Here is a 230686-nt window from a genome sequence, read left to right as displayed (position 1 = left end):
GGGCAAGCGCGCGGCGGTGCGGCTTTCGGGATCGATGTGATAGGCCCAGACCAAACCAGGGATCAAACTCGGCGTGGTCAGCATGGTGGCTAAGCTCCTGCAATGGGTCGCTGGGTCGGTGAGGGTGGTTTGAATGCGACCATCATAAACACGGTCATACGCACTCTATATGCAGCGATTGTGACGCGACGATCAAGAGGTGCGAGTTTGCAGCTGTGATCTTTGCTGCGCACAATGTTGACGTTTACGTAAAAATCAATAGGCTATGAGCATGATACGGGATGGAGGAGATCACGATGTATAAGGCCCCTGTTGAGCACATAGCCTTTACCCTCAAGCATGTTGCCGGCATGGCGCAAGCCCTGGAAGAGGGGCGGTTTGGAGACCTTTCGGAAGATCTGGTGGATGCGATCCTGGATGAGGCCGGGCGTTTTGCCACACAGGAAGTGGCCCCATTGGCCGCCGTTGGCGATCGCCAAGGGGCAAGGCTGTCTGATGCCAAGGTGACTTTGCCCGATGGCTGGGCCGATCTTTACCGCCGCTGGGCCGAAGGCGGCTGGAACGGGCTGGTAGCAGAAGAGCGCTATGGCGGGCAGGCCTTGCCGCATTTGTTGAATGTTGCGGCGCTGGAAATGTGGAACTCCGGCTCGATGGCCTTTGCGCTGGGGCCAACCTTGACCATGGGCGCGGCCGAAGCGTTGAGCGCGCATGGCAGTGATGCCTTGAAAGAGAAATTTCTGCACAAGATGGTGTCTGGCGAATGGATGGCCAGCATGAACCTCACAGAACCCCATGCCGGGTCTGATCTCGGAGTGATGAAAAGCCGGGCGGAGCGCCGTGACGATGGCAGCTACCGGATTTTCGGCCAGAAAATCTACATCACCTGGGGCGAGCATGACGCCACCGACAATATCATCCATCTGGTGTTGGCACGATTGCCCGATGCACCGGCTGGTACGCGCGGCATTTCGCTGTTTCTGGTGCCAAAATTTCTGGTCAATGATGATGGCACGCTGGGTGCGCGCAACGATCTGTTTTGCCATGCGCTGGAGCATAAGCTGGGCATTCATGGCTCGCCAACCTGCACGATGATTTATGGCGATGGCCGCTTTGGCGATGAGCCGGGGGCGATTGGCTATGTGATTGGTGAGGAAAACAAGGGCCTCGCCTGCATGTTCACCATGATGAACAATGCGCGGCTGGCGGTGGGCATGCAGGGTGTGGCCATTTCGGAAGCCGCCACTCAAAAGGCTTTGCACTACGCCAAAGAGCGCACCCAGGGCAAAGCGCCCGGCTGGAGCGGTGCGGGCATGAGCCCGATTATTGAACACCCGGATGTGGCTCGCACCTTGCTGACCATGAAGGCACTGACCCAAGGTGCGCGCTCCATCTGCTATTCTTGCGCCCATGCCATTGATATGAGTCATCACACAGAAGGCGATGAGGCCAGGCATTGGAGTGAGCGCGCGGCATTGTTGACGCCGATTGCCAAAAGCTTTGCCACCGATATTGGCGTCGAGGTTGCCTCTATGGGCATTCAGGTGCATGGCGGCATGGGCTTCATTGAAGAAACCGGAGCTGCGCGCCTGCTGCGCGACGCGCGCATCGCACCAATTTATGAAGGCACCAACGGCATTCAGGCCATTGATCTGGTGATGCGCAAACTGCCGCTTTCCAATGGCGAGCATGTGCGCGGCTTTATCAAGGAGCTGAAGGCCATTGCGGTGGAGGTGGATACGTCCAATCAGGAGGGCTTTGGCGAAGCGGCAACGCGTTTGCTGTCTTCCATCAAGGATTTGGAAGAGGCAACCGAATGGCTTTTGGCCAAAATTGCAGACGGAGCGCAAGCGGATGCATTAGCGGGTGCCACGCCCTATCAACGCCTGTTTGGTCTGACGCTGACGGGCGCTTACCTCGCCAAGGGGGCTTTGTTTGATGGGGCCAATCATCAGGGTCATCATCTGCCTTTATGCCGCTTTGCCGCCGAAAACCTGCTGGCTGAAACAGCAAGCCTCAAGCAGACCGTTGTTGGCGGATCAGCAAGCCTTGCGGCTGGGCGCAGCATCCTGATGGCAGGAGAATAACATGAGCGATCATATTCTGGTGGAGATGCCCTCTGCCGATCCCGGTGTTATGGTGATCCGCCTGAACCGGCCCGAGAAAAAGAATGCGCTGACATCGGCCATGTATAGCCGCATGACCGAGGCATTGAAGGATGCAGAGCGTGATGATGCCGTGCGCACCATTGCCTTTCTGGGCACCGAAGGTTGTTTTTCTGCTGGCAATGACATGGCCGATTTTCTGACCTATGCCATGTCGGGGGCTTTGCAAGAGCCAGCGGCCTTTGGCTTGCTGAAAGCGCTGGCCACGGCATCCAAGCCCATGGTGTCGGGAGTGGATGGTCTGGCCATTGGCATTGGCACCACGTTGCATATGCATTGCGATCTCACCATCGCCTCAGACCGCAGCCTGTTCAAAACGCCGTTTGTAGATCTCGCCCTCGTGCCGGAAGCTGGCTCAAGCCTGTTGGCTCCGCTGGTCATGGGCCATCAACGCGCCTTCGCACTTCTGGCGCTGGGCGAGGGTTTTTCGGCAAACCAGGCTCGTGAGGCCGGTTTGATCTGGAAGGTGGTTGCCTCTGAAGCGGTGGAAGCCGAGACGCTTTCACTGGCCGCAAACCTTGCCGCCAAGCCAGTACAAGCGTTGAAAATTGCCCGCGATCTGGTGCGTGGAGATCGGGATTCGCTTTTGACGCGCATGCAGGAAGAGCTGGATCATTTCGTGGCGCAGCTGAAAAGCGCTGAGGCGAGAGGCGCGTTTGAAGCGTTTATGCGCCGCAAAACTTCGTAATGTAACAATAAAAAAGGCACCTTATCCGGTGCCTTTTCTCAACCATCACCAAAATCCAGGCTTCAGCCTTTGCTCAAGCTCACCACCACTTCCACATGCGGCGACCAGAGAAACTGGTCAATCGGTGTGACGGAGGTGATTTTATAGCCGCCCTCGATCAGGATCGACAGATCGCGCGCCAGCGTCAGCGCATTGCAGCTCACGGCCACAATGGTTTTGACCTTGCTCTTGGCAAGCTCGCGACATTGCTCTTCGGCACCTGCGCGTGGCGGGTCAAACACCACGGCATCCATGGTTTTCAGCTCGGATACCATCATCGGGCGGCGAAACAGATCGCGCTTTTCGATCTTGACCGGCTTTAACCCTTGGGTGTTGCGTGCCGCATGGTCCAGCGCTTTGATCGCCTTCTCATCGGATTCAACCGCCAGCACTTGCGCATTGCGGGCCAGCCTGAGCGCAAAGGTGCCAATGCCGGAAAATAGGTCAGCCACGCGCTTGGCCTTGCCCACATGCGCCAGCACCAGCTCGGCCATGGCTTGTTCTGCGGGAACAGTGGCCTGACAGAAGGCACCCGGCGGCATGTTGACCTTGGCTCCACCAAAATCCAGAATCGGTTGGTGTGGCTCAATGACGATTTCACCATTGACCGACACGCGGGCAATGCCGCGCATCTTCAAGGTGGTTTCGGTGAGATTGCGGCGCTCACGATCGGCCGCGCCGCCGCGCACACCATCAATCGAGACATCCAGCCCGGTGGTGGTTTCTGTGACCGTCATGCGGAAATGGTCGGAGCCGGTGGCGATGGCAGCCCCAAGGGCGCGCAGATCATCCAGCCGCTCCAGAATGCCGGATGAGGTGATGGGACATTCTTCCAGCTCGACAATATGGCGCGAACCGGCCTGATTGAAGCCAATCAGCAGGCCTTTTTCGCGCTTGCGGGCGGTAAACACAATGCGCCGACGCTCACCGGCATGGGCCTCGATCACCTCGGCAACATCGGTTTCAATGCCCTTGGACTTCAGCGCCGCAATCAACGTCGCGCGTTTGAAGACGTTATAGGCGGGCTTGGCCATATGTTGCAGCGAGCAGCCGCCACAGGTGCCGCCAACGCCATCGAGACCAAAATGCCGACAGGCAGGCTCGATCCGATCTGCCGAGGCTTCGGTGATCGACATGATGGTCGCCTGGTTTTTCACCCGCGCCACCGCCACTTTTTCGCCGGGCAAAGAAAACGGCACAAAAATCGGGCCGTCCGCGCCATTGGCAATGCCATCGCCCTGTGCGCCAAGGCTATTGATAACAAGCGTTTCCGTGCTCATGCGTCATCCTCAGGCTTGAAACCTGCCAGCAAAAATTCAACATTGCCATCACCACCTGCAATCGGTGAGGGGATCATGCCAAGGCTGACCCAGCCCATATCGTCCACCAGCCAGCGCTCCAGCTCGGCGGCCACCTGTGGCGCGGTTTCCGGCTCTTTCAACAGGCCCGCTTTGCTGATGGCATCGCGCCCGGCCTCAAACTGCGGCTTGACCAGCAACAGACAGTGCGCGCCCGGCTCGGCCAGCTCAAGGGCTGGCACCAAAGCCAGCTTGATCGAGATGAAGGAGACATCGGAAACGAGGAAGGTGAAGGCTTGATCGCCAATATCGTCCGGCTCAAGATAGCGGGCGTTCAGCCCTTCGATGTTTTCAACCCGCGCATCGCTTTGCAGGCGGGGATGCATCTGCTCGTGACCGACATCAATGGCGATGACATGGGCGGCACCGCGCTGCAACAGCACTTCGGTAAAGCCGCCTGTCGAGGCACCGACATCAAGACAGACCTGATCGGAGGGGTCGAGCTTGAAATGATCCAGGCCCGCGACCAGCTTCAGTGCTGCCCGCGAAACATAGTCCTGCGCGGGATCATCAATTTCGATGACGGCATTGGTGGCAAAGCAAAGACTTGGTTTGGTAACAACCTTGCCATTGACCTTGACGCCACCGCGTTGAATGGCATCGCGCGCCCGTGACCGGCTGGCGACAAGATTGAGTGAGACCAGCAATTGGTCAAGACGTTGGGGTTCTGATGAAGACATATCCCGTCAATGGCGTTTTCCGCAGGCAGTTGCAAGCACTCTTGCAGATTTTAACACATTCCAGCGAAAATCCTTTCAACATTGAGGCAGTCACATTGAACTTGCGCTCGTCTTTTGCGGCATCATTTGTGCCTCACGGTGCTTCGGATTGAATCCATGACGCGGCAGGCGTTTGCGCAGTTGCATCTTCATCCACAATTAATTTCATCGGTTGCGCTCTCAACTTGACAGAGTGCAATTTCGAGACAGATCTGTCGCGCGAGATGTAACGTTTTGTTAGCGGCAGTTGCGGCAATATCGGCGCCAACGGTTTGTCAGGGAAAAGTGGTTTTCGGTTTTCCTGATCAGACAAACCAAGCAAAAGAGTGGGATTTTGACCTCTGCCGATCTGAGACCGATCCTTGCGAGCGGGCAGGGCTGCTCAGTCCCATCAACGTCATACGCCTGCACCATGTGGGTACAATGTAAGAAGGCCGTCTCATGTCCTTTCAGGATTTCTCGCTCAGTAAAAAGCTATATGTGACATTCATTGCGATTATGGCCGGATGTTTTATCGCATCTGGCGTGGTTTTCATGCAGGGCAGAGCGGCCAAAAGCGCTCTGGACGAGCACCGTCAGGCTGAGGAGATGACGGCGTCGCTTGGGACAGCACTTGAATCGATGCTGGAAGAGGCGGTTAATCATCGTGGCTATCTGCTGTTCCATTCCGACAGCACCTATAAGGCCGTTTTTGATAGTCGCGAAAAGCTGGTCAAGGCCATTGATCAGGCCCGTATTGATGCAAAGGGTCATCCGGATATTCTGAGATTGCTGGATGATGTCAAAGTGGCCGCCGACAATTTTCACAATCGTTTGGTTGTGCCGCAGCTTGAGGCCGCTAAGGCCGGTAAGCCGATCAGCGACGTGGTGCAAATGAAGGGCAGTGCCCAAGGCTCTGAACTGGATGATTTTCGCAGCGCCGGTGCCAAGGTCAAGGCCGTTCTGGCTGACCTGACGGATCGGCAGCGCAATATTCAAAGCAGTGCCCATGACAATCTCCAATTGGCCCTGTTTGGCGGCAGCGTTGTTGCGGGTGGCATGGCTGTCTTGCTCATTTGGCTTTTGGCCCGCTCGATCGTCACCCCGATCACCGGCATGACCAATGCCATGACGAGGCTTGCCGAAGGCGACCATGGCGTGGATGTTCCGGCCGTCAATCGTGGCGACGAAGTGGGACGGATGGCCAAGGCCGTTCTGGTCTTCAAGGAGGCCGCCATCGAAAAGCAACGTCTGACGGGCGAAACCGAAGCCCTGCGCATGCGCTCTGAGACGGAACAACAGGCAGCACAAGCGACTAAGCAGCAAGAAGCCGATGAAATCGCCTTTGCCGTTGGCGAATTGGCCGAAGGTCTGTCGGCACTGGCCAATGGCAATGTTGCCCATCGCCTGAACAAGCCGTTTGTCGAGCGCCTCGACAAGCTGCGGGTGAATTTCAATGACTCGCTCTCCAATTTGCAGGCAGCGCTGCAAACGGTTGGCACCAATGCCCATGCCATCAATGCCGGTGCCGCTGAAATCCGCGCATCCGCTGATGATCTGGCCAAGCGCACCGAGCAGCAGGCGGCCTCGGTTGAAGAAACAGCCGCCGCCCTTGAGCAGGTAACCCGCACCGTCAAGGACAGCGCGCGTCGCGCCGAAGAGGTTGGCCAATTGGTCAACTCCACCCGCACGGGGGCCGAGCGCTCCGGCGCTGTGGTGCGCAACGCCGTTGCGGCCATGACCGAGATTGAAAAATCCTCCGGCGAGATCGGCAATATCATCGGCGTGATTGAAGACATTGCCTTCCAGACCAACCTGCTGGCTTTGAACGCCGGTGTTGAAGCGGCCCGCGCCGGTGAAGCTGGTAAGGGCTTTGCCGTGGTGGCGCAGGAAGTGCGCGCTCTTGCCGAGCGCTCAGCCAATGCGGCCAAGGAAATCAAGGTGCTGATCAGCGTTTCCGGCGGCCATGTCGGCACGGGTGTATCGCTGGTTGGCGAAACAGGCCGCGAACTTGAACAGATCGTGGGTGCCGTGCAGCAGATCAGCGCCAATATTGATGCGATTGTCACCGCCAGCCGTGAGCAATCCATTGGCCTATCCGAAATCAACATCGCGGTCACCGCGATGGACAATGGCACCCAGCAAAACGCTGCGATGGTTGAAGAGCAAACGGCGGCAAGCCACACGCTGGCATCCGAGGCCGATGGCTTGATGGCCTTGCTGCGCCAGTTCAATCTGGGGCAGACTTCTGCCGCCACAAGCTCCCGGACTGTTGTGGCAACGCGCGCCGCAGCACCACAGCCAATGGTGCGCCAAGTGGCAGAGCCGGTGCGCTTCGCTGGTAGCAAAGCGGGCAACAGAAGCACAGGCAATGCTGCAACCTTAGTTAAACAGGAATGGTCTGAATTTTAAACGCCGGGGCATGTCCCACAAAACCAGTGCACTGACGCATTTACTTCGTTCATGCTTTCGTGCACTGGTCTTTTGTTTCTGCAGCAGATTAAAAGTGTGACAGCGTCCTTTGCGCGCTATAGATGGCGCATTGCGCTGTAAAAGTGGAACCCGGATTCCTGCGCGATGCCATAGAAAGCCTCAGTGTTTCTTTGAAGCACTGAGGTTTTTTATGCTCGGATTCCGGAGTATCATTCACAAAATCGGAGGCAATGGGCCGGAATACATTTTGTTTCTTGGTGTCTCAGTCGCGGTCTATTGCAAATTTAGGTAATTTTACATCGATTTATCAATCGTCTTTTCAGAATTTCATTAATTTTGAAGTTGGCTTTTATCAAAAAATTCGCTTCTGATGATGATTTTGGCATGTAAGACCCCCCTTATTTTATGGGATTTTTAATATCACTAAAGTAATCATATTGAATGTTCGAGGCGCATTCAATCTAACTGAAAATCGCAGCAACCTTTTTTGAATTGGTGTCGAAAGCTCTTATGATAAGAAAATATCTTATGCGTTTGAGTAAAAATTTCTGTTTTTAAGTCTTGAGCGATTGACGATTACATCGATTCGGAGGTTTGGTATGAATTTCGTAAATAACATGCGCATTTTTGTGAAGGTTGGTCTGGCGTTCTTTATTCTTCTTGTCGTCAGTATTTTTGTGAATACGATAAGCTGGAATTCCCTATCACGGCAGGAACAGTCTTCTGAATGGACGAACCATACCAATAAAGTCCTGTCGAAAATGGATGCCGTTGTTGCAGCCATGGTTGATCAGGAAACCGGCATTCGTGGTTATCTGCTATCGGGTGGCGACGAAAAGTTTCTCGACCCGCAAAAGGCGGGCAAAGCGCATTATACCGAGACCTATGCCGCGGTTCGCAGTCTGACGTCTGACAATGCGGTGCAGCAAAAGCGCCTTAGCGATCTGGATGCGCTGGTTCAGGCCTGGCAGACCAAGATTGTCGCGCAGGAAATTGCCTTGATGAAGGACCCGGCAACCAAGGAGCAAGGTCAACAGCTTGAGACTTCCGGCGCTGGCAAGCAATATATGGATGGTGTCCGTGCCAAGGCCAAGGAAATTTCCGACGAGGAAATACGGCTTCTGGACATTCGACAGGCTGCGGCAATTGACGCCGCTTATCAAGCGCGCCGCAATATTCTGATCGGCAGTGGCGCGCTTGTCGTGATCCTTGCCTTGTCGCTGCTTATCCTCAACAAAGGCATGATTGTGCCGCTGACCCGCATCACCGCATCCATGCGCAAGCTTGCGGACGGAGACACTGCCATCGAGATTCCGGGCATTGGCCGTCGTGATGAAGTGGGTGCCATGGCCGATGCTGTTGAAGTGTTCCGCAAGAATGCGATTGCCAATGTTGAACTGGAGAAGCAGGCCGCGTCCTCGCGTCAGGAAACCGAAAAAACCCAAGCCGCAAACTGTCAAAGAGCCGAGCAGGAGGCCGCAAATCTGCGCTTTGCCACCCAGACACTTGGTGAGGGCCTGAAGCGCTTGGCGCAAGGCGACGTCTCCTTCCAGATCAACGAAGCTTTTGCCCCTGAATATGAAGAGTTGCGCAAAGACTTCAACACCTCGCTTGCCCAACTGGGCTCGGCGATTGGCTCTGTTCTCGCAACGGTTGAAGGCATGGAAAACGGCACGCGCGAAATTGCCGCGAGTGCCAATGATCTTTCCAAGCGCACCGAGCAGCAGGCCGCAGCACTTGAAGAAACCGCAGCTGCTCTGGATGAAATCACCGTCAACGTTTCCAACTCGTCGCAGCGGACAGCAGAGGCGCGCACAGTTGCAATCACCGCCAACCAGAATGCGGTAAAATCGTCTGAAGTCGTCAACCAGGCTGAAGATGCCATGAAGCGGATTGAGGAAAGTTCACAGCAGATTTCCAACATCATTGGGGTTATTGACGAGATTGCCTTCCAGACCAACCTCTTGGCCTTGAATGCCGGTGTGGAAGCGGCCCGTGCCGGTGAAGCAGGCAAGGGCTTTGCCGTGGTGGCGCAAGAAGTGCGTGAACTGGCACAGCGCTCGGCAAATGCTGCTAAAGAAATCAAGGGCCTGATTCTGAATTCTTCGACAGAAGTGGGCAATGGTGTCAAGCTGGTGCGCGAAACAGGGATTGCTCTGAAATCAATTGGTGATCACGTTGTGCAGATCAACCAGTTGATGGAAGCCATTGCCACATCGGCCAAGGAGCAGTCTGTTGGCCTCGCGGAAGTGAACTCTGCCGTCAACCAGATGGACCAGACAACCCAGCAGAATGCGGCGATGGTTGAGCAGTCCACAGCGGCCGCCAGCGCGCTCGCCTCGGAGGCCAATCACCTGAAGGAACTGGTAGGTCAGTTCAAGCTTGCCGGGTCGCAGGCCTCCCATGCGGGTCCAATGGCCGTATCCTCCTCGCAGCGGCCGGTGCAGTCGCCAGCGCGTGCCCTTGCATCCAAAGTTGGCAGAGCTTTCGGCCTTGGATCATCCTCTGCGAGCGCTGAAAAGCAGGTCTGGTCTGAATTTTGATGATTGTGATCGTGCCGTGCGTTTATAAAGCGCACGGCATCTTCAACGGCCTTTTCGCAGATACTCTGATCAGAGAGCCGCAATATCCCGTCCGAGATGATTGTGGGCAAGCGCCTTGAACACGGTTGCCACAATGCCCTTGGCATCCAGACCAGCGTGCTGATACATCACTTCCGGCTTGGCCTGATCCACCCATGCGTCGGGCAGCGCAAGGCTTCGGATTTTCAGGCCATGGTCCAGCAGACCTTCATTGCTCAAGAAATGCATTACTTGCGCACCAAAGCCGCCAATCGCACCTTCTTCCACGGTCACCAGCACTTCATGATGGCGGGCAAGCTGGCGAATGAGATCCACATCGAGCGGCTTGGCAAAGCGGGCATCGACAACCGTGGTGGACAGGCCAGCAGCATCAAGATCTTCAGCCGCCAAAAGACAGTCTGCCAGGCGCGTGCCCAGCGAGAGAAGGGCGACCTTTGAGCCTTCCTTCATCATTCGGCCTTTGCCGATTTGCAAAATCTCGCCACGCTCGGGCATGACAACGCCAACGCCTTCGCCGCGTGGATAGCGGAAGGAAATCGGACCGTCATCATAGGCGGCGGCGGTGCGCACCATATGTTTCAGCTCGGCCTCATCGGCGGCGGCCATCACCACGAAGCCGGGCAGGCTTGCCAGAAAGCCAACATCAAACGAGCCCGCATGGGTTGGGCCATCGGCTCCCACAAAGCCAGCCCGATCAATGGGAAAGCGCACGGGCAGGCCCTGAATGGCCACATCATGCACCACCTGATCATAGCCGCGCTGCAAGAAGGTAGAGTAGAGCGCGCAAAACGGCTTGTAGCCTTCAGAGGCAAGGCCTGCGGCAAAGGTCACCGCATGCTGCTCGGCAATACCGACATCAAAGGTGCGCTCCGGGAAAATGTCATGCAGCTTGTCCAGCCCGGTGCCAGATGGCATGGCGGCGGTAATGCCAACGATCTCGTCGTCATGGCGGGCCTCCTCCACCAGCGCATCGGCAAACACGGCCGTATAGCTGGGCGCATTCGGCTTGGCCTTGGCCTGCGCACCGGTAATCACATCGAATTTATTGACGCCGTGATATTTGTCGGCGGCGGCTTCGGCGGGCGCATAGCCCTTGCCCTTTTGCGTCACCACATGGATCAGCACCGGGCCTTTGCTGTTGTCGCGCACATTGCGCAGCACCGGCAACAGATGATCAAACGAATGACCATCAATCGGGCCAATGTGGTAAAAGCCCATTTCCTCAAACATGGTGCCGCCGGTGACATAGCCACGCGCATGTTCTACGGCGCGGGTAATGGCGCGGTCGATGTTTTTGCCCAAATAGGCGGTCAGCTTTTTGCCAATCTCGCGCATGCCCATATAGGTGCGGCCAGAGGCGAGACGCGCCAGATAGGCGCTCATCGCACCGGTTGGCGGCGCAATCGACATATCGTTGTCGTTGAGAATGACAATCAGACGGGCATCCAGCGCCCCGGCATTGTTGAGCGCTTCAAACGCCATGCCCGCTGACATGGCACCATCACCAATCACGGCAATGACATTGCGATCGGTCTTGCCAAGCTCTGCCGCCACGGCCATGCCCAGGCCCGCCGAAATCGAGGTGGAGGAATGGGCCGCGCCAAAGGGGTCGTATTCGCTTTCCGCCCGCTTGGTAAAGCCCGAAAGCCCACCTTCCTGACGGAGTGTGCGGATGCGATCACGGCGTCCGGTGAGGATTTTATGCGGATAGCATTGATGGCCGACATCAAAAATCAGCCGGTCATCGGGCGTGTTGAACACTTTGTGGATGGCAATGGTCAGCTCGACCACGCCAAGGCCCGCACCCAGATGACCACCGGTGACCGAGACAGCATCAATCATTTCGTCGCGCAATTCGCGGGCGAATTGAGGAAGATCCTTATCGTCAATCTTGCGCAGATCAGACGGGAAGGTCACTTGATCGAGCAGCGGTGTATTCAGCTTCGATGTCACAGGCTCCGGCCTCTTCAGAGTTTGTCAGGGAAACGTGGAACCCGGTTTTCCCCGACAAACGAAAACAAAATAATCGAGAGATTATCAGGCTCGGTCTGAGCGCGATAACGTCTCCAATGTCGTCAAGCCGACCTTGTTTGGCCCTGCATAACGCTTTGCAAGGCCAGAACAAAAGTATCAGGCCGTTTTGAGGCTTTGTTTCAGCCTCGCAGTCTTTGACGTTATATAGGCGCTAAATGTGCAAGGGAAAAGGGATAAACACGCGCGCCGGCTCAGGCCGGCTTATGCGCCATCCAAAGGCTCGGTGCCAGCGGGCTTGCCGGCGCGGTCCAGTCGGATTTTCTCGATGCGGTTTTCAGCGGCAGACAGCAGGGTTTCGCAATGCTTTTTCAAAAGCTCGCCGCGCTCATAGATGGCAATGGATTCATCCAGCGCCACATCGCCACGCTCCAGCCGCGCCACAATGCTTTCCAGCTCAGCCACCGCTTTTTCGAACGAGTAAGCCGACAAATCAGCTGCTGCAGTGGTTTCAGTCATACTCAACCCTTCATCAATCTCGAAATATGCATGCCAGCCGACTCGGCCAGACCCTCCAGATCATAGCCGCCTTCCAGCAGGCTGACGACCCGGTTTTTGGCAAAACGGTCGGCCACTTCCATCAAACGGCCGGTTGCCCAGTCAAAATCCTCACCCACCAGATTGATCTGAGCCAAGGGATCGCGGTGATGGGCATCAAAGCCTGCCGAAATTAAAATGAGATCCGGTGAAAAATCATTCAAGGCGGTCAAGGTGCGTGATTTAAACGCCTCGCGGAAATGATCGGAGCCGGAGTTTTCCGACAAAGGCGCATTGACAATGGTGTTATGCGGTCCGGTCTCGTCCTTTTTGCCGCTCCATGGATAGAGCGGCATCTGGTGGGTGGAGCAAAACAGCACCGACGGATCATCCCAGAAAATATCCTGAGTGCCATTACCGTGATGCACATCCCAATCGACAATTGCCACGCGCTCAACCCCATGCATCCTTTGCGCATGGCGGGCAGCGATGGCCACCGTGTTGAACAGGCAAAAGCCCATGGCCTTGCTCTTTTCAGCATGGTGACCGGGCGGGCGGCCTGCGACAAACACATTGTCGGCCTTGCCGGTCATCACATCATCCACCCCGGCCATGGCCCCGCCAATGGCGGTGAGTGTACATTGCAGGCTTTTTTGCGAGGCGTAGGTGTCGGCCTCCAGCTGATTGATGCGGTCTTCTTCTTCAGGGATCTGCCGCATGACCGCGATAAAATGCTCTTCGGGATGCGCCAGCATCACGGCATCTTCATTGGCCTGTGGCGCTTGGCGGCGCTCAAGGGCAGCAAAATTGGGATGTTCCAGCGCAATATTGAGCGAGCGCAAGCGATCGGCCCGTTCTGGATGGCCCTCAGGGGTGTTATGATCCAGAAACAGCGGATTTTCATAGAGCCGTGTGGTCATGGGAGATCCTCTTGCCGAGCGGGCCATGGTGATTGCAGGCGTTTTACCTGTCTCACGCGCTATGGTCCAGTCATCATGTCAGTCGGGGGCTGTGCTTGTTCTGCGCCTGCGTTTCTGTCTAGATAGGTCTTCATGTGGTGAGGGGAACGGCGATGGTGAAAAAAGAGCGCAGTGATGTCATGGAAACGCTGGTGGGCTTGCGCGATGCAGGTGTGACGGGCCGCATGAACAACAGCGCGCTTCTGGCCCTCTCAGAGGAAGCGCTGGCGCGCTTTTGGCAGTCGCGCCCCACCATCGACAATGAGCCGGATTTTCGCCCGACAAAATTCGAATGCCGTCTTTATGATGCTCTCAAGCCCGGTGATGTTTTGCGCTTTTCAGTCGCGGTCGATAAAATCGGCGGCAAATCCGCAGGCTTCGCCGTGGCTGTGGAGTGCAACAAGGCCCGCGCCGCCGACGTTGAAATTGTCTGGACCGCGGTTCACCCGCAAACGGCAGAGCCCGTGGCCCTGCCGGAATTGTTGCGCGATTGGCTCTATCAATATTTGCCGTAAAAGTCAGCCAAGCTCGTTCTGGATGATGGTGTCTAATATCTGTAGTTGCGGATCATTATCACGGTCCGATTTTTCAAGCGTGATCAGGCATTTCCATAAGGCCCAGCCGCGCCCGCGTTGCCAGGTCTCTCGATCAAGGGGGAGGGCTGCATGAAAATGCCGCCTGCTGTCATCGTTGAAAAAAGTCCAGGCAATGGCAAGGTCGCAGGCCGGATCGCCGATGCCCATAGAGCCAAAATCGATCACCGCACTTAATTTGCCGTTGTTTACCAGCAAATTTCCCGCAGCAATATCGCCGTGCAGCCAGACAGCAGGCTTGCGCCATTGACTGGACAGAGCTGTTTCCCAAATTGCTGTGGCTGCTTTTGCATCAATCTTGTTTTTCAGCGTGGCAATAGCCGTTCGGGTCTCGCGGTCGTAAGTTGAAAGAGCGCCGCCTCGATAAAAATTGTGTGGGCCAGCTTCGGGGCCGTTTGATGCATCAAGTGTGTAAAGGGCGGCGAGAAACCCGGCCAAATCCTCGGCAAAACGGCACGGATCATCTATTTTGCCGTGCTCAGCGGTTTCTCCCTCAATCCAGCCGTAGATGCCGAATGGGTGTGGAAAATCTGCACTCGCCTGACCAAGGGCAATCGCCTCAGGGATTGGCAGGGGAAGATGGGGCGCAAGACGGGGTAGAAATGTTTGCTCTTTTTGCACTTGGGCAGAATAGCGCTCGGCACTGGGCAAGCGAATGACCATGGTATCACCAAGGCGAAAGCTGCAATTGTTCCAGCCACCGGGCACAATGGGCGTGATGGTGAAATCCGCCCACTGTGGAAACTGCGCGCCAATCAGGCTGCGGACCAGTTCAGTCGAAACCATCTTCCTGTCATCGGCCATGGCATCACCTTTCAGAATGTGGTGACACCATAGTCGAAAATCATGACAGCGATTTCAAGCCCGCTTGGGCAGCAGCGGATAGCCGACCATCACGGCGCGGGCGGCAAGCGTTGCAATGGCGGCTTTGATCAGATCTCCGGGAAGAAAGGCGAGGGAGCCGATCAGAACCTTGTCAAAGGGTGTGCCCGTGACCATCGATACCCATGGCATGCCGCAGGCATAGACCACACCAATGCCGCCGATGACGGAGGCTGCGAAAAACCCTGCCATTTGCATGGGCGTGGATTGGCCGTTGCGCACCAGCCGCTCTGCCAAAAAACCGGTGACAAAGGCACCGATGATCCAGCCAAAGATATAGCCGCCGGTGACGCCCATCAGCACGTGCAGCCCGCCATTGCCGCCCGCCAGAACCGGCAGGCCCATGGCAACCAGCACCACCAGCAATGCATAGGACAGCGCACCGCGCTTGGCACCAATGATGCAGCCCGCCAGCATGACGCCCATGGATTGCGCGGTGATGGGCACCGGAATGAAGGCGAGGGTGACCGGCGGGATCAGGCCCAGCACAATGACGATGGCGGTAAAGAGGGCAGTCAGCACGAGGTCTCTGGTCGTCACGAAACATCTCCACTTAGAAATTGATAGTTTTTCAGTTTATAGATTATTTCGATTTAGTGCCCCCGAATGTCGCGGGCGTCAATAGCCTCGGCGATAGAATCTGCTTCTTTCAAGGTTAGAATAATCAGTGGACCGATCATTTTAAGCGGGCTGACTGTCAAACCACGAGCCCTGTGGGCGTCTTTCAACGCCTGATAGCGATTGGCAATATCCGGCACAAAGCGCAGTACAAGCCCCAGCGCCAGGCTGACATCGGATGCTTTCAGCAGACCCAGCCGTTCCAGTGGCATCAGCAGTACGCGAAGGGCTTCCATAAAGTCGGCAATGCTGGTGGTGGCGGTGATGGTGGCGGCCAGAAACACCACAGCCAGCAGCCGCAAACTGCTCACCAAAGCATCGAACGGGCTGAGCACCAAGGCGTTGAACATGGCAAACAGCGCAATAGTGATGACAACCGCACGAATGCGCCGAAAGGCTTGTTTGAACCCAAGCCCCAGCGAAAGATAGAGAATTCCGCATAGGACTGCCGCCACCGCTTGCACCCAGAGGGAGGAGAGCAGTGCCAGCGTGATGCCCGTCAGCAGCAAAATCGCCAGCTTCGCAAAGGTTGAAAGGCGATGAAAGAGGGTGTTACCCTCGATATACAGGCTGGTCATCATGTGACGAGATTCCGATAAAACGCGGTTGCTTCGCCGGCATCGCCATCAAACACCAGGCGGGCCTGATCAAACACCAGAACACGATCAAACTCTGCCACAAACTCGAGATCGTGGCTGATCACCAAGGCATGTTCTTCGAGTGCGCGAATGGTGCGCACCACCTTGAGCTCGTTTCGCAAATCAAGCTGGTTGGTGGGCTCATCAAAAATCACCAGCTCAGGCTTTGTCACCAGCACGGCGGCAAGGGCTGCCAATTGCAACTCGCCGCCTGACAGCTCATGGGGGCGTCGGTTGAGAAGGTGAGCGATGCCCAGCCGCTCCACCACAGGCGCAATGGCGGCCTCAAGAGCGGCCCCCTTTAAACCTCGCGCCTTTGGCCCCATGGCAATATCATCGCCGATCAGCGGCAAAATGATCTGGTTGGCCGGATTTTGAAAGATAAAGCCGGTGCGCGACAAAACCGCTTTAGCATCCTTGACCGTATCCAACCCGTCCAACGTGACGTGGCCGGATGTCGGCTTGATCAAGCCATTGATCAGGCGGGCAAATGTCGATTTCCCCGATCCATTCAGGCCAATCACACCAATGCGCTTTTCGCTCAGCGTGAGTGTCATGGGCTCCAGCGCCACGCGGCCATCGAAGGCAACCATGACCTGTTCAAAGTGGATCTGCACGATGCGACTATCCTTTTTGCGTTTCGGCAAGCTGTATAACGGGCGCGGCGATAAAGGGAAATGCCGTCTTTTGCGGTTTACAGCCGCACAAAGCTTTGCTCCTATGTGCAGGCTATCCACCCAAGGAGCAGAATTTTGACCTCAGAATTTTATCAGCCTGTCGATGCCGGTGCTATTCCTCGTTTTGCCGGACCTGCCACATTCATGCGTCTGCCGCTGTTAACCTCGGCCAAAGGGCTGGACATCGCCCTTGTCGGCATTCCGTGGGATGGCGGCACCACCAATCGCGCCGGTGCCCGCCATGGCCCACGGGAGCTGCGCAATCAATCCAGCTTGATGCGGCGGGTGCATCATGTCTCAAAAATCGAGCCGTTTAAACTGGCCAATATTGCCGATGTCGGCGATCTTACCGTCAATCCGATTGATTTGATGCTGGCGCTCAAGCAAATGGAAGATGGTATGGCCGCCATTCTGGAAGCCGGTGCGCTTCCGCTCGTTGGCGGCGGCGATCACCTCACCACGCTGCCGGTGCTGCGGGCGGTGGCCAAATCCCGGCCGGTTGGTCTCATCCATTTCGATGCTCATTCCGACACCAATGACAGCTATTTTGGTGGCCAGCGCTTTACCCACGGCACACCGTTTCGCCGCGCCATTGAAGAAGGCCTGCTGGACCCGAAACGCATGGTGCAGATCGGCATTCGCAGCTCGCTCTACAGCGCCGATGAGCATGACTGGGCCAAAGAGCAGGGCGTTCGCATTATCTATATGGAAGAATTCACCCGCCGTGGCCCCGAGGATGTGATGGCGGAAGCCCGCGCCATTGCCGGTGACGGTGCCACCTATGTGAGCTTCGACATCGACAGCATCGATCCTTCTATGGCTCCGGGCACCGGCACGCCGGAAATTGGCGGCTTTCTCACCCGCGAGGCACAAGCCATGGTGCGCCTGCTGGAGGGCGTCAACATCGTTGGTGCCGATGTGGTGGAAGTGGCTCCGCCCTTTGATGTCGGCGGCATGACTGCCATTGCTGGTGCCACCATGATGTTTGAGCTGTTGTGCATTATGGCAAAGCTGGTGGCAGACAAGCGTTAAACCAAAGCGCAACCCTTCGAAAAATGTGCCGAAGGGTTGAAATTTTGCCTTGAACAAAGAGTGAACATTATTTATCGTTTTCGCATGGCTTATGTGATCGACAATCAAACAGCACGGCGGATTTTTTTGGAGCGACAAGGTCTCAGCCGCCCACCCGGCAAGGCGTTGTCGCGGCAAGACCTGCTGGCGCTGATCCATGATCTCGGTTTTGTGCAGGTGGATAGTATTGGCACGGTCGAGCGCGCCCATCATCAAATTCTGTTTTCACGCAACCAGACCTATCGGCGCGAGGATTTGACCGCCCTTCTGGAGCAGGATCGTCTGCTGTTTGAGCACTGGACCCACGATGCCTCGATTGTGCCAGTGGTATTTTTTCCCTATTGGAAGCACCGCTTTGCCCGCGAAGAAAGCCGCATTCTGGAGCGTTGGCGCAAGTGGCGCGAGCCGGGGTTTGAGGCTGCTTTTGAGGAGACCTATCGGCGCATTGCCGAAGGCGGCCCGGCTCTGTCACGGGAGCTGAAAGAGGGCGATCATAAATCCGGCGGTTGGTGGAATTGGCATCCGTCAAAAACCGCGCTGGAATTTCTGTGGCGAACGGGCAAGCTCACCATCAGAGGCCGCGAGAATTTTCAAAAAATCTATGATGTCAGTGAGAAATGCATTCCGCGCGGCCATTTTGATGCCGAGGTCAGCCATGAGGCATTTATGGATTGGGCCTGCCGCGAGGCGCTGATACGCCTGGGCTTTGCCACCTCTGGCGAAATTGCTGCCTTCTGGCATCTGGTCAGCCCGCAAGAGGCGAAGCAATGGGTGGAGGATCACAGCGCTGAGCTTGAGGAAGTGCTGGTGATGCCCCTGAGTGGCGATAAGCCGCGCCCCTCTTTTTCTCTTTCCAAACACCTGCCGCAGTTGCTGACAACACCCGCACCCCCGGCGCGCATCCGCGTTCTGAGCCCGTTTGATCCCTTGATTCGTGACCGGGCACGCACGGAGCGCCTGTTTGGCTTTTTCTATCGCATCGAAGTGTTTGTGCCTGAGCCCAAGCGGGAATATGGCTATTACGTCTTTCCACTCTTGGAAGGTGACCGACTGATTGGCCGCATCGATATGAAGGCCAACCGCAAGGCAGGCACGCTCGATGTCAAACGCCTGTGGCTGGAAAAGGGCGTGAAAGCATCCAGCGGGCGGCTGGAAAAGCTGGATGCGGAATTGCGGCGTCTGGCAAAATTTACCGGTGTTGACAGGGTGGTTTATGGCGAGGGTTGGCTTTAGAAGCTGTTTCTACAGCGCCGTGCGCCATATATGGCGCACAAAGGACGCTGTAACACTTTAAATCTCCTGCATAATTCCTTAAATCGGAATCGATTTAAGGAATTATGCAGGAGCGCCGTCATTGCGCTTCCAATTCCGCCCGAAACCGCATCACCCAATCCCGATTGGTGGCATCGGCCAGCTTTGCCACACCCGGCACCACACCATTGGCGGCGTCCGCGTCGACCCCCAAAGCCTCCAAAATCATTCGCAAACAGCCGACGGGGTCTTCTGACAAGGTCGTGTAGGTGATCCGAAGCGGTTCAATGCCCTGCGCCTCAAACCAGTCTTTCCAGCCGAGGTCAAAATCTGTGAACCGATCATAGGTGGCGCGGATTTCGGCGGCATCATAAACTGGCTCTTTGACAGGTGCCACCCGCTCCAGCTCGGTGCCATCCGGGGCAACATGCCACAGACCGGTCTGCTCTGCCTTCACGCAGGAAACCGCTTGTTCCACTTTGTCCAAACGGCTCAGGTGAATGAACAAGGTGCGCCCAAAGGCCGCCTCGAGCCGTTGCAAATCACTGTCATGACCGGGATGCAAAACACGCAGTTTTTCCATGAAAAACTCAAAGCTATGGCGTTGCAGCCGTAAGCCAAACATGCCGGTGTCGAGGCTTCCCTTGGCCTGAACCGCCCGAAATATCGCCTCAAGCATTTCGGCCTCAGATAGGCTTGGATCGGGCATCAGATTGCAATCGGCCATCCAGTCCGACAGGTCAGGACGATGAAAATAAGACCCCGGATTGCCAGAGACACCCGTTGCTGCCAGCAGCTTGCACAGCAAGGTGCTACCGCTTCTGGGTGAGGTGCAGATGATGTAGGATGCGTATTTGGGCATAGGTCAGTTTTCCAAAGCAGGAGCGGTCAACGGCGATCAGGAAATTTGAACTCTATTTTCAAAATATTACAACGCGATGGCAGGTTGGAAAATCTGCAGTCGTGCCTACCTGAGGGCGTGAGCGTCACATTGGTTTGTTTCAAAGATCATACAGCAAAGCGAATGGGTTGAAGATGTCAGAGTCGAACATATTGAGAATTGCTGCCTTTTCGGAAAAGGGCAAGGGCGGTAATCCGGCAGGTGTTTTGATCGGTGCAGCCTTGCCCGACACCGCCGAGATGCAGCAGATCGCTGCGGATGTCGGCTATTCCGAAACAGCCTTTGCGGCCCCCACGGATGGAGGGTGGCGCGTGCGTTATTTCTCGCCCGAGTCCGAGGTGCCATTTTGCGGTCATGCTACCATTGCTCTTGGCGCGGCACTGGCGCTGATAAAAGATCCGGGCATTTTTCCGCTGATCCTCAACAACGCAAATATCACAGTAGAAGGACAGCGGACAGGAGATCTGCTGACAGCGGCGTTGCAATCACCACCAACCCATAGCAGGCCAGCGTCGCCTGAGCTCGTGGCGGATGTGATGGCACTGTTTGGCTATTCACACGATGACTTGGACCCGGCAATAGCACCTGCATTCATCCATGGCGGTGCCGATCATATTGTCGTGCCATTGCGGTCGCGTGAGGCGCTGGCGGCAATGACCTATGATCTTGATGCCGGGCGCAAGTTGATGCTCCGCGCAGGTTTGGTGACCATCTTGCTTGCCTACGCTGAAACACCGCGCCTTTTTCACACTCGCAATCCCTTTGCCTCCGGCGGCGTCTATGAAGATCCAGCGACAGGGGCAGCAACGGCCGCTTTCGCGGGCTATCTGAGAGACATCGGCTGGCCGCACGGTGGCGCGATTGAGGTTATCCAAGGTGAGGACATGGGGATGCGCTCTCGTCTTCGCGCAGAAATTGCGCCAATACCGGGCAGTTCCATTCGAGTATCCGGCGAAGCCCGCCTTATGGACTGACGGCTTGGACATCTTTTGCAATCGGCATATCGACGATCAACAAGCCCGGCTCTTCCAAAGGGAGTTGCGATATCACCTGACCAGCCGGGTTGATAAGGGCCGTTGGACCCCATGAGATGCATCCGTCGCGTTCTCCAGCAATATCACAGGACATCAACCACATGCCGCTTTCTCTGCATCTCTCCCCACGTACCTGATTGTGAATGCGGCGAAACTCCTCCGCCTTTCGCCTCGGTAACATGTTGTTGGCGAGGCATACAATCAGCGATCCGCCACCAAGCGCAATGGGTGAAGCGGCTTCGGGGAAATTGGTATCAAAGCAGATATTCATACCAAAGCGTAGTTGATCAATGGCAAAGACAGGGACACGCGTTCCTGCCGTGAATATGCTCTCGCTCTTCAGCAGGTGAGTTTTCCTGTAGCGTCCAATCACTTCGCCGTTCTGGATTAATACAGCGGTATTGAACAACCCGTCCTTATCCCGCTCAATCATTCCCATGGCGACAAGCATGTCCACATTGGGAAGTCGAGCGATTAACGATAGGAACTCTGGCGATGCAATGTCGAACGCAAACTGCTGGGCGCGCTGGTCGAGCAGATAACCTTGCAAATAACATTCGGGAAAGCAAAGGAGTCGGGCATTCCGCGACTTTGCCTCTATCGTTACATCGACCGCATAGGCCACAGCAGCTTCAACGTTTTCGCGAAATTCAGGCGTTTGGGCAGCAGCAATGCGAACTGTTTTCATCAAGGGATCCAGCATGATGATCGTTCGTCATTCTTGTCAGGAAACACTCAAATCACCCAATCACATTCCCCGCCTTATCCGTCCGTATCTTCTCAAAATTCACTTTGGTGAGCCGCATATCTTTATCGGCATAATGCACCACGTCGTTTGGTGAGCGGGTGCCGACCACGAGATAGGTGCAATCCTAACTTGAACGGTTCTCAAGGCAATGGCCAAGGGCTGCGCCTGCCTTGAAGGTGGCGGTGTCGCCGGGGTGCATCTCGTTGATGGTGTCGCCTTCATGCAGGGTGGCAATGCCCGAGAGCATGTAGATCAACTCGTCTTCCTGCTCATGCCAATGCTTGTGAGACGAGCGAGAGCCGGGCGGCAGGGTTTCGACAAAGGCTCCAAATTGCGTCAGCCCACCTGCATCGCTCAGCAGCAGCGCTTCGTAAGGGCCAAGCTCGGCATTGATGCCGTCGCCAGTTCCATGTTCGAGCTTTACGTCTTCAGGCCTGAAGATGGGCATGGCAGGTCCTATTGATGGTCGTGGTCGCACAATGTGTGGTCTGACAGGGATCGCAGCACATAGCATTGCTCGACTGTGTGCGAGGCGCAATTGGAAACAATGCGTTCCAGCTCGCCTTCCAGTTTTTTCAATTGGGCAATTTTGCGCTGCACATCTTGCAAATGCTCTTTGGCAATCAGGTCTGCCGTGGTGCAGGGATCTTCTGGATGGCCGCTAAGCGCAATGAGATCGCGGATCGCTTCAATGTTGAAGCCGAGATCGCGTGCGTGGCGAATGAAAGACAGGCGCTCCAACTGTGGGCGGCCATAGCGTCGCTGGTTGCCTTCCGATCGCTCTGGTGCTGGCATCAAGCCCATCTGCTCGTAATAGCGAATGGTGGGAACTTTGACGCCCGCCCGTTTGGAAAGCTCACCAATGCCGTACATCGCTGCCTCTTTTGTTTGTCTCTGACAACGATATTGGTCTTGGCAGGCTTAAAACAAGCGAAACCTACACGAAAAACGCAAAAAGGGGGCATGCCGCCACATGCCCCTCTTTCGCATAGCCGACCAAAGAGTGCGGCTATTCCTCGTCTGAATACATATATTCCATATATCGTGCCTCAACCCGCTGTGTCTGGGAGGCTATGGATGTGTCGTCAACGGTGTCTGTTGCCGTTTGCGTTTCTGCGCGCACGGGTGCAGACTTCTTGGCAGAGTCAATGCTCCACAAGGCGTTGGCCAGCGATGCCGAAAGCAAGGTGCCAGTGGAATTGCCACCTGCAGCGCGCGACCGGGATGCAGTAACAGGCTCGGCTGCAACATCTTCAGCACGGGTAATGCCTTGAATGTAGCGGCTTTGATACTGCGAATTATTCAGGCTGCTGTCGATCCTCATCGCAGGCCCTCTTTCTGTTTGCTTCGTTAAGGCTTTGTTAACGATTGAAACTTGCGCGAAGCTTGCGTCATTTTTTGCTTGCCCGATCTGTGGTGTTTCGGGGATGGGGGGTGTCCATATATAGCGTATATTAGATTTTTACTTCAAAATATGGTAATAAAACCATACGTTAAAATTGCATTTTTAAAAATTCGCTTTGTCGAGTTGCTGCATTGCGAAAGCCTGTTGCGAATAAATGCACAGAATGGTCGCGAGATTCTGTGCATTGACGCTCACTGCGCTGGCTTCAGATTGAAGCGGGGTGGCTTTCACGCGTTTGTTTTTGAAGTGCTTTCAAGCATTCTTCAAAAGCGGTGAGATCGGTGTAAAGCGCGTCGCTGGCTGCGTCATGAACGGCAATGGGTCCGCCGCGGCGTTCAACGCCACCATGCAACATCAGGTTTTCAATCATGTCAAAATTCTCAAGCGACATGCCGTCAGGCCCGCGCTTGCGGCCATCCTGGGCTTCGCGCACCTCGCCATGATAAAAATCGGCCGTGCGCGCATAATGATTATCGGCCATATTGGTATAGGCGGCCACCAGCTTGCCCTGGGCACACATATAGCCCAGCTCAAAAGCCGTGCCCGGGTCAGCAGCAATGCCCCGAAATGGGGTGAGATTGGCGATCACCCCATCGGCGGCATTCATCATGCCCTCATCGACGGCGCTGATTTTAAGGCCAAACTCATGCAGGGTGGGGGCCGGCTCAATGGAAATGTCGCCTGGGCAAATCGGTTCAAAGCCATAGCGCCGTGTCATGGCGGCCTTGGCATCGAGGATTTCGCGCGCATTGGGCAAAAACACTTCGGGGCCTGCGAGGTAGAGCTTCAGCGACATGGGGTGACTCCGACATAATCAGGTGTGAGATCGTCTTATGCCGTAGCAAGAGGAAAGACAGACTTCATCTGAAATCAGTGGCCATGCACAGGTTTGACAAAAACTGCTGTTTTGCATGCTCTATGGCGTCTCTTGACAGGCGCGCCAACACGGCCTATCCCAAAAGACGGTCTCAGACGCCTGCCGCTCGCAAACCTTAAGGTTTTGGTGAAGCTCTGAACAGATATATCCATCTTTCCATCTGTGTGTTTCGCGCCGGTGGGCAATGCGAGCCCCCTCTGAAATCGCGAAATTGACAAAGAGGAAAATGGAATGTCTTCAGGCATATTCCAAACAACATTGCCCGTAAAACGACGCGCTAATTTTTCGCGCGACATTGCCCAAAATCCAGATGCGAGATCGTCTTGGTCCATGCGGGGAGCAAGCCGATGAGCGGTCGACTGCCCAGCAAGGACGCCGCCAAAAAGCAGGCGGCGGCACTGCGTGCCCGTCTTGAGGTAGAGGGTCATGCGGTATCGCACAGCAAGGCGCTGGAATTGATTGCCCAGCACTATGGTTTTCGGGACTGGAACACACTGCACGCCGCCTTTGGCAATCGTCCGCCTGTGGTCTGGCAGGTTGGTGATCGCGTGAGCGGGACCTATCTTGGCCAAACATTCGACGCGGAGATTGTCTCGGTCAGTCGGCAAGGGGAGGGCTGGTTTGCCCTCTCGCTTGAGTTGGACGAGGCCGTGGACGTTGTGACATTCGACAGCTTTTCGGCTTTTCGAAAACGTGTGCGCGGCGTGATAGGGCCGGATGGTCAAACGGTGGAAAAAACCTCGGATGGCCGCCCGCATCTTCAGCTTGATATGTGAGGAAAGGACCACCGGACCCAGCGTCCGGTGGTCCAGAGTCTGTCTGGTTCAGATTGAACCAGACAGACTCTGGATTCCTTTGTTTGAGTTTGTCTGATCAGAAAAACCGGATTCCACTTTTCCCTGACAAACTCTGACGCTTAAACAATCTCGGTGCTGTTGATGCGGATGCCAAAGCCTTCGAGGCCAACATAATGGCGCTCACGCGAGGCTATTAGCCGAATGGAGGTGACGCCGAGATCTTTGAGGATTTGCGCACCAAGGCCAATTTCCAGCCATTCGCTATCGCGGCTCTGCGCTTCCTTATGGGCCTCGCGGTCATGCTTGCCTGCCCGCGCCGTGGTGGAGACGCCGACACCCACCGAGCCCTCGCGCAAATACACGATAACGCCACGGCCTTTTTCAGCAATGCGCTTCATAATGCTATCAATCTGGCCATTGGCCCCAAACACGTCTGCGGCAACATTTTCCAGATGCAGGCGCACGGGAATGTCATCGCCGTCACGAATGTCGCCAAACACCACGGCCAGATGCTGCATCGGATCCCATGGCAGGGAATAGGCATGGGCCTTGGCCGGGCCATAGGGCGTTTCCACTGCAAAGCTGGTTTCCAGCTCGATCAGCGTTTCCTTGCGCTGGCGATAGGCAATCAGATCGGCCACCGAGACCTGCTTCAAGCCGTGGGTTTCGGCAAAGGCCGACACCTGCGGGCCGCGCATCACGGTGCCATCATCATTCACCAGTTCCGAGATGACGCCAATGGGCGGCAGATTGGCCAGACGGCACAGATCCACAGCCGCTTCCGTGTGGCCCGAGCGCATCAAAACGCCGCCTTCACGGGCAATCAGCGGAAAAATATGGCCGGGGCGCACAAAATCAGCCGCACCCACATTGGGGTTCGCCAGATTGCGCACCGTCAAGGTGCGGTCATCTGCCGAAATCCCGGTGGAGGTGCCGTGCTTGAAATCGACGCTGACGGTAAAGGCGGTGGTGTGGGCGCTGTCGTTCTCAGCCACCATGGCCGACAAGTTCAGCCGCTTGGCCTCTTCCTTCGGCATGGGTGCACAAACAATGCCAGAGGTGTGGCGGACAATGAAGGCCATTTTTTCCGGGGTGCAATGCACGGCCGAGACAATCAGATCGCCTTCATTCTCGCGGTTGTCATCATCCATCACCACCACGATTTCGCCAGCCTCGAAGGCCCGGATGGCGTCAACGACGCGCTTTTGCTCATAGCTCATGGGAACCCTCATTTGTTATGGTGTTCAACACCGCGCTTTTGCTACTTCAACCGCCCGGTCTGGCCGCGATCGCGCAAATAGTGATCGGCCAGCGTGCAGGCAATCATCGCTTCACCCACGGGGACTGCGCGAATGCCCACGCAAGGGTCATGACGACCCTTGGTGCGCACATCGACATTATTGCCCTTGGCATCAATGGATTGCCGCTCGGTCAAGATCGATGAGGTTGGCTTGATGGCAAAGCGGGCCACAATTGGCTCGCCGGTGGAAATCCCGCCCAGAACGCCGCCTGCATGATTGGATAAAAACAGCGGCTTGCCATCATTGCCCATCCGCATCTGGTCGGCGTTTTCCTCGCCGGTGATTTCGGCAGCGCCAAAGCCATTGCCAATTTCCACGCCCTTGACGGCGTTGATCGACATCAGAAGGGCTGCAATGTCCTGATCCAGCTTTCCATAGATGGGCGCGCCCAAACCTGCGGGCACACCCTCGGCAACAACTTCAATCACCGCACCCACAGAAGAGCCCGCCTTGCGGATGCCATCGAGGTACTCTTCCCACACAGGAACAATTTCTGCATCCGGCGCAAAAAACGGGTTTTGGCCAACCTGATCCCAATCCCAATTGTCGCGATTGATCTTGTGTTTGCCAATCTGTACCAGCGCGCCGCGAATGGTCACTTCGGGCAGCACCAACCGGGCAATGCCGCCTGCGGCGACGCGGGCTGCCGTTTCGCGTGCAGACGAGCGCCCGCCACCGCGATAATCGCGAATGCCGTATTTAACGTCATAGGTAAAATCGGCATGGCCGGGGCGATATTGCTGGGCAATCTCGCCATAGTCCTTGGAGCGTTGGTCGGTGTTGTCGATCATCAGCGAAATCGGTGTGCCGGTGGTGATCAGGCTGCCGTCTTCCTGCGGCATGACGCCGGAGAGAACCTTGACCAGATCATCCTCGCGCCGCTGGGTTACAAACCGCGACTGGCCGGGCTTGCGCTTGTCGAGCCAGACTTGCAGGTCCTCCAGCGTGAATCTCAAACCCGGAGGGCATCCATCTACCACAGCGCCCAGGGCGGGACCATGGCTTTCGCCCCAGGTGGTGACACGGAAGAGATGACCGAAACTGTTATGCGACATGAATTACAACCAGATCAAGCGACGGGGTTTCCCCCTGTTTTATGGAGTGTCACTCTTACTGTATAATTTTTCAAATCGAAATCATTTTCGTGACGGTGTTCTTTGTGCATTGGATAAAGTGCTCAAAGGACGCTGTAAAATGCGGTCGGCTGCACGGGTTTATGATGCATGACGCCTGTTTTGCGAAAGGGCAAAAGCTGAAAAATCATCAGAGGACAGCGCTGGGGCAAAGGCGTAGCCTTGCAGCAGATCACAGCCGAGATCGCGCAGGATATCGGCATGCGTCTGGGTTTCGACCCCTTCCGCAATGGTACCAACGCCCAATGATTTGGCAATCTCGATGATGGACTTGACCAAAGCGCGCTCGCGGTCAGACTCGATGATTGGCATCACCAATTGCCGGTCGATTTTCAAACGCTTCGGTTTGATCTTGAGCAGGCTGATCATCGAGGTATGGCCAGTGCCAAAATCATCAATCTCGACATCAATCCCCAGCGCTTTGATGGTTTCGATATTGGAGGTGATCGTCTCGTCATTGTCATCAAGAAAGATGGATTCCACCAGCTCAAAAGCGATGGAGCCCGGCGTGATGCTCAATCCTTGCAGGCTCTCAACCAGATTGCTGTCATGCAGGCGCTTTGATGAGACGTTGACCGAAATTTTTGGCACAACAATGCCCGATGCGGTCCAGCGCATACGGTCGCGCAGCGTGCAATCCAGCACCACTTTATCAATTTGCGCCATGATGCTGAGATCTTCGGCGGTTTTCAAGAACGAGCTGGTCGGCAACAGGCCTCTTTCGGGATGCTGCCAGCGCACCAGTGCTTCGGCACCAATCAGCTGCATGGTGTTGGCGCAAAATTGTGGCTGATAAAATGCGGTAATTTCGTCCCGCTCCAACGCGGTCAGCAACTCGTCGGCAACCCGTCGGGAGGTGACAATATTGGCTTGCAGGCTCTGGGTGAAAAACTCATAGCGGTTTCTGCCCTTGCGCTTGGCCTCGTAGAGCGCCAGATCAGCATCAATCAGGGTTTTTCGCGCATCGGCCTTAAGGCTTTTCGATGCGGCGATGCCGATGGACACGCCAAAACGGCAGGTAAACCCTTCGAAATCATAGGGAATATTCATTTCCTTGATGATTCGCGATGCCAGATCAGCCGCGATCTGTTCGTCAACCACATCGCGCAGCAGCACCACAAATTCGTCGCCGCCAATCCGGGCTACCAGATCGGTGTAATTGACATGACGGCGCAGCACATCTGCCGCATTGACCAGCATGGCATCGCCCGCCGCGTGGCCCAGCGTGTCGTTGATTTCCTTGAAGCGATCGAGATCAAGATGCAGAATGGTAAAGCGAGGACGGCTGACTTTGGCAAGGGCTGTCAGCGCATCCAGTTCGCGGTCGAATTTCCGGCGATTGGCAAGCCCGGTGAGCGGGTCATGCAGGGCATTGTATTCGATGCGGTTCTTGGTCAGCTCCAGCTCGATATTGCGGGCTTCTGCTTCGGCTTTGGCATTGCGCAACTCTTCGGTCAAAAGCACGTCTGCTGTCACGTCAAAGCTGACACCGCTCAGCTTTCGTCCGCCGTTGCGGTCAATGCGCAACTGGCCAATCGAGCGCACATAGCGAATGGTGCCATCCGCCAGCAAAACGCGATGGGTGCCGTCGATGCGGGTTCCTTCTTCTGTCGCGGCTCTGGCGGCTTCAAGCACCTCAGGCAAGTCTTGTTTATGGACGCTTTGCAGCCATTCGGCCTCTGTCACATAAGGGCCGTTTGGCTGAACATTATACAATTGATACATGCGGTCATCCCACACGGTGCGCGTGGTCGAAAAGTCATGTTGCCAGACCCCGCAGCTGAAGGAATCAAGCGCTAGCTCAAACCGTTCCGAGAGTTCTTCCAGCTGTTGCTCGCGCACGGAAAGGTCGTCCAGGGCCAGTTCCAGCTCGGCATTCTTGATGTCGGACCCTTCCTTGGCGGCGCGCAGATCGTCCTGCATGGCCACATCAGAGGTGATATCCAGCAAAATTCCGGTCACACGGCCGGGTGCTGTCTGACTTGGTACTGCCTGGTTGGAATAGGCACCCACGGATCGGATATGCCGTTTGCTGCCATCTTTCAGCACAATGCGATATTCTTCCACCACGGCCTTGTCGCTTTCGCGACAGTGCAAAAGGTGCCGCTCAACCTTGCTGCGATCGTCGGGGTGCACGCTTGCGAGCCAGCTGTTGAAATCATGGCTATTGGCATAGACCGCGTTCAATCCATGCAATTGGGTGGCGCGGCTGTCATGGCGAATGGTGTTGTCGCCGTCATCCAGCTCCCATATTCCGATATTTGAGCTGTTCATGGCCAGTTCAAAGCGTTTGGCCAGAACGCGGTGGCGCTCTTCGGTCGATTTGAGGCTTTGCCTGTTGCGATTGCGCTCCACCAGCAAGAGTGCAACGCTGGAAAAAAGTGTGGTGAGAACCAGTCCCACAGCGCAGAGCGTGAGCCGGAAGTCAGCAGTCTCTGGTCCAGTACCAGACCACCCTCCCTTGGGTTGGGCGATGAGGTGCAAGGTGCCATTGAGAAGCGGAATTTCTCTGCTCTCCAGCGCATTATAGGTGAGCTCAATGGGCCCCCATAGCGGCTGAGGGAGGCTATCCGTTTGCGCGCTGATCCGTTTTGCGCTGACAAGCACATCCAGCGGCATCGGTGCGGATGGCGCATTGGATTGCGGCGCGATCTTATATTTCAGGGCATTGGCGATGAATGACGAGCCATCGACAACAGCGCGTATGATGGTGCGGTGATGAGATGCTTTCGCGGGCGCAATAACATCAAGTTGCAGTCTGCCATTGGGCAAAATTCGCACACCCTGCGTTTCCGCGCCTGTGACAACGGGTGGGGAATCACTTTCTTCCATAGAGTTGGCCACCATAGGGCTGGCCGCCTCGGGGCTCATGGTGTCGCGCGCCCATTTCCTCTCGGTGCCATCGTCCTGGATCATCGAGATAGACAGAAAATGCGGGTTGCTGCTCAAGATCGCACTGTTCAACCTGTCGGCATCCGCCGTCGCAGGGTCAGATGCGCCAGCTGTGGCATTGGCCAAATCGGACAGTGTTGCCAAATTCCGGTCAATGTAGACAGACAGCAGCGATTCAATCTGAATGAGCTGATTCTGGGCGTATTTCCGAGAGTCCGCGAGATGATTGTTGCTATTGACGCGATCAAGATAGATCAAGGCATAAAAGATCGAAGCCAGCACCAGAGCCAGAGTTAGAAAGATTTGCTTATTGGAAAAGTGTGTATTTCTCAGCGATTTCATTTCCAAGAGAAGGGCCATCTGCGTTAAAAGCTCTGTGTTTACATCAAATTGATGTCGTCATCATCTCCGGTTATCATCAGTATAAGTGCTAAAGTTTATATTAATATGATGTTTATCTGGCTGTTTTAAATGCAATGATTGAGTTGTATTGAATTTTAACTTGCGCGTTGGATGTGGCTTCGTGTTGTAATAGCAAGGCGACGTGGCCTTTATTGGCAAAGAGTGACACCGCAGAGCGCCATTCCTCCCCATCATCCTGCCCGAAACTGTTTGGAATATTATTAATTTAGCATCGAAGGTTTTGATGGGGGCAAGACTTTTTTTGGGGTCTACCTCGTGGGAAGCGATGTTTGTTGCTTGTCAAAAAACAAAAATCGCACAACATCGTGTATAATCATGGCTGTCTGGTCTGTCAGAGCTTGCGTTGCAGGTGGATTGCGCCGATTTTGCTATGGCAAAGGATATGTGGAAATCATGCGATAATGGCTGAGATTTCTTGATGAAATGAAATCTGCCACATTTTATGATTATGTCGCAGGGTGATGGTGTTGCAGTCTCTCCTGTGCGTTTTGCAAAACGTAAGGTGTCGTCATAAACAGTTTATGTCGTCGTTGGATGAAGGTAACGCGATTAATAACGGGGACCAAGATATGCCGATCCTGATTGCAATGCTTATGGTTGTATTTTGTTTTGTTGCGCCCATGTCGATGGCGGCTCAGAGCGCGGATGTTGAATCATCCATCAAATCAATCAATACCCAGAAATTGACGATCACGCTCGAAGACGGCAAGACTTATTCTCTGCCAGCCGAATTCAATTTTGAGGGCTTGGCGGCTGGTGTCAAGGTGATCGTCTATTACACCGTGGTTGATGGTGTTCGTGTGCTCGACGATATCCAGGTTTTGAATTAAGCCCTGTTTGATCAGGCCCGGTTGGATCAGGAATGCGGGTTTTTGCATTCACCTCCATAGGGTTATGGTGTTTGCAGCCATTGCAGCTGGCGTTGCTCCAGATCAATTTTCAACACCCGGTCTTGTGGAATATGCATGCTGCAGGCGTCATCTGCGGCAATGTCACCGATCAGGCGGAAGAAGCTTCGAATGACGCCGCCATGGGTGACAGCCACCGTCGGGCGCTTCAGTGCCGCAAGCCATGCTCCGGTGCGCCAGGAAAGAATTTCATAACTTTCGGCATGCTCGCCCGGGGCCAGAAAATCCCATTTTCCACGGGACCTTTCTTTGACGCGATCAGGAAACTGTTGCCTCAGCTCATGGGTGGTGCTGCCTTCCCAATCCCCAAAGCAGATTTCTTTCAGCCGATCATCGGTCTGGTAGGCTGTCGGATCGAGCTGCATCTGCGCGCGCACCCGCTCCATGGTTTCGCGGGTGCGACCAAGAGGGGAGGCGATAAAATCATAGTGGGATATGGTGTCGCCCAGCACCGTGGCGAGAAGGGTGCCATTTTGCGTCGCCTGTCCGCGTCCGATCTCGTTCAGGGGAATATCTGTTTGGCCCTGAAAGCGGCCTTCAGCATTCCAGTCCGTCTGACCGTGACGAATAACATAGAGAAGCACAGACAGATGAACCTTCCTGAATATGAGCACTGCCGAGCATGGTAGCGCAAAATTTCTGAAATCGGAATCGATTTAACAAGAAAATTATGCAGCAGATTGAGAGCTTTAAAGCGTTCCATCAAACGCCCAAACACGGCTGTAACGCATTGAGGGAAAAGCCGCAACCGGCTTTTCCCTCAACATAACTTGCTCATTACCAACTGGGCTTCGCTCAGGTTTCGCGAAACGCGGGTAATCCTATTCCTTGACGACCGTCATATCCGGCGCATCAACGGCCTTCATGCCAACGGTATGATAGCCGCTATCCACATGGTGGATTTCGCCGGTGACGCCGGTGGACAGATCAGACAGCAGGTAAAGGCCTGAGGTGCCAACCTCATCTGTGGTCACATTGCGCTTCAGCGGCGAGTTATACTCGTTCCACTTCAGGATATAGCGGAAATCGCCAATGCCGGAGGCGGCCAGAGTCTTGATCGGGCCTGCCGAAATGGCGTTGACGCGAATGCCGCGCCCGCCCATGTCCACGGCCAGATAGCGCACGCTGGCTTCCAAGGCGGCCTTGGCCACGCCCATGACATTATAATGCGGCATCACTTTTTCCGCGCCATAATAGGTGAGCGTCAAAATCGAGCCGCCGTCATTGAGTACAGATTCTGCGCGCTTGGCCACTGCCGTGAACGAGTAGACAGAAATGTCCATGGTACGGGCGAAGTTTTCGCGGGTGGTATCGAGATAACGGCCGGTCAATTCGTCTTTGTCAGAGAAGGCGATGGCGTGGACGACAAAATCAATTTTGCCCCACTTGTCTTCGATGTTTTGAAAAACCGCATCAACGCTTGCCAGATCGGTGACATCGCAATCGCCTGCCATAAAGGCATCGAGTTCTTTTGCCAGCGGTTCGACACGTTTTTTCAAAGCGTCGCCTTGCCATGTGAGCGCAATGTCCGCTCCGGCTTCTCGACAGGCTTTCGCAATACCCCATGCAATAGAGCGATTATTGGCAACACCCATAATGATGCCACGCTTGCCTGCCATGAGGCCCGATACTTGAGCCATGCTCTGCTCCTTGAGACTTTCGATTGGTGTTGCCTATGGCATAGGCCGCCCGCCTGTTCAAGCTATACCATTCCGCTCAAGAGGGCTGCTCCGCAACAAATACTGTGAGCAACCGAAATAAAGGGTGCATATACAATCTAAGGGTGCATATTTTGAGTTTTATCAAAAATGAAACGGTTGAACGGGTTTTCATTGGCCCGTCGTTTTGTCACGTCGGGCCATTTCAGGATATTTCTATCCTGAAAATCAGAGGAAAAGTCCGTGCTTGATCACTTTCATCAGGTCGCGCAGTTTCTCGTTCGGTTTTTCCGATAGAGCAATGCGCAGATCCACCACCAGATCACCACGCTGATTGGGGCCACTCGGCAGTCCCAGATTTTCGAGGCGAATAGGTTGCTCAGAGCCGCTCCACGGCGGGATGGTGATGTTGATCGGACCTGACGGGCCTTCCACCTGCGTCTCGCAGCCAAGCACGGCATCTTCCAAAGGCAGGGTCAGGGTGCGGTGAATGTCATAGCCGTCAACGGTGAAGGGGCCAGCGCGCAACACGCGAAGCGTCGCCATAAGATCGCCAGTGTGCATGCCCGGCACTTTCAGGCCCCGGCCTTCCATCCGTACAATGCTGCCGTCGGTGTGGCCCGGCTCAAGCGTCAGCCTGACATCTCTGCCGTCGCTCAGGTGCAAGGTAATGGTGTTTTGCTGCAAGAGATCTTCGACAGCAATGGTGGCCTCGACCGTAATGTCGGGCGCTTTTTCCATCACCGGCGCGGGCTTGCGAATACGGCGCACAAATGAGGTGATCAAGCCAATGACTGGCAAGCCAAAGGTGCGGCTTTGGGCCGGTGCCTCGTCTTCCGGCTTTTTGCCCTCATCATGATGGGCAAACGATGCGCTTTCGTCAGCGGCGCGCGTCTGTGCTGTATCGTCTGGCGAGTTCGTGTCGCCGCTTGCGGGCGCGCCGGTTTGATCCGAAGAGGCGGTACTCGATGTGGAATTGCCGGGTCCAGATGCCGCCTGTTGGCCATTGGCCCGGGCGTTTGCCTGAGAGCCGGTTTGCGAGCCGGTTTGAGCATTTGCCTGGCTGGAGGCCTGACTTCTGGCCTGAGCGCTTGCTTGCGCAGTGGCGGCCGTTGAGGCCTGCGCCTCAGCAGCCTTGGCCTTGGCCCGTGCGGCTTCGACCTTGACATTCAGCGCCTCTGCGGCCTTCTCGGCTTTGGCACGTTCGGCTTCAATCCGGGCAAGATCGGCCATGATGCGATCAGCATTGGCTTTGGCCTGCTTTGCACGCAGAGCGGCGGCGCGGGCTTCTTCGCGCTGCTGCATGATTGTTTGTTCGCGCTTCATGGATTCCATCTGTGAAAGGCGTTGATCGTAACGGCTGCGCTTGTCCTTGTCTTTGAGGACATCATAGGCCTGGCCGATCTCGGCAAAGCGTTGTGTTGCGCCCGGATCATCCTGATTGTGATCCGGATGAGACGTTTTCGCTTTTGAGCGCCAAGCGGCCTTGATCTCCTCAGAGCCGGCATCACGCCGGACGCCAAGAATGGAATATGGATCGCGCATTTTAACACCAACCAAATACAAAAGCGGTTAAACTGACTGTCCCTCTCGTGGTTGCGCCATGGTTTTTAAAACAAGCGTAACAACTTCGAAGTTTGCCGCAAACAATGCTGTCATCATCTGTCGGCGGCCTTATTCAATAACATTAGGAAGAATAAGCTAACTGGAGGTTACTTCCCACGGGAACGGCAGGGGTGCAACTTGCCAGGATCGACATTATGGCGGGTTATTCTGATTTATCAATCTTCCACCAAGATTTTGTTTGCAAAAGACAATTCTGGTGATAGCCGCGCCGGAAAGCAAAGCCTCACCCTCTCTGTGATGGATATAGGGCGGCCTGCATTTGCATCAATATGGTAAAACTTGATTTAACTTTGTGCAGACACGCACAGGCTAGGCACTACGATTGCTGGCTAAAGTTGACCAATTGCCACTGACCGTTGCCGACTAGGCATGTGCGGCCATAAAATTTGGCGATACCGTCGTAGGCATGACGGCTGGTCACAAAGGCGCGGCACACCACGCCGGAATTAACGTCTTCGGCAATGGTGGTGATGACGCCCGCACTGCCGGTTGAGGCATTGGCCCACGGCACGGGGGCTTTGCCCAACCTACCGAGATCGGCGGAGGAAACCGCATTGCGAATGGTATCCTGATCAGCGACTTTTTCTGGCTCAAGCGGGATGGAGCCAGTGGAGATCGAGCGATCAACCTTGGCGGTGTCGCTGAAATCGAGCGTGCTGGCAACGCAGCCGCTCATCATGAGGCATAGTGCCGCGATGACAGAAAACTGCACGCCAACCGGTGTGCGTCTCTTTCTGTATCGATCTGGCTTTGCTATGTCTTCCAAGACCAATCCTGTCTTTCATGCCGTGCGTCATGCGCGCGCATTTTGGGAGTATTTAACATAATATGTCGCAAAATGAGTTAATAAGTGGTGACTTCGTCGACGCTCATGATCCTTTTGGTTTATTTGAGACATGGTTGACAGATGCCAAAGCCAAGGAAATCAACGATCCCAACGCCGTTGCGCTCGCGACTGTGGATGAAACTGGCCTGCCGAATGTCCGGATGGTTCTCCTGAAAGATTTTGATACACGTGGCTTTGTGTTCTACACCAATTTCGAAAGTCAGAAGGGTACGGAGATTCTCTCGCAAAAGAAAGCCGCAATGTGCTTTCACTGGAAATCGCTGCGCCGACAGGTGCGTCTGCGCGGCGAGGTCGAGCAGGTGACAGACGAAGAGGCCGATGCCTATTACAAGACCCGGCCAATTGGCAGCCGCATCGGAGCCTGGGCATCCAAACAGTCGCGGCCGCTGGAAAGCCGCTTTGCGCTGGAAAAAGCGGTGGCCGAATATACGGCGCGCTATGCACTCGGCAATATTCCGCGCCCACCCCATTGGTCGGGATTTCGCATCAAGCCATCAACGATCGAGTTTTGGCAGGATGGAAAATTCAGGCTGCATGACCGGGTGGAGTTTCGCCGCGACAGCATCGATCAGCCGTGGTCCAAGGTGCGGATGTATCCGTAAGAACCCGCTTTATCCCTGACGAAAGAGTTTGAAGGGAATGCCAGACGCCAGAGCATTGACATGCTGTGGCGTCTGAAAATAGCCGTTCAGCGAAATGCGCGGCAGCGTGTAAAGGGCGGCTTGATGGTGGGCGTTGAGCGTGCCCGGCTTGGTGGTGACGGCCAATTTCAGGCCCGCATCGCGCACCGCCTGGGCGGTTCTTTCATCCACACTGCGGGCATCGCCGTAAGGATAGGCAAAACTGGTGGGGCGCTCTCCGCTCACACCTTCAATGTAATCCACCGAATCCAGAATATCCTGCGCCAAGTCTTCATTGCTCAGCTTGGTCAGAGCGCGATGGCTGACACTATGCGCCCCCAGCGTCACCAGAGGGTGGCTTGCGAAATCGCGCAATTCGGTGGTGGACATAATGGCATCCTCCACCATCTCAACACTGTTGATACCGTGATGCAGCGCCAGCGCGTTGAGCGCATGGATGGCGGCAGCCTCGTCTGACTGGGCAATGCGCTGGGCAATCTGCTCAAACGCGTGCTGCTTGTTATCAGTCGTTTGGGCCGAGACTGCTGTGGTGACACCATCAATCGACAATTCGACGTGATCGGCCTTGCGCACCAGTGCTGCCAACGTCTCCCACCACAATGTGTGGCTGCGGTTGGACAGGCCCTGGCAGGCAAAAACCGTGCAGGGGGCCTCAAAATGCTCAAAAATAGGCAGCGCCATGGTTTGGGTGTTGCGATAGGCATCATCGAGCGTAAAGGCCGCAAAGGGTCTGGTGGAGGAGGGGGCTGCCAAGCGCTCCGGCACCTGATCCAGTGCGATGAATTCATAATTTTCGCGCCACAGTGTCCGCAGCGCTGTGGCCAAAAACTGTGGCGTGATTTCAAGATGGCGGTTTGGGTCCGGCTGTCTTGCTTGATAGGGGCGAACGTGGTGCAGCGTGAAAATGGCGCCGCGACCACGGGCATCTTGCATCAGCTTGAGGCGCTGCATCATGGACGCCGTTGTCAATCCGCCCGCAATAACCCTGCGTCTGATGCTCGCCTTGCTCATTTTGCCCCAAATTCCAGCCCATCAAGCCGGGGGCTTGCCCCCCTTTGGCCATCTGTCTTTATTTGTCTGTTTGCAGCTTTAGCAGCATCAAGCCAGACGTGGCAATGGCTGGCAACACCGCGATAAAACCGAAGAAAAAGCTGATGCTGACCGCCTGGCGCACCACCAAGTCAGTTGCCGTTTCAGAAAAGCCAACACTGTTGGCAACCAGACCTGCAAAGGCCGCACCCAGTGCATAGCCCGCCGATTGCAAGGTTGGCAGCAGCGATGATGTCTTGTCGCGCTCACCATCCGGACTTGCCATCATCAGCGTTTGGTTGAGAAAGCTCCAGCCCATGCCAAAGGCCGCGCCAATGGCAATCAGCGACAGGGTCAGCAAAGGCAAAGAGGGATGCAGGATGGCGAAAGCCACCCCGGCCAGCCCGCAGGCTTCTACCGCAACACTTGCCACAATCAGCGCCTTTTGCATGCGCCCGCTGCCAATATTGGCAACGCCAATGGCCGTGGCGCTCCAGCTCAGAGCAATCAACGCGCCCATGGTGCCTGCGGTGGTGGGGCCCATATGCCACAGATGTTGCAGGCTATAGACCAGATAAACGCCGCTTGAGGCCTGCGCAAACGGCATCAGCAGTACGCTCCACAGGCCGAAGCCCACGGCGGTCGCAGAGGAAAACGCACCACGCGGCAAAATCGACTCCAGCGCCGATTTATCCAGCACAACGAAGAGAACCAGAGCCGCCATGGACAGCCCGATCATGGTGTTGCGTGAGATGGTCAACGGGGTCAAATTGGCTGCGAGCAAGAGAATGAAGGCGAACAGCAGCAAGGTTAACCGGCTTGCCGGAATGGCTGTTTTGAGCGCTTGAGCGGCATGTTGGGTGGGCACAGAGAGGGCGGTCGCCAAAAATATGGCAACAATGGGGATGTTGATCAAAAATGCGGCGCGCCATGAGATGGTTTCCGTCACAATTCCCGCCAGCACAGGTCCGCCAAACGCTGCCAGTGCCCAGACGCACGCCTCCAGACCAAAGACTTTGGGAATGAGATGGCGGGGATAAATCTCAGGAATCAGCATGTAGCACACGGCGGCCACCACGCCCTCGCCAAGCCCCTGCAAAACTCTGCCAACAATCACGCCCGCAATGGAAGACGCATGGGCGGCCAGCAAAGTGCCCAGCAGAAAAACAATGGTGGTGCCGATCAGGGCATTGCGGGCACCCATGCGGGATTTCAGCGTTGCGGCACTGGCCCCGGCCACAATGGAGGCAGCGAGATAAAGCGTGCTGGCCCAAGGTAAAAGCCGCGCGCCACCAATCTCGCTCACCGCTGAGGGCAGGGTGGTGCTGACCAAAAAAGCGTTGAAGGCATAAAGGCCAACACCAATGCACAGCATCAGCGTGGTCATCAGATATTGGCGGCCAAACAACGCCCTCCAGTGACCTGCCGGGGAAGGTGAGCGCGAATTTGACGCGCTATTATCGATAACATCTTGAATTTCAGCCATAAAATTTTCCTCAAATCTGGTCGTGACATATCACTGTTCGCTACGCTACAACCTCAACTTAAGTTAAGGTAAAGAGGGAAAATGACATGATGATCGGTCTGACAGTGGGGGAGGTGGCCCGACGCAGCGGGGTTGCGGTCTCAGCCCTGCATTTCTATGAGCGCAAGGGGCTGATCTCGTCGCATCGCACCTCTGGCAATCAAAGGCGGTATGATCGCGATGTGTTGCGGCGGGTGGCAATTATCCGCGCGGCTTTGGTGTTGGGCATTCCGCTCGCCGAGGTGGCAAATCTGCTGGCGGGTCTGCCCAAAGGCACCACGCCCTCGAAAGAGGATTGGAGAAAAATGGCGTCCAGCTGGGCTGAAACATTGGATCAGCGGATCCGTCTGTTGAGCAGGTTGCGCGATGATCTGGGCAGCTGTATTGGCTGTGGTTGCCTGTCGATGACGCATTGCAGCATCTTCAATTCCAACGACCAGGCAGGGCAAAGAGGAAGCGGCGCCGTTTTACTGGTGGAAAGCTGTGAGAACGGATCGGGAAACCCATCAGATTCCACAGAGTTGCCATAATTGCGCAACTCTTCGTTAATGATATTGGGCAAGATGATGGCGTTGAACTATTCCTGCCTCATTTTGGGGCTACTGCGACACGCCTGAAACCGGAATCGGTTTGAGGTGCGCATTGCGCAGGAGAGATCAGCTGCGACGTTGAGGTTTGGTGCACCGTTTGAGATGCATCAAACCTCAACGTCGTGAGGTGGGTGTAGCATTTCGGCTTGTTGAGATACTTGAGGTCCATTAGTGAAGCTTTACAGTCGTCAGTTCGGAGTCCGTATGAACAGGATCTTGGTCGCGCTTTTGATGTTTTTGTCGATGAGCGCAATCGCAACATCAGCATCGGCTGGCGGTGCTCAGTTTCTTCTTGATGCACGAACCGGCCGCGTTCTTTTCTCGGAAAATGCCGATGTTTTGAACCACCCCGCCTCCCTCACCAAAATGATGACTATCTACATGGCATTTGATGCCATTCGTCGTGGTGCGCTGAGCTGGGATAGCCCGGTGCCGTTTTCCCAACATGCATCGCGCCAGCATCCCACCAAATTGCGGGTGAAGGCAGGCGATCAGATCACTGTGCGCGAAGCCGTGCTGAGCATGATCACGCTGTCGGCCAATGATTCTGCCGCCGCTCTTGCCGAAAAAATGGGTGGCACTGAGGAAGGCTTTGCAGCCATGATGACGGCAAAGGCCCGTCAGCTCGGCATGCCCAACACCACCTTTGTTAATGCATCCGGCCTGCCAGACACCCGCCAGATTACCACCGCGCGCGATATGTCGACACTGGCCGTGGCGCTGTTGCGCGATTTCCCGCGCGAATATCACCTGTTTGCCACGCGCTCCTTTAATTTTCGTGGCCGCACCATCAATGGCCACAACAATCTCATGTATCGCCTCAAGGGCATCGATGGGATCAAGACAGGCTATACAGACGCCTCCGGTTTCAATCTGGTCAGCGCCTATTCCGATGGCGATCGCCGGGTGATCGGCGTTGTCATGGGTGGTCGCACCGCCGCCAGCCGCGATAATTTGATGGCCAAGCTCATCACCGCCAACCTTTCCAAAGCCCAAAGCGGCAATGCTCTGATTGCCAGCGCCACACCAACGGCTCCCATCATCATTGCTCAGGCCAGCGGCAATATTCCAAAGCCCGTTGGTCGTTCAGAGACCATCACCGTTGCCGACGCTGACGCACCCATCCTTGGATCGCGCTTTGGCAATGCCTACGCAGGCGGCTCCAGCAACAGCGCTGCTGCTGCAACAGAAGCCATGATCACCGGCTCCGTTGCCCACGCCGCTCACCCACGCCCCTTGAAGCCAATTCCATTGAACCGCGACGGCGAATGGCAGATCCAGATTGCAGCCGCACCCAGCGCAGAAAAAGCCATGAGCCTGCTGCAATCGATCCGTGACAAGATCGGCGGTCCCTTGGCCGAGCGTGATATTTATACTGAGGCCTATACGCACAATGGATCGACCGTCTACCGCGCCCGCTTTACCGGCTTTCCCAACAAAGACGACGCGCAAAACGCCTGTGAGCGTCTGGTCAAAAGCAGCTATGATTGCGTGTTGATGCCTGCACGCGGCTAAGGCATTCTCATTGTTCCTTCTCTGTTGCGGCCTGTCTGGTTTTTATTGAGCCGGACAGGCCTTCGTTTTTTACGTGTTTTCCTGCTAGACAATCTTGCGAAAATGCGCGACAAAGTCAAGAACAAATGGAGAACAATATGATTGAATCTCTGACACAGCAATTTGAGGCCGCATCGCAAAAATATGCTGACGCGAACGGGTTTGAGCGCGATGCGGATTGGTTTTTGTTGAAACTGATGGAAGAGGCGGGCGAGCTGTTGCAAATGGCCAACCGCTCCAGCGGCCGCAGTCGTTCCAAAGGCATGAGCGAGGAGGAGATCGCCCTGCTGCTGGCTGATGAAACCGCAGACCTATTGGGGCATGTGCTGTTGTTTGCCCACCATCACCAGCTGGATCTGGGCACGGCAATTGCGCGCAAATGGCGGTTTACCCCCGCCTGAGAGGCCATTACCCCGCAAAAAAGCGGCAGCACTGGTGAAGATCATCGATGATCAGGGTGGCCATCGCCCGGATTTCATCGGATGGCGGCAGAAGATCTGGCACCATCACAGCCATCATGCCCGCGCTGGCAGCCGAGCGGATGCCATTGTGCGAATCTTCGAGAGCCAGACAATCCTTTGGGTGGACCCCAAGCTTTGCGGCGGCTGTGAGATAAGGATCCGGCGCTGGCTTGCCATGGGCATAATCGCCTTGGGCGATGATGTGATGAAAGCGCGGCAAAATGCCAAAATCGGCAAGATGATGCTGCACTTGGCTGTGGTTGGACGAGGTGCAGATCGCTCGTGGAATGTTATATTGGTCCAGCACATCCAAGAGCGCCAGCACGCCCGCCTTGAGGTTCAGCTCCAGCGCCATCAACTGATCGAAATGTTCCAGCCATGTGACGCGAAACGCATCGGCATCAAAATCATCGCCATAGTGGTCCCTCAACAGTCGCGCAATATTCGGCCAAGGCTGCCCCAACATGCCCTCATAGACGGATGCCCCGACCAAAAGCCCGTTGTGCTCGCCTGCTGAAATCACCGATTTGCGATAGAGAATTTCACTGTCGAGAATCAGGCCATCCATATCAAAGATGACCGCTTTGGGCGGGCGAGGCAGCATGGGGGAGGGCGTCCTTTCAGATCGTTGAATTGTTTTCGCGATGAATGCCGACTTCGCTGCGGTATAGGCGTCACCATTATAACGGTAACGCTCAGCAAGTTGCTTCTTTAAGGCAGCATAGGCTTGGGCCACGTCTGTATCTTGCCGAAGACAATCTCGAAAGATCATTCGCTTCAGATGTGTTTCGCAGTGTGGTGGACACAGATAGACCCGATACCCCGGATTGCCTGCCTCCGGATTGCCGTGGAGGAGAAACGCGAAAACACCATCACCATAACGTGCACCGCGCGGCTCATATCCCGCCCGCTCCAGCTTTTCGCATGCATCCGAGATGCTGGTGCCTGCAATGACCGTGACGTCTATATCGATCTTTGGCTTGGCCGCAAGTCCGGGCACGGCGGTGCTGCCCACATGATCGATATGGCTGATGGTGCCTTTCAAAATCTCTCTGAGATGTATTGCTGCCTCAGCAAAATGCTGCGGCCAGGCGCGGTTATAATCAACAATCTCAACGCGGTAGGCCATGGAAGGATTTACGTCTTCGTGCCGCCCACCGTCACCTGATCCATGCGCAAATGCGGCTGGCCAACGCCCACGGGCACCCATTGTCCGGCCTTGCCGCAATTGCCAATGCCGGTGTCGAGCTTCATGTCATTGCCAGTCATCGACACGCGCTTCATCGCTTCTGGTCCATTGCCAATCAGCATGGCACCCTTCACAGGTGCGCCCAATTTGCCGTTTTCAATCATATAGGCTTCGGTGCAGCCAAACACGAATTTGCCAGAGGTGATATCCACCTGGCCCCCACCAAAAGACACGGCGTAAATGCCCTTCTTGACGGATGCGATGATTTCTTCAGGTGTTTTGTCGCCAGACAACATATAGGTGTTGGTCATGCGGGGCATCGGCTGGTGGGCATATCCCTGGCGGCGACCATTGCCGGTGGGCTTCATGCCCATCAACCGGGCATTCTGGCGGTCTTGCATATAGCCAACCAGACGACCATTTTCGATCAACACATTGTAGCCCGAGGGCGTGCCTTCATCATCCACGGTCAGCGAGCCACGGCGGTCATTGATCGTGCCGTCATCCACCACCGTGACGCCCGGGGAGGCCACCATCTCACCCATCAGACCGGCAAAGGCCGAGGTTCTTTTGCGGTTGAAATCGCCTTCCAGACCGTGGCCCACGGCTTCATGCAGCATCACGCCCGGCCAGCCATTGCCCAGCACAATATCCATGGTGCCCGCAGGCGCTTCAATCGCTTCCAGGTTGATCAAGGATTGGCGCAGCGCATCATCGGCTCCGGCTTTCCAGCTCTCGGTGTTGAGAAAATCATCAAAGCCCATGCGGCCGCCAAAGCCGAATGAGCCAGTTTCCTGGCGATCACCTTGCCCGGTGATCACCGAAATATTCAGCCGGGTCATCGGGCGCACGTCGCGCACGCGGTGGCCATCGGCCCGCAGAATTTCCACCACCTGCCAGCTGGCGGCAATGGAGGCGGACACTTGCCGCACCTTGGAATCCTTGGCACGCAGATAGGCATCGATATCCGACAGCAGCGCCACTTTTTCTTCAAAGCTCGGGCTGCCAATCGGGTTGCCATCACCATAGAGCTTGGCATTGGTGCGCTGTGGCGCGCTGGCATAAGAGCCGCTGTGGCCGTGGGTAACAGCGCCGACCGCATCGGCGGCGCGACTAAGCGCGCTTTGCGACAACTCGCCCGAATGGGCATAGCCAACGGCTTCGCCAGCCACGGCGCGCAGGCCAAAACCTTGATCGGTGTTAAAGCTGCCGCCCTTCAGGCGACCATTATCGAAGGAGAGTGATTCGGCCTGCGCATGCTCGATATACAATTCGCCATCATCCGAGCCCTTCAGCGCCTCGGCGACGGTTTTTGTCAGGGTATGCTCGTCGCAGTCAAACAGGCTCAAGAGGTCGGTGTTCATAGGGTTCTCCTTCGGCAATACAGCATTGCTTGCCAACCATGGCTGACAAAGCTGCGCTGTCGCACTGTATTTGCTGCTTCATGTAGTCTCGGTTTGCTCAAGGAACAAGGCGAGACACTTCAACAAGACGAGACACGGGGTAAGGGCGCAAACGAGGTTTATGGCAGCGCGTCATAGCCTTCGGCAAAACCGCTCAGCGCCACCGGAATGCCAACCCGATCCTGATCAGATGATTCCCGCACGGCAAAGACTGCGTTTTTGCCGGAGCGTAAAATCTTCATCAATTGATCGTCGATTTCCACTTCCACATAGCAGCCCTCTGCAAAGCAGCGGGTGAAATTTGCTGTGCCGACTTTGTTATTGTCGATAAACAGGTCCATGCCATCTTTGAGCAAAACGCCCAAGGGTGCCAGAATGCGCAGGATACGTGCTTTGCGGTCTGCTGTTTTAAGCACCACAACCGAGAGACCAATTTCTGGCCGATCATCGGCAATCACATTTTGCATCAGCGCACATTGTTCTTGCGATGTGCCCGCTGGCGTGTCGCAGACAATAGACCATGCGCCATGGCTGGAGCGAACAGTGCCGGCCTGTGGTTGTTGTGCCATTGCAAAGCCTGGCAGCAAAGCTGCACCAACTGCCGCCGCAAAAAGCCCGGCCCGCAACACTCTTTGGAAACCCATGGAAACCTCTGGAACTTTGTTCAATCTGCCAATTGTCGTCAGCGTTTGCACTTAACACCTGTCTGCGCTTTGCGCACCATGAAACGTGCGATCATCACTGAAACAAACCCAATCTATCTGGTTTTTCCAATATCAAGAGGGCAAACCATCGCCGCATACCTCTCTTTTCCAGTCGAGTGAGGCATAATTGGGACCGCTCCCGCATGCTCTGGCCAAGGGAAGGTCACTGATCTTTGCGGCTTGCGACAAATCGTCTCTCCCTTGCAAAGGGCTCAGCCTCAAAACGGCAAGATGTCCATCATTGGCGGTGCACTTTGTAGTTTGAAAACGACTTTAATATCCGAGCGATCCATAGTGCTCGGGATAAACGCTCTCTGATGCGTGCGTGCACGGCATTCTTCTTTGATTGGAATGTCCCATCATAATAGCCGCTTACGTGATGTGGTGAGGTGTGATAGTTTTGCAAATACGAGGTTGTGTTTGCTTGAAAAAGCGATGGGCCTTGGAAAAGCGGATAGATTGCTTGGAGAATCCGAAAACCCGCCTCACTCATCACTTGTGTGTGTTGCGAATTTGTTGGAATTGTGATTTTAAATTAGCATCATATCAGGGATCGAGCGTTTGCCATTGATTTGGGTCAAACGTGGGAGGAGAGCCAGCCGTGATAAAAAATATTTTGTTTTGTTTTTCCAGTTTGATCATCTGTCTATTGACCGCCACGGGGGCTGTGGCGGATCAACCGAAAGAATGGCAGATGGATTTGCAGCCCTTCGCCACGCCGGTGATGGAGCAGATCCGCTGGTTTAACCATTATACGCTGTGGTTTATTGTGCCGGTAACGCTGTTTGTCCTGGCGCTTTTGATCATTGTGGTCATCAAGTTTCGTGCCAGTGCCAATCCGGTGGCATCGCGCACCAGCCACAACGCCATGATTGAAGTGGCCTGGACACTGGGGCCAGTGCTTATTCTGTTTTTCCTGGCAATTCCGTCATTCAATCTGCTCTCCTATGAGCTGACCATCCCGGATAAGCCTGATTTGACCGTCAAGGCCACAGCCACGCAATGGCAGTGGAATTATGAATATGCTGGCGACAAGCCATTGGCCTTTGACAGCTATCTGCTGAAAGATCAGGACCGTGCCGCGGTGGGCAAGGAAGATCGCAAGATCTATCCACGCTTGCTGGCTGTGGACAACGAGCTGGTGATTCCGGTGAACAAAACGGTGCGCGTGCTGGTCACGGCCGCCCCCACCGATGTGATCCATGCTTTCGCCATGCCGTCTTTCGGCATCAAGATTGATGCCGTGCCGGGCCGTTTGAACGAAACATGGTTCAAGGCCGAGCGTGAAGGTCTTTATTATGGCCAGTGCTCCGAGCTGTGCGGCAAGGATCACGCTTTCATGCCCATCGCCATCCGGGTCGTTTCGGAAGACAAGTATAATTCCTGGATGAGTGCCGCCAGCACTGATCTGAGTGGTGCCAACAAAGCGTTGATCGCGGCTGTGGATGGAGTGAAAGCTTCGGTCCAGGTGGCCCAGAACGTTTCGAACTGAGAGAGGGAGTGAGGACAATGGCTGGACCCGCCGTCGAGGGCACTCATGCTCACGGACATTCACATGATCACAAGCCGAGCTTCGTCGCTCGGTGGTTGTTTTCCACCAATCATAAAGACATTGGCACCCTTTATCTGATCTTCGCCATCATCGCGGGCATTATCGGCGGTGCGCTGTCGGTTGCCATGCGCATGGAGTTGCAAGAGCCCGGTATCCAGATTTTCCACGGTCTTGCGGCCATGGTCTATGGTTTCGAGGGCGATGCGGCCATTGATGGCGGCAAGCACATGTATAATGTGTTCACCACGGGGCATGCGCTGATCATGATTTTCTTCATGGTCATGCCAGCGTTGATTGGTGGTTTTGCCAACTGGATGATCCCGATCATGATCGGTGCGCCAGACATGGCTTTCCCGCGCCTCAACAATATCTCGTTCTGGCTGATTGTGCCTGCCTTCCTGTTGCTGATCCTGTCGATGTTTGTCGAAGGCCCAGCCGGAGCTTATGGCGTGGGTGGTGGCTGGACCATGTATCCGCCGCTGTCAACATCCGGTCAGCCCCGACCCGCGGTGGATCTGGCGATTTTTGCGCTGCACGTCTCGGGTGCGTCCTCCATTCTGGGGGCGATCAATTTCATCACCACCATTTTGAACATGCGCGCACCGGGCATGACCCTTCATAAAATGCCGCTGTTTGCCTGGTCTGTGCTGGTCACAGCCTTCCTGTTGCTTTTGTCTCTTCCGGTTCTGGCCGGTGGCATCACCATGCTGCTGACCGATCGTAATTTTGGCACCAGCTTCTTTGCGCCGGAAGGCGGCGGTGATCCGATCCTGTATCAGCACCTGTTCTGGTTCTTTGGCCATCCTGAAGTTTATATCCTGATCCTGCCGGGCTTTGGCATTATCAGCCACATTATCTCGACCTTTTCCAAGAAGCCGGTTTTTGGTTATCTCGGCATGGCCTATGCCATGGTGGCCATTGGCGCGGTTGGCTTTGTGGTCTGGGCGCATCACATGTACACCGTTGGCTTGTCGCTGGCGGCGCAGCGTTACTTCGTTTTTGCAACCATGGTGATCGCGGTGCCAACCGGCATCAAGATCTTCTCGTGGATTGCCACCATGTGGGGCGGATCACTGTCGTTTCGAACGCCGATGATCTGGGCCATTGGCTTCATCTTCCTTTTTACTGTGGGTGGTGTCACGGGGGTGCAGCTGGCCAACGCAGGTCTCGATCGCTCACTTCATGACACCTATTACGTGGTGGCGCATTTCCATTACGTGCTGTCTTTGGGTGCCGTATTTGCAATCTTTGCCGCGTGGTATTATTGGTTCCCGAAAATGTCGGGCTATATGTATAGCGAGTTCATTGGAAATCTGCATTTCTGGGTGATGTTCATTGGCGTGAACATGGTGTTCTTCCCGCAGCATTTCCTCGGCCTTGCTGGCATGCCGCGGCGGTACATTGATTACCCGGATGCCTTTGTGGACTGGAACAGGATCTCCTCTTACGGTTCCTACATCTCGGCCGTTGCGGTTGGTATCTTCCTGTTTGGCGTGTTCGAGGCGTTTGCGAAAAAGCGGGTGGCCGGCGACAATCCATGGGGTGAAGGTGCAACCACATTGGAATGGCAGTTGTCTTCGCCGCCGCCATACCACCAGTGGGAACAGTTGCCCCGCATCAAGTGATAGAATAAGTCGTCAACGCCGTGGTTAAGAGTGTGTCAGGGAAAAGTGGAGCCCGGTTTTCCTGACAAGACAAACGCAAAAAAGCGGACACGGCGTTGACGAAACAACAGTCAGGACAGGACATGGCAGCCATCAACGATAGTGATATTCTCGGCGTAGAGGGGGACACGTCTCTTTCGGAAGCCAGTGCACGGGATTTTTTCGCGTTGCTTAAGCCGCGCGTCATGTCGCTTGTGGTGTTCACGGCTTTTGCCGGTCTGGTTCTGGCTCCTGGAACATTGAATCCAATTTTGGCAGCCATTGCCGTTCTGTGCATTGCGGTGGGTGCCGGTGCCTCCGGCGCACTCAATATGTGGTATGATTCCGATATTGATGCCGTGATGACCCGCACGGCAAAACGCCCGATCCCCGCAGGACGTATTCGCCGTCCCGAGGCGCTGGCCTTTGGCATTACCCTGTCGGTGTTTTCGGTTGCCATTCTTGGCCTGACCGTCAATTGGTTCTCTGCCGGCTTTCTGGCCTTCACCATTTTCTTCTATGCCGTGGTCTACACCATGTGGCTGAAGCGCTCGACCCCCCAAAACATCGTGATTGGCGGGGCATCCGGTGCTTTTCCACCCATGATCGGCTGGGCGTGTGTGACGGGCGGTGTGTCGCTCGACAGCGTCATCTTGTTCATGATTATCTTCTTGTGGACGCCTGCGCATTTTTGGGCGCTCGCTCTGTTCAAAATGGGGGATTATGGCTCGGTTGGTGTGCCAATGATGCCAAATGTGGTCGGCATTCCCTCCACCAAGCGCCAGATTTTTGTCTATGCGGTTTTGACAGGTGTGTTTGCGGTCGCACCGACATTCACAGGGCTCGCCTCGATCTGGTATGGTCTGGTCGCTGCCGTTTTGAGTGTGGTTTTTATCGGCTATTCCGTGGCCGTGTGGCGGATGCCTGCGGATGATCAGCGTATGTCATCGGCGCGGAAAATGTTTGCCTATTCAATTTTTTATCTGTTTGCGATTTTCTCTGCCCTGTTGATTGATCATTACGCCATGGGTGCCGCAACGCATCTGGCAGGAGCCCTATGATGGAAACCGTGAAGCTGACAGAAGCGCAGAAGAAATCCAGACGCAGCCGCAACATTGCTCTTGGCTTGGTGCTGGCCGGATTGGTGGTGCTGTTTTACCTGATGACCATGGCGAAGATGAGCGGCATGATGGGGCATTAGAGTTTGTCAGGGAAAAGTGGAATCCGGTTTTCCCGAATAGACAAACTCCAAACGGAAAGGCAGGAGGAGCCATGACGCATTTGGGAGGAGATGACAGTTTGGCAGACGGCAAATCGGCGCAAGGGGTGCAAGTTGAAGGCGTGGCACCTGAAGGCGGGTTGTCCGAAGGCAAAAGCGAACGCAAGAACCTGACGGTCTTTTTCGCCTGTCTGGCTTTTGCGGGCTGTGCCGTTGGTATGAGCTTTGCGGCTGTGCCCTTTTATCGCATGTATTGCCAGCTCACCGGCTATAATGGCACCACCCAGCGGGCAGAGCAGGCGTCCTCCGTTATTCTGGATCGCAAGATCAATGTTACCTTCGATGCCAATGTGTCGCCGGGCCTGAACTGGGATTTCAAACCGCTTCAGGCATCAGTCTCGCCACGGATTGGCGAAACGATACAGGCGAATTTCTCCGTCACCAATCGCTCCCCTTACCCCACCAAGGGTCAGGCCGTGTTTAATGTCACCCCCATGGAAGCTGCGGTCTATTTCAACAAGATCGAGTGTTTCTGCTTTACAGAAACAACCTTGCAGCCGGGGCAAACATTGGACATGCCGGTGGTGTTCTATGTCGATGCCGATATTGCCAAAGAGCCGGAAACCAAGGGTATTGGCACCGTGACACTGTCTTATACATTCTATCCGCATGCCAGCGAAAAGCCGGTAGCGGCCTTGCCAACACCTGCGGAGAAATCTGCACCAAAATTATGAATGCCTTGGCTTTAGATGCTTAGGCCAGGGTTTGAAATCGGATTGAAATGCGGAAGGCTTGCAATTTTAGCGAAGTGGAGGACACTGTCTTCGCGCAAACGTGCAAGAGATAAGGGATAGAGCAAGAGTGGGCTTTCTGGCACACTGTTGCTCAAGGAGAGAAGTCTAGATCGGGGATTGCTGACATGGCAGACGCGCACCAGAAACATCATGACTACCACATCATCGACCCGAGTCCTTGGCCATTGGTTGCCGCAATTGGGGCGTTTTTTCTCACCTTTGGTGGCGTTGGTTACATGCGCTATCTGCATGGCGGCTCGTTCAAACTTTTTGGTTTGGAAATGGCTCATCCATGGCTGTTTTTCATCGGTTTGATCATCATTTTGTTTACTATGGTCGGCTGGTGGGCGGATACGATCAAGGAAGGCAATGAGGGTGCACACACGCGCGTTGTGTCGCTGCATCTGCGCTATGGCATGATCATGTTCATCGCCTCTGAGGTGATGTTCTTTGTTGCCTGGTTCTGGGCTTTCTTCGATGCCAGCCTGTTTCCGCATGAAGCCATTCAGGCATCCCGGCTTGCCTTCACCGGTGGGCAATGGCCGCCAAAGGGCATTGAAGTGCTCGATCCATGGCACTTGCCGCTCTACAATACCGTGATTTTGTTGCTGTCCGGCACTTGCGTCACCTGGGCGCACCATGCGCTGTTGCACAACGACCGCAAAGGCCTGATCAGCGGTTTGACCCTGACAGTTCTGTTGGGGGCCTTGTTTTCCTTCGTGCAGTTCTATGAATATGCCCATGCGCCGTTTGACTTCAAAAACTCGATTTACGGTGCCACGTTCTTCATGGCCACGGGTTTTCACGGCTTCCACGTTCTCGTCGGCACAATCTTCCTGCTGGTGTGCCTGATCCGTGCCGCAAAAGGCGAGTTCACGCCAAAACAGCATTTTGGTTTTGAGGCCGCTGCCTGGTACTGGCATTTTGTTGACGTGGTCTGGCTGTTCCTGTTTTTCTCCATCTATATCTGGGGTGGATGGGGTGCGCCGCTCGCCCATGGTTAGTCTGGCGATCTGAGGTTTAACCACAAGGCGGCGTGAAAGCGCCGCCTTTGTTTTTCAAAATTGATTTGTCCGGTTGGATCAGCAATGAAGGATGCAGCGCGCCATGGCTGATAACAGTGATTTTCCACCCATTGAGCCGGTTAAAGTGGCCCTGTCTGCCTGCTGCCCACGCTGTGGGCAAGGGCGGTTGTTCAATGGCATATCCACATTGAAGCCAGCGTGCAGTGCCTGTGGTCTGGATTATGCAAGCGTCGATCCTGGCGATGGCGCACCGATTTTTGTGATCCTGATTGTCAGTTTTCTGGTGGTTGGCATGGCGCTCTACATCGAAATTACCTATTCGCCTGGCCTGTGGGTGCATTTCGTGATTTTTGGTCCTTTGGCAATCGGCCTGTCACTTTGGCTGTTGCGCTTGGCCAAGGCCTTGCTGATTGGCTTGCAATATAGAAACCATGCCCGTCCGGGCGTGATTGATCGAGGCTAGGGCATTTTCATGATGCGTGCGAAGGCGATATTGAGCGGCATTCTGGTGCTTGCGGCGCTGGTAACGCTGGTGATGCTGGGCACATGGCAATTGCATCGGCTAAGCTGGAAAGAGGGCTTGCTGGCCGATATTGAAAGCCGACGTCACCAGCCTGCGGCAACGGTTGAGGAGATTGACGCTCTGGCGCGCGCTGGCGGCGATGTTGATTACCGCGCCATGACGGCGGTGGGCGATTTTCTCAACGATAAAGAACGTCGGTTTCTGGCAACGCATGATGGCTCGGCGGGCTTTTACATTTATACGCCCCTGCAACTGAACGATGGGCACTATCTGCTGGTGAACCGCGGCTTCGTGCCGGAAGATCGGAAGGATCCTGCAACCCGCATGAGCGGGCAATTGTTGGGCCAGCAACGCATTACCGGCCTGGCGCGGGCCAAGCTTTTGGAAAAGCCTTCATCGCTGGTGCCCGACAATGACACAGCAAAAAATATTTTCTACTGGAAGGATCTGGATGTGATGGCGTCCAGTGTCGGTCTGCCAGCGGATAAGGTCCTGCCGTTTTTTCTGGATGCCGGGCCTGAAACTGTGCCGGGTGGCTTGCCAATTGGTGGTGTAACGCAGATTGATCTGCCCAATAGCCATCTGCAATATGCCTTGACCTGGTATGGGTTGGCGCTCGCACTGGCTGTGATTTCTGTGATGACGATAATACGAAGAAAGCAGTGATATTTGGAGGGGAAATGTCAATTATTGCCAATATTTTTGTGACTTTGGTGGCGCTGGAGCATCTTTATATTCTTGTGCTGCAAATGTTTCTATGGACCAGTCCGCGGGGGCGTAAAGCCTTTCGCATGAGTCCGCAAAAGGCAGAGGCCACGCAGGTTCTGGCGGCCAACCAGGGTCTCTATAACGGCATTCTGATGGCGGGTCTGGTGTGGTCACTGGTTCAGCGCGATCCGATGTTTGCTTTCCAGCTCAAATTGTTTTTTGTTGGCGCGGTCATCACAGCTGGCCTATATGGAGGCTTAACCGTATCGCGGCGCATTGCCCTTGTGCAGGCTGTCCCCGCGATCATTGCTTTTGTACTGGTGCTTCTGGCTGGATTATAATGGATACGATGACGGCAAAACCTCACCTGATGATCAAGCTTTGTGGCCCACGCGGCTTTTGCGCGGGCGTCGACCGGGCCATTCAGATTGTGGTGCTGGCACTCAAAGGTTATGGCGCACCGGTCTATGTCCGTCACGAGATTGTCCATAATCGCTATGTTGTTGAAGGGCTTGAAGCCAAAGGTGCGGTGTTTGTCGAGGAGTTGGATGAAATTCCAGCCGAGCACCGCAGCCAGCCGGTGGTGTTTTCGGCGCATGGCGTGCCGAAATCCGTGCCGGAAGATGCTGAGGCGCGCAATCTCTTTTATCTCGATGCCACCTGCCCATTGGTGTCGAAAGTGCACAAGCAAGCCATGCGTCACCAGCGCCTTGGCCGTCATGTGATCCTGATTGGCCATGCGGGCCACCCGGAAGTGATTGGCACCATGGGTCAATTGCCAGAGGGCACTGTCTCGCTGGTGGAGACGGTGGAGGATGCCGCCGTCTATCAGCCGATTGACCCCGAAAACCTCGGCTTTGTCACCCAGACGACCTTGTCTGTTGATGACACTGCAGGCGTGATTGCCAAGCTGCAGGAGCGGTTTCCGGCCCTCACGGCACCGGCGGCCGATAGCATCTGCTACGCCACCACCAACCGTCAGGAAGCGGTCAAGCAGGCGGCGCCGGGGTGCGATTTGTTTGTCACCGTGGGTGCGCCCAATTCCTCCAACTCGAAACGTCTGGTGGAAGTGGCGCTGAAAGCGGGTGCCAAGCGCTCGATTCTGGTGCAGCGCGCCCATGAACTGGATTGGGATGCCATCGGCGACATCCGCAGCCTTGGGCTATCAGCAGGAGCATCGGCCCCGGAAGTGGTGGTCAATGAGATCATTGAGGCCTTTAAATCCCGCTTTGATGCAAGGATTGAGCTGGCTGAGTTCTCGATTGAAGACGAGAATTTCCTGGTGAACCGGGAATTGCGCAACATTGAGCTGACACCCGAAGACATGGCGTTTGTGAATGGGTGAGAAGCGACGGCGTAGCCGGAAAAACGATCCAGTGAATCGTTTTTAGCGTTGACGCCCTGAGCCTCGCGAAGGGCCGAATGCGGTGTCACCCATTTCCTGTGCCTCGTCCCATTCCGGGGCTGGCACTCCTGCGTCTGCCATTGTATCCCTGTTTGCAACCAAACCAGAATGCGGATCTGATCTGTGGCAGTTTATACCGATATCAATGAGGTCGATCTCAAGGACTTCCTCTCCCAGTATGAAACAGGCGAATTGCTGTCCTTCAAGGGCATTGCCGAGGGCGTGGAAAACAGCAATTTTCTGCTGCACACCTCAGAGGGCGCGCTGATTCTCACCCTTTATGAAAAGCGGGTCGAGAAGAATGATCTGCCGTTTTTTCTGGGGTTGATGCATCACCTGTCTGATCGTGGCTTGAATTGCCCTTTGCCTTTGCCGCGCAAGGATGGCGCGTTGTTGGGGGAATTGTCCGGGCGACCCGCAGCACTGATTTCCTTTCTGGAGGGCATGTGGCTGCGAAAGCCGGAGGCCAACCATTGCCGTGCCGTCGGCGTGGCCTTGGCGCAGATGCATGTGGCAGGCGAGGGTTTTGACATTGCCCGTCCCAATGCTCTGTCCGTTGCAGGCTGGCAGGATCTTTGGCAGAAGTCTGAAGACCGCGCCGATGAGGTGCTGGAAGGGCTTCGGCCTGAAATTTCCACTGAATTGACCACTCTGGTGGCCCATTGGCCGCAAGATCTGCCGGCCGGTGTGATCCATGCCGATCTGTTTCCAGACAATGTGTTTTTCCTCGGCGATGAGCTTTCCGGCCTGATCGACTTCTATTTCGCCTGTAATGATTTCTTGGCTTATGATCTGGCCATCTGCCTCAATGCCTGGTGCTTTGAAAAAGATGGCAGCTATAACATCACCAAGGGTCGGGCGATGATTGAGGGCTACCTCTCGGTTCGGCCATTGTCTGAGGCAGAAATTGCCGCCATGCCGCTGCTGTGCCGTGGCTCTGCACTCCGGTTTTTCCTCACCCGGCTGTATGATTGGCTGATGACGCCTGCGGGCGCTTTGGTGGTGAAGAAAGATCCGCTGGAATATCTCAGGAAATTGCGTTTCCATCAGGCTGTTGAAACAGCCACGGACTACGGATGGCCGCAATGAAACACGTCGAGATTTACACCGATGGCGCTTGCTCCGGCAATCCCGGCCCAGGCGGCTGGGGTGCCGTGCTGCGCTATGGCGAGGTGGAAAAGGAGCTGTGCGGTGGCGAGGCTGAGACCACCAACAACCGCATGGAACTGTTGGCAGCCATTACCGCCTTGAACGCGCTGAAGACCCCGTGCGAGGTGGATTTGCACACCGACAGCAAATATGTGATGGATGGCATATCCAAGTGGATTTTTGGCTGGAAGAAAAACGGCTGGAAAACCGCTGACAAAAAGCCGGTGAAAAATGGCGAGCTATGGCAGGAGCTGGATGCCGCCAACCAGCGCCATAAGGTGAAATGGCATTGGGTCAAGGGCCATGCAGGCCATGCAGAAAATGAGCGGGCCGACGAGCTGGCGCGCAAGGGCATGGAGCCGTTTAAAAAGGGCAATGCCCACAAAGCTTTGATGAGCGGATAAGACCAACAGACATTGAAAATAGCTCTTGGTCTCATCGGCCTTTTTCAACAGGAGTGATTGATGATCCAGCACTGTGTTTTTCTACGCTTTAAAGCCTCTGTGCCGGAAATAGAGAAACAGGCGATCTATCAGGCAATCACGGATTTGAAACAGGTGGTGCCCGGCATGGTGGACGTGAAAGCGGGACCCAATGTTTCGCCCGAAGGACTGAACGGCGGCTTTGTGGATGGCTTTATCGTGACATTTGACGATAGCAAGTCGCGCGACGCCTATTTGAAACACCCGGACCATATCGTGGTTGGTGAGCGCATTGCGGCGGCCACCGATGGCGGGCTGTCTGGCATTCTGGTGTTTGATTTGCAAGTTTAAGAAAAAGTTGACCGCTCCGAAAATGTAGGGTCGTCGGAGCGGTCTACCAGGCTGACCTGGGGGCAAACGTCAGCTTGATGTCTTCATGGCTGCTGCCAATTGGTCGATGTTGTAGCGGAACATTTTTTCATAGGTCGAAGCCGGGCCGTTTTTCTTGGAAAGCGCTTCCACGTAAAGCTCGCCGCCAGATTTGGCACCGGTTGCCTTGGCAATCTGCTTCACCAGACGCGGATCGTTGGAATTTTCAAAGAAGTAGGTCTTTATCTTCTCAGCCTTGATCTGGTCGATCAGCTTGGCAACGTCCGCAGCCGATGCTTCGGTTTCGGTTGAAAAACCAAGCGGCGAGAGGAACTCAACCTTGTATTCGCGGCCCAGATAGCCAAACGCATCGTGGCTGGTGAGGATTTTGCGCTCAGCGGCTGGAATGGCATCCAGTTTTTTGTGGGCGTAGGCATTCAGCGCATCGAGCTTTTCGGTATAGGCCTTGGCATTGGCTTCAAAGGCCTTGGCATCGGCTGGATCAGCAGCAGCCAGCGCCTTCTCGATATTGGCAACCCAGACTTTGACATTGACCGGGCTGTTCCACACATGCGGATCGGTCACGGTCTTGCCGTCTTCTTCCATGGTGCGGGTGTTGATGCCTTCCGATACCACCACAGGCTTGCCCTTGTAGCCCGACGCCGAGATCAGGCGATCCATCCAGCCTTCAAGGCCTTCGCCCGACACAAAAGTGACATCGGCGGCCTTCAGCTTCTTGGCATCGGTTGGCGACGGCTCAAATTCATGGGGGTCGCCGTTAGGGCCAACAAGGCTCGAGACCGACACATGGTCGCCACCAACATTGCTGACAACATCGGCCAGAACGGTGAAGGAGGCCACTACCTTCAAGGTTTGCGCCTGTGCCGCCACCGAGGACATGGCCATCAGCAAGGGCAGTGCCACGGACATAAGCCCCACGGACATAATCATTTTGCGTTTCATATCGAAAATTCCTTTGTACTAGGCTTTCAGGTGGGAACGGGGCAGCAGACGGCGGACAAAACCGGATGGCGCGAACAGAATCGACACTCCGTAAAACACCGCAGCCGTCATGATAATGGTGGGGCCAGAGGCCAGCTCCAGATGGTAGGAGGCGATCAGGCCGATATAGCTCGACACAATGCCGGTCAAAGCGGCAATCACCATCATGCTGGTGAGATTGCGCGACCACAGCTGGGCAATGGCGGCGGGCAGCATCATCAGGCCCACGGCCATCAGCGTGCCAAGCGCCTGGAAGCTGGCGACGAGATTGAGCACCACCAAAAACAGAAAGAGAAAATGGTAGACGGGGCCTTTGCCGCCCACAGCGCGCAAAAAGCCGGGGTCGAGACATTCTGCCACCAGCGGGCGGTAGATGATGGCAACCGCCAAAAGCGTGAACGAGGCAATACCGGCAATCTGGTACAGCGCTTCATTGTCGATGGCGAGAATGGTGCCAAACAGCACGTGCAAGAGATCGATGTTGGAGCCGCGCAACGACACAATCAGAACGCCCAGCGCCAGCGAGGTTAGATAAAAACTGGCGAAGCTGGCGTCTTCTTGCAGCACTGTGGAGCGACTGACAAAACCCGACAGCAGCGCCACGGAAAGGCCGGCCACAAGGCCGCCAAGGCCCATGGCGGTCAGCGATAAAGATCCGGCAATCAGATACCCAATGGCCGCCCCGGGCAACACGGCATGGCTCATGGCATCGCCCACCAGGCTCATGCGCCGCAGCATCAAAAACACACCGATGGGGCCAGAGCCGAGACCAAGGCAAATGGCGGCCATCAGCGCCCGGCGCATGAAGCCATAATCGGCAAAGGGCGCGATCAACAGGTCATAGGCACTCATGCGGCAGGCCTTGTCAGGGGGCTGTCCGGTCGGCAGACCTCGGCATCTTCATCCCAGCGCTCGGCCATGGCGCGGGCTTTGAGCAGATTGGCGGGCGACAGCGCCTCTTCGGTCTTGCCCCAACTCACCAACTCGCGGGCAATCAGCAGCGTTTGCGGAAAATAGCTGCGCACCTGATCAAAATCATGCAGCACGGCAATCACCGTGCGGCCATCGCTGTGCCAGCCAATGATGATGTCAATCAAATCGCGGGTGGTGCGGGCATCAATGGCGGTGAAAGGCTCGTCCAGCAGGATTACCTTGGCATCTTGCAACAGCAGCCGCGCAAACAGCACGCGCTGAAACTGTCCGGCCGAAAGCGCACCAATATGGCGTTTTTCAAAGCCTTCCAGACCAACGGTTTGCAAGGCCGTGTGGGCGCGCTCGATATCGGCTTTGGCAATGCGACCAAAGGCACCGCTGTTGCGCCAGGCACCCATAAGCACCGTGTCCAGCACCGTGATGGGGAAACGCCGGTTGATGTCTGCCGCCTGTGGCAGATAACCAAAATCAGCGCGGGACAGAGTGTGCTCTACACTGCCTTCGGCGGGGCGAAGCTCACCCATCATGGTCTTGAGCAGTGTTGATTTGCCCGCTCCATTTGGACCGGCAATGGCGGTCAGGCTGCCGCGCTCGATGCTGCCATTGATATGGTGCACAGCCGGATGGCGATCATAAGCCACGGTGAGATTGCGAAGGGTGATGACAGTGTTGGTCATTGCAGCGCCACCGCCCATTGAACGCCAAGCCAGGTCAGCACAATCAGCACCAGCGCAATGCCAATGCGGGTGACGGCAGACTGGGCCAGGAGGCTGATCGAGATCGGCAGTTTGTTTTGCACCGGCGGCGCTCCATACATGTAATAACGTTACATGTAATGGTATAACGAATATGGCAAATAAAAGGCAAGGGGCAAACGTACACGGGTTGTTGATAAGGTGAGGGTGAACGGGATTGTCATTTTGGCCATCAACGAAAAAGGCTCTGAAAGCCATATGCTTTCAGAGCCTTGATAAAACAACCGTTGAGCAGCCTAGGATTACAGGCGTTCCAACATGGCCGTTGCCGATGACACGGTGGCCTGACCGGGGTTTTCTTCGATGTCGAGGCTCTTGACCACACCGTCTTCCACCAGCATGGCATAGCGCTTGGAGCGGATGCCAAGGCCGCCAGCCGAGAGATCCATATCCAGACCCAGCGCCTTGGAGAAGCTTGCATCCCAATCGGCCAGGAAGTGGATTTTGCCCATCCCGCCGGTGCTTTGTGCCCATGCGCCCATGACGTGCCAGTCATTGACCGACACCACGGCAATATCATCCACGCCCTTGGCCAGCAGCGCATCACGGTTTTCGAGATAGCCGGGCAGATGGTTGAGCGTGCAGGTTGGGGTGAATGCGCCGGGAACCGCAAAAACCACAACCTTTTTGCCCTTGAACAGGTCCTCAGTGGTGATCTCGACCGGGCCGTCAGCGGTTTTTTCCTTAAACGTTGCAGCGGGAAGCGTATCGCCGATAGCGATGGTCATGGGGTATCTCCTCGTTAAAATCCGTTCAGGCGAGAGCGTCGCCTCAAGGCTTCACTATAGAAGTCGAGGTTGCGAAGGCAAGGGGGGCTTCCATGGCGCGCTTGTTGCCAGCGGCAATCAGAATATGCCAGGTCTTGCCGGAAACCGAGTAGTTGCGCGGCATTTTGGGCAGGGCAATGCGCAAGCTGCGGTGCGCGCCCTTGTTGGATATTGTCTGATATTCTGTGAACAAATATCCCTCCGGCCCGGTCAGCAAGATGCGTGGCTCGTCTTTGGAGCCCTCTGGCAGGCGCACATTGACATCGAGACTGGAAAGGTCTTCGGCCATGTGAAAGCTTGAGACAAAAAAATCATCGGTTGGTGTGGCGGGCAAATGGGCCTTGGCTTTATCAATCAGCTGCGCTTCCGTGACATTGGTGGTTTCCTCATGGCTGAGATCGATGCTCAACTCAGCCTGAAAGGGAATGCAGATATTGTGACACAGCCCGATGAAGGCGGTGACCTTCAAGGGATTATGCGCTTCACGATTGGCATTGCTGAGCGTGAAGGGGAAAACCACCGGGCTATCATAGCCAATATCGCGGATTTTGCCCAGATCAACGCGCTTTGGCACCGGAAAATTCAATGCAGACAAGGTCACTGAGCTGCCCGGCTCGGCGGTAATCTGCGGCGGAATGCCAGCATCACCCGGCTCGCGCCAATAGGTAAACCATTCGCTTTTCGGCTCGATTTGCAAACCCGCCTGCCGTGTTCCATCGGGTGCAGGCGGCAGCACAATCAGGCGCATACGCCCGCCATCGCTGGTGGCCCATGCCGATGTGGCCGCCGATGCCGGGGCGGTGCAGCCCGCGATCAACAGACAGGCAAGGAAAGCAGTCCCCACGGACTGCGACAGGAAAGAAGAATGAATCATGGTCTTTCTTTAAAGGGATAAGGTGCGCGATGCCAATCACGCAATTGTGGCCTCTATCATTTTTGGTTGATTGCCCGGCTCTTATGCTTCATCTTAGATGAACATTGTATGACGTGCCACCTGGCCATCGATGGTTCTGGTTCTTGACCTGTATCGTTGTTGGTCTCTGCTGCATAATCCTGAAATTGGAATTGATTTCAGGAATATGCAGCGGATTAAAAGAGTTACAGCGTCCTTTGTGCGCTATATTGGCGCACAGTGCTCTAGCGGATTTGGAGGCTACATGGGATTTTCGACCCTAACATCTGATCGAGAGCGTGGATGTCTCGATGGCCAGTTCCTGATTGCCATGCCCAGCATGACAGACACAAATTTTGCCCGCTCCGTCATCTATATTTGCGCCCATACATCGGCCGGTGCCATGGGGTTCATGATCAATCGTCCTCAGACGGTGACATTTGCAGACGTATTGCTTCATCTCAATCTGATTGATCAAACCGATGCGATCATGCTGCCAGATCAGACCCGCAATTTTCCCATTCAAAGCGGTGGTCCGGTGGAATCCGGCCGCGGATTTGTGTTGCATTCCGAGGATTATCACAGCGACAGCAGCATTCCCGTCAGCGAGGATATTTTGCTGACGGCAACGCTGGATATTGTGCGCGCCATTTCCGATGGTCGTGGACCGGCCAGAGCCACCATGCTGCTCGGGTATGCGGGCTGGGGGCCGGGGCAGTTGGAGCGCGAAATCGCCAATAATGATTGGCTCAATTGTGCAGCAAGCGATGATCTGATTTTCGATACCCAGTTGAGTGACAAATATGATCGGGCCTTGGCCCTTCTGGGTGTCAGTGCGGCGACCCTGTCTTCAGAGGCGGGGCACGCCTGATCCGCCAGATGGAAGCAGGGAGGGTCATGGCAATCACCCCTGCCACCACCAGCACAAGGCCGATCAACAAGGTCGTGCTGGTCTGCTCATGCAAAAAGACGATACCAATGCCAACCCCGATGGGCACCCTTAAGTAAGCCTGCGCCGTGGTGGCAATAGAGCCAAGCGTATCCACCAGCCGAAAATAGATGGCAAAGGCAAGGGCGGTGGAAAAAACCGACAGCGCCACCAAAGCCAGCATGGATTGGCGCGACGGGTTAAGGGTCCAGGGATGATCAATCACCAGGCTCAAGGGGATCAGCATCATGCTGCCGCAGATCAGCGAGCCAGCCGCAGGCATCATTGGGTCGAGACCTTTGAAATTTCGGCCAAAAATTGCCCCCATGGCATAGCACACGGATGCCAGCATCACGGCGAGCTGCGGTAGAAATTGGCTGCTGTTATCTTGTAAAACGCTCATGCCAACAATCAGGCAGGTGCCGGCAATGCCAAGAAGAACGCCCAGAAGTTTTGGCAGTGTTACGCTTTCGTGCCGGGTGAAAATCGCGGTGATCAGAAAGGCAAAAATCGGTGTCAGCGCATTGAGGATCACGGCAAGCCCTGCATTGACGTGCTGCTCGGCCCAGGCAATCAGGGTGAAGGGCACGGCACTGTTGAGGCAGGCTTGAATGCAAAATCGCCGCCAGGTCAGTCCATCCATGGGCAGGGACAATTTGCGCAAGCGCAAAATCACCAGCAGCAAACTGCCAGCCAAAAATGTGCGGGCCGAAATCAGCGTGATCGGCGGTATGGTTTCGACGCCAATACGGATAAAGCTGTAAGCCGCACCCCACAGAGCCGCAAGCAGCAGCAAGAGGCCAAGTTCTTTCGCGGGTAGATGTTTTGTCATGGAGTTTGAAGACCTTGATAAGGGGAATATCACCCCTTCTTAGCCGTGCAAGCGGCTGCGATGCTTCGGCCCTCACCGAAGCATGGTGCGATGACAAGGCCGGGATGCCTTGCTATCATCGGCCCATGTCAAACATTGTTTCTGGAAATATGCTGGCGGAACACGCCGCCCTGATGGGAGATCCCGCCCGGGCCAATATGCTGATTGCGCTGATGGCAGGGCAGGCGCTGACTGCGGGAGAGCTGGCCGCAAATGCGGGCGTGACAGCCCAGACGGCCAGCGGCCATTTGGCGAAAATGGTGCAGTCCAGCCTGTTGGCGGTGGAAAAGCAGGGTCGCCATCGTTACTACCGGCTGGCGGGTCCCTCTGTTGCGCAAGCGCTGGAAACACTCATGGCGCTTTCAGCGCAACAGCCACAGCGGCAGCGGCGCGTTGGTCCCAAGGATGTGAGCCTGCGCACGGCACGTACCTGTTACGATCACATTGCCGGGCGTTTGGGTGTGGCACTGGCCGATGGCCTGCAACACCTTGGATATGTTGAGCTGAGTGAGGGGGCGGCCAGTGTCACCCGCTCCGGCCATGATTTCTTCTGCGATTTTGGCATTCGCTTAAGCGAGAACCCGAAACGGGGCCGCCCATTATGTCGCACCTGTCTGGATTGGAGCGAAAGACGCCCGCATTTGGCTGGCAGGCTGGGAGCGGATTTGCTGGAGCGAATGCTGACTTTGGGCTGGGTTGCCCGCCTGCCGCAAAGCCGCGCCTTGCGCATCACACCTAAGGGGCAGGCCGGATTATCCGCGCATTTTTCAATGAAGAGTGACTGGTCGGCTGAACCGACCAATCAGTAAATCTCTGCCTACACCTTCTTCGCCCGCTGCTGCTGCTCTTTCAGCAGGCGTGCAATGGCATCGGCTCCGACTGGCGCACCATAGAGGAAGCTTTGGCCATAGGTGCAGCCCATGCCGGCCAGTTCCGTGCCGTCTTCGTCGGTGGCAACGCCTTCGGCCACCACATTCATGCCCATTTGCGTGGCCATGGAGATCACCGAGCGCAGCACGATATCGCGGTGCTGGCTCTCGGCAGTCACCAATTCTCTGTCCAGCTTCAACGTGTCAAACGGGAAGCGGGTGAGATAGGAAAGTGAGGAATAGCCGGTGCCGAAATCGTCCAGCGCCAAGCTTATGCCGGTGTCTTTCAACTTGGTCAGCACCAGCCGCGCCTGTTCGGGGTTTTCCACCACCACAGACTCGGTCAATTCCAGCTTCAACTGCTTGGGATCACACTCGATGCGGCCAAGAAGGGCGCGAATGTCGCTGTAGAGCGAATTGTTGATCAATTGCGCGCTGGACAGATTAACCGAGACAAAGATCGGCATTTTGCCAAGCTGTTTTTCCCATTCCATCAAATCCGTGGCGGCCCGCTCCAGCGCAAACATGCCAAGTGGCATGATCAACTCGCAACTTTCCGCCAGCGGAATAAATTCAAGCGGCGAGACGGTGCCGCGCTTGGGGTGCTCCCAGCGCATCAGCGCCTCAAAGCCCGCCAATTCGCCATTGGTCAGGTGCACAATCGGCTGATACACCATGGTCAATTCGCCACGCTCAATGGCGCGGTGCAGATCGGTTTCCAATTGCAGCTTGTCGGACGTGTTGTCGCGGAAGGCGGGGCGGAAGGGCTCCACCTTGTTGCCACCGCCGCGCTTGGCGCGATACATCGCCAGTTCCGCATCGGCCAACAGACCCAGCGCACTTTCCTGCTGATCCACCCAGGACACCAGACCAATCGAGGCGGTGAGATTGATTTCCCGGTTGGAGAAATTGATCGGCACCATAATTGCCTTGCTGATCGCATCGGCAAAATCCGCAACGCGGGCCGGGTCACGCTCAGACGTCAGGATCAGCCCAAACTGATCGCCATAGAGCCGCGCCAGCGTGTCTTGCGGCTTCAAAAGGCGGCGCAAGCGACGGGTGAGCGCAATGAGAATGTTGTCACCTGCCGAAATGCCGTGCTTGTCGTTGATGCGCCCATAATCATCAATGTCGATGATCATCACGGTCGGGCGCACGGCGTCTGACGATGTGGCAACCGTCAGCAGGGTTTGCAGCCGGTCCAGAAATACCCCGCGGTTGGGAAGGCCGGTGAGATTGTCGTTGATTGCATCCTGAAGCAGGCGGTCAACGGTGTTTTTCTGCTCGGTGCAATCGGCAATCGTGCCAATGCAGCGAATAATCTCGCCATTGGCTCCCAGTACGGGCCGGGCGCGAATGTGCAGCCAATGGAAATGGCCATCATCGGCGCGGATGCGGAATTCGTGGTTCAAGCGACCGCGCTTATGCTCCAACAGCACATCGAGCGTGGCGCGAAAACGGTCGCGGTCATCGGGATGCAGATTGGGCAGCCAGTTGCGCACGGCCCCATGCAGCGCGCCAGACGATAGGCCGAGCTTGGAGGAAATATCGGGAATGGTGACGACGCGATCACGCGCCACATCCCAATCCCACACCGTTTCGCCTGCACCGGTCAGCGCCAGAGATTGTCGCTCCAGATCCGAAAACAGGCCTTGATTAAATGAGCTGCCAGAGAATGCGTGCTGCATGACGGTAAAGCCGATCAGCAACACAATCAGCACCAGGGCGCCGCCGTGGGCTGGCTGGATAATGTCGTTGGACAGCCGCCCCGTGACGGTCATCCAACCGGCAATCAGCCACAGAATGATCAATGTCCACGTCGGCACCAGCAAAATGGCGCGGTCATAGCGGTTAAAGCCGAGATAGATGATCAGCACGATACCGGCGGTGGCGGTGAGCGCAAAGGACAGGCGGGCAATGCCTGCCGCAATTGACGGATCATAGATCGCCACGCCAAACAGCAGTGCCAGGCCAACCACCCAGGCAAAAGTGACATAGCCCAGATGCACATGCCATCGATTGAGATTGAGATAGGTAAACAGGAAAATCACAAAGCTCGACGCCAGCGCCACCTCGGTGCCCGCGCGCCATATCTGCTCGCTGCTGGCGGTGATGGTGATCAATTTGCTCAAAAAGCCAAAATCAACGCAGACATAGGCCAAAACCGCCCAAGCCAGTGCCGCCGCTGCCGGCAGCATGGAGGTGCCGCGCACCACAAACAAAATGGTCAGGAACACGGCCAGAAGACCGGCAATGCCCAGCACAATGCCGCGATAGAGCGTAAAGGCGTTGATGGTATCCTTGTAGGCATTCGGCTCCCACAGATAGAGCTGCGGCAGTTTTGGCGTGGCAAGCTCGGCCACAAAGGTCACGACAGCGCCGGGGTTGAGCGTGATGCGAAACACATCGGCATCATCGCTGGGCAGGCGGTCGAGCGAAAAGCCTTCGCTGGGGGTGATGGAAATAATCCGCTGCGAGCCGAGGTCAGGCCAGAACACCTTGGAATTCACCAGACGATAATGGGGTGCCACAATCACCCGTTCCAGCTGCTCATCCGACACATTGGCCAGCGCAAACACCGCCCAGTCGCCCTGATGGGCAGGCGATGAGGCCCGCACCTCGATGCGGCGGCGGATGCCGTCATTGCCAGCGGCGGTGGACACCTGAAACGCTTCGCCGCGATTAAGGTCGATCTCGGTGGTTTTGGTCAGATCCACCGCGGTGTCATCGCGCGAGATCTTCACCGGCTCAATGGCGCTGGCCTGTGATGTTGGCAGCGCGGCACACACAACGATCAAAAGCACGAACCAGGCGATAAAACCTAAGCTCACACGGGAATGAATAGACCTGCGAAATGGCGCGGTAAGGCCATCACGGCCAGCAAACTGTAAAAACAATCGTTTCAGCCTCTCGTTGGAAGGGTGAAGCGCCTTGGCGAACACGGTATGCGAAGAAGTGGTCATGAATAAAGCTTTTTACTGGGCTGTATATCCGACGGCACCAGCAAAGAGTAAAGTGCATGATCGCGCCATTCGCCATTTATATTGAGGTATCCGCGCAAAAGACCCTCCCGTTCAAAACCAGCACTTTCGAGTAGTCGAATACTCTTGTGATTATCTGGAATACAAGCCGCCTCAATCCGATGCAACTCGAGTTCCTTGAAGATATAGGGTATTGCCAATTGAAGTGCGGCAAACATATGGCCTTGACCGGCAAAAGGCTGACCCATCCAGTAACCAATCATGCAGGCCTGCGAGACGCCGCGACGAATAAGCCCGATGGTCAACCCGCCCAGCAGGGTTTCATCCGATTGGCGAAACAGAAAAAGCGGGATGGCAAGGCCTGAGGAATATTCCTGTGTATTGCGGATCACCCGTGTGCGAAACGCACTTTCGGTCAGCTCATCCGGCCGCCAGAGCGGCTCCCAGGGTTGCAGGAAGGCGCGGCTCTCGGAGCGCAGCTTGTACCATTGGTTATAGTCGCTGTTGCGGGGCAGGCGCAAAAAATGGGTGTTGTCGCGCAAATGCGGGCTATCCGGCTGGCGGGATAAAAACCGAAAGACTGACCGTGTCATGCGCCCCCCATCGGCAGGTCATTGTGAAAGGCATCGAGCCCGATGCGGAAGAGTTATAACCATCCCTCTTGAAAGGCTGTCGTGTGTGCGTGCAAGGCTGCAAAATCGACAGCCTCGCACCCGGATAATTTAAAACCGTGCCGCAGTCTTCATCGATGGATTGTTAATCCCGGCCAGGGCATCGACAATATCGCTCATGGGTGCCAGCTTTTCGACCGGCCCAATGGCTGAAATGGTTGGCGCGCCTTCAAAGAACAATCGTCCGGCAAGATCCGTCAATCGATCCACGGTAATGCCTTCAAGCCGTTCCATCAGCTCGGTATTGGAGATGGAGCGACCATAGAGCATCATCTGGCGGGCAATCTGGCCTGCGCGGGCGGCCGGGCTTTCCTGCCCCATCAGCAATTGGGCGCGGATCTGGGCGCGGGAACGGTTGATTTCCTGCTGCTCGATTTTTTCGGCCGATTTGTGCAATTCCTGGATAATCACCGGCACCAGTTCCGGCAGGTTGTCTCCGCCGGTTGCGGCATGAATGCCGAAAATGCCCGTGTCAGAAAAGCCCCAATGGAAAGCATAGACCGAATAACACAGGCCACGAAATTCACGTACTTCCTGAAACAGCCGCGATGACATGCCGCCGCCCAGAATATTGGCCAGAATCTGCGAGGCATAAAAATCGCGCATATGATAGGCGCGGCCTTCAAAGCCCAGCAGCAATTGCGTGTCCATCAAATCGCGGGTTTCGCGCACGTCGCCGCCGGTGTAGCGGGCAGGGGTCACAATCGGCGAGATGGTTGGTTTGGTCGGCACCGAGGCAAAGCGCTCAGCGACCTGGCGCACAAAACTGTCGTGATCAACCGCGCCCGCCGCCACCACAAACATGCGATCGGTGGTGTAATTGCGCGCAAGATAGGCGCGGATCTGGTCGCTGGTAAAACTCTCGACCGTTTCGGGCGTGCCAAGAATGCAGCGGCCAAGGGTTTGATCGAAAAACGCGGTTTCGGCAAAGCGGTCAAACACCACATCATCCGGCGTGTCGCAGGCCGCACCGATCTCTTGCAAAATGACGTGTTTTTCGCGGATCAATTCTTCGTCATCAAACACCGATTCGGTCAAAATATCGGCCAGAATGTCCACCGCCAGCGGCACGTCATCTTTCAAAACACGCGCATAGTAGGATGTGGTTTCTGTTGATGTGGCGGCATTCAGCTCGCCGCCCACATTTTCAATCTCTTCGGCAATCTGGCGGGCCGTGCGGCGTTTTGTGCCTTTAAAGGCCATATGCTCAAGCAAATGGGCAATGCCGTGTTCATCTTGCGTTTCATCTCGCGAGCCGGATTTGACCCATACGCCGAGCGCCACGCTCTCAAGATGCGGCATTTTTTCGGTTACGACCGTTAAACCCGAAGGTAGCCGGGTGCATTCAACATTCATTGTCTGTCTTTCTGCGTTTCTCAACGGCCAGCCCGCGCATGCGTGCGGATGAAGTTTTCCACCGCGCTCAGGTCATTGGCCAGAATATCAAAACGCTCCTCCCTGTCCATCAGGTCAGAAAGCCACGTTGGAAGCGCGGGGTCAATACCTGACGCTGATTTCACCGCCGCCGGGAACTTGGCCGGATGGGCGGTGGCCAGCGTCACCATCGGGCTTTGTGGCTTTTCATGCTTTGCGGCAACCGCCACGCCGCAAGCGGTATGGGGATCAAGAAGATAGCCGGTAGCAGCCAGCGTATCCTTGATGGTCTTGGCCACGTCTTTTTCGGTGGCGCGGCCAGCGCGGAACACTTTTTTGATCTCTTTCAAAACGTCGGGCTTGATCTCAAACGCGCCGGATTGGCCAAGGCTTGCCATCTGGCCGCGGATTTCGCCCGCATCCCGACCGGAAACTTCAAACAGCAAACGCTCGAAATTCGACGAGATCTGAATGTCCATGGATGGCGAGGTGGTGGCCTTGACGCCCTTCATTTCATAGCGCCCGGTTTTTAATGTGCGGGCCAGAATGTCATTGTCATTGGTGGCAATCACCAGCTTGTCGATGGGCAAGCCCATTTCGCGGGCCACATAGCCCGCAAAAATATCGCCAAAATTGCCGGTTGGGACGGTGAACGAGATTTTGCGATCCGGCCCGCCCAAGGAGAGCGAGGCGGTGAAATAATAGACCACCTGCGCCATGATTCTGGCCCAGTTGATGGAGTTGACGCCCGAAAGCCCGACCTCATCGCGGAAGGCGACGTGGTTGAACATGGCTTTCACCAGGTTCTGGCAATCATCAAAATTGCCCTCAAGGGCCACAGCATGGACATTGTCAGCCTTGGAGGTGGTCATCTGGCGCTGCTGCACCGGCGAGACCTTGCCATGGGGAAACAGAATGAAAATATCGACATTGGCCAGACCGGCAAAGGCATCAATGGCCGCTCCACCGGTGTCGCCGGAGGTGGCACCAACAATGGTGGCACGCTGGCCGCGGGCGCTGAGCACATGGTCCATCAGGCGGCCCAGCAATTGCATGGCCACATCCTTGAACGCCAGTGTGGTGCCGTGAAACAGCTCGAGAATGTAGGAGTTTGGCCCGGTCTGCACCAAGGGGGCAATGGCAGGGTGGCGGAAGGTGGCGTAAGCATCATCAATCATCTGGCGCATGGCATCATCGGCAATTTCGCCATCGACAAAAGGCTTCAAAACCGCAAAGGCGACCTCCTGATAGCTTTTGCCGCGCAAGGCCTTGATGTCACGCTTGCTCAACTTCGGCCATGTTTTGGGCAGATACAGGCCGCCATCACGGGCAAGACCTGCCAAAAGCGCATCACAAAAGCCGAGAGCGGGTGCCTCGCCGCGAGTGGAAATGAAGTCCATGCCGAATATCCTTGGTCTAAAACTCAAACGCGATCCGCAACGACCAGCAATTTTGCGCGGCTTTTTGCAAATTGTGACAAAGCCATCAATGCTGGATCGATTTTTTTCCGCGCCGCTGGTATAGACCATCGCGAACAGTTAAGGAAAGGCCTGATTGCTGCATAATTCCGGAAACCCGAAGCGGTTTGCGGATCAATTACGCAGCAAATAGGAAGTGTTACAGCAAAGCTTTGTGCACCCTTAGGGACGCACGGCGCTGTAAAAGCCGATTTTCTGATTTGTGTCGGTTTGAAGCCGGTGCGGTCCAGACGTGATAATGCAGAGCAATGATACAGAAGGTGTGATCCGGTGTTTCAAAATGTCGTGCGCGGCGCAGCCGCCCTGTCCTTGGCCGCTATCCTTGCTGGCTGCAGTACCAGCGGTTCCGGTGGTGGTGGCCTGTTTGGTACAAGCAGCCCGGCACCCGCCACAGCGGCCGCACCTGCGGGGGCTGTTGTGCAGGGCGTTTGCCCAAGAGTGGTGTTGAATGACGATTCGTCCTATTACCGCACCTATGCCAAATCAGGCAGCAAGGATGATCAGGATGTGGTGTTTCAGGCGTCCTTGGCCGAAACAACCCGCGCCTGCATGCAATCTGACACCGGCATGACCATCAAGGCGCAGGTGGCCGGACGTTTGATTGCCGGGCCGCAAGGCCATGCTGGCACCTTGTCCATGCCCATTCGCGTGCAGGTGAAGGATGGCGATCAGGTGCTGGTCAACGAGTTGGTGCCCTTTAGTGCCACGCTGGCAAGTGCAGATCAGCCGGTGCAGTTCCTGTTCAGCAAGGACATTTCGCTCGCCGCCAATCCATCTGCCACCACACAGGTTGTTGTTGGGTTCGATCAAGGTGCGGCAAAAGTAGCACCGAACAAAACCCACTCGAAAAAGCGGCATAAGTAAAATTGGGGCAGGATGCCGTTTGCGGCATCCTGCCTATTTATTACAGTGGCTCGCGCCACTTAGCCTATTACAGTGGCCCGTGCCACTCGGCCATGGCAGCCACCACGGCGGGCAGATCCATCATGCGTGAAATCACGGTCTCGGCGCCTGCATCGGTCAGCCGGTCGGCATGGGATGGGTAGGTGTGGGACGCGCCGGTAAAACCAATCACCCGCATGCCCGCCGCACGGCCAGCTTCAACGCCATGCACGCTGTCTTCCACCACCAGGCATTTTTTCGGATCGACTCCAAATTGGGCGGCACCATGCAGATAGATATCGGGCTTTGGCTTGACGCGCTCAGCCCCCAAATCCTTGGCGGAATAGATATGTGGGGCAAACGCTTCTTTCAGGCCCACTTTGGTCAGCATCATATCCAGCCGCGCCGATGACGAGTTGGAGCAGATGCAACGCGGCGTCGTCAAACGCGACAGGGCAAACACCACGCCTTCGATGATCTTGACTTCGCGGGCCAGTCGCTGGTCCAGCAAGCTTTCCGATTTGTCGATCAGGCTGGCAGACAGTGGAATGTCCACTTCTTTTTCAATGCTGAGCAGAATGTTTTTCCATGTCATGCCCGCAAAGCGCTCGCCCATTTCTTCGACTGAAATCGGATAACCCGCTTCGGTCAGCAATTTGGACTCGACCTTGGCGGCAATGATTTCAGAATCAACGAGCACACCATCGCAATCGAAAAGGATAAGGTCGAAACCGGCCATGAGCAAAAACATCCTGCGCTATATCAAAGGCCGCTTGCTACACGAAGATGCCCAAAAGAACAATTCCTGTTGCATGCTCTGGCAGCAGTGCAATGTCTCGACAAATCGCCCGCTTGGACGTAATCAGAAGATCATGACCAAAGGTAAAGATGACACAATTGCCGCAAAGATTGCGCGTGTGCTGGCCGGACGCATTGTGCGCGGCGAGTTGCAGCCCGGCATGCGGCTGGCGCAGGACCACATAGCGGAAGAATTTGCCGCCAGCCACGTGCCCGTGCGCGAAGCGTTTCGCCGTCTTGAAGCGCAAGGCTTGGCCGTGAGCCTGCCGCGCCGCGGTGTGCGTGTGGCAAGCTTTGATCTCAAGCAGGTGCGGGAAGTGGCCGATATGCGCGCCGCCCTCGAAGTGCTGGCGCTGAAACACGCAGCCCCAAACCTGACCCCGGCTATTTTGGCGGAAGCCGAAGCCGCCACCAATGAGTGCGATGTGGCCGACAATGTGGAAAGTTGGGAAGCCGCCAACCGACGCTTCCACCGCCTGATCATTTCCACCTGCGACATGCCAAGACTGCTGAGTGCCATTGATGATCTGCATGCGGTGAGTGCTCGGTTTTTGCTGGCTGGCTGGCAAAGTGGCTGGGAGCGCCAGACCGACCACGACCATCAGGCGATTTTGAAAGCATTGCGCCAAGGGGCGGTGCAGGATGCCTGCACGATATTGGAACGCCACGTAGGCCGCATTGGCCGCGCACCCCCGTCACGGATCGGTGACAAGCAATCGGAACGCTTTGCGATTGTTGGCTGAGGAAACAGGCGTTGTCATGACAGTTCGGCTCAGGCCTCACCACTTGCTGTGCATGCTGACCTTTGTGGGCAAAGGCTATACGCCGGATTTTGTTGAAAATTATCATGCTGTTGCCAAGCGCTTGAGTGCTGGCGAAGCCATTATGATCGTTGAGGGGCCGGATGACCTGTGCCAGCCCTTGACCCATGCTGCGGATGCCCATTGCTTCGGTGAAAGTGTTAACGGGCGTGATCGTCAGGCAGCAAGTGCCGTGAGTGCGTTGCTACAGCAACCGGTTGCTCCCGACACAATGATTGTGCCGGATGCGGCCCTGCTTGCACGCCTGCGGCAGGCGTTTTCCGATGGCTCTGTGCGCAGGGGCTGTTCAGGCTGCGAGTGGTCCGGCCTTTGTGATGGGGTTGCCAGCAGTGGTTATGCGGAGGCATTGATCGTATCTTGCGAATGAAAACGTTTGTCAGGTAAAACCGGCTTCCATTTCCCCTGACAAACTCTAAACCCTCTTTCGTATGGCGCGTCTCGTCCACAGGTGGAGAGATTGTGCCTTCATCACATAGTTGCATAAAAGTCCCAATGTAGTAGCTTTCAGTTTAGAAATGCAACGAGGGGCTTTAATTCGCAACGATCTCTTGTTATTGCTGCAGTTGAAGAGTGTTGGCGCATTGAGGTAGACTTTGCCTAAGTAAATACCGGTCTCATCCAGTTTCACCCGTACTGCCGGATAGCAACATGCTGTCGGCGTATATTCATGTTCATCGGGTGGTGGCGAGAGACCGGTTTGGCATTGTTAAAATGTGCCATGTGCAGCTCCGCTGTCTCAGCTCTTCAGCCGCCCAGAACATCGCCACGCCGTGCCCGTTAGGGTTTTCTCATGCACCATCTTGGTGGACTTCCGAACGGAAGACCAAGACGATATGTGCAATATACTTCGGGTCCGATGGACCGTCATTCCTCAAATAGCTCCCCAGCCTTGGATTGCGTGCAGCGGATGTGGGTGCCTGAGAGCCTTTCAATCCAGCGGCAAAATCCGGCTCAACGCCAACGGTCGCAAGCTTGATGCGTGGCTTATCTACAAGTGCCTGACCTGCGAAAAGACATGGAACAGGCCGATCTTTGAGCGGCAAAATGTCCGCGACATCGATCCTGTTGTTATGGAAGCGCTACAGTCCAACGATCCGCAGTGGATCCGGGCGGAAACATTCAACCTTGAAGCTCTGAGGCGCAAGTCGCAGCGTGTCGATGAGTTTTCGGAGGTTGATATCGAAAAAGTGCTTCTCCACGAAGCTGATAATTGGACGAAATTGGAGGTAGAGCTGGTGGTTCCATTTCCAACGAGCATACGCCTCGACCGTCTACTGGCGTTAGAGTTGAGAGTTTCGCGTTCTCGGCTCCAAACACTTCATGACGGTGGTATGCTTCAGGCCAATTCTGACCGCGCCAACGTCCTGCGGCGGCGTATCAAAACTGGTCTGCAGGTTACGATTGACCTCTCCCACGAAGCCGAACGAGAGCAGTTGTGGAGGCCATTCGCCACGAGTTAGACCGATGTGGCCCAATCACGGAGGCTTGAAGCCTCGACCTTCGTGATTTCACGTTTCTGTCTCAGCGGAGATTCTGATTCTATTCTACAATTATCTCAAAGGGGATCGACAAGGGGCAGGGGGTAACCGGCAGATAAAATCCATATCTCGTGCGAATGGTTCAATTTGAATCTGAAAGCCCTTCGTAACAGTCGTTGAAAACGGCTGTTACGATTTTACCCTCAAATATCGCATGGTCTTTCTGCATTTGAGATATTCAAAGCTCTTGAGGGCGTGGATGCGCTTGTATCGTCGAGTCTGGACTATAATTCGTCAATATCTGGGACGGCGTTCAGCATTTGGTAACCAAGTTCGGTAACCATAAGGCCATTCCAATTGTGCTGCGTCAGCGTAACCAGTGAGTATCCCATGGCTTCTGTCTTCCCGATCGCCGATCTCCGTCGTTCTACCGATCCTTTTGCCTGGATGAACAGCATCATCAAAGGCGATTGCGTTTCCGCGCTGGAGGCTTTGCCGGATCAGTCGGTGGATGTGATTTTTGCAGATCCACCGTATAATCTGCAACTCGGCGGCATGCTCCACAGGCCGGATCAGTCCGTTGTCGACGCCGTGGATGATGAATGGGACCAGTTTGCCTCTTTTGATGCCTATGATGCCTTCACACGCGCCTGGTTGTTGGCGTGCAGGCGCGTGTTGAAGCCCCATGGCACTATTTGGGTGATTGGCTCTTACCACAATATTTTCCGGGTCGGCGCGACCCTTCAGGATCTCAATTTCTGGATTCTGAACGATATTGTCTGGCGCAAGACCAACCCCATGCCCAATTTCAAAGGTCGTCGTTTTCAAAACGCCCATGAAACGATGATCTGGGCATCGCGCGATGCGAAAGCCAAGAGCTACACCTTCAATTACGATGCATTGAAGGCCTCCAATGATGATGTGCAAATGCGCTCGGATTGGCTGTTTCCGATCTGCTCGGGCGGCGAGCGCCTCAAGGGCGATGATGGCAAGAAAATTCATCCGACCCAAAAGCCGGAAGCCTTGCTGGCGCGTATCATTTTGGCATCCACCAAGGCCGGCGATGTGATTCTCGATCCGTTTTTTGGCTCTGGCACCACCGGTGCCGTGGCCAAGCGCTTGGGCCGCAACTTTGTCGGCATTGAGCGCGAGCAGGATTACATTGATGCGGCGTCTGCCCGCATTGATGCGGTTGAGCCTTTGGGCAAAATCGAGTTGACCGTGATGACCGGCAAAAAGACCGAGCCGCGCGTTGCTTTCAACACCTTGCTCGACAGCGGCTTGCTGAAGCCTGGTCAGGTGCTGTCGTGCGAAAAGCGCAAGCATTCGGCCATTGTGCGCGCCGATGGCACGCTGGTGTCTGGCACCGAGGCTGGCTCCATCCACCGCGTTGGTGCGCGGGTGCGGGGGCTGGATGCCTGCAATGGCTGGACGTTCTGGCATTTTGAAGATCAGGGCAAGCTGAAGCCGATTGATGATCTGCGCAGCATTATTCGAGCAGATATGGCAAAATTATCGTAAATATTGACAGAATTTTAAGGACTTACCGCTACCCTGGCATTCTTCATCGGAAAGGTATTGCGTCCCGGTGAAGTCACGAGGCCCGAAACGGAAAACGTTTCGGGCCTCATGCTTTTTAAAGCTGAATTCTTTTCATGATCCTACAGCCTGGGGCAAGTCTGCCTGTCTATCTGCTTCTCCCCAGCAGAGGGAGCAGATTGTGACGGCATTGTATCATCAGGCGCGGAAGGAATATGAGGAAGGTGCCTATGATCAGGCGCTGTCCACGATTTCTGCCCTGTTGCAGCCGGAACCAAGCCATGCTGATGCCTATATTCTGGCCGCCAGCATTTTTGAGCAAAAAGGCAATCTGCTTGAAGCCGCCCGGCTGTTTGAAGACGTGATTGATCTCACGCCCTCCTTGAAGCGGGAAGTGGCGTTTCGCGCCTGCCAATATTATATGGATCACAATCAGCCGGACCGTGCTTTGGTAGCGCTTTTGAAGCTGCACCAGCATTTGCCCGATGATGTGGATGTCAATCACTCCATTTGCAGCCTTTATCGCGAAGCAAGCCTCTATCCTGATGCGCTGCCTTTTGCTGAAAAGCTGGTGGAGATTGGCCGCGATTTCGACAATTGGCTGAATGCGGGCATGGTTTTGCTCGGCACTGGCCATGTTGAAAAAGCATTTCCGGTGCTTAAAGCCGCCTATCAGGCAAACCCTACTGAGCGTCTGGTTCTGACAGAACTGTTTTGGTGCGCGATCAGCCTGTGCGAGTTTGAGCTGGCCAACAAGTTGCAGGCCCAGTTGGAACAGGCCTATGCCACTGACGGCGAGCGGCCTGATATTCGCGAAAACGTCTTTCGCTCGCTGCACTGGTCTGGTGATGAAGCCTACCATGTGTTCAGCGCCATCCGCACCGCCGAAACCCGGATGAGCAAAGTTGCGCCGCCCATCGCCTATCGGCCAAAAGCGGGCCGCCGCTTGCGCATTGGGTATGTCTCCTGCGATTTTTATGACCATGCCACCATGCTGTTGCTGGCCGGTGTGTTAGAGGGGCACAACAAAGAGCGGTTTGAGGTCTATGGCCTGTGCCACACGCCTGCGCATTTGCGCAAAGGCCCCATGCGGCAGCGGTTTTTGGATGCCGTCGACCATTATGTCGATCTTTTGCCTCTGGATGATGATGCGGCAGAAGCCGTCATTCTTGGGCTGGATCTGGATATTCTGATTGATCTCAAGGGCTTTACCTTTGGCAATCGGCTCAACCTGTTTTGCCGCAGGCCCGCCCCTGTGCAAGTGTCTTACCTTGGCTTTCCCGGCAGCGTTATCGGTGTGGGCATTGATTATGCCATTGCCGATCGCTTTGTGGTGCCGCCAGCATCCGAGCCGTTTTATGCCGAGAAAATCATTCGCCTGCCCAATAGCTATCAAGCCAATGACAGCAAGCGCATGCAGGTGATGCGCGATGGTCCGCGCAGCCAGCACGGTTTGCCGGAAGAGGGCGTGGTGTTTTGCTCGTTCAACCAGACGGTCAAGCTGCGGCATCACGTGTTTCAGCGCTGGATGGATATCCTGAACGCGGTGGATGGCTCGGTGCTGTGGTTGCTGGATATGCGCCCCATCGTGAAGCAAAACCTGTGGGCGGAAGCTGCCAAAATGGGCGTTGATCCGTCTCGCATTATCTTCGCTGAAAAGAAATCGATGTCGGAGCATCTCAAACGCCTTTGTTATGCCGATATTGCCCTCGACACATCCCCTTGTAATGGTCATACCACCACGGCGGATGCGCTGTGGGCCGGTGTGCCGGTGGTGACCTTCAAGGGAACCAGTTTTGCCTCGCGCGTCAGCGAGAGCCTTTTAAACGCCGTCGGTCTCGCTGAGCTGGTGGCTGACGATATTGACGAATTCGGTCGCCTGGCGATCGATCTGGCGCAGGATGAAGTCCGCCAATTTCACCTGCGCCAGCACCTTATTGAGGCGCGCACCAGCGCACCGCTGTTTGACACCGCACGTTTTGCCCGCGATTTCGAGGCCGCTCTGGAAGAGATCTGCGAAGATGCGGCAAAAGCGGCCGTGGCAGCCTGATCGGGCTTGCCCTCTAGCTTCAATGCCATGATACTCCCGGCGATTGATTGGGAGAGATGCAATGACCATCACGACTTTGGAGCAGTTGAGCGCAATTTACGGACCGGTGAAGGAAACCTCACGGGCCAAGGAAATTGCCCATCTGAATGATGATTACGCGGCTTTTGTCAAAGCCTCACCCTTCATCTTGTTGGCTACCGTTGGGCCGGAGGGTACAGATTGCTCTCCCAAAGGTGATGCACCGGGCTTTGTGCAGATCATTGATGAGAAAACCGTGGCCATCCCGGATCGGCCCGGCAACAACCGGATCGACAATCTCAACAATATCATTGCCGATAGTCGCGTCTCGCTGCTGTTCCTCATCCCAGGCGTTGGCGAAACCTTGCGCATCAATGGTCACGCCAGCATCACGGCGGATGCATCCATGCTGGAGAGGTTTGCAGTCGATGGCAAACTGCCGCGCACCGTTATTCTGGTGACCATCAACAGCGTCTATTTCCACTGCGCCAAAGCCATTGTGCGCTCCAAACTCTGGGACCCAAGCCTGTATGTGGAGCGCACCAGCCTGCCGTCGGCGGGCCAGATCATGAAAAATATCATCAAGGATTTTGATGGCGAGGCCTATGATCGGGATTTGCCAGCACGGACCAAAGCGACGCTGTATTGATCATGCAAAATGCCGTGCGTTTTAGAAATCGCACGGCATTGTCGCCGTTATGCAGCCGCCTCAGCCCGGATGGTGTAATCGCGTGGGATTCCGACGGTGATGGTAAACCAGTCGGAGGCCTTGGTGCGAGCTTGATGTGCGTCGAAGGCGGCCTGATTGACAAAGACCTCTGCGACCAAAAAGCGTCCCGCAATGGTAGGGCAGGGTTGAACCTCAAAGGATAGGCATCCCGGTTCTGCCCGTGTGAGTGCGATATGCACAGGCAAAGCTGCGGTGACAGATGCGATCCGATCCGTTGGAACATCAATATGGCCGTTCAGGAAAACTTTCGCGTCGCTCATTTCAGAACTCCAAAGGCCGTCAAATCATCGCGTAGCATTTCCGGGCTGGTAAATTGCACCGCCTGCCAGCCCGCAGCTTTCGCGCCCTCCACATTGACCATGGTATCATCAATGAAAATCGTGTGGGCCGTGTCCAGATCAAAATCCTTGGCGTGGCGGTGATAAATTGCCACATCCGGTTTGATCAGGCCAACCTCGCCAGACACGGTAATGCCACGGGTGGTGTTGAGAAAGGGATACATTTCTCTGGCCTCGACAAAAGTGTCAGCAGCAAAATTGGTCAGCATGGTCACATCATGCCCGGCATCAATCAGGCCCTTGAATAGGGCAACGGTGCCTTCATAGGCATGAGGCACCATCTCGCGCCAATGTTTGCGAAAGGCGCGGATATGCTCTGCACGATCTGGATATTGGGCAATCAACAGCGCTTCGGCGTCTGCCCACTCGCGGCCCCGGTCCTGCTCGATGTTCCAATCATGGGTGCAGATGGTGTCGAAAAACCATTTGCGTTCAGCGGCGTCGGGAATGATCCGGCTAAAGGGCAAATTCGGGTCGTAATGAATCAGAACCTTGCCAATATCAAAAACAATATGCCGGATCTCAGTCATGCCTTATCCCTTTTCTGGTGTGAAGGCTTGAGGAATAGCCTGTGTTATGGCTTTTTTCATCACCGTTGGCAGGGCTTGCGCATCAAGATTTGCAAGCGGCTCCCACCATCCGTGATTGCTGGTGTTGGCAGTGATGTTATCGGCACGAAACACCGAGAGCCGAAGCTCGAAATGGGTAAACACATGGGTGATCACGCCGCAAGCTCGCCAATCGGCGGCCATCGGCGCGCTGGCGTCGGTGTGGTCGCCATCAATGCGCGAGGTCCACTCGGTGGTCGGCACCTCGGTCATGCCGCCCAGCAAGCCCTTGTCTTCGCGCTTGCGCAGCAAAATCCGGTTTTGATCATCCAGCGCAATATAGGCCGCCCCCAGCCGCACGGGCTTTGCTTTTTTGGCCGCTTTGACCGGAAAATGCTCAGGGTCATGGAGTTTCAGCGCCAGACATTCGCCATTGAAAGGACAGAGCACGCAGGCTGGTCGCTTGGGCGTGCAAATGGTGGCTCCCAGATCCATCATCGCTTGGGCAAAATCACCCGGTCTGTCCTTGGGGGTGATCATCGCAACTTTTGCCTTGATCAGCGGCTTGGCTCCCGGCATGGCATCGGTAATGGCAAACAGCCGGGTGATGACCCGCTCGACATTGCCATCCACCACGGCCGCCTGTCGGTTAAAGGCAATGGCGGCAACAGCGGCGCTTGTGTAATCACCAATGCCCGGCAGGGCGCGCAACGCCTCTTCGGTATCAGGGAATATGCCATTGTGGTCAGCGGCCACCGCTTCGGCGCATTTTTTCAAGTTCCGGGCGCGCGCATAATAGCCGAGGCCCGCCCAGGCGGCCATCACCTCTTCGGTGGGCGCATTGGCAAGATCGACAACGGTTGGCCAGCGGGCGAGGAATTTCTGAAAATAAGGTTTGACCGCCTGCACCGTGGTTTGTTGCAACATCACCTCGGAGAGCCACACATGATAAGGATCAGCCGATTGACCGCGCGCTGCCATGGGGGGCGAGATGCGCCAGGGAAGATCACGATGGTGGCGATCATACCAACCCAGCAGCAATTTGTTGTGATATGTCATTTTTACATGCCGCATTGATGTGGCCATAGGAATAGCCATATATGTCTCCCGACTGTCTATAGCATGCTGTTGCGAAACAAAAGTGCTACGGGCGGGTTCGTTTATGCTGTAATCTGGTGCTTTGCTGATGTCCTTTGATGGCCAATTGCCTATTTATGTTATTAATCTCGCCCGTTCGGTTGAGCGTTGGCAGGCCATAGAGCAATCGGCTTTGGCGCATCAACTGACTCTCACGCGCGTGGATGCGGTGGATGGTCACACAATCAAGCGCGAAGATTGGCAGGATTTTGATGTGGGCGAATTTGGCCGCCGCAACGGTCGTACGGCGCTTGCGGGCGAATATGGCTGCTACATGAGCCACCTGCACGCCATCGAGGCTTTTGTGCAAAGTGGCATGCCAGCGGGCGTGATTTTGGAAGACGATGTAGAACTGGTTGCTGATTTCGATGCAAAAGTCAGAGCAATTTTGGCCAGTTTGCCGCAAAATTCCTTGGTCAAACTGGTGCATTATCGCCTTGGTGGCTTTTTGAAAGTGGCTGATGTTTATAGCGGCATCCGAGTCGGGGCCTGCGCTTTTGGCCCCGAAGGCTCGGCGGCCGCCTATGCGCTCACCCGCAGTGCTGCAATCAAATTGCTCAAAGCGCTCAAGCCCATGTCTTTGCCCTATGATGTGGCGCTGGGCAGAGGCTGGGCCAATGGCGTTCGGGTCTATAATGTCACCGACAACGTTCTGCCGATGTTTCAAGGGGGCAATTCACCGTCCAATATTGTTGTCGGCACGGATTATGGCCAGCTGAAGTGGAAGAAATGGCGGCGGATTCCGGCCTATCTTTTCCGGATATGCGAAGACCTGCGGCGTATTGTTCATGCCGGCGTTTGCTGGGTGTTTCCCGCCCGCTCAAAAGCCAAGCTGTAGGCTGCACAGTTTTGGATTTAACCGATTCCGATTTTGGCAGTTTTGGTTTATAATGGCATCAACGGCATGCGTTGTCATCTCGATAAAGCAGATTGCCGAGCCAAGCGGATGGATGATGTGAAGGCTTACAGGCGCGGTGCCGCCCAGATTGCAGAGCTGACCAACCGGATCATTGATCCGGTGATTGCGCGTCGCGCTGGCATCAACACCGCACTCTTGTCATCCTGGGATGACATTGCCGGAGCCGATTTTGCCGATTGCACCCGGCCAGAAAAAATCGCCTGGCCAAGGCGTGATTATGCCGGACAGGATGCAGGCCACCGTGCGGGCGTGCTGACCATTGCTTGCGAAGGCGCGCGCGCGCTGTTTCTCAACCATGCCCAAGGCGAGTTGCTGGCGCGCATCAATGGCTTTTTTGGTTATCACGCCATTGGCCAGATCCGCATTGTGCAAAAGCCGGTGTCGGACACGGCAAAACATCGGCGTGGCCCACCAAGGCTGGACGCCGTGCAAACCAAGCGCTTGCAAAAAATGACCGAAGGTATTGAGAGCGACAATTTGAAAAAAGCCATTGAGCGCCTTGGCCGCGCCGTTTTGGCCGCCAAGAAGGCGTGACAGGCACGCGGTCTGCAGCGCCTCATGCCGACATGACCAATTTGTCATTTGAAATAGCGTTGAAATTTCGCCACATAGCTTTGAGAGCAATAAAGTGGCTGGCTTGCAACCTCACGTGAGCCGCTATAAGCGTCTGTAGTGTTATTCTTTTGAAGCGGGTGTCTCGATGTCGAATTTTGAACTGAACCTCACCAAGCGCCATTTGTTGGCCGGTCTTGCGACAGCCGCCACAGGTGCTGCCGTTGCAAGCCTCGCAAGCCCTGCTTTGGCCGCCGTCGAGGTGCCCAAATCTGACCGCAGCGTCGATATGGCAGCCGTCCTCAAGCCCGGTGAACTGCCAGAGCAGGCGCTGGGCAAGCCTGATGCGCCGGTGAAGATCGTTGAATATTTCTCGATGACCTGCCCGCACTGCGCGCATTTCCACGAGGTCACCTTCGACGCCATCAAGACAAAATACATCGATACGGGCAAGGTTTATTTCGTGTTCCGCGAATTCCCGTTCGATCCTGCGGCAACGGCTGCCTTCATGCTGGCGCGTTGCGCCCCGCCTGAGCAATATTATCCGTTTATCACCATGTTCTTGAAGCAGCAGCGCGCCTGGGCCGCCCCAAGTGATGGCGATGTGCGCAATGCCATGCTGCAAATGTCGAAAATGGCCGGTTTCACACAGGAAAGCTTCCAGGCTTGCCTGACCAACACCAAGCTGGCTGGCGAAGTGACGGCTGTGCGTGATCGTGGTGCCAAGGACTTCGGTGTCAATTCCACGCCAACTTTCATTATTAACGGCAAGGTCTATACAGGGGATATGCCGGTTGATTCCATGTCGGCCCTTATTGATAGCTTCCTTTAATCCGACGTTTCTGTTTAAAACGGGTGACGGCGAAAGCCGTGCGCCCGTTTTTTCGTTTGGCCCATGCCAAGCGTTTTGCCTGCAGGTCCCATCATGAAGTTTACCAAGCTGCGTGTGGTTGGCTTCAAATCCTTCGTTGAGCCAACGGAATTTATGATTGAGCGAGGTCTCACCGGCGTTGTCGGGCCAAATGGCTGTGGCAAGTCCAATCTGGTGGAATCGCTGCGCTGGGTGATGGGCGAAAACTCCTATAAAAATATGCGCGCATCCGGCATGGATGACGTGATTTTTTCAGGCTCTGGCAATCGTCCGGCCCGCAACTCTGCCGAAGTTGGCCTGTTTCTCGACAATTCCAATCGCACCGCACCGGCTGCCTTCAACGACAGTGATGAAATTCAGGTCACGCGCCGCATTGAGCGTGAAAACGGCTCGGTCTATCGCATCAATGGCAAGGAAGCCCGCGCCAAGGATGTGCAATTGCTGTTTGCTGATGCCTCTACCGGCGCGCGCTCGCCCTCCATGGTCGGGCAGGGGCGCATTGGGGAGCTTATTCAGGCAAAGCCGCAAGCGCGGCGGCAATTGCTGGAAGAGGCCGCTGGCATTTCCGGCCTGCATTCGCGCCGCCACGAGGCCGAGCTGCGGCTGCGGGCTGCGGAGACCAATCTGGAACGGCTGGAAGATATTGTTGCCCAGCTGGAAAGCCAGATTGAAAGCCTGAAACGTCAGGCCCGCCAGGCCAACCGCTTTAAAATGCTTTCGGCTGATATTCGCGCCCGCGATGCCATGTTGCTACACATTCGCTGGACAGAGGCAAAGCTTGCTGAAGCGGAGGCAGAAACTGCTTTGAATGAAGCCACCTCGCTGGTGGCCGAGCGCGCGCAAGCCCAGATGGAAGCGGCCAAAGCTCAGGCCATTGCCAGCCTGAAACTACCCGAATTGCGCGACAATGAAGTCAAGGCTGCAGCCGCGGTGCAGCGGCTGCAAATCGCCCGCACCCAGCTGGAAGAAGATGCCGGACGCTTGTTCAAGCGTCGTGATGAATTGACTAGGCGTTTGACCCAATTGGATGAGGACATTCGCCGCGAGGAGCGGTTGGTGGCTGACAATGCCCAGGTTCTTGACCGGTTGACTGCTGAAGAAGCCGAGCTGGAAGAGGTTTTGGCGGAAAGCGGACGCGAGGCTGATGATCTGCGCATAGCCTTTGAAGAGGCATCTGACAGCTTAACCGAGACAGAAAAGCGCTTTGCGGCAATCACCGCCGAGCGGGCCGAAGCGGCAGCCGGTCGCAACCAGCTGGAGCGCGCCCTTCGTGATCTGGCGGAAAAACGCCTGCGGCTGGATCGGCAAGCCGATGATGCCAACCGCGAGCTGGAGGCTGTGGCCGAAAAGCTTGCAGCCCTGCCGGATCCGGAGGAAAAGCGTGAGGCGGTGGAAGCGGGCGAATATGCGGCGGAAGAGGCGGAAAGCTCTGTTATCGACGCCGAAGAGCGCCTGAGCGATGCGCGGCGGGCGGAAAGCCTGGCGCGCGGGCCGGTGGATGCGGCGCGCTCCAAGCTGGCGGCACTGGAAACCGAAGCCAAGACCATTGCCAAAATGCTGTCGTCATCGGCAACAGCGGGCGAATTTTCGCCGGTCGCCGATGAGCTGACAGTCGAGCGCGGCTTTGAAACAGCGGTGGGTGCCGCCCTTGGTGATGATCTGGAAAGCCCGCTGGATGCGCGCGCCCCCGCCCATTGGGCGATGCCCGGACCCCATGCGGATGATGCGGCACTGCCTTCGGACATTTCGCCGCTCAGCAGCTATGTGCAGGCCCCGGATGCGTTGTTGCGCCGTCTGAAACAGATTGGCGTGACAGACGCGCAGACGGCAGCGCGTTTGATGCCGAGTCTCAAGCCCGGCCAACGGCTGGTGACCAAAGAAGGGGCCGTCTATCGCTGGGATGGGCATATCACCGGCTCGGAAGCGCCCAGCGCTGCGGCGTTGCGATTGGCGCAGAAAAACCGCTTAGCGGAATTGGAGATGGAAGCCGAGGAAGCCCGCTTTGCGCTGGATGAAGCAGAAGAGGGGCTTGCTGCGGCGAAAGATGTAATCACCCAGACCGAAACTGTGCTGACGGAGCGGCGGGAGCGGCAAAAGCTGGTGCTGCGGCAAGTGGCCGAAGCGCGCGATGCCTTGAGTGCGGCGGAACGTGCCTCAGGTGATCTGTTGCGCCGCCGTGCGGTGGTGGAAGAGGCCGTGAACGGTCTGCGTGCCCAGATTGACGAGGCCGATGGATTGGCCGAGGAGGCGCAGATTGCTTTGGCCGATCAGGCTGACCTCACCGCTCTTGACGGACAATTGCAGCAATTGCAGATGGAGGTGGCCACAGGCCGTGGCATGGTGGCCGAAGCCCGCGCCCGCCATGAGGGTTTTGCCCGCGAAAGCGATCAACGCCAGCGGCGCATCATGGCCATTCGTCAGGAACGGCAGAGCTGGCAGGACCGTGCCAAAAGTGCCGGTGAGCATATTGCCACCCTGAAAGACCGCGAAGCCGAGGCCCGCGATGAAATGATGGATCTGGATGCTGCCCCCGACGAGTTTGATGAAAAGCGCAGGCTTTTGATCGATGAGCTGGAAAAGGCCGATGCGGCCCGACGTGCGGCGGCAGATGTGCTGGCTGAGGCTGAAACCACCCAGCGCGAGGCCGATCAATTGGCGGCGACAGCACTTTCAAGCCTGGCCGAGAGCCGCGAGCGCCGGGGCAGGGCCGAGGAGCGGTTGTTGTCGGCACGCGAGCGGCGCAAGGATGGGGAATTGCGCATTCAGGAGGCCCTGAATGTCACGCCGCAGGAGGCGTTTCGTCTCACCGGCTTGAAGCCAGACGATGCGATACCCGATCTGCGCGAGGTTGAGCGCGAGCTGGACCGGCTGAAAATGGAGCGCGAACGGCTCGGTGCTGTCAATCTTCGTGCCGATGAAGAGCAGAAAGAATTGTCCGATAAGCTGGCGGCGCTGATCAAGGAGCGCGATGACATTATCGATGCCATCAAAAAACTGCGCGGCGCAATCCAGAGCCTCAACCGTGAAGGTCGGGAACGGCTGGTGGCCGCTTTTGATGTGGTCAATGCCCAGTTCCAGCGCTTGTTTACTCACCTGTTCAATGGCGGCACGGCCGAATTGCAGCTGATTGAGAGCGACGATCCGCTGGATGCGGGTCTTGAAATTCTCGCCCGCCCGCCCGGCAAAAAGCCGCAGACCATGACGCTGCTCTCGGGTGGCGAGCAGGCCTTGACGGCGATGGCGCTGATTTTTGCGGTGTTTCTCACCAATCCAGCCCCGATCTGCGTGCTGGACGAGGTGGATGCACCGCTGGATGACCACAATGTCGAGCGCTATTGCAATCTGATGGACGAAATGGCGGGCTCGACCGAGACCCGTTTTGTCATCATCACTCACAATCCGATCACCATGGCCCGCATGAACCGTCTGTTTGGCGTGACCATGGCCGAGCAGGGGGTATCGCAACTGGTGTCGGTGGATTTGCAAACGGCAGAACAGTTGATCGAGGTTGCCTAGATGTGAGCATCGGCTGAAAAGTGGGAACCGGTTTTCAGATAAATCCGATGCGTAAACAGAGCCTAAGCACAGGAGCGCAGGATGGTACAAAGATGGACGTCTCTGGTGGTGGTTGCCTGTATGATGGCGGCTCCAGCCTTCGCGCAAAGCCTCTCCGGTCAGTTTCTGGCGCAAATTGTGCAAACCTCCAAGCCGCATAAAGATGCTTTGAAAGCGCTGGTCTATGGTCGGCAGGGCATTCCGCCATGGGTGCTCAATATGGTCAATCGCGACGATTATGTTGGTTTGGCCTCGGTGGAAATTCCAGTTGATGGCAAGCCGATGCAGCTGTTTTATGCCTGCGAAGCCAAGCGTTGCAATCAAAGTGCCATTCGGGTGCTGTTTTCAAAAGATGGCAAGCACGTGGTCATGCGTGTCAACGACGACCGCCTGGGCGAAACCTATCTCGGCAAACCAACGGCGGCCGAAAAGACCGCGCTGGACCGCAATCCAGGCGCGTAATTCTGCGCAACATCAGAAGCCTGAAGTTTTATTTCTTCCAAAGAATGTCGTTTAAAACATTGGTTTTGCTGCCTTTATAGTCATGAAGCGCAGGGCTTTCGCATGCACATCGCTGTGGGCGGTATTTTGGGAAATGTGCGCGCCTGCCAATTGCTAAATGTCAAAACAGATAGTAAGTTATACGTACTTTATGGATGTTGATAATAGCCGTGTCAGTCGCCGTTGGCTGGACGTTCTGCTGCCTAACAGCAGTAAAATATCAGCTCTGTGGATTTTCAGGGGCGACCGAACGCGAGGAGGCAGACGGTCAGCATCCGACAACAATGACGGGAGGCATTATGTCCGCGACGACATCGCAAACGGGTTCGGCCCGCATTTTTTTTCTGATTTTTCTGGCGGCGATTATCGAGGGTTTTGACCTGCAGGCTGCAGGTGTCGCGGCCCCCAAGCTTGCGCCGGTATTTGGGCTAACGCCAGCGCAAATGGGATTGTTCTTTTCATCGGCAACCTTTGGCCTGATCTTCGGGGCCATCGCCGGTGGTGTCGTGTCCGACCGGTTTGGCCGTCGGTTTGGGTTGTGCGCCTCGCTGCTGGTGTTCGGTATCTTTTCTCTGGCAACTGCGGGTGTCAGCACGGTTGAGCAATTGATTGCCATGCGGTTTCTCACCGGCGTGGGGCTGGGCGGGGCGCTGCCCAATCTGGTCAGCATTGCAGCCGAAGCGACATCGCAGGAGCGGCGTGGCCGGGCCGTGTCGCTGATGTATGCCGGCGTGCCTTTGGGCGGTGCGGTTGCCAGCATTGTTGCCATGGCTGGCCTGCATGATGACTGGCGCACACTTTTTATCGCAGGTGGCATTATGCCCATGCTGCTGGTTTTGCCGCTGCTGCTGCTTTTGCCGCCGCTGCGGGTGGAAAAAAAGCAGTCAGCCAAGAGCGAAGGCACATGGCGGCAGCTGTTTTCCCAAGGCACGGTTCTTTCGACCTTGCTGCTGTGGACCGGTTTCTTCTTTGGCATCATGGTGTTGTATCTGCTGTTGAACTGGTTGCCGACGCTTCTGGTTACCCGCGGTCTCAACCGCGAGCAGGCCGGTCTCATTCAGCTGATTTTCAACATCGCAGGTGCTGCTGGCAGCCTGTTGGGCGGCTTGTTTCTCGATAGTCGGCGCAAGGTATTGAATGGCACCATCTGCTTTGCCCTCTTGGTTGGATCGCTGATCCTGCTGGGCATAGCCCCCGCCAATGTTGCCATGAATGCAATTGCAGGTGCCATGGTGGGTGTGAGCGTGATGGGTGCGCAAGCGCTGCTCTACGGCATTGCGCCGCAGTGCTACGGTGCTGCTGTGCGCGGAACGGGTGTTGGGATTGCTGTGGCCGTTGGCCGCATCGGTTCGGTTTTAGGCCCGCTTCTGGCCGGTGGCCTTGTTGCGTCAGGGCGCAGCCCGACGGAAGTGCTCATGGCCATTGTGCCCGTGGCATTGGTTGGCGGCATTGCAACCGTGGTTTTGCTATCACGCCTGCGCGGACTGCCCACGGCAACATCTGTCAATGGTGCCGCAGCACTTGCTAAAAACTAAAGCATATCGCGTTTTTTTCGGGAACAAGGACAAGCACAAGGGGAATTTTTCCCCTTGTGCTGACGCACTTACAAGCGGTGTTCGCCAATAATTTCATCACGATACACGCCCCAAACCAACTCCTGGCGGATATAGCCAGATGCGCCATCGCCCTGAACGGACACCTCGCACCAGCGGCTGTCGCAATTGAGGATATTGAGCCGCACGCGCGGCTGAAGCTCCGCCACCACCCCGGCTTTGGGCGATGGATTGTTGCGCAAGCTGATCATCTTGTCCTTGGCGCTGCGCCATGGCGCGACAAGGCCGGTTCGATCGCCGCTGAGCAAAACGGCAGACATCCATCCGGTGGTACCATCACTGTCACGCACTTGCCGCCAATTGCCATATTCTTCAATAATTTCAATTGGTAGGCCCTTGGCCTCATACACCCAGCGGATCGAATAATCCGTTGATGGACCCACGCGCATCCGCGCCCTGCCGGATTTGATCGACACATAGCGCGGCAGCGGAAAGCCCGTCACCCGGCCCAATTGCCGCACGGGTCCGCTGGCAATCGGGCTTGCCGTGGTGGTGTCTGCCTTCTGGCCTGCATAACCGCAAACCGCGCCAAGAAGCTGCGCACCGCCGAGCAGGACTGCAAAAAGACACCGGCGCGACATGTTAGACCGTCTCATGGCTATGCAGCACGCGGGCTGATCAATGGCATGCCTGCGCGCGCTTGAGTGCTGCCGAGACACCCTGGAGCGAATAGGTGTAGGCGGTTTTTGTGCCCCGCTTCGAAATCGCATGCACCGTCATGGTTTTGCCCTGACGCATGGCAGCAATGACCTGCGAATCCTGAGCTTCAACCTTGGTCCAGCCGATGTTTTTCTTCGGTGTCATGAGAAAATCTTTGGTGTCGACATCGACGTCAATGGTGGAGCCTTGCTTCAACTCGTAGCCCATGATGGCTTGCGGATAGTAATTGGCACCGCCGGTTTTTTTCGGCGCAATCAAGAAGAAATTCTTGCCGTGGTCAACGCCAACCGGGTCTTCCTTGGTGGGAACAGACAGGACATAGCAAACGTTTTTGCCGCCCTCCTTATAGGTAAAAACGCCCCAATGGTCGAATTGCTTCATCATCTTCGGGGCCGCCGTTGCGACCGATGCGGAAAGGCCGATAATGGCGAGCACCAACGCAACGGTTTGTAGTGACATCATCTCTGGCATACTCCATTTTGTTGAAAACGATCGGATTGATGGTTGTTTCTACCCCAATCAAGGCGATTGCGGGTTACGGAAAGGTTAATTTTTCTTCACAATCCGTTGACCTGTTCTGAGACGGTTTTAGCAAATTCATCAGGCAATTTCACCCCAGCGGCTCCGATTTGGTGCGCCGTTCAATGAATTTGACCGGTTTGCACTTTTTCTTGGTGCTGTTGTCGCAATTATGCTGCAATGCGGCATACACTTGATATTGCGCGGTTTTCAAAGGCCGCATTATGGTTTAAACCTACTGAAATCACGGGGTGGAGAAAGAAGACAGCGATGGAGAAGTGGGTCTACACCTTTGGCGCTGGTTTGGCGGAGGGCGGCGCTGGGGACGTTGAAAAACTGGGTGGAAAAGGTGCCAATCTTGCCGAAATGGCCGGGCTTGGCCTGCCTGTGCCGCCGGGTTTGACCATTATTGCCGACGCCTGCACGCATTTTTACACCCATCAGCGCAATTTTCCCGATGAGATGAAAACCCAGGTGCTGGACGGCATTGGCGGCATTGAAGCCATCACCGGCCGCACCTTTGGTGATGCACGCAATCCGCTGCTTCTGTCCGTGCGCTCTGGTGCCCGCTCCTCCATGCCGGGCATGATGGACACCGTGCTCAACCTCGGCCTCAATGATGAAACCGTGCAGGGCCTTGCCCATAACGCCGAGGACGACCGTTTTGCCTGGGATAGCTACCGCCGCTTTATCCAGATGTATAGCGATGTGGTGCTAGGGCTGGATCACGAGATTTTCGAAGAGATTCTCGATGATGAAAAAGCCCGCTTTGGTCATGAATTTGATACGGATATGACCGCCGCCGAGTGGCAGCATGTGACCCGCATTTACAAGCAGATGATTGAGGATGAGCTGGGCGAGCCTTTTCCGCAAGATCCACAGGTGCAGCTCTGGGGTGCGATTGGGGCGGTGTTTTCCAGCTGGATGAATGCCCGCGCTGTCACCTATCGGCAATTGCACAATATTCCGGTGCATTGGGGCACAGCGGTCAATGTGCAAGCCATGGTGTTTGGCAATCTTGGCTCAACCTCGGCCACCGGCGTTGCCTTTACCCGCAATCCGTCCACCGGTGAAAAAGAGCTTTACGGCGAATTTCTGGTCAATGCGCAGGGCGAAGATGTGGTGGCCGGTATTCGCACCCCGCAATCGCTGACAGAGGCAGCGCGGCTTGAATCGGGTTATGACAAGCCCGCCATGGAAAAGCTGATGCCTGAGGCTTTTGCCGAGTTTCTCGCCATCTGCAACCGGCTTGAAACCCATTATCAAGACATGCAGGACGTGGAATTTACCATCGAGCGTGGCAAGCTGTGGATGCTGCAAACCCGCTCAGGCAAGCGCACCACCAAGGCGGCAATGAAAATTGCCGTGGATATGGTGGCAGAAGGCCTGATCAGCGAAGACGAGGCGGTGTCGCGCATTGAGCCATCCTCGCTCGACCAGTTGCTGCACCCCACTATTGATCCAAGGGTTGCGCGCGAGGTGATTGGCTCTGGCCTGCCTGCATCGCCGGGGGCAGCGACCGGCGAGATTGTGTTTACCGCCGAAGATGCAGTTTCTGCGAAAGAAGAAGGCCGCAAGGTCATTCTGGTGCGCATGGAAACCAGCCCGGAAGACATTCATGGCATGCATGCGGCCGAGGGCGTGCTGACCACCCGTGGCGGCATGACCAGCCACGCGGCCGTGGTGGCGCGCGGCATGGGTATTCCTTGCGTGGCCGGGGCTGGCACCATGCGGGTCGATTTTCGCAATGGCGCGCTGATTGGCGTGGGCGTGCAGCTGAAAAAGGGTGATATCATCACCATTGATGGCTCGTCCGGGCAGGTGCTGAAAGGCACGGTGCCGATGTTGCAGCCGGAATTGTCGGGTGATTTTGCGCAAATCATGGCCTGGGCCGATAAAACCCGCCGCATGACGGTTCGCACCAATGCCGATACGCCGGGCGATGCGCGCGCCGCGCGCTCTTTTGGGGCCGAAGGCATTGGCCTTTGCCGCACCGAGCACATGTTTTTTGAAGGCGAGCGCATTCATGTGATGCGCGAGATGATTTTGGCCGAAGACGAGACGGGTCGCCGCGCAGCACTGGACAAGCTGCTGCCCATGCAGCGATCAGACTTTACCGAGCTGTTTTCCATCATGCACGGCCTGCCGGTGACCATCCGCTTGCTGGACCCGCCTTTGCACGAGTTTTTGCCCAAAACCGAGGAAGAGATTGCCGAAGTGGCGGCGGCCATGGGCATGGAGCCGCGCGCACTGAGCCAGCGGGTGGATGCCCTGCATGAGTTTAACCCCATGCTCGGCCATCGCGGTTGTCGGCTGGCGATTTCCTATCCCGAAATTGCCGAAATGCAGGCGCGCGCTATTTTTGAAGCCGCCATTGCCGCCGCCCTTGAAACCGGTGAGCCGGTGGTGCCGGAAATTATGGTGCCGCTGGTGGGGCTGCGCTCCGAGCTGGATTATGTGAAGGGCGTGATTGACGGCGTGGCCTCGGAAGTGATGCGCGAAGGCGCGCTGGAGATTTCCTATCTGGTTGGCACCATGATCGAGCTGCCGCGCGCTGCCATCCGCGCCCATGTCATTGCAGAAGCCGCAGAGTTTTTCTCGTTTGGCACCAATGACTTGACCCAGACCACCTTTGGCATGTCGCGCGATGATGCCAGCGCCTTCATTCCCACCTATCAGAAAAAGGGCATTATCGAGCGCGATCCGTTTATCTCGCTGGATTTCGACGGGGTTGGCGAATTGATCCGCATTGCCGCTGAGCGCGGACGCCAAACGCGGCCAGACATGAAGCTCGGCATTTGCGGCGAACACGGCGGCGATCCAACCTCCATCCATTTCTGCGAGGATGTCGGGCTGGATTATGTCTCGTGCTCGCCGTTTCGCGTGCCCATTGCAAGGCTTTCGGCGGCGCAAGCCACCATTAAGCAACAGCGCTTGGCAAGGCATGCGTAACGTGAAGGCCGTGACAAATCAGCGAGCCTGTGAGATAGCGGTGCGCTGAACCCGTGAATAGCAGGAGGCATAGCCGATGAGCGCCGAAAGCCCAACATCACTAAACGGCAAAACCTCCCGCAAGCGCCGCCAAAAGGGGCGCGCACCTTTGGACGCCAGCGCGACCACGTTGCCGGAAAAGGGGCCAGAAAAGGGGCCGCAAAAGGTGCAAGCCCCCACCAACATCCGGCAGGTGATGAAAACCGACCGCTTCAAGGCCGCAGCACTTTTTGCGGGTTTTGGCCTGTTCTTGCTGGCCGTGTCACAAAGCTTCCCGCATGATTATGGCTTTGCCGAGCTGGGCGCGTTGTTTACCTTCTCGGTCTACGATCTGGTGCTGGCCATGCTTGGCATTGCGGTGGCCTGCGCCATGATGGAACGGCCCAAACAATTTGCCATCACCATCGCCGTCTTTACCGGCGTGCTGGCGGTGATGCTGTTGTTTTTCGACCCTATTTTTAACGCCATCCGCGATAGTTTCTTAGGCAATGTGCTCTACCTGATCGCTCCTTTAGCGGTGGCCATCACCGGTGCCAGCCTGTGGCTATCCGGCAAATGGCGCGACCGGGGCATTCTGGCCACTGTCATCATTGTGGCCTTTTCCTTCTCGCTGTTTTTAGGCCTCGATGATTTCGGCGTCGGCATCCCCGCCTTTGCGATGTCCTCGGTGCTCTCGGCGCTATGGATCATCCTTGCCCCCGCCTTCCTGCTGCGCTGCTTCAAAGGCGATTGGCTCAAAATCCCCTCCCGCATCCTCGGCAGCTGGCTCCTGGTCATCGCCATCATCGTCACCGTGTCGCTCTACGTGCCACTGCCCATCAAAACCCAACCGGGCACAGACCTCGGCCAGCCAAACCTCTCCGTTGACGGCGAAGACCCCGGTTTGGACGACCCCGCCTTTCAAGACAAAGGCGCTTACGGCTCCATGAATTCTGACGGACCTATCCCGGATTTTCTCAAGGAAGATCCGGACACCGAGACCAAGCCAGACCCCAACGCACCATCGGTGTTTGATGGGTTGAAGACGCCGAAAATCGGGGGGTGAGGCTTTCCGCTACTGGATAATTCCTTAAACCGGAGTGGGTTTAAGGAGAAAATTATGCAGCAGATTAAAAATGTTACAGCGCCGTTTGTGCGCCATATATAGTGACAGACTTTAGAGTGTGACGGCCATTTGAAATCAACCGCCTGTCGTCTTCGCGCCGCGTTGATGTCGTTTTCATCGCCCCTATCGGTCACCGGACATGGTCTACTGATGATGTTTCAGGTGCCATGTCGTGTGTCATCGGCATAGATAAGCGGGAAGCTGGTCGAATGCTGGCGCTGTCACACAACGTCATGGAACTGTGAATCTTGACTTATGCCGTGGGGAGAGGAGCCCGGCATGGCTCGTCTTTCTGCAATCTGCTCGCCGCATTAGTGAGCGAAGGCGTTAGACTATCCAGTCTGCAAGGGAGGCAGACTGTTTGAGGCGATCAATCACCGGCATTGCGGCGGCGGATCGAAGAGGGAATTTCAAAGGAGGAGTAAACATGAGCAAAAACAGAGGTGTTGTCTATTTGCGGCCCGGCAAGGTCGAAGTTCGAGACATCGACGATCCGAAGCTGGAGGCCCCGGACGGACGGAGGATCGAGCATGGTGTTATCCTGAAAGTGATATCAACCAATATTTGCGGCTCTGACCAGCACATGGTGCGTGGCAGAACAACCGCCATGCCGGGTCTGGTGCTGGGACACGAAATCACCGGCGAGGTGATTGAAAAGGGCATTGATGTCGAAATGCTCGAGGTTGGCGATATCGTGTCGGTGCCCTTCAACGTTGCTTGCGGACGCTGCCGCTGCTGCAAGTCACAGGATACCGGCGTGTGCCTGACGGTTAACCCGGCGCGCGCCGGTGGTGCTTATGGCTATGTCGATATGGGGGGCTGGATAGGTGGACAGGCACGCTATGTCACCATTCCTTACGCCGATTTCAACCTGCTGAAATTCCCGGATCGTGACAAGGCAATGTCGAAAATCCGCGACCTGACAATGCTCTCAGACATTCTCCCAACCGGCTTTCACGGCGCGGTGCGCGCAGGTGTCGGGGTTGGCTCCACGGTCTATGTTGCGGGCGCTGGCCCGGTTGGCCTCGCAGCAGCGGCTTCCGCCCGTATTCTTGGTGCCGCCGTGGTGATGATCGGTGACTTCAACAAGGATCGTCTGGCCCACGCCGCCAAGGTGGGTTTTGAACCCATCGATCTGTCGAAGAGCGATCGGCTGGGCGACATGATCGCCGAGGTCGTGGGCACCAATGAGGTCGATAGTGCCATCGATGCCGTTGGCTTCGAGGCGCGCGGTCACGCTGGCGGCGAACAGCCTGCCATTGTGCTCAACCAGATGATGGAAATCACCAGGGCGGCCGGATCAATCGGTATTCCGGGTCTCTACGTCACAGAAGATCCGGGTGCCGCCGAGAATGCCGCCAAGCAAGGCAACCTCTCGCTCCGTTTCGGCCTCGGCTGGGCCAAGGCGCAATCGTTCCACACGGGCCAGACACCGGTGCTGAAATACAATCGCCAGCTCATGCAAGCCATCCTGCATGACCGCCTGCCGATTGCTGACATCGTCAATGCAAAGATCATCCCGCTGGATGAAGCCGTGCAGGGCTACGAGAGTTTCGACCAGGGCGCTGCAACAAAATACGTGCTCGACCCGCATGGTGGGCTTGCCGCCTGACGGACAGAGAACAACCTGATGGAAAGAAAGGGCCGGGCAGCAGTGCTCGGCCTTTTTCATCGATGCCGATTTAGAGTTTGTCAGGGAAAACTGGGGTCCGGCTTTCGGATCAACAGGATGCAAAAACAACAATCCAGAGCGCCCTGCGCTGAATGTGGAATTTTGTTTTGTAAAACAATTGCTTGAGACTGGTCGGAGTGAGATGATTCGAACATCCGACCCCCACGTCCCGAACGTGGTGCGCTACCAGACTGCGCTACACTCCGTGACCAGTGATGCTGGATATAAACCAAGCTTTTTGGGCTTTCAAGAAGTGCAAGCGGGGTGAGGCGCAAAAAAAATGGTAGATTTTGCGATAGCGCAAATGCTTCGCGCATTAGCAGCACGCGGGCAAAATCAACGATTTTTGGGGAAGGTTGAATGGTCGGAGTGGAGAGATTCGAACTCCCGACCCTCTGGTCCCAAACCAGATGCGCTACCAGACTGCGCTACACTCCGTACTTCAATGAGGCGCGGTATAGACCATGAATTTTGCGCTGGCAAGCGGGGGGAGACAGAAATTTGTGAGAAAATTTTGCATCGAATATGGGTGCAAGCGCCAAGCTTTGTGTGTTGGTTGTGCACGGGGCTGTAGCGTGGCTTAGATGCCGCAATCTTGCGTGTTTTTTGCCAAGTTTGCCTCTGTTTTAAACTTGGTGATTTCCAAGCTAATATTTTGGCGCTAAAGGCAAAAGAGAGAGCGGCATGGCGCGGGTTCTGGCAGGAATTTTCGCCATTGGTGGTCGCTTAAGTGAGATTATCAAGGATAAAGCGGATGAATTTCAAGATCATGCTGACGGCAGGCCTTGCGCTGGCATTGGCGGGCTGCACGACAACCGGAAGCGGCGGCATTATGCCCGAAGCCAAGAAAAATGCGGTGGAAGCGCGCTGGAATGGCCAGCCTGCCGGCAAGTTCTTTGCCCAGTTTGGCCCGCCAATCAATGATGTGCAATCTGGCAGCTCCACCATTTACACATGGCGCGGCGGCTTCAAAAATCGCAAGGTGCCGGTTGATGGCAAGTCGAAAGCCACACGCACCCAATATCTCAGCTGCCAGGTGAACCTGACGGTGTCGTCGGATTACGTGATCCAGTCGATCAAGACCGTTGCCGACCGTCCTTATCAGGATGGCAAGACATGGTGCGAAACCTTCCTCGGCGGCCAATAAGCGCCTTTGCGCTGATTTTTGCCCCGATTTTTATTGTCCCATTCGGCACCGTTGCGTGCCGAATGGATCTTCCTTCTGGTGCATTGCACGCGCCTTTGGCAGGAAATGCGCCAGAGCGCGCCGCTTTTAGAGATATTTGCTCTTGTCCATGCTGCTTGCGAAAGGCAATTCCTGTTAATGGACGCTGAAACCAGCGATACTCCTGCAAAGTAGCAGGAAAGAAGCCCATGACATCGCATGATAATGTTCAGGCTGCCTCCACGCTGGATGCGGCCCTGGCTGAACTTGATCTGGTTGACCGCCTTCGGCTTGTCGAAGAGCTGGGCGGCCGTGCCGTTTTTACCACCAGTCTTGGTATTGAAGATCAGGTGATCACGGCGGCTATTGGTCTGTCCAATGTGGCAATCCATGTGGCAACGCTGGAAACCGGCCGGTTGTTCAAGGAAACGCTGGATCTGATCACTGAGACCGAAGAGCGTTTTGATGTAACCATCACGCGCTATCATCCCGAACAGGATGATATTGATGCCTATGCCGCCAAATATGGCCTGAATGGATTTTATGAAAGCGTCGAAGCGCGCCATGCCTGCTGTCATGTGCGCAAGCTTGTGCCGCTGGCCAAGGCGCTGGAAGGTGCCACGGTCTGGATCACGGGCCTGCGCCGCAGCCAATCTGGCAATCGTGCCGCAACGCCGTTTGCCGAATATGATGCAGAGCGCAATCTGATCAAGGTCAATCCGCTGGCCGATTGGTCGTTGGACGACATCAACGCTTACGTGAGCGCAGAGGCCGTGCCGATCAACCCGCTGCATGCCCGTGGCTATCCATCAATCGGCTGTGAGCCTTGCACACGGGCCATCAAGCCCGGCGAGCCTGAGCGCGCTGGTCGCTGGTGGTGGGAAAATGACGAGAAGCGTGAGTGCGGACTGCATGTGCCGGAATCGGCCATTCCTTCGCTCAACTCCAGCTCTCTTTAATCGCGAAATTATCCGTTAAACGGGAAAATGCTCCGGCTCACTAGCCATGGGCAGGTCCCAGAAGGTAGAAAAGCAACTATGTCCGCAAAGCTTTCGGCCACACACTCTGAGTCTGGACAGCAGGCTCCCATTGGAAATCAGGTTATGCATCTCCATCAGTCCGAGTTTGATCCCCATTCAAAGGAAACAGCAGGGCGTAGCCCGCTGGATCCGCATTTGAAGGCGTTGGAAAACGAAGCCATTCACATTTTCCGCGAAGTGGCGGGCGAATTTGAAAACCCGGTGATGCTCTATTCCATTGGCAAGGATTCGTCTGTGCTGCTCCATTTGGCGCGCAAGGCGTTTTATCCGGGTCGTGTGCCATTTCCGCTGCTGCACGTTGATACCGGCTGGAAATTCAAGGAGATGATCACCTTTCGTGATCAAATAGCCAAGCTCTATGATCTCGATCTGGTGGTGCATACCAATCCGCGCGGCAAGGCAGAAAACATCTCGCCTTTCACCCACGGTTCGGCCTACCACACTGATGTGATGAAGACCGAGGCACTGCGGCAGGCGCTGGAAGCTGGCAAATATGACGCCGCTTTTGGTGGCGCGCGCCGCGATGAAGAGGCGTCTCGCGCCAAGGAGCGGATTTACTCTTTCCGCACACCCGACCACAAATGGGACCCGCGCAACCAGCGCCCGGAGCTGTGGAATGTCTATAACGGCATGATCCGCAAGGGCGAGAGCGTGCGCGCCTTTCCGCTGTCCAATTGGACAGAAGTGGATATCTGGCGCTATATTCAGGCAGAAAATATTCCGCTTGTGCCGCTGTATTTTGCCGCCAAGCGCCCGTTTGTCGAGCGTGATGGCATGATGATCATGGCGGAAGACGAGCGGCTGGAGCTTTTGCCCGGCGAAACCTTGCAAGAGGGCATGATCCGCTTCCGCACGCTGGGCTGCTTCCCGCTGACGGGGGCCATTCCATCCACAGCCACGACGCTGGACGAAGTGATTGCCGAGCTTGAAATTGCCACTGTTTCCGAGCGTCAGGGCCGCGCGATTGACCGCGACCAGTCCGGCTCGATGGAAAAGAAAAAACGCGAAGGATATTTCTGAGATGACCGCAAGCGCTACAGCCCTCGCCAACGAACTTCCTCAGGCCGAGCCGGTTTTTGTCGGCCGCGATCTGCGCCCGCTGCGTCTCATCACCTGCGGATCAGTCGATGATGGTAAATCCACCCTGATTGGCCGCCTGCTTTGGGACACCAAAGCCGTGAAGGAAGATCAGGCCGCAACGCTGCGCCGCGACAGCGGCAAGCAGAACGATCTCGGCTTGCCGGATTTTGCCCTGCTTTTGGATGGCCTTCAGGCCGAACGCGAACAGGGCATCACCATTGATGTTGCCTATCGCTATTTCGCCACCGATAAGCGCTCGTTTATCGTGGCCGACACCCCCGGCCACGAGCAATATACTCGCAACATGGCAACCGGCGCTTCCACCGCCGATCTGGCCGTGCTGCTGGTCGATGCCCGCGCCGGTATTTTGGAGCAAACCCGTCGCCATGCGACGATTGCCTCCTTGATGGGCATCAAGCAATTTGTGCTGGCCGTCAACAAGATCGACCTGACCGATTATAACAAGGCAGGTTTTGATGCGATTGTGCATGAGTTCAAGGAAATTGCCCTGACGCTCGGCGTGCGCCAAATTACCGCCATTCCCATGTCGGCGTTGAAGGGCGAAAACGTTGTGTATAGCGGCCGGGCTTCCATGCCTTGGTATGATGGCCCAACGCTTGTGGAAACACTGGAAAAGGCCACAGTACGCTCGGCACAAAGCACAGGTTTTCGCCTGCCCGTACAGCGGGTTAGCCGTCCGGGCGAGAGCTTTCGCGGCTATCAGGGTACGGTTGCCGGTGGTTCGGTCAAGCCCGGAGATAGCGTGGCGATTTTGCCATCCGGTGCGGTTGCCAATGTGAAGCAGATCGTGACCTTTGATCTGGTGCGCAACGCGGCCGTTGCTGGTGACGCCATCACGCTGGTGCTCGACCGTCAGGTGGATGTGTCGCGCGGCGATATGATTGTCGCGCTCGACAATGAACCGCAGATCGGCCTCGCATTCGATGCGCAGCTGGTGGCGCTTCAGCCCGATGGCATTGTGCCCAACAAGCGCTATTGGCTGAAAAGCGGCTCCCGCCGCCAGCGTGTGCAGGTCAAGCCTGTGCAAAAACTGGATCTGAAAAACGGCAAATGGGGTCCAACCGAAGACCTGCCAATGAACTCGATTGGCAAGGTGCATCTGGCTTTTGATGAAAAGGCAGTGTTCGATGCCTACGAGCAAAACCGCTCGACCGGCGCTTTCATCCTGATCGATCCAGACACCAACAACACGGTGGCCGGTGGCATGATCACCGCCAAGCGCTCGGATGTAGACGGTCTGAACGCTGGCGAGGGCCGCGTGCTGTTGTCGCTGCCCGCCGATCTTGCAGATCAGCTCATGGCCACCGAACTTCTGGCCTCGCGCCGCGATGAGGTGGAAATGCGCCGTGTGACCACGGCTGCTGCCCGCGATTTGCTGGATGGGATTGAGGGGTAATTTTTCATCAGCCGTGATTGGCTGGTAATATCCATTGGAGCCGCCATGCGTTGGACAAACGCATGGCGGCGTTTTCAATTTTTACAAGCTGTCCAAATATTGATCTATGTGGTTCTTCCACAGAGCTGGTTTGAACATCAATGCGTGTCCCATCGGAGCCGAGACGAATTTTCCCTGCCCACCGGCTGCGGTGAATCGTTCAAAATTTTTTCGACAATGGCCAATTCGATAATATTGGTCATAACTCCCGTGTAACCAAAGTGTCGCTATTCCGGCAGATGCGCCACGCTCAAACAGGTTTGGATTGACGATTTCATGGCTCGGGCAAGCCCTGCCGAGCCAGCCGCCATTGAAATTAATAGCGCCTTTGAAGGTGTTCGGCCTCATGCCCGCATATGCTATCGCCAAGATGCCGCCGCGTGAAACGCCCGCTATAGCGAGTTGGCTCTGGTCCACGTCAGGCCGTTCGCGCAGATGATCGACGACGGCATCAACATCCTCAATGGCTCGCTCAAAACCGGCAATCGCAATGTCCACATCACAGGAATAACCGGAGCCGTCCTGAGCAAGTCCCTCGCCATAAATGCCGCCCGATTTCCCGCGCCCTCGACGCTGGGGAAAAAGGATCATCCAGCCCCGGTTTGTAAAATAATTCGCGACAACGGCCGGGCTTATTGTTCGACGATAAAGAGACTTATTGCGCCCGATGCCTGTTGAGCCATGATTGAAAATGATCGTTGGATAGGGCCCATCGTGTTGGGGTGAGGCTGCCGCAATTTCCAATTGAACGCCCGCCTCGCGTGACGGTATGAAGAACCTGTCAAATTTCATTGATGCCTGCGCTTTATGATTTTTGTCGAAAAATTCTCAACTGAAGCGGCGCGTGTTTTTTGAATTTTGCCCACTGTGGGCTGCATGGCCCATCACGGACGCTTCGCAATGTCTGCCGCACGCGCATGGCAGGCAAATTAAGGAACGGCCACGTGATCTCGTGGCAGCAGCGTGACGTCAATCGGCCGCCCGATCCCGTTCTATAGATAACGGCAATCGCGTTCGAAGGGTTGTTTAGCGCATTTTCCGCGACAATCAAGCGCGAATAGCGCGGAGGCTAAGGGCGAAGAGCGATGAAGGCGGCGCGAACAGCGGTATGGGCAGCTCGCGTTTATTGTGTGTCGCGCCTTGTTGAATCGCGCTCGATCAGCTCAAAGCCCAGATCCACCGGCTCTGTATGTTTGCGGCCTTCGTTGACGCGTAAAATCATATTGGCGGCGCTGTAGCCCAGTCGATAGAGCGGCATGCGCACTGTGGTCAGAGAGGGCACTGTATAGGCTGAATAATCAATATCGGAAAAGCCGCACACACCCAATTGATACGGCACATCAATGCCGCGGCGTTGACATTCGAACAGCACGGCAATGGCCAGATCATCGTGGCTGCACAACACGGCATCCAGATCTGGTTCTGCCGCCAGCAGGCGATCCAGAATTTCGCCGCCGAGGCTGAGGGGATTTTCGGCACTAACGGAAATGACCAGATCGGGATTGTAGAGGCCTTCTTGCGTGAGGCGCTCCTTATAGCTCTCGAGACGCATGGTGACCGGAATATCGACCCGACCAGAGCAAAAGCCGATGCGGCGATAGCCTTTGGCCAGAAGATGATCAATGGCGACCTTGCCGGCGGCGCGGTTATCTACCCCGATGGCCATGTCGATGGCGGGATAGCTGATATCAATAAATTGTATCACAGGGCAGGGGGCCTGCCGCAGAAGGTCCGTGACGCGCGGGTCCACTTGCACGCCGCCAATCATGATACCCGCCGGGTTTTGCGCAAAAAACTCCTTCAACAGGCGGATTTCCTCCTCGGCACAGAAGCTGGTGTTGACATATTGAATGCGCATGCCGCTGTTGCGCATGCGGTCTTCGATACCCTTCATCACGGGTGGAAAAATGCTGCTGCCCAACATGGACGACAGCACCCCGATGGTGTTGCTGTTGCGGCTGGCCAGCGCCCTTGCAGCAAAATCGGGCACATATCCCAACTCATTTATGGCCTCCAGAATGGTTTCGCGCAATTCGTCCGTTACTTTTTCCGGACGGTTGAGGGCGCGTGATACCGTGATGGGGCTAACCCCCACTTTCACCGCTACATCTGTCAGCGTCACCCGGTTGTTTGTTCCTCTACGTTTTCCTCTCACGGGTCCTCCACAGACGGTTCATTCCCTATTTATTGCCAGTAAAATCTGTGGGATGCCACAGTTATCAATGCAGATGTACAGTTCTTTCGTCTCATTTTTTGGCGATCATCAAGAACTCTATGTCAGGAAATTACGAATTCAAATGACGTTTTTGAAATGAAAACGCTCCCACAGATCATAAAAATTTAAATTCTATAGTAAGGAGCGTTTATCTGGGAGATTTTGTCGATTCATAAGAGAGATTTAGTGCCATTGTGAATAGATATATTGATGATAATCATCTGATTATCATTTGTTTTATTTTATGTTTTATTATTTTATGAATTAGGAATATTTCCGTATAGTTTTTTGGTTGTTGCGCGCGTAAAAACAATCTTTCATTGAGGGATTATTATCCTTTTTGGCTATATGACGCAACTCTTGAAAAAGGGGGGTAAACACCGCATGCGGCACCGTCCTCGGCGGCTTTTACAGAAGGTTGCACCTTGTGCGTCTGCGGAGTACACAAGGCCTGCTGCATCCTTGCTGAAATCGGAATCGATTGAAGGCAGGATGCCGTCCGTGAAAAGAGTTACAGCGTCCTTTGTGCGTTTGATAAACCGCACGGCGATGTCGTATAAGCTGGAGCCAACTCGCCCCGCATGAGCATCCGATTTATTCGCCCTGTTTCCTTAAGCGCCCGCTATGCTTTGCGCTTGGCCATTGTGTCCTTTTTGCTGTTGGTTGGAAGCTTTGCGGCTTTTCGGCTGGGCTCTTTGCAGGTGCCAACATTTGTTTTGCTGGCGCTTTTGTCTGGCGGGCTGGCACTTTTAACGGTGCCCTTGGCGCTGTGGGGGTTATGGCGTTTGTGGCAGGTGGGGGCAGAGGGCGGCATTGCCGCCACCAAAGCGTTGGTTATTGCCGTTTTGCCGCTCAGCGTGCTGGGCGTGGCGGCACATTATTATCAAACGCGTCCGCCGATTTTTGAGATCACCACCGATACAGACGAACCCGCCGCCTGGATTGCGCCGCCCAAGGCCGTGCAAGGGTGGATGCCACGGCCAAAATCTGATCCAGCCTGGCATGCAAGGGTTCAAGCCGCGGCCTATCCCACGCTGACGGTGCGCAGCTATAATGGCGCGCTGGACAGGGTTTATCAAACGGCGCGGCAGGTGGCGTCAGACCAGCGCTTCAAGGTGACACAAACGGCGGGTGCTGCCTATGCGCGTCCCGATTTTCCCGCCACCGCCATGCGGCCGGAGCTTTTGGGCGGTGATTCCGGGGTCAAGGCTCCGGTGCCTTTGGCAAGGCCCGAGCCAGAGCAGGAGATGCCGGATACGGATAATGAACCGGCAGGCACCATTCGCATTCAGGCTACCAGCCGTGATTTTATCACGGGACTTCCGTTTGATATTGTTATTCGCCTGCGGGAAGAAGAAGACAGTGTGCTGGTGGATATGCGCGTGGCCAGCCGCTATGGGCCGCACGATCTGGGCCTGTCGGCTGCCATTGCAAATCGCTATCTGACCGCGATGGACGGTACCCTTTTGGGCATCGCCGCCGAGTAAGGCCGCCTTATCCGTTGAAATGTCAGCAGACGATCAATTTGGTGTATAGGTGCTGGTCAGCAATGCCGGGCCGTAGCTTTTAACGGTGCCTTTTTCAACCAGATCTTCCAGATGCGCCAGCACCGATAGGCTTGCGGCCTTATGAAGCTTTGGATCAAGGCCGCGATAGAGCGTGGCAACCACGGCGTCCACCGTGCGATCACCGGCCTGAATGCTGGCAATGATGGATGTTTCGCGCTTTAAACGATGGTTCTTGAGGCCAGCCACATAGGCGGCGGGTTCCATCACCGCCCCGCCATGGCCGGGGAGATACACCGTATCCTGGCGCGCCAGCAGCTTGTCCAGCGAGGTCATATAGTGGCGCATCGAGCCATCCGGCGGCGCAACCACCGTGGTGGACCAGGCCATGACGTGATCGGCTGAAAACAGCACACCTGTGCCGTCAAGCGCAAAGGCCGAATGATTGGCGGCATGGCCGGGGGTGAGTACGGTTTCCAGCGCCCAGCCATCGCCCCGCAGCACCTCACCATCCTTGAGGCTGATGTCAGGCACAAAGGCGTGGTCACTGCTCTCGCCAAAGGCATCGGCTTCACCCGCATGCAATGGCCGCGACAACCGATGCGGCCCCTCGGCCACCAGAGTGGCACCCGTTGCTTGCTTGAGCTGTTGTGCCAGTCCGCAATGGTCGCGGTGGGTGTGGCTGACAACAATGTGGGTGAGGGTGCGGCCCTGCAAGGCCCGCAGCAGGGCGGCAAAATGCGCATCATCGGCCGGGCCGGGATCAACAATGCAGACGTATTTATCGCCAATGATATAGCTGTTGGTGCCTTCAAAGGTCATCATGCCGGGATTATTGGCCGTTACCCGCTGTATCTGGGGTGCTAGCGCTATGCACTGACCATGGGCCGCCTGATAATCGGCAGATAGGGATGAGGAAACAGCAAGGTTCACGGCAAGAGAGGCCTTTATCAGGAAACGGCGACAGCGCGCTATTTATACTCGATTTCAATAAAGGCCATCGGCTGATCACCCCCATTGATGACATTATGGGCAATGCCTGCGTCGCGGCGATAGGCCTCGCCGGTGCGGCTGAGAACGCGGCGCTCGCCTGTCTCGTCTTCAATCAAAAAATGACAATCGGTCATCGGCACCACAACATAGCCCAGGCCATGGACGTGATGGCCGGTGGCAGCCCCCGGCTCAAAATCCCAGCGTACAATGCGGGTTACGGCATCATCAACGAGGATGGTGGGTATGGCAGGTGGTCGGGCCGAATAACCGGGCATGGGCGATCCTCTGTTGCGGTTGTATGTGCACAGTTGACATAAAATCCGACCGAGTAAAGCGCAAAAAAGCCTTCTCCCCGGCTGGAGAGAAGGCTTTGGCTTAGGCGGCGTTGGTCATTGCGGTTTAGGCCGCGCGTCGCTCGTGGCGTCCTTCGCCAATTTCCTCGACAATCTTGGCCACAAAGGCATTGAGATCGCCGGGATTGCGCGAGGTGATGATGCCCTTGTCGGTCACGACAGCTTCATCAACCCATTGAGCGCCCGCATTTTTCACGTCGGTCTTGATCGAGTGATAGGATGTTGCCTTGCGCCCGCGCAGTGCATCGGCCTCAACCAGAAGCCACGGTGCGTGGCAGACCGCAGCCACAACCTTGCCAGAGGCCACGAAATCCTTGACCAGCTTCACGGCTGTTTGATCGGTGCGCAGAATATCGGGGTTGATCTGACCGCCCGGCAGCACAATCGCATCAAAATCATCGACCTTTACATCACCGACCAACAGATCGACATCGACTGTGTCGCCCCAGTTTTTGTCATCCCAGCTTTTGATCGGCTCTTTTTTCAACGAGGCGATTTTGACAGTCGCGCCCTTGGCCCGCAATTGCTCAAGCGGAACGCGCAACTCGGATCGTTCATAGCCATCGGTGGCAAGAATGAGAATCTTGGCTTCATTCATCTTGGTCATTGTCGTTCCTTTCCATATCTTTTGAAGGGCACACACCGAGCATGAAAACAGCCCAGCTGCTTTGCGCATCGACCGTGGGGTTAACGCGCCGAAATCGTCCATCGTCACCGCGTATTCGGTGACATTCAAATGTGCGCCTCGGTGAGATAACCAATGGGTCGGCAGATCGTTCCAAAGTTTTTCAACCTGTTTTTGCGATCAAAAAGGCAATTTCGGTTAAAAAGATAAAAAGGGTCATTGCAGGCAGCGCCCAGTTTTGCTAATGACCGCCCATCCGAACGGGTGAGCGATTTGCCTCCACCCTTTCGTGATGGGGCGTAGCCAAGCGGTAAGGCACTGGTTTTTGGTACCGGCATGCCCAGGTTCGAATCCTGGCGCCCCAGCCACTATTTGTTTCTCCCAATGAAATCAAAGAGTCGAGTAATTTTAGAAAACGTAGTTGCAGCAGTTTTCCGGCGCATATTTCCATAACTTAGGTAATGGTTGCGCGTCCTTATTTTTTCCCCCGAATCTGCGAGTCGTCGCTGGGGGTGTTATGGAAAAAGAGCGCTTAAGAGAAGTATGGCTTCAGAAGAAGATTCCGGTCGTTATTCGGCACGAGGAAAAGGGCTATAAACTACGCGTGCGCCTTCATTATGCCGAGAACAATAGACAATGGCTAAATACGGTCGGCAGATCTTCGGTAACGTGGATCCATAGCAAGAGCTATTGGGAGCTTCCGAAAAATTGGTTCAACGATTTCGTCAATCGAGCATTAGAGCGCTATGGCAAGCTTTATGTGATCCAGCCCTGCCGCGAGCAAGAGAAGTGCGCACCTGCCTGCATGAATGCTGAAGGACACGAATGCCAATGCTCGTGCATGGAGGCAAACCATGGAAACCGCAATAGCGGAAGCTGGTCTGAAGTGTCCGAGACTTTCGCAACGCGATGGGGTGAGAAGGAAATCGCTTGCCGCTTGATGGTGTCAAAATCTAAGCTTTTTCAGGTTTAGCACGCCAATTGGCTGATTTAACGATGTCGCAGTATTGCTCAAAAGCTGCGATGCTTTGATCACTGCGCTCGCCAGCGTAGAATTCCGTGATGCGGTCCTGCTTAACCTCCGAGCGATTTTTGGCGAGGTCACAATTGAAAATATCGATCTGGTTTGCTGGAGGTCGGCTCTTATTCTCGTTCAGATTAAAGCCACTTGCGACGAGGCTTTTCCGCAATCCTTCGTAAGCAGCCGATAGCGTGTCGACGTCCGGACCGGACAAACTAATGTCATCCATATAGACTGAGCGGGTTATTGTAGGATCAAGCTGCCGTAAAAATTCGGCCACCGGCGATAGGGAAAGGACGAGCGTCGCCAAGATCGGAGATTGAATGAAGCCGTAAGGCAGAACATAACCACCGCCCTGATAGGGGTTTTTCACGGTGGACCACTTCGCGTAGTGTTCCGGAAACGCAACGCCGATCTGTTTAAGAGCACGTTTCACGCGATTTCTTTGTACGGTGTAGAAAAAATGAGTAATATCTACACGGCAGAAGCATTCATTCTGACGATGATCGTGAAGTGCTTTGATGTGAGCGCCTTCTTGAAGGTGAGACATGAACGGGTCAAAAGTATAGGCTGCCTCTACCTTTTCCTTTACTTCTTTCCCTATTGCTCTCCCTACATCTGACGGGCAGAAAACATGCTTGCCGTTACTTATGTAAGAAAATTCAAAATTATGAAAAACGCTTACCATCGTAGTTGACAACCTTGCTGATCAGATCAATAACTGCACTCACATTCTCCAAAAGGAGAAGTGAGATCGTCAGGATCGTCACAGCAAGGTTGGTGCGTTTGGATTTTTTGTTCATCTCAAAAGCCCTCCATGCTAGCCCCGGCAACCAGCAACTCTATTCACACAGAGCCGTCAACTGAGAGAATATCCTGTTAAGGTATTCCCGAAGCTAGGCATCAGGTAACACAAGGTAATCCCGAAGTAAGCCACGCGAGTGCGGTTATCGCCGGACGCACTAACCATTTAAGACGAGCGATTGAAAATTGCAACCACGAAAACGCAGTTTTCAACCTCAAAATATTTTGTGTCACCTATCTGGCAATTCTTCTCCCAATCCTTAATTGCATAAGCCGTCGCTTAATTCATTTTTCACCATATTCTTTTGCAGCGCCTTAACGTTAACGGTCCTATAAATACCTCATTCCGTTGGGGGATTTTTGTTTTGTGTAGCGGCGTGGGTGCTATGAGGAGTGTCAGGGTATTTGCTCTGCCGCAAGGGTTCTCCATGTCTTGTTTTTGAGTATGTGAGTAAAGCGTATGGTGAGTAAAAACACGAATGTGGCCGCTTACACGGCGCTTCAAAGTTTGCGCAGCAATGAAAGCAGTCTGAGTGCCAGCCATAACCGGATGGCCACCGGCTATCGTGTGGCCAAGCCTTCCGATAATGCTGCCTATTGGTCTATTGCAACCACAATGCGCTCTGACAACCGCTCCATCGCCTCGGTGCAGGACGCGCTCAACATGGCAGGAAGCGTGCTTGATACAGCCTATAATGGCATGAGTACCGCAACCGATTTGATGTCCGAGGTCAAGGCACGCCTTATTTCTGCGCGCGACACCGGGGTGGATCGCAACAAAATCAACAGCGAGCTGGACGAGATGCGGCGTCAGTTTCGATCAATTGCCGAATCCTCGAGCTTTTCCAAAGAGAATTGGCTGCAACGCTCATCGACCACGGACAGGGCCAACCGCGATCTTGTTGGGTCCTTTGTGCGGGATAATTCCGGGTTGGTGACGGTCAACACGATCAATTACGATATCAATGGTCAGGCGGGCACATCCGACGTGAATTATCTGATTGATGATGTCGAGGGAGAGCGTGGAATTCTCACTGGCTCGGGTTTTTCCGCTGAGCTTGGCACGGCCAAGACCTGGGTGATGTTTAATGGTGCCAACGCTGGCACCAATTACAACGAAATCCGATTGGCGAGCAACAGTTCCACCACGGACATCGATGAGATGATCAGCGTTGTTGACCATATGACCGAGCGAATGACCGACGTTGCCACCCAGATGGGCGCGATGGCAACGCGGGTGGACATGCAATATGAATTTTCCAAGCAGTTGCAAGGCTCTATCAATAAAGGTGTCGGCGGCATGGTCGATACGGATATGGATATGGAATCCAGCCGCTTGAAGGCGCTGCAAGTGCGAGAGCAATTGGGGATAAAATCACTGTCGATTGTCAATGTCAGCGTGCAATCGGTGCTGCAACTTTTATAGCAATGTTGGAGTGTATTTGGCGCGGCATTGTCGTGCCGCGCCAAACACGATGTCTGATCAGACCAGAAAAATCGAGATAATCGGGAATGCGGTGAGAATAATGATCCGCAGCAGATCGGCGGAGACAAAGGGGATAATGCCCTTATAGGTCTCGCGGATCGGCACGCCCTTCGACATGGCCGAGATGATAAACAGGTTGAGCCCCACGGGTGGCGTTATCATGCCAATTTCGGCCACCATCAGCACCAGAATACCAAACCAGATGGCGAAATGCTCTGGTGTCATGCCAAAATCCATGGATGTGACGATGGGAAAGAAAATCGGGATGGTCAGCACGATCATCGACAGCGAATCCATGATGCAGCCAAAGATGATGTAGAGCACCAAGATGATGATCAGCACTGTCATCGGGGTAAACCCTTGTGCGGTCACCCATTCGGCACCCACTTGTGGCAGGCGCGAAAACGCCAGGAAGGAGTTGAACACTGAGGCACCAAGCACGATAAAAAAGATCATGCCCGTGGATGTCGCCGTTTGCTTGAAGCAATCCAGCAACGCCTCTCGGCTCAGGCCACCATTGACCCACGCCACCAGACCGGCGCTGGCCGCGCCAATGGCCGCCGCTTGCGTGGGGGTAAACCAGCCCAGATAAATACCGCCAACCACCAGGCCAAAAATGGCAACAACCGGCCACACGGCAATCAGGGCCGGAATGCGCTGTGCCCAGGGAATCCGTGGTGCCTGCCCAGCCTGATCGGGGTGAAGGCGCACATAAATGGCAATGGCGATCAAATAGGAAACGGCGGCCAGCAGGCCCGGCACAAAGGCTGCTAAAAACAGCTTGGCAATATTTTGCTCGGCCAAAATGGCATAGATCACCAGCACCACCGATGGCGGGATGAGGATGCCCAACGTGCCGCCTGCGGCAAGGGCCGCTGTTGCCAAGCCGCCGCCATAGCCGTGGCGTTTCAGCTCAGGCAATGCCACCTGCGCCATGGTGGCGGCCGTTGCCAGCGATGAGCCGCAGATAGAGCCAAAGCCTGCGCAGGCCCCCACAGCGGCCATGGCAACGCCGCCCTTGCGATGGCCAAGAAACGCGGCGGCGGCATTGAAAAGCGATTGGCTCATGCCACCGCGTGCCGCAAACTGGCCCATCAGCAAAAACAGCGGAATGATCGAGAGCGAGTAATTGGCATTGGTGATCCAAGCGATCCCCTTAAGCTGGGATAGAATAACCGTCCAACGACCGGTGACCAGATAGGTGCCGACAATGCCGGTGGCCAGCATGGCAGCGCCAATGGGTATGCGCATGAAAATCAGGGCAATAAGAACAGGGAAAGACCACAGGCCGATTTCGATACTTGTCATCAATGGGCTCCCGGCGCTGTGTTGATGGCATGGCCCGTGCGAATGGCCCAAATGTCGGTGGTCAGCGCATAAAGACAGACCAGCAGATTGGCGATGAGAAGAATGAGTGCCACCGCATAGCCCCACCAGATGGGCAAAAGCAGCAGCGTGGTTGTTTCGCCATTGTTCCATTTGTCCATGAACCCAATGGCATGACGCCAGGTGATCAGGCCAAACAGGATGGCAATCACCAGATCACCCACCAGTTGCGACCAGTTCATGGCCTTGGGGCCAAAGGCGTTGAGAAACAGGTCAACCCCCACATGGCCGCGCATCAATTGGCAATAGGGCAGGAAGGCGAAGACGGCAAAGCCGCACAGCGCCTCGACCAATTCGATTTCGCCGGGCAGGGGCGCAAGCGCCAAGCCGCCGATAATGGAAACGCCGGTTAAAAGCGCCGCCACAATCAGGCAGACACCGCCAAAATAGACCAGGAGATTGCACAGACCATGAACCCATTGTTGGGGTTTCGCCTTTGGGTGGGGCTGCGAGGCCGGGCTGGCAGAAGATGAAGTCATCGGAGCGTCCTTTGGAGACTTGTCACGCCTGTTCACGCGCGCAAACGACACATGCAAAACAGGGGCTATGCAATGCTTTAGAGCGTATCAGGCTTTAAATTCGCATGATCATCGCACATGGTCATGGCACAATGCACCACGACCATGCGCGCAACGAAGCGTCTTCTTCGCGTCTTTACTTGCTTTCTTTTTCAACGAAAGCGACTGCGTCCTTATAGAGCTCGGTGCCGTTCAAGCCACGCTTGTCCATGTCCTTGATCCAGTTGGCAGTGACCGATTCGCCAGCCTTTTTCCAGCGTGCCGTCTCTGCATCATCCAGCACGATGAGTTTATTGCCAGCCTTTTCCGCAATGGCCTTGCCGCGCATATCGCCGTCATCCATCACCTTGCCGAATTGGCGGGCAAGCTCACGGCCCGAGTTTTTGTCGATGACTTTCTTGAGGTCATCGGGCAGCGCATCATAGCTGTCCTTGTTCATCGCAAACAGGAAGGTTGCGGTGTAGAGACCATTTTTACCGGAAAATGATGTGTGGTTTGGTGCAAGTTCGGCAATTTTGATCGAGGGGGTCACTTCCCATGGCACCACGGTGCCATCAATCACGCTCTTGGAAAGCGATTCCGGTACTGCCGTTACCGGCATGCCGATCGGGGTGGCCCCCATGGCTTCCAGCATCTGGTTGACCACTTTCGAGGTGCCACGCAGCTTCAGACCCTTCATGGATTCCAGCGACGTAATTGGCTTGCTGGCAATGGTATGCAACAATCCGGGGCCGTGGGTGTGAACGGTCAACACATGATAGTCTTTAAACTCATCCTTGAGGTGCTTTTCATAATAATCATAGAAAGCAACCGAGGTTGCCTCGCCGGTGGTCATCATGAAGGGCAGTTCAAAGGCTTCTGATTTCGGGAAGCGGCCCGGCGTATAGCCAATCACGGTCCAGATCAGGTCCACAACGCCGTCCTTGACCTGATCCACCAGATCGCCGGGCTTGCCGCCCAGCTGCATGGCCGGGTAAAGTTCCACTTCAATCCGTCCGCCGGACTCAGCCTTGATCTTGTCGGCCCAAGGTTGCAATGCCTTGGCCGGAATGGTTGCTTGCGGCGGCAGCATCTGGTGCAGCTTCAAAACAACATCGGCGGCCATCGCCGATCCCGCCATCAAGGTTAATCCAAGCCCGCACAGGCTTGCAACAATCGTCTTACGCATGAAATTTCCCTCCCATTAGCACTCAAAACGTCAAGGGAAGCATGTCCGACACCGCAAGGTTTGCGCAAAAATCCATGGCGCAATCCGTCTCACGGTGTCATTGGCGTGGATGATCCTCCGTCACCCCGTGCCACTTCCCATAAGGCAACTCACGTCGGCAAGATTCGCGTGACATGCCTCTTCATCTCCGATCAACACGGAGATGCCTTCTGTCGCGACGTTACAGAAGTTGGGCCGTCTAGCAAATAAATAATATGAAGAAATTCATAACTGAATGGATATGAAACCGGGGTGATCACAGCCCGGAGCATTGCCGAAAATCATGCAGCATGGCAATGTGCTGCATGGTTTTCGCCGTGAACCGATTGCGCATCAGGCCATCATTCTGAGTGGCCGGTTGCGGGCTTTTGGCCAGCGGCACGGCTGGCGCGAATGGCTTCCGCTTCAAACGGGCGCGACAGGCCATGGTAGAGCGGCTCTCGCGACAGGACGCGCGATGTTGCATAACCCAGCATGGACGCCAGCATAATGGGGATGACACCATCGTGGTTTGCGGTCATTTCCATAATGATCACAAATGCGGTCATGGGTGCTTGCACAACGCCTGCAAAATAACCGGCCATGCCCAAAACCGCACCTAAGGTGATGCTGGAGCCAAGCACGCTTGCGGCTGTGCTGCCAAGGCCAGCGCCCACAGACAGAGAGGGGGCGAAAATGCCGCCCGGAATGCCGGAAGCCATGGTCAGGAAGGAGGCCAGCAGCTTTTCTACAAAATACATCAGGGGCAATGCATTGCCTTCCACCGCACCTCTGGCCTGTTCATAACCCGTGCCATAGGTCAGCCCGCCAGAGATCACGCCGATGATGGCAACGCCAAGGCCGCAGGCACCGGCCAGCAACACCTTGCGCTGCAAGGGGGATGCCGAGGTTTGCGCCCAGCGGCGAATGCGCCGCGACACGTAAAGTGACATGGAGCTGAACAGCGCACCGGCAGCACCACCACCCACGCCGCAAACGGCCACCAGCGCCCAATCGGCAAGGTTGCTTGCGCCAGGGTTGGCAATGCCGAAATAGGTGTAGCTGCCCACCATGCCCAAGGCCGACAGGCCGGAAATGATCACGGCGATCAGCACCAGACCATTGACGCGGGCGTGATAGGTTTTGCTCATTTCCTCAATGGCAAACACAATACCGGCCAGAGGTGTATTGAAGGCCGCAGAAATACCGGCGGCGGAACCTGCCAGAATAAGCCCATTGGCCTGCGCCATGCCCCCGATGCGGGCCGACATCAACATCAGCGAGGCGCCAACCTGCACGGTTGGTCCTTCGCGGCCAATGGAGCCACCACACAACAGACCGACGATTGTCAGCAGAATTTTACCCGCTGCGATCTTGATGGACAGCAGGCTTTCGCGCCCGGCAGTGGTGCCCACATGGCGGGCGGCGATGGCCTGGGGAATGCCGGAGCCTTGGGACGCCGGAAAATGCCGTTCTGCCATATAACAACACAGGATGAAGCCGAGCGGAGCCATCAGCAGCGGCCAGAGAAAGCCCATCTCTGACGAATGGGTAATGCTGCGAAACAACTCTTGCGCCGCATCGGCGGCCTTGGCAAACCCAACACTGACGGCACCAATGGCGGCAGCGCCTGCCCAGAAAACCAGTCGCATCTTCCAGACGCGCCATGTGCCACCGAGCGCGCGGGACCTGCGCATCATTCTTGAACGTCTTGATCTTTGCACGGTGCTCTCCGTGTTGGGCTATAGCGGGTCTGGATGGTGCCGCGAGCGCAATGAACCTCTAAAGCATGTCGCGTTTCATTGTCTTCAATGAAACGATAACGCACATGCGACAAAACGGACGCTAAAGCATGCCGCATTGAAGCCTATGCACTGCGGCATGCTGTAGCTTATGCCCGTGCTCTAAGCACCTTGACACTGTGAATGCAAGCGCAAGCCTGCCATAAGCCAGTAAATGATATTTTATCCGCACACTTGCGCATTTTTAAAGGTCGGCTTCATCTCCTGTTTACGCGCGCGTGGCAGAACTCGTTTGATTTGATATTTCTAATATGTCTGGCGAAAGGTACGCTTGCCGATGGGTGATGTGGCGCGGATTCAGGATGTGCGCGGGGAAATGTCGCCCGCTAGACGATTGAAAGGCTTTGGGCAGCGTTTTGGCCAGCATCTGGATGTCAGCCCGCGTTATCTCCTCGGGACAGCTGCGCTTTTTTGGGCCGCGCTGGAGCTGGCGGCAGAGCCATTGGCGCAAGTGGGCCTTGCCTATCGCATCACCCACGGGCTGGGGCAGGGCGGTGCCATTGCGTTTTGCGCCATGGCTTTTGCAAGTCTCGGCTTATCCCGCTTGCATCGAACCATGGCGCAAGGGCCTGCGCGTCTTGTCCAAACCGGTGTGCCGCAAATCTGTGTGCAAAAGGCGCGTGATATTGTTGCGAGACAGGATGATGCCAGCGCCGGTCTTGTGGCTTTGGGCGATAAACACATCCTGTTTTCCGATTGCGGTCACGCATTCGTGATGTATGGCAGGCGTGGTCGCACCTGGATTGTGCTGTTTGATCCGGTGGGGCCGCAAACGCTCTGGCCTGCGCTGGTGATGAAAATGGTGCGCGAGGCCAAAGCCGCAGGCTGCCGAGTGGCGTTCTATCAGGTCTCGCCGGCATTTTTGCCCACCGCTGCTGATGCCGGTTTGCGGCTTTTCAAGCTGGGAGATCAGGCCGTAGTGGATCTGCCGGAGTTTGATCTCAAGGGCGGTGATTGGCTCAAATTGCGCCGCTCCATCAATCGCGCCGAGCGCGATGGGTTGGAGTTTTCGATTTTGCCACCCGCTGATGTGGCCGCGGTGATGGATGAACTGGCTTTGGTGTCTGATACATGGCTTGCCCATCACAATGCCGCCGAAAAAGGCTTTTCGCTGGGCACGTTTCAACGCGGTTATGTAACGTCGCATCCGGTGGCAATCATCCGAATGGATGGGCGCATTGTGGCGTTTGCCAATATCCTGACGACACAGACACGCGGCAGCGCCTTCATTGATCTCATGCGCCATCTGCCGGGCGTGCATCGCGGCGCGATGGATCTTTTGTTTGTGCGCATCATTCAATATCTGCAAGCCGAGGGATTTCAGCAGCTTAATCTGGGCATGGCACCTTTGTCAGGCCTGTCAGCGCGCAATTGCGCACCGCTGTGGCATCATCTGGGGCGCTTCATGTTCGAGCACGGGGAGCGGCTCTATAATTTCAAAGGGGTGCAAGCTTTCAAAGCCAAGTTCCATCCCGAATGGCAACCCCGCTATCTCGCCGTTGCCGATAAACGCCAGGCTCCACAGGCGATGATGGATACCGCCCTGCTGATTGGCGGCGGCCTTCGCGGCTTGGTGCGGCGGTGACTGGGCTTACCGATCACTTAACCGCCAAGTCGGATTGATCCAGGGTTCCTGATTGCTGCGTGGCAGCGGATCGCGACCGAGAATATGGTCGGAGGCCTTTTCGCCGGTCATGATCGAAGGGCCGTTCAGGTTGCCATAGGTGACATGCGGAAAGATCGATGAATCGGCCACCCGCAGGCCGTCTACGCCAATGACCTTGCAGGTCGGGTCCACCACTGCCATGGGGTCATCCACTCTGCCCATCTTGCAGGTGCCGCAGGGGTGATAGGCACCTTCCAGATGCTCGCGCAAAAAGGCGTCAATCTCGTCATCGCTTTGCACGCCGCTGCCGGGGGCAATCTCGTGATCGCGATAGGCATCAAAGGCTTTTTGCGCAAAGATCTCGCGGGTTATGCGCACTGCATGGCGGAACTTGATCCAGTCTTCCGCCTCACTCATATAGTTGAAGCGCAAGACCGGAGCATCTTTGACATCGGGTGAGCGCAAGGTGACGGAGCCACGGGATTTCGACATGTTGTAGCCGACATGGGCCTGAAAACCATGGCCTTCCGCCGATGATTTGCCATCATAGGACACGGCAATCGGCAGGAAGTGATATTGCAGGTCCGGCCATTTGATCCCTGCCGCCGAGCGGATAAAGGCCGCCGATTCAAACTGGTTGGAGGTGCCAAGGCCTTTCTTGAGGAACAGCCATTGCGCTCCCACCACGCCTTTCCAGAACCAGTTGTTTTTGGAATGCAGAGTGATCGGCAGTTTCGATTTGAACTGGTGGTAATATTCCAGATGGTCTTGCAGGTTCTGGCCAACGCCGGGGCGATCGGCCACCACCTCAATGCCCATCTCGCGCAGATGTGCGGCCGGGCCAATGCCGGAGAGCAGCAACAATTTTGGTGAGTTGAAGGCGGAAGCCGCAACAATCACTTCGCGGTTGGCGCGGATCACTTCGATCTTGCCGCCGATTTCCACTTCCACACCCACCGCACGCCTGCCTTCCAGCACGATCTTGCGGGCAAAACAGCGGATCAAGCGGCAATTGTCGCGCTTCAGCGCTGGTTTTAGATAGGCATTGGCCGTGGACCAGCGGCGACCTTGCCAGCTGGTTTGCTCCATCGGGCCAAAGCCCTCTTGTTTGCTGCCGTTGTAATCCTCGGTGACGGGAAAGCCCGCTTGCCTGCCGGCCTCAATAAAGGCCTGATAGAGTGGGTTTTTCGCTTCACCCCTGCGCACATGCAAAGGCCCATCGGTGCCGCGCCAGCCCTCTTCGCCGCCATGGGCGTTTTCCATGCGCTTGAAATAGGGCAGCACATCGGCATAGGCCCAGCCTTGCGCGCCCATCTCATCCCAACGGTTAAAATCCTCCGCATGGCCGCGCACATAGACCATGCCATTGATGGAGGACGAACCGCCCACCACCTTGCCACGTGGCGCGATCATGCGGCGGTTGTTGAGATGCGGCTCAGGCTCCGATAGATAGCCCCAATTGTAGCGATCCATATTCATCGGAAAGGCAAGTGCCGCGGGCATTTGCACAAAGGGGCCAATGTCCGAGCCACCGAACTCCAGCACAATCACCGTGTTCTTGCCGTCTTCTGACAGACGGTAAGCCATGGCAGACCCTGCCGAGCCGGAGCCGATGATGATGAAATCTGCCTGCATAAATAACCCTTTGCCGATCTCTGCCCACGCCTGAAACGAGGGGACGGGTTTCTGCCTGTTCTGACGTCATCCTCGGGTTTGACCCGAGGATCCACCTTTTAGTCTTCTGGTGTGGCCGTGGCCTGGATGCTCGGGTCAAGCCCGAGCATGACTGACTGCGGAAAACATCAGTAAGGTGCCTCACATTTGCCCATGCCGACATAGACCGTTTTCAACTCCGAATAATGCTCCAGCGCCGCCAGCGAGTTCTCGCGGCCAAAGCCGGATTGCTTTGAGCCGCCAAACGGCATTTCCACCGGGCAGAGGTTATAGGTGTTGATCCACAGCGTTCCGGCGTCCAGCTGATCCACCACGCGGTGGGCGCGGGTGATGTCGGCCGTGAACACGCCACCGGCCAGGCCAAATTCTGTATCATTGGCGCGGGCGATCACGTCTGCCTCGTCGTCAAAATCCAGCACGCACATCACGGGTCCAAAAATCTCTTCGCGGGCAATGGTCATGCCATCAGTGACATCGGCAAACACGGTGGGCTGAACAAACGCACCAGTTCCCGATGCGCTGTTGGGAATGCCGCCGCCGGTGATCAGCGTCGCGCCCTCAGCCTTGCCCTTATCGATATAGGACAGCACCTTTTCCCGCTGCGCCATAGACACCAGAGGCCCCATCTGGGTGGCCTCATCCTGCGGATCACCAATGATAATGGCTTCCGCGCGGGCCTTCAGGCGCTCAAGAAAGACCTGCTTGATGGCGGTGTGCACAAACACCCGCGTGCCGTTGGAGCAGACCTGACCGGTGGAATAGAAATTGGCCAGCATCGCGCCGGAAATAGCGCTGTCCACATCCGCATCATCAAACACGATCAGCGGTGATTTGCCGCCAAGCTCCATGGTGACATGCTTCAAATGGCCTGCTGCCGCAGCCGCGACTTTTCGCCCCGTTGGCACCGATCCAGTCAAAGACACCTTGGCTACATCGGGGTGATTGACCAGCAAAGGCCCGGTGTCCCGATCGCCCTGAATGACATTGAACACGCCTTTGGGTGCACCTGCCTCGATCAAAATCTCGGCAATTTTCAACGCGCCCAGCGGTGTCATTTCTGACGGCTTGAACACCATGGCATTGCCAGCCGCCAAGGCCGGGGCTGATTTCCAGCAGCAAATCTGCTGCGGATAATTCCAAGCACCTATGCCCACGCAGACGCCAAGAGGAACCCGTTTGGTATAGGCAAAATCATTGCCCAGCGGAATATGGCTGCCGTTCAACCCAGCAGCAGCAATCCCGCCAAAAAATTCAAAGCTATCCGCACCCGATGTCGGATCGGCCACAATGGTTTCCTGTATCGGCTTGCCGGTATCCAGCGTTTCCAGCTCGGAGAGTTCGCGGTTGCGCACGCGCATGATCTCTGCTGCTTTTTTCAACACTCGACCACGCGCGGTGGGCGAAAGGGCTGCCCATTCCTTCTGCGCCCGTTTGGCCGAGGCAATGGCCTTTTCCACAATGGCAGGGGTTGCGGCATGCAGTTTGGCAATCACCTCGCCGGTGGCGGGATAGATGCTCTCAATCACCGTGCCTGCGGTATCTTCGACGTATTCGCCATCAATGAAGTGGGAAGCTTTGGGTTGGGCTTTCATCATAAAACTCTCAATTCTTCGTAAGACACCATCACGTGCTCGCGAAACGCGGTGCGCGTGGTCAGGTTTTGATAATAGCGTTGAAGGGCAGGGCGCTCAGGGCGGGTGATGTCGATGTCGAAATAGCGAAACAAGACATGGCCAAATTGAATGTCAGCGAGGGTTAAATTGTCGCCAGCCAGATAGGTGTGCTTTGCCAGTCGTTGTTCAGCAATATCCAGCTTTGCGCCCAGCACGCCCATGGCTTTTGCAATGGCGGCGGGATCGCGATCTTTCGGCGCAGTGCGCACCACACGCCAGAAGATCGGCGCGGTAAACTCTTGGGCAATATTCACTTTTGACCATTCCGCCCACATGTCCACACGGGTGCGCCCCGCCAGATCATCCGGCCAGAATGGGGACGATGCATAGCGGCTGGCGAGGTAGCGAAGGATCGCGCCTGTCTCAAACAGAAAGTCACCATCGCCATCTTGCAAAACCGGCACGGTGCCATTTGGGTTCATCGCCAGAAATTCGGGCGTGTCATTGCCTCCATAGCGATGGCCAACATCATGGCGCACATGGTCGAGACCAAGTTCGCCAACGCACCACATCAGCGCTTGCACATTGGAAGATGTTTTCCGGCCCCATATTGTCAGCATTTCACTCTCCCCTCGGATAGCGTTTGCTGTCTTCCAGCACGTTCAAATCCATATGGTTGCGCATGTAACGCTCGGATGCCTTTTGCAGCGGCTGATGATCCCATGGATAGTAAGCGCCGTTGCGCAGCGCTTCATAGACCACCCAGCGCCGCGCCTGACTTTCGCGCACCGACGCATCATAGCGGGCCATGTCCCAGCGGGCTTCGCGCTTGGCTGTGAAATCGGCCAGAACATCGGCATAGGCCGGGTTGTCTGCCAGATTGGTCAGCTCCTGCGGATCCGCGTCGAGGTCAAACAATTGGTCGGGGTCGAGAGCGCAATGCACATATTTCCACTGACCCTCACGCATGCAGACCATAGGCGCGTAGGAGCCTTCGGCGGCATATTCCATCAGCACGGGTGCTGCGCGGGTCTCGCCACCGATTATGCCGGTCAGGCTCATGCCATCGGTCCAGGGCATCACCTCATCCATGGAGATGCCTGCCAGATCGCACAGCGTTGGTGTCACATCGAGGTTGGAGGTGGGCGTTTGATGCAGGCCGGGGGCAATGCCGGGGCCAGCCACCATCAAAGGCACGCGGGCTGATCCTTCATAGAAATTCATCTTGAACCACAATCCCCGCTCACCCAGCATATCGCCGTGGTCGGAGCAGAACAGGATATGGGTATTGTCTAGCATCCGTGTGCGGGTCAGCGTGTCGATCAGCGCGCCAACCTTGTCGTCGATGTAGGAAATATTGGCGAAATAGGCGCGGCGCGAGCGGCGGATGTCCTCTTCGGTGACATTGAAATTGTCATAGTCACAGGCATGGATCAGCCGTTTGGAATGGGGGTCCTGATCCTTCAGCGGGCCAACCTCGGGCAGAAGATGGGTGCAATCCTCATAAAGATCCCAGTATTTCTTGCGCGCCACATAAGGATCATGCGGATGGGTGAAGGACACGGTCAGGCACCAGGGACGGCGGTTTACGTCATCGTTTTCGCGGGCCAGATGGTAAAGCTTTTGCTCGGCCAGAAAGGCCACTTCATCATCATATTCCATCTGGTTGGTAATTTCGGCTACACCTGCACCCGTCACCGAGCCGAGATTGTGATACCACCAGTCAATCCGCTCGCCGGGCTTGCGATAATCCGGTGTCCAGCCAAAATCGGCGGGGTAGATGTCGGTGGTCAGCCGCTCTTCAAAGCCGTGCAATTGATCCGGCCCCACGAAATGCATCTTGCCTGACAGTGCGGTGTAATAACCGGCACGGCGCAAATGATGGGCGTAAGTCGGAATGGAGGAGACATATTCCGCCGCATTGTCATAAACCTGCGTGCGGCTGGGCAATTGCCCCGCCATGAAGGATGCGCGCGCAGGCGCACAGAGCGGCGAGGAGGTGTAATTGTTTTGAAACCGCGCTGAGCGGGCCGCAAGCGCTTTCAGATGTGGCGCATGCAGCCAGTCTGCCGGACCGTCGGGAAACAGCGTTCCGTTCAGTTGGTCCACCATGATGATGAGAATATTGGGCTTGGTCGCGGTACTCATAGGGTGGCGGCTCCAGATTCTGCGCTGTGGAGTTGGCGGGTCACATAATCTTCCACCAGTGCCACGGAAGCTTCAATGGACAAGGGTGCTGCCCGCAGGCTTTGGCGAATATACAGCCCGTCAATCATCGCCGCTGTGCCCTCGGCAATGCGCTCGGCATCAACAGGTGGGGTCAGCGAGGTGAGGGCATGCATCAGGTTGGAGCGCAGCCTGCGGGCATAAATCAGCAGCAGGCGGCGCGTGGCATCAGACCGCTGGGCTTCTGAGTAAAAGGCAAGCCAGGCCGCTACTGTATCGGGCGCAAATTGATCAGCCTGAAAACTCACGTGGATGATAGCGGAAATGCGCTCAACCGGGGTTCTTGCCTTTGTGAGAGCCGCAACGGTGTCTATGTGCAATTGCCGCAGCAAAGAGCGGATGGTCTCGATCAGCAATTGCTCCTTGCTGCCAAAATAATGATGGGCAAGGGCAGGAGACACGCCTGCGTTGCGGGCAATCTGCGACATGGTGACCGTCAGCGAGCCGTGCAGGCCAATGGTTTTCAGCGCGGCATCCACCAACGCTTTCTTTCTCAGAGGCTCCATTCCCAATTTCGGCATTGCTTTTCCTTGGGCTTTTCCTGGTTGATAAATGACAGTTTATTTTTAATTGACTCATCAATCAATAAAAACATCACCACACATGTCTGATTTTCTCGCCCGCATCACCCCAACTGCACAAATGTCACAAAAGTTTCATCTGCCATAAAGACTTCCTTCAAGGATTCCGGGTCAGCGTCGGATCAGACTTTATCAATTTGAGGCGAACAGGTTATGGCAGTGAGCTTGGCTGCGGATGTGGGCGGGGTACGTCGTTTTGCCAGCGATCAATTGCTCACCCTGGCAAAAGTTGTGGTTGAAAATGCGCTTCAGCCGATTGTCGAGGTGCAGACGGGAGTGGTGTTTGGGTATGAAAGCTTGATGCGTGGTCAGGAGCGCATCGGGTTTGACACGCCACTGGATATTCTGGATCAGGCCGAGGCGGTCGGCCAGCTTTTGCCACTGGAGCAAATGGTGGCCAGCCGGGCTTTGGCCAAGTTTGCAACACTGCCCGATCATGCCGCCTTCACGCTGTTTATCAATCTTGATGTGCGGCTTATTCCCCATGGTGATGCCATGGTGGATAGTTTGCTGGCCCATTTGAAAGCGGCGCGCATTGCGCCATCATCCGTTTGTTTCGAGCTGTCCGAGCGGTTTGACAACACCAATGTGCCGGAGTTTGCCAGCCTTGTAAACCGGCTGCGCAGGGCAGGCTTCAAACTCGCCATCGACGATTTTGGCGTTGGCCATGCCGAAATGAAGCTCTTGTGCGATTACCCGATTGATTACCTCAAAATCGACCGCCATTTCGTGGCCGGTGTGGATGGCAACCCGCGCAAGCGCCATCTGGTCAAGAATATTGTCCAGATCGCCCATGTGCTGGGGGTGCGGGTGATTGCCGAAGGCATTGAAACCGAGGGCGAATTTGTCGCCTGTCGTGAACTGGGCGTGGATTTGGTGCAAGGCTGGCTGATTGCCAAGCCAACCACTCATCTGGCCGAGCTTTTGCCGGCCTATCCGCATTTGCGCGAGGTGGGGCAATCACGGCGCAGCAGCCAGTCGCTGGATGAAATCCTCATCCGCAAACAGATCGAGCGCCTGCCAACGGTTTATGAAAATGACACGATTGAAAGCGTGTTTGATCTGTTTCGGCGCAATCCGCGCCAGTCGTTTTTTCCGGTGCTGAACGCCAATGGCGAGCCGCGCGGCATTATTCACGAGATCCACCTGAAGGAATATATCTATCAGCCGTTTGGCCGTGATCTTTTGAAAAACAAGGTCTATGAGCGCACCATCTCGCATTTTGTCGACCGCGCCCCGGTGGTGGGGCTGGATGCCGACGCCGACCGGTTGATGGCGATTTTTGCCAATACCGAGGGCAGCGATTGCGTGCTTTTGACCGAAAACATGCGCTATGCCGGGGTGATTTCGGCATCCTCCCTGATCCGTATCATCAATGAGAAGCAGCTGAAAAGCGCGCAGGAGCAAAACCCGCTGACCGGGCTTCCGGGCAATCGCGCCATCCGCGATTTCATGCAGGATGCGGGCCGCGACAGTGATGGTTTTCGCCATTTCTGCTATTGCGATTTCGACAATTTCAAACCCTTCAACGACCATTACGGCTTTCATCTTGGCGACCATGCCATCTCGCTGTTTGCCGCCCTAATGCGGCGCTATTTCTTTGCCGATGGTGTGTTTCTTGGCCATGTCGGCGGCGATGACTTTTTCATTGGCCTCAGTGATTGGACCAGTGATGAGCTGACCGAAATTCTCGATCGGCTTTTGTCGGACTTCCACGGCGATGTCACCGAGCTTTATTCCCCGGAAGATCGGGCATCGGGACGCATTCGCGGCGAGGATCGCCACGGCATAACCCGTGATTTTGCCCTGATGCGCTGCTCTATCGGCGTGCTGGAATTGCCGACCGGTCTGGTGATTGATGATGTCAGCCGCCTGTCATCCGAAATTGCCGCGATCAAGAAGTATGCCAAGGAAAGCCAATCGGGCCTGCATATTTCAAGGTTTCGCGAGCTGGGCCAAGCGGAGGTTTGAGGTCAATCGGTTTGATAAATGAAGACAGCTTTTGAAAAATCACGGCTTTTCAAATCACTCCGGCGGATCATCACGAGGTAAATACCATTGAAGTCATTGATTGGGCTGTCGTAATCGGTAAGCTCAATCAATGTCACCCAATTCTCGATTGGTCCGGGAAGTTTGGTGATTTCGGAGATGAAATTGTCGCCGCTCAATTTGCCCATGCCAGCGTCCGATGTGCCAAGATCAATGGCGGGATCATATTGTATCAGGTAAGGCCAGCCGCCAAGCTGGCCGCCGATTGAGGGTATATAGGTGTTTTTCTCCAACCAGTCTTCGTGTGGCGGTTGTCTGGGATAGCTGTAACGAACCATCATCGGATAACTTGATGAACTGGGCAATGTGTAGCTGAAGGCTGGATCAATGACCGCCGAGGACAATTGATTGCGGTATTCTGCCAACGTGTCATAGAGCGGAAAGCCCATGTCCGGCGGCGGCTGGCGGACAAGATGCGCGAATGGTGCTTGCGAATATATCAACCGGAAACCACCACCATCAACTCCCTCTGCATACCAAGGCTTGAACACGAAATCATAAAACAGATAGAAATGGCCTGTTGTGGGGAAATCCGCATCCATTTTGCCCTTTTTGGTGCATTCGGCCAGATCCAGTTGCAGCAGGAAAGCCAAGGGGGCTGACCTGTTGGCAAGGATTGTTTTCGCATCAATTTCCTTGCGCAAAGGCTCGCTCGGATATTTTTTAACGGCTTTTAGAAGGCCATCGACCTCGCTCTTCCCGGCACTTGATGGACCACGCATCGGCCAAGCCATGCTCTTGGGCAGATCTGGGGCACCGCCAATCTTGCTGCTCCCGACAGGAATGGCATCATCCGGTGTGTTTTTCGTCACAAACTGCACAGAGGGTGCTGCAAACGAGAGCAACATTTTACGGTTGATCGTGTTGATATTGCCGGCGGCCAAAGACTGGTCAAGCGCATCCAATGTTGGAAAAAGGGGCATGGTTGCAACGCTCCCTTCTGAGGCAATTGTCGGGAAAGGGCGCACAAGGCAGAGGCTGGCAACGCCCGCCAAAAAATGACGTCTTGCAATAGAACATCGTCGAAAACGGGTCTCAGGCTTGTTCATCAATGGCTGCCTTTTGCGCGTTGAACAGGTCTTCACAATCACTTTTATCAATGCTGCGACGATCGGACTTCTTTCTTTTTCCGGTCACCCTCCCTAACTAAGACAGGCATTTAAAAAACAAAGGGGCTCTCCGTGTCGTTGCCAACAACCATGCGCTATATTGATGTTTCTTCCCCCGGTGGGCCTGATGTGATGCGCGTAGTCGATGGCCCGCTGCCACTCGTGCGCGCTGGCGAAGTGCTGGTGAAGGTTGAGGCCGTTGGCATCAACCGGCCGGATGTGGCGCAACGGCAGGGCAGCTATCCGCCACCAAAAGACGCAAGCCCGGTGATGGGGCTGGAAGTGGCGGGCACCGTTGCAGCGGTGGGCGAGGGCGTGCAGGACTTTGCCATTGGCGATAAGGTGTGCGGTCTGGCCAATGGCGGCGGCTATGCCGAATATTGCCTCCTGCCGGTGGGGCAGACCTTGCCCTGGCCAAAGGGCTATGACGCCATCAAGGCGGCGGCGGTGCCGGAAACCTTCTTCACCGTATGGGCCAATCTGTTTCAAATGGCGGGGGTGACGGAAGGTGAGACCGTGCTGATCCATGGCGGAACTTCAGGCATTGGCACCACCGCCATCCAGCTTGCCAAGGCCTTTGGTGCAGATGTGTTTACCACCGCTGGCTCTGCGGACAAATGCGCGGCTTGCGAAAAGCTGGGAGCCAAACGCGCCATCAATTACAAAAATGAGGATTTTGCCGCCGTCATCAAGGCAGAGACCGATGGCAAAGGTGTCGATGTCATTCTTGATATGATTGGCGCTGCTTATTTTGAGAAGAATATCGCATCGCTCGCCAAAGACGGCTGCCTCTCCATCATTGCCTTTCTGGGTGGGGCCGTGGCGGAAAAGGTCAATCTTGGCCCGATCATGGTCAAGCGTCTGACGGTGACCGGCTCCACCATGCGCCCGCGCACCGCCGAAGAAAAACGCGCCATCCGCGATGATCTCTTGTCCGAGGTCTGGCCGCTGTTGGAGCAGGGCACGGTGGCACCGGTTATTCACGCGGTGCTGCCCTTCGAGCAGGTGGCGGAGGCGCATCGGCAGATGGAAGAGAGCAACCACATTGGCAAGATTGTGCTGACGCTGCAGGGATAAATACCGGTATTTGATCAATCACTCAACAATGCGCTATTTTATTTTTCGTGCCTTGCGAAGCAGCCATTTGTCACCTACCTTCAGTTTAACGTCAACAAACAGAAAGGAAGGTGATCCAATGTCTAATGAGATTTCGATCTGCGTAGAAGGCTTTGGAATGGTGATGAACGGAAAGGGGCAGCCCTCGGTCTGAACACACCTTCCTTACGGATGAGCCTTTGCTCTCCGGGCCACTATGGCTAGGTCAAACTCATGGAAAGGGTCGCGCGAGCGACCCTTTTTTGTGTCTTGTGGATGGTGGCGCTGTAAACGGAAGGTCATGACACATGCTCATTATTTTTGGTGGTCTTCCAGGCACTGGAAAAACAACCACGGCTCGTGCCTTGGCGCGAGAATTGGGCGCGGTCCATATTCGCGTTGATACCGTTGAGCAAAATATACGAGCCTCCGGGATGTTGAGATCTGAGGTTGGCCCCGCAGGATATCTGGTCTCTTATGGGGTTGCGCGTGACAATCTGATGATCGGTAACATGGTGATCGCGGATTCTGTCAATTCCTTAAACGTGACGCGAGACGCATGGCGATCGGTGGCAGTTCAATTGTCGGTGCCATTCTTTGAAGTCGAGGTTATTTGTTCTGACCAGGATGAGCATCGCCGAAGAGTGGAAACGCGGGTCACGGACATTGAGGGGTTGAAACAACCGAGCTGGGAAGACGTGACTGCCAGACATTATGATGCCAGACATTATGATGATTGGGGGCAAGGCCCTTTCATTCTCGACACTGCGAAGCAGAGCGTGGAGCAATCAGTCAATGAATTGATATCAAAGCTTGCGCTTATCAGACGTCAACCGCCCTCGGGCTTTTGATGCAGCAGATTTAAAGCGGTACAGTGTCCTTTGTGCGCCATATGTGGCGCACAAAGGACACTGTATGTCACGGGCAGCGCCGCAACTGATCGGCATAGATGCTGGCAATGGCGGCAAAGCGCTTGGCGCCGGCCAAGGCCTCGGGTCTTGAGCGATAAGCACCCCGTTGATAGCCAACCTGTCCTGAGTGATAGGCCAGATAGATATTATAGGGCTGCGAATAGGGGATGCCGTTACGCAGGTGGCTTTGGTAGTGATACCAGCCAATGAAGCGAACCGCGTCGGCGAAATTGTTGCGGCGGGCAAAATAGCGTCCGGTTTCGCGCTGGTAGCGCTCCCAGGTGCCGTCCAGGGCTTGAGAATAGCCGTAAGCTGTCGACACACGCTTCCATGGGATGAAACCAAGAATATAGCGGCGTGGTGGTCTTGCCCGCGCTCTGAAGCTTGATTCCGTGTAAATTGTTGCCATCAGGATAGGCACCGGCACGCCGTATTCGCGCTCGACAGAACGCGTGGCTCGCTTCCAGTTTTCAAACATGCCATCACGCTGGTCAAAAATCGCGCAGGCATTGCGGATTTGACTTGGCGGTCGGGCACAGCTTCCCAAAGCCAGCAACAGGGCGATGATGAGGAATTTACGCATAACAAACTTACCTCTTCTATCAGTAGGCAGTTTATTCGCTAAAATTTAACGAAAAGTTTTGATTTTGTTTACGACTGCATAATTCGCACCCCTGTGCGCAAAAAGAGTAATAATCCAGTAAATTGAAGCTGTTAGGCCTGATTTTGGCGTGCTTTTCAGCCCGAGAAAAGCACGTTTCTGCTCAGATGGTTGTGGATTTCGTACGGTTCTTAAAATTATGCAGGGGCCAAGTCGATCACGACAATACAGCGCCGTGCGCCATTTATGGCGCACAAAGGCTCAAAGTAGCTCTTTATTTTTGTTGCATAATTTCATCTTTAAACCGATTCCGGTTTAAAGAATTATGCAATAGCGGCGGTGATTGTTCATCACCGCCGCTGTAAGGGTCTATCGGGATCTCTTGCTGTCAGCCTTCACCAATTGGCTTAGAACTCGCTCCAGCCTTCCGATTGGGCGGGCGCACCCACCGAGCGGGCAACTTTTGCCATCATGCTGCGGGCAGGAGAGCTTGTTGCTCTGTGGGTGGCATTGGCCACAGCCAATTGCCGGGGAGCGGCTGCATTGCCCAGACGGAATTTTTCAATCAGTTCACGCAGGCGGGCGGTTTCCTGTGCGAGGCTCGCGCTGGCGGCATTGGTTTCTTCCACCATGGCCGCGTTTTGCTGGGTGACCTGATCCATCTGGTTGACCGCCGAATTGACTTCGGACAGCCCCGTGGCCTGCTCGCGGGCCGAGCTGGTAATGGCTTCCATATGCTCGTTCACAGCCACAATATTCTGCTGAATGGTGCGCAGGGCATCGCCGGTTTCGCTCACCAGTTTCACGCCGGTGCTGACCTCGTTGGAAGAATTGCGGATGAGCTCCTTGATTTCCTTGGCGGCTTGTGCCGATCTTTGCGCCAGTTCACGCACTTCCTGCGCGACAACGGCAAAGCCTTTGCCTGCCTCGCCCGCGCGGGCGGCCTCAACGCCGGCGTTCAGCGCCAGAAGATTGGTCTGGAAGGCGATTTCATCAATCACACCAATGATATTGGAAATCTGATTGGAAGAGCTTTCGATGCGCGACATTGCGCCCACAGCATCATCAACCACTTTACCAGACCGCAGGGCGTTTTCGCTGGCCGTGGCGGCCGCATGGCGGGCTTCGTCTGCGCGCTTGGAGGCGTTGGACACGTTGACGGTGATCTGGTCAAGCGCTGCCGCTGTTTCTTCAAGCGAGGCGGCTTGCTGTTCGGTCCGCTTGGACAGGTCTTCGGCACTCTGGCTGATTTCGCGCGTGCCATTGTCAATCTGCCCGGTCGAGTGGGCGACTGAACCGAGCGTGTTGCGCATCTGTGTCAGGGCTTCATTCATCGTGCGGCGCAAGCCTTCAAAGTCCGGCGCAAACGGTGTATCCAGCGTAAACGAAAGATCGCCATCCGCAAGGCGGGTCAAGGCGCTGCCAATCGCATTGACGGCGTTCACCCGCTCTGTGACATCGGTTGCGAATTTGACGACCTTGGTGACCTTGCCGTTGCTATCCAGAATCGGATTGTAAGCGGCATTGATCACCACCACCTTGCCGTTTTTGCCATAGCGGGTAAATTCGGCAGATTGCACTTCACCGCGGCGCAGCGCGTCCCAAAACTGTCGGTACTCTGGTGATTTGGCATAGTCCTGGTTCACCAACATGCTGTGATTGCGGCCCTTGATTTCGTCCAGACGATAATCAATGGCTTTGAGGAAGTTTTCGTTGGCGGTTACGATTTCACCGTCGGTGGTGAACTCAATAATCCCTTGCGAACGGCTGATGGCGGCCATCTGTGCCTGATAGTCAAGGTTTTGCAGGCGTTCTTTGGCGTTTGCCCATTCAACCACAAAACCTGTTGTTTTGCCGCCGTCCAGCAGTGGTGTCACGATCAGGTCAAAGGCGCGGTGCCCAACCCAGATTGTGGCCTTGTGCTGTGTTTTCAGTGCCGCCAGCAAATTGCGCTGGTGCGACGGGGTTTTGTGAAAAATATCAATATTGCTGCCAATCAGCTTGCTGAATTCAAAGCGCGGAAGCTCTTTCTTGAGGTCCGATTCAGCCTCCTTCAGCAGATCCATCACGGCTTTATTCATATACCGGATGTTCAAATCTGGATCTGAGATCATTATGTTGGCGGTGATCACCTTCAAAGAATCGGTTTGCATGCGTGAAACACGGGACTGGCCAAACATATATTATCGCCTCCTAGCGACGAGTTATAAACCGAGGCTAAACTTTGCCTCAAATCATGTCAGGCGTGCACGTACGTTCACTTTGGTTGAAGGCATAAGCTATCCGAAGTTCCGGCAGAGTACGAAGCTGAACACTCAATAATTTAGAAAATATATATTGAAAAATTCTAAATAATCTCGTCGTTACCCGTCATTTTGAGGGGGAATTTCGAATATTTTTGATACAAAATACCACTTTTATGGAGAAAAATCAGCGACTTCTCTTATTGCGTGTCTGAGCAGCATTCGGAGACCAGGCTTCAGCCAGCTTGGATAATCAAATGACCGGATGAAGAGATGTTGGATAACAGTGTACCGTTTGCGAAAACAGCTGCGCTCTGTATAGAATATCGTGCGACAATCGCCACACTTATCTCAATACGATTGATTTTTGGGAAATGGTAGCGGGGGGCGGACTTGAACCGCCGACCTTGGGGTTATGAATCCCACGCTCTAACCACCTGAGCTACCCCGCCACACATCGCGATAGAGCTTTGAAAACAAAGCCGCTGTAAGCGATGGGCGGCTTATAGTTCGAGCATCACGGCAAAGTCAAGCGCTCAAAAAGGAAAAATGAAAAATTTGTAACAGGCTTCATAAAAACAAAGAGTTAGCTCGAAATTGGATTTGTTCGATCAGGGTGCACAACGCGCTTGTTTCTTGCCGATTTCCCAGTTTGAAAAGCGATAGACAGAGGTGCCGCACGGCAAAATGGCAGATCAAAATGGCAGATCAAATTGTGTCGCGCTGGCAGTTGGTCGCCGCTCACGCGGCGACTGTGCTTTGCAGCAAGGCGGTCAGGGCGATCTGGGCATCAGCGCTGCGCTCTGATCGTTCAATAAAGCCACCGCCATAGACGCGGGCATCAGCGCCCGGTGCGGAATAAAGCACGCAGGCCTGCCCCGGTGCCACGCCCGCTTCTCCATCTTCAAGATCCACATAAATACCGCTGTCGTCGGCATAAAGCGTAGCGGGCGTAGGAGGGCGGGTGGAGCGCACTTTGGCAAAACAGGCAAGGCCGCCTGCGGCCTCTTCGGTAATTGAATAATCGCCCAGCCAATTGATGTCTCGCAGGTAAACGCGGCGGGTTTCCAGCGCTTCCTTTGGCCCAACGATCACACGGCGCGAGCGGGCATCGAGATAGACCACATAGAGCGGATCGCCAGTGGCAACGCCCAAGCCTTTGCGCTGGCCGATGGTGTAATGCAAAATACCATCATGCTGACCCAAAACCCGACCGTCGAGATGGACAATATCGCCCGCCAAAGCTGAATTTGGCTTCAGCTTGGTGATGATGTCGGCATATTTGCCCTGCGGTACAAAACAGATGTCCTGACTATCGGCCTTTTGCGCCACCACCAGACCCATGTCCTTGGCCAATTCGCGGGTTTCAGCCTTGGAAAGACCGCCGAGAGGAAAGCGCAGGTAATCGATCTGTTCCTGGGTTGTCGCAAACAGAAAATAGCTCTGATCGCGCTCACTATCAATTGGGCGAAACAGGGCGCGATGGCCGGGATCATTGGGCAAAGGCATGGCTTTGGAACGGATATAATGGCCGGTGGCCAGCGCATCGGCTCCCAATTCCTTGGCCGTCGCCAGCAGATCGGCAAACTTCACAGTCTGATTGCAGGCCACGCAGGGAATGGGCGTTTCACCGGCAATATAGCTTTCCATGAACGGGTTGATCACGGTATCGCGAAACCGCTGCTCATAATCCAGCACATAATGGGGAATGCCCAGCGTTTCGCACACGCGCCGTGCATCATCAATGTCCTGGCCCGCACAGCAGGAGCCTGCGCGATGAACGGCGGCTCCATGATCGTAAAGCTGAAGCGTAATGCCCAGCACATCATAGCCTTCGCGTTTCAAAATCCCGGCCACAACGGAGCTATCGACGCCGCCTGACATGGCAACGACAATGCGTGTATCTTCCGGTCTCTTGTCAAAATCCAGCGTGTTCACGGGGCTTACATCTCTTAAAACGTGCGAGAAGACCGCGATGATGTTCATCGTGAGGGCCAATGCATGATCGAGGCATGGCACCTTGTCTCATCCGGTCTGTTAGGGATGGATATAGAAAGGATTGGGCGCTGATGCAAGGCCGGTGCGCTTCAGGCCTGACGTGCCGGCATTTTTGAGCGCCTTTCGAAGCATAAAATTTACATTAGATTAGGTAAATATTAAATCGCTCTCGCATAGGCTGTACTTCTGGCTAGATTTGTGAGGATGAAACATGCATTGGCTGGTGAATATCGCCATTAGTAAGAGAATTTTGATCGCGCTTGCACTCCCTCTGCTGGCGGTCACATTTATGGCTTTTGAAAAAGTAATTGATGTGGTGAGAATAGATGCGCAAATGACGCAGGTGGTCGCCGAGGCCGATGCTTTGAAAAGCTTGAGTGATGCGGCACACGTTCTTCAGGTTGAGCGCGGTTTGACCGCAGGCTTTATGGGCTCCAAGGGCAAGATGAACGGGCCTGAATTGCAAAAAGCCCGCCCGGCAGCCGATCGTGCCGCGGATGCGCTGAAATCACTCGCGCCAACCATGAACGCTCTGAAAGATCAAGACACCACCGCCCGCTTTTCTGCCTTGCTCGAAAAACTCGGCACACTGCAAAGCGTCCGCCAGTCTGTTGATAGCTTGAGTGTTTCGGGGGCCGATGCCTTTGGCTTTTACACATCCTCCATCGCACAAATCCTTGATCTTGCCAGAGATCTGCCCTTTGAGGGCGTCGATGCAGGCCTTCTTCGTCGTATCACTGGGGTGGAATTGCTGTTTCGTGCCAAGGAATCGGCGGGCCAGGAACGCGGCATGGGCAATGGCTTTATTGCGGGCGGAAAAATGGTGCCGGAGCGCTTCATGAGTTTTCTGGAGATGGCAGGGGCGCAAGAGGCGTCGCTCAAGGCATTTCTTGCCTTGGAGGCACCGGAGGATGCGAAAGCGATTGGCGCAAAGCTTGCCGCCGTATCACGCGATGTCATGGATATGCGCGGGCGTATTTTGGCCGGTGGAGCCTCCGCCGATCTGTCTGCGCTGGATGCCAAAAGCTGGTTTGCGGCAACAACGGCGCGCATCAACGCCATGAAGGAGGCTGAGGGGCATATCCTGACGCAGATTTCCACCATTGCCACAACAAAAGCTGCATATGCGGAAACAACCCTGATCTGGCTTTGCACCTCCTTTGTGGTGGTGGGATTGATGATTGTTTCTCTGTGCCTTTACATGGCCGGCACGGTTGTGCGCCCGCTCAAGGCCTTGACGGCCGCCATGCAGCGGCTGGCCGGCGGCGATACGGCCATAGCGGTTGCATCAGAGCGCAAGGATGAGATCGGCGATATGCAGCGCGCGGTTGATGTGTTTCGCAAGGCAGCCATCCGCAATAGCGAATTGGAAGCCGAGGCCGAGCAAGCGCGCCAGCGCAGTGAAAGCGAACGCGCCGAAATACAGCGTCGCGCAGAAGAAGAGGCCGAGCGTCTGTTGCTTCAGGCCACAGGCACTCTGGCCACGGCGCTTCAAAGCCTGTCAACCGGCAACATGACCTGCGAGATCGAACAGCCTTTGGCTCCGCGCTTTGAACAGTTGAGGCATGATTTCAACCACTCGGTCAGGACGCTGCGGGAAACCTTGCAGCAGGTTGGGCAGTCTGTCTCGGCGGTGGATGGCGGCGCACAGGAAATTTCGTCAGCCTCGGATGATCTGTCGCGGCGCACGGAACGGCAGGCAGCATCGCTGGAAGAAACGGCGGCGGCACTTGATCAAATCACCACCAATGTTGTCTCCACATCCAAGCGCACGGAAGAAGCACGCCAAATCGCTCGTACCGCCAGCCTTCGGGCTGAAAAATCCGGCGTTGTTGTCGATGATGCCATTTCGGCCATGGAGCGCATTGAGCAATCCGCCAGCCAGATCAGCAATATCATTGTGGTGATTGATGAAATTGCCTTCCAGACCAATCTTCTGGCCCTGAACGCAGGCGTCGAGGCAGCACGGGCCGGGGAGGCAGGAAAGGGCTTTGCGGTTGTGGCGCAGGAAGTCCGCGAGTTGGCGCAGCGCTCGGCCAAGGCGGCCAAAGAGATCAACGCCCTGATCCAGAATTCGACAGTCGCGGTCAAGGATGGCGTCAAGCTGGTTGGCGAAACCGGCCATGGATTGAAAGACATTGGTGAGCTGGTGCAGGCCTTTGCCCAGCATATGGATGCAATCACATCTGCCGCCTCAGAACAATCGCACGGCCTGTCGCATATCAACGCCTCGATCAACACAATGGACCAGACCACCCAGCAAAATGCGGCCATGGTAGAGGAAATGACGGCAGCGGGCGTGGGCCTTGCCCGCGAAAGCACCAGCCTGCAACAGATGATTTCCGGCTTCCAGCTTGATCGTCGCGATGCTTCTTTGAGGGGTGATGCGAGAAGGCTCTCTGCGGCGTAAGGTATTTTATAGTCACCAGAGTTTGTCAGGGAAAAGTGGAACCCAGTTTGCCACAAAGACAAGCGAAAACAAAGGCGTTTAGACGGCGTCTGGTTCAATCTCAACCTGACAGACTAAAGGCTGTTCAATTCCGCCCGGTGGCGCTGCATGGCGAGAAAACGGCGGTAATCGCGCTCAAAACTGTTACCTGAGTTTGCGCCGGGCGCAATTACCCGGCCCTTTGCTGCCATTGCGGTGCCTGCCGCCACAAGGCTCGGGTAAAGCCCGGCTGCGGTTGCAGCATTGATGGCGGTGCCCACCAGCACGGCGTCGGTCTCATCGGCCACCACCAGTTCGCAGCCGGTGGCATCGCGATAGAGCTCCACCAACAGCGGATTTTTAACATGGCCTCCGGTGAGATGCAGCCGCGTAGGGCCGCGCTGATCGACAATCAAACCTTCCAGAATCTGGCGTAGGCCAAGCGCAATACTGACGCAGGCGCGCCAATAGATACGGCATAAACCATCGAAACTGGCATCCAGCGTTAGCCCGCTGATGGTACCGGTCAGGCCTGGATCGGCAAAGGGCGAGCGATTGCCGTGAAAATCGGGCAGAATATTGATTTTATTGCCAAAAGAAGCGCCTTCCTGGGCGCGCAATTCCAAAATGCGCTGAATGACCCGGCGATGGTTGTCGATGCTCGGTTCGCCACCGTGCGCATGGGTGCGCAGCAGATGGTTGAGCAAAGCACCGGTGGCGGATTGGCCCGCCTCGATCAGCCACATATCGGGTAAAATGGCCTCGAAATAAGGCCCCCAGATGCTATAGCCGTGGTACGGCTTTTTATTGAGGGCAATCAGGCAGCTTGATGTGCCGCCAATCAGCGCAATCGGCTGGCTATCGGGATGGGTGAGATCGGCAGCCCCCAAAACCCCAAGCGCGCCCGCATAAGCATCCACCATGCCAGCCGCCACCGCAATGCCCGCCTCCAGCCCCAAAGCGTTGGCGCCCTCCTGTGACAGCGGGCCAATGCTATGTCCAACGCTGACCGCCTCATCGGGAAGACGGGCGCGAAAAATCAGATCATCGAGGCCGACGTCGGCCAGGAAATCCTTTTGCCATCCGGGCTTTGTGTGGCCAAAGAAGCTCCATTTGGAGGTGAGGGTGCAGAGCGAGCGGGCGGTGTTGCCGGTGGCTCTCCAGGTGAGAAAGTCAGCCAGATCAAAAGCATAGCCAAGTCTGGCCCAGAGGTCTGGCCGATGACCTTTGAGCCACATAAGCTTGGGAATTTCCGCCTCTGGCGACATGGCTCGGCCATGGTGGATGAGTACGGGATGGTCAAGCTCCGAGCATTCGGCCGCTTCAGCGGTTGCACGGTGATCCAGCCAGGCGATGGTATCAAAGCGCTGGCCGTCTTGCTCACGAAGGCAGAGCGGCTCACCCTCTGTGTCGCGCAACACCAGCGAGCAGGTGGCATCAAAGCCAATGGCGGCAATCGAGGAGGGGGCAATGGCAGCCTGACGCAGGGCGGCTTTCACGGCAATGCAGCAGGCATTCCAGATTTCTTCCGAGCTATGTTCGCCCTGCTCATCACTGGGCCGCGACAAGGTAATGGGGTGTTCGCAGCGCGCCAGCAAGCGCCCCGTGCTGGAGACAACGCCAGCGCGGGCACTGCCGGTGCCAACATCCACCGAAATGACGTGATCTCTCATGCTTTTGTATGCCCGCCCCAAGTCTTGTGTGTGAGTCCTGCGCTTATCCTCATGCTCACGTCACAAGGTGTATCAATTCCGCCATGGCGTCAAACCGGGCGTGGGGGTTCTGAGCGGCAATTCTGCTTTCATAAACCGCGCCATGGGCATGGCCGCCACCGGTGAAGGCAAGGGCGGTCATGTTTGCGGCGCGGGCGGCGGCAAGACCTGCGGGGCTGTCTTCCACCACCACGCAATGGTGGGCGGGGGTGGACATTTTCTCAGAGGCGTAGAGAAACAGATCGGGGGCGGGCTTGCCGTTTTTGACCATGGTTGCGCTGAAAATATGCGGGGCAAAACGATCAATCAATCCGGTGACGCCCAAAGACAGGGCAATGCGATCTGGCTGGCTGGATGAGGCCACACACCAGTTGATGCCTGCTTTTTCCAGATCATCCAGGGCTTGGTGCAGGCCCGCAATCGGCTTTAAATCCTGCCGGAAGCGTTCATAGAGATGGCTGCGCAGGCCGTTCAGAAACGTCTCGCCAATGGCGAAAGAAAATTCCTGGCGGGCAGCCTCGACCACCGTTGCCATGCTGCGACCCAGGAAATGGCGATAGACATAATCTGCATCAATCGCCACACCTGCCTTTTCAAACTCGGCCACCATGACCTCAACCGAAATCGGCTCGCTATCGACCAGCACGCCGTCACAATCGAAAATCACCAGCTTGGTGGCCGGGTCATGCATCATCACATTCCTTTGCAGCATTTCCAGCAAAAGTGGGAACCGGTTTTGCGTCCGGAAATGCGTTGATAGTTAAGCCGATGCCAAGCTGCCATCCACGTAGCTTTGCAGGGTTTGTGCTGTGCCATGGGTGCGAAGGTGTGAGAGTGCTTTTGCAAAGCGCTGCCTAAACACCTCATTTTGCCCCACAGTGCCAAAAATATCGTCCAGCGACAGGAATAGCAGTGGATCTTGCCGGGATGCAATGGCCGTTTTTTGCAAACGCTCGCTACTGGCATCATTGAACACAATCGGCTTGCCGCTATCGGATGTGCCCTCAAAATAATGGCACCACAGAGCAGACACCAGCGCCAACCCGGTTACATCCAGCCCCTTGGCAAGACGGTCTGCCGTGGAGGGCAAAATGAATTTGGGCTGACGGTTGGAGCCATCTTGAGCCAGGCGCAGAATGGTGTCGCCGATTTTGGGGTTGGAGAAGCGGTTCTCGATCAGCGTTGCATAATCCTGCAGGCTGGTGTTGGGAACAGGCGGAACAACCGGGATAATTTCATCATGGGTCAGCTTGGCCAGAAACGCCCGGATCAGCGGATTTTCCATGGCTTCATGCACGAAGTGAATATCCATCAGCGCTGCCGGATAGGCAATGGCTGCATGGCCGCCATTGAGAATGCGCAGTTTCATCAGTTCATAAGGGGCGACATCCTCCACAAAGGTGACACCAACCTCTTCAAAGGCGGGACGACCGAGCGGGAATTTATCCTCCAGCACCCATTGCTTGAACTCTTCGCAAAACACCGGCCATGCATCATCGATGCCGTAAGTATCGCGGGTGATGTCAATCTCGCGCGGGCCGGTGGCAGGGGTAATGCGATCCACCATCGAGTTGGGGAAGGCGACGTGGTGGTGAATCCAATCGGCAAAATCGGGGTCAGACAATTTGGCAAGGCCGATGATGGTGGCTTCCGTGACCTCGCCATTGCCGGGGATGTTGTCGCAACACATCACGGTGAAGGGCGGGATGTTGGCGTTACGGCGCGCCTTAAGCCCTGCGATGATCAGGCCGAACACGGTTTTGGGCTGGGTGGGGTTTTCGGCGTCCGCAACAATGGCCGGGTGCTTGGGGTCGAAATGGCCGGTGGCGGGATCGATAAAATAGCCGCCTTCGGTGATGGTCATGGAGACGATGCGGATAGCGGGATCAGCCAGCTTGGCAATGATGCCATCAAAATCCGGTGCCGCGATCATATCCACCATCGGACCGGTGACGGTGGCAGCACTTTTGCTCACATCCTGCTCCACCACGGTGGTCAGATAGTCTTGCGCCGCCAGCTTTTCCTTCATCTTGGCGTCAGATGGCAAAACACCTGCACCGACAATGGCGAAGTCGAGGTCTTTGCCGAGGTTGAATAGCTCATGCAGGTACACCGCCTGATGGGCGCGATGGAAATTACCAACGCCGAAATGGACGATGCCGGGGGTGAGTGCATCGCGGGTGTAGGTGGGGATCGCGGCCTTTGAGGCTGCGTCTTTCAGGGAGGAAAGGGAGAGTTTTATGGTCATTGGGTTATGTCCTGAATGAATTTCGGGAAATGGGTGAGGGAAAGGCCCCTCTGGCTTCCGCCATCTCAGCTCATCCAATTGCCGCCATCGACGTTATAGGTCTGGGCCACCACGTAATCGGCGTCACTTGAGGCCAGAAAAATTGCCATGCCGGTGAGGTCTCTGGCGGTGCCCATCCGCCCGAACGGCACCGCTTCGCCAACCAGTTTTTTCTTCTCGCCGGGGGCAAGGTTCTCGTGTTTGGCAAACAGCGCATCCACACCGTCCCAATGCTCGCCATCGACCACGCCAGGCGCAATGGCGTTAACGTTGATGCCATGCTTGATCAGGTCCAGCCCGGCGGATTGGGTGATTGAGATAATCGCTGCCTTGGTGGCGCAATAGACAGCAACCAGCGCCTCGCCACGTCGCCCAGCCTGGCTTGCCATATTGATAATCTTGCCGCCCTTGCCGCGGGCAATCATCGATTTCGCCGCTGCTTGCAGCATAAACAGCGAGCCCGCAACATTGATGGAAAACAGCCGGTCATAGCTCTCGCGGGTGATCTCGACGATGGGGGCAAGATCAAACAGGGCGGCGTTGTTGATGAGGATGTCCAAGCCGCCGGTCTTGTCTTCCACGGTCTTGATGGCGGCCTCAATCGAGGCCTGATCGGTCACATCCAGATGCACGGCATAGGCCCGCTCGCCAATGGCGTTGGCGGTCTCCGAAGCTCGCTCGATGTTGATATCGGCAATGGCAACCGTCGCCCCTTCACGCACGTAAGCCTCCGCAAAAGCTCGGCCAATGCCACGGGCCGAGCCGGTGATCAGGGCGGATTTTCCGTCTAATCTGCCAGTCATGCTGACATCTCCTTCACGTTCAGGCCCTTGTCGTTAAAGCGGTGCATTCGGCTCTCATCCGGGGTCAGAAACACCGTATCGCCATGACGGGCGGTGAAATCACCGTCAGCGCGGGCCGTCATGGTGCCAACGCCCTCGACCTCGACATGCAAATGGGTGTCGGAGCCAAGGTGCTCGGCAATGGTCACCTTGCCCTTCCATGCACCCTCGGTGGTGGAAAGGGTGACGTGCTCTGGTCGAATGCCAATGGTGGCCGCCCCATATTTTTGGGCGGTTGCCCCAGCCATCAGGTTCATTTTCGGCGAGCCAATAAAGCCCGCCACAAACAGATTGGCGGGCTTATGATACAGCTCCATCGGCGAGCCGACCTGCTCGATATTGCCCTTGTTCAGCACCACAATCTTGTCCGCCATGGTCATGGCTTCCACCTGATCGTGGGTGACGTAAATCGATGTCGCACCCAGCTTTTGATGGAGCTCGGTGATTTCAAGGCGCATGTTGACGCGCAGTGCTGCATCAAGGTTGGACAGCGGCTCATCAAACAAGAAGCATGAGGGCGAGCGCACAATGGCCCGGCCAATGGCCACGCGTTGGCGTTGGCCGCCGGAAAGCTGACGGGGTTTACGATCGAGATAATCTGTCAGGTTGAGGATGCGGGCGGCATCGCTCACCTTCTTGTCGATCTCGCCTTTGTCCATGCCCGCCATTTTCAGCGGAAAGCCGATGTTGGAGCGCACGCTCATATGCGGATACAGCGCATAGGATTGAAACACCATGGCAAGGCCGCGTTCAGACGGCTTGCGGTCTGTGGCATCAGCTCCATCAATGAAGATCTTGCCGCCGGAGGTGTCTTCCAGTCCGGCAATCAGCCGAAGCAAGGTGGACTTGCCGCAGCCAGACGGGCCAACAAACACAACGAATTCGCCGTTGTTGATCTCCAGATCAATGCCGGGAATAACCTTGTGCTCGGCAAAGGATTTCGAGACGTTCTTGAGTTGAATACTGCCCATTGTGGTTTTCCTTATTATTTCACAGCGCCGAAGGTGAGGCCGCGCACCAGCTGTTTCTGGCTGAACCATCCGAGCACGACGATTGGGGCAATCGCCATGGTGGAGGCAGCCGAGAGCTTGGCGTAAAACAGGCCTTCGGGGCTGGAATATGAGGCGATGAAGGTGGTGAGCGGTGCCGCAACGGACGTGGTGAGGTTAAGGGTCCAGAACGCCTCGTTCCATGACAGGATGATGTTGAGCAGCATGGTCGAGGCAATGCCCGGCACCGCCATGGGTGTCAGCACATAGATGATTTCCTTGATCAAGGATGCGCCATCCATGCGGGCGGCTTCCAGAATTTCGCCCGGAATTTCCTTGAAATAGGTGTAGAGCATCCAGATGATGATCGGCAGGTTGATCATGGTCAGCACGCCCACCAGACCGATGCGGCTATCGAGCAATCCACCGTCGCGAAACAACAGATAGATCGGGATCAGAGCGCCCACCGGTGGCATCATCTTGGTGGAGAGCATCCACATCAGCACATCCTTGGTGCGCTTGGTGGGCGAAAACGCCATGGCCCAGGCCGATGGAATGGCAATGATGAGGCCCAGAAGCGTGGAGCCAAAGGAGATGATCACCGAGTTCATGAAATGGGCGAAATAGTCCGAGCGACCCTGCACCTCGACATAGTTTTCGGTGGTCCAATGGAAGAACAAAAACACCGGCGGCGAGGCAATGGCATCGCCTTCGCTTTTGAAACTGGTGAGGAAGGTCCACAGGATCGGAAAGAACATCAGCAGGCCAATGGCCCACGCGATGACGGTGAATGTCAGCTTGCGTTTGGTTGAGATTGCGCGTGCCATTGATCAGCTCTCCAGGTTCTTGCCGATGAGGCGGATCAGGAAAAGGGCAACGATATTGGCCAGAACCACGGCGACAATGCCGCCAGCGGATGCGCCACCAATGTCAAATTGCAGCAGGGCCTGATTGTAGATCAGATAGGTCAGGTTGGTGCTGTCGGTGCCGGGGCCGCCATTGGTGGTCACGAGAATTTCGGCAAAGACGGACAGAAGGAAGATGGTCTCGATCAGCACCACCACGGTAATCGCCCGCGACATGTGGGGCAGGGTGATGTAGATGAATTTCGAGATTGCGCCTGCGCCATCCATCTCTGCGGCTTCTTTTTGCTCCTCGTCGAGCGATTGCAGGGCGGTGAGCAGAATCAGCGTTGCAAACGGCAGCCATTGCCATGCGACAATGATGATAATCGACAGCAGCGGAATGGTGGAAAGCCAATCCAGCGGCTCCAGCCCAACGGCCCGGAAAGCAAAGGCAAACAACCCGTTCACCGGGTTCATCAGCATGTTTTTCCACACCAAGGCCGCAACCGTTGGCATGATGAAGAAGGGCGAAATCACCAGAATACGGACAATGCCCTGACCAAACATCGGCTGATCCAGCAAAAGTGCCAGCGCAATGCCGCCGATGATGGAAATGGCCAGCACGCCGCCGACCAGCAACAGCGTATTGGTGAGGGCTGCGAAAAAGGCCGGATCGGTGAGAAAATATTGATAATTCAGCAGGCCGACGAAGTCATGGGTGCCGGGCATCAGCAGATTATAGTTCAGAGTTGAGAAATAGATGGTCATAGCCAGCGGCACAATCATCCATGCAAACAGCAGGATAACCGAAGGGGCCATCATCAGTCTCGCCGAGGAATGGGTATGGGTCGTCGCCATGTCTGCCGCGCCTCTTATGCGTGTTGGAGTTGTGATGGTTTGGGTCGAGCGGGTGGTTCACCCCCCTCTGTCCTGCCGGACATCTCCCCCTTAAAGCGGGGGAGATCGACTCGTGGTTTGCCGGTCACTTCCTATCTATTTCCGGGATGTCGGAAACAGCGAGGGTTCGGGGGAGATTGCAAAGGCAAGCCTATCCAATCTCCCCCGCTTTAAGGGGGAGATGCCCGGCAGGGCAGAGGGGGGTAAAACCCCGACCTCAAACCTTACTTCTTCGGATAACCCGCCTTTTTCATCTCACGCTCGGTCAAGCTTTGTGCATTTTTCAAAGCCTGATCCACGGTGCTCTGACCGGCCAAAGCTGCCGAGAATTGCTGACCAACGGCGGTGCCGATGCCCTGGAATTCCGGGATAGCCACATATTGCACACCCTCGTAAGGCACGGGCTTGACAGTGGGGTGCTTGGGGTCTGCCGAGTTGATGCTGTCCAGCGTCATTTTGGCAAAGGGTGCAGCCTTCTGGTAATCAGCATTGGCATAGAGCGAGGTGCGTGTGCCCGGAGGAACATTGGCCCAGCCGTCTTTCTCGGCCACCAACTTCAGATAGTCCTTGCTGGTTGCCCAGGCGATGAACTTTTCAGCCGCTTCCACCTTCTTCGAGCCAGCCGGAATGGCGAGGTTCCACGACCACAGCCAGTTGCCGCGCTTGCCAAGACCATTGTCGGGAGCCAAAGCAAAGCCGACCTGATCGGCAACCTTGGATTCCTTCGGGTTGGTGACAAAGGATGCTGCCACCGTGGCATCAATCCACATGCCGCATTTGCCAGTCTGGAACAGCGCAAGGTTTTCATTAAAGCCGTTGGAGGACGCGCCTGGAGGGCCGTCTTTCTTCATCATATCGACGTAGAACTGAAGGGTCTTTTTCCACTCTGGCTGATCAAACTGTGGCTTCCAGTTTTCATCAAACCAGCGCGCGCCAAACGAATTGGACATGGCGGTCAGGAAAGCCATGTTCTCGCCCCAGCCGGCCTTGCCGCGCAAGCAGATGCCGTAGACTTCCTTGGATTTGTCAGTGATCTTGTCAGCAGCCTGCTTGATGAAATCCCACGTTGGGGCATCAGGCATTTTCAGGCCTGCTTTTTCAAACAGATCCTTGCGATACATCACCATCGAGCTTTCGCCGTAGAAAGGCGCGGCATAAAGCTTGCCATTGACCGTCAGGCCCGAGCGGATTGGTGGCAGAAGATCATCAACATCATAGGCCTTGTCGGCGGACAATTTGTCCAGCGGGGCCAGCCAGCCCTGCTTGCCCCAGATCGGGGCTTCATAAATGCCGATGGTCATCACGTCATACTGGCCGCCCTTGGTGGCAACATCGGTGGTCACCTTCTGGCGCAGAACATTTTCTTCCAGCGTCACCCACTTCACATCAATGCCGGGGTTTTTCTTGGTGAAATCATCCGTCAGCTTTTGCATGCGGATCATGTCGCCGTTGTTTACCGTCGCAATGGTGAGCGTTTCGGCTCTCGCCACGCCCGCGATGGCCAAAACTGAACATGCGCCCAGCAGAATAGTCTTCAATGTCATATCTTCCTCCCAGAAGAAAAAGGCAATTCAATCAACCTATGCCGCACGATCCTCATCGCGCTGATACTGAGCATTGGCTTTGCTCAAAATGAGCAATCGCTTCGCTAGTGGGCAAATACTCACTTATTGAGCGGAAATGTCAATCGCAATTCGCTGCTGCAGCGCCGAAGATCTGTTCAAGGCCTTGGTAAATAACCTTGAATTTAGGTGGAAAACCATGACGGCAGTCCCGTTGCCGCATCCAGTTTCAAGCAACGCCGGTGCTTTACATCCCTTTGGAGAGGCGCAGGCTGGGCAAAAGGCGGGAAAAGTGTGAGCAAAGTGCAGGCGGCGGTGCGGGCCTATCAGGCGGGTGATCTGGATGATGCACTGAGCAAGGCGCGGGCGGTGCCAGCCAAAAACCGTGCCGAACACGCCATGGCGCAGGCCTTGGTTGGGAATATCCTGGCAAAACGCGGTGATCGCGTGGGGGCAGCGCTTGCTTTTGAGGCCGCCGCTGCCGGCAATTCCGAACAGGCCGGGGTCTTTTTAAAGCTGGCCGCAACCCTGCTTCAACAAGCCAACGCGGTTGAGCCTTTGCGCCGCATGGGTCTTAAGGCCGCCCTTGCCAATCGCTCTGACGCAGAATTTGTGCTCAGCATGGCGCATGTGGTGGTGGAGCCATGGGATGCACCGGCGCGCGAGGCGGCCTGCAGTCTGGTGCCGTTTATGGACCGACACAGCGGTCCGGCGATGTTTTTTGCCGCAAACCTGTTGCAGATGCATGGTGCGTTGGAAGCTCTGGATAGCTTGTTGGGCGAGATCAGCCATACGCTGCGAGACGATGTGGTGATAGAGGTTGTGCGGCTGGCTTCTGCCCATGTCCGGGCTGATTTTGCCACCATTTCCCGCCATCAGCAGATGATGCAAGATCTCAGCAACCCCTTCAACCGCGCGGTGCTGGAGCGCGAAGATGCTTTGAACCGGGTGTTCTGGTGCGAGGATGAGGCCTTGCAGGCTCAACCCAATTTGCAAAGCCGGTCGCTGGCTGAGAGTTTTGCCGCCCGCCCAAGATTGCGCCGTCGCTGCCGGGCGAGCGATGAGAGGCTGCACATCGGTTACCTTTCCTCTGATTTTTCGGCCCACGCCACCATGATGCTGATGCTGGATGGTCTCATGGCCCATGATCGCGCCCGGTTTGACATCACGCTGTTTTGCTACACCGATGCCAAGGCCGCAGCCGCGCAGGCCCATATGCCAGAACAGTTGCGACGCGAGATTGTCTCGGTGCGCGATCTTTCCGACACTGAAGCCGCAGCCGAGATTGACCGGCGTGGTGTGGATATTCTGGTTGATCTCAAAGGCCACACATTTGGGGCGCGGCTGGCGATTGTTAATCTGTCCGCAGCACCAGTGAAGGCCACCTGGCTTGGTTTTCCGGGGGTCGTGAGCGGTGTTGATCTGGATTATGTGATTTCAGATCCGATCGTCACGCCCGATACATCCGCGCCCTTTTACGCAGAAAAATTCTGCCGATTGCCAGAAACCTATCAGCCCAACAGCACCTCCAGCCGCCCGGCACCGATACCAACCACGCGCCAGCACAATGGCCTGCCGGACAATGCCTTTGTCTTTGCCTCCTTTAACGGTGTGCAAAAAATAACACCGGAGACAGTGAGGCTTTGGGCGCGTATTTTGACAGGCGCTCCGGAAAGCCTGCTGTGGATCATGTGCTGGGACGCCTTTGCCAGAAACAATTTGCGCAAAGCTATTCAGGCTGCGAGTGTCGATCCTGCGCGGCTGCATTTTGCCAACAAGCAGGATTACGCCTTGCACGTCAACCGTCTGCCGCTGGCCGATCTGGCGCTCGACAGTTTTCCTTGCAATGGTCACACCACAACCTCGGATATGTTGTGGGCTGGCCTGCCGGTGGTGACCAAAAAGGGGGGGAGCTTTGCCGCGCGCGTGTCCGAAAGCCTGCTGGGTGCCATCGGCCTTGGTGATCTGGTGGCGGACGATGACGAGGCCTTTGTGGCGCTGGCTGTGCAATTGGCCAACGATGCTGCACGTCTGCAAGCCGTGAAACAACGGCTGAAGGATCATCGCTCAATGGCACCGCTGTTTGATACCGAGCGCTTGATGCGCCATCTGGAAATGGCCTATGAGATGATGGCGGATCGGGAGCGGGCAGGGCTTGCGCCAGACCATATGGATGTTCCAGCCATGCCACCGCGCGATGTGCCATTTATGTGAAGATGATTGGCAAATGGCGCAGGGGTGTTTATCAAGGCGGCATTCCCCTTCGTTTTTGCCGAGGCCCGTTATGAACAATCCCGTCACCGTTGAAGTCACCCGTGGCAACCGTGTGGAAAGCCGCCATCACGGGGCCGCTGTGGTGGTGGATGGCGATGGCAATCTGGTGTTTTCCGCAGGCGATGTTGATGCGCCCACCTTTCCGCGCTCGGCCTGCAAGGCCATGCAGGCGCTGCCGTTGATTGAGAGCGGTGCGGCGGATGCCTATGGTTTGAGCGATCAACAGTTGGCGCTGGCTTGCTCCTCCCACTCCGGCGAAGACGCCCATGTCGAGACGGCAGCCTCCATGCTGGCCAAAGCGGGGCACAATGACGATGTGCTGGAATGCGGCGCGCATTGGTCTTTTGATCAGAAAACCCTGATCCATCAGGTCCGCACGCTGGAAAAACCAACCGCCCTGCACAACAATTGCTCCGGCAAACATTCCGGCTTTATCTGCGCTTGCGCCCATATGGGTTATGAGCTGAAAGGCTATGTGGAATACGACCATCCTTTGCAGCGCGATATTCGCGCCACCATGCAAAACCTCACGGGTGCGGTGCTGGATCACGACAGCTGCGGCACCGATGGCTGCTCCATTCCTACCTATGCCGTGCCGCTGAAAGCTCTCGCCCATGGCTTTGCCAAAATGGGCACAGGGCAGGGGCTGGAGCCATTGCGCGCCAAAGCATCAAAGCGCCTGATAGACGCCTGTATGGCGGAGCCATTCTTTGTGGCTGGCACCAAACGCGCCTGCACCGCCATCATGCAGATTGCACCCGGCAAAATCTTTGCCAAAACCGGAGCCGAAGGCGTGTTTTGTGCGGTCCTGCCCGACCAAGGCCTGTCGATTGCGGTGAAAGCCGAAGACGGAGTCACCCGCGCCGCCGAAGCCATGATTACAGCGCTTTTGGCCCGCTATTTTGACAGGGACAGCTCCGAGCACGCAGCCCTGATGGCCATGACCAACAAGCCCATGCACAACTGGAACGGCCGCCATGTGGGCGATGTTCGGGTCACGGATGTGTTGTTCGGCTGAAAGGTTCTACGCGATAGTGCGTGAGGGTTTGGCAGCAGGTCATGCCTAAGCTTTCTGCGAGACGTATAGACGCAAGGTTGCTTTCAACAACCTGATAGCGGGGTATGAGGCGGTTTTGAAAGAGGTGGGCAAGCGCTGTTGCAACAACCCGCTTGCCAAATCCTTTGCCGCGCTGGTGTGGGTCCGTATAGACGCCGCCCACTTCCCAAATGCCGTCATCAAGCTGGAAGGCAAGACACGCCGATAACGCTGTTGCGCCTTCTCGATAGACAAAGGCAATTGCCTGCTGGCGCTCGATCATTGCGGTTAACCAGTTGGCATCATGCCCCTGTTTGGCAAAAAGGTCGAATGGCAGATGATTGGCAGTTTGCTCGATGCTAACAGTGGGATCGAGAGGAAATGCGCTTTCAGTGGAATATGTGCGGTAGGATGTTGCCCTGTCGAGGGTAAAATCCTGTGCAATCACCAGCGCATCTTGCTCCGTGGTGAGCTTGAAGATCAATATCTGATCGGTTGGAATGAAAGGACGCAACGCCACTGTCAGGGTGGGGTGGTCGCTGACGATGAAAGCAATCGCTTGCGCGTCAGGATAGGTTTCCCGATCATAGGGGCTGGCGTCGGCGTCCAATAAAAGCAGTGTCGCACTGCTATCGTCCTCAGTAACCTGCACCATTTTTGTGTGGCCGGGAAGCGCCAGATAATATTTGAGAATGACAGCATGACGCAGTTTGGTCTTGCGCAATCGCGATAAAATTTTTGAGGCCTGATCGGGGTTCGAGCTATCGTCTATCTCTGCCATCCCGCACTGTCCTCAATCACGCGTCTAAGACGACGTTCGCAACCCTTGTATTGACTATGACGGTATCAGCTTCACACCTGTTGCTCCATAAGGCTTGCGGCGCTCCTCATTGATTTCGGCGCTCATAATCACCCCCGACAACCCACTCAAGGGCACAATCTGGCAGGGCGAGAGCATGTCGAGTTTGTTCTCGGTCAGGCAAAGCCAGGTTTCGGCACTCACCGAGGCAATCAGCCGTTTGATGGCGGCTTCTTCCGCATCGCCGGTGGTAGCACCAAACTGGAGGTGCAGCGCGGTGGCACCCATAAAAAACAGGTCTGGCCGCAATCGGGAAATGGCTTCAGAGGCAATTGCGCCCACCGCCACCATGGAATGGCGATAAAGCCGCCCGCCAATCACGATCACCTCTATGTCGCTGCGCCCTTCCAGCTCAATGGCGATGGTTGGGCTATGAGTGACAACGGTCAGGCCGAAGTTTTGTGGCAGCAGGCGGGCTATTTCCGCATTGGTGGTGCCGCCATCCAGAAAAATCATCTGCTGTGGCTGAATAAGCGCCACGGCCGATGCCGCCAAGGCGCGCTTTTCCGCGTTCGCAAAGCTCTTGCGGGTCGAAAAATCGGGCAAGTCCGGCGAAACCGGCAGGGCACCACCATGCACACGGCTGAGCAATCCGGCCGCCGCCATATCGCGCATATCGCGCCGGATGGTGTCCTCTGACACCGCAAGTTCAAGGGCAATATCCTTGGCCAGCACGCGGCCATCCCGTTGCAAACGGGCGAGGATCAGAGATTTGCGTTGGCTGGTGAGCATTGCACGAAACTGCCTGAAAATTTACGATAATGCATGGATAGAAGGAAATGACTCGACTCTCAAGTATTTTCGTGCAGATTTGCGCATGTTCATGCATATTCAAGGAGAAAGACATGCTGATTTTGATTGCAGGGCCTTATCGTTCCGGCACCAATGACGATCCAGTGAAAATGGCGGCAAACCTGAAAGCACTGGAAGCGCCATCCTACGCCTTGTTCAAGGCGGGGCATGTGCCAATGATTGGCGAATGGGTTGCGCTGCCGGTGTGGAACGCGGCAGGCGGGCAGACCATTGGCGATGATCTTTATGAGGAGATTTTCCACCCGGTTGCTCATCGCCTGTTGCAGCTTTGCGATGGGGTTTTGCGTTTGCCGGGAGCCTCCAAGGGGGCCGATAATGACGTGAAAATTGCCACCGAGCGCGGCATTCCGGTGTGGTACGCGCTCAGTGATGTGCCTGGGGTGGCGTAACCTTGCTAGAGTCCACTTTTCTCTGACAAACTCTAAAGCATGTCGCGTTTNCCGATAATGACGTGAAAATTGCCACCGAGCGCGGCATTCCGGTGTGGTACGCGCTCAGTGATGTGCCTGGGGTGGCGTAACCTTGCTAGAGTCCACTTTTCTCTGACAAACTCTAAAGCATGTCGCGTTTTATTGTCCTCAATAAAACGATAACGTACATGCGACAAAATAAGATCTAAAGCCTGTCGCAGTGAATCCTATTCGCCGCGACAGGCTTTAGAGCCGTCTTTACATCGGCGGCTCAACGCCGTTTTTGCCCGCCACCACGCGGCTGCTGCTTAAAGTTCCGTCATCGGCTTTTTGTGATGGCACAAACACGGTGGCACCGGGTTTAAGATCGGCTTCTGTTGCCGGGGCTGTGGTCACAATCGGCGTGCCATCGGCAATGGAAATGACCTTTTCGCCGCCCTTGTAGGTCAGGGTAAGGCTGTGGCCGTTGACGGATTTGACGGCATTGGCAACGGTTGCATTGGTCATGGTGCTATTGGGCTGCAAATCCCAGGCATAGCTGCCTTCGCCAGTGCCCTTCATGGCGGCTGGGAAAATCAGCACTTCCACCGCGCCATTTTTGCCGTCAGCGGTGGGAATGGAGGTGACGCCAACAAAATCGCCGGGCTTGATGGCATCAACCGATGCCTTGGCAAGGCTGGATGGCTTCCAGCCGTCTTTCAGGGTGATTTTTGCGGTTTCGCCCTCGCGGGTTTTCACCACAAGGGTGGAGCCGTGAAAACTTTCGATCTTGCCGCGGACCCGCACCGTGTCAGCAGCGTGGGCCGCAATGCCGGTGCTGAGTGCCAAGAGGCCACCGGCGAGCACAGAGGCGGTGAATTTCAAGCGTGACGTCATGACGAACTTCCCTGTTGCGACATTGTCGGTCTGGCAATGCCAGATCAGGCAAAACATTGCCGTCACAGCCGGAATTTCAAGAGCTGTACACGCAATGGTGAGCGGGTCAGTCGAGGCTGATCAGCGTCAGCTTGAGAATATGCTGCGGCCCGGATCTGCCACCCAGATAGATCTGGCCGGTATCCTCCCACCCACCCTTAGTGTAGAGATGGATGGCTGCGCGGTTGAGGCAATTGACCGTCAGAAACACATGCCGGGCCTGATAATGGGTGCTCAAATAGGATGTGAGCTGTGCCATCACGGCCTTGCCATAGCCAAGCCCTTGAAATTGCGCGCCAACCAGCATGCCCCGCAGTCCCAGATCATTGGGCGCATAGCCACAGGCATCGAGGGGTGCTGTGCTGACCTTGCTGTGATAATCCCGGTCGATCTTGAAAAAGGCCACCGGCTCGCCAGCAGCGGTGCCGATGTGGAAATCCACAGTCGGGTCATTCTCGCTGATCATCTGCTCAATCGGTGCGACGAAGTTTGCTTGTTCCGGCAACAGGGCCAGATGCAAAACGCGGCCTGTCTCGCCCTTTGAAAGGGGCGAGAGGTGAAGGTCACAAGAGGTATTTGCCTGCATGAGGCGTTACGCCTCAGTAGCGCGTGCGGCCCACATGGCCTTGAAGGCCGGGCGGCTCTGGCAGCGTTCCAGCCATGCCTTGAGGTTGGGGTTGGCGGCCAGCAAGGGGGCATAGGGTTGCGCATAGCGCACAATTTCGGCCAGATTGATATCGGCAACGGTAAAGCGATCCGAGACAGTAAATTCATTTTTGGCAAAATGCTGTTCCAGCACGGCAATCGGGCGCTTCAGCAGACGGGCGGCGGCGGCGGCTTCGCTTTGGCCTGCTTCGCTATCCAGACGGCCATCGCCGAAAATACGCGAGATTTTCAGCGCATTGCTCTCGATTTCGGTGGCAGCAAACAGCGCCCATTGCATCATCAGCGCATCTTCTTCCAAATCCTTCGGCCCCATTTCGCCGCCATATTGCTTGGCGAGATAAAGGGTGATGGCAAGGGATTCGAACAGCACCAACCCGTCATCTTCAAGGGCAGGAATGGCACCAAAGGGATTGACCGCCAAAAACGCGGGCGATTGGGTGTTGATCGGCGCATCGGACGCCAGAGGATTATCCAGCTTGCCAGCCTGCACCACCGGCACATGCTCATAGGCCAGTTCCAGCTCTTCCGTCAGCCACAAAACCCGTGTGGCACGCGACTTATAGCAGCCGTAAATTTTCAACATGGTGCTCTCCCAACAGTGATCCTTTGAGGGCAGGTTAGCCCTATCGCAGGGCCTTTGGAAGCATGGGATTGACATCAAAATGCATTTGCCACTATCAATCTTAACAGGGTCAGCAGTTCACCCAGGCGTTACCGCTCCGCAAGGAGAGCTAAACCTGCATCCATGATTTTCAACGGCAAGCTTTTGCGTCCGCTTGGAAAGCCGGTAACCTCCAGCATGGCATTGGACGCTTGATTGAAGGGCAAAGCCCTTACGGAGGTAAAGCTATGTCGCGTGTTGTTCATCCCTTTTATGCTGCCGACATTTCGGCGCTGGCCAAAGCTATGACACGAGAGCTGGAAAACATGCCCGAAAAACCGGGGCATGTGCAGTTGCTCAATCTTCTGGCCCGTTCCGCAGGCTATCGCAATTTTCAGCATTTTCGCGCATCCAGTGCTGCCCAAAGCCGGATGCTGGCTCCCGTGCCTGCACCTGATCCTGTGGATTTCAGGCTGATTGAAGCGGTGTTGCGCTGCTTTGATGCTGATGGTGTGCTGCTGCGCTGGCCGTCAAAAACCAGCCACCAGCGCTTGAGCCTGTGGCGGCTGTGGGCGGCCTTTCCCACGGATTGTGATCTGCTGGAGGCTGAGGTCAACGCCAGGCTGAAAGCCCTGAATGGCTTTGGCGATCATGTGCTGCTGCGCCGCGAGATGGTCAATAACAAACTGCTGTCGCGCTCGAACGATTGCCGCCTCTATCGCCGCGTCGAGCAAAGGCCACCGCCGGAGGCGCTGGCCCTGCTGGATCGGGCGAAATCGGCAACACTCAGCCGGTCTTTCCATCGATATCAATAGCCTTTGGCAGACCCCGCAACGGCACGGCTGTCGATGGCGCCATAATAGCCATGACCCTTGCCATCAGCAATCTCGGCAAGGCTTTTGCCACCCACCAGAATGCCAGCGGCCTGGCCCCAAACGGGGCCGCCCACGCCGCCGTCAAGCGTGTACCCCATGTCTTGCAGCTTGGCGATGGTGTCGGGTGAGAGCGCGTAAGGCTCATAAAACACCTTGTCCGGCTGCCATTGATGGTGAATGCGCGGCGCGTTGACGGCTTCTGAAATGTTCATGCCAAAATCAACCACGTTCAAAATCGCTTCCAGCGTAATGGTGATGATGCGTGAGCCGCCGGGGCTGCCGATCACCATGAAGGGCTTTCCATCCTTGGTGACAATGGTGGGGCTCATGGACGAGAGAGGGGCTTTCTTGGGCGCAATGGCGTTGGCCTCGCCCTGAACCAGACCATAAAGATTGGCAACACCCGGCTTGGAGGTAAAATCATCCATCTCGTTGTTGAGCAAAATGCCGGTGCCGGGGGCGACAACGCCCGCACCAAACGAGCCATTCAACGTATAGGTCACCGAGACGGCGTTGCCATCCTTATCAATGATCGAATAATGGGTGGTTTCGGTGCTTTCCTTGCCCCCAAAGGGTTTGAGATCGGCCGATTTTCCCGCTTCGCCGGGGGTGATCTTGGCCCGGATTTCATCGGCATAGTCTTTGGAGAGCATTTTCGACAGCGGATTTTTGATAAAATCCGGATCACCCAAAGCCGAATTGCGGTCCACATAGGCGTAGCGCATGGCTTCAACCATCTGGCTCACGGTGCTGGCCGCGCCATAGCCCTGTTCGCGCAGCGGATAGGCCTCAAGAATATTGAGGATCTCGCAAATGATCACCCCGCCAGACGAGGGTGGTGGTGACGAAATAATGTGGTAGCTATGATAATTGCACTCCACCGGCTTGAGTTCACGCGCGGTATAGGTGCTGAAATCATCAACGGTTAAAATGCCTTTGCCGTCTGCGCTGGCCTTGGCAATGGCCTCGGCCGGCATGCCTTTGTAAAAAGCATCCGGCCCCGTGGCGGATATGCTCTCCAGCACCTTGGCCAGATCGGGCTGTTTCAGCACGTCACCTGCACCATAAGGAGCGCCATCAGCCTTTAGGAATATTTTCTTCGCCTCTGGATTTTTCGCTAAGCGGGCAGCGCCGCCTGCCAAAATACTGGCATCGCCCTGATTGAGGGTGAACCCATCCCTGGCCAGATGAATGGCGGGGGCGAGAAGGTCTTCGCGGGTTTTGGAGCCGTATTTTTCGCGGGCCAGTTCCAGCCCTTTGACGGTGCCGGGCACGCCGACGGCCAGATAACCATCCAGACTTGCGCGCGGCACAACATTGCCTTTTTCATCAAGATACATGTTTTTGGTGGCGGCCAGCGGCGCTTTTTCGCGAAAATCAATGAAATTCGTGGTGCCGTCTTTGAGGCGCAGGGTCATGAAACCACCGCCGCCGATATTGCCCGCCGTGGGATAAACCACCGCCAGCGCATAGCCCACGGCCACCGCCGCATCCACGGCATTGCCGCCGTCTTTCAGCACGGCCACCCCCGCATCGGTTGCCAGGTGCTGGGCGGTCACCACCATGCCATTGTCGCCCTGCACCGGGGCGGGTGAGGCTGCATACAGTGGGGAGAAGGGAATAAGGGTCAGGCTGAAGCAGGTCAGGCGAAATGCACTTCTGGCGATGGGAAAAGCCATATCAAAAGATCTCCAGACTATTCGTCGAATTTTGGCCTTTTCGGTTCAGAAAACGCCCTTTCTCGTCACAACAGCATCGGTCCGAAACGTGGGAACCGGTTTTCGGATAAATCCGATGCGAAAACAAAAACTGAGAGCATCGTGCCAATTCCAATTTTCTGCATGATCCTCTGGCATGCGCAATCCCGTCATCAAGTGCCAAAGCGTCTGCGGATGTACCTCGAGCACAGAGCGACCAAGCCAGCCTACTGTATAATTTTCAAAACCGGAATCGATTTAACCCGGACATGACACAGTTTATCATGGTCATGAGGGGCAGGGGGGCACTACGCTTCGTCGCTTTGCGGCTGTTTTGCCGTCATCTCTTTGAACATTTTCGGCGTCCGGCAATCCAGATCCTTGATAAAGCGATCGAAGAGCTGCTCAAACTGGCGAATGTCTTCAAGGCTCCAGCCCTCCAGCGTGTGGCCAAGAACCTCACGGCGGACCCGCTCAAAATGCGCGTTCAGCTCTTTACCCCGTTTGGTCAGGGTGACAATGGCACGTCGCGCATCCTGCTGCGAAACGCCGCGCTGCAGCATGCCCTGGCGCACCAGATCAGCCACAATGCGGCTGGCCCTTGAGGGATCAATCCGCATCTGCTCGGCAATCGAGCCAACCGTGACTTCCTGATTTTGCCCGGTGTGGGCCACGATCTTGACGATGTCAAAATGCGATAGCTCCATGCCATGGCCCTCAGCCAACTGGCTGAGCGCAATGCGCGACATAAACCGACGCCCCATCATCATGCGCAAGTGGCTCATGGTGTTGGCAATGCCATCAATCGAGGCATCCAGCGCAGGTGTGGTTTCGGTGTTTAAATCATCAGCGTTCATCATGCCTGCCTGCCTAACACAAAGTCTGCCTAGCACAAAGATCTGCGCAAGAAAATATGTGCTTTTAGCATATATATGCAATTGACAAATATTTTTTCTCTGCGCATTTTGCACCTGCAACCTGAGAGATGTTCCCATGGATACCAATAGCCACACACACGCGGCGGCCAAAGCGCCAGCCGCGCAGGAGTTTCAGTCGCTGGTGCCCGATGCGCGCTTGCGCTTGGTGCTCTATTGTTTTTTGATGACGGCGCTGTTTATGGCAACGCTGGACAATCAGATTGTTTCAACGGCTTTGCCCACCATTGTCGGTGAGTTTGGCGAGCTTGAACGCTTTGGCTGGGTAGGATCGGCCTATCTGCTGGCCACCTCTGCCGTCATGCCGCTTTATGGCAAGCTGGGCGATCTGTTTGGCCGCAAATTTGTGATGATGGCGGCAATTTTCATCTTCACCATCGGCTCGCTGGTCTGCGGGCTGGCGGTGTCGATGAACACGCTGATTGCGGCACGCGTGCTGCAAGGCCTTGGTGGCGGCGGCATTATGGTGTCGATCTTTTCCATCAATGCCGATCTGTTTGAGCCACGGGTGCGGGCGCGCTATCAAAGCTATTCCAGTCTGGTGCTGATGGCATCCGGGGCCATTGGTCCCACATTGGGCGGCACGTTGAGCGAATGGCTGGGCTGGCGTTCGATCTTTCTGGTCAATCTGCCGATTGGCATTGTTGTGCTGGTTGGTTTGGCTCTGTTTTTGCCCTATCGCAAACCGCATCGCCGCCCCAAGATTGATTATGCCGGTGCTTTGCTGCTGGCCGGTGCCGTCACCAGCGTGGTGTTCTGGGCCGATACCGGGCAGATTTTTGGCTCCCTGATTGCGCCGAAAAGCCTTGGCGTGGTGGCTTTTGGTGTGGTGTGTGCAGCCCTTTGGGTGCAGGTCGAGCGCCGCGCGGTTGAGCCAATTGTGCCGCTGTCGCTGTTTTCCAAGCCAACGGTTTGCCTGTTGTGGATTGTGTCGATTTGCAGCGGCGCGGTTGGCATAGGCTCGGTCAATTATGTGGCGCTGTTCTTGCAGACCACCACAGGCTTGACACCAACCCATGCCGGCCTGCTGTTCATTGCGCTCACCAGCGGCATCGCCTTTGGCTCGATCAACAGCGGTCGGCTGATTGCGCGCACTGGAAGCTACAAGATATTTGCGCTGATCAGCGGAGCGGGCAGTTGCCTTGCTTTTGCTGCGTTGAGCCAATTGCCGCTTGGCACGCCAATCTATGTGATTGGCGGGTTGATGCTGATGCATGGCATCAGTGTGGGCATTGGCCAGCAGGTTCCGGTGATTGGCGTGCAAAACACCGTGCCGCAGCGCGATGTTGGGGCCGCCACCGGCACGGTCACGCTGACCCGCATGGGGGGCGCATCGCTGGCCATCTCCATTTATGGCGCGGTTCTCTCGGCGTTTATGGCCGGTGCTCCGGCCATTCCCGGTGTGGCGAACATTGAGGAATTAACGCCTGCGGCCCTGGCCGCCCTCAATCCCGAAACGCGGACCGCCGTCTCAGCCGTGTATCAGCATGCCTTTGGTCCGGTGTTTATCAGCATGGCGCTGATGATTGGTTGCAGCTTCATCGCCGCCTGCTTTCTCAAGGATGTGCGGCTGCCAACCATGCATAAAAAAACCGCCCCATGAGGGGCGGTCGATTGCGAGCGGTGGTGTGTTACTTCACATCAATCACGAAGTCTTCGCGGGCGCGGCGCACCTTTTTCAGGTTGACCAGCCAGTCATTTTCCGCCTCGCGATAGCCGAGTGGCAAAATGGCAACCGAGCGCAGACCCTTGGCGCGCAGATCCAGAATCTCATCAAGGGCTGCGGGGTCAAAACCTTCCATCGGAGTGGAATCGACGCCTTCAAAGGCGGCGGCGGCCGTGGCCAATCCAAGCGCAATATAGGCCTGACGGGCGGCATGCTCGAAATTCACCTGTGGGTCGCGCTGTGGGTAGGTGTCGAGCAGCATTTTGCGATAGTTTTCCCAGCCTTCGCTGGTAAAATTGCGCTCAGCATTGACCAGATCAAACATGCCGTTGATGCGATCTGCTGTGTAATTATCCCAGGCTGCAAACACCAGAAGATGCGAGCAATCGGTAATCTGGCCCTGATTCCACGCAATTGGCTTGATCTTTTCGCGGATTTCCTTGTTGGTCACCACCAAAAGCGTGAAAGGCTGCAAGCCACTGGATGTGGGGGCCAGGCGGGCGGCTTCAATAATGCGCTCGACCTTGTCTTCTGCGACGGCCTTGGAAGGGTCCATTTTCTTTGCGGCATAACGCCAGTTCAATTTTTCAAGAAGCACGAATAATACCTTTCGTGGAAATAAGATGCACGCCCCATGTAGGGGGCCGCATGGCGCTCGGCAATTGCAATGCACAATAAAAGCCATTGCTCAGTTGAACACTGTGTTCGTGAAACATGATCCTATGATAGGCTGGATCCGGCTTTTGTGAAAATCCTCCAGCTTCGCGCCAGTCGGATTTGTCATGGTGCGGGCCTGTTCGAACTGGATTGAGGCAATGTCGTTGAAAATTTTCTCTCGCTTCCTGTCCGCGCTGGCCCGTCCGGCTCTGCTGGTTTTGACGGGGCTGGCGCTTTTTGCCCTGGGTGGATGTTTGTTTGTCACCGATACCACCCTGACGGACCCGGATGTGTTTGCAGCCCAAACAGCCCCGGTCTGGGATCGCCCTGCCGTTGAGAGGCCTTTGCCGCAAAAGCCCGACGGCCTCGGCAATTTATATCAGACACAATTTCATCAGACCTACGGCATGCAAGCGCCTGCAAATCCGGTGTCAGCGCTGGCCAACCGATAGTGCGCCTATTGTCTTCCGCGTCGTGCGCGCCGCAATGGCCAGTTTTGCGGCATAATTGAACAGTTCGGATTGCTTGATGTCGTTGAAGTCTTTTTTCGCTCTGCGTGCCGTTGCGCGTCCATCGTGGCTCGTTTGCCTCTCCTGTGGGCTCGCAATTTTGGCGGGCTGCCAGTCTGAGAGGGGCGTGCGGCCGGTTAATCCTGCGGTTTTTGCGGCAGAGACGGCTCCCGTCTGGGGGCCTGCGGCGCAGGCGGCGTATGCTGGCCGATCTCAAGGCCAATCTTTGGGCCAATCTTTGGGCCAATCTTTGGGCCAGTATCCAGACCAATCCCCGGATCAGTCTTACGAGGCTTCTTATGCTTCACCCTTTGCCACACCGATGCAAAGGGCAATTTACGGCCAGATGCGCGATGACGGCCACACGTTGAACGCCATTCCGCTGGAGCGGGTCAATCGCCGTTTCCTGCGTCAGGAAGTGGATTATCCCACAGCCGAGCGCCCCGGCACTATCGTGGTGGATACAACGGCGCATTATCTTTATCTGGTGGAGCGCAACGGCAAGGCTATTCGCTATGGCGTCGGGCTGGGCAAGCAAGGCTTTGCCTGGAAGGGCCGTGGGGTTATTCAGTTCAAAAAGGCCTGGCCGCGCTGGACACCCAGCGATGATATGGTGGCGCGCTCACCCGATTTGCGCGCCTATTCGGCAGCGGAAGGCGGATTGGAGCCGGGCTTGCGCAATCCGCTGGGCGCACGCGCCATGTATATTTTCCAAAATGGCAAGGATACGCTCTATCGCGTGCATGGCACACCGGATTGGCAATCGGTGGGCAAGGCCGTGTCATCGGGCTGTGTGCGCATGTTCAATCAGGATGTGATTGATCTTTACGAGCGCATATCGCCAAAAGCCGAAATTGTTGTTTTGTGATGCCCACGCCAATGGATTGCGGCACAGAACGGGTGATGGCGTAAACGTGATCGAGAATGCGCGAAAATTGACACCTATCAAGGCGCGTTTTTTAAAATTAACTTGGCGGAACTAAATCGCCTGCTCTATGTTATAGAGGTCACTGATCAGCAGGATATTGTTGCCTTTATGAACCGTTCTGAACTTTCCCGCCGCGGCTTGTTGTCGCTTGGTGGCCTTGGGGCCGCTGCTCTTCTCTCCAGTTGCGTTTCTCCCTATCGCCCACCGGTCTATGCGGAACCCACCCTTGGGGGTGCGTTGTCGCCGGCGGGTGCGGGGCCTATGGCTCCATCGAGTGCAGAACTGGATGCCATGTACGGGCAGATGGTGGATGGCGGTTTCGTCATTCCCGCCATTCCCTACCAGCGTATTCCGCCGCGCTATTATCGCCAGCGGGTGACGGCACCAGCCGGTTATCCTGTCGGCACCATTGTGGTCGATACGCCAAACCGCTTTCTCTATCTCATCGAGCGTGGCGGCACGGCCATGCGCTACGGCGTCGGCATTGGCCGCGAAGGCTTTGCCTGGCAGGGTGAGGGCGTCATTCAATGGCGTCAGAAATGGCCAAAATGGACCCCGCCAGATGAAATGGTGGCCCGTCAGCCGCAGTTGGCCAAATATTCTGCCGCCAATGGCGGCATGGAGCCCGGCTTGATGAACCCGCTGGGTGCGCGCGCCTTGTACATTTTCCAAAATGGCAAAGACACGCTCTATCGCCTGCATGGCTCTCCAGAATGGAACTCCATCGGCAAGGCCATGTCTTCGGGCTGTGTGCGCCTGATGAACCAGGATATCATTGATCTCTACGACCGCGTGCCGGAAAAGGCCCGCATTATCGTGCTTCAGTAAATCACTCCTCTTGCGCGGCGGCATTCAGTCTGCCGCGCAAGGCTTGCAATTGCTCCCGCAGGGCTGCCACTTCTTCAAGGCTGCAGCCGATGGCGTGTCCCACCTGCGCCATAACATCGACTGCCTGATCTTGCAGGTCGCGCCCCTTTTGAGTGAGTGAAACGGTTACCTGCCGCTCATCCTTGGCATCACGCTGCCGCTTGACATAATCCGCTTGCTCTAACCGCTTGAGCAGGGGAGACAGCGTGCCACTGTCCAGCCCCAACTTTTGCCCCAGCGCCTTGACGGCCAGATGGTCCTCTTCCCACAACACCATCATCGCCAGATATTGCGGATAGGTGAGGCCGAGCGGCTCCAGCAAGGGCTTGTAGGTGCGCGTAAACGCCAGCGATGCGCCGTAAAGGGCAAAGCAAAGCTGCTTGTCCAGCACCAGATCTTTCTTCAATGTGTCGCGATTTTCCATTGCTTGATCCTGCGGGCCAGCCTGCAACAGGCCCTGTTGCCAGCCACATGTTTCGCTGTGGCGGAACGATTGTCATCTATGATCGTTATTGTCATGGAAAGATAAAAAATTGCAATGTGCAAAAAACAGTTGCGCGCAATTTAATTGTGCGATATTGATAATCCCAACGGCGGGCCAATCCCGTAACGTTCACCGATACGAATTCAACCTTGAAGGAGAAAGCCATGTCTATTCTTTACACCACGAAAGCTTCTGCCACCGGCGGCCGCGAAGGCCAAGCTGTCTCTGAAGATGGCGTTTTGGACGTCAAATTGACCACCCCAAAGGAGTTGGGCGGCAATGGTGCCACCGGCACCAACCCTGAGCAGCTGTTTGCGGCTGGTTATTCGGCCTGCTTTCTCGGCGCATTGAAGTTTGCTGCCGGTCAGCAGAAGGTCAAGGTTCCTGAAGACGCCAAGGTGACGGCAACTGTTGGCATCGGCCCACGTGATGATGGCACCGGCTTCGGCATTGAAGTGTCGATCAGCGTTGATCTGCCCGGTATTGAGCGCGAAGTGGGTGAAAAGCTGGTGGCTGCAGCCCACATCGTTTGCCCCTACAGCCACGCCATGCGCACCTCGACAGAAGTGTCGGCAACACTGGCATAATTTCTACTCTTCAAATGCCAAAGGCCGGGAGCGATCCCGGCCTTTGGTGTTTTATCATGATGTTTTTTAGGCCGCAGAACGGTGGTATTGACTGTGCTGCCCGGCGCTGGTGCGGAAACGCTGCACCATATGGGCCAGATTTTCGGTTTCTTGCGTCAGGCTTTGGGCGGCAGCTGTAGTCTGCTCGACCATGGCGGCATTCTGCTGGGTCACCTTGTCCATCTGGTCGCCCGCCGCCGTCACTTCACGCAAGGACGTTGCCTGTTCGCGGGCTGCATTGGCGATGTCGGTGATGGTGGTGCTCATTTCCACCACTTGCTCGACAATCTCGCGCAGCGATGCACCAGAGGCGGTGACAAGGCCAACACCGGTATCCACTTGCGCGCTGGAGGTGGAAATCAGCGTCTTGATTTCCTTGGCGGCGTTGGCCGAGCGCTGGGCCAGTTCGCGCACTTCTTGCGCAACCACGGCAAAGCCTTTGCCTGCCTCGCCAGCGCGGGCGGCCTCAACACCGGCGTTCAAGGCCAGCAGGTTGGTCTGGAAGGCAATTTCATCAATCACGCCAATGATATTGCCGATTTTCTCAGACGATCCCTGAATGGCAGTCATGGCCTCAACAGCCTTGGCGACGATATCACCACCCTTGGCGGCATTGTCACGGGCAGCAGCCACGGCATGCTGTGCGCGACCTGCACCTTCGGCTGTGCCATTCACACCGCGCGACACATCGCCCAGCGCTGCAATGGTTTCTTCAAGCGATGCTGCCTGCTGCTCGGTGCGCCGTGCCAGATCGTTGGAGGCTGATGAGATTTCGCTCAAGCCCGAACGAATGGTGCCAACCGTCATCACCACCGATCCCATGGCTTCTTCGAGTGCTGCCACAGAGGTATTGAAATTCTGGCGGATCGTTTCAAATTCCGGCGAGACGGTTTTGTTCATCCGCACCGTCAAATCACCGGCGGCCAAGCCATCAAACCCGGCTTGAACCTGCTGAACGAAGTGGCGCAGATCTTCTGCCTTGCTATGCTCCAAGGCGGCCTGTTGTTCTCTTTGGCTTTCCACGCTGGCGCGTAAGGCTTCCTGCTCGGCCTGCGCCGTGCGGCCATGGGCCAGATCGTGGCGGAATTTTTCCAGTGCATGCGCAAGTGCGCCAAATTCGTCACTGCGCTCGGTGCCGGAAACGGGGGTCTGATAATTGCCGCCTGCCATCGTATCGACGGCTGCCACCACATCAGCCAAGGGGCGGCGAACGACGACGATGGAAACGCCGTAAATCATGGCGAGTGCGATGATCAGGACCAGCATGCCGCTGATGGCTGCCGAGGTGACTTCCTTCATCACCGGCTCGGAGAAAATCTTGGCAGGCACATCCAGAACGGCGGCCCAGGTCTTGTTCATGCCCGGAGCGGTGAACGGAAAGACCAGACGTGTTTCGCCGCCCGGCAGGCCGCGGATCACACGCATTTTGCCATCACTCAGGGCTGCCTTGACGTCGGCTGCACCCACGTCGGCATAAGGTTTCATCAGGCTGTCTTTATTGCGATGCACCAGCCAGTTTCCGTTGTCAGCAACCAGCATCACATGGCCACCATCAAAGGGGGTCATTGCACCAATCGAGGCGGAAAGGTCATCCAGCTTGATGTCCACACCGGCCAGACCGACCGTTTTACCCTTCACAACCACCGGAACCGACACCGAGGTCAGCAGCTTGCCGGTGGTCGAAATATAGGGCTGTGAGATCATGCCTTTGTTTTTGGCAAGCGGCTCGGCATACCATTGTTCTTCGACCTTTGTGACCCAGGTAGAAAATTCCAGCTTGCCGCTATCATCCTTGGTCCAATAGGCCGCGAAGATACCAGCCTTGTTGGTGCCGTCTGTGCCTTGCAGTTTCAGATCCTGCGGCACGTCTGGCACTTCGGTCATCCAGGCCCCGAACATGTTTTTGTAATGCGTGGGCACACCTTTGAGAATGGCAATGACATCGGCGCGGTTGTGGGAGCCATTTTCGATCAGACCCGAGATGCTGCCCGCCATGGTGGTGCCCGCTGAGACAACATCGGTGATCTGCACGGCAACCTGGTTGGAAACGGAGGCTGCTTTTTCACTGGCCAGTTCCAGCACTTCGCTGTTGACGCGCTTGCTTGTTTCCCAACCACTCAACGCGGTGTAAGACGCAATAATCACTGCCATCGCGGCACCGGCCGCGAGGATCAATTTTCCCGAAACAGTCTTGATGCGCATATCGATTACCCTACCCCAAGGCGTTATGATTGAGCGATGATGGCATAGATTTTCTAACGAAAGTCTAATGCAGATTGCGCTGCAAAAAGCGAGGGCAGGGCAGATGTATGTGTGCTGGCGGGACGCAAAAAAGCCGCCAGCGAATGCCGGCGGCTTTTGATGGATTTTGTATTGGCTGCGTCTTTTTCTGACCTCAGCGCGGCTCTTTCATCAGTTCAGATTTCGGGCTTATGCCGCAGCATAGCGCTTCGGCTGTCCATATTGGCCAGAGCTGGTGCGGAAACGCTGCACCATATGGGCCAGATTTTCGGTTTCCTGCGTCAGGCTTTGGGCGGCGGCTGTTGTCTGCTCGACCATGGCGGCATTTTGCTGGGTCACCTTGTCCATCTGGTCGCCCGCCGCCGTCACTTCACGAAGAGACGTTGCCTGTTCGCGGGCCGCATTGGCGATGTCTGTGATGGTGGTGCTCATTTCCACCACTTGCTCGACAATCTCGCGCAGCGATGCACCGGAGGCGGTGACAAGGCCAACACCGGTATCCACTTGCGCGCTGGAGGTGGAAATCAGCGTCTTGATTTCCTTGGCGGCATTGGCCGAGCGCTGGGCCAGTTCGCGCACTTCCTGCGCAACCACGGCAAAGCCCTTACCTGCCTCGCCAGCGCGGGCGGCTTCGACGCCTGCGTTCAGAGCCAAGAGGTTGGTCTGGAAAGCAATTTCATCAATCACGCCAATGATATTGCCAATTTTTTCCGATGATCCCTGAATGGCGGTCATGGCCTCAACAGCTTTGGCGACGATATCACCACCCTTGGCGGCATTGTCACGGGCAGCGGCAACAGCATGCTGCGCACGGCCTGCACCTTCGGCTGTGCCATTCACACCGCGCGACACATCGCCCAACGCTGCAATGGTTTCTTCCAGCGATGCCGCCTGCTGCTCGGTGCGCCGTGCCAGATCGTTGGAAGCGGATGAGATTTCGCTCAAGCCTGAGCGAATGGTGCCAACCGCGCCGATCACAGAGCCCATCGCTTCTTCAAGCGCGGCAACGGAATTGTTGAAATGATCGCGAATTTCGGCGTAGCGCGCATCCACAGCGCCAATGCGCACGGTCAGATCACCGTTAGAGAGGGCGTCGAGGCCAATGGAAATCTGCTCAAACGCATGGGCCATGCGCTGGGCTTCCTCGGCTTTTTCGCGGTCCTGATTGAGGCGTTCCTGCTCGGCGGCAAGGCGCGTGCGCTCGGCGGCCAGCTCGGCGGCGATTTTGCCACGGCCGGTTTCCTGAAACACCACAAGCGAGCGGGCCATGGCACCCAATTCATGCTTTTGCTCGGTGCCTTCAATCGCCACATTGTCATTGCCATGGGCCAGTTGTTCCATGGTGCGGGCCATGCGGCTGACAGCGCTCGAAATCAGACGGCCAACAAAATAGGCCAAAACCAGACCAACAATGATCAGCAGGCCACACACGATAATCATGCGGCTCACAGCCCTGCTTGACGTGGCTTGAACGGTGTCGTTCAAGGCGGTTTGCGCGCCGGTGACGTCGGCTTGCAGCACATCAAACGCGCCTGCAATCTTTGGGGCCAAAACATCGAGCTGGTTTTTGCGAATGTCATTGCTGGCCAGCAATACGTCTTTCACGTCATTGAGGCGGCTGGTGTAATTGTTCATCAGGCGCACGGCACCGGCAACGCGCTCAAGTTCCGATTTATCGGTGAGACCTGCGCTGAGCACCTTGCTGCGCTCAATGGCCTGGGCGAGGGCAGATTGGGCCGTGTCATAGGCTTTCAGGTCGCCTGCATGAATAAACCGCTCGGAGAAATACAGGCTGCGGCCCATGGCCTCAATCACGTCGGTGGTGAGATGCAGGGCCTGAACCTGATTCTTGCGCCATGCAGAGCGGGCAATGTCATTGAGGGCAACATTGGTCCAGGGGCCAAATTCGGTCACCTTGGCGAGCAGGCGATCACGGCGGCCTTGCAGCACCACCATTTTTTGAAACGCTGTGTCATAGGTGGCAATGTCCTTGCGGATATCATTGAGACCCTTCTGCAGGGCCGCATCCTTGGACAGGCGCGCATCGTCAACGCTAAAGGCCTGCAAGGCTGTCTTCATGTCCTTGACCACAGCATCGCTTGGGTTGGTGCGATATTCTTCCGTGGCCAGCTGAATTGTATGCAGCTTGTTGCTGTAGCTGAAGATGGCAAGGCTTTGCGCTGCCGTGTCGCGAAAGGTGGAAAACATGGTCGACAGGCTGCTCATGCTGTTGCCAGCATCGACGCTCAAAATGGTCATGAGCACGATCAACGGCAAAAAGCCTGCCGTAATCTGGCTGCGAATGCCAAGTTTGCTCCAGAAATTCATAGTCTCACCCCTTCAGGCCCGCTTGCCTTTTCATAGCTCTGTGCAAAACGCCTTGAGTGCACGATGCTATAAACATTTGTTTTGATTCACATTTTCAGGACGCTGGTGTTACTGGCTTTTGGCGATATAGCTCTGCACATTGTCAGGTGTTACCAACTCGAACGGCACGGAGATTGCCGTTGGCACTTCTTGACCGGCCATCAGCTTCACCGCCGCTTCAACCGATGCCTTGCCAAGCCCCTTGGCATTTTGCAAAATGGTGATATCAAGATCGCCATTCACCATGGCTTTCAAGGCGTCGTCGGTGGCATCCACGCCACCCACCACCACTTTGTCCATGGCAATGCCATTGCGCTTGAGGGCACGAATTGCGCCCAGCGCCATTTCATCGTTATTGGCCAGAACCGCGTTGAATTTCACCCCTGCGGTCAACCATTCCTGTGTCAGCTCATCGCCTTGATCTAGCGACCAATTGGCTGATTGCTTTTCAACAATAGTAATGCCCTTGCAGGCGTCTGTTGCAAAAACCTGTTCCACATCGGTTGTGCGGATCCGGGCGGCCTGATGGAACAATTGTCCCATCAACACCACGGCTGTGCCCTTGCCACCCAGCAGGCGGCAGACTTCCTTGGCTTGCAGGGTGCCGCTCTCGATCTCATTGGAAGCAACAACGGTTTGCCTAGACGGAAGGTCTTCATAATTGATCGGCTGATTGTTGACGTAAATCAGCGGGATACCGGCATCGCTGGCAATTTTGGAAATCTGCACACCCAGATCACCGTCGGCAGGGCCGATAATGATGGCATCAACCTTGTCGGCGGCGAATTTTTTCAACTGTTCCATCTGGGCGGCAGGGTCGGCCTTGGCATCAGCCGTCACCACCGTCAATCCGGGTTGGGTTGCTGCATAATCCAGCATGCCTTTGAGAAGGCTGCCCTGGAATTTATCGGTGGCTCTGGCCATGGCAATGCCAATCGTTTTTGCATCAGCCGTGCTGGAGAGCAAGGTGAGTGTAAGAGCCAAGGTCATCGCAATGCGCATAAAATCATCCCCCTCTGCTGCATGATTTTCCTCTCAAGCGCGATGGGCTTAAGGAGAAAATGATGCAGCAGATCTATAGTGCCGAAGCGCTTTTCTCGTTTCTTAAAACGCGAGGCGCTCTCATGTACAATAAGGATGCCGCATATGTATAAATTTTAAATTAATAATGTTACTGTTTGCTGTTCATCGGCGCTATACAGTCACGGTAACTTGAATTGATCTTGGCAAGACTTGGTGCCGATCAAGCTCTATCGAATGATATGAAATGGGCGCTCGCCGCTTGCGACGACAGTTTGCGCTGAATGGGCATTCGTCGCCTGAGGGTTGCCCCCCCAAGGCGCGACGCTTACTGCATAATTCCTTAAATCGGAATCGATTTAAGGAATTATGCAGTAGATTAAAAGTGTTACATCGCCGTGCGCCATATATGGCGCACGGCGATGTAGGGGGTGCAAATGCTTTTAAAGTGGTCGTGGTGGTTGATTAAACAAACTGGCTGAGGCCGGGAACCGAGGCAACAACCTCATCTACCACTTCGCTGCCGGCATGTTCGCGCGCAACGGCCATGGTTTCCTTGGCAAGTGCCGAAATTTCGCCCATGCCGAGGCCGAGGCTCATCAATTGCTGGCCAAGACCCATGATGCCGCCGCCCATGGCGCTCATCAAACCACTGAGCAGGCCGGGCTTTTTGCCCTCGCCATTATATTGCGCCACCAACTCTGGTGCACCGGGCATGGCTTCAATCATGCGGGCAACGGCCGCGTCATCGCCTTCGCGCTGCAAAAAACCAAGCATCATGCCGATCGCTTTTTCGGCGACATCGGGGGTGATGCCAACATTGTCTGAAATGCGTGTGATCAGTTCGCTCATGGATTGCTCCTCCAATACAGATTGACGTTGACGTGAACGTAATCAAATCTTTCGTTAAACTCAAGCAACAGGCTACTGCATAATTCTTTAAATCGGAATCGGTTTAAAGAATTATGCAGCAGATGTCAGGAGCGACAGCGAACCTGAGTGCGCCACATATGACGCACGGCGCTGTAGCTGTTTTGCACCATAAGCTCGGCATAGAACAGCAAATCATGACAGCTTTATCAAAGACCTGTTCGATCACACTGGTTTTTGCACATCTATGCGATATGCTAAAACAGCGGTCTGCGTGGTGGTGTGTGTGCGAGGGGATGTGAATTGATGCTCAAGGATGGAAAGCTTTTTCTGGGAGCCAGCCGCAACCCGGATGACAGTTTCAACAAGCAAGAGTTTCTGGCGCTCAAATTTGCCAACCGCCATGGTCTGGTGACGGGGGCCACCGGCACCGGCAAGACCGTGACCCTGCAGGTGATGGCCGAGAGTTTTTCCGATGCCGGTGTGCCGGTGTTTTGCGCCGACATCAAGGGCGATTTGTCTGGCATTGCGCTGAAAGGCGAAGCCAAGGACTTTTTGCTCAAAAGGGCAGAGGAGGTGCAGCTTTCGCCTTATCCGTTCCAGAATTTTCCGGTGATCTTCTGGGATCTGTTTGGCGAGAAGGGCCATCGGGTGCGCACCACCATGACCGAGATGGGGCCGCTGCTGCTGGCGCAGTTGATGGAAGCATCTGAAGCGCAGGAGGGTGTGCTCAACATTGCTTTCAAAATTGCCGATCAGGGCGGGTTGCCGCTGCTGGATCTCAAGGATTTGCAATCGCTGCTGACCTATATGGCCGAACACGCCAGCGAACTCTCGGGTCAGTTTGGCTTGATCTCGAAAGCCTCGGTGGGGTCGTTGCAGCGCGGGTTGCTGATGCTGGAAAGCCAGGGGGCGGCCAGTTTCTTTGGTGAACCGGCGCTGAGCATCATCGACATCATGCGCATAGCCCCGGATGGGCGCGGCACCATTTCGGTGCTGGCGGCTGATAAGCTGATGATGAACCCGCGGCTTTACGCCACGTTTTTGCTGTGGTTGCTGTCCGAGCTGTTTGAAGAGCTGCCGGAGGTTGGTGATCTGGACAAGCCAAAGCTGGTGTTTTTCTTTGATGAGGCGCATCTTCTGTTCAAGGATGCCCCCAAAGTGCTGATCGAGCGGGTGGAGCAAGTGGTGCGCCTGATCCGCTCCAAGGGGGTAGGGGTCTATTTTGTCACCCAGAACCCGCTGGATGTGCCAGAGACAGTGTTGGCACAATTGGGCAACCGCGTGCAGCACGCCCTTCGCGCCTATACGCCGCGTGAGCAAAAAGCGGTGAAGGCGGCAGCGCAGACATTTCGCCCCAATCCGGCTTTTTCCTGCGAAGAGGCCATTACCAACCTGGGCATTGGCGAGGCGCTGGTGTCCACGCTGGAAGCCAAAGGCTCTCCGACCATGGTCGAGCGCACCCTGATCCGCCCGCCGTCTGGCCGTCTTGGACCGCTGACCGATAGCGAGCGTGCATCAACCATGGCGCTGAGCGTGGTGGCAGGCGTCTATGATCAAACCGTGGATCGGCAATCGGCCTTTGAAATTCTGGCGGAGCGATCCGAACGGCTGGCCGCTGCGGAGCGTGCGCGCAATCCAGAACCCGCTGAGGAAGGTGGCACCACCAGCGGCTGGACCTTGCCGGGCTTTGGTAATAGTGAAAAAGAAACCGCGAAAACCACCGCGCGCCCACCAGCCGCCGGGCGTCAACGCGAAACGGTGATTGAGGCAGTGATCAAAACGGCGGCGCGCTCGATTACCAGCCAGGTGGCAAACCAGATTGGTCGCGCGCTGGTGCGCGGTATCCTGGGCAGCTTGAAGCGTTAGAGTTTGTCAGGGAAAAGTGGAACCAAGTTTTCCAGAATAGACAAATGAAAACAGGGGAATAGAAGTCTGTCTGGTTCAATTTGAACCTGACAGGCTCTCGCGCGTTTCCAGGAAAGTTTGTCGCGGTTTTCGAAAAATCCGATGCGAAAACATCAATCGAGAGCATTGTGCTGATTTCGATGTCAGCAGTGATGCTGCAAACGCCTGCGGTAATGGACACTGACAGTTTTGTTTGACTTTTTCTGAATACGAACCAAATCAGGCCATAGAAGGTTTGTTTTTTGCGACAGCACGATTTCAGCGCAACACTTTGCTTCAGGAGACGCAGTGGACTTCTATATCCAGCAGATCGAAAGGTTCAGCCGCTTCCTGCCCGATTGGGCGATAAGCTTGATTATTTTTACCTTGGTGCTTGGTTTCAGTTGGATCCTGCACCGGCTGATTTTCAATATGTTGACCCGGATTGTGGCCGATAAAGATCTGCTTTGGCGGTCTATGGTGTCACGCAACGAGAGGCCGACCCGGCTTGCCGTCTTTGTTCTGGGCATATCGTTTGCCAGTCGGGTGGCACCGCTCACCAGTGCACAAGACGATACGATCCGTCATATCATGCTGATTTGCATGATTTTTTTGACGGCTTGGGTCGCACGAAGTGCATTGCACATCTGGTCCACGGTTCATCTGCGCGGTTTCAAGCTGGATGCTGCCGACAATCTGATGGCGCGCAAACATGTCACGCAGTTTCGCATTCTCAAGCGGGTTTGCGAATGGCTGATCATTGTTGTTGCGGTGTCTGCGGCACTGATGACATTTGATGAAGTCCGCCAGTATGGCGTCAGTCTCTTGGCCTCGGCGGGCGCTGCCGGTATTGTTGTTGGTCTGGCTTTGCAGCCAGTGCTGAAAAACCTGCTTGCCGGCCTGCAATTGGCCGTCACCCAGCCAATCCGTATCGATGATGCTCTTTTGGTGGAAGGTGAGTGGGGCAATGTGGAAGAAATCACCTCCACTTATGTGGTGGTAAAACTCTGGGACTGGCGGCGTCTTGTGTTGCCTCTCAATTATTTCATGGAAAAGCCATTTCAGAATTGGACGCGCGAAAGCTCGTCCTTGATTGGTACAGTGATGATTTATCTCGATTATCGAGCGCCCATCGATCTCATTCGCGCAAAAGCCATTGAATTGGCTGCCAAATCGCCGCTTCACGATGGAGGGGTGGTTAATGTGGCTGTCACGGACTTCAAAGAAAATACAATGGAGGTGCGTATTCTGGTGTCGGCAAGCGATGCGGGGCGAACCTTTGATTTAAGATGCCATATCCGCGAGCAACTTGTTGCTTTTTTGCGTGATCACCATCCAGCGGCGCTGCCCGTGTTGCGGATGGAGAGGCAGACAGATCTGCGAAACAGCCCGGATGCCGTGACAGGTCGTTCACCAGATCGCGAACATGCTGACGCCTCGCCTTGATGAAATGGTAGATTTCTGAGAGTTTGTCGGGTTAAATCTGAACCCGACAGGCTCTAAGCTGCCCGACGCATTGCAGTCGCGCCATGATCGCCCGGAATAATAAACCGTGATACAAGCTGCTGGAGACGCGCGCTTTCCTGCGCGAGACTGGCGCTGGCGGCGCTGGTTTCTTCTACCATGGCCGCATTTTGCTGGGTTACCTGATCCATCTGGTTGACGGCGGTGTTGACTTCCGACAGGCCCACCGATTGCTCGCGCGATGATGTGGCAATGGCATCCATCAAGCCGTTGATGGTGGTCACATGCACTTCGATGGCTCTCAGCACATCGCCGGTTTCCTGCACCTGACGAACACCGTTTTCCACTTCCGCCGTTGAATTATTGATCAACTCCTTGATTTCGCGGGCAGCTCTGGCCGAGCGCTGGGCCAGTTCGCGCACTTCGGTGGCAACCACGGCAAAGCCACGGCCTGCCTCGCCGGCACGGGCCGCTTCCACGCCCGCATTCAAGGCCAAAAGATTGGTCTGGAAGGCAATTTCATCGATCACCGTGATAATATTGGAAATCTGGTTGGAAGATTGCTCAATACGCTGCATGGCATGGATGGCTTCATTCACCACACGCTCCGAGCGGACAGCACTGCTGTTGGCTTCCTTGGCAACGCCACGGGCCTCTTCCACCCGGCGCGAAGAATTGGTGACATTAACTGTAATCTGATCAAGGGCGGCGGCGGTTTCTTCCAGCGATGCCGCCTGCTGTTCTGTGCGTTTCGACAGGTCATTGGCGCTTTGGCTCACCTCGCGCGAGCCATTGCTGATGGCTCCGGCAGAGCCTGCAACTGTTGCAATGGTGTTGCCAAGTTGCGCAACCGCCGAATTCAGATCAAGGCGCAGCGCATCAAACTCGGGCGAGAACGGCTCGTTCAATTCGAAATTGAGATCGCCCGCTGCCAGCCGCTTGAGGCCAGAGGCGAGACCGGCGGTTGCCATTTGCAATTTTTGCTGGGCGGCAGCCTCGGCGTCTTGCTGCAGGCGCAGTTTCTCGAGTTCTGCTTTCTGTCGCGCATTCTCGGCCTCAGTTTCCAGCGCACGGTTGTGCAAAATACCATCCTTGAACACCTGAAGGGCTGCTGCCATGGCCCCGATTTCATCCTGGCGGCTCTTGTAGGGCACGTCACCGCTGGTATCGCCAGAGGAGAGGATGCGCATCGTGTTGGTGATATGTTTCAAAGGGCGCACCACGCGCACGGCGTTGGTGAGGATGGCGCAGAGCCCGATCAAAAGAGCAAGGGCAAGTGCCGCATAGGTAACGGCTTTGGCCAAGGTGATGCTGGCAACACTTGACGCACCTTCGTCTTTGACGTTTCCGGCCAGATCATCGACGGCGGCCTGAATATCGTCGCCGGATTTGTTGAACGTCGTGAGGGCTTCACCGTTGAATAATTTCAAGGCCTCCTCTTGCTGGCCCTTGTCTGACAGTGCCTTGACTTGCAGCCACAAGGCTTCTGCCCGCTCCCAATCCTTGGAAAAAGCCGCGTAAAGGTCGCGATCGCCTTGATCGACCATCAACGGCTCATACTCTTTGCGGTTTTTGGCCAACGCCGCCTCGGCTTCTTTCAACGTTGCCGCAAATTCAGCTTTGCTGGAAGGATCAGAATTCAGCACACTGCCTTGGGCAATGCGAATGTCGCCCAGATCAGCATTGATCTGCCCCATGAGAATGAAGGAGGGGACTCTCTTGCCAACAATCTGATGGGTGTCTGCCAAAATTGTGTTGAGCGCGCTGACACCATAAACACCTTGGCTTACAACCACCATAAGAATGATTGCAAAGAGCGATGTTAAAAGTTGGCCAAGAGAAATTCGCATTACGATCTCCAACGGGGAATGGCAACGGGTCAATGTTGCAATTTGACGTGTCGTTGTTTCACACTGATTGCGAAGTATCTAAGAAATAAATTTAACAATTGCTAATTATTTGGTCTTTTCTTGTGGAGGCATAGATACTGGGATGCTGTGGGATTTTTTATGTCGCGCCCTCAATAGTACGGTCTTTTCCCGAGGTATTTCTTGGTGCATAAAACGCCCGTGGCGCGTTCTTTCCGTGTCTGTTGAATTGCAGTCTTCCTTCTGCCACGTTCAGAGTTTCAAAGCATTCCAACACTCTAAAGCCAATCGCTGCGAATAGGAGTCGCTGCGACAGGCTTTAGATCTTATTGTGTCGCATGGACGTTATCGTTTTATTGAGGACAATAAAACGCGACATGCTTTAAGAGGTGATCAATGGCGGATGCTTGTTTGGTGGGCTCGGCAACGGGCTTTGTTGACTTGAGTTTTGTTGAAGCCGCGTTTTTGGGCGTGGTGCAAGGGATCACCGAACTGGTGCCAGTGTCATCCTCGGCCCATATGCGGGTGGTGCCCGCGCTGTTGGGCTGGCCAGATCCCGGTGCGGCCTTTTCCGCCGCCATGCAGATGGCAGCCCTTGTCGGGGTTGTCACCTATTTCTGGCGCGATATCCATGGTCTTGCATCCGGCTCGATCAGCGCTTTGAAGCGCCGCGATTATAATGATTTCAGCTTTCAGCTGGTGCTTTGGATCATGATCGGCACCATCCCGATTGTCATTGCGGGCCTTGCGCTGTCGCATAGTCTCAACAGCTGTGGTTCTCCCTTGCGCAGCCTGTGGGCCGTGGGTATTGCCTGCATTGTCATGGGTGGTCTTTTGGCGGCAACCGAGCTTTTGGCCAAGCATAAGCGCAATCTGCCCAGCATTCGTCCGCTGGATATTATTCTGGTGGGTCTGGCGCAGGCCGCAGCCCTTATTCCCGGTGTGTCACGCTCTGGCGGCACCATCACGGCGGCATTGGCGCTGGGCTTCAAGCGTGAAGAAGCCGCGCGCTTTTCGTTTCTGCTGGGTCTCCCTGCCATCGTGCTGGCTGGCTTGAAAGAAGTGTGGGAGCTGCATAAACTCTCGCTGGATGCCCATGGCTGGGCGCTTCTCAGCGTGGGCTTGATTGCCGGTGGCATTTCCTCGCTGGTCGCCATCTGGGGCCTGATGCGCTTTCTGGAACGCTTCTCCACATGGCCGTTTGTGATCTATCGGATTTTGCTCGGCTTCGTGCTGATCGCGGCTGCTGCCACTGGGGCAGCAGCTTGATACGATAAATTTACGCCACCTGCATGGCACCGGGGCCGGGCACGGCACCCGGTGGCACTTTGCCCATGATGATCATGCCCAGCACTTCATCCTTGGTCACGTCCGTGGTTTTGGCGTGGCCAACCACCTTGCCGTTTTTCATCACAAACACCCGGTCGGCCAGATCAAACACGTCGTGAATGTCGTGGCTGATCAGAAAAATGCCGATGCCTTCCTTTTTCAGCTGCAAGATCAGCTCGCCCACTTGCGCGGTTTCCTGCGGGCCGAGAGCAGCGGTTGGCTCGTCCATGATCAGAATGCGGGCATCAAACAAAATGGCGCGGGCAATGGCCACTGATTGACGCTGGCCACCCGACAGCGCCTTGACCGGCTCCTTGAAGCGCTGGAAATTCGGATTGAGCCGTCCCATCACCTCGCGTGCCTTGGCCTCCATGGCCACATCATCCAGCGTGCCCCATGGGGTTTGCAATTCGCGACCGAGGTAGAGATTGGCAGCGGCATCGACGTTATCGGCCACGGCCAGCGTCTGGTAGATGGTCTCGATACCGTAATGCTTGGCATCGCGCGGGTTGTTGATGTCGCAAGGCTCGCCATTGATCAGGATTTCACCGGCGCTGCGCTTATAAGCACCGGAGAGGATCTTGATCAGCGTGGATTTGCCAGCCCCATTGTGGCCTAGCAGGGCCACGACTTCGCCGGGAAACAGATCGACGGATGCATCATCAACGGCATGAATACCGCCAAAGGAGATGGAAATATTCTTCATTTCCACCAGAGGCGTGTTCTGTTGTGTCATAACGTATCTCCTCTGTGTTAGCGGGTGCGGGCGCGGTAAACCGTGTCCAGCCAAACCGCGACAACCAGAACCATGCCAATCACAATGCTCTGCAATGGCGTATCCATGCCCAGCAACACCATGCCCGAATTGAGCGATTGCATGACAATGGCCCCGAGAATGGCCCCAACAATGGTGCCAGCACCGCCGGCCAAGGATGTTCCGCCAATCACGGCGGCGGCAATGGTGTACAGCTCATCCAGCGTGCCTTGCGCATTGGTTGCTGCATTGAGGCGGGCGGTGGAAATGGCAGCAGCGATGGCGCAAAGCGCACCCATCAGCGCAAAAATCCGCACCGTGACCCAGCGGGTTTTGATGCCGGCCAGCTCGGCGGCTTCCGGGTTGCCACCAATGGCAAACACGTAGCGGCCAAAGCGAGTGCGGTTGGTGATGAAGTTCATGACAATGGCAATGCCAATGGCAATCAGCACCGGAATGGCAATGCCAAGCGAGATATCCAACCCGCCATCGGGCCATGGAATATTATGGGCCTCGGCATATTTGCGCGCCAGATTGACTGGCATGTAATAGCTGTTGAGCACATTAACAGCACCCATGACGGCACCGCAGCCAATCAGGCCCATGAAATATTCAGCCCAGATGGGCTTGAGCGGAAAGCCGAAACGCTTGCGCTGTTTGCGCGAATGCAGGATCGACAGCACAATGAACACGCAGGCAATCACGCCCACCACCCAGCTTGCTGTTGCCCCAATCGAGCCATCGGCCCCGCCGCCCATCAGGCGAAAGCGGGTATCCATAGGCGCAACGGTTGCCCCGCTGGTGACCATCCAGGCGCAACCGCGCCACACCAGCAGACCGCCCAGCGTGACAATGAACGACGGAACATTGAGAAAGGCAATGATGGCACCTTGAAACGCGCCAATGGCAGCGCCGATGACAATGCCAAAGCCCAGCGCCAGCACCCACATCAGCGGATGTTCATACCCCAGCAGAACCGGCAGAAACTTGGTTTGTGTGACCGCCATCATCATGCCGACAAAGCCAAGGATGGAGCCAACCGAGAGGTCGATATTGCGGGTGACAATCACCAACACCATGCCGGTTGCCATGACAGAGACCGATGCCGCCTGCACGGACAGGTTCCACAGATTGCGCGGCGTCATGAACAGGCCGTCTGACAGCACGTGAAAACCCACCCAGATAATCAGCAGGGCAATGACCATGCCCATCAAGCGGGTGTCGATTTCGGTGGCTTTCAAAAATTGTTGCCAGAGATTGGCCTTTGCTGGCCGCGCGCCGTTGGAGGCTGCGCTGATTGTGTGATCCACCATGGACCGGATACTCCTCTATGACCTTTGGGTCTGCGCTACTGCATAATTCCTTAAATCGGACTCGATTTAAGGAGAAAATTATGCAGCAGACTAAAAGTGTTACAGCGTCCTTTGTGCGCCATATATGGCGCACGGCGCTGTAAAGGCCGCTGTCGTGCCAGAGTTTTGGCGCGTATTGGGATGCGTTTGATGTGTGGTGCTTGGCGTTACCCCCTCTGTCCTGCCGAACGTCATCGTTGGCTATTCGGATTGGAATGTGCCATATCTTTTCCTCCCCCCTTGTGGGGGAGATGGCTGGCAAGCCAGAGGGGGTATTTGCAGGCCGCAGCGCACAAGAATACGCTGCGACACCCATCAAACCACTGTTACTTGCACACCGCCACAGTGCCAGCCTTCACGCCCTGGCAAAGTTCGCTCTTGCTGATCCACTTGGCATCGAGAACAACATTGAGATTGTCCTTGGTGATGGCTTGCGGCATCAGGAATTGCGAGTTCATTTCAATGCCCTTGGAACCGCCCTTGAATTTGGTGGTGCCGGGGATTTCGCTCATCTTCTTGCCGCTGGCCAGCTCAACGGCCACATCGCCAGCCTTCTTGCCCAGCATGCGGCTGTCTTTCCACACAGATACGGTCTGCGTGCCAAGGGCCACACGGTTCAGCGCCGCCTTATCGCCATCCTGACCCGACACCGGAACAGAGCCAGCAAGACCCTGTGCTTCGAGGGCTGCCACCACGCCACCGGCCATGCCGTCATTGGACGAGACAACCGCATCAACCTTGTTGTTGTTGGCGGTCAAAAACTGCTCCATGTTCTTCTGGGCAATTTCCGGCTTCCAGCCATCGGTATAGGCTTCACCGACATTCTTGATCTTGCCTGCGGTGATGGCGTCTTTCAAAACATCCATCTGGCCGGAGAAGACGAAATCGGCATTCGGATCGGTCGAGCCGCCCTTGATGAACACGTAATTGCCGCTCGGCTTGACCTTCATCACTTCCTTCGCCTGCAGGCGGCCAACTTCCTTGTTGTCGAAGGTGATGTAATAAGTGTTGGGGTTTTCGATCAGGCGGTCATAGCCAATCACCGGAATGCCCTCATTGGCGGCCTTTTCAATGGCTGGGCCAATGGCGCTGGAATCTTGCGCCAGCACGATCAGGGCGTTTGCGCCTTGGGCAATCAGGCTTTCAATGTCGGTCAGCTGCTTTGCCGCCGATGTCTGGGCGTCAGCCGAAATATACTTGGCACCATGCGCCTTCAACGCTTCCTTGATGGCGGCTTCGTCGGTTTTCCAGCGCTCTTCCTGGAAGTTCGACCAGGACACGCCAACAATCAGATCCTTGGCCTGAGCGGAGACGTGCACGGACGTGATGACGGCAACGCATGCCATCAGTTTCATAACGGATTTCATTTTAAACCTCCCCAAAATGAAGGCGATGCGGGCAGACCTCCTCGTCCGCCACCACACCACCACTAAACCCTCGAGAACACTGGAAACGGGCCAGATAATGTTTTTCTCGACAGTCGAGAAAATAACTGGCAGAAGAATTGCAACCTGTCAACAGCCCTTGAAACGGCCTTGTCAACACAGGGAGCAAATGCTTTGGGAGGAGCATGTGTTTCACTTTACTTTGAGGGGCCGGTCCTGCCGATGCTGATCAAATCAAGCGGCGACAAGGTGCGGCGGCAAAATTCCACGCTGGTGCTTTCAGCGCTGCGCAGGCAAGATGCGTTGTCGCATACCGATCTTGCGGAGCTGACCGGGCTTGCTTCGGCCACGGTCACGGCCATCACCGCCGAGCTGGAACAGATCGGCGCGATTGAGCGGCACGAGCCGCAGGCGGCCGCATCAAGGGGCCGGCCAAGAGTATTGCTGTCGCGCAAGGGCAGCTTTGCCTACGCGATGTCTGTGCAGATATCGTCAGACAATGTGCGCTATGCGCTCTCCGATTATCGCGGCACATTGATGGACCGGTTTGACGAGCCGCGGGTGCTGGCGGCAACGCCCAGCAGCTTCTCAGAGGATTTTGCCCGCGCGTTGTTGCGGCTTGCCGACCGCTCGAAGCTTGATTCTGCCACGGTTGCCGTGCTGTCGGTCAGCAGCAAGGGCATTGTCGATGCCGAAGGTGCACATGTGGTGTGGTCGCCGGTGTTTGGCAATCAGCCGGTGGATCTCAACGCCGCCCTCTCAGCCTTTCCCAATGCCGATCTGATGGTGAGCAATGAAACGCGCTTGGTGGCCCATGGTCTTGCATCCCGCATTGGTGGGGAGGGGGCAGATTTTCGTGGTTTGATTGCGCTGTCACTGGGCCACAGCATTGGCTTGGGAATTGCCCGCACAAATGCTGTGGGCGGGCTGGAGGTCAATGCCCCCAACTTTGGCCATATGCTCAATGCGTCCGATAACAAGCTGTGCCGCTGTGGATCACGCGGATGCGTTGAGGCATCTGCGGGGTTTTACGGCATTTTGCGCACCGCCTTCGAGGTGCCGCCCGACACCATTCCCGCCCGCTTTGTGCCTCTTGCCGAGATGGATCGCATCGCGCTCACCGCCCGCCAAGGCAACCGCATGGCGCAATATGCCTTTCGGCAGGCAGGCCTTGCCTTGGGGCAGGGGTTATCGCGCGTGTTCAGCCTCTATGAGACCTTGCCCGTCATCATCACCGGCCCCGGCACCCGCTATTATGATCTGCTGGCGCGGGGGCTGGACGAAGGGTTGCAAACCTGTTTGCAGGTGCGGCTGGACGGTATGCCCAAAATCGATATGGCAAACGACGAAGCCAGCCTGGTCTATGAAGGGCATCTGGACCGCGCGCTTAAAGCCATTGATCAGCAATTGGTGACGGGTGCGCCCTGACCACTTCACTTCACCGCGCAAATGGCATAGCGGTGCTGCGTTGCCCGCTCCAAACCTTTCAGAAAACCAAAATTGGCCTTTTGTGCCCGGTTGATGGCGCGCAAATCCTGATCGACCGTGATAGAAGAAAACCCGGCCTGTTTCAGCAACTCCACCACGGCATCTGCCCGCGCGCCGTTGGAAAAATACACCCGTGCGAGAATGCTTTTATGGGTCTCAACCAGCGAAGACGCCGGGCCGTGATGGGCGGGCTGCTTGCCGATGTGAAAACGTGCTGCCATCCTGGCCAAAAAGCCGGTCAGTTTGGCAAGCGGGCTGGGATTGACGAAATCACCATCGACAATCAACACCTTGCCGCCGGGCTTGAGCACACGATGCCATTCCTGAAAGGCCGTCAGCGGGTCCACCAGGGTCCACACCAGATGGCGGTTGGTGATCACATCATAGCTGCTGTCCAGCTCCATGGTGTTTTCGGCATCGCCCATCAGAAAGCGAATGGTGCGGCCTCGCGCTTTGGCTTTGGCGCGGGCGCGCTCCAGCATGGGTTCCGACCAATCCATACCGGTGACAGAAAAGCCAAGGTCGTCAAGCAGATGCGATACCACGCCGGTGCCAGAGGCCAGATCCAGCACTTTTCGTCCATTGCCGGGGCCAAGATGGCGGCTGATCAGCCCGTGCCAGGCGGCGCGCTCGGCCTCTGAGAAAATTTCATGGCCCGGCTGGCTGTCGAATGTTTCGGCCCGCAAAGACCAATAGGCCTTGATCTCATCTTTCAGATTGTAATTGTGCTGATGTGCGATCTGCGGCATGTCCTGCTCCAAAACCCCTCAATGTTGCTGGAATCTTTCTAAAAGATATTTGTTGACTGTCAAACTCATAATATCATAAATCCCCAACGGGACGATAAATAGACGTTGATGGAGACAGAGAGTGCTCAATATTCATGGGGTGGTCACCGCCGCAACCCTTTCGCTTGCGCTTTTTTCGGGCGCTGCCTTTGCGGGTGAAATGGTCAAGATCAAGGACATCACTGGCCGCGAGGTGTCGGTGAATGTGCCTGTAGAGCGGGTGATTCTGGGCGAAGGCCGCCAGATCTATTTCACCGCAGCCCTTGATACGGACCATCCTTTCAAGCGTATTGTCGGCTGGCGCGATGATTTTCAAAAAGCCGATCTCGACGGCTATAATATTTATCTGAAGAAATTTCCCGAAATGGGCAAGATCCCCACATTTGGCGGCATGAAGGACGGCACGTTCGATATCGAACAGGCCGTGACCCTGAAGCCAGACGTGATCATCATGAATATTGATGCGAAATCGGCCACCGAGGAAAGCGGTTATATCGACAAGCTGTCCAAGGTTGGCATTCCGCTGGTCTATGTGGACTTTCGTGAAAAGGCCATGGAAAACACCGACCCATCCATGCGCCTGATTGGCAAGCTGTTTGGCAAGGAAAAGCGCGCAGAAGAGTTTGTGCAGTTTCATGATGCCCAGATCAAGCGCGTCACCGATAAGCTGGCCAGCGTCAAGGATTTGAAAAAGCCAGTGGTGTTCATGGAACGCGCTGGCGGCTATAGCGATGATTGCTGCATGTCGTTCGGCAATGAAAACTTTGGCAAAATGGTCGATATCGCCGGCGGCAAGAACATGGCCGACGGCATCATTCCCGGCACGTTTGGCGTGGTCAATCCAGAGCAGATCATTGCCTCCAACCCGGATCAGGTGATTGTGACGGGTGCCAATTGGGAGCTTTATGTGCCCGGCGGCAAATGGGTTGGCGTTGGCCCCGGTGCTGATAAGGCCGTGGCCGAAAAGAAGCTGGCAGACCTGATGAAGCGTCCGGCCTTCACCGATATCAAGGCGGTGAAAGAGGGCAATGTTCACGCCATCTGGCACCAGTTCTACAACAATCCTTATCAGTTTGTCGCAATTCAGCAGATGGCGAAGTGGCTGCACCCGGATTTGTTCAAGGATCTGGACCCGGAAGCAACCTTCAAGGAACTGCATGATCGCTTCCTGCCGGTGGCTTACGAGAGCGGCTATTTCGTTTCGCTCAAACCCCGTTCGTAATGTTTGAAAACCGGCGGCGCGATGGTGCCGCCGGTTCGCATGCTTTTGAAGGTTTCGATATGAATTTCAGACATTTGATCCGGGCGCTCGTCGCCCTTGCGCCGTTTTTAGGACAGCCCATTATGCCCGCGTCCGCGCTGGCCGCAGAAATTACTGATGTGGCTGGCCGCACGGTCACGCTGGATTTGCCAGCCAAGCGCGTGCTGGTGGGCGAGGCACGGCAGATCCACACCATTGCCGCTTTGGCAGGCTCCCATACGTTTGACACCATTGTCGGCTGGCGCGATGATTTTCTGACCAAAGACCCGGACAGCTATCAGGCCTATGTCGAGCGCTTTCCAAAAATTGCCGATCTGCCGCGCTTTGGCTATGTGCCCAACGGCAGTTTCAGCCTGGAAGCCGCCATTGCCCTTCATCCCGATGTGCTGACACTGAATATCGAAGCCAAAACAGCCGCCGAAGAAAGCGGTCTGGAAGAAAAGGCGGCTGCGGCTGGCATTCAGGTGGTGTATGTCGATTTTCGCGTTGATCCCGATAAAAATACGGAAAATTCCATCACGATTCTTGGCAAAATCTTTGGCGATGAAGACAAGGCGCAAGAGTTGATTGCCTATCGCCGCGCGCAGATTACCCGCGTGACTGACCGCTTGGCGGCAGTGAAAGATCTCAAACGCCCGCTGGTTTACATGGAGCGCGCCCCCGGCAATGATGCTGAAGGCGGTTGCTGCCGCACCTTTGGCCCGGCCAATTTTGGCGAAATGGTTGAAAAGGCGGGCGGCCATAACATTGGCTCGGACGTGATCAAAACCACGTTTGGCTCCCTGAGCATCGAGCAATTGATTGCCGTCAACCCGGATCAGATCATTGCCACCGGCTCCAATTGGGCCGCCGAATCCAAAACCAACCGTTTTGTGCATGTCGGTCGCGGGGCCGATCCCATCAAAGCCCGTGAAAAACTGCAAACCCTGATGGAGCGCACCGGCTTTGAGGGTCTCAAGGCCGTGCAGGAGGGCAATGTCCATGCCGTATGGCACCAGTTTTATGGCGCACCATATGAATTTGTGCCGATCCAGCAATTTGCCAAATGGTTCCACCCGGAACTGTTTAAAGATCTGGACCCGCAACAGACCTTTCGTGAATTCCATGAGAAATTCCTGCCGGTCACCTATAAGCCCGGCTATTTTGTATCGCTTGAAAAAGGCAGACAATAATGGCTCTTGCTGTTGAAACCGCGCCGAAAACAGTGGGGGGCGTTCAATATCGTGCCCTTGCTGCACGGCGCACCTTGATTTTGATGTGTCTTTTCGCCGCTCTGTGCATCAGTGTCGCCGTGGATATGGCGCTTGGCCCGGCCCGCTACACGCTGGAACAGGTGCTGACCGCGATTTTTTCGCCAGACACGGTGTCCAATCAGATCCGGGTGGTGATCTGGGATATTCGCATGCCGATTGCCCTGATGGCGGTCACGGTGGGGGCTTGTCTGTCGCTGGCAGGTGCGCAGATGCAAACCATTTTGGCCAATCCGCTGGCAAGTCCGTTCACACTCGGCATTTCTGCGGCTGCAAGCTTTGGCGCAGCACTTGCACTGGTGGGCGGCGTGGCTGTGTTTCCGGTGGCCATTGAGTTCATGGTGCCGATCAATGCCTTCATTATGGCCATGCTGGCATCCATGTTTATCTATGGGGTGTCCACCATGCGCGGCGTGACGGTGGAAACCATTGTGCTGCTCGGCATCGCTCTGGTGTTTACTTTTAATGCGCTGTTGTCGCTTCTGGAATATCTGGCATCAGAACAAGCGCTGGCGGCTGTGGTGTTTTGGACCATGGGCAGCCTGACCAAAGCCACGTGGATGAAAGTGGGCGTCACCGCAGCTGTGCTGGTGGTCTGCGTGCCGCTGTTTGCCCGTCAGGCCTGGGCACTGACCGCCCTTCGTCTGGGCGATGACAAGGCGGCAAGCCTTGGTGTGAACGTGCGCCGCCTGCGGCTGGAAACCATGATGCTGGTCAGCCTGCTGGCCGCCATTCCGGTGTCTTTTGTCGGCACCATTGGCTTTATCGGTCTGGTTGGGCCACATATTGCCCGCATGCTGGTGGGCGAAGATCAGCGCTTCTTCCTGCCCGGCTCGGTGCTGTGCGGTGCGCTTTTGTTGTCGGTGACCTCGGTGGTGTCGAAAATGTTGATCCCCGGTGCGATTTTGCCGATCGGGGTGATTACGGCACTCGTGGGCGTTCCCTTCTTCTTCTCGCTGATTTTCACCAATAGGAGACGCGCATGGTAACGCTGGCGCTCGATAAGGTCGGTGCACGTTATGGCCGCGCCACGGTCTTTGAAGATATCACCACGGCCCCCATGCATGGCGGTGAACTGACCGCGCTGATTGGTCCCAATGCTGCGGGCAAATCCACGCTGTTCAAGCGCATTGCCAGCCTGCTGTCTGGCCCCGGCACGGTTGTGGTGGAGGATGTGCGTGAGGGCCGCCGCCCCATCTGTTACATGCCGCAGGATACCGGCGCGAATGCGGTGTTGACGGTGTATGAATCGATTTTGCTGGCCGCCAAACAGGGCGGCGGTTGGCGGGTGGCCGATCATGAATTGAGCGAAATCGATGCCATCCTGAAAGCACTTCGCATTGCCGATCTGGCCTTTCGCGATCTGGGCGCACTGTCTGGCGGTCAGCGCCAGCTGGTGGCCATTGCGCAGGCGCTGGTGCGCAAGCCCGAAGTGCTGTTGATGGACGAGCCAACCTCGGCGCTGGATCTGTTTCGCCAGATCGAAGTGCTGGAATTCATGTCGTCGATTGCCAAATCCGAAGGCATGGCGGTGCTGATTGCCCTGCATGACCTCAACCACGCCCTGCGCTATTGCAGCCAGACCATGGTGATCAACGGCGGCCGCCTGATTGCCAGCGGCCCGACCCGCGAGGTCATCACCCCTGCCATGCTGCGCGAGGTTTACCGGGTCGATGCCCGCATTGAGCCTTGCAGCCAGGGCCGTTTGCAAGTGATTGTGGATGGGGCTTTGGTGTAAACCTGTCGTTTCGAGTCTGTCCGGTTCAGGTCGAACCCGACAGGCTCTGCAGCTCTGTCCGCCCTATTTGGCGCTCAAAGGACGCTGTCGCACTTTAAATCCACAGCATGGGCGCGTTGTTGTGCTTGGCATCATTGGCACGCCCGTTTTGCTGTTGCGAGGCTGCTTTTTGCAGCCAAAATTGGCATCCTGAATTCACGAAAATCTAACCATAAAAAGTATGATTCATTCCCCGGCGCTTAATTAATATTTAAATCACTTGGCAGATAAGCGATTTTTGAAATGATCAGTCATGCGTGTAGAGGTGGGCGCACGCTTCTCATATAATATACTGATATTTATATGTTTTTAATGCTCTCACTTGGGGGAGAGCAATGCGTCTGTGGGGGATGGAAATGCTCGGTAAGATTTCAATAAAAGCAAAGCTGTTGCTGGTTCTCGTTATTCTGGGCCTGGTGTCCATTCTGGGAATATCACACATTGCCTATCGCTTCAGCACGGCTAACAACACTTACTTGCGCTTCATTGAAAATGAGGCCAATTCCGGTATTTTGGCCGCGCGTGCCTCGGCTGGCATGTGGACGGCTGTGAATGCGCTTGGGCGGGTGGCGATCAATAAGGTTGGGTCGCCCGAATTTGATGAGGCAAAGGCGAGTTTCACTCGCAATGTGGATGGCGCGCTGGACAAGCTGAATACGGTTGCCAAATCGGTGGCTCAAATCGCGCCCAATGTTGAACAGATGCGTGGTTACGCCGATCAGTATAGGGCGGAGTTCAGCAAGATTGTCGCCTTGAAAGAGAGCGGCAAGGATGCGCAAGCCATGGACGTTTTTCTGTCACTGGATAAGCTGGCGCAGGATTTTTCGGCAAAATCCGGTGCCACCAACGGCTTTTTGACCAACCTGTTGAATGAAGGTGGCAAGGCCATCAATGCCGATACAAGCGCGACCATCACAACAACCATCATTATTCTGGTGTTGAGTTTTGTGGCTGTTCTGGCACTCGGATTTTACATTTCCACCGCTGGAATCACCAGGCCAATGGAAGAATTGCGCCAGCGCATGGCGTCGCTTGCCGGCGGCGAGGTGGATGCCGCTGTTGAAGGTGGCGATCGCAGCGATGAAATTGGTGCCATGGCCCGGACCGTGGTGGTGTTTCGCGATAACGCCCTTGAGCGCCGCCGCTTGCAGAGCGACGCAGAGGTTGCGCGCAACCTGAGCGATGCTGAACGCAGTGAACGCGATGGCCAGAAGGCCCGCGCCGCCGCTGAAATGCAGCAGGTTGTTTCGCTTTTGGCCGGTGGCCTGCGCCAACTGGCATCGGGCGATCTGACCCATCAGATCACCACGCCTTTCTCGGCCGATCTCGATGGTCTTCGCCACGATTTCAACGAAGCCCTTGGCAAGCTCAACGAAGCGCTTTCACGGGTTGGCGAAAACGCACAAACCATCATGGCAAACTCCAACGAAGCCCGCTCAGGCAGCGATGACTTGTCCAAGCGCACCGAGCAGCAGGCCGCCGCCGTTGAAGAAACAGCCGCCGCTCTGGAGCAGATCACCACAACGGTGAAGGATGGCGCAAAGCGCGCAGAAGAAGCAAGGCATCTGATGGCCGAGACCGGCCAGGAGGCCAGCAATTCGGGCCAGGTGGTGCGCTCTGCCGTCGAAGCCATGCACGCCATTGAAGCTTCGTCTTCGGAAATCTCCAACATCATTGGCGTGATCGACGAGATTGCCTTCCAAACCAACCTGCTGGCGCTCAATGCCGGCGTTGAAGCCGCGCGTGCTGGCGATGCAGGCAAGGGCTTTGCGGTGGTTGCTCAGGAAGTGCGCGAGCTTGCGCAACGGTCTGCCAATGCAGCGCGCGAAATCAAGAACCTGATCAACACATCCAGCGCGCAGGTGGCCAATGGTGTGATGCTTGTGGTCAGCACCGGCGAGGCTTTGGACAGCATTGTCCATCGGGTTCAGGATGTAACACGGCATGTGCAGGGAATTGCCGAGGCCTATCGCGAGCAATCCCTTGGGCTTCAGGAAATCAACACGGCCATCAACAGCCTCGATCAGGGCACCCAGCAAAATGCGGCCATGGCCGAAGAGGCCACCGCCAACGCCCATAATCTGGCCGCAAGCGCCGAATCCCTCCTGCAATTGCTGGGCCGGTTTCAGCTGGCGCAAGTGGTGCAGCAGCGCCGCTACGCGGCCTGATCGGTGACAGGATGCGTCGTCTCGCGTGGGACATTCAATCCCGCCCGAGCCGCTTGACCAGAAAATCCACAAAAGCCCTGATCCCCGTTGAAAGATGGGGGTGGGGCACATAAACCGCATGAACCTCTTCGGTATCATCCGCCTGCCAATCTTCCAGCAGCGGCAGGAAGGCACCCGATGCAATGCCCGCTTCCACATGAAAACGGCCAATCCGGGCAATGCCCACCCCATCCAGACAGAGCTGGCGCATAATGGCACCGTTTGAGACCCGCAGATTGCCTTTGATCGGTTTGAGAAACGATGTTCCGGTTTCGGGATGGCGAAAGGGCCAGCCGTCCTGATGGCGGCGAAAGGTGAAATCCAGACAATTGTGCCGATCCAGATCATCGGGTGTCTGCAGCGTGCCATGGCGGGCGATATAGGCGGGGGCGGCCACAATGGCGCGGGTGCCTTGCCGCAACTTTCTTGCCTTTAACGTCGAATCTTTCATCGGCCCCACCCGGATGGCCACATCGGTGCGCTCGCCCACCAGGTCCACCACCCCATCGGTCAGGGTCAGCTCCAGCTCGATTTTCGGATACAGCTCTAAAAAATCGCCAATCAGCGGCAAAACGCAGTTTTCACCAAAGCCCACAGAGGCATTGACGCGCAAAATGCCGTGCGGCACCTGTCCGTCGCCGGCAATCAACTCCTCCGTTGCTTCAATATCTCTGAGGATTGCCCGCGCGCGTCTGAGGTATAATTCCCCTTCCGGCGTCAGCTCCAGCGTGCGCGTGCTGCGCAACAACAGGCGAACACCCAATCGGTCCTCAATGCGGCTCACCAGCTTGCTGACAGCGGAGGGCGACATGGACAGCCTGCGGCCTGCTGCTGAAAAGCTCTTCAGCTCGGCTGCCAGCACAAAAACCTGCATTTCACCGGCGCGATTGTCCATGGAGTTCTCATTCCTCGCGATAGATTTGTGAATTCAATTCAAAGCTCATTGTCCTTTATGCCGGATTATCAATCAAGCGGGAAAGGCCGATATCACGACGCATGTTGATACCCCAGTCTTTGAAGGATCTGTGTCATGCCCATTGCTCTTTTTGCGCTCACAATTGCGGCCTACGCCATCGGCACCACCGAGTTTGTCAGCGTCGGTCTTCTGCCCACCATTGCCGATGATTTTCACATCACGTTGCCCACCGCAGGCCTGATCGTGTCGATCTATGCGCTGGGCGTCACCTTTGGTGCCCCCGTGCTGACGGCGCTTACCGGACGCATGGCGCGCAAGCCCCTGCTTTTGCTGCTGATGGTGCTGTTTATCGTCGGCAATCTGCTGGCGGCGCTCAGTGCCAATTTTGGCCTTCTGCTGGTGGGGCGCATTCTCTCGGCCTTTGCTCATGGCGTGTTCTTCTCGGCCGGGGCCACCATTGCCGCCGATCTTGTGCCGGAAAATCGCCGGGCGTCGGCCATTGCCATGATGTTCATGGGCCTCACGGTTGCCATTGTCACCGGCGTGCCGCTGGGTACATTCATTGGCCAGACCTTTGGCTGGCGCGCAACTTTTTATGCCGTGGCCGGTCTTGGTCTGGTGGCCTTCAGCGGCATTGCCTGGCTGTTGCCATCCAACCTGCCCAAGGGCAAGGCTGCAAGCCTGATCGAGCAGGTGCGCGTGCTGGCCCATGGCCGTATGCTGCTGGCCTTTGGCATGACAGCCCTTGGCTATGGTGGCACATTCGTGGCCTTCACCTTTCTTGCCGCCATCTTGCAAGAGATCACCGGCTTTTCCGCCAACAGCGTTAGTCTGGTGCTGGTGCTCTATGGCTTGGCCATTGCGGCTGGCAATATTGTGGGCGGCAAGGTGGCCGATAAGCATCCGGTACGGGCGCTGATCTGGCTGTTCGCGGCACAAAGCCTTGCCCTGATTGTGTTTGGCTTTACCGACCATGCCGCCATTCCGGCACTGATCACGCTGGCTGCCATGGGCTTTTTGTCCTTTGCCAATGTGCCGGGCTTGCAGCTTTATGTGGTCGAGCAGGCCAGACGCTTTCACCCCAACGGAGTTGATGTGGCCTCTGCGCTCAATATCGCGGCTTTCAATCTCGGCATTGCCGCAGGTGCCTCCATTGGCGGGCAGGTTGTGGCCTCCCATCTCGGCCTTGGTGCAACACCCTTTGTGGGGGCCTTGCTGGTAATGGGTGCCGTGGGTCTCACCGCGCTCAGCGGTGCGCTGGACCGGCGCGACCAGATGGATGCGCTGGGCGCTGCCTGACGTGTGTTTGATGTGCTGCGACACGTTCATTTCATTCGGGATCAAACACTGCGCTTGACATTCCTATCAGGAAGCGGCATTGATCCCGCCATGATCACATCGCGCACAACCATTTCCTGCACGTATTTTTGGGCCTACCGGTAACCGGCGGCTCGACAGATCATCATGTCAACAAGCCGCCGTCAGGCGGCTTTGTTGTTTTTTACGAGCTCTTCCCTGACGGCGAATTTTAAAAGGGAAGCTCGCAATGACCGAAGATACCGATATTATCCTGCCGCGCCCGCCGCTTGTGTCGATCCGCCATGCGCGGCCCGATGACCTGTCAGAGCTCAGCGCCATGATTGCCGATCTCGCTGCCCACCATGGCGATGCATCGGCCATGACAGAACAGACGCTGAAGCGGGATCTGTTTGGCCCCATGCCATGGATCACCGCGCTTGTGGCCGAAGGCGAGGGCGAGTTGATTGGCTACGCCATTCTTGTGCCGCTTTACAGAGCTATTGAAGGCAAGCGCGGCATGGATTTGCACCATCTTTATGTGCGCAATGGCCAGCGCAGCAATGGCATCGGTCAGCATCTGGTGGCGCGTGCCCGCGATCTGGCCAGAAAGTCGGGCTGCGATTACCTCTCGGTCAGCGCAACCACCGGCAATGTCGCCGCCCATCGTTTTTACGAGCATATGGAATTCGCGCCTCGCCCAGTAACGGGCATGCGCTATGTTCAGGCACTGGCGTAAGCATGGCGTCAACACAGCCATTCTTGCCGATTTTACTGTTTGAATCCCGGCGTGTTGTTATCTGAAGATCATATTCATCTCCAAGACACGCCCGGGACAAGCCTATGTAACCATATTCGTCTTTCCTGGAGGAAGACTAAAATGACAATGATGATAGAAAACCGCAGGATGGAAAGCACCATCCGCGCTCTGTTGGACAAGCATACGGACCCGCACCTGCATCGCTGGGTGCGCGAAACCGTGCGTTCTTTTGAGAGCCGTCTTGCCGGTATTGTTGATCCGGCTGAGCGCGATCAAGCGCGATACGCAGCCTTGATGCTGATCAAGACCACATTACAGGAATGGTCTCGAAATCCGGTGATGCAGCACTGAAGGCTTATTTTGCCGGGATTGCCTTCAAATAGGCGGCAATGGCGGCGCGGTCGCTGGCTGGCAATTCGGCCATGTTTTTCTGCACCTCGACCATAGAGCCACCGACGCTATCAAAATCGGGCGTAAAGCCGCTCTCAAGATAGCTGGCGATCTCGTCTTTCGACCATTTGCCAATGGTGTCAGAGCCGGGGGTAATATCGGGAACACGGCCTTCGCCCTCCGGGTTTGGGCCACCCGCCAGCCAATTGGCCGTCTGCAGACCACCGATGGCGTTGCGCGGGGTGTGGCATTCGCCGCAATGGCCGGGGCCTTCCACCAGATATTGCCCGTGGCGAACCTCTTCATCGGCATTGGCCAAGGTCACGCGCGGTTTATCGTTGAGGTAAAGCCATTTCCAGCCGGTCAGCAAAAGTCTCTGGTTAAACGGAAAGCCGAGTTCATGCGGCGGGGCCACATTGGGGCTTGGGGCTAAGCTTTTGATATAGCCAAACAGATCGGCCACATCCTGCGGCTTCATGCGCGAATAGGATGTGTAGGGAAAGGCGGGATAGAGGTTTTCACCCTTGCGGCCAATGCCGCGGGTGAGGGCATCGCCAAACTCGGCCAGCGTCCAATTGCCAATCCCGGCCTTGGGGTCGGGCGAAATATTCGGGGCATGGAACGTGCCAAACTGGGTTTTCAGCGTCACGCCGCCGGTGAGCAACAAACGGGCATCGCCGCTGGCATTAGGGGCTGCATGACAGCTTGCACAGCCGCCGGCAAAAAAGATGCGCTTGCCGTTGGTGAGATCAGGCGCGACCGTGTTGGCCCAGACCTCGGGAGCCTGACGGTGTGGCGCAATGGCAAAAACATAGAGCGCAACCGCAGCCACCCCGGTGAAAACTGACGCTGCAATGCTCAATTTCGTTTTGCCTGACATGCCCATTCCTTATGCCACCTTGATAAAACGCCCGGCACAGAGCCGGGCGCTTGCCTCATGCCAGAATTACTTCTTCAAGCGAAAGGTCTGATGGCAATCACCGCAGGTACCACCAATGGTTTTGATGGCTGCGCCAACGCCAGCCTGATCGGCAGGAAGGGCGGCAAGCTGGGTGGTGGCTGCCGTTTCAAGGGCTTTTGCCTTGGTCTTGAAGGTTGCCATATCCTCCCAGATTTTCGGGCTTGCTTCGGTGTTGAAGCCGGTTTCCGATCCCTTCGGGAACTGGTCGGGGAAATGCTTGGCCACGTCCTGCATGGTGGTCAAGGATGCCTTGACCACGGCTGCGTCATAGGGCTTTTCGCCTTTGGCAATGCCAGCCAGCGCGCCCATGGCACCGCCCACTTTTTTCATCATGGCGGCGCGCACCACTTGCGGCTCATCGGCAGCGCTTGCCATGCTGACAGCGCCACCCGCAAGACAGAGACAGAGGGCTGCAATTGTGGTGTGTTTCCAATTCATTGGCATTCTCCCTTAAGTGCCGATGGAGCGGCAGACGGTTTCCCACATGATATTTGAACGTAACAGATAAACCAAATAAAGTCACAACTGCGTGATTGTATGGTCAATACAGACTTCATAGGACGCTGGTGCGGCGGAGATTGAAAATGCCCACAATCTCAACAGTTTAAATTGCCAGCGTGTAGCTTTCCTGCCGGCCAAAACCTTCAATGATCAGCGCATCAAACATGAGTTTCAGGGTGGCAAAGGCGTTGTCGCGCTCGGTATCCACCATGCCTTTGAAATTGATAAAATGGGTGTGGCCGCGCGTGCCATAATTGCCGCGATGGTCATGGCCGCTGAGATAGGCAATGGCCGCAGGCGATGAAGAAATGGCGTCAGCCACGGCCTGCGCGTTCCACAGGGCGTGATCGGTAAAGGGATGCAGGGGATAATGCCCCAGCACAATGGCTTTTTCACCTCTTTGCTCGGCAAGGGCGAGGCGGCTTTTGAGCCACGCAATCTGGCTGTCGCTCATGCCCGCGTTCCAGCTCTGCGCATTGATCGCGCCTTTTTCCTTCAAGGCGGCAAGACAGGCCTCGGCCTCGGCTAAGCGCGGATCGCTCGGCGGCGGTGCGAAGGTCGATATCTCGCAGCAATCGGTGATGATCAGGCGCACGCCGTTGATCACCAGATCATAATAGGGGGCTGGCATATCCAGGGCTGCCTGCACCATGCTGCGTTGCTCTGGCTTGACGGCAAAATCGTGATTGCCGGGCAAGAAAATCACCGGATGGCGCGAGGCGGCAAATGTCTCCAACGCCGGGGCGAAATGCTCAAAACCACGATCAATCAGATCGCCTAGCACCACGACGCGATCCAGATCTTCCAGATTAAAAGCATGAATGGCCGCCCGCAATTTAGTGAGACTGTTGGCGTAATGGCGATCCATACGGGCGTCCGGGGGAAGGGCGGCATATTGGGGATCGGCAATGATGCCGAGGCGCAAGAGGGGTGTGGTCTTCAGCATGGTCACCTGTTCCATTTGTGCGGCAGATAATCTCTCCCGATGACAGCGGCATGACAACTCTTTAAAAACATGTGCTTCGCTTTCTTGCCATCATGATCTTACAGGACCCACCATGACATCACTTCTTCTCGCACCCGTGCGCAGATCCGACTGCGCCGACCTTGTTGCCGCAAATCTTGCCAGCCAAAACTATCACGCACCCTGGGTCAAAGCCTTTACCGACCGGGATGGGTTTGATGCATGGTTTTCGCAAAACCTGACGGGTGCCAATATTGGCTTGGTGGCCCGCGAGTCTGAGAGCCTCGGTGTGGTCGGTGTCTTTACCTTGAGTCAGATCGCGCTGGGCAATTTCAGAAGTTGCTATCTCGGCTATTACGGCATGGTTGGCTTTGGCAAGCGGGGCCTGATGACGGAGGCCTTAAACGCCACCATGGCCTATGCCTTTGATGAGGTGGGCCTGAACAGGGTTGAGGCCAATATCCAGCCGCAAAATCTGCGCTCCATTGCACTGGTTGCGCGCTGCGGCTTTATCAAGGAAGGCTTTTCAAAACGCTATCTGAAGATCGATGGCGAATGGCGCGACCATGAGCGCTGGGCGCGGGTGACGGATGTGGTGTAAGCACCGGTTTGCAACAAAACAGGCCAGCGCGCATATCATGCCCGCTGGCCTTCAAAATTCAATCAATCAACTCATCAAGCAGGCAATCAAGCAGCCTTGAGGGCTTCGATCGAGTGGTTGGCCTTGGCAACAGCAGCGGCCTTGGCTTCTTCGCCCATGTTGACGCCTTCAGCGATCACGAATTCCAGATCGGTGATGCCGAGGAAGCCGAAAACGCCCTTGAGGTATGTTTCAGCATGTTCCAGCGCTGCGGCTGGGCCTTCGCTGTAAACGCCACCGCGCGACAGAGCAACAACCACGCGCTTGCCACCGCACAGGCCTTCTGGGCCATTTTCGCCGTATTTGAAGGTCTTGCCAGCCGCGCAGATGCGATCAATCCAGGCCTTCAACTGGCTTGGAATGCCGAAGTTGTAAAAGCCAACGCCGATAACAACAACGTCGGATTCCAGGAATTCCTGCAGCACTTCGCCGCCCAGAGCCAAATCGGCCTTGGTGGCTTCATCATTGCTGGCATCGTAATTGCCCATGGCGGCGGCCAATGTCAGGCCCGAGAGATGGCCAATCGGATTTGCAGCAACGTCACGATAGGTCACGCTAGCATGTTCACCCAGCTTCTTGGCGATAGAGGCGCTGAGGGTGCGGCTTACAGAATATGGGCCGAGAACGCTGGAATCGATGTGCAGAAGTCTCATGGTCAGTCACCTTCTTGTGTGGTATAAAATCGATACTGGGACACTTATGGTAACTGCAAAAAGCTTGCAAGGAGGCACATCGTTGGAACTCGGGCACATGGATGTAACCATTGTTACGCAAGAGGTGCAGCATGCACCAACAGAGGATCGCAGAAGCTGTGATGCTGTCAACAGTGTGCTCAATCGCGTTGGGGATAAATGGAGCGTGCTGCTGGTGATGTCGCTTGCCCATGGGCCGTGCCGATTTAATGAATTAAAGCGGCGCATTGACGGAATCTCTCAACGAATGCTGACACTTACGCTGCGCGGGCTGGAGCGGGACGGCCTGGTGAAACGTACGGTTTTTGCCACTGTGCCGCCGCGTGTCGATTATGAATTGACCCCGCTTGGCCACTCTTTGCGCAAGCCCATTGAGGCTTTGGGCAATTGGGCTTTCGACCATTATGAATGCATTGTTGCAGCCCGTGCGGAATTTGACGCCAAACTGTGAACAGTGCGTTGCAAAAAATCACGTGGATCTTTGCTGTCAATCGCGGCCGCTTTGATGGCCGATTGCCTTGACCATATTGATGCCGGTGACGCGAAAGCCGCCCGCCTGATAGACGTGCTGGGCACGCGCATTGTCGGCGGCAACCCGCAGCTTGATCTCGTGATAGCCATCCTCGGCCAGCATCATCTCCAAAGCCCGCAAGGCCGCCTTGCCCCGGCCATTGGCGCGAAAGTGAGGCAGGATGGAAAAATCATAGATGAAAACCGAGCGGCTCGCCTCATCCGGGCGATACCAGACATAGCCAATCGCTATCTGTAGATCACTGTCAATCATGGTGTGCAGGCGCTGGCCTTCAGTGCGTGGACCCTCGGGCAGGTGATGTGCCATCTCGGCCTTGGCCTGCATGAGCGCGTCCTCGTTTGAGCGGCCATAATTGGCAGCAATCTCATCGGCATAATCGGGAATGAAATAATCCAGATATTCCGCGTATTGCGCGTCTGACATGGGGATAAAGGTGATCATGCTATTGCCTTATGGGGAATAAAAAACACCCGGCACAGGATGTACCGGGTGTTATCACATTCAAGAGCGCCAATGCTTACTTGGTGGCGGCTTCATACATCTCGGCCACGTATTCCCAGTTGATCAGGCTGTCCACGAAGGCTTCCAGATACTTTGGACGGGCGTTGCGGTAATCGATGTAGTAGGAATGCTCCCACACGTCGACGCCGAGAATTGGCGACGCGCCATGCACCAGCGGGTTTTCGCCGTTTGGTGTCTTGGAGATTTCCAGCTTGCCATCCTTTACGGAAAGCCATGCCCAGCCGGAGCCAAACTGCGTGGTGCCAGCGGCGACAAAATCAGCCTTGAACTTGTCATAGCCGCCGAGGTCAGAGGCGATTGCAGCTTCCAGCTTGCCTGGAATCTTCTTGCCGCCGCCGTCTTTCTTCATCCAGTTCCAGAAATGGATGTGGTTGTAGTGCTGGCCAGCGTTGTTGAACAGGCCGGCGTTCTTGCCATAGGACTGCTTGACAACTTCTTCCAGCGAAAGACCTTCAAGACCCGAATCCTTCAGCAGATTGTTGCCGTTGGTGACATAGGCCTGATGGTGCTTGTCGTGGTGGAATTCCAGCGTTTCAGCCGACATGAACGGGCCGAGTGCGTCGTAAGCGTAAGGCAGGGCGGGAAGTTCGAAAGCCATGATAAAATCTCCTCTGGGCATCGAAAAATGAAAAGGTGAGGTGAGCGGAACATAGGAGCGCCAAAGGCAAGAGGCAACCTGCCAAACGGCAAATTATTGTTCCGATCAGAACTTTCTCTCCTCCACCAATGTTTGTGAAAGCATAATGTTCCAAAATGACAGGTGCATGGCGTTATGCCACGTAAATATCCGGGTCTGGCAGGTCATCCACGGCGAAACCAAACGCTTTGCGGGCGATATGACATTCCGGATCGCCCGGCATGCAATCGCGGCACACCTGCGGGCGCACCTCATAAACGGCACAGCCCACATGCTTGCCCAGTTCGCCGGTCAGCGCCGTGCAGCGACATTGCCCTTTGGCATCGGTTTCAAACCGCATGCCGCTGAGGTCGTCGGCTATAAATTTTTCTGGAATTTGCGCCAGTTGTTCATCGCTTTCCAGTGAAAAACGCGGCCAATCGGCCTGATAGGCACAACAAGCACCACAGGACTGGCAATCGAAAATTTCCGGCGGCGATGTTTCAAGAGGCGTGTGATTTGACATGATGTGTCTTGGCAGAGGCGTGGGGCGATGGGAAGACAATACAGTCGATAATCATCGCTTTTTTAGGTTGCACCCTTCAAGCGCGGGGCATTCTCCTTGTTTTTCCCATCTCCTTTGCTGTGGGCCTTTTGCTCCAGCCGAAATCACTCAGACGGTGTGATGGTCGTTGACAGGTCAATCATATGCCGTTTCGGCTTTTTGGGATCGACCAGCACGCGCAGCTTTTTACCCGTCAAACGCGCGGTCGGATCAATCCAGATCTTGCCACTTTCATAACGCGTCAGAGCGCCCGTTGCGGGATCGGCACCTTGCGCCACCACGCGAAAAGGTGAGGCTCCGTTGATCTTGACGCTCTCATCCAGATAGACATGCAGAAAATCGGCCTCAACAGGTGTGCCGAAACGCTGAAGCCATTTGATCTTGCTGTCGTTCGAGCGCATGATGATGATGAAAATGCTGCCGAGAATGGTGAAAATAGCACCGAGAAAACCGAAAATCAGTGCGACCAAATAGCGGCCCCAGATGTCATTGATCACCGCGCTGGATGGACTCTCCGGGTCATACATCACATCCACTTTGTCCCCACGCGAAAAGCGGGGCGGGTTGGAGCTGGTGCGGTCAGCCATTTCCTGATGCTGCCCCTTGGCATCAGTAAACTGAACAATGGCCGTGAAAAGATCACCATCGCCATCACTGTCGCGCTTGCGGGTGAGGTCTGTCACAACGCCCTGGGCGTGCAGGGCGCGTTGCTCAAACTGGCCGTCATAATAAAATGCGGCGCCCCCGCACAACAGCATGATCACTCCGGCGGCCGCAAAGACATAGCCTAACAGTTTTATGGATTTATGCATCGCCCCATGGTCTCTCTTTAAAGTTGTCAGCTTTTTGCGAGACATAGGGCAGGTTCACCATTCGGCAATGGGGAATTTTATCTGGAACTCTGTTCGAGAAGGACAGGCTATTGCATCATTTTTTAAACAGGAATCGGTTTAAAGATAAAATTATCCAACAGAAATAAAGGCTACAGCGCCCTTGAAGCAGTGTGCGCCGAGTATGGCGCACAAAGGATGCTCTAACGTTTTAGATTATGCCGTAACAACGACGGCCGCAGATTTTCAGGAGCGCGCCCAGCTCATATACAAATCCAGTGCCTTGGCAGCCATTGGTCCTTCCTGATAATGGCGGTCATCCAGCCGGTTGACGGGGGCCACTTTGGAGTAATTTCCGGAGGTGAATACTTCATCGGCATCAAGGAAATCGGCAACCGAAAGGGTCTTTTCCTGCACCTCAATGCCAGCGGATCGCAAAAGGGTGATGATGCGCGAGCGAGTGATGCCTGCCAGAAACGTTCGGTTGGCAATGGGGGTCATGACCACGCCATTCTTGACCAGAAACACGTTGGAGGATGCGGTTTCGGCCACATTGCCATTCATGTCCAGCGCCAGCGCATTGTCAAAGCCACGGGCGCGGGCTTCCACAATCATGCGGCCGGAATTGGGGTAGAGGCAACCGGCCTTGGCATCGGTCATGGCACATTCGGGCGAGGGGCGGCGAAAGGGTGACACGGTAAGCGAATGGGGCTTGGCCGTATTCATCGGCGCTTCAAACAGGCAGAGCGCAAAACGGGTAGACTCTGCATCCGGGGCCACCACAGAGCCGGGCGCGCCATGTTCCGACCAATACATCGGCTTGATATAAATGGCGGTTTTGCCATCGAATTTGGCAACACCTTCCAGCGCCAGCCGCTCGATCTCCTTGGCCTCCATGGTGGGGGTCATGCCCATATTGATGGCGGAGCGGTTGACGCGCTGGCAATGCAAATCAAGATCAGGGGCAAGGCCATCAAACCAGCGAGAGCCATCAAACACTGTGGAGCCAAGCCACATGGCATGTGATGTTGGCCCAATCAGCGGCGGGTTGCCGTCAATCCAGCGTCCATCAACATAGGTCCAGGTGGGCGTGCGCGGCGCGGTATCGACAGTCATTTCAATCTCCAAATCAAATCTTTTGGCATCAAAGACCCCGCGCGCTTGCAACGTCAAGGAGAAAATTCCACCCTTTTGCACAGGGCCGGATGGGATGGGAACTGAACGCCGTTGCCAAGGCAATTTTCGCGTCAAATCAACAGTTTCATGCATGGATTGATCACGAAAATTCATGAACAGTAGGCGCTCGCATCGGCGCGAAACGCGCAGCACTTCCTCGCGCTTTTGTTTGTTGATTGAGACAGGGGCGTCAAGCATAGTCCTGTCAAATTCATGTCAGGATTTTCCATGGCGATTATTGAGATACGAAGAGCAATTTTGAAGCTCTCTCTGATCAGCATTTTGGTTTTCGGCCCGCACGGCATTTTTTCAAACGTAGCCCGCGCCGCCGATGAGGACGAGGAGGATGGCAAAAGCCATATCCTGCGCCAGTACAATATCCATGCGGATCTCAGTTATGATGAGGTGACGACAATGGATTTTGAGCCGGTGAAACCCGGCAAGCCTGCGCAAAATACCAGTAGTTTCACAGATTTTTCGCCAAATACCGACACAGCAGAGGTTGTCGAGGCGTGGGTGACAGACCCCGACGGCAATCGTCGCACTGTGCCGCCCGAGGACATTTTCACGCGGTCTGCACCGCAGCCGGCCAACGAGCGTGGGTTCAATGCCAAACAGCGGATCACGGTGGTGTTTCCCAAAGTGGGGCCAAACGCGCGCACACACATTGTGTGGAAGATACAACACAAGGTGCCAAGCCTGTTTGGCTTCAACATGGTGGGTGGACCGCTCGGACCTGGCAGGCAGGATGACCTCACAAACATCATCCGCCTGCCACCGGGCGTTCACCTCACATGGTATGCCGATCCCGGTGTGACCACCACCGATGTTGTGCAGGATGGTCAACGCGTGATCACCGCATCCTTCAAAAATATTCCCGCACTCAGAGTGGGATACAGCACGGTGGATTACACCGAGTTCCGTCCGCGCTTCATGGCCACCACGCTGGACAGCCTGAGCGATTATGGCAATCGCATTTTCCGCCAATCGGAAAAGCCAATGGACGACGAGACGCGTGCCAAGATCAAGGCGCTGGCCGACACAATCACGGGCGACAAAACCGGCCTTGATGCGGCGGCGGCCATTCATGACTGGATCCGCCAGAACATTGCCTATACGGCGGTTTATCTTGATCCCAACGATGGCTGGGTGGAGCATCCCGTGGACAAGATCCTTGCCAATGGATTTGGCGATTGCAAGGATCAGGTGGCGCTGATGCGGGCGCTGCTGGCTGCCAAGGGCATTCGTTCCGAGCGCGCCATTGTCTGGTGGGGCAATCGGTTTAACGCGGCTCCCATCCCGCTTGCCTGGCAATTCAACCACGTCATTCTGTATCTGCCGGATTTTGATGTGTTTGATAACCCGACGGACAAGAACGCAGCTTTTGCGGCGCTTGGGGTTGGCCTATCAAGCAAGCAGGCCGTGCTGGTGGCAGAGAGAAGCAAGGTTGTGCAATTGCCTGCGGCCACACCGCAGACCTTCTGGAGCAAGAATGATTCCGTGATGACGCTCTCTGCCGATGGTGACATTGAGGGGACAGCCGCGATGGATGTCTCGCCCAATGAGGCCTTGGGTTTTCAGGCCGCGATCAAGAACAGCAGTCGGGAAAACTATCTCAACCGCATTCTGGCGATGAACAATCAGGAGGGCGATGGCAAGCTGCGGGTGCTGGTGGCAAAAAACTGGCGCGGCCCCTTGCGCCTGAAGGCGCATTGGACATCGCAAAACGCGATTGATGTGAGCGAGCCGGAGATCTATCTGCCGCTGGAAAGCGGGTTTGATCCTGAGCGCCTCACGCAACTGGCCTATAATATTCGCAATGATGTGCGGGTGGCACCGCTTTTCATGGCGGCGGCGCTGACCTCGTGGCAATTCACCTATGTGTTGCCCGCGAGCTTTCGGGTGAAGCATCTGCCTGAGCCGGTGCATCTTGCCAACAGGGCCGGCCGGTTTGACAGCGAGGTCACTGTTGATGGCAACCGGATTGTCGTCAAACGATCGTTTGCGCCCAACCAGACGGTTACGCCACCAAGTGAATATCCAGATCTGCGAAGCTTGATGGTGGCCGCCGTGAAAGCAGGCCACAGCCATGCGATTTTGCAACGCCAGAAATTGGGGGAATGATCGGTTTCATGTTTTGAAAAGTGCCATGCAAATCCTGCATTTGGGCGCATTATAGAAGGAGACGTTATGTTTAAGTCAATTGCTCTTGCTTGTGGTCTGGCCAGTGGACTGGCGTTTACGGCCATTTTTCCAAGCGTTGCGGATGCCGCAACAGCTCTCACCACATTACCGGACATCAATGCGGCGCTGAAATCCGGTGCATCGGTGAACTCGGTGGTTGATCTCACCAAATGTACCTCAGCCACGGATCCCAAAAAGGCCGGAACCATGCAAGGTGGCTTAAGGATTTCGGCATTTTTGATCCGTCCGGATCAATCTTTGAGCTTTTCCGACGATCACTTTACCCTCACCACCAAAGACAAAAAACCAATCTATCAATTCTTGCGCTATCAGGTGAAACCGGACAACAGCGCCACCTTTTCGATGACAACCATGGAAATGCCGGAGATGCGACCCATGGGCGACGTTGTGACCTATAATTGCAAGGTCGGGGAAGGGTTGCAGTTTTTCGAGCAATAACCCTGCCCGAGGCGGTTGCCTCATTCTTCATGCTGGATGGGGGAGGCATATTCCCCCGCAACAGCTGTTTGATTGCGGCCCGACAGCTTGGCCTGATAAAGGGCCGTGTCGGCCGCCTGAATGGCGCTGCGCAGGTTTGTGGGGCCGGGGCCGCAGATGACCAGGCCGGCTGAAAAGGTTGGTCGCATATCGATATTGCCCGGCGGGCTTTGCTGGGCAAACAGGCTGTGCCAATGCTCGCAGCGTTGCAAGGCGACGTCGAGGCCCGTTGATGGCAGCACCACCAGAAATTCTTCGCCACCCCAACGAAAAGCATGCTCAAACGGCTTCAAATCGGCTTGCAGCAGCCGTGCAAACAGGATCAGAACATCATCGCCCGTTTGGTGGCCATAGCGATCGTTGAACATCTTGAAATGGTCGATATCGATCAGAAACAGGGCTGTTTCTGTGGTGTTGAAACCATTTTCAAAAAGACCCTGCAAGGCATCATGGGCGTGACGGCGATTGTGCAGGCCGGTGAGGTGATCGCGCGATGCTTCATCTTTCAGCCGTGTCTGGAGAATGATATTTTCCTGCAGCCGGTCATGCAGACTTTTGGACAGAGCGGCAAGACGAAGCTCATCAGCCTTGCGCGCGGTAATGTCACGCAAGGTCATCATGCGCGCCCCAACGCGCCCCCATGGGGCCAGAGATTGGCAGGATAATTCATAGGTCTTGCCATTGCTGCTCAAGGCAATCTCAACACGATCTTCATCACTTGGCCACGTATTGCTCAAGAGTTGAGAAAGTTCGATCGGGCTATTCAAGGTTTTGCCAATCGGTTGTTTTGGAATACCGGTCAGAAGTGCCGCTGCCGGGTTAATTTCAAGAATGCGCCCTTGTTGGTCCAGCACGATGACCGGATCGGGAAGTACTGCAAAAATAGCATCCCGGCCAATCGGCGGCAGAACGAACAATTCATAAAACAGCTGGGTGACCAAAATAAAGCAACCCGTTGCGGCAAAGATAAACGGCGTTGGGTCATCATCGAACAGCTTTATATCGAGAAATACATATCCGGCATTACCTATCCAAGGCAATGTTGCCGATACCAGCAGGATCCAGATCTGTAGCCGATGAATACCCTTGGCGTGGATGGATCGCAGGAGAGCGACAACCCAGCACGAAGCCATCATCACGTAAACAATGGTGATTCCAACATAGAAGCCCCAACCACGGGCAAAGCTCATGCTGTCTTCATCAATCAGATAAAGATAAATCCAATGGTGCCAATCATTGGTCAGCGCGATCAGGCCAAAGATACAGGCCGTGCCACCAACCAATGCCATTTGCCAGGGTTTTTCCAGCTCTCGACCATTGGAATAGGTGATCAGGCTCAAGCACCAATAAAGGGGAGCGCCGATGATGCCAAACCACGCAAGCTCACACGCGAGCACCTTGAGCTGGTAATCGTCAACGGAGTGACGAAAAAGCACGCACGCCGTCCACCACACGGCAAAACCGCAAGCCAGAGCAAAGGATTGTCGTCCTGGCGCTTTTGGTGCTCTCAGTGTGTACCTGATTGCGAGCATTGCCAAGACGACAACGGTCACCAAAAGCCAGGTTGATGTTACCACAATACGCACTCCGGTACGAAAATTGGCTTCTACTGACGCGCAGCAGACTTCTAATCTGCTCATACGCCACCAAGGTTGACGGTTGCTAAATCGGCTTTGGCCAGGCGACGCTCAACAATGCCCTTCTGAGCGTGAACGTGATCCGCTCTCAGCGCAACCTTTTCCGACTTTTTTTGGGTTAATTGTTAGAGCCACTTTGCATCGTCGTCAAATGATCCGGCGTCAGCCAGCATTCTACACGCCTTTGTCGTGGCAACTATTGTTCGCGCTACCGCAGTGCTGGTCGATGGGGAGTTTTTTGTTCAGGCAGGCTCGAAGGCGCGAAAAAGCTGGTTCGGTGATCGGTCACCCAAGACGCATTATTGGCGCCTGTTTGATGAACTTGTGGCAAATGGGGTTTTAGAAGACTGTGGTGAATTTAGGCGATTCAAAGATGACTATAAATTTTCAAGTACGAGTGCGGCAGGCTCCATTGTGACTGGTAGATCTACGCCTGGGCCAACGGCATGGAAATTGCAAAATTCAGACAAAACCTACAGGGACTGGGAAATTGAGATGCTTGCATAGCGTGGGGATGGTCAATCCCCACGCTCTCACGTTTTAAATGACACCCGCCACTTTCACCGCAAACGCATATTCAAACGCCACTTCCTCCAACCGTTGGAAACGGCCCGATTTACCGCCATGACCAGCGGCCATATTGGTTTTCAGCAAAATCGGCGCAGAACCAGTGGTGTGTTCGCGCAAGCGGGCCACCCATTTTGTCGGTTCCCAATAGGTTACGCGCGGGTCCGTGAGGCCAGACAGGGCCAGAATTGGCGGGTAGGATTTTGGTCCTATGTTGTCGTAAGGGCTATAAGCGGCAATCCATGTGTACTCTTCTTCGGATTCAATCGGGTTGCCCCACTCTGGCCATTCCGGCGGTGTCAGCGGCAGGGTGTCGTCCAGCATGGTGTTAAGCACATCCACAAAAGGCACGGCTGCGATAATGCCACCAAACTTTTCCGGTGCCATATTGGCAATGGCCCCCATCAGCATGCCGCCGGCAGAGCCGCCTTCGGCAATGATGTTTTCATAAGAGGTAAAGCCTTCCTTCACCAGATGGTCGGCGCTGGCAATGAAATCCTTGAAGGTATTGACCTTCTTTTCCATTTTGCCATCGTCATACCATTGAAAACCCTTGTCCTTGCCGCCACGGATATGGGCAATGGCGTAGACAAAGCCACGATCCACCAAAGACAGGCACGAGGTGTTGAAGCCAGCCGGAATGGTCACACCGTAAGCCCCATAGCCATAGAGCAGGCAGGGGGCGGAGCCATCCAGGGCTGTGTCTTTGCGATAGAGCAATGTCACCGGCACGTCTTCGCCGTCATGGGCTTTGGCAAACACCCGGCGGGTGATGTAATCATCCGGGTTGTGGCCCGATGGCACTTCCTGGGTTTTCAACAGCACCCGCTCGCGCGTTGCCATGTTATAATCATAGAGCTGGCTGGGTGTGGTCATTGATGAGTAGGAAAAGCGGATAACATCCGTGTCATATTCGGCAGCGCCCGACAGGCCCAGCGAATAGGCTTCCTCGGCAAAGTCGATGGCGTGTTCTTCGCCGGATCGGCGATCCCGGATCATGATGCGCGGCAGGCCATCGCGCCGCTCCAGCCAGATCAGATGCCGGGCAAAGGCCATATGCGACAGGATCAACCGGCCCGGTGTGTGTGGCACCAGCTCTTTCCAATTTTCCCGGCCCGGTGCCGTCACCGGCGCTTCCATGATTTTGAAATCCTGAGCGTCATCGGCATTGGTGAGGATGTAAAACACATCGCCACCCTCGGTCATGGAATATTCCACGCCGTCTTCACGCTCCGCCACTAATTTCGGCTCGGCCGTCAGGTCCGAGGTGGACAGCAGGCGATATTCCGAGGTCTCGTGGTCGTGAATGTCGATATAGATAAAATCATCCAGCAGCGAGCCGCCGACACCCATGAAGAAACCGGGGTCTTTTTCCTCATAAACCAGCCGGTCTGCCGATTGCGGCTGGCCGATGATGTGGTGAAACACCTTGCTCGGGCGGTGGTTATCATCCTGAAGGGTGTAGAAAAAGCTCTTGCCATCGGGTGCCCACACGCCACCGCCTGCGGTGTTGTGCAAAACATCGTCCAGATCTTCGCCGGTTGTCAGATCGCGGATGCGCAAGGTGAAATATTCCGAGCCCTTGTCATCATAGCCCCAGATGCCAAGCGCATGGTCGTTGGAATGGTCAATGCCGCCCAGGCGGAAATAATCCTTGCCCGCCGCTTCCTTGTCACCATCCAGCAGCAGTTCACGAATGCTCTCATCATGAGGGTTGCCATCACGCGGAATGCGAAAATAGCGCGGCTGCTCGCCACCCGTCACAAAGGCAGAGCCGTAAGCGTAAGCGCCATCTTTCATGGGAATGGAGGAATCATCCTCCTTGATCCGACCCTTCATTTCATTGAACAAGGTCTTTTGCAGCGCCTTGGTGTCATCCATGGCCGCTTCCATATAGGCATTTTCGGCCTCCAGATGGGCGCGGATTTCCGGGTCGAGAATGGAGGTGTCCTTGAACATCTGTTGCCAGTTGTCGGCCCGCAGCCAGGCATAGTCATCAGTGCGGGTGATGCCGTGGCGGGTGTCTTCAAGCGGCTTTTTTGCAGCCATCGGCGGCTTGGGAAGATCCGTGAAAATAGATTTGGGGGCAGACGATTTGGCTGACGATTTATCTGACAAGGGGGCAATCTCGCTTTGTTCAATGAAAACCTGTGACTGACAAAGAGATAAGCAGGCAGGGGCCATCCTTCAAGCAAAAACCCGGCTTCAAGCAAAAACCCCGTTCCCTCTCACGGAGAGCAGGTGCAACGTCGGGGAGGGTTTCAAATCACAAACCCGGCATAACCCTAAAAAAAACTGGATTGGCGGCTTTCGAGGTAATACGTTCCCCAAAAACGAGATTCGTTAGGAAAATACCATGCGCCTTCCTCTTTTATCCTGTTGTTTGACACTGTTTTTTGCTCACACTGTCAGCGCCATGGATTCGTCGGTGGTGCGACAGCTTGATGCACTGACGCCGCGCGAACGTCTGGAGCAACGCTGCGATATTGAAGCCATGAACCGCATTGCCAAGGACAACAAACAGTTTCGCCCCGATAAGGTGATTGCCTACACCTTTGGCAGAGCCAATGCTTCGGGCAATAAATTGTCGGCTCCCGGTGCGGTGTTTCGCAGCCGCGAGCATTGGTATCGGCTGAAATACACCTGCCAGACTGACAATAAACATCTCGATGTGGTCAATTTCAGCTATCAGATCGGCGCGGAAGTGCCGCGCGCTAGCTGGAGCAAATATTATCTCTATAATTGAGCCTAGAGTTTGTCAGGGAAAAGTGGAATCCGGTTTTCCCCAAAAGACAAACTCAAACAAAGAAATCTAGAGTCTGTCAGGTTCAATCTAAACCTGACAGACTCTAGATCGGGCGCTTCTTCCATTCATCGACAATGTGATCAATAAACAGCCGAACCTTTGGCAGCATTGCTTCGCGGTCCTGCACGCAGATGTGAAAATCCAAGGGTTCGGGATCGGCCTCTGCACCGCTTGCGGCGGAGCCGGAGGTAAACAGCGCCACCACATCACCTTTAGCCACCAGATCACGGGCCAAAAACGCGCCAAGCCTTGAAATGCCAGCCCCGGCAATGGTCATGGCGGCAAGGGCACCAATGTCGTTGCTGATAATCGAGACATGCAAATCCGGCTCAAAGCGGATGCCATTTCGAAAAAATCCCCAGGGCAGCAGCCTGCCATCATAGGGCGTGCGAAACAGCAGGCAATCGTGATGCTTCAGCTCTTCCGGCTCACGCGGCGTGCCGCACCGCGCCAGATAGTCTGGCGATGCGCAAATGATAATCGGCACATCGCCGAGCTTGCGGGTGATCAGCCCGGCACCGCTTGGGCGAAAAAAACGGATGCTGACATCAATCTCATCGCGAATATGGTCAATGCGCTCGTCATTCAAAATCAGCTCCACCGACACATCCGGCCAACGGGCCGAAAAAGCCGGGATCATCGGGGCAATCACATGGCGTCCAAACGCCGTGGACACCGCCACGCGCAGCCGCCCCTGCGGGCGATCATTCAGCGCAAACAGGGCTGTCTGGGCCATGTCCAGATCTTCGATCACCTGCCGCACCCGCTCAAAATAGATCTTGCCGCCCTCGGTCAGCGCTAAACGGCGGGTGGTGCGCAGCAAAAGGCGGGTGCCGAGCTGCTGCTCAAGCCGTGCAATGTTCTGGCTGGCGGCGGCTGGCGTAATGCCAAGCTGGCGGGCGGCATTGGCAATGCTGCCGCCTTCTACCGCTTTCACAAAGCTTTCAATACCACGCAGATTGTCCATTGGCTTTCGATCCGACCTCTCTATTCGTAAGTATAGCTTTATACTGAGAATAGGGACGGTGTTCTACCGCAGAAACGCAATGTGGGGCATCTTCTGCACATGACACACACAGGAGAGTTTAAACATGTCATCCTATCAATCCGATATCCAAAAAATGCGCCGTTGGTATAAGTTGCATCCGCGCACCGCCCCAGTCGTGTTTGCCTTTTTCATGGCGGGCATCATGGCCTTTTTGATGTGCGCCACCATTGCCTGCGTCAATGGCGGCATCACCGCAGATTTGCCCCGCCGCACCTGGGAAGCCTATGTGGTGGCCATGCCGGTGGCCTTCATTTGCGTCATGCTGGTGCGGCCCGTGGTGGTGCGGCTGGTGGCGCTGGTGGTGCATCCAGCGCAACCACAATCCGACAAGGCGTGATCAAAACGTGATGGTGCGTTGCAGCAACAGCGCTGGACCGGGGGTAGAACGGGGTCTATAGACGAGCCCCACCCCTGATCGAGATGCCCTCATGATTGTCCGTGACCGCCCAACCCTGTTCACCCTGTTTTTCACCCTGCGCGGCTCGATTTTGCCCAACATTCTGCCGCAGCTGGTTCTGGTTGCGGTGTTGTCGTCGCTGGTGGTCTTTGGCCATCATACCTATCCCGGCATTGTGCCGAGTTTCAGCGGCGCGCCCATTGCCATTATGGGGGTGACGATTTCGCTGTTTCTCGGCTTTCGCAACAACGCCTGTTATGATCGCTGGTGGGAAGGGCGCAAATTATGGGGCCAGATGCTGGTGTCTGCCAGAAGCCTGGCACGCCAGACGCTTGTGCTGGAGGTGCGGGGGCAGGCGCTCGCACGGCGGCGGATCTTGTCCCTGATCATCGCATTCGGCTTTGCCATGGTGCAGCACTTGCGCCCGCAAGCGGCCTCAAATGCTGGCTTGAACCGCCTGACTGCGCAAGATATTGCAGACCTGCAAGCCAGCCGCAACGGGCCGGATTTGCTGTTGCGCAAGGTCTCAACCGAGCTTGCCACGCTGCAGCAGCAGGGCCATTTGACGGATGTGGATTTTGCCACGCTGGATCGCAGCCTGTCGGAACTGGCTGGCGTGCAGGGGGCCTGTGAGCGCATTCGCAACACGCCGGTGCCCTTCGCCTATTCCTTGCTGTTGCACCGCACGGCGCATATTTTCTGCTTCATCCTGCCGTTTGGGTTTGATGACGTGCTGGGCTGGTTCACGCCGCTGGCCAGCGCCATTATGGCCTATACGTTTTTTGGCCTGGATGCCTTGGGTGACGAGCTGGAAGAGCCTTTTGGCATGCAGCCCAACAATCTGCCCATTGATGCGATGGCGCGCACCATTGAGATCAATCTGCTCGAAGCGCTGGGCGAGCGCGATTTGCCACCAACGCCGCAGCCGCAGGGTTTTGTGCTGATGTGATGGGTTTCAATTGAAAGTGTCTTGACGACTGAGAAAATTGAGCGCTTTGGCTTGCGCATATCTTCTGTTTGAGTGATCCCATGCGTGTTCTTCATCTTCTGTTTGCCGGTGCAGCCTGCTTTTGTTTTGCCAGCTCGGTCTTTGCCGCCCCGGATGGCCTGGTTGAGCCAAAATTGCATGTGGTGCCAGCCAAAGGCGGGCCTGTCCATGTGGCGGTGACGCTGGATGCCTGCATGGGCAAAACTGACATGCGCATTCTGTCCACATTGTTGGATGAAAACATCAAGGCGACGATTTTTGTCACCGGCCGCTGGATTAAAACCAACCCGGAGGCGGTGGCCGTGCTGAAAAGCAGGCCTGATCTGTTCGAGGTGGAAAACCACGGCGAAAACCACATTCCAGCGGTTGATTATCCCACAAAAGTCTATGGTATTCCCGCTGCCGGATCGCCGGAAGCGGTGGCCAAAGAGGTCAACGGCGGCGCACAAGCCATGATCGCCGTAGGCTTTCCCGCCCCGCGCTGGTATCGCGACGCCACTGCCAAATATTCACCCTCGGCCATCACCCAGATCAAGGCCATGGGCTATCAGATCGGCGGCTTTTCCATCAACGGTGATTCTGGCTCGCTTCTGGGTGCGAAACAAACCGAACAACAATTTGCCCACGCCAAAAATGGCGACGTGCTGATTGCCCATATCAACCAGCCCACCCACGCCGCTGGCGAAGGCGTGGCCGCAGGGCTGAAGGCGCTGAAAGCCCGCGGCGTGGTGTTTGTGCATCTGGATGAGGCGGTAAAGGCGAAAGCACCGGTGGTGAATTAAGCCGCTTTCAGCGTCAGCCCAATGCCCCAAGGGTCTTGCAACGCCACGCCTTCTGAAGTCTTGGTTGTAGCAATTTCCAGCTCATCCAATGTCGCCAAGGCTTTGGCAAGCGCTGCTTGATCATTATAAGCCAGCGAATAACCCGAAAGCCCGGTCATGGCCGCTTGGCGGGCCGTGGCACCCCGGCTGTTCCAGATGTTGGCGGCCACATGGTGGTGGTATTGGCCGGAGGCGAAGAAGCTGGCACCGGGGTAGGTGGCCATTTTCTTCAAGCCCAAAACGCCTTCATAGAAGCGATCAGCCTCCGCCACATTGCCCACCTGCAGATGAATATGGCCCATGGCCGAGCCTTCCGGCATGCCGTTCCATTCAGGTTTTGCTGCCGCGCTGTTGTATAGCTCTTGCAGGTTCAGGCGCTCTGTTGCCATCTCCACGGTGCCGTCGGCATGATAGGTCCATTCCATCGGGCTGCGGTCGCGGTAGATTTCGATGCCATTGCCTTCGGGATCAGACAGGTAGATGGCCTCGCTCACGAGATGGTCGGAGGCCCCATCCAGTTGCACGTTGTTTTGCGCGGCCTGATAGAGCCATTGCCCCAGCGCCTTGCGGCTTGGCAGCAAAAACGCATTGTGAAACAGACCTGCCGCATTGCGTGGCGCACGGGCAGCGTCTGAGCGGGTGGTGAGGGTCAACAGCGGCGTGCTGGCCGTGCCCAGCACAGCACCGCCAGCACTTTTATCCAGAACGCTCAACCCCAGCATTGTCTGGTAAAAGCTGGAGGTCATCTCCAGATCCTTCACCACCAGATGGGATTGGCCAACATGCAAGGGGCGGCTCAGGGCAAAACTATCTTGCTTTGGGGCGGTCATGGGTTTTTCTCCGGCGATGGCGCGGGTGGCGAAGAGGCTGGATGCGACAACACAGGCGGTGGCAGTGAGCATGTCGCGGCGATCCATTGTTGTCTCCGATCCGGTGATTGTTTCTTCGCCAATATAGGCACCATCCATTGTTTATTAAAGATAGGATTTTGATGAAGAATTGTTCGATAATGCTGAACGGTTAAGCTTGATCCTGATCAAGGTGCGCTGAACGGAAGCGGCGCATATTTGGGTTGTAGACCTGCAAAAAAGTGGGCCGTCACAAACCTGAGGAGAGGTCGCATGTTTAAAACAATCATCGTACCGGTTGAATGCGGACAATTGGACAAGGGCGAGCGCGCGCTGAAAAAAGCGGTGTCCTTGCTGGATGATGGCGGCAAGATTGTGCTGGTCACTGTGGTTGAGCAAATCCCAACCTATCTCGCGGTGGATATTCCGCATGGCATTATGGAAAGTGCCATTGAGGACGGCAAGGTCAAGCTGGCGGCCCTGCGTGACGAGGCCGGTATTGCCGCCGAGATTGAATTGCGCATCGGCTCGCCCGCCCATGAGATTTTGGCCGCCGCCACCGAGCGCCACGCAGACCTCATCATTGTTGCGTCGCATCTGCCGGATTTCTCCAACTATCTCATTGGCGCGACAGCAGATCGTGTGGTGCGCCACGCAAAATGCTCGGTGCTGGTGGACCGTTAACAAAGGGGGTGAGCCATGGACACCAGCGCGTATTATCAGGCGCTTTTGACCCGCCGTCAGGAGTTGACACAACGACTTGGCAAAATTGATGATGATCTCAATGATCCTCGCAGCGCCGATATGGAAGAGCAGGCGGTTGAGGCCGAAAATGACGAGGTGCTGGAGGGGCTTGGCCATGCGGGCGAGGCCGAGTTGAAGGGCATTGACGCCGCGATTGAGAGGATTGGCAAGGGCACCTACGGGTTTTGCGTTACGTGCGGCGCGCCGATTGTGCCGGAGCGGCTGGCGCTTTTGCCCGCCACGCCTTTTTGTCAGGACTGTGCCCGCCAATAGAGCTTGTCAGTCAACAGTGGTCATCGACGGGTTCTGATCTGCCCCGCGAAATCAACCGGTTATAGCGTGCAACTTCAAGGCTTTGCGGTGAAAAGGTCGTGATCGACATCACTGCAAAGCCGTCACGAACCCCTCACATTTGGTTCATTTCAATTTGCTCCGGCAATGTGATTGTAGTGTGAAAACATCTGCTGTCGCTTTCGGAGATCAAACGTGACGCTCAACAAGGACCAAACCGCTTACCGCTACCGGCGTCCGCAGCGAATTCTGCATTGGGCCATGGCCTGCATCATCATCTGCGCCTTGGGGCTGGGGCTCTATTGCTCCTATTTGACACCGGGCTTGCCTGAGCGGCAATTCCTGCTCGAAATTCACAAATCCTTGGGCATGACGGCGCTGGTGCTGATTGTTTTGCGCATTCCGCTTCGGGCCGTCTACGGTGAGCCCTCGTGGCAGGCGGTGCCGTCCATCCCGGTGCGGATCGGCGCGCATGCGGCGCATATGGCGCTTTATGCGCTTATGGTGCTGATGCCCGTGAGCGGCTATATCACCTCCGCGGCTGCCGGACGGTCTCTTCCGTGGTTCTGGCTGTTTCAATGGCCAAACCTGATCACGGCCGATCGCGCTCTGGGGCGCTTGGCGTCAACGATACATCATTATGGCGCTTACACCTTTTTCACCATTTTGGGGCTTCATCTGGCTGCTGTCGCCTGGCATCGTCTGATTAAAAAGGACGAAGTTCTGTCGCGCATGACATGATGCAACGCAAAATAAAATGACATAGCACATTGGCAATGAAGGCTTTTGCCTTCAAATTGTCTGGGTTGCTGATGATCTTCATCAGCAACTTTTAAAATCGGCGATGCGATTGACCAAAGAGTCACATATTGAGACTTATATATCGAGATATGCGCAGAAACATGGACGGCAAACAGCATGAGTGACGATTTTCGCTTTGGGCGCAAATATGATGTGCCGGAGTTGATTGCCGATGGCGTTGTCCATGGCGTCGGCGTTGTCTTTGCGCTGATTGGCGTCACCGCCCTGATTTTTTACGCAACCGTGTTCACCAGCTATGGAGCCATTGCCGCCAGCTGGATTTATGGGGTTGGTTTGATTTTGGTGATGGGCTGTTCCTTCACCTATAATATGTGGCCGCGCTCACGGTTTAAGGCCTATTTGCGCAGGCTCGACCACTCGGCCATTTTTGTGCTGATTGCCGCCACCTACACACCCTTTTTGCAGCACGGCTCTGATGAGCCTTTGATTGTGCTGTTGCTGATTGGCATCTGGGCTACTGCGATTTTGGGCATTTTTCTCAAATGTCGCTATCCGGGGCGCTATGATCGCTTGGCGATTTTGCTGTATCTGGCCATGGGCTGGAGCGGGCTTTTGGCGTTCGAGCCGCTCTCTGCGCGCCTGCCGGCGGTGACCATGCAGCTGATTGTGATTGGCGGCGTGCTGTATTCAGCAGGCGTTATCTTTCACGTTTGGGAAAAGTTACGCTTCCAAAATGCAATCTGGCATGGTTTTGTAGTGGTTGCAGCGGCTGTGCATTATTCGGCGGTGGTCACTGCGATCAGCCTGTAATCTTGCCCGAAATGGATTTTCCATGACATCTGACCATCTTGTTCGCGACGCTGCGGACGGCGATCTTGCTACCATTCGCGATATTTATAACCATGCCGTTGAGCATACCACCGCGATCTGGAATGATGTGCTGATTGACGTTGCCAATCGTCGTGCCTGGCTGGAGCAGCGCCGCGCCCGTGGCTTTCCCGTGCTCGTTGTTGAGGTGGATGGCAAAGTGGCGGGCTACGCCTCCTATGGTGATTGGCGGGCTTTTGATGGCTATCGCCACACGGTTGAGCATTCTGTCTATGTTGATAAGGATTGCCGAGGTGCGGGCCTTGGCAAAATATTGATGCAGGCTTTGATCCAGCGGGCAAAGCTAAGCAATGTTCATGTGATGATTGCCGCGATAGAGGCCGGGAATGTGGCCTCCATTGCCTTGCATGAAAAACTCGGCTTTCAACTAGTGGGCATTCACCGCGAAGTCGGCACCAAATTTGGCCGCTGGCTGGATCTGGCGGCCATGGAGTTAAGGATTGAGAATTCTATTTAATTGTCGCCCGCACCATTTCACCGCGAATGGTAATGGCTGGTTTCGCGCCCGGCGTATTCGGCAGGCTGCTGTCAATAAACGATGCTGTGGCTTCCACGGCGTAGCTGATCTGGGTTGGCACCAGAAAGCGTAAGGTCACATCCATCATTTTGCCGGAAAAGTTGATAGCCTCGCTGTGCACCACCGTTTCAAAAATAGCGCTGGCGCGAAGCGCCGCTCCCGAAACATCCAGCGTATCAGCATGACCGGTGAGGGCAAAATCACCGGCATTGGCATGGACCTGCACGGTAGAATAATCGCCCGAAAGCGTCATGCGGGCGGCCTGTTGGCGGATGATCACGGCGGAGCCGGGGCGCATATTGGCGGAGAGCTCAATGGTGCAATCGGACCAATCGAAAAAGCGCGACAGGGCAGAGGTCTCTACCATCAGCGTATCGCCCTCCACCTGCATGGTGCCGTTTTGCGGGCAATCGCGTGCTGACCAGCCGGAGTGCCACAGCGCCCCCCAGCCATCGCGCCTGCCGATCAGTTGCGCCGAAAACGGCTTGTCATTTTGGGTCGAGATGCTGATCTGGCTTGCAGCACCATTGACGCGCAATTTTGAGACCCCGGACAAGTCCAGAGGCGGGCTGATGGTTTCGCCCCGGCCCCAGCGGGAGACGGCTCCATCCACGGCCGAGAGGGTGACAAGAGCGGCAAAAATGCCAAGAATAACAGTGCGCTTTTTCATCGAGATCGGCTCCAACGGGTTGTGATGAAGGAGCATTTGCGAATTTATGCGCAATCTGCGACCTGTAACGCGTTACAGGTCGCAGCCAATCGCGATCTGGGGCATAAAGCATGACGTGTTTCATTGTCCTCATTTCTGTGCTGCCATGATTTTTGTCCCGGTCTCTTTTGTTGTTGCTCTGTTTCTCATCAACTTCCTCATTCGCATGGCGCGCGACGATGCCGATGGGCGCGCAACAGTGCGTCCGTTTATAGTGCTTTTGGCGGTGATGACGGTGCAGTCTGTGGTTGTGGGCTTGCGCTGGGGCTATGGCATGGTGGTGATGATGCCGCTGATGTCTGTGTTGGCCGCCAGCATTCCGCCTCTGAGTTTTCTGGCTTTTCGCAGTCTGACCCAAGAGGCGGCAGGCTATAGCGTGAGGGACTGGCCCCATGCCTTGCCGATTTTGCTGTTGCTGGCGTTGAACCTGCTCTGGGGTGCGCCGATTGATGCGGCCCTGATTCTGATTTTTATGGGCTATGGCGTGGCGCTGTTTTGGCTGGCGCGGCACGGGCCGGATGGATTGAGCGCATCCCGGCTGGATGGGGCCTTGCGTTCCTATCGCTCGTTGCAATTGATGGCAGCCTCGCTGATTGCGTCCTCCTTGAGCGATATTTTCATCAGTCTTGATTTCAGCATCGGCGATGGGCGGCATGTGCCGATAGTAGTTACGGCCTTCATGACGGTGATCCTGATGTTGCTCGGCTTTGCGGCCACCCTTGCCGAGGCCGGATCGGCCCGTGACAATGACGATGATGGTGCAGGCGAGGCACCACAAGACAGTGAGGCCGCAGTTGATGAGCGCAGCGCCACCGCAGATGATGCCCGGATTGCGCATGCTCTGGATGCGCTGATGCGCGACAAGGCGCTGTATAAGGATGTGGAGCTGAACCTGAGCAAGCTGGCGCGGCGGCTGGGTCTGCCGGTGCGGGCGGTGTCCAATGCGGTCAATCGAGTGCATGGCATCAGCGTGTCGCAATATGTCAACAATTACCGGGTGTCTGCCGCCTGCCAGCTTCTGGTAGATACCGATCAGCCCATCACCACCATTGTGTTTGAATCGGGATTCATGACCAAATCCAACTTTAATCGCGAGTTCTTGCGGGTCACGGGCCAAAGCCCAAGTGCTTGGCGCCAAAGCCAGATACACGCCCAACCGCAAGAAAAAAAGCCCGCCATAAGGCGGGCAATAGGGTAATTATGGGGGTAGTTATGCGAGATGCTGTACCTCAAGGTTGATGCAAAGAGTTGATGTACGTTTGCAATCAATAATATTCTAATAATGAAAATTCTTCTCTGAAACGTGAAGATCTATGGTCAGCAAATCCTGCTGAAGATTGCTCAAATGCAATGTATTTTTCGAGGATTTCCGGCAGAATAGGGTGCCGGTTTTCTGTTGTGAAATGGATAAAACAAACAGCGACTGCAGAGAAAAACGATGACAGCGCCGTGCGTTTTATGAAACACACGGCGCTGTCAGAATTGGCCGAAAAGTCGAGCTGGTCAATGCAGAGAATATCTCGGTGTTTGGGCCAGAGAGGTTGATGCTCTGGTTCGCACACCAAATTCTTGCTTGAAAACCGACTTGCGTGACCCCTTACTTGGCGCGGCGGCGACGCTGGCCGAGGCCCATTTCCTTGGCCAGACGCGAACGTGCTTCTGCATAAGCGGGCGCAACCATTGGGTAGTCAGCAGGAAGATCCCATTTTTCGCGGTATTCTTCAGGGCTGATGGCATGGTGGGTCATCAGGTGGCGCTTGAGCGACTTGAACGAGCCACCACATTCAAGGCAGATGATCTGATCGCCTTGAATGGACTTGCGCACAGCAACGGCTGGCTTTTGCTTTTCAACCACCGATACCACAGGGGCTGGCGACGATGTATTGGCCAGCGCGCCGTGAACGTCCGAGATCAGATGCGAGATGTCCCCAATTGGCACAACATGATTTGTCACATAGGCAGCAACTATTTCTGCCGTCAGTTCTACAAGTAGATCGTTCTCAGACGACCCAAATACAGCTTCAGTCATTTCTTTCTCCTGTCATCTACTTATCTGCGGATCGTTTGCCACCACCGCTGATCATTCATTATGCCAGTGAAACCGGCCTTTATCGTCGCCTTACGCAATGTCTACCATAAATCCATTTGGACCCTGGTGTGTTCTCAAAAGTCCGAGTGCCTCAAGAAAAGGCGCAACCGAGACTAGTAAGCTCTTCACGAATGTGACCGGGATGTTTGTGCACGATTGAAAAAAGTCTTGCTCAAATTTTGCCGGAGCGAATATCCATAACGAATATCCAGTGTGAAATTAAATAGCTCAATTATTGAATTATCAAGATCGATAAAAAAGTCCAGTTCCGATTTATAGATTTCTATGAGTTAGTACAAATGTATAAGAGGCAAAAGATGATCCATGCTGTGCTCTCGAGATACTTCACAAGCACGACTGTTCATGTTTTGTTAACCATAGCATTCTTGGCTTTGGCCTCGTCATTGCTCATTTCATCCAGGACGGTGGCGGCTGCCAGCGGATAACCGACGCGGTGGGAGGCCTTGGCCAGCAGATGGGCAGACACGGGTGCTGTCAGGATAAAGAAGAAAAAACCCGCCAAGGCCCGTGCGAATACAGTGAGTTCACCCGAATGAAGGCCAACCGCCAGCAATAAAAGGCCGGAACCGACTGTGCCAGCTTTGGATGCTGCGTGCATGCGGGTGTAGAGGTCCGGCAACCGATTGATGCCGATTGCAGCAATAACCGAGAATAGAGACCCTGCAAGGATAAGAACTGAAATGAAAATTGCCAATGCGAGTTCCATTACTTTGTCTCCTTTTGGGACAGGTCAGCTCTAATATTTGCCCGTTCCTCGTGGGATGATTTTTTTCCCTTTTCCACAGCTAATTGTTCGGCCGCCGCACGTATTGCCGGCTCTGTTTCCTCCGAATCGCCAATCTCACCGCGCAGCATGATGTAACGGGCGAAAGCAACCGTGGTCAAAAAGCCCACCAAGCCCAGCGAAATGGCAATATCAATGTAAAGATTATAGCCGGTGCGAATCGCAAAAACCGCAATGAAACCGATAACAATACCAACCAGCATATCCAGTGCCAGCACGCGATCGGGCAGGGTGGGGCCACGCATGACGCGATAGACCGTGAGGAAAAATGCGATGGCCAGCAGAAACAGACCGGCGTTGCCAGCGTAATGAATGAGTGTTTGTGCCGGGGTCATTGAAACACCTCCAGAATTTTACGCTCAAATCCGTCAGCAATATCCCGGCGTGCGCCTTCAGGATCGCTGCAATCGAGAGCGTGCACATAGAGTGTCTTGCGATCCTCGGACACATCCACCGACAACGTGCCCGGGGTCAGGGTGATCAGATTGGCCAGCAGGGTAATCTCGATATCGCTGGTCACCTTCAGCGGATAGGCAAAGATACCCGGCTCGACATGGAGTTTGGGCGATAACACCAGCACGGTGACTTTCCATGCGGATTTGGCCAATTCCACCATAAACAGGCCAAACAGCGAGAAGCTCCGCATCATGCGAACCAGATAGTTGGTTCCATTCACCTGCTCGCGCAGCAGCCAGACGATGATCAGCGACAGGCAAAAACCAAGAAACAGGTTATGCACGGTAGCACTGCCGCTGACCGCCACCCACATCACGCCCATGAGCAAATTGACAATCAGCAATCTCATGGCTGCGGCTCCTTGGAAAACACGGAGGTAATGTAGGCCGTTGGGTCAAGCAAACCATCGGCGGCATCTTGCGACAGGTGGATCAAGGGTTCGGGAAACAGCCCGAACCAGACAATCAGGGCGGTGAGCGCCACAATGGGAGCCACCGCTCGGCGCGGCAATGTCAGCTGTTTCTCTCCGCTTTCGCCGGTGGGCTCGATGCGCCAATAGGCCAGTACAAACACCCGCGCCATGGCAATGGTGGTGAGAAAGCCTGCCAGAAGAATGCTCAACGCCATCCACCACGCGCCAATGTCGAGCGATGCTTTCAGCAACATTGCCTTGGGCCAGAAGCCGGAAAACGGCGGCAGGCCGCTGGCTGCGAAAAACAGCGCCAGAGACAGAAAGGAAAAGGCCGGGTTCGCTTTGTAAATCCCCGCCAATCCGTGCAGGGTAAACGTGCCACCCATGCGCCCGGCAAGGCCGATGACAAAGTAAAGGGCGGCCATCAGCAACATCGAATGCAGGGCATAAAAAATGGCAGCACTCACACCGGCCACACCACCAATGGCAAGACCGGCCAGCATATAACCAATGCCCGAAATCACGACAAAACCCATCAACCGGCGGCTATCCGCCTGGCCAATGGCACCGAGAGCGCCAAACACCATGGTGGCGCAGGCCGCAATGCCAAGGATCAGGCTCAATTGCTCGCGCTCCACCGGCAGCAGCATCACCACCACGCGGATCAGGCTATAGATACCGACCTTGGTCAAAAGCGCCCCAAACAGCGCCGACACAACAATGCGCGGCGTGTGGTAGGAGGCGGGCAGCCAGAAATTCACCGGGAAGGCGGCGGCCTTCATGGCAAAGGCCAGCGTAAACAGCGTGGCCAGTGTCATCAACGGCGCGGTGTCGCGCAGGTCATTGGCCTTGCGGGCAATGTCGGCCATGTTCAGCGTGCCGAAGCTGGAATAGAGCAGGCCAACGGTGATGAGAAACAGCGTGGTGGCAATCAGGTTCAGCACCGCATATTTCAGCGCGCCATCGATCTGTTCGCGCTCCGAGCCTAAAATCAACATGCCGAACGACGAGATCAGCAAGACTTCAAACCAGACATAGAGATTGAAGAGATCGCCGGTCAAAAATGCGCCGCTGACACCGGCCATCAACACCAGCAAAAACGGAAAAAACCCATAGCGGCGGCCAGAGGTGTTGATATCGCCCAAGGCATAGACGCCGCCCGCCAAGGCTACAATGGCCGATGACAGAGCAAAAAGTGCTCCGGTGACATCCACCGTGAAGGCAATGCCGAAAGGCGGAAGCCAGCGGCCCATCATCACGGTCAGCGGCCCGTTGACGGCCACATGATAGAGCAAAACGGCATCAATCAGCACAAGCAGGGCCAGGGCGGGCAGCGCCACATAGGGATGGCGGCGGGTGTGCTCGCGCATCATCATCAGGCCCGCACCAACAGAAAGGCACAGTGCAACGGGCAGGATGGGCAGCCATTGCACCCATGTTGTTGGTTCGCTTACCAAGGCTGCGGCAAGGGCTGTGGCGTCTATATTGGATGCGGCCATGCTGTCCTGTCGTCTTTCTTCAAGCTATTCGCGTTTTATCGTATCGGGCGTCGAGGGGATTAATAGCCCAATGGCGGCAAGGGCGGATTTTCCGGTTCGGCCAGCCGCATCTCGTCGGTGTCGTCGGTGTCGAGATCCTGATAGGCGCGATAGGCCAGCACCAGCAAAAAGGCAAAGAACGAAAACGAAATCACGATGGCGGTCAGAATCAGCGCCTGCGGCAGCGGGTTGGCGGCAGTCATGGGCAGGGTCTGTTGCCCCGCCAGCATGATCGGCGGCACTTCGCGCGTCAGGCGACCTGCGGTAAACAGGGCGAGATTGACCGCATTGCCAAGAATGACAATGCCCAGCAGCACCCGCACGATATGGCGTGACATGATCAGGTAAAAGGCGGTGGTGGCAAACAGGCCAACGACAATCGAAAAGATCGCTTCCATCAGTCATGATCCCTTTCGGCCAGCGACAGCGCAATCGAGGTGATGGCACCAACCACCACCAGATAGACGCCGATGTCAAAACTGACCACAGTCGCCAGCGGCACTTCCACGCCCAGAATATGCGGATAGATCCACAAGCCGGTCATGAAGGGCACACCGGCAAAGGCTGACACAAAGCCTGACAGACAAGACATCAGCAGACCCGCACCGGCGATAGACAGCGGATGCGCCCACATCGCGCGGCGCACGGCCTGCACACCAAAGGCAATGCCATAAATGGAGAAAGCCGAAGCGGCAATCAAACCGCCAATAAAGCCGCCGCCGGGTTCATTGTGGCCGCGCAGCAGCACAAACAGCGAAAACAGCAGCATCAGGGCGGTGATGAACGGGGTAACGGTGCGTAAAATCAAGGTGTTCATGCGTCGCCTCCCTCGGGTTTGACGTCTTGCGGTTTGGTCATGGCAGAGGCAGGGCGCTTGGGCGCACGCACCCGGATCAGTGCCAGAATGGCAAGGCCCGTGATCATCACCACCGAGATTTCACCCATGGTATCCACGCCGCGGAAGTCAACAATGATGACGTTGACCACATTGGAGCCATGGGCGATGACCTTGGAATAGGTGTTGAAAAATTCGGTCAATGTCTGATCCAGCGGCCGCTCGGTCACCTTGAGCAGCATCAGTGTGAGCCCGATGCCGCTGACCACGGCCACCGTGCCATCCAGCAGCACTTGCGGCAGGGGGCGGTGATCGCTGGGGTGCAGTTTCAACCGGGTCATCACCAGTGCCAGAATGACCACCGACAGGGTTTCGATCATAAACTGGGTAAACGACAGATCGGGCGCGCCAAACAGCAGGAAGATTACCGAAATGGCAAAGCCCTGAATGCCCAGTGAGACAATGGCGGTCAACCGGTTTTCCGATTTCAACACGGCAAACAGACCCGCCACGGCAATCAGCAGGAAGGCGGCTTCGTGCAGCTCGATTTTTTCGGGAAGCACTGGCATGGAGGGCAATTCGCCAAACATCACCATCGGGATCAGGAAGGCGCAAGCGGTGATGATCAGCGTCACGGTGACATAAACATCCAGCCGCCCGCCGTGGATAAAATTGGTGAACCGATAGGCAAAGCGCACCAGAGCCGTCATCAGAACATCAAAGCCGCGATCCGGCCCCGGCCCCATGGCCTCCAAAAGCTTGGCAAGCAGGGCGCGAAAGGACGTGAGCTGCCAAAACAGCACAACACCCAGAGCAATGGTCAGCAGCGACAGCCCCAGCGGAACGCCAATATGCGGCACGATGCTGATCTCCACGGTGCGGGCTTCGCCAGCAACAGCGCTGACCATAGGCGTGGAAAAGAGCGCATGAAAAGGATGTGAGAAAACGCCAGCCAACAGCGCCAGCACCCCAAGGGTCAACGGTCCCAGCCACAACAGGGCGGGGCCTTCATGGGCTTTGGCGGCAGCTTCGGTCTTTTCGCCCAAAAACGGCTTGAAGGCGAGCGTTAAGCCGGTGACCATCATCAGCGCATTGCCAATGACGGCGACGGTTGTGAACAAGATGGCGCGCAGATTGCCGCCGGCCAGTGCTGCGTAAATCTCTTCCTTTGCCAGAAAGCCAACAAAGGGCGGCAGACCCGCCATGGACAATCCGCCCAACAGGGCAGCGATAAAGGTGATGGGCATCAACTTGGCAAGGCCACCAAGCTTGGTGACCTCGCGGGTGCCCGCCTCGTGATCAATCAGCCCTGCGACCATGAACAGGCCACCCTTGAACAGCGAATGGGCGATCAGATAGAGCACGGCGGCAGTGAGCGCATGGGGAGAGCCAAAGCCGGTCAGCATCACCATCAGGCCCAGCGAGGCAACGGTGGTATAGGCGAGCATTTGTTTGAGATCGGTCTGGCGCACGGCCATGACCGAGCCAACAATCAGCGTGACGCCGCCAAAAAACGGCAGGAGGATTTCCCATGCCGGTGTGCCGCCCAGCACGGGTTGCAGCCGCATCAGCAGATAGACACCGGCTTTGACCATGGTGGCCGAATGCAGATAGGCCGACACCGGAGTGGGGGCCTCCATGGCGTTTGGCAACCACACATGAAAGGGAAATTGCGCCGATTTGGTAAAGGCACCGCCCAAAATCAGCAGCAGCGTGACGAGATAGAATGGGCTTGCTGTGACCAGATTTTCGCTGTGCACCAGCATGGAAAGCTGGGTGACGCCGGAAATATTCCAAAGAAAGATCAAGCCCGCCAGCAGCGCCAAACCACCGCCGCCGGTCACCACCAGCGCTTGCAGCGCGGCCCGGCGCGAGGCCGTGCGCTCATTGTCAAAGCCGATCAGCAGGAAGGAGGTGATCGAGGTCAGCTCCCAATAGACAAACAGCATCAAGAAGCTGTCGGACACCACCACGCCCAGCATGGCCCCCATGAAGAGGAAAATGAAGGATAAAAACCGCCCTTGTTGCGGATGACCCTTCATATAGCCGCCGGAGTAGAGAATGATCAGCGTGCCAATGCCGGTAATCAGCAGGGCAAAGGTCAGCGACAAGCCGTCCAGAAACCATGAAAAGCTGAGGTTCAGGCTCGGCACCCAGGCATAGCCGCCGGTTACCGCGCCGCCTGCGGCAATCTCTGGCAGAAAAGATGCAAATTTCAGGAAAGACAGGAAGGGGATGAGGGCCAGCAGCCATGCCGCCTTATGTCCAAGCCGGTGTGTCAGCGTCGGTGCCAATAACGCGCCCGCGAAGGGCAACAGCAAAGCCAGCAAAGTCATACCGGCGACATCAGCGATCATCTCGTCTCCTGTCGTCATGCTTGAAATGCGCCCGAATGAAGGTCACATTTCCTTTATTACGCCATGCGCGCAAGGTGCACGCAACTCCTCGTTTCGTATAGCTTATAGAGCCGATGGCGCAAGCGGCACGAGACGTTTAAAATCACCTTTGAAATAGGGTTTAAACCCGTCGAATTCCAGTGTTTACAGGCAATTTCGTGGCTTTTTTGCCATATTTTCAGGGTTTTTGCCGCATTTGCAGCACGGATTGGTCTGTCGAATAGGCGCTAAAAGATGTGCAGAACGTGACATTTTTTCGCAATCGTCACTTTGTCCGCACCCTTATCGCGCGTCTTTGGATGGAGACAAGGGTTCTGGTGATCTCAATCACTGCGCTTGCATGGCATGCTTGTAAGGCGTTCTGGAACGCTTATCTTTATGCCAGGTTTAAAATGAAGGAGATGGCGGATGACGGAGACGAAAGAGACAAAAATCGAGCGCTCGGAACAGGAATGGCGCGAGCAGCTGACGCCTGAGCAATACCGGATCTTGCGCGAGCATGGCACGGAACGCCCGTTTACCGGTCCCTATTGGGATAATGTGCAGGCGGGGCTCTATCGCTGCGCAGGCTGCAACACGCCGCTGTTTTACTCGGATACCAAGTTTGATGCGGGCTGCGGCTGGCCGAGCTATTTCGAGCCGGTCAAACCGGATGCGGTGAAAGAATATCGGGATGCATCGCACGGCATGGTGCGCACCGAAATTCGATGCGCGACCTGTGATGGCCATTTGGGCCACGTGTTTCCCGATGGGCCAAAGCCAACAGGCTTGCGCTATTGCATCAACGGCTATTCGATGGTGTTTGAGCCTGCTTAAATAGGCGTGTTGCCCGCTCCCACCGATATCTTGCGGCCGCACGCCAACGTGTTGGCCGTATTTTTTTGAGCTTTGTCCACAGCGTGGAATGCTGATCCCCTGAAATCCTAGGGGTGTATATAGCGCGAATGTGGAAAATAATCCTTTATATTTCCGGGTGAATCGATAATTTCACTTGTAAATCAATGCGTATTTTAATTTTTCGTTTCCGTGTATTCACCCGGATTTTCGACCGTGATATGAATAAAATCCTATAAAGGGGAGTTTTTCAAAATGGTCGAACCATATGCTGATAGTCTCGCAAAAATACCCTCGACCAATCATGTCCTGTGCCACTCGGTAAACAAGGTGACAGAGGAAATGTTGGGGGCCATTCAAGAGCCGGTTTTGCGGCGGGGCGATTGCCGCCGCCAGCGTTGTCAGATCCGGCAGATTTCCATGTATCTGTGCCATGTGGCGCTTAGCCTGCCGCAGCATGAAGTGGCAAGTGCTTTTGGCTATGACCGTAGCACAGTCAGCTATGCCTGTCAGGTGATTGAAAATCGCCGTGACAACAAGGCGCTGGATCAGTTTATCTCCATGCTGGAGCGGGTTGTTGCGGTTTTGGGCACGCTGGCCAAGACGGTGCCGCATGGTTGAGCACGGAGTAAAGCCAAGGGCATTGCCACAAAGTGACACGAGCAAGCCGCTGTTGCGTCTGCTGCGGTTGGCGCAGACCTCGGTGCTGATCCGGCCCGCCCATGCGGGCGCGTTTGATGTGTTGCGCGGCGATGATGACCTGGTGCTGGGCCGGGTTCCGGGCGCGGTGTTACAATACGCGCTTTCGCAAGGTCTGGTGCAGCAAAACGGCGAGCTTCTGGAGGCAACACCGCAGGCGAGGACATTTTTGCGACGCGCGCTGGCGGAGGCTGACACCGAGCGCTTTTCCGCCCAGCATGGCGAATTGACTGACGCGGTTTTGGTGGAGAATAAGGGGGAGATTTCTGAACAGTCGCGCATTGTTCGTCGCAATCTGGATGATTCTCCGCTCTCAAGCATGGCGCGCTTGCGCGACAAGGCGGGGGCGGCCTATTTTCCAGCGGAGGCCATTGACGCAGGCGAGCGGCTGGCCTCAGATTTCGAGCGTGGGCATTTGCAGCCACGGATCACGGCATCTTGGGAGCCACGGCTTGCGCAACAGCAAAAGGGCCAGCGCTCGAGCGCCTCCGATCTCAGCGACAGTGCGCTTGCGGCGAGAGGCCGGGTGACAAAAGCCGTGATGGCTTTGGGGCCGGAATTATCCGGCGTGCTGCTGGATGTGTGCTGCTTTGCCAAAGGGCTGGAATTGGTGGAGCGCGAACGGCAATGGCCCGCCCGCTCGGCAAAGCTGATGCTGCGCACCGCATTGATGGCGCTGGCCCGCCATTATAACCCGGTAAAAGCTTCAAGTCCCGCAGGTCTGCGCCATTGGGGTGAGGCCGGTTATCGGCCTGATATGGCGAGACTGGTCGGTTAGAGCGGCTATGAGTTTCCCGACAATGAAGCAGAACATCTCACGTGTCATCCTCGGGTCAAGCCCGAGGATGACGCAGAGTGTGCGGAGAGGTCTATCCGTGACCTGACCGCGGGGTAGAGCGGCTATGCCGCCCAAGTCATCGCCTACCTCAGTCTTTCGACAGCGCCACCACCGGATCAAGCCTTGATGCATTGCGTGCGGGCATAAAGCCGAACACAAGGCCGATCAGGCAGGAGCAGGTAAAGGCGGCCACCATGGACGTGGTGGAATAGACCAGGGCAAAATCCTGGGTGAGCAGCGAGAACAGAAAACCGAAGGACAGCGCCAGCCCAATGCCAAGGCCACCGCCAATCAGGCAGACCAGCACGGCCTCGATCAGGAATTGCTGCAAAATATCCTGCCGTCTGGCTCCCACCGCCATGCGCACGCCAATTTCGCCCACCCGTTCCGACACCGACACCAGCATGATATTCATCACCCCAATGCCGCCAACAATCAGCGAAATCACCGCAATGGCGGCCACCAGCATGGTCAGCGTGTTGGTGGTGCTGGTGATGGTTTTGCGAATGTCATCGGTGTTGAGAATGAAGAAATCCTGCTCGCCGTGGCGGTTGGTGAGAAAGCTGGTGACGGCGGTGTTGGCAACCGACGAGTCAACATTATCGGCCAGCCGCACCGTGACTGAGCGCAAAGACAAATCGCCCAAAAACCGTGCCTGCACGCTGCTATAGGGCAGATAGACCTGCAAATTCGAGCTGGAGCCGAAGCCGCCCTGCTGCTTGGCAATCACGCCAATGATGCGCACTGGCACCTTGCCCAGAAACACGGTTTTGCCCAGCGCATCCGAGTAGGTGGTGCCAAACAGCGCCTCTGAAGCACTTTGGTCAATCACCGCATCCTGGCTCATGGTGGCCACGGCTTCACTATCAAAAAACCGTCCTGCCAGCAATTTCGAGCCTTTGACATCGAAATATTGCGCGCCGACACCATTGATCAGCGCATTGGCAACCGTTGCGCCAAAGCGCACCGTGCCAGAGGTGGACACGGTGGGGGTGACGGCTGACACATAGGGCAGATTGCCAAGGGCATTGGCATCCGCCACTTTTAGCGTGGTGATCTTGCCAGAGCGCACATCGCCAAAGCCCTTGCCGGGAAAAATCTCTAGCGTGTTGGTGCCCAGACTGTTGATGTCGGCCAGCACCTTTTGCTGGGTGCCAGCGCCCAGCGCCACCACACAGACCACCGAGGCAATGCCGATGACAATGCCGAGCATGGTCAAGAATGTGCGCAGGCGATGAGACGCCAAGGCCCGCAGTGCCATCATGAAGGCTTCACCAAAGCGATCAAACCATGGAAAACGCTGAATGCGGGCAGGGGGCTGTTCGGGTGCTTCGCGGATCAGCTTTGGCTTGTCCTGGCGGCGATCATCAATGATCTCGCCATCGGCAATTTCAATCACCCGCTCGGCCCGCGCTGCCACATTGGGATCATGGGTAACAATGATGATGGTGCGGCCTTCGGCGTGCAATTCATCGAGAATGCGCAGCACTTCCTCGCCGCTTTGCTTGTCCAATGCGCCGGTTGGCTCATCGGCCAAAATCACCTCGCCGCCATTGATCAGGGCGCGGGCAATGGACACGCGCTGCTGCTGCCCGCCCGAGAGCTGGCCGGGGCGGTTGCGCAGGCGCTCGCCCATGCCCAGCCGCTCCAGCAATTGTTTGGCGCGGTCGCGCCGCTGATCGGATGCAAGGCCCGCGTAAATGGCCGGAACCTCGACATTGCCCAGCGCCGAAAGATCCGACAAAAGATGATAGCGTTGAAAAATAAAGCCGAAATGCTCACGTCTGAGCCCGGAAAGCGCATCGCTGTCCAACTGGTCGGTGCGCTTGCCATCGATTTCATAGATGCCAGCATTGGGACGATCCAGCAGGCCTAGAATATTCATCAAGGTCGATTTGCCAGACCCGGATGGCCCGATAATCGACACCATCTCGCCGCGCTCAATGGTGAGGTTGATGTTTTTCAAAACCGCCAGATCTTGCTCTCCGGCGCGATAAACGCGGGAAATGCCCGCAAGCTTAATCAGCGTCGCCATGCTACAGCCTCATGGGCGGTCGACCGCCACGTCTGCCGCTGCCCTCAGTGGCGGTAGAGGAATCGCCAAGCACCACCCGGTCACCCTCGCTCAATCCCGATTTGATCTCGGCATTGGTGCCATCATTGAGGCCAATCTCCACGGTTTTGGTGGAGATTTCATCCGCCGCATTGGCCACCCGCAGCGTGACCTTGCCGGTTTTTGTGGCGTTTGGCAGCGCCGAAGAGGAAACAACCAGCACATCCTTGGCCTGTCCCAGCACGATATGAACTTCTGCCGTCATATAGGTGCGAAAATGCCCGTCGGCATTATCAACGGGAAACACACCATTGTAATAAATCGCAGAAGTAGAGGCTGATGAGGTGGTGGACGAAGACGAGGTGACGCTGCTGTCGCTGGTAATGGAGGCGGGCGCTGGCTCAATCGATTGCAGCACGGCATCGAAGCGTTTGGAAGGATCGCCGAGAATGTTGAAATACACCGGCTGTCCGGGTTTGACCCGCACCACATCGGCTTCCGAGATTTCGGCGCGCACAATCATCTTGTCCAATTGGCCAAGGATAACAATGGTGGGGGCCGATTGCGTGGCATTCACGGTCTGGCCTTGCTGATTGACAATGGCCAGCACAGTGCCATCCATCGGGGCGGTGATGCGGGTGTAGCCCAGATTGGCCTGGGCTGTTTCCACGGCCACCTCGGCCTCGATAATCTGCGCATCCAGCGCATCAATCTGCGCCTTTGTCTGGTCCAGTGCTGCTTGTGCGCTATCGAGGTCCGATTGCTTGCCGGAATTGTTGGCAAGAAGGCTTTGCTGGCGCTCCAGCGTCAGCCGGGCGTTGACCAGTGTGGCTTGCGCCTCGGCCTTCTGCGCCTTGACATTGGCAAGGGCCGCCTTGGATGTGCGCAGATTGTTTTGCTGGGTCACCGAGTCAATTTCGGCCACCAGATCGTTTTTCTTGATCGTATCGCCAATCTTGACATGCACGGCCGTAATGCGGCCCGACACCTGAGCGCCCACCGCCACCAGCCGCGAGGGTTTGAAAATGCCGGTGGCCAGCACCGTTTGCTCAATGTTGCCGCGCTTGACAGTGGCGGTCAAAAGATTGGTGGCGGATGCATTGTTGGGCCGCGTGGCCCAGTAAATGCCACCAGCTCCCAAAAGGAGTGCGCCGACAATGACGATTGCAAGAGTACGCCGCTTCACGATAGACCTTCCTTATACAGCACGGCTCGCTGTGCAAACGAACAGATGACGCTGTAATATTTTGAATGAACAGCATAGCGTTGTCTTGAGCCCGCGAGGGCCAAAACCTTATGCGTTGGCGGCCAGCTTGCCTGCCGCTTCAGAGCGAATGCGATCAACCATGGAGCGCAAACCATTGGCGCGCTGGGCAGACAGGTGCTCAATCAGACCAAGCTTGCCAAACAGATCCAGCGCGTTCAGCTTTGCCACTTCGGAAGCGCGCTTGCCGGAATAGGCCGAGAGCACAATGGCCACCAGCCCGCGCACAATATGGGCATCCGAATCGCCCTCGAAGGTCAAAACCGGATCGGCTCCTTCGCTTGCACTCATGGCCAGCCACACCTGACTTGCACAACCGCGAACCTTGTTTTCATCGGTGCGTTTGCTTTCAGAGAGTTCTGGCAGCGCCTTGCCCAGCTCGATCACATAGCGATAGCGATCTTCCCATTCTTCAAGAAAGGCGAAATCGTCGATAATCTGGTCGATAGGCGTCATGGCTTGGGTCCGCTTTATGGTTTTATGCAGTCTCATATAGGCGAGCAACAGGGCAGTTGAACACCGCAAGGCGCAAAAAAAACCGCAAAGAGCAAGCTCTTCGCGGTGTCGCTTGAGGACAGAGGTTACAGTGAAGGTGTAAACCCAGGCTGGAAACGATGGTGAAAATTGACAAAGCAGAAAGGGAATGGCGGCTCTTGATCAATCGGCAGGCTTTACCCTTGGCTTGGGAATGTTGATCACCAGAGGATGCGATGCGCCAGCCTGTGAAGCACTGGACTGCGACACCGTTCCGGTCACGACGTGGTCGGCGGCACTGGTGGCCTCTTTGTCAGCCACAGGGGTTACATCCGACGGCGTTGTGCTGCCATCGCCAAAATGGCGGTTGAGCAATTGAAAGGCCACCAACGCCCCCTCACGCGCCCGCTCACCAATGGCGCTGAAGGTTTGCGCGCCCTTGACGCAGACATCAGGCTTGGTGGTGCACAGCCCGCTGACATAGTCATAGGCACCGGTGGCTGCCGAGATCGCGTTGCTCAGCTGAAATTGCGATGTGGCGGTCGACGATGCACTTTGCGTGCCGCCGATAAACGACAGCGCCACCAGCACCAGAGTAAACCAGAACGTGCCTTTGATTAAAAACCACATCACAACTATCCGTTTCGCTTATTCACGGAACCTGTTCCGCATTCCCGGTGACAGTAACCGGCTGTTGGGACACAGGATATGATTCGCATCCAAATATGGCTTTGCAAAATTCACTCAGATTTTCTGCGCATTTGTATAAAATGCAATCTATCTGCATTTGAGACACATTCTATTCAAAGTTTAACGACTCGGATTAAGCATAATTGTGGCAGACCCCTTGTCTTCCACAGGCTTTGCAGGCGCATCCATGCCATAAATGTTAACAAAATAGAGAAAAACACGCAAAATCCATCGCTTACGCGCCGTTAACCATGTTTTCGAAAGCTTGCCGAACCTGTATCAGAACAGGCCGAAACCATCCCTTTTGGGCGGCTTTTGGCTTTGTGCTTTATCTTTTCCTTAAGGCGGCGACCTCTATTGTTGCCTGAACATTGAGGACCGCATGTTGCGGAAATTTCGAGTGCAGGTATTGAGCAAAATCACCGATTGGGCACAGGCATTTGTCGATGAAGCGGTCACACGCAAAGTGGCCCGCATTGTCGTGAGTGCAGAGCCGTCACATGCGGAGGTTGCAGCAGCGCGCCGCGTCATCATGACGTGCCTGCCTGCTCTGGTGCTTTTGCCGCTCGGCCTGTCTTTTCTGCAAGGCGCGGCTGTGGCCCTGCCGCTTGGTTTTGCCATTGTCGTTGCGACTTTCCTCGTGGCCGTGCTGGCCAGCTTGCGCATGGTGCGCCCATCTCCCTTGAACAATCAGGACGAAGACCCTTTTGCGCCTGCACCGACCAAGATTGATCTTGGGTTGTTTCCGGGCCTTGCACTGGTGCTGGATGGCCAGGGCTGCGTGTTGCAGATGGGGGGTCGCGATGTTGACAGCTTCTTGCCCGCGCTGCGCGATCCGCTTGGCCGCACCTTTATTGATCAAGTGCATGTCACCGATCGTATTGCCTTTGTGCGCGCCTTTGATTCCTTACGTCAGGGGGAAGACCGCATGCGCCTTTCCTTGCGCCTTGGGCGTCCGCATTCTGATGATGTGGTGGGCACGTTGATGGCAGTGTCGCTGGACATGGCGGTCGGCCGCGATGCGGATGGTCGTCTTGCTAGCGTGTTTGTGCAGGTGCTGGATTGCACCCACGAGCAGGATATGGCCGAACAGCTGGTGCGCCTTGAAGCCGATTTGCAAAATGCCCATGAAATGAAAAGCCGGTTTCTGGCCGCTGCCAGCCATGAGCTGCGCACGCCGCTGAACGCCATTCTCGGCTTTTCGGATATTTTGATGGGCGATTATTTTGGCCGCATGGAAGATGAGCGCCATCGCGAATATGTGCGCCTGATCCGTCAATCCGGCGGGCATTTGCTCTCGGTGGTCAACAGCATGCTGGATATGTGCCGCATTGAAGCGGGGCGCTATGAGCTGCTGGTGGAACCCTTTACGCTGTCAGAAACCATTTACGATTGCGAAAAAATGCTGGCGCTGCAAGCCCGTGAAAAGGGTGTGCGACTGACCAGCCGCATTGGCCGCAATGTGGGCGAATTGCATGCCGATCCGCGCGCCGTGCGCCAGATTCTGATCAATCTTGTTGGTAATGCGATCAAATTCACGGAAGCGGGTGGCGTTATCACGGTGGATGCGGCACGATCAGATCAGAATTTGTTGATCTCGGTCAGCGACACCGGCATCGGTATCGAGCAAGATAAGATCCGCACATTGGGCGAGCCCTTTGTGCAGGTGCAGAGCGATTATAATCGCCAATATGATGGCGTTGGGTTGGGCCTGTCCTTGGTCAAGGGCTTGGTGGCGCTGCATGGTGGTGAGTTTAAAATTTCGAGCCGCCACGGTGAAGGCACCGTGGTTGAAATCAGCCTGCCAATGGATGGATCAGGCGTTTCACGGATCGAAGCGACGGGTGAGAGCCAGCATATCGAATTTCCGCCACGCTTGCAGGCAAGCATGGTCAACACAGGTCAAACGACAGGGAATGACTCGGCGTTAGGCGCTCAGGAAGGCCCTCGGAAAGGCCCTCAGGAAGGATTGAATGGCGACGCGAAAGCGAAAATTGCCGGATAAAAGAAAGTCCGCTCAAAAAGAGCCGGGCTTTGCTGTCTTGGCCGCTAAAGCGTCCATGCGCCTTGTTGCGCGCAATCCTGCAGCTGTGACCTGCACGCTGGGCTTTCTGGTGGTGTTGGGCTGTGTCACCGCCAATGCCTTCTGGTATCAGCCGGGGCGTCATCCATCACCGTTTTTGCGCACGCGCGATCCGCATGATTTTTCAGCCATGCTGGGTTTCAATACATCTCCCGCCATCAAGCCGCATCCTGATGATGTGACAACCTTTTTGATCCAGCGGCAAGACACCAGCGTGCAGCCTGCCACCGCGCCAGCGCCGCAGCAGGCGAAGCCACAAGTCCAGCAATTTGCAGCACCTGCGGCCTCCGATGATTCCCAGACCATCCTGTCGATCCAGACCCAGCTTGCGCGTCTCGGCTTTTACCATGGCCCGCTCAACGGGCGGCGTGATGCCCAAACGGATGCGGCCATTCAGGCCTATCAACAGCAGGTCGGCCTGACTGCATCAGCCCAGCCAAGCGACGACCTGTTGAACGTGCTGGCTGCAGACAAAGGCCCAACCGACACACCAACGGCTGCAACCGTGCATCCGCTGGAGCGGCCCACGGTGGTGAAATTGTCCGGTGACGAAGGCATTGATCCGGTGGCCGCTGCCATTCGCAGCGCCGAAAAAAATGGCGTGACGCCGCCTGCCACCAAGGCCTCCATACGCACGGCCGCAGTGCCCGTGCCAAGAGTGGCGGTGGGTGCGCCAGCCAATCGCGATCAAGCCAGCCATTCCATTCCGCCGGAGCCTGTGGCAGCCAGTGTGGGCACCATTGCGGGGCCAAGTCTGGTCATGGATATCCAGCGCGGTCTGATCAACGTTGCCTATACCGGCATTACGGTTGACGGGGTTGTCGGCGAAAAAACCAAAGCTGCCATCCGCCATTTCCAGCGCCATTATCGCCTGCCAGAAACCGGCGAGCCGGATATGGCTGTGCTGAAAACATTGAAATCCATCGGTGCGCTCTAAAATTTTCTCTTGAAATTGCAAATACCCGCCCTAATTGCAGTCTATACGCATGCGCGACGGTGTTTCACTCTTACAGATCCGTGCGCCCTGTTTGGCGCATAGAGGACGCTGTAACACGTTTAATGTGCTGCATAAATTCTGAAATCCACTCCGATTTCAGAATTTATGCAGTGGGTGGTTCATCCCTGGCATTTGGGGGATTTATGGACGATATTTTAGAGATCGATTTTGTTCAGGCCAGCCGTGTTTTAAAATTATCCTCACCGCTGGGTGACGATAAATTGCTGCCGGAACGCATGGTGATTGAGGAAGGCGTCAACCGGCTGTTTGAAATCACCCTTCATGTGCGCGCCAAGCGCGAAGAGGTGAAGCCGGAGGAATTGATTGGCCACCTCGTTGATGTCTCTCTGGAAATTCGCCAGGGCGAGTTTGACGAAGAAGGCGTGCGGCGTCCGTTCAACGGTCTGGTGACCGATCTGGAGGAGGGGCCGCCGGTCACCCGAGGTTTGCGCGCTTACACGCTCACCATTCGCCCCCAGATGTGGCTGCTGTCGCGCCGCTCTGATTGCCGCATCTGGCAGGATATGACCTCTATTCAAGTGCTGGAAACTCTGTTTTCCGAGCATGGCCTGCCGCAGCCCGATATTGGCTTTTTGCAAAACAAACCACCGGCCCAACACTATTCGGTGCAATGGAACGAGACCGATCTGGATTACCTGCTGCGCAGGCTGGAAGAAGACGGCATTTTCTTCTGGTTT

The 230686-nt window shown here is 55.8% G+C and carries 216 protein-coding genes and 4 tRNA genes (1 of these 220 cut by a window edge); 100 read left to right on the top strand and 120 right to left on the bottom strand.

The genetic code is table 11. From position 1 onward, the window contains the following. Window positions 1–84 carry the 5' end (the start) of a transporter gene (locus tag BJF95_RS06695; RefSeq protein WP_075638665.1) on the bottom strand. Its footprint begins 912 nt before the window's first position, so 84 of the gene's 996 nt are visible here — the first part of the coding sequence; the start codon lies at window positions 82–84; its stop codon lies beyond the left edge, outside the window. Window positions 85–296: 212 nt separating this feature from the next. Here BJF95_RS06695 and BJF95_RS06690 point away from each other — a divergent pair, with 212 nt between their 5' ends. Next, window positions 297–2084, top strand: a complete 1788-nt coding sequence (locus BJF95_RS06690; protein WP_075638901.1) for an acyl-CoA dehydrogenase family protein — start codon at window positions 297–299, stop codon at window positions 2082–2084. Window position 2085: 1 nt separating this feature from the next. After that, window positions 2086–2850 (top strand): crotonase/enoyl-CoA hydratase family protein, encoded by a 765-nt coding sequence (locus BJF95_RS06685; RefSeq protein WP_075638664.1) that lies wholly within the window; start codon window positions 2086–2088, stop codon window positions 2848–2850. Between the two features lie 62 nt (window positions 2851–2912). On the opposite strand, the gene BJF95_RS06680 is transcribed toward BJF95_RS06685, so the two are convergent. Together BJF95_RS06680 and BJF95_RS06675 are read right to left on the bottom strand one after the other, a co-directional pair. Further along, window positions 2913–4169 carry a class I SAM-dependent RNA methyltransferase gene (locus BJF95_RS06680; protein ID WP_075638663.1) on the bottom strand — a complete coding sequence of 419 codons (1257 nt, stop codon included), beginning with the start codon at window positions 4167–4169 and terminating at the stop codon, window positions 2913–2915. Further along, window positions 4166–4927, bottom strand: a complete 762-nt coding sequence (locus BJF95_RS06675) for a TlyA family RNA methyltransferase (protein WP_075638662.1) — start codon at window positions 4925–4927, stop codon at window positions 4166–4168. The genes BJF95_RS06680 and BJF95_RS06675 overlap by 4 nt, the downstream gene beginning before the upstream one ends. A gap of 480 nt (window positions 4928–5407) precedes the next feature. Here BJF95_RS06675 and BJF95_RS06670 point away from each other — a divergent pair, with 480 nt between their 5' ends. After that, entirely contained in the window at window positions 5408–7357 is a 1950-nt protein-coding gene (locus BJF95_RS06670) for a methyl-accepting chemotaxis protein (RefSeq protein WP_075638661.1), read from the top strand. A 620-nt stretch (window positions 7358–7977) separates the two neighbouring features. Further along, the gene (locus BJF95_RS06665; RefSeq protein WP_075638660.1) at window positions 7978–9921 is read left to right on the top strand and encodes a methyl-accepting chemotaxis protein; all 1944 of its coding nucleotides are present in this window, start codon (window positions 7978–7980) and stop codon (window positions 9919–9921) included. Window positions 9922–9990: 69 nt separating this feature from the next. Here BJF95_RS06665 and dxs read toward each other — a convergent pair whose 3' ends face one another. The 3 genes from dxs to BJF95_RS06650 all read right to left on the bottom strand — a co-directional run bounded on the left by dxs (window position 9991) and on the right by BJF95_RS06650 (window position 13388). Then, the gene (gene dxs, locus BJF95_RS06660) at window positions 9991–11913 is read right to left on the bottom strand and encodes a 1-deoxy-D-xylulose-5-phosphate synthase (protein ID WP_075638659.1); all 1923 of its coding nucleotides are present in this window, start codon (window positions 11911–11913) and stop codon (window positions 9991–9993) included. Between the two features lie 282 nt (window positions 11914–12195). Further along, complete coding sequence (locus BJF95_RS06655; protein ID WP_075638658.1) at window positions 12196–12450, bottom strand: exodeoxyribonuclease VII small subunit; 255 nt, start codon at window positions 12448–12450, stop codon at window positions 12196–12198. A gap of 2 nt (window positions 12451–12452) precedes the next feature. Next, complete coding sequence (locus BJF95_RS06650) at window positions 12453–13388, bottom strand: histone deacetylase family protein (RefSeq protein ID WP_075638657.1); 936 nt, start codon at window positions 13386–13388, stop codon at window positions 12453–12455. Between the two features lie 152 nt (window positions 13389–13540). Here BJF95_RS06650 and BJF95_RS06645 point away from each other — a divergent pair, with 152 nt between their 5' ends. Continuing rightward, on the top strand, window positions 13541–13942 hold the full coding sequence (locus BJF95_RS06645) for an acyl-CoA thioesterase (RefSeq protein WP_075638656.1): 402 nt from the start codon (window positions 13541–13543) through the stop codon (window positions 13940–13942). Between the two features lie 3 nt (window positions 13943–13945). Here the strand turns inward: BJF95_RS06645 and BJF95_RS06640 are convergent, their stop codons facing one another. Genes BJF95_RS06640 through BJF95_RS06625 form a run of 4 tightly spaced genes read right to left on the bottom strand, consistent with a single transcriptional unit; the run spans window position 13946 to window position 16775 of the window. Further along, window positions 13946–14824, bottom strand: coding sequence for an aminoglycoside phosphotransferase family protein (locus tag BJF95_RS06640; RefSeq protein WP_075638655.1), 879 nt, complete (start codon window positions 14822–14824; stop codon window positions 13946–13948). Between the two features lie 54 nt (window positions 14825–14878). Then, entirely contained in the window at window positions 14879–15442 is a 564-nt protein-coding gene (locus BJF95_RS06635) for a biotin transporter BioY (protein ID WP_075638654.1), read from the bottom strand. Between the two features lie 53 nt (window positions 15443–15495). Then, a complete protein-coding gene (locus tag BJF95_RS06630) occupies window positions 15496–16101 on the bottom strand; it encodes an energy-coupling factor transporter transmembrane component T family protein (RefSeq protein ID WP_139317426.1) in 606 nt (201 codons plus the stop codon). Further along, on the bottom strand, window positions 16098–16775 hold the full coding sequence (locus tag BJF95_RS06625) for an energy-coupling factor ABC transporter ATP-binding protein (RefSeq protein ID WP_075638653.1): 678 nt from the start codon (window positions 16773–16775) through the stop codon (window positions 16098–16100). The genes BJF95_RS06630 and BJF95_RS06625 overlap by 4 nt, the downstream gene beginning before the upstream one ends. 204 nt (window positions 16776–16979) lie before the next feature. Here BJF95_RS06625 and speB point away from each other — a divergent pair, with 204 nt between their 5' ends. Beyond that, on the top strand, window positions 16980–17867 hold the full coding sequence (speB, locus tag BJF95_RS06620; RefSeq protein ID WP_425348681.1) for an agmatinase: 888 nt from the start codon (window positions 16980–16982) through the stop codon (window positions 17865–17867). A gap of 84 nt (window positions 17868–17951) precedes the next feature. Next, window positions 17952–19139 (top strand): winged helix-turn-helix domain-containing protein, encoded by a 1188-nt coding sequence (locus BJF95_RS06615; protein WP_075638898.1) that lies wholly within the window; start codon window positions 17952–17954, stop codon window positions 19137–19139. Between the two features lie 118 nt (window positions 19140–19257). On the opposite strand, the gene BJF95_RS06610 is transcribed toward BJF95_RS06615, so the two are convergent. Continuing rightward, window positions 19258–20019 carry a Stf0 family sulfotransferase gene (locus BJF95_RS06610; protein WP_075638652.1) on the bottom strand — a complete coding sequence of 254 codons (762 nt, stop codon included), beginning with the start codon at window positions 20017–20019 and terminating at the stop codon, window positions 19258–19260. A gap of 173 nt (window positions 20020–20192) precedes the next feature. On the opposite strand from BJF95_RS06610, the gene BJF95_RS06605 reads away from it, so the two are divergent. Next, complete coding sequence (locus BJF95_RS06605) at window positions 20193–21032, top strand: PhzF family phenazine biosynthesis protein (protein ID WP_075638651.1); 840 nt, start codon at window positions 20193–20195, stop codon at window positions 21030–21032. Here BJF95_RS06605 and BJF95_RS06600 read toward each other — a convergent pair. The 5 genes from BJF95_RS06600 to BJF95_RS06580 all read right to left on the bottom strand — a co-directional run bounded on the left by BJF95_RS06600 (window position 21022) and on the right by BJF95_RS06580 (window position 24041). Further along, window positions 21022–21780: a carbon-nitrogen hydrolase family protein gene (locus tag BJF95_RS06600; protein WP_075638897.1), complete on the bottom strand. Its 759-nt coding sequence runs from the start codon at window positions 21778–21780 to the stop codon at window positions 21022–21024. The two genes, BJF95_RS06605 and BJF95_RS06600, sit on opposite strands and share 11 nt — an antisense overlap. A gap of 184 nt (window positions 21781–21964) precedes the next feature. Beyond that, entirely contained in the window at window positions 21965–22288 is a 324-nt protein-coding gene (locus tag BJF95_RS06595) for a cupin domain-containing protein (RefSeq protein ID WP_245297247.1), read from the bottom strand. A gap of 8 nt (window positions 22289–22296) precedes the next feature. After that, entirely contained in the window at window positions 22297–22713 is a 417-nt protein-coding gene (locus BJF95_RS06590; RefSeq protein ID WP_075638650.1) for a MerR family transcriptional regulator, read from the bottom strand. Window positions 22714–22849: 136 nt separating this feature from the next. Beyond that, window positions 22850–23164 carry a hypothetical protein gene (locus BJF95_RS06585; protein ID WP_075638649.1) on the bottom strand — a complete coding sequence of 105 codons (315 nt, stop codon included), beginning with the start codon at window positions 23162–23164 and terminating at the stop codon, window positions 22850–22852. A gap of 286 nt (window positions 23165–23450) precedes the next feature. Next, a complete protein-coding gene (locus tag BJF95_RS06580; protein WP_075638648.1) occupies window positions 23451–24041 on the bottom strand; it encodes a nucleoside 2-deoxyribosyltransferase in 591 nt (196 codons plus the stop codon). A 428-nt stretch (window positions 24042–24469) separates the two neighbouring features. On the opposite strand from BJF95_RS06580, the gene BJF95_RS06575 reads away from it, so the two are divergent. Continuing rightward, entirely contained in the window at window positions 24470–24898 is a 429-nt protein-coding gene (locus BJF95_RS06575; protein WP_075638647.1) for a glyoxalase superfamily protein, read from the top strand. A 140-nt stretch (window positions 24899–25038) separates the two neighbouring features. On the opposite strand, the gene ribB is transcribed toward BJF95_RS06575, so the two are convergent. The 3 genes from ribB to BJF95_RS06560 all read right to left on the bottom strand — a co-directional run bounded on the left by ribB (window position 25039) and on the right by BJF95_RS06560 (window position 30605). Continuing rightward, a complete protein-coding gene (gene ribB / locus BJF95_RS06570; RefSeq protein WP_075638646.1) occupies window positions 25039–26139 on the bottom strand; it encodes a 3,4-dihydroxy-2-butanone-4-phosphate synthase in 1101 nt (366 codons plus the stop codon). Between the two features lie 41 nt (window positions 26140–26180). Beyond that, entirely contained in the window at window positions 26181–27275 is a 1095-nt protein-coding gene (gene aroC, locus BJF95_RS06565; protein ID WP_075638645.1) for a chorismate synthase, read from the bottom strand. A 159-nt stretch (window positions 27276–27434) separates the two neighbouring features. Then, entirely contained in the window at window positions 27435–30605 is a 3171-nt protein-coding gene (locus BJF95_RS06560) for a bifunctional diguanylate cyclase/phosphodiesterase (RefSeq protein ID WP_075638644.1), read from the bottom strand. Between the two features lie 632 nt (window positions 30606–31237). On the opposite strand from BJF95_RS06560, the gene BJF95_RS06555 reads away from it, so the two are divergent. Continuing rightward, window positions 31238–31498 carry a DUF1344 domain-containing protein gene (locus tag BJF95_RS06555; protein WP_075638896.1) on the top strand — a complete coding sequence of 87 codons (261 nt, stop codon included), beginning with the start codon at window positions 31238–31240 and terminating at the stop codon, window positions 31496–31498. A gap of 62 nt (window positions 31499–31560) precedes the next feature. Here the strand turns inward: BJF95_RS06555 and BJF95_RS06550 are convergent, their stop codons facing one another. The 4 genes from BJF95_RS06550 to BJF95_RS06535 all read right to left on the bottom strand — a co-directional run bounded on the left by BJF95_RS06550 (window position 31561) and on the right by BJF95_RS06535 (window position 35626). Further along, window positions 31561–32160: a histidine phosphatase family protein gene (locus BJF95_RS06550; protein ID WP_075638895.1), complete on the bottom strand. Its 600-nt coding sequence runs from the start codon at window positions 32158–32160 to the stop codon at window positions 31561–31563. 237 nt (window positions 32161–32397) lie between these two features. Further along, on the bottom strand, window positions 32398–33216 hold the full coding sequence (gene fabI / locus BJF95_RS06545; RefSeq protein WP_075638643.1) for an enoyl-ACP reductase FabI: 819 nt from the start codon (window positions 33214–33216) through the stop codon (window positions 32398–32400). A gap of 246 nt (window positions 33217–33462) precedes the next feature. Further along, entirely contained in the window at window positions 33463–34779 is a 1317-nt protein-coding gene (locus tag BJF95_RS06540) for a J domain-containing protein (RefSeq protein WP_075638894.1), read from the bottom strand. A gap of 397 nt (window positions 34780–35176) precedes the next feature. Further along, window positions 35177–35626 (bottom strand): RT0821/Lpp0805 family surface protein, encoded by a 450-nt coding sequence (locus BJF95_RS06535; RefSeq protein ID WP_075638893.1) that lies wholly within the window; start codon window positions 35624–35626, stop codon window positions 35177–35179. A gap of 62 nt (window positions 35627–35688) precedes the next feature. Between BJF95_RS06535 and pdxH the strand changes: the two genes are divergently transcribed. After that, entirely contained in the window at window positions 35689–36309 is a 621-nt protein-coding gene (gene pdxH / locus BJF95_RS06530; RefSeq protein ID WP_075638642.1) for a pyridoxamine 5'-phosphate oxidase, read from the top strand. A gap of 9 nt (window positions 36310–36318) precedes the next feature. Here the strand turns inward: pdxH and BJF95_RS06525 are convergent, their stop codons facing one another. Together BJF95_RS06525 and BJF95_RS06520 are read right to left on the bottom strand one after the other, a co-directional pair. Then, a complete protein-coding gene (locus BJF95_RS06525; RefSeq protein ID WP_083638722.1) occupies window positions 36319–37359 on the bottom strand; it encodes a polysaccharide deacetylase family protein in 1041 nt (346 codons plus the stop codon). Between the two features lie 58 nt (window positions 37360–37417). Further along, window positions 37418–38863 (bottom strand): MFS transporter, encoded by a 1446-nt coding sequence (locus tag BJF95_RS06520; protein ID WP_083638721.1) that lies wholly within the window; start codon window positions 38861–38863, stop codon window positions 37418–37420. A gap of 86 nt (window positions 38864–38949) precedes the next feature. On the opposite strand from BJF95_RS06520, the gene soxR reads away from it, so the two are divergent. The 3 genes from soxR (at window position 38950) to BJF95_RS06505 (ending at window position 41447) form a co-directional block, all read left to right on the top strand. Further along, window positions 38950–39432, top strand: coding sequence for a redox-sensitive transcriptional activator SoxR (gene soxR, locus BJF95_RS06515; protein WP_075638640.1), 483 nt, complete (start codon window positions 38950–38952; stop codon window positions 39430–39432). Between the two features lie 264 nt (window positions 39433–39696). Then, window positions 39697–41007, top strand: a complete 1311-nt coding sequence (locus tag BJF95_RS06510; protein ID WP_075638639.1) for a D-alanyl-D-alanine carboxypeptidase — start codon at window positions 39697–39699, stop codon at window positions 41005–41007. Window positions 41008–41144: 137 nt separating this feature from the next. Beyond that, window positions 41145–41447, top strand: coding sequence for a nucleoside triphosphate pyrophosphohydrolase family protein (locus BJF95_RS06505; protein ID WP_075638891.1), 303 nt, complete (start codon window positions 41145–41147; stop codon window positions 41445–41447). 7 nt (window positions 41448–41454) lie between these two features. On the opposite strand, the gene BJF95_RS24335 is transcribed toward BJF95_RS06505, so the two are convergent. The 3 genes from BJF95_RS24335 to BJF95_RS06485 all read right to left on the bottom strand — a co-directional run bounded on the left by BJF95_RS24335 (window position 41455) and on the right by BJF95_RS06485 (window position 44743). Continuing rightward, a complete protein-coding gene (locus tag BJF95_RS24335; RefSeq protein ID WP_245297246.1) occupies window positions 41455–42636 on the bottom strand; it encodes an HAD-IA family hydrolase in 1182 nt (393 codons plus the stop codon). Between the two features lie 8 nt (window positions 42637–42644). Further along, on the bottom strand, window positions 42645–44060 hold the full coding sequence (gene tldD / locus BJF95_RS06490) for a metalloprotease TldD (RefSeq protein ID WP_075638638.1): 1416 nt from the start codon (window positions 44058–44060) through the stop codon (window positions 42645–42647). Window positions 44061–44218: 158 nt separating this feature from the next. Continuing rightward, complete coding sequence (locus tag BJF95_RS06485; RefSeq protein WP_075638637.1) at window positions 44219–44743, bottom strand: invasion associated locus B family protein; 525 nt, start codon at window positions 44741–44743, stop codon at window positions 44219–44221. 664 nt (window positions 44744–45407) lie between these two features. Here BJF95_RS06485 and coxB point away from each other — a divergent pair. The 13 genes from coxB (at window position 45408) to BJF95_RS06425 (ending at window position 55594) form a co-directional block, all read left to right on the top strand. Then, complete coding sequence (gene coxB, locus BJF95_RS06480) at window positions 45408–46295, top strand: cytochrome c oxidase subunit II (RefSeq protein WP_245297264.1); 888 nt, start codon at window positions 45408–45410, stop codon at window positions 46293–46295. A gap of 17 nt (window positions 46296–46312) precedes the next feature. After that, window positions 46313–47980, top strand: coding sequence for a cytochrome c oxidase subunit I (ctaD, locus tag BJF95_RS06475; RefSeq protein ID WP_075638635.1), 1668 nt, complete (start codon window positions 46313–46315; stop codon window positions 47978–47980). A 122-nt stretch (window positions 47981–48102) separates the two neighbouring features. After that, complete coding sequence (cyoE, locus tag BJF95_RS06470) at window positions 48103–49059, top strand: heme o synthase (RefSeq protein ID WP_075638634.1); 957 nt, start codon at window positions 48103–48105, stop codon at window positions 49057–49059. After that, window positions 49059–49199, top strand: a complete 141-nt coding sequence (locus BJF95_RS23805) for a hypothetical protein (protein WP_139317425.1) — start codon at window positions 49059–49061, stop codon at window positions 49197–49199. The genes cyoE and BJF95_RS23805 overlap by 1 nt, the downstream gene beginning before the upstream one ends. 71 nt (window positions 49200–49270) lie before the next feature. Beyond that, complete coding sequence (locus BJF95_RS06465; RefSeq protein WP_139317424.1) at window positions 49271–49951, top strand: cytochrome c oxidase assembly protein; 681 nt, start codon at window positions 49271–49273, stop codon at window positions 49949–49951. A gap of 185 nt (window positions 49952–50136) precedes the next feature. After that, a complete protein-coding gene (locus BJF95_RS06460; RefSeq protein ID WP_075638633.1) occupies window positions 50137–51015 on the top strand; it encodes a cytochrome c oxidase subunit 3 in 879 nt (292 codons plus the stop codon). A 103-nt stretch (window positions 51016–51118) separates the two neighbouring features. Further along, window positions 51119–51499, top strand: a complete 381-nt coding sequence (locus BJF95_RS06455; protein ID WP_075638888.1) for a DUF983 domain-containing protein — start codon at window positions 51119–51121, stop codon at window positions 51497–51499. A gap of 9 nt (window positions 51500–51508) precedes the next feature. Next, on the top strand, window positions 51509–52225 hold the full coding sequence (locus BJF95_RS06450) for an SURF1 family protein (RefSeq protein WP_075638632.1): 717 nt from the start codon (window positions 51509–51511) through the stop codon (window positions 52223–52225). A gap of 14 nt (window positions 52226–52239) precedes the next feature. After that, window positions 52240–52608: a DUF1304 domain-containing protein gene (locus BJF95_RS06445; RefSeq protein WP_075638631.1), complete on the top strand. Its 369-nt coding sequence runs from the start codon at window positions 52240–52242 to the stop codon at window positions 52606–52608. Window positions 52609–52616: 8 nt separating this feature from the next. Further along, on the top strand, window positions 52617–53612 hold the full coding sequence (gene ispH / locus BJF95_RS06440; protein ID WP_425348676.1) for a 4-hydroxy-3-methylbut-2-enyl diphosphate reductase: 996 nt from the start codon (window positions 52617–52619) through the stop codon (window positions 53610–53612). A gap of 183 nt (window positions 53613–53795) precedes the next feature. Next, the gene (locus BJF95_RS06435) at window positions 53796–54761 is read left to right on the top strand and encodes a homoserine kinase (protein ID WP_075638629.1); all 966 of its coding nucleotides are present in this window, start codon (window positions 53796–53798) and stop codon (window positions 54759–54761) included. After that, window positions 54758–55225: a ribonuclease HI gene (gene rnhA / locus BJF95_RS06430; RefSeq protein WP_075638887.1), complete on the top strand. Its 468-nt coding sequence runs from the start codon at window positions 54758–54760 to the stop codon at window positions 55223–55225. The genes BJF95_RS06435 and rnhA overlap by 4 nt, the downstream gene beginning before the upstream one ends. 60 nt (window positions 55226–55285) lie before the next feature. Then, the gene (locus BJF95_RS06425) at window positions 55286–55594 is read left to right on the top strand and encodes a Dabb family protein (RefSeq protein WP_075638628.1); all 309 of its coding nucleotides are present in this window, start codon (window positions 55286–55288) and stop codon (window positions 55592–55594) included. A gap of 69 nt (window positions 55595–55663) precedes the next feature. Here the strand turns inward: BJF95_RS06425 and BJF95_RS06420 are convergent, their stop codons facing one another. The 6 genes from BJF95_RS06420 to BJF95_RS06400 form a co-directional block, all read right to left on the bottom strand. Further along, entirely contained in the window at window positions 55664–56575 is a 912-nt protein-coding gene (locus BJF95_RS06420; RefSeq protein ID WP_245297245.1) for a metal ABC transporter substrate-binding protein, read from the bottom strand. An 18-nt stretch (window positions 56576–56593) separates the two neighbouring features. Beyond that, entirely contained in the window at window positions 56594–57466 is an 873-nt protein-coding gene (locus tag BJF95_RS06415; RefSeq protein WP_075638627.1) for a metal ABC transporter permease, read from the bottom strand. Next, a complete protein-coding gene (locus BJF95_RS06410) occupies window positions 57463–58224 on the bottom strand; it encodes a metal ABC transporter ATP-binding protein (RefSeq protein ID WP_075638626.1) in 762 nt (253 codons plus the stop codon). The genes BJF95_RS06415 and BJF95_RS06410 overlap by 4 nt, the downstream gene beginning before the upstream one ends. Further along, on the bottom strand, window positions 58221–58346 hold the full coding sequence (locus BJF95_RS24560; protein ID WP_280950434.1) for a hypothetical protein: 126 nt from the start codon (window positions 58344–58346) through the stop codon (window positions 58221–58223). Before BJF95_RS24560 ends, BJF95_RS06410 begins: the two co-directional genes overlap by 4 nt. A gap of 198 nt (window positions 58347–58544) precedes the next feature. Then, window positions 58545–59030 carry a peroxiredoxin gene (locus tag BJF95_RS06405; RefSeq protein ID WP_075638625.1) on the bottom strand — a complete coding sequence of 162 codons (486 nt, stop codon included), beginning with the start codon at window positions 59028–59030 and terminating at the stop codon, window positions 58545–58547. 43 nt (window positions 59031–59073) lie between these two features. Then, window positions 59074–59943, bottom strand: a complete 870-nt coding sequence (locus BJF95_RS06400; protein WP_075638624.1) for a protein-disulfide reductase DsbD domain-containing protein — start codon at window positions 59941–59943, stop codon at window positions 59074–59076. A gap of 283 nt (window positions 59944–60226) precedes the next feature. Here BJF95_RS06400 and BJF95_RS06395 point away from each other — a divergent pair, with 283 nt between their 5' ends. Beyond that, window positions 60227–60832, top strand: coding sequence for a YqgE/AlgH family protein (locus tag BJF95_RS06395; protein WP_075638885.1), 606 nt, complete (start codon window positions 60227–60229; stop codon window positions 60830–60832). On the opposite strand, the gene BJF95_RS06390 is transcribed toward BJF95_RS06395, so the two are convergent. After that, window positions 60792–61721 (bottom strand): DMT family transporter, encoded by a 930-nt coding sequence (locus BJF95_RS06390; protein ID WP_075638623.1) that lies wholly within the window; start codon window positions 61719–61721, stop codon window positions 60792–60794. The genes BJF95_RS06395 and BJF95_RS06390 overlap by 41 nt on opposite strands. 125 nt (window positions 61722–61846) lie before the next feature. Between BJF95_RS06390 and BJF95_RS06385 the strand changes: the two genes are divergently transcribed. After that, window positions 61847–62569 (top strand): ArsR/SmtB family transcription factor, encoded by a 723-nt coding sequence (locus BJF95_RS06385; protein ID WP_075638622.1) that lies wholly within the window; start codon window positions 61847–61849, stop codon window positions 62567–62569. 8 nt (window positions 62570–62577) lie between these two features. On the opposite strand, the gene BJF95_RS06380 is transcribed toward BJF95_RS06385, so the two are convergent. The 4 genes from BJF95_RS06380 to thrC all read right to left on the bottom strand — a co-directional run bounded on the left by BJF95_RS06380 (window position 62578) and on the right by thrC (window position 69055). Beyond that, complete coding sequence (locus BJF95_RS06380) at window positions 62578–65592, bottom strand: EAL domain-containing protein (RefSeq protein ID WP_245297244.1); 3015 nt, start codon at window positions 65590–65592, stop codon at window positions 62578–62580. Beyond that, window positions 65589–66203, bottom strand: a complete 615-nt coding sequence (locus tag BJF95_RS06375) for a GNAT family N-acetyltransferase (RefSeq protein ID WP_075638621.1) — start codon at window positions 66201–66203, stop codon at window positions 65589–65591. The genes BJF95_RS06380 and BJF95_RS06375 overlap by 4 nt, the downstream gene beginning before the upstream one ends. A 129-nt stretch (window positions 66204–66332) precedes the next feature. After that, window positions 66333–67637, bottom strand: a complete 1305-nt coding sequence (locus tag BJF95_RS06370; protein WP_075638620.1) for a M16 family metallopeptidase — start codon at window positions 67635–67637, stop codon at window positions 66333–66335. 20 nt (window positions 67638–67657) lie between these two features. After that, window positions 67658–69055: a threonine synthase gene (thrC, locus tag BJF95_RS06365; protein ID WP_075638883.1), complete on the bottom strand. Its 1398-nt coding sequence runs from the start codon at window positions 69053–69055 to the stop codon at window positions 67658–67660. A 348-nt stretch (window positions 69056–69403) separates the two neighbouring features. Here thrC and BJF95_RS06360 point away from each other — a divergent pair, with 348 nt between their 5' ends. Beyond that, window positions 69404–69997, top strand: coding sequence for a hypothetical protein (locus BJF95_RS06360; RefSeq protein ID WP_075638619.1), 594 nt, complete (start codon window positions 69404–69406; stop codon window positions 69995–69997). Between the two features lie 67 nt (window positions 69998–70064). Here BJF95_RS06360 and BJF95_RS06355 read toward each other — a convergent pair whose 3' ends face one another. Next, window positions 70065–70754 carry an HAD family hydrolase gene (locus BJF95_RS06355; protein ID WP_075638882.1) on the bottom strand — a complete coding sequence of 230 codons (690 nt, stop codon included), beginning with the start codon at window positions 70752–70754 and terminating at the stop codon, window positions 70065–70067. Between the two features lie 133 nt (window positions 70755–70887). Between BJF95_RS06355 and BJF95_RS06350 the strand changes: the two genes are divergently transcribed. The 6 genes from BJF95_RS06350 to BJF95_RS06325 all read left to right on the top strand — a co-directional run bounded on the left by BJF95_RS06350 (window position 70888) and on the right by BJF95_RS06325 (window position 77368). Continuing rightward, complete coding sequence (locus BJF95_RS06350; protein ID WP_075638881.1) at window positions 70888–71556, top strand: GntR family transcriptional regulator; 669 nt, start codon at window positions 70888–70890, stop codon at window positions 71554–71556. Window positions 71557–71572: 16 nt separating this feature from the next. Further along, window positions 71573–72001 (top strand): DUF1284 domain-containing protein, encoded by a 429-nt coding sequence (locus BJF95_RS06345; RefSeq protein WP_075638880.1) that lies wholly within the window; start codon window positions 71573–71575, stop codon window positions 71999–72001. Window positions 72002–72467: 466 nt separating this feature from the next. Further along, window positions 72468–73094 carry a DUF1062 domain-containing protein gene (locus tag BJF95_RS06340; protein ID WP_075638618.1) on the top strand — a complete coding sequence of 209 codons (627 nt, stop codon included), beginning with the start codon at window positions 72468–72470 and terminating at the stop codon, window positions 73092–73094. Between the two features lie 408 nt (window positions 73095–73502). Beyond that, on the top strand, window positions 73503–74633 hold the full coding sequence (locus BJF95_RS06335) for a site-specific DNA-methyltransferase (protein ID WP_075638617.1): 1131 nt from the start codon (window positions 73503–73505) through the stop codon (window positions 74631–74633). Between the two features lie 199 nt (window positions 74634–74832). Beyond that, the gene (locus BJF95_RS06330; protein ID WP_075638616.1) at window positions 74833–76701 is read left to right on the top strand and encodes an O-linked N-acetylglucosamine transferase, SPINDLY family protein; all 1869 of its coding nucleotides are present in this window, start codon (window positions 74833–74835) and stop codon (window positions 76699–76701) included. Between the two features lie 61 nt (window positions 76702–76762). Next, a complete protein-coding gene (locus BJF95_RS06325) occupies window positions 76763–77368 on the top strand; it encodes a pyridoxamine 5'-phosphate oxidase family protein (protein WP_075638615.1) in 606 nt (201 codons plus the stop codon). Window positions 77369–77415: 47 nt separating this feature from the next. On the opposite strand, the gene BJF95_RS06320 is transcribed toward BJF95_RS06325, so the two are convergent. Genes BJF95_RS06320 through mutY form a run of 3 tightly spaced genes read right to left on the bottom strand, consistent with a single transcriptional unit; the run spans window position 77416 to window position 79433 of the window. Next, window positions 77416–77709: a putative quinol monooxygenase gene (locus BJF95_RS06320; protein ID WP_075638614.1), complete on the bottom strand. Its 294-nt coding sequence runs from the start codon at window positions 77707–77709 to the stop codon at window positions 77416–77418. Beyond that, complete coding sequence (locus BJF95_RS06315; protein WP_075638613.1) at window positions 77706–78317, bottom strand: HAD family hydrolase; 612 nt, start codon at window positions 78315–78317, stop codon at window positions 77706–77708. Before BJF95_RS06315 ends, BJF95_RS06320 begins: the two co-directional genes overlap by 4 nt. Before the next feature lie 3 nt (window positions 78318–78320). Further along, complete coding sequence (gene mutY / locus BJF95_RS06310; protein ID WP_245297243.1) at window positions 78321–79433, bottom strand: A/G-specific adenine glycosylase; 1113 nt, start codon at window positions 79431–79433, stop codon at window positions 78321–78323. A gap of 88 nt (window positions 79434–79521) precedes the next feature. Between mutY and BJF95_RS06305 the strand changes: the two genes are divergently transcribed. The 6 genes from BJF95_RS06305 to mhpT all read left to right on the top strand — a co-directional run bounded on the left by BJF95_RS06305 (window position 79522) and on the right by mhpT (window position 87405). Beyond that, the gene (locus BJF95_RS06305; RefSeq protein ID WP_075638612.1) at window positions 79522–80310 is read left to right on the top strand and encodes a glycosyltransferase family 25 protein; all 789 of its coding nucleotides are present in this window, start codon (window positions 79522–79524) and stop codon (window positions 80308–80310) included. 108 nt (window positions 80311–80418) lie between these two features. Further along, the gene (locus tag BJF95_RS06300) at window positions 80419–80925 is read left to right on the top strand and encodes a DUF721 domain-containing protein (RefSeq protein ID WP_083638743.1); all 507 of its coding nucleotides are present in this window, start codon (window positions 80419–80421) and stop codon (window positions 80923–80925) included. Between the two features lie 166 nt (window positions 80926–81091). Continuing rightward, entirely contained in the window at window positions 81092–81775 is a 684-nt protein-coding gene (locus BJF95_RS06295) for a DsbA family protein (protein WP_075638611.1), read from the top strand. Between the two features lie 93 nt (window positions 81776–81868). Then, window positions 81869–85330, top strand: coding sequence for a chromosome segregation protein SMC (gene smc / locus BJF95_RS06290; protein ID WP_075638877.1), 3462 nt, complete (start codon window positions 81869–81871; stop codon window positions 85328–85330). An 81-nt stretch (window positions 85331–85411) separates the two neighbouring features. Beyond that, entirely contained in the window at window positions 85412–85831 is a 420-nt protein-coding gene (locus BJF95_RS06285) for an Ivy family c-type lysozyme inhibitor (RefSeq protein ID WP_075638610.1), read from the top strand. A 338-nt stretch (window positions 85832–86169) separates the two neighbouring features. Next, window positions 86170–87405 (top strand): 3-(3-hydroxy-phenyl)propionate transporter MhpT, encoded by a 1236-nt coding sequence (mhpT, locus tag BJF95_RS06280; protein ID WP_083638720.1) that lies wholly within the window; start codon window positions 86170–86172, stop codon window positions 87403–87405. A gap of 68 nt (window positions 87406–87473) precedes the next feature. Here mhpT and BJF95_RS06275 read toward each other — a convergent pair whose 3' ends face one another. Further along, the gene (locus BJF95_RS06275; protein WP_075638608.1) at window positions 87474–88064 is read right to left on the bottom strand and encodes an SH3 domain-containing protein; all 591 of its coding nucleotides are present in this window, start codon (window positions 88062–88064) and stop codon (window positions 87474–87476) included. Between the two features lie 37 nt (window positions 88065–88101). Then, on the bottom strand, window positions 88102–88605 hold the full coding sequence (locus BJF95_RS06270) for an invasion associated locus B family protein (RefSeq protein ID WP_083638742.1): 504 nt from the start codon (window positions 88603–88605) through the stop codon (window positions 88102–88104). 327 nt (window positions 88606–88932) lie between these two features. Here BJF95_RS06270 and ppdK point away from each other — a divergent pair, with 327 nt between their 5' ends. From ppdK to fdhA, 3 genes are all read left to right on the top strand, one after another. Further along, window positions 88933–91614: a pyruvate, phosphate dikinase gene (ppdK, locus tag BJF95_RS06265; RefSeq protein ID WP_075638607.1), complete on the top strand. Its 2682-nt coding sequence runs from the start codon at window positions 88933–88935 to the stop codon at window positions 91612–91614. 76 nt (window positions 91615–91690) lie between these two features. After that, complete coding sequence (locus BJF95_RS06260) at window positions 91691–92698, top strand: DUF2339 domain-containing protein (RefSeq protein WP_075638606.1); 1008 nt, start codon at window positions 91691–91693, stop codon at window positions 92696–92698. A gap of 487 nt (window positions 92699–93185) precedes the next feature. After that, the gene (gene fdhA / locus BJF95_RS06255; RefSeq protein ID WP_075638605.1) at window positions 93186–94370 is read left to right on the top strand and encodes a formaldehyde dehydrogenase, glutathione-independent; all 1185 of its coding nucleotides are present in this window, start codon (window positions 93186–93188) and stop codon (window positions 94368–94370) included. Window positions 94371–94559: 189 nt separating this feature from the next. On the opposite strand, the gene BJF95_RS06250 is transcribed toward fdhA, so the two are convergent. After that, window positions 94560–94636, bottom strand: a tRNA-Pro gene (locus BJF95_RS06250). Window positions 94637–94791: 155 nt separating this feature from the next. After that, window positions 94792–94868, bottom strand: a tRNA-Pro gene (locus BJF95_RS06245). 316 nt (window positions 94869–95184) lie between these two features. On the opposite strand from BJF95_RS06245, the gene BJF95_RS06240 reads away from it, so the two are divergent. The 4 genes from BJF95_RS06240 (at window position 95185) to cysN (ending at window position 99132) form a co-directional block, all read left to right on the top strand. Continuing rightward, window positions 95185–95577 (top strand): hypothetical protein, encoded by a 393-nt coding sequence (locus tag BJF95_RS06240; RefSeq protein ID WP_075638604.1) that lies wholly within the window; start codon window positions 95185–95187, stop codon window positions 95575–95577. A 227-nt stretch (window positions 95578–95804) separates the two neighbouring features. Further along, complete coding sequence (locus BJF95_RS06235) at window positions 95805–96554, top strand: phosphoadenylyl-sulfate reductase (protein ID WP_075638603.1); 750 nt, start codon at window positions 95805–95807, stop codon at window positions 96552–96554. 144 nt (window positions 96555–96698) lie between these two features. Beyond that, on the top strand, window positions 96699–97655 hold the full coding sequence (gene cysD / locus BJF95_RS06230; protein ID WP_075638875.1) for a sulfate adenylyltransferase subunit CysD: 957 nt from the start codon (window positions 96699–96701) through the stop codon (window positions 97653–97655). Between the two features lies 1 nt (window position 97656). Continuing rightward, window positions 97657–99132, top strand: coding sequence for a sulfate adenylyltransferase subunit CysN (gene cysN / locus BJF95_RS06225; RefSeq protein WP_075638602.1), 1476 nt, complete (start codon window positions 97657–97659; stop codon window positions 99130–99132). Between the two features lie 81 nt (window positions 99133–99213). Here cysN and BJF95_RS06220 read toward each other — a convergent pair whose 3' ends face one another. Together BJF95_RS06220 and BJF95_RS06215 are read right to left on the bottom strand one after the other, a co-directional pair. Beyond that, entirely contained in the window at window positions 99214–99915 is a 702-nt protein-coding gene (locus tag BJF95_RS06220; RefSeq protein ID WP_245297242.1) for an alpha/beta hydrolase family protein, read from the bottom strand. Window positions 99916–100294: 379 nt separating this feature from the next. Then, entirely contained in the window at window positions 100295–101293 is a 999-nt protein-coding gene (locus BJF95_RS06215; protein ID WP_075638600.1) for a LacI family DNA-binding transcriptional regulator, read from the bottom strand. A gap of 674 nt (window positions 101294–101967) precedes the next feature. Between BJF95_RS06215 and BJF95_RS06210 the strand changes: the two genes are divergently transcribed. Continuing rightward, window positions 101968–102873, top strand: a complete 906-nt coding sequence (locus BJF95_RS06210; RefSeq protein ID WP_075638599.1) for a DUF1499 domain-containing protein — start codon at window positions 101968–101970, stop codon at window positions 102871–102873. Window positions 102874–102906: 33 nt separating this feature from the next. Here BJF95_RS06210 and BJF95_RS06205 read toward each other — a convergent pair whose 3' ends face one another. The 3 genes from BJF95_RS06205 to BJF95_RS06195 form a co-directional block, all read right to left on the bottom strand. After that, the gene (locus tag BJF95_RS06205) at window positions 102907–103824 is read right to left on the bottom strand and encodes an MBL fold metallo-hydrolase (protein WP_075638598.1); all 918 of its coding nucleotides are present in this window, start codon (window positions 103822–103824) and stop codon (window positions 102907–102909) included. Between the two features lie 38 nt (window positions 103825–103862). Beyond that, window positions 103863–104159 (bottom strand): cupin domain-containing protein, encoded by a 297-nt coding sequence (locus BJF95_RS06200; protein WP_075638597.1) that lies wholly within the window; start codon window positions 104157–104159, stop codon window positions 103863–103865. Window positions 104160–104283: 124 nt separating this feature from the next. After that, window positions 104284–104844 (bottom strand): DJ-1/PfpI/YhbO family deglycase/protease, encoded by a 561-nt coding sequence (locus BJF95_RS06195; protein ID WP_075638596.1) that lies wholly within the window; start codon window positions 104842–104844, stop codon window positions 104284–104286. 311 nt (window positions 104845–105155) lie between these two features. Here BJF95_RS06195 and BJF95_RS06190 point away from each other — a divergent pair. Together BJF95_RS06190 and BJF95_RS06185 are read left to right on the top strand one after the other, a co-directional pair. Next, window positions 105156–105230, top strand: a tRNA-Gln gene (locus BJF95_RS06190). Window positions 105231–105379: 149 nt separating this feature from the next. Continuing rightward, window positions 105380–105835 (top strand): hypothetical protein, encoded by a 456-nt coding sequence (locus BJF95_RS06185; protein WP_075638595.1) that lies wholly within the window; start codon window positions 105380–105382, stop codon window positions 105833–105835. On the opposite strand, the gene BJF95_RS06180 is transcribed toward BJF95_RS06185, so the two are convergent. Continuing rightward, the gene (locus BJF95_RS06180; protein WP_075638594.1) at window positions 105816–106571 is read right to left on the bottom strand and encodes a reverse transcriptase domain-containing protein; all 756 of its coding nucleotides are present in this window, start codon (window positions 106569–106571) and stop codon (window positions 105816–105818) included. The genes BJF95_RS06185 and BJF95_RS06180 overlap by 20 nt on opposite strands. A gap of 576 nt (window positions 106572–107147) precedes the next feature. Between BJF95_RS06180 and BJF95_RS06175 the strand changes: the two genes are divergently transcribed. Further along, complete coding sequence (locus BJF95_RS06175) at window positions 107148–108113, top strand: flagellin N-terminal helical domain-containing protein (RefSeq protein ID WP_075638593.1); 966 nt, start codon at window positions 107148–107150, stop codon at window positions 108111–108113. Window positions 108114–108170: 57 nt separating this feature from the next. Here the strand turns inward: BJF95_RS06175 and BJF95_RS06170 are convergent, their stop codons facing one another. The 4 genes from BJF95_RS06170 to BJF95_RS06155 form a co-directional block, all read right to left on the bottom strand. After that, complete coding sequence (locus tag BJF95_RS06170) at window positions 108171–109481, bottom strand: TRAP transporter large permease (protein WP_075638592.1); 1311 nt, start codon at window positions 109479–109481, stop codon at window positions 108171–108173. Further along, complete coding sequence (locus BJF95_RS06165; RefSeq protein WP_075638591.1) at window positions 109481–110038, bottom strand: TRAP transporter small permease; 558 nt, start codon at window positions 110036–110038, stop codon at window positions 109481–109483. The genes BJF95_RS06170 and BJF95_RS06165 overlap by 1 nt, the downstream gene beginning before the upstream one ends. Window positions 110039–110213: 175 nt before the next feature. Next, a complete protein-coding gene (locus BJF95_RS06160) occupies window positions 110214–111245 on the bottom strand; it encodes a TRAP transporter substrate-binding protein (RefSeq protein WP_075638590.1) in 1032 nt (343 codons plus the stop codon). A gap of 380 nt (window positions 111246–111625) precedes the next feature. Next, window positions 111626–112963, bottom strand: a complete 1338-nt coding sequence (locus BJF95_RS06155; protein ID WP_075638589.1) for a chloride channel protein — start codon at window positions 112961–112963, stop codon at window positions 111626–111628. Between the two features lie 379 nt (window positions 112964–113342). On the opposite strand from BJF95_RS06155, the gene BJF95_RS06150 reads away from it, so the two are divergent. After that, window positions 113343–114650 carry a phosphatidylglycerol lysyltransferase domain-containing protein gene (locus BJF95_RS06150; RefSeq protein ID WP_075638588.1) on the top strand — a complete coding sequence of 436 codons (1308 nt, stop codon included), beginning with the start codon at window positions 113343–113345 and terminating at the stop codon, window positions 114648–114650. A gap of 6 nt (window positions 114651–114656) precedes the next feature. Here the strand turns inward: BJF95_RS06150 and betA are convergent, their stop codons facing one another. From betA to betI, 5 genes are all read right to left on the bottom strand, one after another. Continuing rightward, a complete protein-coding gene (gene betA, locus BJF95_RS06145) occupies window positions 114657–116306 on the bottom strand; it encodes a choline dehydrogenase (protein ID WP_075638587.1) in 1650 nt (549 codons plus the stop codon). Window positions 116307–116473: 167 nt separating this feature from the next. Beyond that, a complete protein-coding gene (betB, locus tag BJF95_RS06140) occupies window positions 116474–117937 on the bottom strand; it encodes a betaine-aldehyde dehydrogenase (protein WP_075638874.1) in 1464 nt (487 codons plus the stop codon). Then, the gene (locus BJF95_RS06135; protein WP_075638586.1) at window positions 117937–118578 is read right to left on the bottom strand and encodes a glutathione S-transferase family protein; all 642 of its coding nucleotides are present in this window, start codon (window positions 118576–118578) and stop codon (window positions 117937–117939) included. Before BJF95_RS06135 ends, betB begins: the two co-directional genes overlap by 1 nt. Window position 118579: 1 nt before the next feature. Further along, complete coding sequence (gene betC / locus BJF95_RS06130) at window positions 118580–120106, bottom strand: choline-sulfatase (protein ID WP_075638585.1); 1527 nt, start codon at window positions 120104–120106, stop codon at window positions 118580–118582. After that, window positions 120103–120705, bottom strand: a complete 603-nt coding sequence (gene betI / locus BJF95_RS06125) for a transcriptional regulator BetI (RefSeq protein ID WP_075638584.1) — start codon at window positions 120703–120705, stop codon at window positions 120103–120105. Before betI ends, betC begins: the two co-directional genes overlap by 4 nt. Window positions 120706–120918: 213 nt before the next feature. Between betI and BJF95_RS06120 the strand changes: the two genes are divergently transcribed. Then, on the top strand, window positions 120919–122736 hold the full coding sequence (locus tag BJF95_RS06120; protein ID WP_075638583.1) for a bifunctional diguanylate cyclase/phosphodiesterase: 1818 nt from the start codon (window positions 120919–120921) through the stop codon (window positions 122734–122736). A 2-nt stretch (window positions 122737–122738) separates the two neighbouring features. On the opposite strand, the gene BJF95_RS06115 is transcribed toward BJF95_RS06120, so the two are convergent. Next, on the bottom strand, window positions 122739–123737 hold the full coding sequence (locus BJF95_RS06115) for a DUF1963 domain-containing protein (RefSeq protein ID WP_175577214.1): 999 nt from the start codon (window positions 123735–123737) through the stop codon (window positions 122739–122741). Window positions 123738–123995: 258 nt separating this feature from the next. Here BJF95_RS06115 and BJF95_RS06110 point away from each other — a divergent pair, with 258 nt between their 5' ends. Then, the gene (locus tag BJF95_RS06110; protein ID WP_245297241.1) at window positions 123996–125000 is read left to right on the top strand and encodes an NAD(P)H-quinone oxidoreductase; all 1005 of its coding nucleotides are present in this window, start codon (window positions 123996–123998) and stop codon (window positions 124998–125000) included. A gap of 326 nt (window positions 125001–125326) precedes the next feature. Then, the gene (locus tag BJF95_RS06105) at window positions 125327–125869 is read left to right on the top strand and encodes a P-loop nucleotide/nucleoside kinase family protein (RefSeq protein ID WP_075638580.1); all 543 of its coding nucleotides are present in this window, start codon (window positions 125327–125329) and stop codon (window positions 125867–125869) included. 67 nt (window positions 125870–125936) lie between these two features. Here BJF95_RS06105 and BJF95_RS06100 read toward each other — a convergent pair whose 3' ends face one another. The 4 genes from BJF95_RS06100 to mnmA all read right to left on the bottom strand — a co-directional run bounded on the left by BJF95_RS06100 (window position 125937) and on the right by mnmA (window position 130711). Then, window positions 125937–126512: a transglycosylase SLT domain-containing protein gene (locus BJF95_RS06100; RefSeq protein WP_075638579.1), complete on the bottom strand. Its 576-nt coding sequence runs from the start codon at window positions 126510–126512 to the stop codon at window positions 125937–125939. 425 nt (window positions 126513–126937) lie between these two features. Then, window positions 126938–128710, bottom strand: coding sequence for a methyl-accepting chemotaxis protein (locus BJF95_RS06095; protein WP_075638578.1), 1773 nt, complete (start codon window positions 128708–128710; stop codon window positions 126938–126940). Window positions 128711–129148: 438 nt separating this feature from the next. Continuing rightward, window positions 129149–129225 (bottom strand) — tRNA-Met (locus BJF95_RS06090). A gap of 289 nt (window positions 129226–129514) precedes the next feature. Then, window positions 129515–130711, bottom strand: coding sequence for a tRNA 2-thiouridine(34) synthase MnmA (gene mnmA / locus BJF95_RS06085; RefSeq protein ID WP_075638873.1), 1197 nt, complete (start codon window positions 130709–130711; stop codon window positions 129515–129517). Window positions 130712–131060: 349 nt separating this feature from the next. Between mnmA and BJF95_RS24015 the strand changes: the two genes are divergently transcribed. Then, window positions 131061–133181: a methyl-accepting chemotaxis protein gene (locus BJF95_RS24015; RefSeq protein WP_175577213.1), complete on the top strand. Its 2121-nt coding sequence runs from the start codon at window positions 131061–131063 to the stop codon at window positions 133179–133181. Window positions 133182–133294: 113 nt separating this feature from the next. On the opposite strand, the gene BJF95_RS06075 is transcribed toward BJF95_RS24015, so the two are convergent. The 8 genes from BJF95_RS06075 to BJF95_RS06040 form a co-directional block, all read right to left on the bottom strand. Continuing rightward, the gene (locus tag BJF95_RS06075; RefSeq protein WP_075638576.1) at window positions 133295–134872 is read right to left on the bottom strand and encodes an FGGY-family carbohydrate kinase; all 1578 of its coding nucleotides are present in this window, start codon (window positions 134870–134872) and stop codon (window positions 133295–133297) included. A gap of 55 nt (window positions 134873–134927) precedes the next feature. Further along, window positions 134928–135602: an HAD family hydrolase gene (locus BJF95_RS06070; RefSeq protein WP_075638872.1), complete on the bottom strand. Its 675-nt coding sequence runs from the start codon at window positions 135600–135602 to the stop codon at window positions 134928–134930. A 69-nt stretch (window positions 135603–135671) separates the two neighbouring features. Further along, window positions 135672–137159: a mannitol dehydrogenase family protein gene (locus BJF95_RS06065; protein WP_075638575.1), complete on the bottom strand. Its 1488-nt coding sequence runs from the start codon at window positions 137157–137159 to the stop codon at window positions 135672–135674. Between the two features lie 65 nt (window positions 137160–137224). Next, window positions 137225–138001 carry an L-iditol 2-dehydrogenase gene (locus BJF95_RS06060; protein WP_075638574.1) on the bottom strand — a complete coding sequence of 259 codons (777 nt, stop codon included), beginning with the start codon at window positions 137999–138001 and terminating at the stop codon, window positions 137225–137227. Beyond that, a complete protein-coding gene (locus BJF95_RS06055) occupies window positions 137998–139011 on the bottom strand; it encodes an ABC transporter ATP-binding protein (protein WP_075638573.1) in 1014 nt (337 codons plus the stop codon). The genes BJF95_RS06060 and BJF95_RS06055 overlap by 4 nt, the downstream gene beginning before the upstream one ends. A gap of 14 nt (window positions 139012–139025) precedes the next feature. Beyond that, window positions 139026–139856: a carbohydrate ABC transporter permease gene (locus BJF95_RS06050; RefSeq protein WP_075638572.1), complete on the bottom strand. Its 831-nt coding sequence runs from the start codon at window positions 139854–139856 to the stop codon at window positions 139026–139028. A 3-nt stretch (window positions 139857–139859) separates the two neighbouring features. After that, entirely contained in the window at window positions 139860–140732 is an 873-nt protein-coding gene (locus BJF95_RS06045; protein WP_075638571.1) for a carbohydrate ABC transporter permease, read from the bottom strand. Window positions 140733–140995: 263 nt separating this feature from the next. After that, window positions 140996–142315 (bottom strand): ABC transporter substrate-binding protein, encoded by a 1320-nt coding sequence (locus BJF95_RS06040; RefSeq protein WP_075638570.1) that lies wholly within the window; start codon window positions 142313–142315, stop codon window positions 140996–140998. Between the two features lie 312 nt (window positions 142316–142627). Between BJF95_RS06040 and BJF95_RS06030 the strand changes: the two genes are divergently transcribed. Continuing rightward, window positions 142628–144547, top strand: coding sequence for an O-linked N-acetylglucosamine transferase, SPINDLY family protein (locus BJF95_RS06030; RefSeq protein WP_075638568.1), 1920 nt, complete (start codon window positions 142628–142630; stop codon window positions 144545–144547). A gap of 70 nt (window positions 144548–144617) precedes the next feature. Then, entirely contained in the window at window positions 144618–145625 is a 1008-nt protein-coding gene (locus BJF95_RS06025) for an asparaginase (protein WP_075638567.1), read from the top strand. Here the strand turns inward: BJF95_RS06025 and BJF95_RS06020 are convergent. Next, window positions 145603–146424, bottom strand: coding sequence for a GNAT family N-acetyltransferase (locus BJF95_RS06020; protein WP_075638566.1), 822 nt, complete (start codon window positions 146422–146424; stop codon window positions 145603–145605). The two genes, BJF95_RS06025 and BJF95_RS06020, sit on opposite strands and share 23 nt — an antisense overlap. Window positions 146425–146478: 54 nt before the next feature. Beyond that, entirely contained in the window at window positions 146479–147234 is a 756-nt protein-coding gene (locus BJF95_RS06015) for a DeoR/GlpR family DNA-binding transcription regulator (RefSeq protein WP_075638565.1), read from the bottom strand. Window positions 147235–147347: 113 nt separating this feature from the next. Between BJF95_RS06015 and BJF95_RS06010 the strand changes: the two genes are divergently transcribed. After that, complete coding sequence (locus BJF95_RS06010) at window positions 147348–147704, top strand: DUF4406 domain-containing protein (RefSeq protein ID WP_075638564.1); 357 nt, start codon at window positions 147348–147350, stop codon at window positions 147702–147704. A gap of 279 nt (window positions 147705–147983) precedes the next feature. On the opposite strand, the gene BJF95_RS06005 is transcribed toward BJF95_RS06010, so the two are convergent. From BJF95_RS06005 to BJF95_RS05995, 3 genes are all read right to left on the bottom strand, one after another. Next, entirely contained in the window at window positions 147984–148601 is a 618-nt protein-coding gene (locus tag BJF95_RS06005) for a hypothetical protein (protein ID WP_075638871.1), read from the bottom strand. A 106-nt stretch (window positions 148602–148707) separates the two neighbouring features. Next, window positions 148708–149226 (bottom strand): GNAT family N-acetyltransferase, encoded by a 519-nt coding sequence (locus BJF95_RS06000; RefSeq protein WP_075638563.1) that lies wholly within the window; start codon window positions 149224–149226, stop codon window positions 148708–148710. Between the two features lie 6 nt (window positions 149227–149232). Beyond that, window positions 149233–149889 (bottom strand): glutathione S-transferase family protein, encoded by a 657-nt coding sequence (locus tag BJF95_RS05995; protein WP_075638562.1) that lies wholly within the window; start codon window positions 149887–149889, stop codon window positions 149233–149235. A gap of 266 nt (window positions 149890–150155) precedes the next feature. Here BJF95_RS05995 and BJF95_RS05990 point away from each other — a divergent pair, with 266 nt between their 5' ends. Beyond that, complete coding sequence (locus BJF95_RS05990) at window positions 150156–150722, top strand: DUF2087 domain-containing protein (protein ID WP_075638561.1); 567 nt, start codon at window positions 150156–150158, stop codon at window positions 150720–150722. Here BJF95_RS05990 and ggt read toward each other — a convergent pair. Beyond that, a complete protein-coding gene (gene ggt, locus BJF95_RS05985) occupies window positions 150716–152461 on the bottom strand; it encodes a gamma-glutamyltransferase (protein ID WP_083638717.1) in 1746 nt (581 codons plus the stop codon). The genes BJF95_RS05990 and ggt overlap by 7 nt on opposite strands. A gap of 326 nt (window positions 152462–152787) precedes the next feature. Further along, entirely contained in the window at window positions 152788–153336 is a 549-nt protein-coding gene (locus BJF95_RS05980) for a MarR family winged helix-turn-helix transcriptional regulator (protein ID WP_245297240.1), read from the bottom strand. 136 nt (window positions 153337–153472) lie between these two features. Here BJF95_RS05980 and BJF95_RS05975 point away from each other — a divergent pair, with 136 nt between their 5' ends. Continuing rightward, the gene (locus tag BJF95_RS05975; RefSeq protein WP_083638716.1) at window positions 153473–155017 is read left to right on the top strand and encodes an MDR family MFS transporter; all 1545 of its coding nucleotides are present in this window, start codon (window positions 153473–153475) and stop codon (window positions 155015–155017) included. 28 nt (window positions 155018–155045) lie between these two features. Here the strand turns inward: BJF95_RS05975 and BJF95_RS05970 are convergent, their stop codons facing one another. Continuing rightward, window positions 155046–155678 (bottom strand): NAD(P)H-dependent oxidoreductase, encoded by a 633-nt coding sequence (locus BJF95_RS05970; protein WP_075638559.1) that lies wholly within the window; start codon window positions 155676–155678, stop codon window positions 155046–155048. A gap of 217 nt (window positions 155679–155895) precedes the next feature. Between BJF95_RS05970 and BJF95_RS05965 the strand changes: the two genes are divergently transcribed. The 3 genes from BJF95_RS05965 (at window position 155896) to BJF95_RS05955 (ending at window position 158002) form a co-directional block, all read left to right on the top strand. Continuing rightward, window positions 155896–156189 (top strand): hypothetical protein, encoded by a 294-nt coding sequence (locus tag BJF95_RS05965; protein WP_139317422.1) that lies wholly within the window; start codon window positions 155896–155898, stop codon window positions 156187–156189. Window positions 156190–156265: 76 nt separating this feature from the next. Beyond that, window positions 156266–157114, top strand: a complete 849-nt coding sequence (locus BJF95_RS05960) for a L,D-transpeptidase (protein ID WP_075638557.1) — start codon at window positions 156266–156268, stop codon at window positions 157112–157114. A 168-nt stretch (window positions 157115–157282) separates the two neighbouring features. Next, on the top strand, window positions 157283–158002 hold the full coding sequence (locus tag BJF95_RS05955) for a L,D-transpeptidase (RefSeq protein ID WP_075638868.1): 720 nt from the start codon (window positions 157283–157285) through the stop codon (window positions 158000–158002). Window position 158003: 1 nt separating this feature from the next. On the opposite strand, the gene BJF95_RS05950 is transcribed toward BJF95_RS05955, so the two are convergent. Continuing rightward, window positions 158004–158465, bottom strand: coding sequence for a MarR family winged helix-turn-helix transcriptional regulator (locus BJF95_RS05950; protein WP_075638556.1), 462 nt, complete (start codon window positions 158463–158465; stop codon window positions 158004–158006). 224 nt (window positions 158466–158689) lie between these two features. Between BJF95_RS05950 and BJF95_RS05945 the strand changes: the two genes are divergently transcribed. After that, window positions 158690–159112 carry an organic hydroperoxide resistance protein gene (locus tag BJF95_RS05945; protein ID WP_075638555.1) on the top strand — a complete coding sequence of 141 codons (423 nt, stop codon included), beginning with the start codon at window positions 158690–158692 and terminating at the stop codon, window positions 159110–159112. A 66-nt stretch (window positions 159113–159178) separates the two neighbouring features. Here the strand turns inward: BJF95_RS05945 and BJF95_RS05940 are convergent, their stop codons facing one another. The 4 genes from BJF95_RS05940 to BJF95_RS05925 form a co-directional block, all read right to left on the bottom strand. Continuing rightward, window positions 159179–161353: a methyl-accepting chemotaxis protein gene (locus tag BJF95_RS05940; RefSeq protein WP_083638715.1), complete on the bottom strand. Its 2175-nt coding sequence runs from the start codon at window positions 161351–161353 to the stop codon at window positions 159179–159181. 228 nt (window positions 161354–161581) lie between these two features. Further along, window positions 161582–163720: a methyl-accepting chemotaxis protein gene (locus tag BJF95_RS05935; protein WP_075638553.1), complete on the bottom strand. Its 2139-nt coding sequence runs from the start codon at window positions 163718–163720 to the stop codon at window positions 161582–161584. A 108-nt stretch (window positions 163721–163828) separates the two neighbouring features. Continuing rightward, complete coding sequence (locus BJF95_RS05930) at window positions 163829–164761, bottom strand: substrate-binding domain-containing protein (RefSeq protein ID WP_075638552.1); 933 nt, start codon at window positions 164759–164761, stop codon at window positions 163829–163831. Window positions 164762–165244: 483 nt separating this feature from the next. Next, window positions 165245–165631 (bottom strand): hypothetical protein, encoded by a 387-nt coding sequence (locus BJF95_RS05925; protein WP_075638551.1) that lies wholly within the window; start codon window positions 165629–165631, stop codon window positions 165245–165247. Window positions 165632–165955: 324 nt separating this feature from the next. Here BJF95_RS05925 and BJF95_RS05920 point away from each other — a divergent pair, with 324 nt between their 5' ends. Together BJF95_RS05920 and BJF95_RS05915 are read left to right on the top strand one after the other, a co-directional pair. Beyond that, window positions 165956–167518, top strand: coding sequence for a helicase HerA-like C-terminal domain-containing protein (locus tag BJF95_RS05920; RefSeq protein WP_075638550.1), 1563 nt, complete (start codon window positions 165956–165958; stop codon window positions 167516–167518). A 327-nt stretch (window positions 167519–167845) separates the two neighbouring features. Beyond that, window positions 167846–168982, top strand: coding sequence for a mechanosensitive ion channel family protein (locus BJF95_RS05915; protein ID WP_075638549.1), 1137 nt, complete (start codon window positions 167846–167848; stop codon window positions 168980–168982). A 53-nt stretch (window positions 168983–169035) separates the two neighbouring features. On the opposite strand, the gene BJF95_RS05910 is transcribed toward BJF95_RS05915, so the two are convergent. Continuing rightward, the gene (locus BJF95_RS05910; protein WP_075638548.1) at window positions 169036–170850 is read right to left on the bottom strand and encodes a methyl-accepting chemotaxis protein; all 1815 of its coding nucleotides are present in this window, start codon (window positions 170848–170850) and stop codon (window positions 169036–169038) included. Window positions 170851–171264: 414 nt separating this feature from the next. Between BJF95_RS05910 and uppP the strand changes: the two genes are divergently transcribed. Next, on the top strand, window positions 171265–172137 hold the full coding sequence (gene uppP / locus BJF95_RS05905; RefSeq protein WP_075638547.1) for an undecaprenyl-diphosphatase UppP: 873 nt from the start codon (window positions 171265–171267) through the stop codon (window positions 172135–172137). Between the two features lie 10 nt (window positions 172138–172147). Here the strand turns inward: uppP and BJF95_RS05900 are convergent, their stop codons facing one another. The 3 genes from BJF95_RS05900 to xylF form a co-directional block, all read right to left on the bottom strand. Then, window positions 172148–172933 (bottom strand): ATP-binding cassette domain-containing protein, encoded by a 786-nt coding sequence (locus BJF95_RS05900; RefSeq protein WP_075638546.1) that lies wholly within the window; start codon window positions 172931–172933, stop codon window positions 172148–172150. A 17-nt stretch (window positions 172934–172950) separates the two neighbouring features. Continuing rightward, window positions 172951–174264, bottom strand: coding sequence for a sugar ABC transporter permease (locus tag BJF95_RS05895; RefSeq protein WP_075638545.1), 1314 nt, complete (start codon window positions 174262–174264; stop codon window positions 172951–172953). A gap of 365 nt (window positions 174265–174629) precedes the next feature. Further along, on the bottom strand, window positions 174630–175670 hold the full coding sequence (xylF, locus tag BJF95_RS05890; RefSeq protein ID WP_075638544.1) for a D-xylose ABC transporter substrate-binding protein: 1041 nt from the start codon (window positions 175668–175670) through the stop codon (window positions 174630–174632). A 240-nt stretch (window positions 175671–175910) separates the two neighbouring features. Between xylF and BJF95_RS05885 the strand changes: the two genes are divergently transcribed. Beyond that, entirely contained in the window at window positions 175911–177116 is a 1206-nt protein-coding gene (locus tag BJF95_RS05885; protein WP_075638543.1) for an ROK family transcriptional regulator, read from the top strand. Window positions 177117–177121: 5 nt separating this feature from the next. On the opposite strand, the gene BJF95_RS05880 is transcribed toward BJF95_RS05885, so the two are convergent. After that, window positions 177122–177925: a class I SAM-dependent methyltransferase gene (locus tag BJF95_RS05880; RefSeq protein ID WP_075638542.1), complete on the bottom strand. Its 804-nt coding sequence runs from the start codon at window positions 177923–177925 to the stop codon at window positions 177122–177124. Window positions 177926–178124: 199 nt separating this feature from the next. Between BJF95_RS05880 and BJF95_RS05875 the strand changes: the two genes are divergently transcribed. The 5 genes from BJF95_RS05875 to BJF95_RS05855 all read left to right on the top strand — a co-directional run bounded on the left by BJF95_RS05875 (window position 178125) and on the right by BJF95_RS05855 (window position 184420). After that, a complete protein-coding gene (locus BJF95_RS05875; RefSeq protein WP_139317434.1) occupies window positions 178125–179186 on the top strand; it encodes an ABC transporter substrate-binding protein in 1062 nt (353 codons plus the stop codon). Window positions 179187–179245: 59 nt separating this feature from the next. Further along, window positions 179246–180397, top strand: coding sequence for an ABC transporter substrate-binding protein (locus BJF95_RS05870; protein ID WP_075638867.1), 1152 nt, complete (start codon window positions 179246–179248; stop codon window positions 180395–180397). After that, window positions 180397–181464, top strand: a complete 1068-nt coding sequence (locus tag BJF95_RS05865) for a FecCD family ABC transporter permease (RefSeq protein ID WP_075638540.1) — start codon at window positions 180397–180399, stop codon at window positions 181462–181464. Before BJF95_RS05870 ends, BJF95_RS05865 begins: the two co-directional genes overlap by 1 nt. Then, window positions 181458–182213 carry an ABC transporter ATP-binding protein gene (locus BJF95_RS05860; RefSeq protein ID WP_075638539.1) on the top strand — a complete coding sequence of 252 codons (756 nt, stop codon included), beginning with the start codon at window positions 181458–181460 and terminating at the stop codon, window positions 182211–182213. Before BJF95_RS05865 ends, BJF95_RS05860 begins: the two co-directional genes overlap by 7 nt. Before the next feature lie 395 nt (window positions 182214–182608). Further along, the gene (locus BJF95_RS05855) at window positions 182609–184420 is read left to right on the top strand and encodes a methyl-accepting chemotaxis protein (protein WP_175577212.1); all 1812 of its coding nucleotides are present in this window, start codon (window positions 182609–182611) and stop codon (window positions 184418–184420) included. Window positions 184421–184454: 34 nt separating this feature from the next. Here the strand turns inward: BJF95_RS05855 and BJF95_RS05850 are convergent, their stop codons facing one another. Next, the gene (locus BJF95_RS05850) at window positions 184455–185354 is read right to left on the bottom strand and encodes a LysR family transcriptional regulator (protein ID WP_075638537.1); all 900 of its coding nucleotides are present in this window, start codon (window positions 185352–185354) and stop codon (window positions 184455–184457) included. Between the two features lie 135 nt (window positions 185355–185489). Between BJF95_RS05850 and BJF95_RS05845 the strand changes: the two genes are divergently transcribed. From BJF95_RS05845 to BJF95_RS05835, 3 genes are all read left to right on the top strand, one after another. Then, window positions 185490–186674, top strand: a complete 1185-nt coding sequence (locus tag BJF95_RS05845; protein WP_075638536.1) for an MFS transporter — start codon at window positions 185490–185492, stop codon at window positions 186672–186674. 247 nt (window positions 186675–186921) lie between these two features. Continuing rightward, window positions 186922–187410, top strand: a complete 489-nt coding sequence (locus BJF95_RS05840) for a GNAT family N-acetyltransferase (RefSeq protein WP_075638535.1) — start codon at window positions 186922–186924, stop codon at window positions 187408–187410. 141 nt (window positions 187411–187551) lie between these two features. Next, a complete protein-coding gene (locus BJF95_RS05835) occupies window positions 187552–187782 on the top strand; it encodes a hypothetical protein (protein ID WP_245297239.1) in 231 nt (76 codons plus the stop codon). A 4-nt stretch (window positions 187783–187786) separates the two neighbouring features. Here BJF95_RS05835 and BJF95_RS05830 read toward each other — a convergent pair whose 3' ends face one another. The 3 genes from BJF95_RS05830 to BJF95_RS05820 all read right to left on the bottom strand — a co-directional run bounded on the left by BJF95_RS05830 (window position 187787) and on the right by BJF95_RS05820 (window position 190229). Next, complete coding sequence (locus tag BJF95_RS05830) at window positions 187787–188701, bottom strand: cytochrome c (RefSeq protein ID WP_075638865.1); 915 nt, start codon at window positions 188699–188701, stop codon at window positions 187787–187789. Window positions 188702–188767: 66 nt separating this feature from the next. Then, a complete protein-coding gene (locus tag BJF95_RS05825; RefSeq protein ID WP_075638534.1) occupies window positions 188768–189220 on the bottom strand; it encodes a c-type cytochrome in 453 nt (150 codons plus the stop codon). Window positions 189221–189386: 166 nt separating this feature from the next. Then, window positions 189387–190229 (bottom strand): metallophosphoesterase, encoded by an 843-nt coding sequence (locus BJF95_RS05820; protein ID WP_075638864.1) that lies wholly within the window; start codon window positions 190227–190229, stop codon window positions 189387–189389. A 112-nt stretch (window positions 190230–190341) separates the two neighbouring features. Here BJF95_RS05820 and BJF95_RS05815 point away from each other — a divergent pair, with 112 nt between their 5' ends. Next, window positions 190342–190848: a GNAT family N-acetyltransferase gene (locus tag BJF95_RS05815; protein WP_075638533.1), complete on the top strand. Its 507-nt coding sequence runs from the start codon at window positions 190342–190344 to the stop codon at window positions 190846–190848. Window positions 190849–190934: 86 nt separating this feature from the next. Here BJF95_RS05815 and BJF95_RS05810 read toward each other — a convergent pair whose 3' ends face one another. Then, complete coding sequence (locus BJF95_RS05810) at window positions 190935–191540, bottom strand: FMN-dependent NADH-azoreductase (protein ID WP_075638532.1); 606 nt, start codon at window positions 191538–191540, stop codon at window positions 190935–190937. 97 nt (window positions 191541–191637) lie between these two features. Between BJF95_RS05810 and BJF95_RS05805 the strand changes: the two genes are divergently transcribed. Next, window positions 191638–192030, top strand: a complete 393-nt coding sequence (locus tag BJF95_RS05805; RefSeq protein WP_245297238.1) for a winged helix-turn-helix transcriptional regulator — start codon at window positions 191638–191640, stop codon at window positions 192028–192030. A gap of 36 nt (window positions 192031–192066) precedes the next feature. Here the strand turns inward: BJF95_RS05805 and BJF95_RS05800 are convergent, their stop codons facing one another. The 5 genes from BJF95_RS05800 to BJF95_RS05780 all read right to left on the bottom strand — a co-directional run bounded on the left by BJF95_RS05800 (window position 192067) and on the right by BJF95_RS05780 (window position 195760). Further along, the gene (locus BJF95_RS05800) at window positions 192067–192552 is read right to left on the bottom strand and encodes a GNAT family N-acetyltransferase (protein ID WP_075638531.1); all 486 of its coding nucleotides are present in this window, start codon (window positions 192550–192552) and stop codon (window positions 192067–192069) included. A 76-nt stretch (window positions 192553–192628) separates the two neighbouring features. Beyond that, a complete protein-coding gene (locus BJF95_RS05795) occupies window positions 192629–193231 on the bottom strand; it encodes a superoxide dismutase (protein WP_075638530.1) in 603 nt (200 codons plus the stop codon). Between the two features lie 172 nt (window positions 193232–193403). After that, window positions 193404–193775 carry a YkgJ family cysteine cluster protein gene (locus BJF95_RS05790; protein ID WP_075638529.1) on the bottom strand — a complete coding sequence of 124 codons (372 nt, stop codon included), beginning with the start codon at window positions 193773–193775 and terminating at the stop codon, window positions 193404–193406. Window positions 193776–193918: 143 nt separating this feature from the next. Beyond that, complete coding sequence (locus BJF95_RS05785) at window positions 193919–194572, bottom strand: DUF3592 domain-containing protein (RefSeq protein WP_175577211.1); 654 nt, start codon at window positions 194570–194572, stop codon at window positions 193919–193921. Between the two features lie 318 nt (window positions 194573–194890). Beyond that, window positions 194891–195760 (bottom strand): branched-chain amino acid aminotransferase, encoded by an 870-nt coding sequence (locus BJF95_RS05780; RefSeq protein WP_075638862.1) that lies wholly within the window; start codon window positions 195758–195760, stop codon window positions 194891–194893. Window positions 195761–196048: 288 nt separating this feature from the next. Between BJF95_RS05780 and BJF95_RS05775 the strand changes: the two genes are divergently transcribed. Both BJF95_RS05775 and BJF95_RS05770 read left to right on the top strand, forming a co-directional pair. Beyond that, on the top strand, window positions 196049–197944 hold the full coding sequence (locus BJF95_RS05775; protein ID WP_075638527.1) for a DUF3857 domain-containing protein: 1896 nt from the start codon (window positions 196049–196051) through the stop codon (window positions 197942–197944). 66 nt (window positions 197945–198010) lie between these two features. Next, window positions 198011–198463 carry a VirK family protein gene (locus BJF95_RS05770; protein ID WP_083638711.1) on the top strand — a complete coding sequence of 151 codons (453 nt, stop codon included), beginning with the start codon at window positions 198011–198013 and terminating at the stop codon, window positions 198461–198463. Window positions 198464–198483: 20 nt separating this feature from the next. On the opposite strand, the gene BJF95_RS05765 is transcribed toward BJF95_RS05770, so the two are convergent. Continuing rightward, entirely contained in the window at window positions 198484–200142 is a 1659-nt protein-coding gene (locus BJF95_RS05765) for a diguanylate cyclase domain-containing protein (protein ID WP_083638710.1), read from the bottom strand. A gap of 186 nt (window positions 200143–200328) precedes the next feature. On the opposite strand from BJF95_RS05765, the gene BJF95_RS05760 reads away from it, so the two are divergent. Continuing rightward, complete coding sequence (locus BJF95_RS05760) at window positions 200329–200646, top strand: DUF4357 domain-containing protein (protein ID WP_175577209.1); 318 nt, start codon at window positions 200329–200331, stop codon at window positions 200644–200646. A 33-nt stretch (window positions 200647–200679) separates the two neighbouring features. Here BJF95_RS05760 and BJF95_RS05755 read toward each other — a convergent pair whose 3' ends face one another. After that, window positions 200680–202755 carry a S9 family peptidase gene (locus BJF95_RS05755; RefSeq protein ID WP_075638860.1) on the bottom strand — a complete coding sequence of 692 codons (2076 nt, stop codon included), beginning with the start codon at window positions 202753–202755 and terminating at the stop codon, window positions 200680–200682. 307 nt (window positions 202756–203062) lie between these two features. Here BJF95_RS05755 and BJF95_RS05750 point away from each other — a divergent pair, with 307 nt between their 5' ends. Next, window positions 203063–203452, top strand: coding sequence for a DUF930 domain-containing protein (locus BJF95_RS05750; RefSeq protein WP_075638524.1), 390 nt, complete (start codon window positions 203063–203065; stop codon window positions 203450–203452). Window positions 203453–203555: 103 nt separating this feature from the next. Here the strand turns inward: BJF95_RS05750 and BJF95_RS05745 are convergent, their stop codons facing one another. Continuing rightward, window positions 203556–204479, bottom strand: coding sequence for a LysR family transcriptional regulator (locus BJF95_RS05745; RefSeq protein ID WP_075638523.1), 924 nt, complete (start codon window positions 204477–204479; stop codon window positions 203556–203558). Between the two features lie 124 nt (window positions 204480–204603). On the opposite strand from BJF95_RS05745, the gene BJF95_RS05740 reads away from it, so the two are divergent. From BJF95_RS05740 to BJF95_RS05730, 3 genes are all read left to right on the top strand, one after another. Then, the gene (locus BJF95_RS05740) at window positions 204604–204897 is read left to right on the top strand and encodes a DUF2798 domain-containing protein (protein WP_075638522.1); all 294 of its coding nucleotides are present in this window, start codon (window positions 204604–204606) and stop codon (window positions 204895–204897) included. Window positions 204898–204988: 91 nt separating this feature from the next. Next, window positions 204989–205906: a bestrophin family protein gene (locus BJF95_RS05735; RefSeq protein ID WP_075638521.1), complete on the top strand. Its 918-nt coding sequence runs from the start codon at window positions 204989–204991 to the stop codon at window positions 205904–205906. 80 nt (window positions 205907–205986) lie between these two features. Next, entirely contained in the window at window positions 205987–206727 is a 741-nt protein-coding gene (locus tag BJF95_RS05730) for a polysaccharide deacetylase family protein (protein WP_075638859.1), read from the top strand. Here the strand turns inward: BJF95_RS05730 and BJF95_RS05725 are convergent. Further along, a complete protein-coding gene (locus tag BJF95_RS05725; RefSeq protein WP_175577207.1) occupies window positions 206724–207683 on the bottom strand; it encodes a VOC family protein in 960 nt (319 codons plus the stop codon). The genes BJF95_RS05730 and BJF95_RS05725 overlap by 4 nt on opposite strands. 204 nt (window positions 207684–207887) lie before the next feature. On the opposite strand from BJF95_RS05725, the gene BJF95_RS05720 reads away from it, so the two are divergent. The 5 genes from BJF95_RS05720 (at window position 207888) to BJF95_RS05700 (ending at window position 210756) form a co-directional block, all read left to right on the top strand. Continuing rightward, a complete protein-coding gene (locus BJF95_RS05720) occupies window positions 207888–208298 on the top strand; it encodes a universal stress protein (RefSeq protein ID WP_075638520.1) in 411 nt (136 codons plus the stop codon). A 15-nt stretch (window positions 208299–208313) separates the two neighbouring features. Continuing rightward, complete coding sequence (locus BJF95_RS05715) at window positions 208314–208631, top strand: TraR/DksA family transcriptional regulator (RefSeq protein ID WP_075638519.1); 318 nt, start codon at window positions 208314–208316, stop codon at window positions 208629–208631. Window positions 208632–208844: 213 nt separating this feature from the next. Continuing rightward, window positions 208845–209390 carry a cytochrome b gene (locus tag BJF95_RS05710; protein WP_075638518.1) on the top strand — a complete coding sequence of 182 codons (546 nt, stop codon included), beginning with the start codon at window positions 208845–208847 and terminating at the stop codon, window positions 209388–209390. Window positions 209391–209567: 177 nt separating this feature from the next. Further along, window positions 209568–210221 carry a PAQR family membrane homeostasis protein TrhA gene (gene trhA / locus BJF95_RS05705; protein ID WP_075638517.1) on the top strand — a complete coding sequence of 218 codons (654 nt, stop codon included), beginning with the start codon at window positions 209568–209570 and terminating at the stop codon, window positions 210219–210221. A gap of 22 nt (window positions 210222–210243) precedes the next feature. Next, window positions 210244–210756, top strand: a complete 513-nt coding sequence (locus tag BJF95_RS05700; protein ID WP_075638516.1) for a GNAT family N-acetyltransferase — start codon at window positions 210244–210246, stop codon at window positions 210754–210756. Here BJF95_RS05700 and BJF95_RS05695 read toward each other — a convergent pair. Continuing rightward, window positions 210749–211486, bottom strand: a complete 738-nt coding sequence (locus BJF95_RS05695) for a hypothetical protein (protein WP_075638515.1) — start codon at window positions 211484–211486, stop codon at window positions 210749–210751. The genes BJF95_RS05700 and BJF95_RS05695 overlap by 8 nt on opposite strands. A 145-nt stretch (window positions 211487–211631) precedes the next feature. Between BJF95_RS05695 and BJF95_RS05690 the strand changes: the two genes are divergently transcribed. Next, window positions 211632–212723 (top strand): helix-turn-helix domain-containing protein, encoded by a 1092-nt coding sequence (locus BJF95_RS05690; RefSeq protein WP_075638857.1) that lies wholly within the window; start codon window positions 211632–211634, stop codon window positions 212721–212723. A 399-nt stretch (window positions 212724–213122) separates the two neighbouring features. On the opposite strand, the gene BJF95_RS05685 is transcribed toward BJF95_RS05690, so the two are convergent. The 8 genes from BJF95_RS05685 to BJF95_RS05650 form a co-directional block, all read right to left on the bottom strand. Further along, the gene (locus BJF95_RS05685; protein WP_075638514.1) at window positions 213123–213554 is read right to left on the bottom strand and encodes a Ros/MucR family transcriptional regulator; all 432 of its coding nucleotides are present in this window, start codon (window positions 213552–213554) and stop codon (window positions 213123–213125) included. Window positions 213555–213975: 421 nt separating this feature from the next. After that, window positions 213976–214341: a monovalent cation/H(+) antiporter subunit G gene (mnhG, locus tag BJF95_RS05680; RefSeq protein WP_075638513.1), complete on the bottom strand. Its 366-nt coding sequence runs from the start codon at window positions 214339–214341 to the stop codon at window positions 213976–213978. After that, entirely contained in the window at window positions 214341–214754 is a 414-nt protein-coding gene (locus BJF95_RS05675) for a cation:proton antiporter (RefSeq protein WP_075638512.1), read from the bottom strand. The genes mnhG and BJF95_RS05675 overlap by 1 nt, the downstream gene beginning before the upstream one ends. After that, window positions 214751–215224, bottom strand: coding sequence for a Na+/H+ antiporter subunit E (locus BJF95_RS05670; RefSeq protein WP_075638511.1), 474 nt, complete (start codon window positions 215222–215224; stop codon window positions 214751–214753). The genes BJF95_RS05675 and BJF95_RS05670 overlap by 4 nt, the downstream gene beginning before the upstream one ends. Next, window positions 215221–216786 carry a Na+/H+ antiporter subunit D gene (locus BJF95_RS05665; protein WP_075638510.1) on the bottom strand — a complete coding sequence of 522 codons (1566 nt, stop codon included), beginning with the start codon at window positions 216784–216786 and terminating at the stop codon, window positions 215221–215223. The genes BJF95_RS05670 and BJF95_RS05665 overlap by 4 nt, the downstream gene beginning before the upstream one ends. 59 nt (window positions 216787–216845) lie before the next feature. After that, window positions 216846–217223, bottom strand: a complete 378-nt coding sequence (locus BJF95_RS05660) for a Na+/H+ antiporter subunit C (RefSeq protein ID WP_075638509.1) — start codon at window positions 217221–217223, stop codon at window positions 216846–216848. Continuing rightward, entirely contained in the window at window positions 217223–217642 is a 420-nt protein-coding gene (locus BJF95_RS05655; protein WP_075638508.1) for a Na+/H+ antiporter subunit B, read from the bottom strand. The genes BJF95_RS05660 and BJF95_RS05655 overlap by 1 nt, the downstream gene beginning before the upstream one ends. Beyond that, the gene (locus BJF95_RS05650; RefSeq protein WP_075638507.1) at window positions 217639–220017 is read right to left on the bottom strand and encodes a putative monovalent cation/H+ antiporter subunit A; all 2379 of its coding nucleotides are present in this window, start codon (window positions 220015–220017) and stop codon (window positions 217639–217641) included. The genes BJF95_RS05655 and BJF95_RS05650 overlap by 4 nt, the downstream gene beginning before the upstream one ends. Window positions 220018–220464: 447 nt before the next feature. Here BJF95_RS05650 and msrB point away from each other — a divergent pair, with 447 nt between their 5' ends. The 3 genes from msrB (at window position 220465) to BJF95_RS05635 (ending at window position 222367) form a co-directional block, all read left to right on the top strand. Further along, the gene (gene msrB / locus BJF95_RS05645) at window positions 220465–220872 is read left to right on the top strand and encodes a peptide-methionine (R)-S-oxide reductase MsrB (RefSeq protein WP_075638506.1); all 408 of its coding nucleotides are present in this window, start codon (window positions 220465–220467) and stop codon (window positions 220870–220872) included. A gap of 273 nt (window positions 220873–221145) precedes the next feature. Further along, on the top strand, window positions 221146–221511 hold the full coding sequence (locus BJF95_RS05640; protein ID WP_075638505.1) for a helix-turn-helix domain-containing protein: 366 nt from the start codon (window positions 221146–221148) through the stop codon (window positions 221509–221511). Beyond that, the gene (locus tag BJF95_RS05635; RefSeq protein ID WP_075638504.1) at window positions 221504–222367 is read left to right on the top strand and encodes a DUF6456 domain-containing protein; all 864 of its coding nucleotides are present in this window, start codon (window positions 221504–221506) and stop codon (window positions 222365–222367) included. Before BJF95_RS05640 ends, BJF95_RS05635 begins: the two co-directional genes overlap by 8 nt. A gap of 148 nt (window positions 222368–222515) precedes the next feature. Here BJF95_RS05635 and BJF95_RS05630 read toward each other — a convergent pair whose 3' ends face one another. The 4 genes from BJF95_RS05630 to BJF95_RS05615 form a co-directional block, all read right to left on the bottom strand. Continuing rightward, window positions 222516–224462 (bottom strand): MacB family efflux pump subunit, encoded by a 1947-nt coding sequence (locus tag BJF95_RS05630; RefSeq protein WP_075638503.1) that lies wholly within the window; start codon window positions 224460–224462, stop codon window positions 222516–222518. A gap of 1 nt (window position 224463) precedes the next feature. Continuing rightward, window positions 224464–225666: an efflux RND transporter periplasmic adaptor subunit gene (locus BJF95_RS05625; RefSeq protein ID WP_083638708.1), complete on the bottom strand. Its 1203-nt coding sequence runs from the start codon at window positions 225664–225666 to the stop codon at window positions 224464–224466. 108 nt (window positions 225667–225774) lie between these two features. After that, window positions 225775–226200: a SufE family protein gene (locus BJF95_RS05620; protein ID WP_075638501.1), complete on the bottom strand. Its 426-nt coding sequence runs from the start codon at window positions 226198–226200 to the stop codon at window positions 225775–225777. 201 nt (window positions 226201–226401) lie between these two features. Further along, window positions 226402–226848, bottom strand: coding sequence for a DUF5330 domain-containing protein (locus BJF95_RS05615; RefSeq protein WP_075638500.1), 447 nt, complete (start codon window positions 226846–226848; stop codon window positions 226402–226404). A gap of 442 nt (window positions 226849–227290) precedes the next feature. On the opposite strand from BJF95_RS05615, the gene BJF95_RS05610 reads away from it, so the two are divergent. The 3 genes from BJF95_RS05610 to BJF95_RS05600 all read left to right on the top strand — a co-directional run. Beyond that, window positions 227291–228913: a sensor histidine kinase gene (locus BJF95_RS05610; protein WP_075638499.1), complete on the top strand. Its 1623-nt coding sequence runs from the start codon at window positions 227291–227293 to the stop codon at window positions 228911–228913. Further along, a complete protein-coding gene (locus BJF95_RS05605) occupies window positions 228882–229928 on the top strand; it encodes a peptidoglycan-binding domain-containing protein (RefSeq protein WP_075638498.1) in 1047 nt (348 codons plus the stop codon). Before BJF95_RS05610 ends, BJF95_RS05605 begins: the two co-directional genes overlap by 32 nt. A 203-nt stretch (window positions 229929–230131) precedes the next feature. After that, window positions 230132–230686: type VI secretion system Vgr family protein (locus tag BJF95_RS05600; protein WP_139317421.1), on the top strand; the 555-nt coding region annotated here is incomplete at its 3' end.

The organism is Rhizobium oryziradicis (assembly GCF_001939045.1).
Lineage (GTDB): Bacteria > Pseudomonadota > Alphaproteobacteria > Rhizobiales > Rhizobiaceae > Allorhizobium > Allorhizobium oryziradicis.
The sequence above is the reverse complement of the archived record's forward strand: the minus strand, read 5'-3'. Positions and strand labels throughout refer to the sequence as shown.

Coding starts and splice junctions, on each gene's coding strand:
- BJF95_RS06075 (WP_075638576.1), bottom strand. CDS start 134,872: ATGAGAGATCACGTCATTTCGGTGGATGTTGGCACCGGCAGTGCCCGC.
- BJF95_RS06260 (WP_075638606.1), top strand. CDS start 91,691: ATGAGCGCCGAAAGCCCAACATCACTAAACGGCAAAACCTCCCGCAAG.
- fdhA (WP_075638605.1), top strand. CDS start 93,186: ATGAGCAAAAACAGAGGTGTTGTCTATTTGCGGCCCGGCAAGGTCGAA.
- msrB (WP_075638506.1), top strand. CDS start 220,465: ATGACGGAGACGAAAGAGACAAAAATCGAGCGCTCGGAACAGGAATGG.
- BJF95_RS06450 (WP_075638632.1), top strand. CDS start 51,509: ATGATGCGTGCGAAGGCGATATTGAGCGGCATTCTGGTGCTTGCGGCG.
- BJF95_RS06685 (WP_075638664.1), top strand. CDS start 2,086: ATGAGCGATCATATTCTGGTGGAGATGCCCTCTGCCGATCCCGGTGTT.
- betI (WP_075638584.1), bottom strand. CDS start 120,705: ATGCCGAAATTGGGAATGGAGCCTCTGAGAAAGAAAGCGTTGGTGGAT.
- BJF95_RS05885 (WP_075638543.1), top strand. CDS start 175,911: ATGCTGATCAAATCAAGCGGCGACAAGGTGCGGCGGCAAAATTCCACG.
- BJF95_RS23805 (WP_139317425.1), top strand. CDS start 49,059: ATGGAAACCGTGAAGCTGACAGAAGCGCAGAAGAAATCCAGACGCAGC.
- BJF95_RS05845 (WP_075638536.1), top strand. CDS start 185,490: ATGCCCATTGCTCTTTTTGCGCTCACAATTGCGGCCTACGCCATCGGC.
- rnhA (WP_075638887.1), top strand. CDS start 54,758: ATGAAACACGTCGAGATTTACACCGATGGCGCTTGCTCCGGCAATCCC.
- BJF95_RS06155 (WP_075638589.1), bottom strand. CDS start 112,963: ATGATGCGCAGGTCCCGCGCGCTCGGTGGCACATGGCGCGTCTGGAAG.
- BJF95_RS06675 (WP_075638662.1), bottom strand. CDS start 4,927: ATGTCTTCATCAGAACCCCAACGTCTTGACCAATTGCTGGTCTCACTC.
- BJF95_RS06410 (WP_075638626.1), bottom strand. CDS start 58,224: ATGACCAACACTGTCATCACCCTTCGCAATCTCACCGTGGCTTATGAT.
- BJF95_RS06650 (WP_075638657.1), bottom strand. CDS start 13,388: ATGACCACACGGCTCTATGAAAATCCGCTGTTTCTGGATCATAACACC.
- BJF95_RS05650 (WP_075638507.1), bottom strand. CDS start 220,017: ATGATCGCTGATGTCGCCGGTATGACTTTGCTGGCTTTGCTGTTGCCC.
- BJF95_RS05740 (WP_075638522.1), top strand. CDS start 204,604: ATGTCATCCTATCAATCCGATATCCAAAAAATGCGCCGTTGGTATAAG.
- BJF95_RS06275 (WP_075638608.1), bottom strand. CDS start 88,064: ATGTCGCGCCGGTGTCTTTTTGCAGTCCTGCTCGGCGGTGCGCAGCTT.
- BJF95_RS06345 (WP_075638880.1), top strand. CDS start 71,573: ATGACAGTTCGGCTCAGGCCTCACCACTTGCTGTGCATGCTGACCTTT.
- BJF95_RS06350 (WP_075638881.1), top strand. CDS start 70,888: ATGACCAAAGGTAAAGATGACACAATTGCCGCAAAGATTGCGCGTGTG.
- BJF95_RS06295 (WP_075638611.1), top strand. CDS start 81,092: ATGTCGAATTTTGAACTGAACCTCACCAAGCGCCATTTGTTGGCCGGT.
- BJF95_RS06120 (WP_075638583.1), top strand. CDS start 120,919: ATGGCAGTGAGCTTGGCTGCGGATGTGGGCGGGGTACGTCGTTTTGCC.
- BJF95_RS05720 (WP_075638520.1), top strand. CDS start 207,888: ATGTTTAAAACAATCATCGTACCGGTTGAATGCGGACAATTGGACAAG.
- BJF95_RS05725 (WP_175577207.1), bottom strand. CDS start 207,683: ATGGATCGCCGCGACATGCTCACTGCCACCGCCTGTGTTGTCGCATCC.
- BJF95_RS06375 (WP_075638621.1), bottom strand. CDS start 66,203: ATGACACGGTCAGTCTTTCGGTTTTTATCCCGCCAGCCGGATAGCCCG.
- BJF95_RS05960 (WP_075638557.1), top strand. CDS start 156,266: ATGTCGTTGAAGTCTTTTTTCGCTCTGCGTGCCGTTGCGCGTCCATCG.
- BJF95_RS06100 (WP_075638579.1), bottom strand. CDS start 126,512: ATGCGTAAATTCCTCATCATCGCCCTGTTGCTGGCTTTGGGAAGCTGT.
- BJF95_RS05855 (WP_175577212.1), top strand. CDS start 182,609: ATGCTCGGTAAGATTTCAATAAAAGCAAAGCTGTTGCTGGTTCTCGTT.
- BJF95_RS05770 (WP_083638711.1), top strand. CDS start 198,011: ATGTTTAAGTCAATTGCTCTTGCTTGTGGTCTGGCCAGTGGACTGGCG.
- BJF95_RS05775 (WP_075638527.1), top strand. CDS start 196,049: ATGGCGATTATTGAGATACGAAGAGCAATTTTGAAGCTCTCTCTGATC.
- BJF95_RS06395 (WP_075638885.1), top strand. CDS start 60,227: ATGGGATTTTCGACCCTAACATCTGATCGAGAGCGTGGATGTCTCGAT.
- BJF95_RS05670 (WP_075638511.1), bottom strand. CDS start 215,224: ATGAGATTGCTGATTGTCAATTTGCTCATGGGCGTGATGTGGGTGGCG.
- BJF95_RS06135 (WP_075638586.1), bottom strand. CDS start 118,578: ATGCTGACAATATGGGGCCGGAAAACATCTTCCAATGTGCAAGCGCTG.
- BJF95_RS06180 (WP_075638594.1), bottom strand. CDS start 106,571: ATGGTAAGCGTTTTTCATAATTTTGAATTTTCTTACATAAGTAACGGC.
- trhA (WP_075638517.1), top strand. CDS start 209,568: ATGAGTGACGATTTTCGCTTTGGGCGCAAATATGATGTGCCGGAGTTG.
- BJF95_RS05790 (WP_075638529.1), bottom strand. CDS start 193,775: ATGTCAAATCACACGCCTCTTGAAACATCGCCGCCGGAAATTTTCGAT.
- BJF95_RS05930 (WP_075638552.1), bottom strand. CDS start 164,761: ATGCGCATTGCGATGACCTTGGCTCTTACACTCACCTTGCTCTCCAGC.
- BJF95_RS06000 (WP_075638563.1), bottom strand. CDS start 149,226: ATGCAGGCAAATACCTCTTGTGACCTTCACCTCTCGCCCCTTTCAAAG.
- BJF95_RS06645 (WP_075638656.1), top strand. CDS start 13,541: ATGGTGAAAAAAGAGCGCAGTGATGTCATGGAAACGCTGGTGGGCTTG.
- BJF95_RS05880 (WP_075638542.1), bottom strand. CDS start 177,925: ATGCCGCAGATCGCACATCAGCACAATTACAATCTGAAAGATGAGATC.
- BJF95_RS06170 (WP_075638592.1), bottom strand. CDS start 109,481: ATGACAAGTATCGAAATCGGCCTGTGGTCTTTCCCTGTTCTTATTGCC.
- BJF95_RS05990 (WP_075638561.1), top strand. CDS start 150,156: ATGTCGCGTGTTGTTCATCCCTTTTATGCTGCCGACATTTCGGCGCTG.
- BJF95_RS06605 (WP_075638651.1), top strand. CDS start 20,193: ATGTCAGAGTCGAACATATTGAGAATTGCTGCCTTTTCGGAAAAGGGC.
- BJF95_RS06575 (WP_075638647.1), top strand. CDS start 24,470: ATGAGCGGTCGACTGCCCAGCAAGGACGCCGCCAAAAAGCAGGCGGCG.
- BJF95_RS05820 (WP_075638864.1), bottom strand. CDS start 190,229: ATGCTGAAGACCACACCCCTCTTGCGCCTCGGCATCATTGCCGATCCC.
- smc (WP_075638877.1), top strand. CDS start 81,869: ATGAAGTTTACCAAGCTGCGTGTGGTTGGCTTCAAATCCTTCGTTGAG.
- BJF95_RS05815 (WP_075638533.1), top strand. CDS start 190,342: ATGACATCACTTCTTCTCGCACCCGTGCGCAGATCCGACTGCGCCGAC.
- BJF95_RS05620 (WP_075638501.1), bottom strand. CDS start 226,200: ATGACGCCTATCGACCAGATTATCGACGATTTCGCCTTTCTTGAAGAA.
- BJF95_RS06270 (WP_083638742.1), bottom strand. CDS start 88,605: ATGATGTCACTACAAACCGTTGCGTTGGTGCTCGCCATTATCGGCCTT.
- BJF95_RS24015 (WP_175577213.1), top strand. CDS start 131,061: ATGGCTTTTGAAAAAGTAATTGATGTGGTGAGAATAGATGCGCAAATG.
- BJF95_RS06400 (WP_075638624.1), bottom strand. CDS start 59,943: ATGATTCATTCTTCTTTCCTGTCGCAGTCCGTGGGGACTGCTTTCCTT.
- BJF95_RS06175 (WP_075638593.1), top strand. CDS start 107,148: ATGGTGAGTAAAAACACGAATGTGGCCGCTTACACGGCGCTTCAAAGT.
- BJF95_RS06670 (WP_075638661.1), top strand. CDS start 5,408: ATGTCCTTTCAGGATTTCTCGCTCAGTAAAAAGCTATATGTGACATTC.
- BJF95_RS06060 (WP_075638574.1), bottom strand. CDS start 138,001: ATGACTGGCAGATTAGACGGAAAATCCGCCCTGATCACCGGCTCGGCC.
- BJF95_RS06590 (WP_075638650.1), bottom strand. CDS start 22,713: ATGTACGGCATTGGTGAGCTTTCCAAACGGGCGGGCGTCAAAGTTCCC.
- BJF95_RS06425 (WP_075638628.1), top strand. CDS start 55,286: ATGATCCAGCACTGTGTTTTTCTACGCTTTAAAGCCTCTGTGCCGGAA.
- BJF95_RS06325 (WP_075638615.1), top strand. CDS start 76,763: ATGACCATCACGACTTTGGAGCAGTTGAGCGCAATTTACGGACCGGTG.
- BJF95_RS06070 (WP_075638872.1), bottom strand. CDS start 135,602: ATGCATGACCCGGCCACCAAGCTGGTGATTTTCGATTGTGACGGCGTG.
- ggt (WP_083638717.1), bottom strand. CDS start 152,461: ATGGCTTTTCCCATCGCCAGAAGTGCATTTCGCCTGACCTGCTTCAGC.
- soxR (WP_075638640.1), top strand. CDS start 38,950: ATGATGATCGGTCTGACAGTGGGGGAGGTGGCCCGACGCAGCGGGGTT.
- BJF95_RS06210 (WP_075638599.1), top strand. CDS start 101,968: ATGAGCATCCGATTTATTCGCCCTGTTTCCTTAAGCGCCCGCTATGCT.
- BJF95_RS05665 (WP_075638510.1), bottom strand. CDS start 216,786: ATGGCCGCATCCAATATAGACGCCACAGCCCTTGCCGCAGCCTTGGTA.
- BJF95_RS06600 (WP_075638897.1), bottom strand. CDS start 21,780: ATGAAAACAGTTCGCATTGCTGCTGCCCAAACGCCTGAATTTCGCGAA.
- BJF95_RS05910 (WP_075638548.1), bottom strand. CDS start 170,850: ATGCGAATTTCTCTTGGCCAACTTTTAACATCGCTCTTTGCAATCATT.
- BJF95_RS05940 (WP_083638715.1), bottom strand. CDS start 161,353: ATGCGCATCAAGACTGTTTCGGGAAAATTGATCCTCGCGGCCGGTGCC.
- BJF95_RS06065 (WP_075638575.1), bottom strand. CDS start 137,159: ATGACCATAAAACTCTCCCTTTCCTCCCTGAAAGACGCAGCCTCAAAG.
- BJF95_RS06115 (WP_175577214.1), bottom strand. CDS start 123,737: ATGCCCCTTTTTCCAACATTGGATGCGCTTGACCAGTCTTTGGCCGCC.
- pdxH (WP_075638642.1), top strand. CDS start 35,689: ATGTCGCAAAATGAGTTAATAAGTGGTGACTTCGTCGACGCTCATGAT.
- BJF95_RS06540 (WP_075638894.1), bottom strand. CDS start 34,779: ATGCGCGATCCATATTCCATTCTTGGCGTCCGGCGTGATGCCGGCTCT.
- BJF95_RS06520 (WP_083638721.1), bottom strand. CDS start 38,863: ATGGCTGAAATTCAAGATGTTATCGATAATAGCGCGTCAAATTCGCGC.
- cyoE (WP_075638634.1), top strand. CDS start 48,103: ATGGCAGCCATCAACGATAGTGATATTCTCGGCGTAGAGGGGGACACG.
- BJF95_RS05950 (WP_075638556.1), bottom strand. CDS start 158,465: ATGGAAAATCGCGACACATTGAAGAAAGATCTGGTGCTGGACAAGCAG.
- BJF95_RS05945 (WP_075638555.1), top strand. CDS start 158,690: ATGTCTATTCTTTACACCACGAAAGCTTCTGCCACCGGCGGCCGCGAA.
- BJF95_RS06380 (WP_245297244.1), bottom strand. CDS start 65,592: ATGACCACTTCTTCGCATACCGTGTTCGCCAAGGCGCTTCACCCTTCC.
- BJF95_RS06315 (WP_075638613.1), bottom strand. CDS start 78,317: ATGACTGAGATCCGGCATATTGTTTTTGATATTGGCAAGGTTCTGATT.
- BJF95_RS06240 (WP_075638604.1), top strand. CDS start 95,185: ATGAATTTCAAGATCATGCTGACGGCAGGCCTTGCGCTGGCATTGGCG.
- BJF95_RS06355 (WP_075638882.1), bottom strand. CDS start 70,754: ATGGCCGGTTTCGACCTTATCCTTTTCGATTGCGATGGTGTGCTCGTT.
- BJF95_RS06200 (WP_075638597.1), bottom strand. CDS start 104,159: ATGCCCGGTTATTCGGCCCGACCACCTGCCATACCCACCATCCTCGTT.
- BJF95_RS06405 (WP_075638625.1), bottom strand. CDS start 59,030: ATGACCATCGCTATCGGCGATACGCTTCCCGCTGCAACGTTTAAGGAA.
- BJF95_RS06640 (WP_075638655.1), bottom strand. CDS start 14,824: ATGGCCGATGACAGGAAGATGGTTTCGACTGAACTGGTCCGCAGCCTG.
- BJF95_RS05975 (WP_083638716.1), top strand. CDS start 153,473: ATGGATACCAATAGCCACACACACGCGGCGGCCAAAGCGCCAGCCGCG.
- mnhG (WP_075638513.1), bottom strand. CDS start 214,341: ATGGAACTCGCATTGGCAATTTTCATTTCAGTTCTTATCCTTGCAGGG.
- BJF95_RS06010 (WP_075638564.1), top strand. CDS start 147,348: ATGCTGATTTTGATTGCAGGGCCTTATCGTTCCGGCACCAATGACGAT.
- cysN (WP_075638602.1), top strand. CDS start 97,657: ATGACCGCAAGCGCTACAGCCCTCGCCAACGAACTTCCTCAGGCCGAG.
- BJF95_RS06150 (WP_075638588.1), top strand. CDS start 113,343: ATGGGTGATGTGGCGCGGATTCAGGATGTGCGCGGGGAAATGTCGCCC.
- BJF95_RS06615 (WP_075638898.1), top strand. CDS start 17,952: ATGGCTTATGTGATCGACAATCAAACAGCACGGCGGATTTTTTTGGAG.
- BJF95_RS06460 (WP_075638633.1), top strand. CDS start 50,137: ATGGCAGACGCGCACCAGAAACATCATGACTACCACATCATCGACCCG.
- BJF95_RS05605 (WP_075638498.1), top strand. CDS start 228,882: ATGGCGACGCGAAAGCGAAAATTGCCGGATAAAAGAAAGTCCGCTCAA.
- BJF95_RS05920 (WP_075638550.1), top strand. CDS start 165,956: ATGCTCAAGGATGGAAAGCTTTTTCTGGGAGCCAGCCGCAACCCGGAT.
- BJF95_RS05865 (WP_075638540.1), top strand. CDS start 180,397: ATGGCTCTTGCTGTTGAAACCGCGCCGAAAACAGTGGGGGGCGTTCAA.
- BJF95_RS06235 (WP_075638603.1), top strand. CDS start 95,805: ATGACATCGCATGATAATGTTCAGGCTGCCTCCACGCTGGATGCGGCC.
- BJF95_RS05735 (WP_075638521.1), top strand. CDS start 204,989: ATGATTGTCCGTGACCGCCCAACCCTGTTCACCCTGTTTTTCACCCTG.
- BJF95_RS05995 (WP_075638562.1), bottom strand. CDS start 149,889: ATGTTGAAAATTTACGGCTGCTATAAGTCGCGTGCCACACGGGTTTTG.
- BJF95_RS06185 (WP_075638595.1), top strand. CDS start 105,380: ATGGAAAAAGAGCGCTTAAGAGAAGTATGGCTTCAGAAGAAGATTCCG.
- thrC (WP_075638883.1), bottom strand. CDS start 69,055: ATGGACTTCATTTCCACTCGCGGCGAGGCACCCGCTCTCGGCTTTTGT.
- BJF95_RS06420 (WP_245297245.1), bottom strand. CDS start 56,575: ATGAAACGCAAAATGATTATGTCCGTGGGGCTTATGTCCGTGGCACTG.
- xylF (WP_075638544.1), bottom strand. CDS start 175,670: ATGAAATCCGTTATGAAACTGATGGCATGCGTTGCCGTCATCACGTCC.
- BJF95_RS05925 (WP_075638551.1), bottom strand. CDS start 165,631: ATGAGCGAACTGATCACACGCATTTCAGACAATGTTGGCATCACCCCC.
- fabI (WP_075638643.1), bottom strand. CDS start 33,216: ATGGCTCAAGTATCGGGCCTCATGGCAGGCAAGCGTGGCATCATTATG.
- BJF95_RS06165 (WP_075638591.1), bottom strand. CDS start 110,038: ATGACTTCATCTTCTGCCAGCCCGGCCTCGCAGCCCCACCCAAAGGCG.
- BJF95_RS06285 (WP_075638610.1), top strand. CDS start 85,412: ATGGTACAAAGATGGACGTCTCTGGTGGTGGTTGCCTGTATGATGGCG.
- BJF95_RS05675 (WP_075638512.1), bottom strand. CDS start 214,754: ATGACCCCGGCACAAACACTCATTCATTACGCTGGCAACGCCGGTCTG.
- BJF95_RS06045 (WP_075638571.1), bottom strand. CDS start 140,732: ATGGCGACGACCCATACCCATTCCTCGGCGAGACTGATGATGGCCCCT.
- ispH (WP_425348676.1), top strand. CDS start 52,617: ATGACGGCAAAACCTCACCTGATGATCAAGCTTTGTGGCCCACGCGGC.
- BJF95_RS06415 (WP_075638627.1), bottom strand. CDS start 57,466: ATGAGTGCCTATGACCTGTTGATCGCGCCCTTTGCCGATTATGGCTTC.
- BJF95_RS06160 (WP_075638590.1), bottom strand. CDS start 111,245: ATGCGTAAGACGATTGTTGCAAGCCTGTGCGGGCTTGGATTAACCTTG.
- BJF95_RS05695 (WP_075638515.1), bottom strand. CDS start 211,486: ATGAAAAAGCGCACTGTTATTCTTGGCATTTTTGCCGCTCTTGTCACC.
- BJF95_RS05835 (WP_245297239.1), top strand. CDS start 187,552: ATGACAATGATGATAGAAAACCGCAGGATGGAAAGCACCATCCGCGCT.
- BJF95_RS05800 (WP_075638531.1), bottom strand. CDS start 192,552: ATGATCACCTTTATCCCCATGTCAGACGCGCAATACGCGGAATATCTG.
- betB (WP_075638874.1), bottom strand. CDS start 117,937: ATGAAAGCCCAACCCAAAGCTTCCCACTTCATTGATGGCGAATACGTC.
- mutY (WP_245297243.1), bottom strand. CDS start 79,433: ATGGCTATTCCTATGGCCACATCAATGCGGCATGTAAAAATGACATAT.
- BJF95_RS06340 (WP_075638618.1), top strand. CDS start 72,468: ATGTGCAATATACTTCGGGTCCGATGGACCGTCATTCCTCAAATAGCT.
- BJF95_RS06020 (WP_075638566.1), bottom strand. CDS start 146,424: ATGGCAGAGATAGACGATAGCTCGAACCCCGATCAGGCCTCAAAAATT.
- ribB (WP_075638646.1), bottom strand. CDS start 26,139: ATGAGCTATGAGCAAAAGCGCGTCGTTGACGCCATCCGGGCCTTCGAG.
- BJF95_RS05615 (WP_075638500.1), bottom strand. CDS start 226,848: ATGTGGTTTTTAATCAAAGGCACGTTCTGGTTTACTCTGGTGCTGGTG.
- ppdK (WP_075638607.1), top strand. CDS start 88,933: ATGGAGAAGTGGGTCTACACCTTTGGCGCTGGTTTGGCGGAGGGCGGC.
- BJF95_RS05895 (WP_075638545.1), bottom strand. CDS start 174,264: ATGGTGGATCACACAATCAGCGCAGCCTCCAACGGCGCGCGGCCAGCA.
- BJF95_RS06105 (WP_075638580.1), top strand. CDS start 125,327: ATGCTCATTATTTTTGGTGGTCTTCCAGGCACTGGAAAAACAACCACG.
- BJF95_RS06305 (WP_075638612.1), top strand. CDS start 79,522: ATGTCCTTTGATGGCCAATTGCCTATTTATGTTATTAATCTCGCCCGT.
- BJF95_RS06300 (WP_083638743.1), top strand. CDS start 80,419: ATGGATGATGTGAAGGCTTACAGGCGCGGTGCCGCCCAGATTGCAGAG.
- BJF95_RS06630 (WP_139317426.1), bottom strand. CDS start 16,101: ATGATGACCAGCCTGTATATCGAGGGTAACACCCTCTTTCATCGCCTT.
- BJF95_RS06525 (WP_083638722.1), bottom strand. CDS start 37,359: ATGAGCAAGGCGAGCATCAGACGCAGGGTTATTGCGGGCGGATTGACA.
- BJF95_RS05730 (WP_075638859.1), top strand. CDS start 205,987: ATGCGTGTTCTTCATCTTCTGTTTGCCGGTGCAGCCTGCTTTTGTTTT.
- BJF95_RS06095 (WP_075638578.1), bottom strand. CDS start 128,710: ATGTTTGGCCAGTCCCGTGTTTCACGCATGCAAACCGATTCTTTGAAG.
- BJF95_RS06195 (WP_075638596.1), bottom strand. CDS start 104,844: ATGACCAAGATGAATGAAGCCAAGATTCTCATTCTTGCCACCGATGGC.
- BJF95_RS06445 (WP_075638631.1), top strand. CDS start 52,240: ATGTCAATTATTGCCAATATTTTTGTGACTTTGGTGGCGCTGGAGCAT.
- BJF95_RS06005 (WP_075638871.1), bottom strand. CDS start 148,601: ATGACGTCACGCTTGAAATTCACCGCCTCTGTGCTCGCCGGTGGCCTC.
- BJF95_RS05860 (WP_075638539.1), top strand. CDS start 181,458: ATGGTAACGCTGGCGCTCGATAAGGTCGGTGCACGTTATGGCCGCGCC.
- BJF95_RS06335 (WP_075638617.1), top strand. CDS start 73,503: ATGGCTTCTGTCTTCCCGATCGCCGATCTCCGTCGTTCTACCGATCCT.
- BJF95_RS05870 (WP_075638867.1), top strand. CDS start 179,246: ATGAATTTCAGACATTTGATCCGGGCGCTCGTCGCCCTTGCGCCGTTT.
- betA (WP_075638587.1), bottom strand. CDS start 116,306: ATGCAGGCAGATTTCATCATCATCGGCTCCGGCTCGGCAGGGTCTGCC.
- cysD (WP_075638875.1), top strand. CDS start 96,699: ATGCATCTCCATCAGTCCGAGTTTGATCCCCATTCAAAGGAAACAGCA.
- BJF95_RS06580 (WP_075638648.1), bottom strand. CDS start 24,041: ATGTCGCTGAAGCTCTACCTCGCAGGCCCCGAAGTGTTTTTGCCCAAT.
- BJF95_RS06015 (WP_075638565.1), bottom strand. CDS start 147,234: ATGCTCACCAGCCAACGCAAATCTCTGATCCTCGCCCGTTTGCAACGG.
- BJF95_RS06595 (WP_245297247.1), bottom strand. CDS start 22,288: ATGCCCATCTTCAGGCCTGAAGACGTAAAGCTCGAACATGGAACTGGC.
- BJF95_RS05900 (WP_075638546.1), bottom strand. CDS start 172,933: ATGACACAACAGAACACGCCTCTGGTGGAAATGAAGAATATTTCCATC.
- uppP (WP_075638547.1), top strand. CDS start 171,265: ATGGCGGATGCTTGTTTGGTGGGCTCGGCAACGGGCTTTGTTGACTTG.
- BJF95_RS05840 (WP_075638535.1), top strand. CDS start 186,922: ATGACCGAAGATACCGATATTATCCTGCCGCGCCCGCCGCTTGTGTCG.
- BJF95_RS06390 (WP_075638623.1), bottom strand. CDS start 61,721: ATGACAAAACATCTACCCGCGAAAGAACTTGGCCTCTTGCTGCTGCTT.
- BJF95_RS05700 (WP_075638516.1), top strand. CDS start 210,244: ATGACATCTGACCATCTTGTTCGCGACGCTGCGGACGGCGATCTTGCT.
- BJF95_RS05635 (WP_075638504.1), top strand. CDS start 221,504: ATGGTTGAGCACGGAGTAAAGCCAAGGGCATTGCCACAAAGTGACACG.
- betC (WP_075638585.1), bottom strand. CDS start 120,106: ATGAGTACCGCGACCAAGCCCAATATTCTCATCATCATGGTGGACCAA.
- tldD (WP_075638638.1), bottom strand. CDS start 44,060: ATGAACACCGACCTCTTGAGCCTGTTTGACTGCGACGAGCATACCCTG.
- BJF95_RS05935 (WP_075638553.1), bottom strand. CDS start 163,720: ATGAATTTCTGGAGCAAACTTGGCATTCGCAGCCAGATTACGGCAGGC.
- BJF95_RS06560 (WP_075638644.1), bottom strand. CDS start 30,605: ATGGCCCTTCTCTTGGAAATGAAATCGCTGAGAAATACACACTTTTCC.
- BJF95_RS06055 (WP_075638573.1), bottom strand. CDS start 139,011: ATGGGCAGTATTCAACTCAAGAACGTCTCGAAATCCTTTGCCGAGCAC.
- BJF95_RS05825 (WP_075638534.1), bottom strand. CDS start 189,220: ATGAATTGGAAACACACCACAATTGCAGCCCTCTGTCTCTGTCTTGCG.
- ctaD (WP_075638635.1), top strand. CDS start 46,313: ATGGCTGGACCCGCCGTCGAGGGCACTCATGCTCACGGACATTCACAT.
- mhpT (WP_083638720.1), top strand. CDS start 86,170: ATGTCCGCGACGACATCGCAAACGGGTTCGGCCCGCATTTTTTTTCTG.
- BJF95_RS05745 (WP_075638523.1), bottom strand. CDS start 204,479: ATGGACAATCTGCGTGGTATTGAAAGCTTTGTGAAAGCGGTAGAAGGC.
- BJF95_RS06025 (WP_075638567.1), top strand. CDS start 144,618: ATGAACAATCCCGTCACCGTTGAAGTCACCCGTGGCAACCGTGTGGAA.
- BJF95_RS06665 (WP_075638660.1), top strand. CDS start 7,978: ATGAATTTCGTAAATAACATGCGCATTTTTGTGAAGGTTGGTCTGGCG.
- BJF95_RS05965 (WP_139317422.1), top strand. CDS start 155,896: ATGTCGTTGAAAATTTTCTCTCGCTTCCTGTCCGCGCTGGCCCGTCCG.
- BJF95_RS06585 (WP_075638649.1), bottom strand. CDS start 23,164: ATGAGGATCGACAGCAGCCTGAATAATTCGCAGTATCAAAGCCGCTAC.
- BJF95_RS05630 (WP_075638503.1), bottom strand. CDS start 224,462: ATGGCGACGCTGATTAAGCTTGCGGGCATTTCCCGCGTTTATCGCGCC.
- BJF95_RS05850 (WP_075638537.1), bottom strand. CDS start 185,354: ATGGACAATCGCGCCGGTGAAATGCAGGTTTTTGTGCTGGCAGCCGAG.
- BJF95_RS05830 (WP_075638865.1), bottom strand. CDS start 188,701: ATGTCAGGCAAAACGAAATTGAGCATTGCAGCGTCAGTTTTCACCGGG.
- BJF95_RS06465 (WP_139317424.1), top strand. CDS start 49,271: ATGACGCATTTGGGAGGAGATGACAGTTTGGCAGACGGCAAATCGGCG.
- speB (WP_425348681.1), top strand. CDS start 16,980: ATGCGTCTGCCGCTGTTAACCTCGGCCAAAGGGCTGGACATCGCCCTT.
- BJF95_RS05785 (WP_175577211.1), bottom strand. CDS start 194,572: ATGCTGTTGTGCGGGGGCGCCGCATTTTATTATGACGGCCAGTTTGAG.
- BJF95_RS05660 (WP_075638509.1), bottom strand. CDS start 217,223: ATGGAAGCGATCTTTTCGATTGTCGTTGGCCTGTTTGCCACCACCGCC.
- BJF95_RS05640 (WP_075638505.1), top strand. CDS start 221,146: ATGGTCGAACCATATGCTGATAGTCTCGCAAAAATACCCTCGACCAAT.
- BJF95_RS06510 (WP_075638639.1), top strand. CDS start 39,697: ATGAACAGGATCTTGGTCGCGCTTTTGATGTTTTTGTCGATGAGCGCA.
- BJF95_RS05780 (WP_075638862.1), bottom strand. CDS start 195,760: ATGACTGTCGATACCGCGCCGCGCACGCCCACCTGGACCTATGTTGAT.
- BJF95_RS06050 (WP_075638572.1), bottom strand. CDS start 139,856: ATGGCACGCGCAATCTCAACCAAACGCAAGCTGACATTCACCGTCATC.
- BJF95_RS06040 (WP_075638570.1), bottom strand. CDS start 142,315: ATGACATTGAAGACTATTCTGCTGGGCGCATGTTCAGTTTTGGCCATC.
- BJF95_RS05955 (WP_075638868.1), top strand. CDS start 157,283: ATGAACCGTTCTGAACTTTCCCGCCGCGGCTTGTTGTCGCTTGGTGGC.
- BJF95_RS06320 (WP_075638614.1), bottom strand. CDS start 77,709: ATGAGCGACGCGAAAGTTTTCCTGAACGGCCATATTGATGTTCCAACG.
- BJF95_RS05875 (WP_139317434.1), top strand. CDS start 178,125: ATGGTCAAGATCAAGGACATCACTGGCCGCGAGGTGTCGGTGAATGTG.
- BJF95_RS06680 (WP_075638663.1), bottom strand. CDS start 4,169: ATGAGCACGGAAACGCTTGTTATCAATAGCCTTGGCGCACAGGGCGAT.
- BJF95_RS05685 (WP_075638514.1), bottom strand. CDS start 213,554: ATGACTGAAGCTGTATTTGGGTCGTCTGAGAACGATCTACTTGTAGAA.
- BJF95_RS05765 (WP_083638710.1), bottom strand. CDS start 200,142: ATGAGCAGATTAGAAGTCTGCTGCGCGTCAGTAGAAGCCAATTTTCGT.
- BJF95_RS24335 (WP_245297246.1), bottom strand. CDS start 42,636: ATGGCCTACCGCGTTGAGATTGTTGATTATAACCGCGCCTGGCCGCAG.
- BJF95_RS06690 (WP_075638901.1), top strand. CDS start 297: ATGTATAAGGCCCCTGTTGAGCACATAGCCTTTACCCTCAAGCATGTT.
- BJF95_RS05655 (WP_075638508.1), bottom strand. CDS start 217,642: ATGAACACCTTGATTTTACGCACCGTTACCCCGTTCATCACCGCCCTG.
- BJF95_RS05810 (WP_075638532.1), bottom strand. CDS start 191,540: ATGAGACTTCTGCACATCGATTCCAGCGTTCTCGGCCCATATTCTGTA.
- BJF95_RS06610 (WP_075638652.1), bottom strand. CDS start 20,019: ATGCCCAAATACGCATCCTACATCATCTGCACCTCACCCAGAAGCGGT.
- BJF95_RS05755 (WP_075638860.1), bottom strand. CDS start 202,755: ATGGCTGCAAAAAAGCCGCTTGAAGACACCCGCCACGGCATCACCCGC.
- BJF95_RS05690 (WP_075638857.1), top strand. CDS start 211,632: ATGATTTTTGTCCCGGTCTCTTTTGTTGTTGCTCTGTTTCTCATCAAC.
- aroC (WP_075638645.1), bottom strand. CDS start 27,275: ATGTCGCATAACAGTTTCGGTCATCTCTTCCGTGTCACCACCTGGGGC.
- BJF95_RS06505 (WP_075638891.1), top strand. CDS start 41,145: ATGATTGAATCTCTGACACAGCAATTTGAGGCCGCATCGCAAAAATAT.
- BJF95_RS05610 (WP_075638499.1), top strand. CDS start 227,291: ATGTTGCGGAAATTTCGAGTGCAGGTATTGAGCAAAATCACCGATTGG.
- BJF95_RS06555 (WP_075638896.1), top strand. CDS start 31,238: ATGCCGATCCTGATTGCAATGCTTATGGTTGTATTTTGTTTTGTTGCG.
- BJF95_RS06385 (WP_075638622.1), top strand. CDS start 61,847: ATGTCAAACATTGTTTCTGGAAATATGCTGGCGGAACACGCCGCCCTG.
- BJF95_RS05805 (WP_245297238.1), top strand. CDS start 191,638: ATGGATGTAACCATTGTTACGCAAGAGGTGCAGCATGCACCAACAGAG.
- BJF95_RS06370 (WP_075638620.1), bottom strand. CDS start 67,637: ATGAATGTTGAATGCACCCGGCTACCTTCGGGTTTAACGGTCGTAACC.
- BJF95_RS06485 (WP_075638637.1), bottom strand. CDS start 44,743: ATGGGTTTCCAAAGAGTGTTGCGGGCCGGGCTTTTTGCGGCGGCAGTT.
- BJF95_RS06455 (WP_075638888.1), top strand. CDS start 51,119: ATGGCTGATAACAGTGATTTTCCACCCATTGAGCCGGTTAAAGTGGCC.
- BJF95_RS06655 (WP_075638658.1), bottom strand. CDS start 12,450: ATGACTGAAACCACTGCAGCAGCTGATTTGTCGGCTTACTCGTTCGAA.
- BJF95_RS05980 (WP_245297240.1), bottom strand. CDS start 153,336: ATGAACGCTGATGATTTAAACACCGAAACCACACCTGCGCTGGATGCC.
- BJF95_RS05715 (WP_075638519.1), top strand. CDS start 208,314: ATGGACACCAGCGCGTATTATCAGGCGCTTTTGACCCGCCGTCAGGAG.
- BJF95_RS05795 (WP_075638530.1), bottom strand. CDS start 193,231: ATGGCTTTCGAACTTCCCGCCCTGCCTTACGCTTACGACGCACTCGGC.
- BJF95_RS05750 (WP_075638524.1), top strand. CDS start 203,063: ATGCGCCTTCCTCTTTTATCCTGTTGTTTGACACTGTTTTTTGCTCAC.